The organism is Schaedlerella sp., from assembly GCF_056796775.1.
Window position 1 is genome coordinate 1 of sequence record NZ_JBQIKP010000003.1, and the last position, 172604, is coordinate 172604.

The window sequence follows — 172604 nt, forward strand, 5'->3', positions numbered from 1 at the left end:
GCGTTGTCGTCAATCGACGTACCCCGGTACGCCTCATTCCTCCGCCTTGTGTCTGAAAATTTGTTCTGCGCAAAAAGGCAAGTTATTTTTGCACAGTTCCTAAATACAAACATATCAAAAAGAAAGGCGGAAAAGAATGATGAAGATCAAAAAATTAATGCGGGCATTCGTGGTTGGGGCAAGTATTTTTGCTTTGACAGGCTGCGGTACGCTAAATGGAACAGGCACAAACGGAGAAAGCAAAGCTAAAGATACTTATATTGAAAATGGCACAACAGGCTCTGACAAAAAAGATATTTCCAATGAGAACAATTCAAATAGTGTCGGGAGTATGGATGGTGATGAAATCATTGCGGCATCTGATTTGCAGGGAGATGTAATCGAGTTTTCAGATCTTGGATGCGTGGTGAACCAAGTAACATCAGATCATGCTGACGAGGCTGTCGTCGCCGCGGAAGGGTACGAAAATGAGGGGGCAAAAGTGAATATTAAATATGGAGATCACTGCATATTCCAGAGAGCAGTGATAAGCATAGCGATTGGAGAAGCCACGGTCAATGACGCTGCCAAAGAGGATATCAAGAAAAAAACATCATTGCTGCTCTATGGGAATTTTGACAATACAGAAAATTTTACAGCTGAAAAAGTAATCATTACCCAATATGAATAGGAGGAAGGAATGGACATGGCATTCTATCAGCTTGCGTTTCGGTACTTGAAGCGAAAAAGAGCCAAGACAGTCTTATTGTTTTTTGTGCTGCTCATTGTGAGCAGCATGATACTAAGCACAAACATGATTCTCCGTGCAACGGCTGATTCAAAAACGGCAATTGGAGAAAAAACAAAAGCAAAAGTTGTCATGGGGATTTTGAAAGAGGATGACAGGATTACATTGGATGACGTGGAATGGATAAAGGATTTAGAGGAAGTTTCCACTGTAAATTGCCTGGCAAAAAACGATGCGTTTCCTGTAAATTTCCAATTGGTTACGGGCAGCGATTCTACAGAAGCATCCAATCAGAAAGTATCCCTTCTATCCTACGATAATCTGGAAAATGACAGCGGGTTTTCAGAAGGGGTATACCGTCTTGTATCTGGCAGCTATATTGCGGGGGACATAAAAGGGATTGTTATCAACTCTTATCTTGCGGATGCCAATCAATTAAAATCAGGAGACTGGATAGAATTAGAAAATACCAATGGAAAGCGGGTTTCCTTAGAAATTGTCGGTATCTTTTTATCTGGAAATGAAAGCAGGCAGCCTGAAGGAATGGATTCTGTAAACCGTATTGAAAATCAGATATTCATAGATAACAGTTCCTATTCGGATTTATTTGAAACGGAGGGTTATGCCAAAGTTGCTGTTTATTGCAAAAATCCAGAGCAATTAAGTTTATTAGAGGAAGAATTGAACAAATATTTATCTGATAAAGCAGATTCTACGACATCTGATACCTTGTATCAACAAATGGCTCTTCCATTAGAACAGATTACCAGGGCTGCAAAGCTTATGCTTGTCCTAACGCTTCTGGCAGGAACAGTGATCGTATCTTTACTGCTTTGTATGTGGATGCGGACACGGCAGAAAGAAACTGCTATTTTTATCAGTGTTGGAAAATCAAAAGCCAGTATTTTTTTACAGGTATTTATGGAATCATTTTTCGTCTTTGCATTCGCTGTCCTTGGCTCATGTTGTCTTGGAAACTTTATGGCGGGCATTTTACAAGGTTTCCTTACGGAATCTGGAACAACAGACATTTCTTTAGAAGTGTTATTACAGTTCAAAGATGTAGGCATTCTGGCAGGTTTGGGAAGCCTGCTTGTATTGGCGGCAGTCATAGTTTCCCTGCTCCCGATATTAAGAACGAACCCCAAAGAAACTTTATCGAAAATGGAGGGATAGACAATGAATAGTTTCCAAATGGCGTGGCGTTCGGTTATACGCAAACCAGTCAAAAGCATACTTCTGTTTTTTGTAGTATTTATGATCAGTCTGTTTTTTTTATCGGGCATGGCCAGCCGAAATGCAAGCATCGCCACCCAGAATAAGACAAAGCAGGCAGTAGGGGCTGGATTTCTGATAGAAGCAAACGAAGCAAACAAGCGGAACAGGGCAGATGAAATTCTTGCAAAAAAGACCGAGGGCGAAGAAGGAAATTTCGATGACGTGAATGTTGAAAAAATAGAAACAAACTATGGGACATCATGGAGGGTATCGTATGATAATTCGTTCCAGACGGTTTTAATCCATGATATGGAAAAGATTGCCGCTGTTACCGGCATTTCCGAGTATAATATTACAACTGCCGTCACAGCAGTGAATCCTGTGGATTTTTCCAGAATTGAGGATGATGATGTAGACCAGAGCTCTGATTTACTTTGTGTCAGCTTAATCGGCAATAAAAATATGGCATTGGATGCCAATGTCCTGTCAGGAAATGTAACAATGAAGGACGGACGGATGATAACAGAGGAAGATATTGACGTATGCGTGATTTCAGAAGAACTTGCCGCAAAAAACAACCTGTCGGTTGGAAACAGAATACAATTTAATGACCGCCGTGATATAGAGAATGGAACCGTCTTTGGGGCGGAGATTGTTGGGATTTACAGGGTTCAGCAGAAAATGACGCCTGTCATGTCCGGAGATACTTACCGTTCTGAAAATATGATCTTTACCGATTTAGGATTTCCAGAAAAAGCAGAAGGAAGTACATCAGGTGCATTGTACGAAAAAGCATATTTCAAAGTGGCAGACGTGAACCAATACGATGAAATAAAAAAAGAGATACAGAAAGCGGATATTGGATGGGAACGCTATGATTTGATTGACAACAACGGAAATATTGATAAGATGTCGAAAAATTTCAATGATTTGGAGAATGTCAGCCAGATATTAGTTATCGTAGTTGCAGGAGCCAGCCTGATCATCCTATTTTTAGTATTTGTTTTTTGGATGAAAGGGCGGGTGCAGGAAATCGGAATTTTATTAGCCCTTGGCACACCGAAGATAAAAATATTGGGGCAGATATTATTGGAAGCATCCATGATCGCTGCCGCCGCCCTATTCCTCTCTTTTACGGCTGCGCCCGCCGCTTCTGATATTACAGCGGATTATCTTGTGCGGCAGCAGGTGCAAAAGGCAACGGAGCAGAATGTCTTAGAGGAAGGAAAAGTCGCAAAAAATGCGGAGGATTCAGAGGAAACAGTTACAGGCGTTTCCGTCGCCGTTACACCAGAACTCATGCTGTACGGTTGGATCGGCGTAGCGTTGTTGGTTGTAATATCGGTTGGGGCTGCCGGCATTCTGATTGCCCGTAAAAATCCAAAAGATATTTTCAGTGAAATTAGTTAGGAGGACAAATAGATGGTATTAGAAGTCAAAAATGTGCAGTATTCTTATAAATCACAGAAAGAAAAAGAAATTTTAAAAAATGTTTCCATGCAGTTTGAAGAAAAGAAGTTTTACACGATTGTCGGTGCAAGCGGGGCAGGCAAAACGACGTTCCTGTCCCTGCTTGCAGGACTGGATCTGCCTGTGAGAGGAACCATTTTGTATAATGGTGAAAATATACAGGAAAAAGGACTTAACTACCACAGGAAGCATCATGTTTCATTGGTTTTTCAAAATTATAATTTGATTGATTATCTGACGACAGAGGAAAACGTACGGCTTGGCGGAACAAAAAAACCGCAGGATTTATTGGAGAAAGTAAACATTCCCTGCGAGGATTGGAAAAGAAATGTTTTGCAGCTATCGGGCGGCCAGCAGCAGCGGGTTGCCATTGCAAGAGCACTGGCAAGCAACGCGAAAGTGCTGCTTGCTGACGAGCCGACGGGTAACCTTGATGAAAACACGGCGGGGGAAATTATAGAATTACTAAAAAGAACGGCGCATGAGCTTGGAAAGTGCGTCATTGTAGTAACGCACAGCAGGTATCTTGCAGCACAGGCAGATGAGATTATCATGATTAAAGATGGCTGTATTGAATCAGTTACAGAGCTGCCAGATTAACCAGATGCAAAGCGCTCTTGTGCCTGCCTGTCAATGTCCGCAAAATTCGTTCTACATCAATCGATCACCTGGACAGATGTGATCGTGGGCTGGTCACCCTTGTCCACCGTTCCATTGCTGTCCTGTACAGGTGTATCCTCGCAGATTTTGTCCACAACGTCCATCCCTTCGGTTACGTGGCCGAACGCGGCATAGTTTCCGTCTAAAAACAGGCTGTCCTCATGGACGATGAAAAACTGGGAGGATGCGCTGTCGGGATCGTTGGATCTTGCCATGGAGATTACGCCCCGCACATGGGAAATCTCATTTTCCACGCCGTTTTCGGAAAATTCGCCTTTGATCGTTTTGTCCGAACCGCCGGTTCCATTCCCCTTCGGGTCTCCGCCCTGGATCATAAAACCGCTGATGATCCGGTGGAAGGTGAGGCCGTCATAGAAACCGTCCTCGGCAAGCCGGATAAAATTGGTGACGCTGATCGGCGCGGTATCCGCATCCAGCTCCAGGGCAATGGTGCCGTAATCCTGCACTTCGATTTCAACATGGTGCAGCCCTTCCAGATAGGCTTCTTCTTCCGAAGAGGCGTCCTTCTTCTGCTCCGCATCCTTTGTATTGCCTGTGTCCGTACCTTCTGTACGGTCGGTGTCTGTACTTTCCGTTTTACCTGTCTCCGCCTGCGCGGAATCATTCCCTTTCGAACCGCATCCGGTGAGGACGGCGGCAAGGAGGGTGACGCACAGGAAGCAAGTAAATATTTTTTTCATAGCATTACCTCCAATTTGTAAAAGATTTCCAGCATGAAACTGTTTGTTTCACAAGGTATACCCAAGGGCACCCCATCATGGCCATACGGCCGCTTCATAAGGTATTTTATCATACGGAAAAACAGATTACAATCCAAGGGTATTGGAAAGTAGAAATATATGATATACTTAATTTAAGAGCTGATTCCTGGGCCGCGTACAATACTGTCCGGTCACAGGCCAATTTTTTCAGACAATGGACAGAACGCCCATGGGGGTAAAATATGATAAAGGAAAAGGTGCAGAAATTATGAATACAAAGAACAATGAAAATCTGGAGTGGGAGGAGATCAGCACGGAGCACATCGTGCAGGATGAATGGATTGATTTCAGGAGGTCTGCCTACCGTTTCCCGGACGGAAGCGTATTTGAACCCTATTACAGCTACAGCCGCAGGGACTATGTCGTAATCGCGGCATCGGATGAAGAGGGGCGGTATCTCTGCGTCCGGCAGTATCGGCAGGGAATCGGGGAGGTGACAACGGAATTTCCGGCAGGGGGCATCGAGCGGTCGGACGGCAGGGAGTATGGATCGGGAAATGATCCGTCCGTGTCGGAGGATGCGCTGGAGGCGGCCAAACGGGAGCTGCAGGAAGAGACAGGATATGTTTCGGACCAATGGACGCATCTGATTACCGTCCCCTCCAACGCGACTCTGGCGGATAACTATGCCTATGTTTTTATGGCGGAAAACTGCCGGAAGTCCGGGGAACAGAATCTGGATGAGACGGAATTTCTGAATGTCAGAAAATACACCCCGGATGAGATTGAAGATCTGATTAAACAGGGCAGGTTCCAGCAGGCGGTTCATGTGATGACATGGCTGCTGGCCCGAAGACGGAAGGGATAAAATACTACGTTTCAGAAACGGTTAAACAGTGTCAGACAGGGGCTGCCGGGAAATTCAGCGATTTCCCGGCAGCCCCTTTTGGAGCATAGCTGGAACTTTTTTTAAAAATAAAATGAACCGTTCATAAGGTCACGGCAAATATAGAGTGAAAGGGCATTGGAGGTGAGACGTTGGACGCAAGAGAAATTGAGAGATGTATTGACGAGTTTGGTACGGATATTTATAGATTTTGCCTGAAACTCTGTATGGACAAAGCAGATGCCGAGGATTTGTACCAGCAGTCTTTTTTGAAGGCGCTGGAGACTGGGCAGACGCTGGACTGGGAGCAGAATCCGAAAGCCCTGTTTTTTTCATTTGCATATAATCTTTGGAGGAGCGACAGGCGGAAACAGGCCCGCCGGAACAAAATCGCCCCCTGCGGCAATCTGGACGATGAAGCGGAACAGGTATTGCGCTCCGAGGAAAGCATTGAAGAAAATTATTTTCGAAAAGAGCTGATTGCGGAGGTCGATCAGGTGATCGGGACGCTTCCGGAAAAAATCCGGGTGCCGCTGACATTGTTTTACTTTTCCGACTGTTCCGTCGAGCAGATTGCGGCGATTATAAAAAAGCCGCCCGGAACCGTGAAGAGCCGGTTATTTAAAGGCCGAAAGCTGATTAAAAAAAGATTGGAGGAATCTGGCTATGAACGATGAACGTTTTTATACTGAGAAAGAAAAGAACCTGGATGAACTTATCCGGGCTTCTATGAAGCTGGCCGATGAGCCGGCCCCGGAGCTGAACCAGAGACTCAAAGCTGCGCTGTACCAGAAGGAAGCAGCCATGAAAAAACAGCCTGCGACCCGTGCGCTGTCCCTCTGGTATCTGCCCATGATCCTGAATCTGGCAGCATTTGCGATGCTGGCGGCGGCTGCCTTAATGGTAATCAGCAACACGTATCTGTCTTACTTCGCCGCAGGCATCTGCTTTTACATCGGGCTGGCGGGCGTACTGCTGACCATAGTCGGCGTGAAAAGAACAAACATGAAAGAGGACATTACGATCCATATCAGGAAAAGAGGTGTATTGGCATGAAACATACAAAGAACAGGAAGCTTTTGCTTTATATCACGGCCGGGGCGGTTTTCCTGCTGGTCTTCCTTCGGTTCGGTCTGTTTTTTCTGAAAAGCGAAGGATTCAGCGGACTGTCCGTGGGGATTCCGCTGCTGCTTCTCGGCGTCGTTATTTTTGCTTTCTGCACGTCCGGTTTTTTGGCGGCATGGGTATATGAGGACTGCGGGAAACGGGGCGACGATCCGATATTATGGGCGATTGTAGTTTTGGTCGCCACCCCCTTGATCGGATGGATGATTTATGTTCTGCGTCGTCCGGAAATAAAAAGGGACTGTCCCGCCTGCGGGCATCAAATTTCGCTGAGAGCAAAATATTGTGAAGAATGCGGAACGCATATGGAACATAAGGAGGATGATACAATCATGGTAAAACAGGAAACGCATCACTTGAAATGGATCATCGGCGGTGTGATCAGCATGGCGCTTATGCTGGTTTGCCTCACTGGTTTTATTGTCACTGTTGCCGCGGGAAACAATATAAACACGAACGCTGCTTCCAATGAACGGGTCTGGAACACGGGCGTTATCGGAATGGCCTCAAACAGTTTCAGCGACGGTGTCTGGAAGCTGAAATTCGGCAGCGCCAGCGAAGGTTTTATTAAGGAACAAGATATGAAGATCCAGGACGCGGACACCCAAATGCTTCACGCAGACATTTCCTGCAAAACCGTCCCGGACGGCGCAACCCTTGTTTTGTGGCTGGTACAGGGAGACACGGCCCGCTCCGTTGATGTGACAGATCTTTCGGAACCGCTGGAATATCCGCTGGATGAATTTGAAAATGGAAAAATCCATGTAAGGCTTCAGATCAATGGTGTGAAAGATACGTCTTCAGAAATATATATACAATGACTGTGAATCCTGACAAACAGACCTTGTATTTCGCAAAAATCCGGATGTGCGCCAAATTGCCTTAACAGATTTTCCCACCCTGACGATAAATATTATAAGCAGAAAGCAGAGAAGAAAGGAGTCGGGAAGTATGCAGATTCATATACAATCAGGCAGAGGAAAGGCGGGAAGCACCTGGAACCGGGTGCAGATGGCGGCAAATTCGATGAACCGCAAGGCAGCGCGGGACGCCCAGTCCGGAAAGCGGAAGGACGGACAGGAACGCAGGGAGGATCGGGTAAACATTTCTCCGAATAACCAGATGGAGGGCCGGCTTGACTTTTTGATGGAGCGCAAGCGGGAGCTGATCGAGCGGAAGAACGAGCTGATGGCAAGCGGCGGAGACTGGGATTCCATCAAGGCCATGGTGGCTCTGTATGAGGAGCAGATCAGCAATGTGGAAACAGAGATTTCGCAGACCTTGAAGCAGATGGTGGAGGATCAGCTCGAGAAGGCCGAGGAAGAAAAGAAGGACGAGAAAGATCCTAAGACCAAAGAGGAACAGCAGATACAATCTTTGAATAACATCAGCAACGCTTCCCTGGATTATAAGCAGGTGAGCCAGATTCACAAGGCCCATGACCAGAAGGAGCGGGATGCCAGTGTGATCTCCATGGAGGTGAAGCTGGACGACAGCAGGGGCGGGGCCAGCAAGGGTAAGCGGGAACGCCTGGGGGATGTGCTCAGCGAAGCCGACCAGCTTTACACAAAGGCCATGAAAGGGTATATGCAGCTGAATGAGTCCGTGAAAGAGGCGGGAGAGGAGAATGCAAAAGAGAAGGAAAAGCTGAACGACGGGGAGGAACAGGAGAAGGATACGGTTTCCCAGCCCGCGGACGAGGAGCAGGATATATGATCAGCAGGGAAGATATGCTGGAGCTGACGCGGCGGATGACGCCTGCGCGGACATCCATCACAAGGATTGCGGGATGCTACGTGGACAGGGACGGGGAATTTGACGGCAGCTTCAATACGAATTTCCTGAAGCTGTCGGGATCGGATAAGGCCAGGAATCTGAAGCTGGCCAAAGCGGTCCCGTTTTCCGATACGAATCAGAACCTGATAAAATATGAATTTTCAGCGGAGGCCCAGAAGCCGGGCAGCATGTGGCAGCTCCTTATGGCGCTGAAGGAATGCGGCTTGAAAAATGACGCCCTGCTGGATACCTTTTACGATGTTGTCATGGAACGTTATCAGACGGATTCGGAATATGCCGTTCTGATGTTCCATGACCGCTACGATATCCCGGCGAAAGCGGCGGACAAGGAACGGCTGTGGGAGTCGGAGGAAGTGTTTGAATATCTGATCTGCGTGATCTGCCCCCTTGCGGACGAATACGAGCCGGGGGAACCGGAGTGCGGATTTTTATTTCCTGCATTTACAGACCGCAGCGGCGACCTGAACCATGTGAATGTATTTCAGAAAAATCCGGACAGGCCGCACAGGGAGCTGGCGGGAGAGATTCTTGGGGCGGAGTGAAAAAAGGAGGAAAAAATGGATCTGAAAAAATTTATCTGGACAAGGGAACCGGAACATTATGAAATAAACCAGGATACAATCGAAATTGTCACAAAGCCTCATACAGACCTGTGGCAGAGGACGTATTATCATTTTCAGAATGACAATGCTCCGGTGCTGCAGATGGAAACGGAGGAGCAGTACTTCAGCTTCGTGGTGAAGACGGAATTTCACGACAGCCATCATCGGTTTGACCAGTGCGGCATCGTGATGTACTTAGACAGTGAGAACTGGCTGAAGGGCTCCATCGAATATGAAAATGACGAGTTCCAGCATTTGGGAAGCGTTGTGACCAACAACGGATATTCGGACTGGGCGACAACGGAGATTGACGCTTCCGTAAAATCCATGTGGTATCGTTTCAGCCGGAGGGAGGATGATTACTGCATCGAGTGCTCCTCGGACGGGACTGCATTCAGCCAGATGCGGATCTGCCATATGCACCAGGGGAAGGGGAAGATCCGGTTCGGCATCTACGCATGTTCCCCGGAGGATTCTTCCTTTAAAGCGGTATTTTCCAATCTGCAGATCACAGAATGCCAGTGGAAGGCGCATGACGGGCAGCAGCCGGATTAGTCAGATACCCCACAGGCATGGATATTCGGCCCATTGCTTTGCGGGAATACATCTGCGCTGCCTTTTGGTATGCGGCTTTTTCTATACTGTGAATGAAAAGGAAAATGCATGTGAAGAAAATATTAGTTGTTGAAGATGACCTGGCCCTGAGCGCAGGTCTGTGTTTTGAACTGGATACAAGCGGCTACCTGACCGTGGCGGCTTACGGCTGCCGGAAAGCACGCCGTTTTTTGGAGGACGAGCACTTTGACCTGGCCATTCTGGATGTGAACCTTCCGGATGGAAACGGCTTCGACCTTTGCCGGGAGATCAAGGCTGCTGCGGATCTGCCGGTCATATTTCTGACCGCAAAGGATCTGGAGGAGGATGTACTGAACGGCTTCGACCTTGGCGCGGACGACTATATTACCAAACCCTTTCATACCCAGATCTTAAAACGGCGGATTGAGGTTGCGCTGCGCCGCGGAAATTCCGGCGCAAAGGCTGTGGAGGACGGTTACGACGACGGATTTCTGCGTTTGGATTTTCAGGCGCTGACGGCCGTCCGCAGCGGGGAGAAGCTGAACATTACGCCCAATGAATACAAGTTGCTGCGGCTTTTGACCGCCAACGCGGGAAATATCGTAACACGGCAGACTTTGCTGGAAAAGCTGTGGGACTGTGATGAAAATTATATTGACGACCATACGCTGACCGTCACCATGAACCGGCTGCGGGCAAAGATCGAGGAGGAAGGCCATTCCTACATCCGCACGGTCAGGGGGATGGGGTATATCTGGACAGGCGGGAAGTAAAAAAAGGGGCGCCGTTTATGGAGAACAGAGATGGGCAGAATGAAATTTTTATCTGAAAAAAGGATACTGATGTCCACGGCCCTTGTGCTGATTCTGTGCGGAAGCCTGTGGGAATATATTCCCTCTGGATGTCTGCATGCGCTTCTGCCGGCAGCAGGAGTCCTCATATTTGTTTTTGTTTTTCTGTGGGATGTGCGTCAGAAGAAGGAGCAGTCGGATTTTGCAAATGATATCTGCGGGACGGTGGATGCGCTCATGAACGGGGAATCTCCGGAGAATTACCAGCCCTATGAGGATTCCCAGGTATCGAAGGTTCAGGGGAAGCTTTTGCAGTATTATGACAGAATGCAGCAGGGAAGGGAACAGAGCGAGCAGGATAAGCAGACGATCCAGGAGCTGGTCAGCGACATTTCCCATCAGGTAAAAACTCCGATTGCGAATATCCGGATGTTTACCAATATTTTGCAGCAGCATCGGTTATCTGACGAAAAACGGGCGGAATTTCTTGACACCATGACCGGGCAGATCAACAAGCTGGATTTTCTGATGCAGTCTCTGATCAAGATGTCCCGCCTGGAAACCGGGACATTTACGCTGCATATGGAAGAGGGCAGCCTGTACAATACCATCGCCCAGGCGGTGAACGGCATCTGGGCAACGGCGGATCAGAAGCAGATCCGGATTGACGTTACGTGCGACAGCCATGCGGTTGTGAGGCACGATGCCAAATGGACTGCGGAAGCGCTGGGAAATATCCTGGATAACGCGGTAAAATATACGCCGAAGGGCGGAAGCATTTCTATCTGCGTGCGTCCGTGGCAGTTTTATACCCGCATTGATATCACGGATACCGGAATCGGAATCGCCGCCGGGCATTACAACGATGTGTTTCAGCGGTTTTACCGGGCGGAGGAAGTGGCGGGGGAGGAAGGCGTCGGGCTGGGGCTGTACCTGGCGCGCGGCATCATTACCCGGCAGAAAGGGTATGTCAGCGTGAAGTCGAAGGTGGGGGAAGGGACGACGTTTTCGGTGTTTCTGCTTCAATGAAATGCACAGTCACATAAAAGAGATTGTCGGAATTGTGGTATATTGTCATAGGGAAAACAAAGAGCCAAAGGCGGCTTGCCCCTCCGTTTTTTTTACGGAGGGAATAAATGCCCTCCGGACGAAAGAAAGGAGGGATTGCCAATGTATGTTACATATGCTGACTTATTTCAGTTTTGTATATTCATTTGCGCCCTTATCGGATTGTGTTATACGATTTTTAAGGGAAAAAAGAAATAGCCGCCACTCCTACCATAGTGACGGCTTGCCTATAATTAATAGGTAAGTTCCAAAACGAGGGGTAGCCGCTTCTTTGCTTTCCCTCCATGTATACTATAGCATATTTGCAGATAAAATTTCAAGGATATAATTTTATTTTTTCAAAAAATGGGTTACTATTGTTACATGTCACACCCTGACCAATCACTACGCTGATTGGTCAGGAGGATGCACATAAAAGCTGGGATTCAGGCCGTCCATTGCCGTAGGCAATTTTAAATGACGGCCTGAGTTACAGGGCACGCCTGGTCAAGGTGTGACCTGTAACTTACTATTGTTACTGAATGCAGGAAAATCCCTTGACAAAAGCGAAAAAAACGCATAGTATATAGGTAAGAAGAGAATCTTCCCAGGTGTCCCACTACCTTAAAGGTGAATTATGATTGGTGTTCCGCCACCATGAAGGGCGAATTATGATGAATGAGTAAGGATATCTTTCCTTACTCATTACTTTTTAGGAGAAGCAATATGGATCTATTTTTTTATGATGTAGATGCAGATTATGTAAAATACCTCAAAGCAGCCGAAAAAACAAAACGTGGATTTACTCGTGTTCCTGATGTAGAATATGAAAACGAACGAAAAATGGTTTGTGGTGTTGTTTTGGAAATGAATGGATATAAATACTATGTACCTGTATCTTCCTACAAGAAAAAACAACCGAATAATTTACTAATCCGTTTGGAAGACGATAGTTTCAATCAGGTAAAAGGTTCTCTACGCTTTAACTTTATGTTTCCTGTAGATGATCGCTATATAACCAAACGCGACTTCAATAAAGAAAAACCTGGTCGTAAAGAATTTCTTCGTAGACAATGGGTTTTCTGTAACACGATCACAACTGATATAAAAGAGATGGCTGAGGATACATATAATGGAGTTATTTCAGGTGCAGATGCTGCATTGATAAATGCATCCTGCGATTTTAAACTTTTAGAAGAAGCAGCCCAAAATTATAAACCTGACAACCAAAATTAGTACATATTTGCAGATAAAATTTCAAGGATATAATTTTATTTTTTCAAAAAATGGACATCGTAACTATACGCAATCTTAAAAAATATTTTGGAGAGGGTCCCCGCCAGGTAAAGGCTTTGGACGGGATCGACCTGACGATAGAAAAGGGCAGGTTTCTCTCCATCGTGGGGGCTTCCGGTTCGGGGAAGACCACGCTTTTGAATACAATAGGCGGCCTGTATGAGCCTACGGAAGGGACTGTGATCGTGGACGGGACCGACCTGTCGGAGCTGACGGAGGAGCAGCTGACCGTATTCCGGCGCAGGAAAATTGGCTTTGTGTTTCAGGACTATAATCTGGTGCCGGAGCTGACGATCCGGGAGAATATTTTGTTTCCGCTGGCAATGGACGACTCCCGCCCGGATGAAGTATTTTTCCGGAAAATCATACATTTGCTGGGGCTGGATGAGAGATTGAACCAGTACCCCCATATGCTTTCCGGGGGCGGGCAGCAGTGCGCCGCGATTGCCAGGGCATTAATCACAAAGCCGGCCATAATCCTGGCCGACGAGCCCACCGGGAGCTTTGACGCCAGGACCAGCCAGAATGTGGCGGGGCTCCTGAAAATGACGGCGGAAACATTTCACCAGACCCTGATCATGATTACACATAACCAGGAGCTTGCCCAGCTTGCGGACCGGATGTTGCGCCTGCGGGACGGGAGGATTGTGGACGAATAGCGAATACAAAATGGAGCGTTCCGTAAAAAGCGGGACGCTTTTTTCTGCTGTTCCCGGAATTGGCCGGATGACTTGCAGCAAGTGTATGGCACCGTCTAAACAACATTTATGCAACGTTACAAAAATGTACCTTTTCTGTACCTTCACTGTAACATTGGGATGTTATGATATCAGTCAGTAAGAACAATTATGAAATCACATACATCGGAGGTAAAGACCCATGAGAGAAATGTTGAAAACCCTCAACCGCCGCAGCTTTGCGGCCAACAGGCTGCAGAACCTGATTGCGGTGCTGGCCATCGCTTTGACTGCGGTTTTATTTACATCGGTCACGACGATCGGCATGGGAGTATCGGAATCCATGGCCGTCACCATGCAGATGCAGAAGGGCAGCAAGTCGGACGGCGATTTTCGAAATATGACGGCCGAGCAGTTTGAAATGCTGCGGCAGGCGGATTTTGTGGAGTCCGCTGGGCTGAGGATGCCGATCACCTTTTTGTCAAATACAAAACGCCACAATGTGGAATTTGAGGTGCGGGATCAGGTTCAGGCGGATCTGACATTCAGCAGCCCCACCCATGGCAGGGCGCCGGAAGCGGAAAACGAGATCGTGGCCTCGGATCTGGCGCTGATGGATTTGGGCGCAGAGCCGGAGATGGGCGCGGAGGTGGAGATTGATTTTACAGTCCGGGGAGAGGAATACCATCTCACAATGGTGGTATCCGGATGGTATGAAGCCATAGGCGACCAGATGAGCACGATGTGGGCGGGAACGGCATTTCGGGACGCCCATCCGGAGATTTTCCGATTCACCTATGACCAGGACAGAGAACTGGCAGGAACATATTTTTCCGATTTTACCGCAGACAGCGCAGTTGGGCTGCAGGATAAGATGGAACAGTTTGCCGTCCAGATGGGCGGCGACCCGTATGATATCAATGCGGACAATTCCCTTCCGGCAGTGGTCAATACCGTGACCAATCCGATTCCGGATATGGAACTCATTGCCATGGCAGCCGTGCTCGTCGTTTTGTTTACATTCTGCGGCTATCTTCTGATCTACAATGTATTTGACATTGCGGTGATGAAGGAAATCCGCCGCTACGGGCTTTACCGCACCATCGGGATGAGCAGGAAGCAGGTAAAGGGACTGATCAACCGGCAGGCATTCTGGCTGTCCTGCACGGGAATCCCGCTGGGGGAGGTGATCGGTTTCTTTGTGGGAAAATCGGCGCTGCCGATGATTATGGGGCTTATGTCGATTGAGTACAGCAATGTTGCCATAGAAGTATCCCCTTCGCCGTTCATTTTCCTGGGGGCTGCATTGTTTACGGCGTTGACAGTGATTTTGAGCACCCGCAAACCGGTTCGGATCGCGGCCAATATTCCTCCGGTGGAGGCATTTCGGTATGTGGAAAACAATGTGGGAAACGGCTCCAAAAAGTGCGGAAAAAAAGCAGCGGCCCGGAAACAGTCCATGCCCGGCGCAGATCTTTCACATCTTGCATGGTTTAATCTGGGGAGAAATAAACGCCGCAGCGCATTTATCGTCATATCCCTGACCCTTTGCGTGACATTGCTCAACTGCGTCGGAACGGCGGCCGGCAGCATGGATGTGGAAAAACAGGTAGACTTTATGATACGGACGGATTTTGCCGTGACCGGTGCGGAAACCGGAAATATTTTGAAAGGCTTCCGGTTCCGGGAGAACGCGGTGGAGCCGTCGGTGATGGCGGCAATCGAGTCTCAGCCCGGGGTGAAGGATGCCGTGCCTGTCTATAAAAATACGGCGGAAGATACAAATGTGACTTATGAATTTGGCAGGGATATTTCGGCTGAGGAATATATTCATGAAGAAACAGAGATTCCGTTTCGCTGTGACAAAGAGGGCTTCACCTTCGGACTTGGGGATGACGGGCGGCCGCTCTGCAACGTTTACGGGATGGAGGAAAGTACGGTTGCCCGGATGGATCTGCGGGAGGGGGAGACCGACGCCAGCGCCCTCTATGAGAAAATGATGCGCGGGGAGGGGATTCTGGCAGGGATAAATACCGACCGGGCGGATATGTCCCTGATGGAGGATTTTGATTTCATCCAGGTGGGCGACATGATCACGGTTTACAAGGACGGACAGAAGGCGATGGAACTGCCTGTATTGGCGAAGGCCGCTCTGAACGGGGATGACCAGGAAATCGGCGTTTCCGTTAACGGGCCGACTAAGGTTGGCGGAGATGGGCTGTTCCTGTATTTGCCGACGGACATTTTTAAGGAACTGTATGACGAACCTGTAATTTATAAATACGCCTTTGATGTAGAAGAGGGGGAACAGGAGCATATGACTGCGTTTTTGGAAGATTATGTGAAAAATAATTCCGATGTCTATTACATTTCTTCCCAGTCCGCCCGTGAACATGCGGAAAATTTCCGAATGGTGATCCGGCTCGTAGGCGGGCTGGTGGGTGTGATCTTTGGATTTGCCGGCGTGCTGAACCTGATCAATACGCTGGTCACCACGATCCTGGCCCGCCGCCGTGAGTTTGCTGTCATGCAGAGCATCGGTATGACGGAGCGGCAGCTTACAAAAATGATGGTGTACGAAGGCATGTTTTATGCGGGAGGGGCGTGTGCCCTGGGGATCGTGCTGGGAGCAATTCTGGATCTGACGCTGGTGAGAGGAATGCTTGGAAAAATGTGGCAGTTTACGTTTCATTTTACGCTGCTGCCTGCGCTGCTCGTAAGCGCCCTGCTGTTGGTTCTGTCAACGGCGGTGCCGGTTCTGGCGCTTCGGTTCTTCTATAAGGAAAGTATTGTGGAGCAGCTTCGGGTGGCGGAGTGATTGATTACCGCAAAGCAACGAGCCAAGCAGCCATGCCTGCATGGATATTTGACCTCAGTCATTTGAAAATCATCAAACAGTGTTTTGCAACATCGTATAAAATTATGATTAGGAATAACAGGAGGATATTTGATATGAAATGTATTTTAAAAGCAACGGGCCTGAAAAAATATTATGGGGAAGGGGAGACGCAGGTGCGGGCTTTGGACGGTATTGACCTGGAGATTGAGCAGGGCAGGTTTACCGCCATTATCGGAACATCCGGCAGCGGAAAATCGACCCTTCTGAATATGCTTGGCGGGCTGGATACGCCCACGGAGGGCAGCATCCGGATCGGCAATACGGAGCTGGCCGGGCTGAACAGCGAGCAGGCGACGGTATTTCGGCGGAAACAGATCGGATTTATTTTTCAGAATTACAACCTGATCCCTGTGCTGACCGTTTGGGAAAATATCGTGTTTCCGATTTCGCTGGATGGGCGGGAGCCGGATCAGAAGTTTATCATGCAGATTGTGGAAATGCTGGGACTGGAAAGCAAGCTGGACAGCCTGCCCAACAACCTGTCCGGCGGGCAGCAGCAGCGGGTGGCCATCGCCCGGGCCCTGGCCTCCAAGCCGTCCATCATCCTTGCTGACGAGCCTACGGGTAGTGTCAAGTTAGTACAACACTACCCGAAAGAAATACCCGTGATATTATTTTCACTGTCAATGCGTATTTCAGAGATAACAGACCGCCACAGTGTACGCTTTTCTTCACGGGTCAGCGATTCATAAATATTCTTAAAATCAGATTGCAGCAGCTTTTCCACGGCTTCAAAGTCGGGCGGGGCTTCTGCTGCGGGTTCCGGGAGCTGCCGGAGTGCCGCCGTATATATTTCATAGTCCTTTTTGTATTCTTCAATGTCAATCAGCTCATTCACATATAATTCTTTTAGTTTTGTCAGCTTTCTTTTCAGGGCGGCTTTATCTGTCCGCAGGACAGCTTTTTTCTTTTCTGCCGCTTTTATTTCCCATTCCAGCCGGACCCGGTTCAGTTCGGATTCCATGTTGTCAAAAAGCCATTTTTCAATCATATCTTCCCGGACGGATTTATTGTGGCTACACCTGCCCCGCTGAAAGTGCTGGTTACACCTGTAATAATAATATTCCCGTGTTTTACAGCCGACAAGGTTGTGGCTACATTCAGCGCACTTCACGATTGAAGTAAAAATATAAACCTTGCCGGACGGAGCGGAACGGGAATTTCTTTTCAGAAGGGATTGAACCTTGTCGAATTGTTCCCGGCTGATGATTGCCGGGCAGAAGTTTTCATTCTTCCTGCCGCCCCGGTCATAGATTCCAGTGTAAAGCGGTTCTGACAGCATACGCCGGAAAGTTGCGTCACACCAATTCACGCCGTAAGTTTCCCGGATATGCTTCACGGTTCCCCGCTGGCTGACGGTGCTTTCAAAGTGATTGAAAGCGTCTTGCACAATCCCGGCTTCTTCCGGCAGGACTTCCAGCCGCTTTTCTTCACTGACCCTGTACCCGAACGGGCAGGAGCCGGAAACGACGGTTCCGTGGGCAATCTTGCTGTCAAATACAACGTCTATCCTTTCCCCGCAAATGTCAGCTTCATTCTGGGCGATTGACAGCTTGACATTGATATACAAACGACCGTTTGCGCTTGTCGTGTCGTATTCTTCATCTATTGTCTTCCAGTCGCAGCCGTGCGCCTGTAGTATTTCCATAACCTTGTAATAATCAGCGACGGACCGGAACCAGCGGTCAAGGCGGCAGAACAGAAGCAAGTCAACTTCATCACGCTTCACGGCTTCTATCATTTTTTGAAACTCTGCCCGCTTGTGCATATTCTTTCTTGCGGTTTTCGCAGCGTCGATATATACCCCGGTCACAATCCAGCCTTTTTCCCGTGCGTATGCTTCAAGGCGTTCTTGCTGGGCTTCAAGGGACAGACCCTTTATTTTTTGTTCTTCCCCTGATACCCGGATATATAGGGCGACACGGACCAGCGGCGGCAATTCCTTGTTTTTCATGGAAAATCACCTGCATTTCCTTTCATTTCCCGCCCGCTGATGATATAATCAGAATTGCAGACGGTATGTTGTATCTGGTATGATATACTTTGCATTGCGGCGGCAATATTCCCAGTATTGCCGCCGCTTCCCTTTCTTCATTCAGTTTCAGTGTAGCTATAATTTCCGTTATCGTCACGAACCCAAAGACCGTATGCGTCAAGTATACTGCCGTCCTTGTCGAGTTCACCATAAAAGGCAGATGAAATGTCAGAGCCGGAAAAGCAGATACCCGTATCAGAATAACCCATAATAGAAACCCAATTATAACCAGAATCGGCAACTACATTGTCAGCAAATTCTTTCAGCATATCAGGGGTAATTTTTTCAAGATTATCATTCGTTATACGAATGAACGCATATTCACCAATGACAGTATCGCCGGAACCGTTCATAACGTCTTTTACAGTAAGTTCAGAATCCATTAAAAAATTGTGAAGAACAGTTTCAGGATATATTTTATCTTTTTTGTTATAGACTTCTGAAATAGTGTTTCCGTCAAGGTAGACTTCTAAAGTATTCAGACCGTAATTGACATTATAAAAGCCGCCCGAAGTGTTTTTGGTGACAGTGAAAAAGCTGTCAACACCACATTCAGAAGCAAGAACAATAAAAAGTTCGTCGGCTTCTTCTGCGGTTACGCCAGTAGCAGTTTTCAAGCCGGAAATACTGGATTTATAAAAATCATATTTTTCAGTAAGCTCCGCAGATTTAGGAGTGGAAGAGCCGCAGGAACAAAGCAAAAGGCATATAAGGAACGAAAGAACAAAAGATATTTTTTTCATTGCAAAAACCTCCATAATCATAAATTTTGAGAAAAAGCCCGGTAGAGCTTACGCAGCCCCACCGGGCTTTTCATTGGTTTGAAACAAGGCTATTGCCGTTTGCGCTTCCGGGTTCCGTGTCTGCGGTGGTACTCAAAGCAGAGTTGCCCGCTTTTTGTGCAGTCTTGGAGCGACTTTTTATATATGCCGCTTCCGCTTCTTCAACGGTCATTTCTGGAAGTTCCGCAGATTCAGCACGGGAAGCGGTCAAGCGTTCTTTGAAGTGCTGAACCAGCATTGCCCGTATATCGGGTTCAAGTTCAAAGTACGCTTTCATAATGTCAACTTCTAATTCAGTCCCGCCCCGTTGCCGTACAAAGTCGTCAAGGCTGAAAGTTGGTGCTTGTATGTACATAGGTTCTGTACCGTTCCGCAGCCAGTCTTCATTGAGATTACACATAGTACAGATAGACTTTATGCTACTATCAGAAACATTGCTACCGGATTGTTCCATGTAACTAATGCCGGATTGCGTAACGCCGAGCAAGGCGGCAAATTGTTTCTGGTTCATTCCTTTTTCTTTTCTGACCTTTTTAATACGTTCATTGACAGTCAATTTCCTCACCCCCTTTCTGCAATGTAAATCAATAATAACAGTCACTTGTAAAAAAGTCAATAGAAATATCAAAAAACCTATTGACAAATACAAGTGACTGTTATATTATGAGTGCAATAAACAAGTCAATCATATTTTGAAACAAGAAACTTGTAAAAATATATCGGAGGTAAAGCCCTATGATGAAAATTGAATTTGAAGCACTTGCAGGATATGAAGTAAGCGTATCAGACTATGACAATATTATTGAACCTATGTACATGGCTACACAGTTAAGCAAAGCAGAGTTTGTGAAGGTTATCTGCAAAGAAAGATTTGCACTGAAAAGCCGGGAAGAGCTTATTCAGGAAATGAAGGGGATTGCGGAACACTTAAAGCAGACCTGCGAACACTTCACGGATTTTGAAGCAAAAGAGAAGCTGGAAGCACTTGCAGAGGAATACAAAGAGCGGTTCGGACCGTACAAGGGCGGCTTCTTCCTGAACACACGGTACACGCTGGAACATTTGGGAGAGTGCCGGGGCTGTAGTTATCCGGCTGAACTTGAAGTATTTGACGGGAAATATCACACGACAGAGAAAATCAAAATCGCATAAAGGACCGGGAGCCACACGGGGCAGCAGGTGAAGACCTGCGGGGCGGGTCCGATTCCCGCCCGGTTCAATCAGGGGCAAGCCAGACCCCTAAAAATAAAGCACTGTCAAACGGGCAGCGGTTACACCAGCTAAAAAGTGTATAGTCGGACAACAAGTTTTCCGGGCAGGCGGCTTTTTAAGTTGAAAAGCGGCAGCGGCGGTGCGGAAAGGAACGTGCGGAAATGGAAAAAGAAGTGGAAAGAGAAGTGCGGATAACCAGCGGCGTGACATTTCAAAAAAGAATAGTATCAGACGACCCGGACGCATACGCAGAAGTCAATCTGAAATTTGAGGGATTGCAGGAAAGCAGGGTTGCAGAGCTGCGGGACTTATTCAATAAGTTTGCCGCAGAGGTAGAAGGAATGTTGCTTGAAGATACCAGCCTGTATGTGTAGTACAGGCTGGCGCAGGAAATCATTTCACAATTTCTTTGATGTAGTTTTCAAAATCACGGGAATTGAAAATGCCGTAAATGGCAGCAGTCAATATCTTTTCTAATTCTTCCGGCTGAACGGAAGACCCGTGCTTTTTAACAGCGTCGTTCACGGCTTTTCTGATGAAGTCTTTGTGAAGCGGCATAACATACACCCCCTTTTCAATGGAATTGCCGCCCGGAAGCGGCACTTCCATTGTATCAGGGGACAGAGGAAAAGGGAAGGAGGAAGAAAGATGGCAGAGGAAAAGAGAACAGAAACCATGATTGCACAGGAAGACGGCAAGGAAGCTGCGGAGGTTATGGGCTTCATGGAAATGCTGGATAATCACGAAAAGCGGGAATTTCTTGCTTTTATTCAGGGCGCAAAGTTCGTGAAAAGTCTGCCTGCCGGGGCAATCAGAACAGCATAACACGCCCGCCCCGGCTGCGGGCGTGCAAATAGAACGGAGGTGGCACGCATGAAAGAAAGGATTGCGGCAGCAGGCGTGCAGGTAGAAGGGACTTTCAATGCAAAACGGTTCTTTGAAACGCTTGCAATGATTCTGTCCCGGAAAGAAAACCTGTCAATCACAGTGACAGTGCATGAAGAGAAGGAAGAGCCGCAGAGGGCGGCAGGATAAAAGAAAGGGAAACTGAAAGCATGAACAAAGAAAAGGAGCAAAGGGCAATAAAGTATCTGCAATCCTTCCAGCCGGAAAAAAAGCCGTATTATCTTTGCTACAGCGGCGGGAAGGACAGCGATTGCATACGGATTTTGGCAGAGCTGGCAGGCGTGAAGCATGAGTGCAAACACAATCTAACAACGGTTGACGCGCCGGAAACAGTGTATTATGTGCGGGAAACGATAGGGAAAGAAAACATTGAACGCCCAGAATTGACAATGTGGCAGTTGATAGTTAAAAAGAAAATGCCGCCGACAAGACTTGCCCGGTATTGCTGCGAAGTATTGAAAGAAAGGGGAGGGAAAGGAAGAGTAAAGATAACCGGGGTAAGATGGGCAGAAAGCGCAAACAGGAAGGAAAGCGCAGGAGTAATAAAGGTAATTGGAAAAGAAAAAACAATGCTGAAAATGGCGCAGGAAAACGAAGTCAATTTTAGAAAAACAAAGCAAGGCGGGCTTGTTATGAATGATGATAATTCAGAAACAAGGCGTTTTGTAGAAATGTGCTACAGAACTACTTCAACAATGGTAAATCCGATAGTTGACTGGACAGATGAAGACGTGTGGGAGTTCCTGCATTATTACGGCTGTCAGTCGAACCCGCTTTATCAGTGTGGCGATAAAAGAATTGGCTGCATAGGTTGCCCGCTTCAAAATTTTAAGGGAATGAAAAAAGATTTTGAAAGATACCCCAAATATAGGGCGGCATATGTGAAAGCGTTCGACAGAATGGTAAAAGCAAGAGAAGAAGCAGGGCTGACAAATAACGGGGCGTGGAGCGACGGGGAACACGTCATGCGCTGGTGGGTAGGTGACGACCCGAATCAGGTAACATTATTTGATTTCATGGACGAAGCAGGGATTGACTATTGAAAACACGCCGGACACGGCTTGTTATATAAAAATCATACCAGATACAAGGAGGAAAAGAAGAATGTCAAAAATGACAGAAGCGCAGGAAAAGGGAATTTTTAAAGCGGCGGTTGTCGTGAATGATGAAGCCGGGCTTCCTAACTTCATGACAATGTTTTACATGGAGCCGGGAACCTACAAGGAAGAGGACGTGCCGGAAGTGTTCAAGGTAAACGGGGAGATTATGGCGGCTATTCTCATTTCACAGTATACGAATACCGTAATTAACGGAATACCCGTTTCCCTGCCGTATCAGAAGCCCGTTGAAAGTATGGGGCATGATGAATCGGCGGCAGCTTGCCGGAGAAAAGGACCCGGCTGGCACTTAATGACAAATGCAGAATGGGTTTACCTGATGAAAGACGCAGCGGCAGCAGGGCATATTATCAGCGGTAACACGGACTACGGGAAGAACGCTGACGACCCGGAGGAAAAGGGGTATTGTTACGACGGTTACACGGTTCTGACTGGGACAGAACCGCTTGCATGGAGCCACGACGGAACGCCGGAAGGGGTTTTCGGACTCTGCGGGAACTTTTGGGAGCGTGTGGCGGGCTTGCGCCTGCATAAAGGCGTAATTGAGTATATCCCGAACAATAACGCAGCGGCAGAGGACTTCAAGCCGCAGGACCCGGCGTGGGTAGTTGCACGGACAGAGGAACCGGGGGAAGAAGGGCTTCCGTTCGGAAAGCCGCTGTATCTTGACGCACAGTGCGGAAAAGTCGTGCTGACAGATGGGCAGATTGCCGGGGGCTGGAACGGTTGCCATATGCGGGATTTGAAGCTTGCCGGGAGCCTGAAAGAAGTCCCGGACATTGTACATAGACTGGGGATATTGCCGCAGAACTGGCAGCAGGAGAAAGCGGGGATATGGGCTGACAGTGAACTTGAAGAAGCCGTGCCTTTCCGGGGTTCGTGCTTCCACCGCACTTCCTACGGTGGAGTGGCGGCGTTGAACTTGTACTACGCCCGTTCTCTCGTCGCCTACAATGTGTCCTTCCGTTCCGCTTTATACCTGAAAGACTGGAAACTGGTAACTGATTTACTGGGGCGGGCGTGATAACGACCGCAGAAGGGAAGGAAAGCAATGTATACAGGATTGAAAGACAAAAACGGAACGCCGATTGAAATAGGCGACAGGACCCGGCTTGTGCTGCCTGACGGAGAAGTACGGGAATTTGATGTGCGATTTAAGACAGTGAAGCGTACAAGATTAAAGACGCTTCCGGGGTTTGAGCCGGAAGAAGTAGAGCTTTCTATAACAGGCGTTGTTTTCTGCTGGCAGGGAAACGATTTATTCCCGTGCATTGATGAAAACGGCGTGTCTGATGTTGAAAAAATGGAAGTATTAGAAAAACCGAAATTTCCGTATATTGTCGGTCAGCCCGCAGCGATTTTCCATGAAGGAGAGTGGCACGAAGGGACGATTGAAGCAGGGTACAGATTTTGTGACGGAATAGTGACAATCAGGACGGAAGACGGAAGGAAATTGTGGTGCGGGGAAAGCAGGAAAGAGCTATACAAGCCGTTGTAACCCGCAGGAAAAGGACATAACAAAAAGCCTTTGAAGAAGTGCCGCAAACACATTCAACAAAGGCTTTTCGCTAACATTTTTTAATAAATCAGTTCATGTTTATTATACCATGTTGGCGGTGTAAAAGCAAGCAAAATCAGCGGTGAAACCGTTGAAAATGCCGGGTTTTTATCCCGGAAAACGGGCTTGTATGGGGTATTAACATTCCTACGAATAGTATATATATACTTGCGTAATATAGATATAGAATATATACTTGCGTAAGATAATATATATTATATACTTGCGTAACACATGGATAATAAGCAGGAGGGAAAGAAGGGAGGGGGAGTCCCCGCCCGGAACATACCCACGCCACACAGGTATAAGGACAGCAAAGGAAGGTGTGGTTGCATTGGGTAAAGTGTTCATGAGGGAGAAGAAGGTGGACTGCGGGAAGTACCGGGAAGCGGATATAATACCCCGGACGGAAAAAGCGGATAAGGTGGCAAAGGGGAAGAGGGGGAAGCGTAAGAAGGTAACGGAGCCAAAGCAAAAAGACCTGAACGAAAAGAACGCCAAAAGGTATCTGGTTCAGTTAGGGAATGGGAATTTTGGCATAGGTGATTTACACGTTTCCTGTACATACGATAAAGACCACCTGCCGGACAGCATAGAGGAAGCGGAAAAGATAGTGAATAACTACTTGCGCCGGATAGCATACAGGCGGGGGAAGTTAGGGCTGGACCCGCTGAAATATATCCTTGTGACAGAATATAAATTCGACAAGGAAGGGCAGATGATAAAGCGGGTACACCATCACATTATCATGAACGGCGGTTTGTCCCGTGATGATGTAGAACTGATGTGGACGACTGCCCGCATTAACTGGAATAAAGCGCAGGACCCGCAGTACAGGGCAGAGATAAAGCAGATGGGGTGGGTAAATGCTGACCGCATACAGACGAACGAAAACGGCATTGAAGCCCTATGCAAGTACATAGTAAAGGACCCGCAGGGGAAGAAACGGTGGAGCAGCAGCAGAAACCTTGTGCGCCCGGTAGAGCTTCCGAACGCTGATTATAAATACACGAAAAAGCAGATAGAGAAGCTGGCGAAGTCTGATGATTGCGGGAAAGAGTTCTTCAAGAAGCAGTTCCCCGGATATGACATTGTAAGCATTGAACCTGCCTACTACGAAGAAACGGGCTGGCACATTTACTTGAAGATGTGGAAGAAGCCGGACAAGAAGCAGAAGAAGAAAAACAGGAAATCAGGAGGGAAAAAGAAGTGATTCTGGAAGAGTTCATGCGGGGAGCTGTCCCCAGTGACAGGCTGATTATTGAGGACAGCACAGGAGAGCTTTACAGGGGGTTTGTTGCCTGCCTGGGCTATACAGGGATTGACAGGAACCGGGAAGTAAAGCGGCACGGACTGTCAACAGACATACACAGGAAAGAGCAGAAAAGGGCAGGGGCGGCAATGTACAAAACGCCGGGGGAGAAAGTACCCGTTGAAAGTATCAGTGAATTTGCGTTTTCAGACCTTGAAATGATGATTTATACAAGGGTTGTGCTGGAGGGATAGAAAATGCTGTACGGAGAGTTAAAGAGGGCATATCCGACATACAACAGGCTTGACCCGGAAATGAAAAAGGCGGCTTCTGAAATAGCTGCAAAATACCCGTATTGCACAGAACACGTTGCAAAGGTAATTGTGGCGAATGGGTTCGACAAAGAGAAAGCGGAAGAACAGATAAAGCGGGAGTTGATTCTGGGAAAAGCAGGATTTTAAGACAGAGATTGAAGGAAGGAGCTAAAAAGAATGAAATACAAGTATTACAGTTTAGAACGCCCGGTAATGCCGGGGACATATCCGAAACCGAAAGACAATCCGGCAATGCTGATTCACAATTTCAATAGCCGGGAATATGTGCCGGAAATCGGAAGAATGGCGTGGGGATATATCGAATATGACAAGCCGCTTGAAAACAAAGATATTGACGGGTATGAGCTTATGCCAGCAGCTTTCTTTTCATAGCAGGGGAGGGCGGGGAAAATGACGTTAGGGAGCTTATTTGACGGGATAGCAGGCTTTCCGCTTGCGGCGAAGCGGCAGGGCATAACGCCTGTATGGGGAAGCGAAATTGAAGCGGACTGCATAGACATAAGCGCAAAACATTTCCCGGATATGCAGCAGTTAGGGAACATCATGGAAATAAACGGCGCAGAGATACCACCCGTTGACATTATTTCTCTTGGTTCCCCCTGTCAGAATTTGAGTGTAGCAGGGAACGGGAAAGGGCTTGCCGGGTCAGAATCAAGACTGTTTTTTGAAGCGGTCAGAATTATTGATGAAATGAGGTGTGCGACAAATGGAAAGTACCCAAAATACGCAGTCTGGGAGAACGTGGCAGGGGCTTTTTCAAGCAATAAAGGCAGGGACTTTCAAAAGGTGCTTGAAGAAATCACAAAGACCGCAATTCCAATGCCTGCAAGCGGAAGATGGGCAAATGCCGGAATGGTTAGAAGCAGGGGGGGAAGTACAGCTTGGAGAATGTTGGACGCTCAATACTGGGGCGTTCCCCAGCGTCGAAAACGAATCTATCTTGTCAGAGATTTTAGAACAGACCGTGCCGGACAAATACTTTTTGAGTGCGAAAGTGTGTTGGGCTATGTTGCAGAGGGCAGAGGATATGAAACGGGATATGCCGGACAAACTGCGGATTGCGCTTCTGGAGGTAATAGCGGAGGACTGGCACAAGGCGCAGACGGACAGTTGAAGCTGAACTTTGAAGAGGGAGAAGAAAAGAAGCATACAAAGTTAGATTTTGGACGGACCGGCGACAGGATATATATTGACGCAAAACAAAGCGTGACGCTGATGGGGCGGGCAGGCGGCGGGGCGGCAAAGACGGGGTACTATCTTCTTCCCGTATATACGATTATCGGGAATGTACTGGGAAGGAAAGCGGGGAGCGGCGGCAATCAGACGGGAGTGGGGCAGGATATTTCCCCGACGCTGACAGAGAGCGACAGACACGCCGTGGCAGCCCCGGAAGAGAGCTGGCGGCAGAAATACAGGGTCCGTTCCCTGACCCCGTTAGAATGTGAACGGCTTGACGGATTCCCGGATAACTGGACGCAGTACGGGGCAAGCGGAAAGGAAATGTCAAGCAATGCACGGATAAAAGCACTGGGAAACAGTATTGCTGTACCGTGTGCAGAACGTGTCTTCCGGGGAATAATTGCCGCAGAACAGGAGGAAAGGAAAGATGGCTGAAAAGCAGAGGTTGTCCGAATCGGACACAATCATATTGTCTTTGCATGACCGCTGGTGGAAGAAGATTCTGGCAGGAGAAAAGCAGCTTGAAATCAGGAAGACACGTCCTGCCGGGAAGGGTCCGTTCAGGGTTCTTGTGTATGTGACAGGGACAGGGGAAATAAAAGGGGAATTTATCTGCAATAGCTTTTTCAAAATACGGACTATCCCGGAAGTAAAGAGCCGGGCGGGATTGCTGGAAGTAGATGTTCCGGGGGCAAGCTGCCTGACCGGGCAGCAGTTGAAAGAGTACGCAGGAGAAAGCGGGAAGCCCTTGTGGGGCTGGTCAGTGTCACAGGCGAAGGAATACGACACGCCGCACAAATTAAGCCTGTACGGGCTGAAAAGACCGCCGCAGTCCTGGCAGTATTACAGAGGGGAAGACGTGCCGGACATTAAATGTAAGACAGAAAGAAGGTGAAAAAGATTGTGGAGGTATGAACCGAACACGCTTTTAAATGCGGACTGCCTGCCCGTCATGCGGGAAATGCCGGATAAGTTCTTTCAACTTGCGATAGTTGACCCGCCCTATGGGATAGGCAATGACGGACAGAAAAAGAAAGTGTGCAGCAATCCAAAGCAAAGCAGGAAGGAACACGAAAAGAAGGACTGGGACAGTAAAGGCATACCGGGCGCAGAATACTTCCGGGAGCTTGAAAGGGTATCTGAAAACCAGATTATCTGGGGCGGCAATTATTTTGTGAAGCACTTAAAAGCAGGGCATAAAGGCTGGATAATCTGGGACAAAGGGCAGCGGGGCTTGTCAATGTCAGATTGTGAAATTGCCTACACGTCGTTTGACTGCCCGACAAGGATTGTCACATTTAACCGGGTGGAACTTCTGAAAGAAGGGACGATTCACCCGACACAGAAGCCAGCGAAGCTGTATGAATGGATATTGACAAACGGCTATGCAAAGCGGGGCGACAGAATACTTGACACACACGCCGGAAGCGGTTCTTGCCCGGTTGCGTGTCAACGCCTGCGGTTTGAATGGTATGCGATAGAGATTGACGAAGGGTATTACACGGACGCAGACAGGCGCATACAGGCAGAGAAAGCGCAGCTTTCATTGTTTGACTTAATCTGACAGGAGGGAAGGGAAATGCAAAGTAAATTATGCTATATATGCAGCCCGTACAGGGGCGATATTGAGAGAAACACGGAGTATGCAAGGGAGTTGACCCGGATTGCGTTAGACTGCGGATATACGCCGATAACGCCGCACTTGTACTTGACGCAGGTACTAAACGAAGAGGACCAGGAACAAAGGGAAAAGGGGATGGCGGCAGGCACGGAGCTTTTAAGGAATTGCAGATATATCTTTATCGGAAGCAGGTACGGGCTTTCAGAAGGTATGCTTGCGGAAATACAGATTGCACTTGAAGAGGGCATAACGGAGCTTGCACAGGAGAAAGGCGGGCTTGTGGAAGTATACGGAGGGCAGCAGGCATGACAAGAGAACAGGCAGCGGACAAACTGAAAAAGCTGAAAGCCCTTGCAGAGAAGGGCGTGGGCGGCGAAAGACAGGACGCACGGCGGCTGTATGAAAAGATAAAAAGCAAATACGGGATAAGCGAAGAGGAATTAAAAGAACCGCAGCAGGACCAGCAGGAAAAGCAATTTGACGGGGACACACTCTTTCAGGCAGCGACCACGGCAACAATGCTGAAAGCAGAGCAGGAAGAGTGCGACGCTTGCCCCGGTCATTACGGGCAGGCAGAGTGTAAAGAGTGCGGGACATACGGAAACATACAAAGGCTTTCCAGACGGCTTGAAAGGCTGTCAAGGAAGAGGAAAGGGGGAAAGAATGTTTTATAGCGGCTATTCATGCGACAAGTGTGGGAAAGCCATTGAATACAGGAGAGAACCGAAAGAATGGCTCCCGTCAAAAATATATCTTGTTGAATACGCAAGGCAGAACGGGTGGAGCGTGGGAAAGAAAGTCTTATGCCCTGAATGTAGAAAGAAGCATTAAAAGCGGAGGAAGAAGAGGAATGAAGCAGGAAGAAACAATACAGGTATTCAAGAACTATTTCAACTACATAAAAAGACCGGGGGCGGCTGACCTTCTGCAATGGATGGACGCAAACGGCTTCTTTGAAGCCCCGGCAAGCAAGCGACACCACGGAGCGGAACCCGGAGGGCTTGCGCAACATTCAATAAATGTGTGTCGGCGGCTTATACAGATGAACGCAGAGGAAGAACGGCGGCAGCAGTCTTTGAATTATGATTTAGAAACGCTGGCAATCTGCGGGCTTCTTCATGATTTATGCAAGATAGACGCATATAGAAAAGTTGGGTTTGAGGGCATAAACGAATATCAGTTGACAAAGAATTTCCCTGCCGGACACGGGGAAAAGTCCGTTATCCTGATTTTACAATTTATGCACTTGACACAAGAAGAGATTCTGGCAATCAGGTGGCACATGGGGCAGTACGACTTTTACGCAAGGGGCGGCGGGTATGATTTAGACAACGCTTTCCGGCAAAGCAAGCTGGCAGTTATGCTTCATCTTGCAGACATGATGGCGACGCATTTTGACGAACGGGAGGAAAAGAAAGAGTGAAAAGAAGTGAGTTAGAAAAGTATCTGGGAAAAGTCGTCACAATAAAGCTATTTGACAACGACGTTATCAAGGGGGAACTGCATAAAACAGGGGAAGAACAATTCAGAAATGACCCGAATTTGTACATACCGCAGAAATGCTATTTCTTAATCAATCCCCAGTCATGCCTGTTTAAGAGTTCACACGTTAAGAAGCTGACAGAAGGGAGATAGAGAAAATGAACTATTACGCAAGGCAGCAGAACCGCAGGAGAAGCGAAGCGACAGAGCAGGAAACAGTGATACAGTGGTGCGGATGGCAGCAGGCAAGCCACCCGGAACTGAAATTGATTTATCATATCCCGAACGGCGGCAGCAGGAACACGCTGGAAGCGGCGAACCTAAAGCGGCAGGGGGTAAAAGCGGGCGTTCCTGATTTATGTTTGCCTGTAGCAAGAAACGGATTCCACGGGCTGTATATCGAAATGAAGTACGGCAGGAACAAAACGACGGACAGCCAGGACGAATGGCTGGAAGCACTGAAAGAACAGGGATATTTCACGGCGGTTTGTTACGGGGCAGAGGAAGCGGAAAGGATAATTGCAGGGTATTTGCAGTTTCCGGGCTATCCTGCAATAGAGAGCCGGAAAACACAGAAGGAGGGCTAAAACATGGGAATAGATATGCGGGGCTTTAAGGTTGTTTATAAAGAGCGTGTATATAATGCGCTGAATATGTGCTGGAGGTATAATGACACGCCACCAGAGATTGAAGCAGAGGAAAAGGGGATTGCAAAGCCGAAATTTTTAACGGTTGTTACTCTGAACGAAGACGGGGAAGTGATTCTTCTGCATGATGAAGCCTGTATGTTTCAGTTTTTAAGAATCACAAATTAAAGGAGGGGCAGACGTGAACATACAAAAAGCAGCGGTCAGGGCTTCTAATAACGCCATGCGGGGCTATATCCCGCATAATGCCATAGTTTCACAGGGGGCGAAGATTGCCGCCCGGCAGCAGGCGCAGGAGAAGCCACAGAGGGGCAAGAAGGGCAGGAAACGGGAAAGGCTTACAGAGATAAGCACAGGCAGCGGAAAACCCGTTCTAAAGCAGAATGTGGGCGTTGTACGGGCTGCAAAGAAGCTATTCGAGTATGAGGAAACAGGGCTTTCCCCGTATGAAGTCCGGGCGTTGATAGAGAGGGAAAAGGCATTGACAGAAAAGGTGAAGAAAATGCAGGACTGGTGAAAGAAGGTGCGGGCATGGACCGTGAAAAATGTATTATCTGCGGAAAGACGCTGCCGGAGGACGGGCAGGGAATATGCGCTGACTGTCTGGCTGAAAAGTCAGACGAAGAAACCGCAGAGGAATTGCGGGATATAGCGGGCGTGTTAAGTATTACGGCAGACACGGACGCAAACATAAAAAAATCAATGGAAGCAATCATGCGTATTGCCTACAGGATAGACAGGAGGAAGGAAAAGTGAAAGTTGACAGGGAAAAGCCGCCGTATCTTCCGAAAGTTGCATTTGTGCGGCTTCATACGGCAGGAAGGGAAGTAAAGGACTATCGGGAAGAGTTCAAGGGGCAGGGCTTTACTTCCAATCAGTTCAAGCACATGAAGAAAGCTGATGAATTGTGGGACGGATTAGAACTATGGGTAAGCATGTGGGACTATGACAATCACGAAAGCTGGCACTTATGGAACTGGAAGAAGGAAGACGATAACCGGGTAATGCTTGCAATGTATGAAGCGGAACAATATAACCCGTTTTGCGCTTATGAAGATGATTTTGAGGGCTTCAAGGCTGACTGGGAAGCGGGAACCTATGACCCTGGCTGTACTTACACATTCCCGCTTTCTGCGGTAGAGGTTCTGGAGGTTGTGCAGGAGGAAGAGGACAACAGAAATCATGAACGGGTACAGAAAGAAGTTGCAAAGGCGAAAGAAGACGTTTTCTTGAAATGCCGGGCGACAAAGAAGAAAAGGAAATACGGGAAAAAGAAAAGAAGATAGGAGGGCGAAGGAAGTGAGGAAGAGAAAGAACAGGCATTGCCAGAGCAAACAGGAGGTATTGCAGAGAGTACGGCAGCAGAAAGCGGCAGAACAGCCGGAGAAGCGCAAGCCGCTTTTAAAAAGACAGTTGCAGACGGTAAACAGAATAAGACCTTCCGTTGAACGGGCAAGGGCGCAAATGAGGGAGAAGAACAGGAGGGAAAGCAAAAGTGATATTGATTGAAGCGGCAGCGGAAGCAATAGGATTCTTCCTGAAAGGGATAGCAGTTATTTTGCTGACAGCGGCAGCGGGGCTTGTGTTTATCATACTGCGGGAAGTTGCGTGGTATGTCAGAAAACAGAATGAAAAGAAGATGGAGGAAAAGGACAATGCAGGTGGCGGCATTTAGCGCAAGAAGCCCGTATGAAATCGGGGACAAAATTCAGGTTATTACACCAGCGGGAAAGAATCAGGAAGGGGCGTTGTATATGACGACATATGCGAAGATAACAGACATTGCCTGCACACATTTCCAGAGGGAAAACAGAGTTCTTTTTACATATGAGCTTGACGGGTCCGGGGAATACATACCGTTGATAACGGCAAAGGAAGCCGGGCTGACCGTCTGAAAACCCGTATATCTTACGCAAGTATAAAAAATAAACAAATATACTTGCGTAAGATTGTGCGGTTTGCCTATTGAAAATATACTTGCGCAAGTATATAATAAATACATAATCAATCAGGCAAACGGAGGAAAAAAGAATGAGGACATTTGAAGTCGGCAAAAGATACGGGGAACACGCAGTTGTATTTGAAATTGTAAAGAGAACGGCGAAAACAATCACATATGCGGCAATCCACCATTCAGGAAGATACAATGAAAGCAGGAGAGAAGAAAAGAAAGTGAAAATACAAAACTGGGACGGCAGGGAAGTATTTTTTGCAGGAAGTGAAACGGTAGAAGCATAAAGAGAGCCGGGAGCCGCAGAGGGGCAGCAGGTGAAGACCTGCGGGGCGGGTCCGATTCCCGCCCGGCGCATTGAATGAAATAACAGACGCAAGGAGGAAGGGCGCATGAAAAAAGCAGAATACAGCAAGTTGAAGCCGGGGGATTTAGTAGAGGTTCCTAGAACACAGTTTTCACAGCAAAGAAGGGGCTGGAATGGCTGGTTATTCAGTGAAGCAGTTGTTATCAGCAAGGGAACAGGAAACAAGAGCAAAAAGCCCGTTGTAAAGGTTCTAATGAGAACGCCGGGGAAGCGGGGAGAATACGGGGTAAATGATTACGGGGAATGTGAAAAGATATTCTTTGCAGAACACGTTTTTCAGACAAACGCAGTAAAAAACGCCGAACGCTTCATGAAAGCAGACGGAGTTGAAACAAAAGAAGCGTTCTATCAATTCATCAAAGAAGAAGACGTGACAGGCTGCGACTGGATAAAATTTCTTGTAGACAAAGGGTTTTTGTTCGGAGAAGAGCCGGGAGCTGCAGAGGGGTAGCAGGTGTGAAGACCTGCGGGGCGGGTCCGATTCCCGCCCGGCGCACTACTGGGAAAATAAAAATATCATACCAGATACAAGGAGGAAGGACACATGAAGACAATTTCTGTTATCAACTTGAAAGGCGGGGTTGCAAAGACAACTTCAAGCGTCAATATGGCGCATATCCTGAACGCCGTACACAAAAAGAAGGTTCTGCTGGTCGATAACGACAAGCAGGGGAACGCTTCAAAGTTCTTTAACCGCCACAGCTATGACAAAGCGGGCGTTGCAGAGGTAATGACGGACAGGAAAATTGACATGGAAGCAGTCATTCAGCATACGGACTATGAGGGGTTAGACATTATAACGGCAAATATGAACCTATCAACGGCGAATCTGTCAGTAATGCTTGACCAGAGCCGCCCGCAGCAGACACGGTTCAAGAGAGCGTTGCAGCAGGTAGCGGGGCAATACGACTTCTGCATTATAGACAATGCCCCGGATATTAACATAAGCACGATAAATGCGCTAGTTGCTTCTGATGATGTGATAGTGCCGATTACGATTGACGACTTTTCACTTGATGGACTGGAAGAGCTGACAGAACAGATTGAAAACGCACGGGAAGAGCTGAACCCGGCATTGTGCTTCCGGGGGTGCTTCATTACACAGTATGACAGACTGAACGAAGCAGACCAGCAGGGGGAACAATATCTGCAAGTATGCAATAAATACCCGCTTTTTGATACGCATATCAGACGCACGGCAAAAATGAAACCCAGTACATTTGAGCGGAAGCCGATTTTGATTTATTCCAGCCGCTGCGGGGCGGCGCAGGACTATAAAAAGCTGGTTGAAGAATATCTGAAAATGTGACCGAATCGGACACGGAAAGGAAGGAAAAAGAGATGGCAAAAGCAAAATTCAACCTGACAGACTTATTGAACAGCCGTTCAAAGGAGCTGGAGGAAGTAAGCGGAGGACAGCAGCAGGAAAGCGCAGCGGGGCAGCAGGACAACGCCACGCAGCAGGCAGAGGAAAACGCCATTATGAATATTGACGTTCATGACCTTGTACCGTCGAAAGACAATTTCTATCATGTAGACGACGAATTGAAGCGTTCTATTGAGCTTGTGGGCATATTACAGCCGTTACTGGTAAGCCGCCCGGAAAACGGCAAATACAAAGTGATTGCGGGGCATAGAAGACGGCTTGCGGCACTTTCCCTGTTAGAAGAGGGAAAAGAGGAAATGCGGTTTGTCCCCTGTATCTTCAAAAAAGCGGACGTGCGGGACCGCCTGGCACTGATTATGGCAAACCGCTTCCGGGATAAGACCGACTGGGAAAAGATGATGGAAGCAATTCAGGCAGAGGAACTGGCAAAAGAGCTGAAAAAGGAATACAGCCTGAACGGAAGGACCCGTGAAGTCCTTGCAGAGATAACAGGGACAACGGAAGCGCAACTGGGACGGTATAAGTCCATTTATAACAATCTTTCTGCCCGCCTGATGAAATACTTTAAAGAAAGCGTTATCAATGTTTCTGTAGCGGTTGAGTTGTGCGGCATGAGCGCAGCGGGGCAGGAGGAAGCAGCGGACAGGGTGGAGGAAGCCGGGACGCTTTCATTGATGGAAGCAAAGGAAATGAAGCAGAGGGAGGAAGCCGGAAAGGAAATGCCGGGGCAAATGAGCTTCACAGAAGACATTATGCCGGGCGTAACGGGGGAAGGTAAGGAAGAACACGCAGAAGAGGAAGAAACGCCCACAGAGGGCGCAGAGGAAGCCACAGAGGGGCAGCAGGAAGACTTCATGAACCAGCCGGAAGAATACGAAGACCCGCAGCCGGAAAATATCACTTCAATTTGCTATTCCTGCGAAAATTACGAAACGTGCCACGAAAAGAAAAGCACGGTCACTTCCTGCAATGCCTATGTGAACCGGGAAGAAGCCCGAAAGACAGATGAACAGCGGTACGACGAACAGCAGGCAGAAATTGACCGGGAAACGGCAAGGAAGCTGAAAGAACAGCAGCAGGAAGAGAAAATGCAGCAGTTACCGAGTGAAGCGGAAAAGAAGGTGCATGAAATCACGCTGGCGGGTTCAAAGTACAATGAAATTGCAAGTGAAACGCTGACATTCTATCTGTTAAAGAATGACGGGTACAGGGTAGGAGATACGGTGGTAATGCAGGAGTACACGGCAGGAAGAACCACGGGGCGGGAGATTGTAACAGAAATAACGTATGTATGGGAAGACTGGACAGGGCTTGAAGACGATTATTGCATTATAGGATTTACGGTTCAGGAATTGAGAAGAAGGGAAGAAGGCTGAACATAGTGGGATTGCTTGCGGATATTGCGGAGGTTATGGAAAACATGAAAGAAAACGGAGAGAGGGCAACGCCGGAAACGGTGATTGCCCTTGCCGTGTGGAAAGAAGGAGGTAAGAGGGATGGCAAAGACCATGAACAAAAACAAAGTCCTGAAATTGCTTGAATTGTTCCCGGAGATTGACGGAGAAATAAAGTCAAGACGCAGCTTTATTTCAGATTTAGAACAATATTACAATCCGATTCAGGGGATAGGCTACAGCGACACAACAAAGGGGAAATATGCAAATTCTGACCCCACAGAACGGCTTGCATTGAATATCCCGGAGTATGTGCGGGGAGATATTCAGCGTTACCAGCAGGAAATAGAGGAATTGCAGAAAGTAAAGGTTGAAATCCTGAAAGAAGTGTCACGGCTGACAATGAAGCAAAAAAATGTTGTTTTCGGGTATTATTTTCACGGCATGAAGTGGGAACAGGTAGCGGAGCGGACGCACTACAGCGAAAGACAGTGTAAAAATATCCGGGACGGAGCGGTGGAACGGCTTCTGAAAGGTTTTGAAAATAACCGCATACTTTCTGAATACGAAATAAAGGAATGAAGGATTGCCCGGCATTGCACGGAAAAAGCTGGTATAATAAGGCGAAAGAAACAGGGCTTCAAAATGCAGGGGAAGCAAGGCTGGCTTCATATTCCGGGGATTTTGAAACCCTGATTTTTTTATATTTCCGAAATCAGGGCGGGGCAAAGCTGCGAAAACGAACGAAGGGAAGTGAAAGAGGGCATGGGAAGAAAGAGGAACCCGGAGCGGGACCAGAGCTTGAAAAGGTACATAGAAAGCGGCGGGAAAATGACGCTTGAAGAGCTTGCGGCGGCAGCAGGCGTTCCGAAAGCCCGCATAAGCAAGTGGAAATCAGAGGACAAGTGGGAAGAACGCCTGAAAGAAGCCCCGAAGAAAAAGGGCGGGCAGAGGGGAAATAAAAATGCGGCAGGCAGGACCCCTAAAAAGGACGGCAATAAAAACGCCGTCACACACGGAGCCTTTGCACAAGCGGGGATTGACGACATAGACCCGGAGAAAGCGGAGAAAATAAAAGCGGTAAAGCCAGGCGGCAGCATAGAGAAAATGACGGAGGAGCTGCAAAGCCTGTTAGTACGCAAGGCATATCTGGAGGGGCTATTGAAGCAGTACACAGCCCCGGAAGCGGAGGGGGCTTTCTATGCTGATAAGCTGGTACATATGGCAGTACCGAAGACGCTTGAAGAGGTACAGGGAGAGCAGGACAGCGGCATTGACACAGGGCAGGTGCAGGACCCGGAAGGGGGTACAGAGAAGCTAAAGACAGCAATGAAGACTATCATTAAATCAAGTGCATTTGATAGAGCTATGAAGGTAGAAGCAGAACTGAACCGCCTGCATGGACGTATCATAAAGCAGATAGACAGTATCAAGTCATATGAGATGGAAGAAAGAAGATTGTCGCTGGAAGAAAGAAAATATCAGCTTGCTAAACAAAAATTAACAGGTGAGTTCATTATTGATGATGAAACGGAAGAAATCATTGACGATTTGATGGACGGCGACTGAATGGGTGTAGGTTCTTTCAGCCGACTGGAAGCTATGCGGGTACGAGGACGCCCAGACCCTGCCTAGATACGAAATGAAAAAAACGGCTTCCGTTTCTGCCGGGAAATATTTTGAAAGGGGGTGCGTCAAAAAATGAAGTTGTACACGTCGGCGGCGATAGCACGGTATCTGGACATGACGGAAAGGAACGTGCGGACGCTGCGGGACAAAGGGATATTGACCGAATACAAGCCGGGGTTGTATGACTTGCAGACGGCGACAAAGCAGTATATAAATTTCCTGCGGCAGAAGAACCCGGAAGCAGAAGAGAAGGTGGACTACAACACGGAGCGGGCAAAGCTGGTGCGGGCGAAAAGGGAGAATCAGGAGCTGGAACTACAGTTGCGGAAGAATGAGCTTCACACGACAGAAGACATTGAAAAGATTGTCACAGATACGCTTGTAAATTTCAGGACCCGTCTTCTGGCTATCCCTGCAAAGTTAAGCCCGATTCTTGCGAAGAAGAAAGACCAGACGGAAATATTTAAGCTGATGAAAGCGGCGATTGATGAAACGCTGGAAGAATTATCTGATTTTGACAGGATAACGAAGGAGGGCGGGGAAGATGAGGGATAACACGGCGCAGCTTTTCCGCAGGCTATTCAAGGTTCTAAAACCGCCGCCAGACCTGACGTTATCTGAATGGGCTGACAAGTTCAGGCGGCTTGCTGCCGGGACGACTGCGGAACCGGGGAGGTGGAAGACAGCAAAAGCCCCGTACCAGAAAGAAATCATGGACGCAATCACGGATATATCAATAAAAAAAGTTGTGATTATGTCAGCGGCGCAGGTGGGGAAGACTGACGCAATGGTTTTGAACCCGATAGGGTACTACATACATTACGACCCTTCACCGATAATGGTTATACAGCCCACCATTGATATGGCAGAAAAATTTTCAAAAGAAAAGCTGTCACCAATGCTGCGGAGTACGCCTGTACTTGCGGAGCGCATAGACGATAAATCAAGAAGCAGCGGGAACACAATCACGCACAAGATTTTTCCGGGCGGGTTCGTTACGATTGCAGGAGCGAACAGCCCCACGGGACTGAGGAGCCATACGGTCAGGATTCTTCTTGCTGATGAAATAGACGGATACCCGGCAAGCGCAGGGGCAGAGGGGGACCCGCTTCTACTTGCGGCAAAGCGGCAAACGACGTACTGGAACAAAAAGCAGGTGGATATTTCAACGCCGACTATCAAGGGGGCTTCCCGGATAGAAATTGAATACGAAAACAGCAGCCGGGGAGAATGGAACACGCCCTGCCCGTGCTGCGGGGAATTACAGCCGCTTGTATGGGGAAATGTTGTCTATGATAAAAACGACCTGTCAGAAATACGCTATGCCTGCGAAAAATGCGGTGTCATTTCAAGCGAAGCGGAGTGGAAGGAACACTATACAGAAGGGAAATTTGTACATGAGGACCCGGAAAACCCGGTGAAAGGCTTCCACCTGAATACACTTGCTTCTACACTGACAACGTGGAAAGAGGTTGTCGAAAAGTTTATTGAAGCGAATGAGGAAGTAAAAAAAGGGAATGTGCAGCTAATGAAGGTATGGACAAATACCGAGATGGGGCAGACATGGGAAGAAGACGGGGAAAGCGTAGACGACGACGTACTTTTGAACCGCAGGGAATACTATAGTTGCGAAGTCCCGGAAGAAGTTCTGTACCTGACAGCGGGAGTTGATACGCAGGACGACAGGTTTGAAATTGAGGTTGTCGGGTGGGGTCCTGATTATGAGAGTTGGGGCATAAAGTACGCCGCAATATACGGGGACTTGCACGGGGATAAAATCTGGGAGGAATTAGACACATTTCTTTCACAGACCTTCACGAAGGAAGACGGGACAAAGCTGAAAATTGTCTGTACCTGCATGGACAGCGGCGGGCATTTCACAAACAGGGTATATAAATTCTGCAAAAAACGGTTTGCCAGGAAAGTGTTTGCAATCAAGGGAAGCAACGACAGCGCAGCGGCGTACATACAGAAACCGTCAAAAAGCAATCGTGAACAAGCATACCTTTTCACGATAGGCGTTGACACAGGGAAAAGCTGGCTGATGGACAGATTGAAACTTGAAACGCCGGGTCCGGGGTACTGTCATTTCCCGTTAGAACAGGGGAAGGGGTACGACGAAAAATATTTTAAAGGGCTGACTTCCGAAAAAAAGGTACTGCGGTACAAAATGGGAAGACCGTACTTTGCATGGGAGCTGAAGGACAAGGGGGAACACAAAAGGAATGAAGCGTTAGACTGCCGGAACTATGCAACGGCGGCAATCGAAATCACGCAGCTTCCGTTGAAGAAGCCGGAGGAAAAGAAAGCGGCGGCAGCAGGAGCGGCGGCAGGAAGGAAAAGAAAAAAGAGAAGAAGCAACGGAGGTATATTGTAATGGCAGGAATTACACTTGAAACAGCGCAAAAGCATTTAGACGTATGGCTGGAAGCGGAAATGACAGTTGCGACGGGACAGAGCTATACAATCGGTTCCCGGACGCTGACACGGGCGAACCTAACAGAAATCAGGAACGCTATAGAGTATTGGAACGGGAAAGTACAGAAGCTGGAGAATGTGCAGCGCAAGGGAGGAAGAAACAGGATAAAGCGGGGAGTGATACGGGACTTGTAAAATTGCCCGGTATTGCCCGCAATTTCCCACGATTGCCCGAAATGCCGTTTTATTTCCTTTTTTTGCACGGAAAAAGCTGATATTATATAAACTGGTAAGATTGAAAAAACAGCAAGAAAGCACTGGAAACAGTGCTTTTTTCATGCCATAAAACGGGAGAAGGTGAAGGATTGAACGGCATAGCAAGGGCAATAGACAGCGTAATTGCCACGATTGCGCCGCAGACGGCATTGAAAAGAACTGCCGCAAGACAGAAAATGCAGATTTTGAACAGCGGTTACAGCAATTACGGCGCAAACACAACAAAAAAGTCTTTAATCGGGTGGAATTATGCAGGAGGTTCAGCCCGTGAAGACATAAACGACAATCTTTATATATTGCGGCAGCGTTCCCGTGATTTATACATGGGCGTACCGATTGCAACGGGCGCAGTAAAAACAATGCGTACAAATGTTGTCGGGCGGGGGCTGATGTTAAAACCAACGGTGGACGCAGAAGCATTGAAGCTGACAGCGGCGCAGGCGCAGCAATTAGAGAAAGAAATAACAAGGGAATGGGCATTGTGGGCAGAAAGCCCGGATTGCGACATGGCAAGGATTGACAATTTTTATGAGTTGCAACAGTTGGCTTTCCTGAATTGGCTTGCTTCCGGGGACACGCTTGTATTGCTTCCGACAAAGAAGCGGAAAAACCAGCCCTATGATTTGCGGGTGCAGCTTGTAGAAGCTGACCGACTTTCAAGCCCGAATAATTTTGACACATTCGACAATCAGATTGTCGGGGGCGTTGAGGTAGACAAAGACGGGGAGGTGGTAGCATATCACTTTTCAAAACACCACCCGTTGTCATACGCAAATGAGCGCATGGAGTGGCAGAGGGTAGCAGCATACGGGGAAAAGACAGGAAGAAAGAACGTGCTGCATTTGATGTGCCGGGAGAGGATAGACCAGCGGCGGGGCGTTCCCTTCCTTGCCCCGGTCATAGAAGCATTGAAGCAGTTAGGACGGTACACGGACGCTGAATTGATAGCGGCGGTTATATCGGGGCTTTTCACTGTCTTTATAGAAAAAGAATCAAACGAAGACGGGGAGCCTGTAGGGTCCGGCATAGCGGAAGAAGACTTGATTGACGAAGACGACGAAAACAGTCTTGAACTGGGACCCGGCGCAATACTTGACCTTGCAGAAGGGGAAAAGGCGCATGATATAAACCCCGGAAGACCGAACAAAAATTTTAGCGGTTTTGTGGAAGCTATCTGCCGACAGATAGGCGCAGCACTTGAAATTCCGTATGAATTGCTTTTAAAGCATTTCACAAGTTCCTATTCTGCAAGCCGGGGAGCTTTAGAAGAAGCGTGGAAAATGTTCAAAATGTACCGGGCATGGATGGCGAACGATTTTTGCCAGCCCGTATATGAAGAATGGCTTGCGGAAGCGGTAGCGAAAGGCAGGATAAAAGCCCCCGGATTCTTCACAGACCCGTTGCGCCGGAAAGCATACTGCAAAGCGCAGTGGAACGGACCGGCACGGGGGCTTCTGAACCCGGTGCAGGAAGTAGGGGCGGCGGTAACAAGGGTTGAAAACGGCTTTTCCACAAGAAGCGCAGAAACAATGGAGATGGCTGGCGGCGACTTTTACAGTAATTGCGAACAGCTAAAGCAGGAAGAAAAGAAACTAAAGGAGGTAAAGAAAATTGTCAACGCAGGGGAACAAAAACCCGGAAGCGCAGCCGGGCAGCAGGGGAACGGGGCAAAGCCCGGAGAACCAGCAGAACAGCAGGACGACAACGGGACAAAGCCCGGAGAGCCAGCCGAACAGAAAGACGGCGACGGGAAGCAGGGAGAAAAGCCCGTTCGGAGTGACACAGAATAAATTCTGGGACTTTGTACCGGGGACGGCGACAAAGCCGCCTGAATTGCTTCTATACGGGACTATCAGCAGCCAGCAGAGCTGGTGGGAAGACAGGGTAACGCCCGCACAGTTTAACAGGGAGCTTGCGGCATTGGGTGAGGACGTGCCGGAAATAGTAGTGCGTATCAACAGCCCCGGCGGTGATGTGTTCGCAGCGAACGCAATCTATACACGGTTGAAGGACCACGGCGCAAAAATAACAGTGAAGGTTGACGGGTGGGCAGCTTCTGCCGCCACGATTATCGCAATGGCAGGCGACACAATAAAGATACCGAGAAACGGCGTATTCATGATTCATGACCCGGCAATGACCGTCTGGGATACGTTCAGGGCAGAAGACTTTGAAAAGATGGCGCAGGAATTGAAGGTGATAAAACAATCAATCATAAACGCCTATTCTGTAAAAACGGGAAAGACGGCTGATGAAATATCCGGCTTTATGTCAGATGAAACATGGTGGACGGGCGACGAAGCGGTGGAAAACGGTTTTTGTGATGAACTGATGTTTGAGGAAGCCCAGACGGTCATTGAAAACGCAGGAAGAATCATTGTCAATTCTGTACCGATTGACATGGGGAATTTCAAGACCGTTCCTAAAATGTTGTTAAACAGCCCGGAAGCAACGCCGGGAGGTTTGCAAAACGGCAGACAGCCGGAAAATAAACCCAAAAAGGAGGAAAAAAAGATGGAACCGAAAGACGCAATCACAACGATTGAAGCATTGAAAGCGGCATACCCCGACTTGACGGCAACAATAGAAGATAATGCCCGGAAAGAGGAAAGAAACCGTATCAAGGCACTGGAAGACGCAGCGGTGGGAGGGTTTGAAAGCATTGTGCATGACGCAAAGTTTGTGAACCCTATTTCTGCCGGGGAAATGGCATTGCAGATTGTGATGGAACAAAAGAAACAGGGCGGCGCATACCTGCAAAACAGGGAAGAGGACGTAACAGACAGCCACGTTTCTGACGTAGGCACAGGCGCAAGCGAGAAGGGCGGCGAAGGGAAAGACCCCTTTAATGAAGCGATTGACCGCTTGTTTCCTGATGTGAAATAAAGGGAGGGACAACAATGGGAATGTACGAAATTGAAACAAGGACGTGTGAAGCGAAAAACTTTTTCGCTGGCGACTTCCAGACGCTGACCGAAAGCGGGACGGCAGGCGGTGAGCTTGCAGAACATATGCCCGTAGCGGAAGACGCAGAAGGAAAGATTGTTGCGGTGACAGCAGAAACGGCAGCAAATGTTGTGGGAATTACGGCAGCGGCGGCGGCAGCAGATGAACCAGTTGTATATTACATGACGGGGGAATTTTTTCAGGAAGCATTGAACCTGCCGAATGGCGTAACGGTAGAAGACATAAAAGGACCCCTGCGGAAAATGTCAATTTTCCTGCGGAAGTTAGGTTAAAAGGGAGGATAAAAAGATGGCAAATGAAACAGTAAGTATTTATGACCCACGGACAATGGGGCGGGTAGTTTCTAAAATGCCCCCGGTGCATACGTTTTTCAGAAGCACTTTCTTCAAGCATGAAGAAACTTTTGTAACAGAAGCGGTTGACGTGGACTTTGTAAAGGGTTCCCGCAAGGTTGCGCCGTATGTGCATAGACTTATCGGCGGGAAAACCGTGGCAAATACAGGGTATGAAACAAAGAGCTACAAGCCGCCTTTGGTTGCGCCTGATAAAATTACAACGGTTGACAATCTGTTAAAGCGACAGCCGGGGGAAAGCATTGTTTCAGGAAGAACCCCTGCGGAACGTGCAGTTCTGAAAATGTCAAGTGACTTTGTGGAGCTGCGGGAAATGATTACACGCCGGGAAGAGCTGATGTGTGTGCAGTCTATCTTCATGGGGAAAATCCCGATTATCGGGGAGGGGCTGAACGAAGTAATTGACTTCAAGTTTACGAACCGGGAAGAAATCACGACGGCAGCAAAGAAGTGGACCGGGAAGGATTCTGACCCGATAGTAGACTTGAAGCGGTGGCACAAGAAAGTACAGCAGACAGGATTCACAAATTGCGATATGTGCATTATGTCAGATGATGTTGCAACGGTATTTGTCAACCATGAGAAGGTAAAGAGCCTGCTGGACGTGAAAAATTATAACCTTGCTGTCATTCAGCCACGGCAGCTTCCGAACGGCGTAACCTATATCGGGACCATTCACGAATTAGGGCTTGACATTTACACATACAACGAATGGTATCTTGACGACTGGACAGACCCGGACCCGAAGAAAGCGACGGAAAAACCGCTTGTCCCGGAAGGTGAGCTTGTTCTTATCAGCAGCAATGCAAACTATTCCATGTATTACGGCGCAATAACTCTGATTGATGAAAATACAAAGGAGTTCCGCACGGTAGAGGGAAAATATGTGCCTGATACATGGGTAAAGAGAAAGCCAGCCAGAAGGTTCTTGCAGTTGTCTTCTGCCCCGCTGTCCGTGCCGCACGACGTAGACAGTTGGTTTGTGGCGAAGGTAATATAATGGACTTCAAAGCGCAGATAATAGAAGACCTGAAAACATTCCATAACCCCGGAGAGTTTGCGGAAATGATGTGCATATGGTACGACGGGCAGCAGTACGAAGTCCCTGCCGTGCTTGACCACCTGACAGGGACAGACAGGCAGAAGCCGGGCGGCGATAATGCAGAGGGGATATATAGAGCGGAAGCAATGCTTTATATATCCCATGCAGATATGGGCATTGTGCCGAAAAAAGGGCATGAAATCGAGATAGAGGAAGCCGGGGCGGTATCTTCTTATGTGATTGAAAAAAGCAGCTATGAAGCCGGGGAAATCGTGCTTGAACTGGGGGCGTATACAGAATGATTGAAGTATCAGCGGAAGCGATAGAACGGGTGGAGCGTATTCTGGCAGGAGTTCCGAAAGGTGCGGAACGTGCGCTGTCAAACGCAATAAACCGGGGATTGTCACGGGTAAAGACCGGGGCAAAAAAACGGGTGAAAGAAGTGTATACCGTGCAGAGCAGCGCATTTACAGCGGCGGCAAATATGCAGGTAAGCAAGGCAAGCACAAGTAACCTTGCAGGCGTTGTGACGTTCGCAGGCTGCAAGATACCGTTATACAAATTTCAAGTAACGCCGAAAGCCCCCGGAGTAGGAAGACGGGTAAAGGCAGCAGTAAAAAAAGGCGGCGGCACACAGTTTGAAGAAGCGTTCATTGCAAATTTGAAATATGGAACGGGAGTTTTTGAACGTGAAACATCAAAGCGTTTTCCCGTTCAAGAGCTTATGGGACTTTCAACGGCGCAGATGGTAGAAAATGAAAACATAATGCAGACGCTGGAGGAAGAAGCGCAGACGGTAGTAAACGAACGGCTGGAACATGAAATTGAACGCATTTTGAACGGTTACGGAGGTTAGAGGAATGACCGCTATAAATTTGTTAGAGTGTCTGGAAGAGTTTGTGAAAGAGAAAACCGCAGACATTAAACTGCAAGTGAAGGTAAGGAACCTAAACCCGCAGGAAGTGAAGGAACGGGCGGCAGACGTTTACAAAATGCGTCTTCCCAAAAAAGAAGACCAGACAGAGAAAGTCCCGTATATCCTTCTTCAATTCCTGACAGGGAAGGACGACAAGGAGAACGGGGAGCCGCAGGAAAGCGACTGCAAAATACGGATAGTGGTTGCAACGTATTCAGAGGACGGCGGCGAAGGTTCTTTTGATGTGCTGAACGTGCTTTTGCGTATCAGGAGCGAACTGGAAAAAGCCGGGGTTATCGGTGAACGGTTCGTGCTGCAATATCCGCTTGAATACATTGTGTACCCGGACAGCACACAGCCCTATTATTTGGGTGAAATGATAACTAACTGGTCAATACCGACAATAGAAAGGGAGGTAACGGACATATGGCAGTAAAGAAGAACGCCACAGAAGCCGCAGGAGCGGCAGAAAAGGGAAAGACGGTAAATAATACCACGAACGACAAAAAAACCGATTCTGGGGCAAATAACGAAGCCACAGGAGGGAAAAAAGAAGGAAGGGAAACAGTGACGCTTGCATATATAGGACCGTCGCTGCCTGCCGGACTTCTGAAAACAAATAAAATCCTGATAGGGACAAGGGAGGAAATAGACAAAGAGCTTGCGGCGGTTCTGGAGAAGTACCCGCTTGTGGGGAAAATGCTTGTCCCGGTTGAAAAGCTGGCAGAGAAAAAGGACAGGGCAGCAACGGCAGGAAACATTCTGAACAAATATTACACGGATATTGTTTCTTCCATTGCCGCAAATGAGAGGAAGGAGGAGTAAAAGATGGCTGATATTACACATGGAATTGACACGAAAAAGCAGCAAACAAGCGTCGGAAGTCCTACAGTCGTAGCAACGGGGATTCCGTTTGTGGTAGGAGCTGCCCCGGCGCATATGGTAGGCGGGAAGGTGAACGACGTTATCATGGCGAATGACTATGAAGAAGCCGTGAAAGCATTGGGATATTCCGACAACTGGGAGGGGTACGGGCTTTCAGAAGCAGTCTACACGCAGTTTGTTTTATATCAGCAGTCCCCGGCGTTTTTCGTGAACATTCTGGACCCGTCGAAGCACAAAAAGGAAGTGAGCGGGAAGAAATACGAAGTTGCGGAAAACCAGATTGCGCTTCCGCTTGAAACGCTTGCGGAAAGCGTAGAGATTGAAGGGAAGGAAAAAGGCACAGACTTTGAAGTGTTCTACAATGACACAGCCTGCATTGTTGAGTTTGTGGAGGACACGACAGGGGAAATGACGGTATCATGTAAGGAGGTTGACCCGTCAAAGGTGACAAAAGCCGATATTATCGGAGGTTACAGCATAGCAACGCACAAGACAACGGGGCTTGAACTGATTGACGATTGCTTCCCGAAATACAGGATTGTTCCTGACCTGATTTTGTGTCCGAATTGGTCACATGACCAGGAGGTGGCAGCGGTAATGTCAGCAAAGGGCGAAAATATCAACGGGCTTTTTGAAGCGGACGCACTTCTGGACGTAGACACGAAAGAAGGGAGCGGTGCGACATATTACACAGAAGTTCCGGCATGGAAGCAGTCAAAGAACTTCATGAAGCCGAATGAATTAGTATGCTTCCCGAAGTTGAAACTGGGTGACAGGGTTTTCAACTTTTCGACGCAGCAGGCAGGATTGATGGCACGGACGGACAACGACGGTTCACTGGGCGACGGGACCCCCTGCGAAAGTGCTTCAAACAAGAGCTTGCAGGCTGACAGCATGGTATTGGCAAACGGTGAAGAAGTCGTGCTTGACGTGCAGAAAGCGAATTTCCTGAATGACAACGGGGTTATTACGGGGCTGAACTTTATTAACGGTTTTGTGAGTTGGGGAGATTATACGGCTTGTTTCCCGGCGAATACAGACCCGGTTGACTATTTCTATTGCATTTCCCGTATGTTCAAATGGGTTGCAAAAACAGTCACGCTTTCTTACTGGTCACACATTGACCGAAAATTGACACGGCGGCTGATAGACGCAATCTTGCAGGGTATCAATGACTGGCTGGCGGCACTGACGGCAGATGAAAAGATTGTGGGCGGGCGTGTAGAACTGCGGGAAGAGGAAAACAGCTTGACAGCGTTAATGTCAGGAAAGGCAAAATTCCATATCTACATTACGCCACCTTCACCTTTGCGGCTTATGGAATATGTGCTTGAATATGATATTTCCTATCTGTCAAGCCTGCTGGCAGCATAAGGAAGGAGGGCTAAAAAATGCCGAAGATTGATGAACTTGTTATAAATTTTAGAGTATATGAGGACGCAAACGAGTATCTGGGAATGTCAGAAGCGACGCTGCCGGAAGTGTCGAACCTTGCGGAAGAGATTACAGGGGCGGGGATTGCCGGGAATGTTGAAGCGGTAGTATTGGGACATATCGAAGCAATGACACTGACGCTGAACTTCCGAACGGTCACGAAAGCGGCAATCCGGCTGGCAGAACCGAGAATACATAATATTGACCTGCGGGCGGCGCAACAGGTAAGGAACACGCAGACAGGCAAAATTGAAACGGTTGCAGCAAAGCACATTATGAAGGTTGTACCGAAAAAGTTTGCGCCTGGAAAACTTGCGGCAGCTTCCGCAGCGGACGCAAGCGGAGAATATGCCGTTTCATACTATGCACTGTATCTGGACGGGAAGAAGGTAATTGAAATTGACCCGCTGAACTTTATTTATTATATCAACGGGACAGATTATCTTAGCGACGTAAGAAGGGCACTGGGCAAATAAAAAAGGGAAAGGCAGAGAGCCAGCGGAAGGGTCCGCTGGTTTTTATCTGCCTATTTTTAGGAGGTAAAAAGATGGAAGATAACAAGGTTGTACAGGGGCAGCAGGAAGAGTTCACGGAGGAAATGAAGGAAGCGCAGAAAACCGGGATTGTCAGCATGGAAGACAAGAAGAAAGAGAAAAAGACCAGCCTGAACTACACGCACACCTTCAAAGCCCCGGTTGAGATTAACGGAGAGAAGCACAAGGCGTTGACATTCTACTTTGAAAAGCTGACAGGGGAAGACGTAGAAGCGATAGAAGAGGAATTGCAGGACCAGAACAAATACGTTCTGACCCCGGAAGTGTCGTCTGTATTCCAGACCATGCTTGCCGCACGTGCAGCAGGCGTGGGGGCTGATGAAATCAGGCGGCTTCCTCTTGGGGAGTACATGAAAATCAAGAATCAGGCAAGAAGTTTTTTAATAGAATCGGGCTATTAAAAGTAAGCAGCCCCGGAAATTTTATCAGAAAACAGGCTTACAGACTGGCAAGGGCTTCTAACACGCCTATACCGTTCTTTATGCAGCTTACACTTTCCGCACTTTTCCGCTGGATTAAAAGCGTGAATGAAGTAGAAAGGGAAGATGCACGGGAGCGGGAACGCCTAACACATAAAAAGTGATAGGAGGTGGAAGCGATTGGCAGGGTCACAGAAGGAATTTGAACTTCTTTTTAAGCTGAAAGCGTCACTGGGCGGGAATTTCAACAGCACTTTCAAAGGTGCGATTGAAACACAGCGCAAGTTGCAGGACAGCATAAAAAGCGTAAATTCCATGCAATCAAAGGTTGACGGCTACACAAAGGCTTCAAACGCCATAGAGCAGCAGAGGGGGAAGCTGGAAAAACTGCAAGCGGAACATGAAAAAGTTTCGCAGAAGATACAGCAACACCAGACGAACGCTGAAAGGCTGCGGGCGAAAATCGAAGAAACAGGCGACGCAACGGGAGAACTGACAGCGCAGCTTGTGAAGGAAGAAAACGAAGTCGCAAGGAATACCGAACGCCTGAAAAGCAATGAAAACCAGATACGACAGACCACTGCCAGCATACACTCACAAGAAGAACAGCTTGAACGGATGGCGCAGGAGCTACGGGACGCAGGGATTGACACAGACAATCTGGAAGAATCAAACGCCCGCTTGCAACGGTCATATGAACGGCTGCGGGGTTCGCAAGAAAATTTAAGCCGTATCAATTCCGAACAGGCAAAAATAAAAGAGAATATAGCAGCTACAAAGACACAGCTAATGGGAACGATAGGGGCGGTTGGCGCAGTTGCGGCGGCGATATACGCCGGACCCGTACAGGCGGCGCAGAAATACGAAACCGCTATGGCGAAAGTCGGGACGATTGCAGACACAAAGCAAGTGCCGCTTGAACAGCTTTCAAGTGAAATCATGAAGCTGTCAAACACGACGGGGATTGCTGCCGAAGCTATTGCAGATGATGTTTACAATGCAATTTCAGCGGGGCAGAAGACTGGGGACGCAGTAAACTTTGTTAGCAATTCAGCTAAACTTGCAAAAGCGGGATTTGCGGAAAGTTCGCAGACGCTGGACGTTCTGACGACGATTCTAAACGCTTACGGAATGGAAGCGTCAAAAGTAGGCGACGTGTCGGATATGCTTATTCAGATACAAAATAAAGGTAAAGTGACCGTGGGCGAACTGTCAAGCGTTATGGGTAAAATCATACCGACAGCAAACGCAAACGGGGTGGCATTAGAGCAGCTTGGGGCTGGTTATGCAATCATGACCAGCAAAGGTATTGCGGCAGCAGAAACCACAACTTACATGAATAGTATGCTGAATGAGCTTGGAAAGTCCGGGACTACAGCAGACAAACTTTTGCGGCAGACAGCGGGGAAGAGCTTCAAGGAATTGATGGCAGACGGGAAGAGCCTGGGCGACGTTCTGGGAATAATGCAGGAAGCGGCAGAAAGCAGCGGGAAAAGCCTGTCTGATGTGTTCGGGTCCGCAGAAGCAGGAAAAGCGGCAGTTTCCCTTTTGTCGAACGGTGCGGACGGATTCAACGAATCTGTAAAAGGAATGGTTGAGAGCGCAGGCGCAACGGAAGAAGCGTTTGCGAAAATGGAAAACACCACGGAAGCGAAAATGCAAAAGGCAAAGAACGGTATCGCAAATTTAGGTATTGTTCTGGGTCAAAACCTTCTGCCGATTGTCGGGAACCTTGCAGACAAGGTGGCTGCGGTCGTGATAAAAGTTTCAGAATTTGCGCAGGCGAACCCGAAGCTGGTTCAAACAGTCCTAAAAGTAGCGGCGGCACTTGCAGGAATGAGAATTGCAGGGCTGACCGCAAAACTGGGGTTCCTGAACATAGCAAGCGGGATAAAGGACGCACAGAGAGTTCTGGAGCTTTTCAAGATAAAGGCAATCGGGCTTTCCAGCATAGGTTCAAAAGTTGTCGGATTCATCACAAAACCGTTTAGCGGTATCGGCGGCATACTTGGAAAGGCACTGTCAGGAATAGGCGGAATTGTCGCACGTTCCCCGCTTGGGTCAATCGGAAGGGTGGTTGCTTCCAGTTTTGGAAAAATCGGGTCATTCATTGCCCCGGTAGGAAACATCATAAAAAAGGCGTTAGGACCGTTGGGAAAAATTGGTTCGACGCTTCTGGGACCGTTAGGAGGGATTGCAGGAAAGATTTTGCCCGTAGTAGGCGTGGTAACTGCGGTTATTACGGCAGTACAGCTATTACGGAAGAACTTTGATAAAGTCCGGGAAGCAGTAGGAAATATTTTCGGAGAAAAGGGGCTTGAGATATTCGACAAAATTGTTGCAGTAGTAACAAGCGTAGGCGAAACAATCAAGGGCGTTTTTTCAGACGGAAATCTGGGTGCGGCAAGGGACAAGATACAAGAGATTTTCGGGGAAAAGGGCGTTGCGGTATTTGATACCTTTGCAGGCGTTTTCCAGAAAGTTGTAGCGGCAGCAGGGGAGTTTGTAGGGTTTGTGACAACGCATATAGTCCCGGTTGTCGAACAGTTTTTGAATGTGCTGATTACAACGGTCATTCCGGGAATTATCAGCGGCATACAGTCAGCAGCCCCGGTGGTAATGCAGATTTTTCAGGCAATAGCGGACTTCATAGGCGGCATTATCCCGGTCATAGGAAGTTTTATTGCGGGCATTATGCCGATTATCAGCGAAGTTATAACATTCATTCAAACGTATGTTTTACCGATTATCAGCGAAGTTTTTAACTTTATCGTATCAACGGTACTTCCGTTCATTGTGCAGGGCATACAGCAGCTAGGGACCATAATAACAACGGTTCTTTCAGCAGTCTTGCCTGTAGTGCAGACCGTCTTCCAGACAATATGGACTATCATACAGCCGATTTTGACACAGATTCTTACAACGGTACAGGCGGTTTTGCCGCAGGTGCTTTTTGTATTTCAAACAGTATTCACAACGATTGGAAGTGTGGTGCAGGCGGCAACGCAGATTTTTCAAGGGCTGATACAGTTTATCACGGGAGTTTTCACCGGGAACTGGGGCGCAGCTTGGGAGGGCGTGAAGTCGGTATTTCAAGGAGCGTGGGACGGGCTAAAGTCCATAGCAACGGGCGTTATCAATGGAATTATAGGCGTTATCAACGGAGCTATTTCAGCACTGAACAGCATTAAGATTCCAGACTGGGTTCCGGGAGTAGGAGGGAAGGGCATAAACATTCCGACACTTCCGACCTTTGCAAAAGGAACAAAGAACACGCCGGACACATTCATTGCAGGTGAAGAGGGTCCAGAGCTGATAACAAATGCGCCAGGAATGACGGTATACACGGCGCAACAGACAAAAGACATATTCAGCGCACAGAACGCAGCCGGACAGGTGGCGCAGGCGGCAGGAGCCGGGCAGACGGCTTCACAGGTATTCTACAATACCACGAACAATGCGCCGGAAGTAAAGCCGCCAGAAGTAGTGAGCGGCGCAGGAACGGGCGGCGGGAATAGCGTAACAATCAACAGCAATCCGACAATATACGTTGATGGCGACAAAGCGGGCGACTTGGAAGAGAAGCTGGAGGAAAACAATAGAAACTTGTTGCAGGAGGTAGAAGACCTTCTGGACAAAAGAAATGATGATGAAAGGCGGTCAAGGCATGAGTAAGACATATACAACAATATCCGGGGATATGTGGGACCAGATAGCGTACACGCAGATGGGCAGCGTCCTTCATACGGACAAATTGATAAAAGCTAATGCCGACTATGCCGCAATGTTTATCTTCCCTGCCGGGGTAGTTCTGACTATCCCGGAAGTGGAGGAAAAACAAAGTATGGAGCTGCCGCCGTGGAAAAGGGGGTTGTTAATCTAATGAGCGACAAAAGACTTGCACGGCGGGTGGTGCTAAAGCTGAAATTTGAAAATGTAGACGTGCCAGAGAATATAGCGTTGCATTTAGTGAGCGCAAGTTATACGGACAATGAAGACGGAAGCACAGATGATTTTCAAATTGTGTATGAAGACCGGGAACGGAACCTGATGGGGGACTGGCTGGAAGTAAAGCCGACAATCATAAAAACAACAAAGCAGGTTGTGAAAGAGGTTCAGAAAGAAGAAGTAATAAATTATGTTGTGAAGCGGGGTGACACATTGTGGGCGATTGCTTCACAGTATTTAGGGAGCGGGACAAAGTACCCGCAGATTGCACAAGAAAACAACATACCGAACCCGAATTTGATTTATCCGGGGCAGGTATTCAGGATAACGACAGGCGGCACGGCAAAGAGTACAGCAGTTGAAACCGTGGAGGAAGTGAAGCAGGGGGCAAAGCCGAAACTTGTAACGGCGGTTCTTGTCCAGCAGAACTGGAACGACACAGGGAAAGACGCAACTTTGAATATCGGGACTTTTGAAATAGACGGTATCGACGTATCAGGACCGCCCACAAAAGTAACCGTGAAAAGCACGTCTATTCCGTACACTTCCACAATGCGGATAGAGAAAAAGTCAAGGGCGTGGGAAAATATCACGTTAAAAGCAATAGGGGAACAAATAGCGGGTGACAGCGGGCTTTCCCTGATGTATGAAGCAAGCGACAATCCGACATTCAAAAGAAAAGAGCAGGTGCAAACGTCGGACGTAAAGTTTTTGCAGGAGCTATGCCACGCCGCAGGAATGGCGTTGAAAGTGACAACGCTGAAAATTGTAATATATGACGCTGCGGAGTATGACGCAAAACCCGCAGCAAAGACTTTCAAATACGGGGATAAAAATATTATATCCTACAAACTGGGAACAAGCCTGACAGATACGGCGTACACAAGTTGTCATGTTTCTTATACAGACCCGGACAGCAAAGAAACCATTGAATATACATACACGCCGGACAGCAGCACGGGGACAGGGCAGGTTCTGGAGATAAACGAAAAAGTCAGGAACACGGAGGAAGCGAAGACGCTGGCAAAAAAACGCCTGCGGGAAAAGAACACGCAGGAATTTACAGCAAGTTTGAAGGTAGTGGGCGACGTTTCATTTGTAGCGGGAATGACCGTAAAATTAAAAGGCTTTCAGAAGTTCGATAGAAAATACAAGGTAACGCAGGCGAAGCACAGCTTGACAGGGGGCTACACGGTAGACCTTTCTTTAAAACAGGTTCTGGAGGGGTATTAATGGCAGATATGAACGAACTAAAAAACATGATACGGAAAGGGACCGTGCAGAGCGTGAATGACGGAACCATGAAAGCACGGGTGAAGTTCGGGGATAAAGGCGGCATTGTGTCAGGGGAGCTTCACATATTAGTCAGACCCAGAATAGTAGTTCCGGGGGAAAAGGACAAAGCCGGGAATAAAACAAAAACGGAAGCAGGGCATTTCCACGAAGCATATATAACAGAGTGGGTCCCGAAAGTAGGGGACCTTGTTTTGTGCCTGATGATTCCTGACGGCGACGGGGAAGGGTACATTGTAGGGAAGGTGATGTAATGGCAAAAATCGGAAGTTTCGGGAGCCTTGTTTTCAGCGTGTCGGAAAATACGGTAAAAACATTTGACGGCATGAACTGGGATTTTTCCGCTGATTACGCAACGCATGACAGGCACATAAAAGCTGACCTGCTAGAATACATGGGACCGGGGATTGAAAGCATATCATTTTCTATGACGCTTTCTGTATTTTTAGGGGTAAACCCGTTAAAGGAAATAAAAAAGCTGCGGGAGATGGTGCGAAAGGGATACGCAGAACGGCTTGTAATCGGCGGCAAGGTATACGGCAGTTACAAGTGGGTAATGCAGAAAGGGACGGTTGACTTTCAGAGGTTCGACAACAAAGGGAATTTGTGGGCGGCAAACATAAAAGTGACCCTGAAAGAGTACCCGAAAAGGTGATAAAGATGGATATTATCAGAGGTGACGGAACACTACTAAAAAATATTGACCTATCCCCGAAAAATGAATATCAGGAAGTATTGCAGAATGTAGCAATCATAATAGACACATGGGAAAATACCTGCCCTTTGCTGCGGGCGTTAGGGCTTCCGGGGCAGTTGATAGGAAGACCGTTGCCCGTAGTAAAAAATATCATGGTGGGGCAGTTGCATGACCAGATTGAAGAATATGAGCCACGGGCGATTCTGGGGGATATAACCTTTGAAGAAAATGCTTTCACGGGGAAGCTGATACCAATAATAGAAATAGAGGGGGTGCAGACGGAAAATGAAGAAACCTGAAAGGGAATACCCGGACATTGAGTTTCTGGAAACGGACACAGAAACGATTGAAAGCAATATGATTGCGCTTTATGAAGAGCTGGTAAACAAAGAGCTGGTGAAGCAGGGGAAACGGGAAAAATACAAAGTTTATCCGGCTTCCCCGGAGCGTCTTTTTATTGCATGGTGCGCCGCTATTATTGTACAACAAAGAGTGCTGATAAATGAAACGGCAAAAAAGAATGTTCCCCGGTATGCAAAGGGGGAGTATTTAGACAGCCTTGCGGAGCTTTTCAAGGATATTGAACGCCTGCCCGCCACGCCTGCCGTTGCAAAATTCCGTTGTTACATATCGGCGGCGCAGAATCAAAGCGTAATTGTCCCGCAGGGGACACGGATAACATTTGACGGGGAAATCACATTTGAAACCACGGAAGAGCTTGAAATAAAAGCCGGGGAAACATACGGGGAAGTCAACGGGAAATGCCAGACAGCGGGAATTGTCGGGAATAACCTTGCGCCTGGGCAGGTGAAAGAAATTGTTGACGTTTACGACTATTATTTAAAAGCTGAAAACGTGACAAAGACAGAGGGCGGCGCAGGAGAGGAAGACGACACTTCATACTATGAGCGCATGAGGGAGAGCATGGAGAGCTTTTCAACAGCGGGTCCAATAAACGGCTATATCTATCACACAAAGACAGTCAGCACGGCAATAGCTGACGTTGCGGCAACAAGCCCGGAAGCCGGGGTGGTAGATATTAGGGTATTGTTACAAGGCGGGGAACAGCCGACGCAGGCAGTTCTGGAGGAAATAGAAGCCGCCCTGAACGCTTCCGACGTGCGCCCGCTGACGGATATTGTCACGGTATCAATGCCGGAGGAAGACCCGTTTGAAATAGACCTGACATATTACATAAACCGAAACAGTCAGGCAAGCACAAGCATTACAGACAGGGAAGCAAGGGCAGCGGTGGAAGAATACATAAAATGGCAGACCGGGAAAATGGGAAGGGACATAAACCCGTCATACCTGACGCAGTTAATCATGGCAGCAGGCGTGAAGCGGGTAGAAGTAAGAAAACCGACATTTCAGGTGGTAGAGGAAACACACGTTGCAAGGATTGTCCGGGACACAATGAAGGTTTTGAACGGGGGTGTAGAAAATGCCTAACCCCAAAGGAATAAGGAACGCCGGGCGGGATATGTACACGGTGAATTTTGCGGACTATCTGCCGGGGGCGTTGAAGCAGGACCCGAAAATCAAGGCGATTGCGGAAGCGGTAACAAAGGAAGCATTGACGGTCAGCGGGGAAATTGAAAATGTGCTGATATATTCCCGTATAGACGAACTGCCAGAAGCATTGATTGACATTCTGGCATACGATATGCACGTTGACTGGTACGACTATTCTTTTCCGCTGAAAGTAAAACGGGACATTCTGAAAAGCAGCGTAAAAGTCCATAAGAAGATGGGGACAAAATATGCCGTTGAAAAAGCACTGGGCGCACTGTACCCGCAAAGCGAAGTTGAAGAATGGTATCAGTACGAAGGGGAACCACATCACTTTCACATTGTATGCGACGTAACGGAAAACAGGGTGACAGCCAGTTTTCAGGAAATTATAAATGCCGTGATGATGTACAAAAGGCTTTCTTCACATTTGGACGAAGTTGTATATCAGGCAAGCGTGGGTATCAGGGTAGAAACGCATACAGACTTCTTTCTGTACAAAAACCCGGCAACGGGAAGCCTGCTGGCGGGGACATACCCGCAGAGGATAAGGCGGGGCGTACAGGCGGGAAGCATGATTGTAGTAGGGACGGACGCTGCGGGGTTTATTTTTTTGCCGACGCAGGCGGGGACATATCCGTATAGAAACACGATATTCAGGCACACAGGCGCACAGATTGACATAGAAACGGCTTCAAAGGCTTACAGGCATAGAAATACACCTGCGGGACAAATAAACGCCGGAGAAGAGCCACAGAGAAGCTACAGAGGGGCGCAGGCAGGGACGGTCATTGAAGCGCAGGCAGAAACAGAGGAAAAACCGTTTTCAGTCCCGGCAGCAGGAACCGCCCCGGACAGAAACACGGTATTCAGGCACACAGACACGCAGATTGACGCAGAAACGGCTTTAAAGGCTTACAGGCATAGAAATACACCTGCGGGACAAATAAACGCCGGAGAAGAGCCACAGAGAAGCCACAGAGGGGCAGGGACGGGCGCAGGGATAGAAGCACAGACGGAAGCAGAAGGAACGCCGTTTTCAGTCCCGGCAGCAGGAACCGCCCCGGACAGAAACACAGTATTTCAGGGAAGCGGCACGGATATAAAAGCAGAAGGGGAAGCAGAGGGCTTCCCCTTCTTCATGCAAGCTGCCGGGACAAAGCCTGAAAGAAATACTGTCATGAGCAATTCCGAAGCCGGGATTGCGGCAGAAGAAGCCGCAGACGGCTTTTTATATACCGTAAAAGCTGCCGGGACCGTGCCGGACAGAAACACGGGAGAAGGAGCCGGAAGCGGAGGGATTGAAAGCACGGTGAAAGCGGAGGTATTCAGGCATACAAACAAGCCTTGCGGGAGCCGCAGAAAACTTTGAAAGGGGGTGAAAAACCATGCTGACACCACAGGCAATAGAGGACTTCAAAGGCTTTCTTGACAATAACATTGCGTATGCAAAAGTTACGGTGAATGAGGAAGTGAAGAAAATCCCGATTCACAGGCGGGAACGCCTGAAAGACGGGCGGGTGGCGGTTTACCTGAACATTACGCCGCAGGCGGGGACGGAAGCGACAATTCAACGGGTACAGCTTTACAACAAAAATAAGCAGTTGTGGGCAGATAAAACGGAGGATATAACGCTTTCTAATGTGCAGGAAGGGGCGTTATACCGTTTTGTCTTCCGATTTGTAGAACAGGAGGTATAAAGATGGCATACGAATGGCAGCAGTGGCAGGACCATGTTACAGAGCATGAAAACCGTTACAGAGAGATTGAAAACGACGACGGGACAATCACGCATGAAGCCGTGGAAGGGGAGGTATTGCAGCAGGGGACCCCGCAGAGCGCAACGAACTTCAACCACATGGAAGACGGCATAACGAACGCCGGGGAGCTTGCGGCACTTCTGGCGACGGAAACAATTCACATGAACCAGCGGGCGGCAGATGAAACCGGGGAAACAATTCTTCTGACCATGACAAACGGGCAGCAGTACCCCTTCAATGATTCCGTGAAGACCGTTGCGCTGAAAACAGAAAGAAACCATTTAGACTATACCGTGACAGCGGAAGTGCTGGAATACAGCGGCGGTTGCGTCGGGGATATTGAAGTAACGGAGAAGCTGGCGAACGGCTTCAAGATTGCGCATACAGGAAGCGCAAAGGAAGTCAAACTGAAAGTGTTTGTGAAGGGGGGCTTCTACTGATGAAGGGCGCAAATGTGATTATCAGGAGCGAAGAAAGAAAGCAGCATGAAGCGTATGTGCTGCAATCTTTTGGAGTAAAGGGGAGAGGAACCCCGGAACAACGGGAAGCAGCGGAAATCATAGCCGCAAGGACCCGTGAAGTTGTAAAAGAAGGAGGAAGATAAGATGGCAAAAATCAAGGTTGTTGAAAAAATGCCCGGCAATCATATCCAGTATGAAGTGAAGGGCAAGAAGATTATTTTCGGTGATGATGAACTTTCTGTAAATCTGGCAAGCCGGGAAAGAGATTTTGAAGTGTCGCTGGACATTTGCATTGACAGCGAAAACGGAATTGTTATCGGGACGGGCGGCAGGGCGCAGAAGTACGCAGCGCAAATTATCATTCCCGCCCGCCGCTATGATGTGATTGAAGACGGGGTGGACGAAAACGGAGAACCACGGGAAGTGCCGATTCCGATTGACTTTGATGTTACACTTTGCACAATTATTTTATGGGAGGTATAAAGATGGGAAATTTTGATGATTTAGCCCTTGCGGTTGCGTCTTTTGGAGGACATAACAAAGTCATTCTTGACGATTTAGGAAAGCCGTCTATCATGGTAGGCGTTCCGAAGATGAAGTATTCTGATATTATTGCAGGCGGCACACAGGAAACCTTGCCGTGGTGGGTTGTCGAAGGAGTGGAAAAGAATGTGATTTGGGTATCAAAGTACCTGAATTGTGTCGTGAATGACAGAGCCTATTCCCTGCCTATGAAGGACCCGAAAGCGTATGTGAATTTTGACGACGCTTTACGGTTCAGCCGGAACAAAGGGGAGGGCTGGCACTTATTACAGAACGGCGTTTTTGCCGCCCTTGTGTTATGGTGTGAAAAAAATAAAACGATTCCGAGAGGGAACACGAACTGGGACGCAAGCTATGAAAAGGCGTGGGAACGGGGCGTAAATACATATATCGACGGTTCACACGGCGGCGGCAGGACGGCGACAGGAAGCGGACCCGTAACATGGAACCATGACCACAGCGCAGCGGGCATTGCTGACCTTTGCGGGAATTGTTGGGAATGGGTGTCAGGTATGCGGCTGGTAAACGGTGAAATACAGATTATTCCTTACGGAAACGCAATGAAATCTGATTGCAGTATGGGGGTAAGTAGTACCGAATGGAAAGCGATTAAGCCGGACGGAACGCTGGTTGAACCGGGAACCGTAGGGACATTGAAAATTGACGGAACAAGCCAGACAAGCAGCCCCCGGATAAATACAAGCGTTACAGTTGCGACGACAGACGAAGGAAACAGTTATTTGAGAAACCAGTATTTCAAGAGCGTTGAAGCGGTAACGGGCGTTACAATACCGAAAATTCTGATTGCAGCAGGACTTTTCCCGGAAGCGGGCATGACTTCACCGGGCGGGTACTGGGCAAGGACGAACGGCGAAAGACTGCCTCTCCGGGGTTCGGGCTTCGACCACGCTTCCTACGGTGGAGTGGCGGCGTTGAGCTTGGACAACGCCCGTTCTCTCGTCAACCGCTATGTGTCCTTCCGTTCCGCTTTTTATGAATAACTGTAAACTGATAACTGATACACTGGGAGGGCTTGCGACAGCAAGCCCTTTCTACCAAAACAGACAAGGCGGGTGAAATATGGCAGGAGAAGAAAAGGGACTGCCGGAGCTTGACCCGGTACGGGACAATGCGACGGCAGACGACTTCAAGACGAAAAATAAAGTCTATGAGCTGATACTATACACGGGACCAGAGCTTGAACAGTTTCCACGGGCGCAAAGAAGACTTGCGGAAGAGATACGGGAAACAATGCTTCAAATTTTGCGGCTTGTCGTGACACTGGAAAATAAGCACTACAAGAAGACGACGCTGGGAGAACTTGACAACGAAGTTGACGTATTACGCCACCTTGTAAGGCTTGCGGCTGACCCGCAGTATACAAGGAGCCGGAAACCCTGCCTGCCCTTGCGGAAGTATGAGAATATTTCACGCAAGATAAATGAAATAGGCTGCATGATTGGCGGCTATTATAAATCATTAAAGAAATGAGCGGGAAACCGCTTTTTTCATATCGGGAAAGAACCGTTATAGAGGACTTGCCGTGCCTATCCGGGGTTCGAGCTTCAACAACACTTCCAACGGTGGAGTGGCGGCGTTGAACTTGAACAACGCCCGTTCTAACGTCAACAACAATGTGTCCTTCCGTTCCGCTTTTCCTCTACAGCCAGAAGTCACGTTCACAAGTGAGCGTGTCCCGTGCGTACAGGGTTAAAAGGGGTTCTTTTCCGTTCCAAAGGCGACCGGGGAACCGGGGACCGTAGGAAGAAGATTGAATTGTCGGGAAGATAGTTAGTAACCCTGTAAGACAGAATCAGGATTTTGTCTTACAGGGCGAAAGTCAGCCGAAAGGCTGAATGAATATATCACGTTTGAAACGGAGTGGTGGACCGGAGTAAATTTGCCCGACACATTTTTGATTGCAGGAGGTAAAAACCATTGAAGAAGATACGGGGAATTTTCCCGAAAATCTATGACTTTGAAAACCTGTTTTGTGCATACAAAGCGGCTATCAAGTGCAAAAGATACAGACAGGACGTTATGGAGTATACGGACCGGCTGGAAGATAACCTGATTATCCTGCAAAATGAATTGATATGGGGACAATACAGCGTCGGAAGGTACAATATTTTCTATGTGTACGAACCGAAAAAACGCCTGATAATGTCACTGTTATTCAAAGACCGGGTGGCGCAGCACGCAATATACAGGCAGGTGAACCCGATTTTTGAAAAGAAGTTCATTTTCGACAGTTACGCTTGCAGGGTAGGGAAGGGGACGCACAAGGCAATAGACCGCCTGCAATATTGGTTAAAGCAGACCGACAGGAAGCCGAAGAAATACTACTATCTGAAATTAGATGTATCAAAGTATTTCTACAGGATAGACCACGGCATTTTGAAGAAGATTCTTGCAAAGATGATTGACGACCCGCCGCTTTTAGACCTTATGGCGAAAATCATTGACTGCGAAGATACAAAGTTCGGATTGCCGTTGGGCGCAGATATAGGGGACGTTGCATTTGACAGAATGTTAGATGATGTGGGCTTGCCTATAGGAAACCTGACTTCTCAAATGTTCGCAAACCTGTATCTGAATGAGCTTGACCAGTTCTGCAAGCACAAATTAAGGTTGCACTTCTATATCCGATACATGGACGACATTATAATTTTGCATGATGATAAAAAGTATCTGGAGAAGGTAAAACAGGACATAGCCGTATTTCTGGGAAAGAAGCTGAATTTGCAGTTAAACAAGAAAACCTGCATACGCCCGACAAGTATGGGCATTGAGTTTGTAGGCTTCCGGGTGTGGGCGACACATAGGAAGTTAAGGAAGAAGACTGCAAAGAAGCTGAAAAGACGGCTGCAATATATGTTCCATGCCTACAAAATAGGTGAAATTGACAAAGACACGCTTGACAGAAGCGTTGCTTCATACCGGGGAATATTAAAACATTTTGAAAGCTACGGACTGCGAAAAAGTTTGAATGAAATGTATAAAAAGGAGGTATGCGGAAATGTCACAGGAGCTATTGCAGACAGCGAAAGAGATTCTGGCGTGGCTTGCGGCGGCAGGGATAATAATTGACCTGACCCCTGGCATTAAATTTCAGCCCGTGCGGTATATCATAAAGCGCATAGGGGCATTGATGAATCATGATATAAAAGGACAGCTTGACAAGATAGAAAAGGACTTGCAGCAGCACAAGGTGGAGAGCTGGCGGCATGAAATCTTGACCTTTGCAAATGAATGTATGAACCGCAGGAAGCACACGAAAGAAGAATTTGACAATTTCTTTGAAACACATAGCGACTATGAAGAGTACATAAAAGCAAACAAGCTGGAAAACGGGCGTGTAGATATGGCTTACAAGTATGTAAGCAATGTATATATGCGCCGTTGTGAAAAGAATGATTTTCTTGTGGAAAGGGAGGAAGAAGACGAATGATTGTTTTATGGATTGTGTCTGGGTTCGTGTTATGTGCTTTATTCATGTATGCTTTCAATGCACGGGGAATAATGGAAGCACAGAGAAAGTACAGGAGGGCGCAAGCAAGGGCGCAGACAAAGAAAAAGCAGAAGCGGGAAAAGATACAGGTTACAAAAATAATCGTGTTTTCTATCATGATAACCTACTATATCGCTTTTGCGGTTGCGGTGTGGGTAGTGATAGCAAAGGACATATACCAGCTTTCAAGCCTGCTGACCTTTACGGGCAGCGTTGCGGCGTTTGCGGTTGCGTTCTATTGCTGGAAGAGTAAAGCGGAAAATTTAGAGAAGATAAAGAAAGGGAACCCGGACTTGTGCGGTTCCCTTTCTGATTTTTCCGGCATGGGTTCACAGTAAGGGAGGAAGGACAGATGAAAGAAGAGCTGAAAAGAGAGGTTGCAGCGGAAGCGGCGAAAATTATCTTTGCGAATGAAGGAAATTATGCTTCCGTCAATGCTGATGATAATGGGGCGGTGAGCGTCGGAAAGGTGCAGTGGCACGGGAACCGGGCATTGTCACTTCTGAAAAAGATTGTACAGGACATGGGCACAGGAGCGGAAGCGGTTCTGGGCGGGACCCTGTACCGGGAAATTATGACGGCTTCCGACTGGTCAAGAAGGAAAGTGACAGCGGAGGAAAAAGCGAAGCTGTCAAAGGTTTTGGGGAGTGTTCAGGGGAAGCAGGCGCAGGATCGGCAAGCAGAAGAAGACATTCTTTCATACGTCACGCACGGCGTAAAGATGGGGATTGAAGACCCGCAGAGTCTTGTATATTTTGCAGACTTGGAGAATCAGGGCGGGGCGGGAGCTTCAAAGCGTGTCGGGAACGACGCAGCGGGAAGAGCCGGGGGAGCCGGGAAAGTAAAACTTGACCACATACACGGGGCGGCACTTGCTGACCGTGTAATGGGTAAATACAGCAGCCGCAGGAACCTTGTATATAAAAAGGCGCAGGAGCTTTTCAAGGGGACTTCCGGGGCTGCAAACAATAATCAGACAGGAGGTAAAAAGACTATGACAGAACAGGAGTTGCGAAACAAAGTAGTACAGACAGCACGGGGCTATCTGGGAAGCAATGAAGCGGACGGGAGCCACAGGAAGATTATTGACGGGTACAACGCCCACAAGCCGATTGCACGGGGCTATCTGGTGAAGTATACGGACGCATGGTGCGCCACGTTCGTTTCTTTTGTCGGTATCGTCTGCGGGCTTACGGACATTATGCCGACTGAATGTGGGTGCGGGGCAATGATTGACCTGTACCGGGCAAAGGGACGCTGGCAGGAAAACGACGCATACAGACCGCAGCCCGCAGATATTGTCATGTACGACTGGGACGACAACGGGGTGGGGGACTGTACGGGATATCCTGAACACGTCGGCATTGTGGAAGCGGTGAACGGGAATACAATTACGGTCATTGAAGGGAATATGAGCAATAAAGTGGGGGAACGGGCGTTGCAGGTAAACGGGCGTTATATCCGGGGATATTGCCTGCCTGATTATGCAAGCAAGGCAAGCGGCGTTCCTTCCGGGTCCGTTCCTTCTGCAAGCGTTCCTTCCGGAAGTCCTTCTTCCGGGTCCGCTTCTTCCGCAGAACAGGTTTACACAGTTCAGGCGGGCGACACGCTTTCAAAGATTGCCGCAAAGTACGGCACTACATACCAGAAGCTGGCAAGCCACAACGGGATTGCAAACCCGAATATTATAAACGTCGGGCAGAAAATCAGGATTCCGGGAAGCGGCGTAAAAACCTATACAGTAAAGCCGGGCGACAGCTTGTGGGCGATTGCGGCGGCGCAGCTTGGGGACGGTTCCCGTTACAATGAAATTAAAGTCATGAACGGGCTGGCAAACAACACGATTCACCCCGGACAGACCTTGAAGCTGCCGGAAGCATAAGAGGGAGGAAAAGAAGATGAATGACATTATCATTTTAGCGGTACAGTTAGGACTTACGGTTGCGGCGTTTGTTATCGGGAAGTATGTATTCCCGAACATTCCGAAAAACGTAATTGACAAACTGAATATGCTGTCACAGTGGGCGGCGCAGTTTGTAGTATGGGCGAAAGAGTTCATGAAAAAGGAAACAGGGGAAGAGAAGATGGCGGCAGTTGTCGAAAAGCTGAAAGAGATTGCAGACGAAGCCGGGATTGAAGTCACGGAAGACCAGTTGCGGGCAATCGCACAGTCAGCCTACAACGCAATGAAAGCCGGGGAGAAGGAAGCGGCGGTGGCAGAGCCGCAGGCGGTAGAAGCGGCACAGGTTCCGACAGTGAATATTTACACAGGACCCGCAGCGGCAGGGAAAGCCGCAGTTGCGACAGATGAAGTCCCGGAAGGTGCGCTGGAGGACAGCAAGGAAGGGAAAGTGAACGTATACGACGCAGACGGGAATAAAACCGGGACAATCACGGCAGAGGAAGCGGCAGAAGCGGCAGAGGGCGTGACACATATTGAAGTAGAATAGCCCGCAGACGTGCCACGCAAGCCCACAGACAGACTAAAAGCCCCGCAGGTAGGAAATATACCTGCGGGGCTTTTCTGACGCTTGTGGGGCAAATACGGGGCGTTCATGCGGTTGTGAAAATCTCACTTTCCGTATAGTTTATAAATTTCCGGGGAGTGCCGGACGGCACATTTAATTCATTTCTAAAAATAAAATAGCTTCTGTCAAGTTCTTCTGAATATAGCTTCATAAAGTCAACAACATTTGTTTCAGTCTGGTTGTCGTCGTCGTCATAAAAATATTTCAGTTCAACGGTTTTTGCGCCGTAAGCGGCGGCAAGTTCCCGGACAGCCGCCCGGAAGCCGCTGGTGGTTGTGCAGGCTGCGAGGGAGAGCCAGCAGGTGGTATTGTCAAAGCGGGCAATCACAGGGCGGTAATTGCTGCGGTTAAAGGTTACGCCGTTCATAGTCCATTTCAATTTCATAATTTCACCGTTCCTTTCAGGGAGGGCAGCGGCAGGAGCCGCCGCCCGGTCATTCAGTTTTCTTTCCGCAGTTCGTTATAAACGTGGTGTCCTAGTTCCTGCATGGCTTCCGGGACTTCCTTCACGAACACTGTAAACATGAAAGTCATAAATTCTGACTTTGTTTGCGCCCATTCTTCTGGGGTCATGTGCGGGTTTTGCGCCAGCTTCATTTCAAGAAGTTTTTGTGTAAGTTCCTGACCTGCGGGGCTATTCAGTGCGCTTCTTTCCGCTTCTGATACCTTGTCTACAAAATCATTGAAATTTTCTGCTATCATCATTTTTCTTTCATTCCCTTCTTTGCTGGAGGGGCGGCAGAGCCGCCGCCCGTTGTTTTTATAAATGTGTGTACATTCCCGTTACTGATGTAAAAATATCTTGAAGCATATCTGCATATACGCCGGAAATATTTTCAATGTCTTCTTTCTTGTCCGGGGACCATGCGAAAGTCTTTTTGTTCAGCCGCCCGGCAGTATACTTGAAGAAGTTCATTGTGTAAGTGTCGGAAGCGTCAAGCGTGATGTAAAGGCGGTTCGCCTTGCTGCGGTTTTTCGGAAGCGTCATGCGAAGCGTGTTTCCGTCTGATACAAAGTTTTTTGCGCCTGTCATTGCGATAAATTTGTTGCCGCCGAGTTGTTCAAGGATTGTATTTGCTATTGTCATTTTATTTGCCCCTTTCCTTTGCTTCATCTTATGATACTATTATATACTTACGCAAGTATATTTTCAATAGGCAGAATACACAAAGTTACGCAAGTATATTTGTACAATATGTATACTTGCGTAAGATAAAAAGAAAAGCCCCGCAGGGACGGGGCAGGGGTTCAGACAATATCCACGTTTCCGGCTTCCCCTTCACGGAAGATAGACAATATATTTTCTGTCATATCCCGTTTTGCAAGGCGGGCAAGGCGGGCGAAATCAGCCTTTGTTGTTTCCTTGTAGTGGCTGTAAAGACGGTTCCTGTATTCTTCAAGGTGATAGCAGTAGAAAGCGTGACGGTTCCCGCCGTAGTCTTCCAGCCAGTTTTTAATTTCATTAAGGTTGGAATAAATCGGGTAATAGCAGTTCCTCCGGGCGGCGGTAAGGTGTACGGCTTTTAATTGCTTCAATCCTTCATTCAGTGCAAGACGGCTGTAAGCGGCTTTTTCAGGTTTTATCATTGTTCAGGGTCCTTTCTTTTTCAGGGAGGGCAGCGGCAGGAGCCGCAGCCCCGATTATCGGTTACGCTGTCAGGCTGGGACACATGGAGTAACGCCCTAACGGGTAGATTGTTTCAGCGTCGCAGTATTCAGAAATTTTCTTGCTTATCCGGCATTTCTGGACTTTTTCGCCGTCTGAAATGGTGATTGTTTGCGCTGTCCGGGCGGTTACTGTATAAGTCCATACGCAGTTATGGTCACATACGCTTGTCATGCTGTATCCCTTGCCTACTTCAAATTTCTTCATTGTGTTTTCCTCTCTTTCATTTGATAAGTCTATCATATACTTACGCAAGTATATTTTCAATAGGCAGGATATACAAATATACTTGCGTAACTTTGTATAATTTGTATACTTGCGTAATACTTGCGTAAGTGATATAATGATTCATACCCAAAGGAAGGAGGGCGACAGATGGAGGAAAAGAAGACGGAAGGGAAAAAGCCGGACACAAAGAACACAGGGCAGCAGAAAGCGGCGACAAGGGCGAAGAACACTTTCAACGGCAAGAATTATGAAAGGCTGTACCCGTTTGTGAAAATGGGGGAGAAAGTGAAGATTGAAAGGGCGGCTTCCGCTGCCGGGCAATCCCTGAATGATTACATTGTAACTGCCGTGTATCAGCGCATGGAAAGAGAGGGGCAGACGGATGGAGAAGGAGAAGGACAAAAGACCGGGGAAGTGTGAGAGCTGCGGACTTGCCATGCCGAAAGAACAGGGAAAAGGGGCGTGGAAGTATTTCTGTAGCAATGACGGGAAGAGCAGGCGGGGCGGCGATTCTTGCGCCGGGTACTGGGAAGCCGGGGACATGAAGAAGTATATTGACACAATGACGCAGTTCGTATGAAAGGGGCGGCGCATGGAAAACGAATATCTTTTCATCTATGACGGGGAAATGTGGTGGTTGAAGCTAACGGACGTTGAACAGATTATAGACTATCACAAACAGACTGGCGGCAGATATGAAAGGGCGGTAAACCTTTATATGAAGTTCAGGCAGGAAGGGAAAGAGTGGTATAATTTACTTGACGATATGCCCTTACAAGAGCGTATAGAGATAATGCAGAGAAAAGACTTTAAATATCTTCAATGTGCAATCATTAAGGCGCAGCAGGTAGAGGGGACTATATTTGACGGCTTCCGTTGCCTGAATATGGAAATAGGGGCGGGAGAGCTTGAAACAATCCGGGAACATGGGGCAGTCTTCATCAATCAGGCTGGCGGTCATACATGGGGAATTAAAACGGTGCAGTTCTGCCGCAGGAAACAGCTTGTATTCCCACACTTCAAGTGGGAGGAAATCAGGATAAAGCAATTCAGGGGCGGGCGGCATTGGTACGCATACATAGGGGACGTGCAGTTAAGGGACGGCGACTGCCTGAAATGGAATACAAGGGAAGCGGCGCAAGCCGCAGCGGAAGCGATAGTGGCAGAGTAAGGAGGGCGGCACATGGTAACAGTAAACGGAAGACCTGACACAGAAGAAACAGCACACGCAAAATGTTTTGGGAATATGTTTAGGGAAAACGGAAGATTGACATATGGCGCAATGATTTGTGATGAATGTGAAGAAGTAGAAGAGTGCTGGGAGTATAGCAAAAGCAGGAGAAAATAAAAGTACCCCGGAGGGCAGCAGGCTTTCCGGGGGTTCTCTATGTTGTACTAACTGAACAGTGCCGACCGGGAATCTGGATTCCAAGACCAGCGACGATGTGATCGGGCTGCTTAAAATGACCGGGAGCGAATTTTGCCAGACCATTGTCATGATCACCCATAACCCGGAGATTGCGCAGATGGCGGATCGGGTGGTGCGGATCGAGGATGGGAAGATCGCGGTGTGATAGCTGCAGGTCATCGATATATTCCCGTTTCTTTTACGGAGTGTTATCTTGCTTCGGGACAGCTTCTGCCGATAAAAATTCCAGCTGTGCTTAGCAGGAGCTATTGTCTGGTGTATCATAATTATTTCACATTGATTGCCGGAATTACCCTTCCAAGGGGGCGGGCTTTTTTTAACGGTTCAGATAGTTGGATAATAAATAAGGACACAGTGATACCTCTCAATGCTTTTAAGCATTTGATACCGCCATATCATTGAAAAAGGGTGACTTTAACACACCCTCCATATATTCGATTTTTCGCAAAGAAAAACGGCGGTTTTGATTTTATTCAAAACCGCCATTAGGCTATCTTTATTCTGTCGGGCGCATGAAAACTTTGCCGCCGAACAACGGTTTTTTTATTTTCCGTTGGGCGGTTTTATCATTTTACTGCAACAGTTCATTTTGTAAAAATTTTTTGATATAAGGTGTGCTTTCTTCGGTTATAGAAGGCATGAACGCCATATATCTACATTTTTGATAGCGTTCCTTATCCATAATGAAGTCATATCCCATAACACATTTAGGATTGCAGTCATTAGGATTCACAAGGCGTTTGCAGACAGATGCTTTTGCAATTTCTTTTTTCATCTTTGCCGGAAGCGTATCTAAAAACCCCGTGTACTCATTAAGATGCTGTGGGAAAATTCTAATCTTTATTCCCGTTTTTCTGCAAACGAAAGTAGCTAATGTCCTTTTTGTATCCCGAAAAAGATAGGAAACAGTAAAGCCGCTTTTAGCTGTTTTGATTTCACGTTTGCAGTTGCTATCCAGAAGAAAATGATTTATATCTTCTACAAAATTTCTGCTTGCACCGATAGTCTCTAAAAATTCATCATAATTTTTGTCTATCATGTTGTAACCTCATATTTTTCTGATTGGCAGCCAAACTTCATATTGCATATTATTGGGGTCAGGGTTTAGATAAACCTCTATATCAGGAGCATTGGCAAATTCAAATCCAGAGGTTGGAAGCCATTCTGTTATGATGCGTTGTTCCAATTCTTGAATGGATATCCCTGTACCAGTTCCGCTAAAAATAGCCCATGTACAAGCAGGAACAACATATTCATCTAAGGAATTGTCGATTTCAGCGGAGGAAGATACCGCTATAAAATATTGCCAGTCCTCTTCGTCAATGCACACGCTTACACCCAAGACACCCATAGGCTGATTATTCATAAGCGGTGCAATTTTTTCTAATGTGCCGTTTACAGCTGCATTTTGCCACATTTGCGGTACGGCTGCGAAATTGTTTTCTATTTCTTTATCCAGCGGATGAGATACTCCCACAATGCGAAAGGCTGCTTTTTCTTCAATGCGATAATTCAATTCCTCTACTCCTTTTACAGTTATTTTAAAGCTGATAGGGGGATAAGACTTCATAGGAACACCTCCTTTCTTTGCCATTGATGGCGCTATGCCATGCACATTTTGAAATGCCCTATTAAATGCAGTCGGGGAAGAATACCCATATTTCATACCAATATCAATAATTTTTTCAGTTCCGCTTTGCAGGTCAATAGCGGCTAAAGACATTCGCCTGCGACGGATATATTCCGAAAGCGGAATACCAGCCATATATGCAAACATTCTTTGAAAGTGGTATGTAGAGCAACATGCTATGCGCGCAAGTTCATCATAACTTATTTCTTCTGCAAGGTGTTCCTCAATATAAGAAATTGTTTTATTCAGTTTTTCTATCCATTCCATTTTTTTACTCCTTTCCAGTGACAATTATATTTCTTTGGATTGATTATTTCCTCTCTTTTCATGCACAAAAAAGAGAGTGTCAGAAGTTTATATTTGCTTTTTTTGCTTGAGTGCATAAATCACGGACTTTTAATGTATATAATTTATCATCTTTGATAAAGTGTGTACCGCATTGCCTAAACTCAAAGTGTACATTATGGAAAATACATTGCTCCCGGATCTGTAATACCCAGTCATAGTCAAGCGGCCTTGCGTTTTTATCAGATTCTCCGCCGACAACAACTAATTCTATATCGTGCAAATATGCAGAGAGATTGACGTTCTCAATCAATGGCTGGCAAATAATATTTTTATGCCTAATAGGAAGGCTGGAAAAAATGTCTAATCGGTAATCGGCATTTTCTTGATTTTCAACCGTACAGCCAACCGTAACATTTTCGTACCCACTTTCCCAATCATGCGGAACACAATCCAAAAATCTTTCAATTCTTTTTGTCAGAAAGAGAAAATGTAAGTCGGAGCGTTCCCGTATCATTTCCCAGCATTCAGTACGCCATTTATCTGCGTCCTCTATCAAGAAGTCTGATGAAAAACATACATAAACCATTTGCCCCGATTTTATTTTGTAAGTTCCATTTTTGTTTTTTTCAATAGGGTCATAAAATTTTTCGGTTTGCTTAATAATGTTTGTGTCAATTCCCTTTTTATAATCTCCCTTATGTATGTAGCAAAATTTGCAGCCTGTACTGTAACGATGACAGCCACGCCAAGGATTCCATATCGCCATTTTTATCCTCCAATCTACTATTCTATATAATTTTATACGGATTTAGATAAAAGTGCAACTATGTGAATAAGAAATAAAATACTACATTATATCAAATTTCATTACATTTTCATAAGTCAACCCGAAATGTACAATGATATAGGGTGATATGAGAATGAACCAAGATGAAGACGATTTGATTTTCACGGTTTAGGGCTGGCTATCAAGCAGGCCCGAGAGGAACGGGGCTGGACGCAGGCCTACCTTGCGGAATTAGTCGGAAAGACTGATCGCGCGATTATGAGCATTGAAAATAAGGGGCAGCACCCCAGTTTTAATTTATTCTTCCAGCTTGTCACAATGTTTGATATTTCCGTAGACCAGTTTTTCTACACGGAAGGGCATAGAGGCGAGGACAGTTGCCGAAAGTCTATTGATGTAATGCTGAACACCATGAACGAGAAGGGACTCGTAGTTATGAAAGCGACAGCCGAAGGCTTGAAAAAAGCCAGAGAAACGGAGGTTTCCGAGTAGCTATTTTGTACTAACATAATAAATTGATTTTTTGAAAAACTCTCAACGTCCTCGTCCTTACTTTTGCAAAGAATAATGCCAACGCTGGGATTTTCGTGGGGCTTCTTTACATCCCGGTCTAACGCTTCAAGATAAAACTGCATTTTTCCCAAGTATTCCGGTTTGAAATTTTCTTTTGCTTTATACTTTTCCCGAGAGGCCAGCTTCAAATAGAATAATCTCTCTGCATCCGATTTTGTCTTTGGGCAAGAACGTCCCCAGCCATCCTGCACGGCCTTGTTGGAAACAAATTCTCCAATTCCCCAATAAAGGTCAATCATTGTGGCATTCACTTGATAGGAAGCTTTCCGGCGGGCATCTGCTATCATTTGCAGAATGGCATTAAAATCACTTTGATAGTTTTATACAAAAATGAAGATAAAAATTTTGATAGTTTTCACAAAAAAAATTGATATAGATATAAATGGTAATATATTTATATAAAAATGTAACTTTTGTGAAATCAGGGTATATGTTGGGCACACTGCTTCATTTACAGCAGAGTGCCCTTTTATTATAATTTTAACTGGTTTTAGAGGTTACAGAAGAGAAAATGCAGGCCCGGGATGTATTTCTATTTGTGACCGTAAAAAATGGGTCAGGCAGATATGATCTGTAAAGGGTATATCTATCTGATAAAAAATAAAGGAGTGGAGTTATGATAAAATTATCGCGTATTAAAGTGGCGGTTTTGATGCTGATCTTGTTGTTGTCGCTCACCGGATGTGGAAAAACCGCAGATGGAAAGACACATCTCACTTTTCAGATCTGGGATGTGTATCAACGCCCCGGGATGCAGGCTATGTGTGACGCATATACTGCCCAGCACCCGGATGTGGAGATTGAAGTACAGGCTACCAGTTGGAGTGAATACTGGACGAAGCTAGAGGCGTCCGCAGAGAGTAATACTATGCCGGATATATTTTGGATGCATACCAATCAGCTTTTGTATTACGCGGATTTCGGTATGTTGGCTGATGTGACAGATCTTTATGACGATGTAGAGTCGGATTATTATGAAAAACATTTTTCGGAGATTTCCCGCAGAAATGCCAGTGGAAGTGACGGTCATCTATATGGTGTACCGAAAGATAAGGATAATGGTCTTCTGGTGTATAATAAGGAAATGTTTGATGCTGCCGGGATTTCTTACCCCACCGAAGAATGGACTTGGGAAGATCTGGCCAAGCTGCCGAAATGTGCGGATCCAATAGAGGACAGTGAAAGCCTGGATCAGGATGGACGTGCTACTATGTCCAATGGCTTGTGCTATTCAACCTCGGCCCGCGGCAAAAATCGTGAGGCTGCCCTGGATGTGATCAAGTTTTTTGGTACGGAAGAGGCACAGCGGATCCAGGGAGAAAATGGTGCTGCTATCCCTGCTTATATTGGCTGTGAAGAGACCTGGCGCGCCGCATTTGATTCCTACGATGAAAAGCTGGATCTGGATGTTATTTTCGATCAGTTCGATTATGCGGTGCAGGCCGTTTATAATTCTGCCAGCCCGAAATGGAAGAGCCAGGTAATAGACGAATTGACCAGAATCTATTCCGGCAACCAGGATCTTATGGCCGGTCTGGAGAATATGGAACGTATTGTCAATACAGAAACCGCTAAGAAATTAGAAAAGTAGTAGGAGGAATTTTTATGAACAATAAATTATCTGCCGCAGCCCGGCGGGAAGAAAACTGGGGCTGGTTTATGGTAGCGCCTACGATCATAGGTCTGGTCGTTTTAAATTTGTGGCCTTTTGTACAGACATTGTATGCAAGCTTTTGTGAGCACGAAGGCTTTGGGCATTACAAGTTCATAGGCCTGCAAAATTATGTAGATATGTTTACGAATGCGGAGTTCTGGAAAGCAACCTGGAATACCATCTACTTTTGTATATTGACGGTACCTGTGGGAATTGCGTTGGCGCTGCTGATTGCTATGCTGTTGAACGCAAATGTGAGGTTTAAAGGAGGCTTTCGTACGATTTTTTTCCTGCCTCTGGTCTGTGCCCCGGCAGCCGTTGCCATGGTGTGGCGTTGGATCTTCAACGGTGTGTATGGTATTCTTAACCAGATACTGGGGGTAAAGATTCAATGGATTACGGACCCGAAAACGGCTGTACTGGCTGTTGCCATTGTGTCCGTCTGGAGCAGTATCGGTTATGACGCGGTTCTTCTCCTTGCCGGACTGCAGAATATTCCAAAGTCGCTTTATGAGGCAAACAGCATTGACGGCGCAGGAAAAGTTCAGCAGTTTTTTTCCATTACGCTGCCGATGGTTTCCCCGACTTTGTTTTCTGTACTGATCATGCGTCTGATGGCTTCCATGAAAATTTATGACCTCATTTACATGATGGCAGATGAGACCAATCCGGCTCTGACAGATATGCAGAGTCTGATGTACCTGTTCTACCGCTCCTCTTTTGTAGCAGGAGACAGAGGGTATGGTTCCGCTATCGTGATCTGGACTGTTGGATTGATACTTCTTGTGACCTTGGTACAATTCCAGGGGCAAAAGAAATGGGTTACATATGATATTTAATATGATGGAGGTATTGGAATGAAAAATACAAATTCTTTGAAGCGCTCCTATATGATCAATAAGGCTCTTACTTATTTCTTCCTGATCCTGGGCGCGGTTATTATGATCTTTCCTTTTTTGTGGATGATCCTTACCAGTTCCAAGACGGTTCCTGAAAGTATGCTGATTCCGCCGACTTTTTTTCCAAAGCAGCTCATGCTGGATAATTTTAAAGAAGCGATCGCCAGCCTGCCGTTTGCCAATCTATATTGGAACACGATACTGATGGTATTTTTCCGGGTGGTATGCGCCGTTTTATTCAGTTCTATGGCGGGATATGCATTTGCCAAGCTGAAATTCAGAGGCAAGAATATTCTTTTTGGTATTGTACTGATCCAGATGTCTCTGCCAAGCCAGATTTTTATCATTCCTCAGTATCAGATGGTTGCGAAAATGGGTATGGCTAATACTATATTTGCCTTGGTATTTCCTGGGCTGGTCAGTGCTTTCGGCGTGTTCTTTCTGCGTCAGGCATATATGAGCATTCCGGATGAGGTGGGTGAGGCCGCCTATTTGGACGGCTGCAACCAATGGCAGACATTTTATAAGATCATGTTTCCGCTGACGGGGACTTCCGTAGCAGCTCTGACCATTTTTACCGCGGTTTTCGCGTACGGCGACCTGATGTGGCCGCTGGTGGTAAATTCCGATCTCAAGATGATGACGCTGTCTTCAGGACTTTCCACGCTGCGCGGCCAGTTTACCACCAACTTCCCGGTGTTAATGGCCGGTTCTCTGTTGGCTATGCTGCCGATGGTGGTGCTATACCTGATCTTCCAACGTCAATTTGTGGAAGGGATTGCCGGTACCGGCGGAAAATAGGTGTTGGGAACTTTTTGAAACAGGGCTGTGCGTTTGCCGCGCTGTCTGCAGGAAGATATAAAAGTTGTAATTGGATTTTTCATACCAGTCCCGGTATAAAACCAGCCGGGACTGGTTTTATACCAAATATTTATCAGGGGGGTTCATTATGATCGTACTTGACCAGGAAAACAAAATCTTTACACTGCATACGCAAAATACTACATATCAAATGAAAGTAGATCAATATCATGTTCTTGAGCATATCTATTATGGAGCAAGGATTGACAACCGCGATCTGTCCGGGCTGATCAAGTGCGGTGAACGTAGTTTTTCGCCTAATCCTGATGAAGCAGGCAGAAACAGGGATTATTCCCTGGATGTGATGCCGCAGGAATATTCTACCTGTGGCGTAGGGGATTTTCGTCTGCCTTCTATTGAATTGGAACTGCCAGGAGGAAGCCATACGGCAGACCTGCGGTATGAGGGATTTCATTTGGAAAAGGGAAAGTATAAACTGGAGGGGCTGCCTGGTTTTCATGGTATGGAAAATGAAGCAGAGACTCTGGTGGTCTTGCTGAAAGATTCGGCTGCCCGAATAGCGGTGGAAATGTATTATGGGGTGTTTGAGGATTTTGACCTTATCACCCGTGCCATCCGGTTAGTGAATGAGGGGACCGAGACAATACGTGTGTGCAGGTGCGCCTCACTTTGTCTGGATTTTACCCGGTCTGATCTGGATCTGATTACTTTTAACGGCCATCATTTGATGGAACGGTGTTTGGACCGCGGACCGGTGCGGCCGGGAATACAAAGTGTAGGCAGTGTACGCGGAATATCCAGTCATCAACATAATCCTTTTGTGATGATCTGTGATCATGACGCAGATGAAGACAGGGGGATGTGTTATGGCGCCATGCTTCTGTACAGCGGCAACTTTGAGGCAGCGGTGGAATGCAGTCAATATGAGAACAGCCGTCTGGTCATGGGAATCCATCCCTATCATTTCTGCTGGACGCTGGAACCGGCCGGGACATTTACGGCTCCGGAAACGGCAATGGTCTGCTCACCAGATGGGTTTGGACAAATGAGCCGTCAGTATCACAAAGCAATCCGGAAACATTTGCTCCGTGATCCGTACCAGTATGAAAGGAAACCAGTTCTGGTAAATAATTGGGAAGCTACTTATTTTGATTTCGATGCTGACAAACTGGTTGATATTGCCAGAGAAGCAGCTGATTTGGGAATTGAGCTGTTTGTAATGGATGACGGCTGGTTCGGTTCCCGAAATGATGATAACAGCGGGCTTGGCGACTGGCAGGTAAACCGGGAAAAGCTGCCTGGCGGACTGGAGGCTCTGGTTCCATGCGTCAAGGATCTGGGAATGAAATTCGGAATTTGGATGGAGCCGGAAATGGTGAATGAGGACAGTAATCTCTATCGTGCCCATCCAGACTGGATACTGCGTGTTCCCGGACGAGCGCCTTCCAGGGGCAGGGGACAGTTGGTACTGGATTTCTCACGTAAAGATGTGAGGGATCATATTTATGATCAGATGAAAGCAGTACTTGGCAGTGCAGACATTTCTTATATTAAATGGGATATGAACCGCAGTCTTACAGATGTCTGGTCCGCCGGACTGCCTGCCGGGCGCCAGGGGGAGGTCTATCACCGATATGTCCTGGGCGTTTATGATCTGTTGGAGCGGCTGCATTGTGACTATCCTTATATACTTATTGAAGGGTGCTGCGGAGGAGGAGGCCGGTTTGACGGCGGGATGCTTTACTATACGCCTCAGATTTGGTGCAGTGACGATACGGACGCGATTGACCGTCTGCGTATCCAGTATGGAACTTCTTTCTGCTATCCGGTTTGTACCATGGGAGCCCATGTTTCAGCGGTTCCCAACGAACAAAACGGGCGGTTTACCCCTTTGGAGACACGGGGAATCACTGCTATGAGCGGAGCTTTTGGCTATGAGATGGATCTGGGGAAATGTACAGAAGAAGAGAAAAGAAAGATCCGGTGTCAGGTGGAAACGTATAAGAAGCATTATAACCTGATACATGACGGGGACTATTACCGTCTCAGCAGCCCTTTCCAGGACAGTTCATATACAGCCTGGGAGCAGGTGTCCGCTGGTCAGAAAGAGGCTCTGGTTAACGTGGTGATGGGATGTACCCACTCTGCTCCGCCTTTCAGGACGCTGCGGCTGAAAGGGCTGAATCCGTCATTTCAATATCAGGTTGATGGAATCGGGGAGACTTACAGCGGAGGGGAATTGATGAAGGCCGGTTATCCCCTTCCGCAGATACGGGGGGATTATCCTGCTTTTCAAGTATATTTGAAGGCAGTTGGATGAGATGAAAATGAAAAGGGCTGACTCACTGTGGGTCAGTCCCTTTCCGCGTGATTGTGTTTTCTCCACTCCTGGGGAGGCATGCCGTAGAATTTTTTGAAAGCCTGGGAAAAATGAAATTGGTTGGGGTATCCGCATTGAGCTGCTATGCTCTTAATGGGCAGATCAGTAAGACTCATTAACTCGGCCGCGTTTGTCAGACGCTGACGGATCAGAAATTCCTGGGGAGTACAGCCTATGACTTTTTTAAATTTGCGGCTGAAATAAATTCGGTTCAATTTGCAAAAACCGGCTACTTCATCGACAGTCAGTTCACGGTTGAAATTCTGCTGGATATACACTACCGCTTCATTGATATAAAAATCTTGTTCTCTTTTTTCTTCTGTATTCTGCCGGCTGGTGGAGAACTCAATGAGTTCGTCCAGAAACAGGTATAACTTTCCAACCAGGTGGACGGGAGATCTTTTCGAGTTTTCAAAAAAATAGAGCATATGGTCCTGCAGAAGTTTTCCCTCTTCTATGCTCCGTGGGCGGTAAATGGGCTGGCTCTGTTCTAAACCCGCCTGGAGCAGACATTCCTCTGCGCGCATTCCGTCAAATTCTATCCAGACATATTTCCAGGGATCTTTCTCATCAGCGGTGTATAAATTAATTTGTCCCGGACAGATCAGGAATCCCTGGCCTGCATCCAGGCGGTATTCGTGTATATTACCATTGGCGGCGTGAGAATACAACATTCCCTTTCCGCTGATGATGTAGTGGAACAGATAATGGTTGCGGACAAAAGGACCAAAAGAATGGAGAGGTTCACATTCTTCCCAGCCGTATTGGTAAGGGCGTATATCCAGAAAATGTTCATGAGGGAAAAGCGCGATGTGAGGTGTGTCCATAGCAGGCGGCTCCTTTCAATGTGTTGAAAGCAATATAAATGTTACAGGTCAGACCTTGACCAGATTCCATCAAAAATAAATACGAAATAGTTAAAAGCGGGCATAGATACATCTTTGTTCGCTTTTTGCAAGTTACTGTTCACACGATGTCGCGCGCTTGCTGCACGGCATCCGGCGTTTTACTTTTCCGGCCATGCAAACAGATATCTTATATATTCCGCCGCCATCTCCATGCGCGGCGAATTTTTGAGCACACCCAGATACACGTCATCTTCAAAGCCTGCCTGCCGGAAAACGCCTGCCTGCGATACGTTAAGCCCCATAGGATATTCCTCCGTCACAGCCTGGTATTCCAGGGAACTGTCCTGCAGCAGTTCGTCAGCATTGTCTTCCAGTATGGCCGTGCCAGACACCAGGTACGGCTCCCATTTGGCCGTGCTCTGCAAATCCGTATCCCGGATCAGTTCTTCCATATTATAGAAATACCCGTTCTGCGCAAATGTGTCAAACGCTTCCCGGTTCATGAGCACCACATCCAGCTTTTCATCATCAATCGAAGCGATGATCTTTACGCGGGAAGCATAGGCGTACTCATGATTGGGGGCATCGGGATCGTCGGTGAGATTGATTCCCGTATACAGTTCCAGCTCCGTTTTGGAAGCATCGGCGCCCAGGAAATCCAGGAAACCGCCGTCCAGTTCGTTGGTGAGCTGCTCCCCTGCGGACACATTTACAAGGGCGGTATAAAGCAAAACCTCCGTTTTGGTAAAATGGCCGTATGCCGTATAGCCGACGATGTATAAGCAGATCAGGCAGACTGCGATGGGAAATTTATAATAATCCCAGACATACCGCACCTTCTGTTTCCTGTTGAGGGAATTCCATTTTTCATTCGAACTCTTTTTAAAATGAATGTTTTTTCTTTTCTCTTTCATAGCTTCTTAATCCGCAGCCGCCTCATGTTCCTCCGTCTTTTCCTCGCAGAGCAGCAGGACATTGGACAGAAGGTAGGAACAGAGCAGCGCGCACAACCCTTCCCCGAAAATCACAGCCGGGGTAAAGAACCGTACCACGACCAGCAGCATTACAAAATAGATGACAGCCATCAATGCGGTGCAGAACAGAAAACGGATGCCGATAAACAGAGCGTTTTTGAACATCGCGCCGACCGTATTGTCAAATCTGGCCAGAAGAGGGAAGATATACATCAGGACTACGCTGTAAGCAGCCGCAGCCACGAAAAATATTGCCGTGCAAAGCGTCCAGAACGCGTTTTCAAACCGCATATGATACAGGACATACCCGTCGATGCCCAGCACGATCCCTACGCCAAGCAGGATCAGCCAGATGATCGTTCCCTGCTTAAAATTTTCCCGGAAAGAATGGAAAAACGCTTTCGTCAGGTTCCCCTCTTCATTTTTCGCGACTTTTAATGATACATAGAAGAGGGCGGTGGTGGACGCGCCGACCGTCACAATGGGAATACAGCAGATGAACCATAAAATATTCAGATAAACGCTGTATACGAGCTTGTTGATAAACTGCAGGACCGGTCCGTCCAGATTGAATAAATTACCCATAAAATCTTTCCTCCTATTATAATACGGCGCCCCCTCACCTGCGGTACGAGGGCAGGTCATCGAAAGGTATAAAAAGAAATACTCCGCATCTGCCTTTCTCCTCACCCCTCCGTAGAGTCCCGGTAGATCAGGCTGGTTTCCGTGTGCATGGTACGGTAATTCAGGGATGGCTCATTGATCCGCGACATCAGCAGGTTCACGGCGGCAAAGCCCATGATCTGGCTGTGGATATGGATCGTAGTCAGCGGGGGCGTGACGATCTTGGACTCCGGGGAATCGTCAAAGCCGCACAGATACACATCCTCCGGAACCGAGTATCCCAGCTTTTTCAGCACTTGCAGCACATTCAGAGCGGCGGAATCATTGGAGCACAAAAACACCTCCGGAAAAGGCTCCAGCTTCTGCAGGCTTTCGGTGAGATACTCCTGATAATCCTCCGATTTGGGATTGCGGATCCCCTTCTTATTCCCTGTGACGCAGTATTCGTCCGGGCAGGGGAGACCCAGAAGCTGCAGGGCATTCCGGTAAGCCATATACCGCTCGAAGAAGGAACGGCAGTGCAGATATTCCCCGACAAATCCGATCCTGGTCTTTCCACGCCGGGCCATTTCCTGTATAAATAAGTAGATACCGGTCTGGTTGTCCATACAGAGCAGGTCCGCCTCCAGCGGTTCCTGGAAGCAGGCCGCCGGCGCGTCTACAAATAAGACAGGCAGCCCCAGGCCGCAGAGCATCTTATCATATTCATAGTCAAACATCTCAATGCAGATGATCCCGGCGGTCCGCTCCATGGAAAAAGAAGCAGGCAGCTTCATGGCATCCAGCTCATCCGCCAGGATCCGGTGCATCGTCAGGCTGTACCCCAGCCCGGAGAGCTCCATCTGAAATTTGTCCAGCATGACGGAAGCAAAATGAGAGCCGTCTATAAAATTTGCGATCAATAACGCAATCTCCGTGTTCTGCTTTGCGGCCGGGATGGAAAGCACGGCGCTTCCCGAGGCAGCGCTTGCGGCGGTCACATAGGAAAACTGCTTGTACCCCATCTCCATCGCCTTTTTTAAAACCTTCTCCCGGGTCGAATCGGCCAGGATGCCGGTATTGTTGATCGCCTTTGATACGGTGTTGCGGGAAATGCCGAGCTCATCCGCAATGTCCTGTATCGTAACTCTAGTACCCATATGTCCCTCCTTTTGCTGTATCGGCATATCCTCAAACCGGAGTCCGGGGATCTGTCTGCCGTAAATCTTTTCTAAAAACATTATAATGCACAAAAGAGATTGTGTCAAATGTAAAAATGTAAAAATTAGAGATTTTTCCGAAAATGCAATAAAAAATAGCTGTGAATCTAATCAATATGTGCATTAAGAATAAAAATGCAAAAAATAAATGTGTGCAAATGGCGAAAAAGTATTGACTAAATGTAAAAAAAGTGATATAAATTTATATAAGCAAATCCCAAAATATGTTACAATGATTTTACAAATGCACAAATCATAAAAATGGGAAGGAGAAGAATAAGGTAATGAGAGAAAAAGTGTGCAAAAGAAAAAGGGATTTGAGAGAAAGGAGGAAATTATGAATACAAATGCAACAACTGTTCCAAATCAAAGACAGGACAAGGGATTTCACAACACCATGCTGTATGTAAAGCAGCACTGGCAGCTATATGCGATCTTCCTGATGCCCGCGCTGTTGCTGACACTGATCTTCAAGTACGCGCCCATGAGCGGTATTCTGATCGCGTTCCAGGACTACAACCCATTCCGGGGTGTTTCCGGAAGCGAATGGGTGGGCCTGAAGCATTTTACCAGGTTCTTATCCTCGCCGGACTTTATGGGCTATCTGGCCAATACTTTGAAACTGAGTGTGTACGGCCTCCTGTGGGGATTCCCAATGCCGATCCTATTGGCGTTTCTGCTGAACCGGATCCAGAGTACGGGCATCAAGAAAAAGATACAATTGGTGCTGTATCTTCCCAACTTCGTATCTGTCATCGTACTTTGCGGTATCGTGAGGATCTTACTTTCCGTGACAGGTCCTCTGAACCTTTTGATGGGAACAGAGATTAACTTTATGACCATGCCGGAAGCGTTCCGCTCCATTTACATCATCAGCGGTATCTGGCAGGGCGCGGGCTGGGCATCCATCATGTATACGGCATCTTTGTCCAACGCCAGCCAGGAGCTCAAAGAAGCGGCTGTCATGGACGGCGCGAATATCCTGCAGCAGATCAAGGCGGTAGAGTGGCCGGCGATCAAAGATATGGTCGTGATCCAGTTCATCCTGCAGGCAGGAAATATCATGAGCATCGGATTTGAAAAAGCATACGCGCTGCAGACAGACCTGAACCTCCCGGCATCCGAGATCATTGCCACCTATGTATATCGGAAAGGTCTGATCGACGGAGATTACAGCTTTTCAACTGCGGTAGGTTTATTTAACACCGTGATCAATGTCATCCTTCTGGTTGCCGTGAACAAGATTGTAGCCAAGATGAATGACGGACAGGGATTATAAGGAGGTGCGTACGAAGTGGTAAAAACAAGATATTCCGGTCAGGACAAGATATTATTGACAATTGGATACATACTTCTTGGGCTGTTTGTAGTGGCGATCATCGTGCCCATGATCTACATCATCGTGGCATCCTTTATGGATCCCATTACACTGCAGAATAAGGGAATTACCTTTGATTTCAGCAAATGGACGACGACTGCCTATGAGCGTGTCATGTCCAACAGCCAGATCTGGATTGGTTTTAAAAACGCGGTCATCTATTCCATACTGTTTACGGTGGTGTCTGTAGTTGTTACGCTTTTAGCGGCTTACCCGTTATCCAGGGCGGATTTCAAGGGAAGAGGATTTTTCAATATTATTTTCATGATCACCATGTTCTTCGGCGGCGGCCTGATCCCGACCTACTTGATCGTAAGTAACTTAGGTCTGGTGGACAGCATGTGGGCGGTCATCCTCCCGGGAGCTTTCAGCGTCTGGAATATGACCATTGCCAGAACTTATTACCGGGGGATCCCGAAGGAACTCCGGGAAGCGGCGGACGTGGACGGGGCAAATGAGCTGACATTCTTCTTTAAGATCCTGCTTCCGGTCTGTACGCCGGTTATCGCGGTGCTTGCTCTGTGGCAGTTTGTAGGTATGTGGAACAGCTACTTTGACGCAATGATCTACCTCAATGATTCCGCAAAACAGCCTCTGCAGCTGGTACTTCGTTCCATCCTGATCCAGAACCAGCCGGAATCCGGCATGATCTCTGATATGCAGAGTACGGCGGCCCGCGCGCAGCTGGCAGAGCTTTTGAAATACGCAACTATTATTATTTCCAGTTTGCCGCTTCTGATCATGTACCCGTTCTTCCAGAAATATTTTGACAGCGGGATCATGGCAGGCGCTGTAAAGGGCTAAGCTGAAGAGGAAAAGGAGACAGACCATGAGATATAGAAAAGTAAAACGTATAATGGCAGCGGCGCTGGCAGGCTGTATGGTACTTTCTATGGCAGGCTGCGGCAAGGTAAAGATCAATGACGGCACATTCCGTCCGGTGGACGAGGCAACCCTGGAGTTTCCGCAGAAGGAAACCGTGACGCTGACCGGGCTGATCAGTTATCCGCCCAGCACGGAGTCAGAACCCAATAACAGGACGATCTTCAAGCGCCTCGAGGAACAGACCAATGTGCATATTGACTGGACCGCCATCCCTAACGACCAGTGGGCGGATAAGATATCCCTGAATATGTCCGACCCGAACAAGCTGACTGATTTTGTTTTCACGGCAGGCTTTTCAGACAGCAACCTGCTCAAGTACGGGGAGTTTGGCGCAATCATTCCGCTGGAGGAATATATTGACAACTATATGCCGAACCTGAAATCGGTGTTTGACAAATATCCGGAGTACAGGATCATGTGTACGGATGTAAACGGCCATATCTGGTCTCTGCCCTGGATCGAGCAGCTTGGTTCGGAAAAGACGGCGATCCAGACCATTGATAATATGAGCTTTATCAATAAGAAATGGATGGATTTTCTTGATCTGGAGATGCCGGAGACAGTCGATGAATTTGAAGAGGTTCTGATGGCGTTCCGCGACCATGCGTCAGAGCTTCAAGCAGAATTTAATATTGATGGTAATATCATCCCCATGTCGTGTATAATTAATGATGGCGGCCAGGATCCGGCGATCCTGATCAATGGCTTTGGGGAAGGCTATGGCGACGCGGACAAGGCCAGACATATCGCGGTGACGGATGATCAGGAAGTCATCTGCGCCGCTGTGCAGGAAGGCTGGAAGAAAGGGATCGAATGGCTTCACAAGCTGTATGATGAAGGCTTGATCGACCCGGAGGCATTTACCCAGGAATGGTCAACCTATGTGGCGAAAGGAAAGTCAGGCCGTTACGGCGTATGCTTCAGCTGGGACGTAGGAAACATCGACAACCTGAAGGACTGGGTTCCGCTTCCGGCGCTGACGGCGGACACGAGAAATATAACTCCGACGAACGGCTCCTTTACCAGCGGATTTGAACGCGGACGCTGCGTGGTAACTTCTGTGGCGGAGAATCCGGCCCTGGTATGCGCATGGCTGGACCAGATGTACGCGCCGATCCAGTCCCCGCAGAATAACTGGGGAACTTACGGGGAAGATGATGACTTTGATATCTTCGAGATGAGCACCAACGACCAGGGGGGGGAGATGCTGAAACATGCTCCTTTGGGCGACGCCTCCCCGGTGGAGGTCCGGGAAGCCGAAGCTGTCGGCGGACCTCTCGCTGTTCTGGACGAGTATTATGATGTGTACGTGACCTGCCCGGATGACGCACAGTACCGTCTGGACTGGATCAAGGATATCTACACGCCGGACATGCACACAAAATATGTGTATCCCAACCTTTTCATGAGCAGGGAGGACACCGAGACACTGTCGAACCTGCAGGCGGATATCGAGAAGACGATCAACAGGCATAAGGCGGACTGGATCATGAACGGATTTACGGACGCGGACTGGGAAAAATTCCTGGATGACCTGGATGCGTACGGGCTGGAGGAGTATCTGGGATTATTCCAGAAATATCTGGATGCCTACAACGCAGAGATGGCAGAATAAGTAAAAATGATTTATAATGTCATTATATGACGAAAGAGACAGGACAGCGGCTGCGGACGAGGCTGCGGCCTGCTGTCCAAGCATCTGGTCGGCATGGATTATACTGCGCGCCAGATAAATCTTCCGCACAGTATAAAATATATATGATGAAAGGAAAATGAATTATGACAAGTCAGACATTGAGAGAAGCAAGGAAGTATGAGGAAGCTTCCGAAAAAATGATCCAAAAAGAAGAAAGGCCTGATTTCCATTTATCTGTCCGTACCGGCTGGATGAATGACCCCAACGGATTTTCTTATTATAAAGGCAGGTATCACATGTTCTATCAGTATTACCCTTATGATACCAAATGGGGTCCCATGCACTGGGGGCATGCGGTGAGCACGGATCTGCTGCACTGGGACTACCTGCCCGCCGCGCTGGCGCCGGATGAGGCTTATGACAGGGACGGCTGTTTTTCCGGCAGCGCGATCGAACTTCCCGACGGCAGGCAGCTTCTGATGTATACCGGAGTGGTAAGGACACCCCAGTGGAACGGCGGGCACTGTGATATACAGACACAGTGCATTGCGGTGGGGGACGGTGTGGATTATGAGAAATGTGACTGCAACCCGGTCCTTGACAGCAGGGATCTGCCAGAAGGGTTCAGCAGAGAGGATTTCCGGGATCCGAAGATGTGGAAGGACGAGGACGGAAGGTACTGGTGTGTGGTCGGAAACCGCCCGGCGGACGGAAGCGGGCAGATCCTGCTTTTCTCCAGCGAGGACGCGTTCCGATGGAAGTATGAAAAGATACTTGCGGAAAACCGGAACCGGATCGGAAAAATGTGGGAGTGTCCGGATTTCTTTGAACTGGACGGCAAATGGGTGCTGCTGACCAGCCCCCAGGATATGCTGCCCCAGGGCTTTGAATTTCACAACGGAAACGGAACGCTCTGCCTGATCGGAGAATATGACAGGAAGACGCTCACATTTTCGGAGCAAAAGCAGCAGTCCATTGATTATGGGATTGACTTTTATGCTCCCCAGACCGTGCTGGCTCCGGACGGACGCAGGATCATGATGGGCTGGATGCAGAACTGGGACACCAGTATGCCCCACTCTCCCTATCAGAAATGGTTCGGACAGATGAGCCTTCCGAGAGAGCTTTCTGTGAAAAACGGAAGGCTGTACCAGAAGCCGGTCCGGGAACTGGATGACATGCGGAAAAATGAGGTGGCGCATTCCGATGTGATCCTGGAAAACGGCACCATCCATCTGGAAGGCGTCCGGGGACGGAGGATCGATATGGAATTGTCCATCCGTCCGGGAGATCCGGACAGCATTTACCGGAAATTTGCGGTGCGGTTTGCACAGAATGAGGAATATCAGACCTCCTTAAGCTTCCGCCCCTATGAGTCGGTGCTGAAGATCGACCGGAAGTTTTCCGGCTCCCGCAGGGCGCTGATCCATCAGAGAAGATGTAAGATCAACGGCCGGGAGGAGGAGCTGAAGCTGAGGATCATCCTGGACCGGTTCAGCGCAGAGGTCTTTGTCAATGACGGGGAGCAGGTGATGACGGCGACCTTCTACACAGATCCTGCGGCAGACGGGATTTCCTTCTTTGCGGACGGCAAGGTCAGGATGGATGTTGTGAAGTATGATCTGGTCTAAAATGAAAGCTTATTTATTTGTTGCAAAGGTGCGGATCCAGTCTGCCCTGGCTTACCGGTTCAACGTCATCTCCACCATATCCATTCAGTGTCTGCTCATGTTCGCCATGGCCTGCTTCTGGAAGGCGGCCTATGGCGGGACGGGAAATGTCTCAGGAGTAGGGGAACGGGAGATGCTTACCTACACGACGATTTCTGTGATCATGGGAAATCTGCTGACCATGGGCGTGGAGGGCCGGATCGAGAGCAGTGTCCGATCCGGCAGCGTGGCGCTTGACATGTTAAAGCCTGTGAATATCTATGGGATCTATCTGGCGGAGGATCTGGGCGATATGGCTGTTGCTTTTTTCCAGACCGCCGTCCCGCTGTTCCTTATCGGCTCCGCCTTGTTCGGCCTGCCGGCTCCGGCATCTTCTGTCCACGTCATACTTTTCCTCGTAAGCTTTGCGGTCGGGTATCTCATCAACTGGATGCTGGCTGCTCTTTTGGGGATGTGCGCCTTCAAGACGATCGTCATGGGGCCCATAAGAAATGTAAAGGGATTCGTTATGAAGCTGCTTTCCGGCAGCGTCATCCCTCTCTGGTTTTTCCCGGATGGAGTTCGGGTAGTTCTGGAGTGTCTGCCTTTTGTAAATATCTACCAGCTTCCCCTTGGGATTTATATCGGGCGTTATACATTTGGAGAAATGCTCCTGCGCACTGTGCTGCAGCTGTTTTGGTGCGCGGCGCTGTGGCTGATATTTCATGCGGTGCAGAAAAAGGCGGCTGCGGCCGTCCTGATCCAAGGAGGGTGATGAGTATGAAAAAAATAAAATATTACGCTTCTGTGGCGGCCGCATTGACAAGGCAATCCATCCAGTCCCGGCTGGAATACCCGTTTATGCTGATCGGCCATGTGCTGGCCAACTGCGTGCAGTGGGTGGTGGGATTCGCCACCATCAAGTTCGTGGTGGATTCCTTTGGCAGCCTGGGCGGCTGGGGATATGAAAGCCTGGCATTCCTGTACGGCATGTCCGTGCTGAGCCATGGGCTGGCAGTGGTGTTTTTTATCCAGACATGGTACATGCCCTACTGCGTGGTAGAGGGAGAGTATGACATGTTTTTACTGCGGCCCATGGGAGTGCTGTTTCAGTTTCTGTTCGAGGATTTCAATCTGATCGGCATCACCGACATGATCCCCGGGCTGATGGTATTTTTCTATGGGTGCGCAAAGGTGCATCTGGAAGTAAACGCCGCGAACATTGCTCTGATCTTGTTTACACTGGCCGGCGGAACCTTGATCCGGGGCGCGGTGTGGATCTTCTGCGGCTCCCTCTCGTTCTGGACGAAGAGTACGGCAAATTTTACGGATATGGTGGGAGCGCTTTTTGAGCGGGTGTCCATGTATCCGCTTACTATATATCCGAAATGGACGCAGGCGCTGTTCACATTCCTTCTGCCCCTGGCGTGGATCACTTTCTATCCGGTTAAAGACATTCTGGAAATGGAGGGGAGCGTCATTCCGGTTCCTATGGCAGTCATCGGCCTGGGGGTGGGCACGGTCATGTTCGCCCTGAGCTGCGGACTGTTTCGGATCGGAATGCGCAGATATGAGAGCGCCGGGAGCTGAGGAACTGCTAAGGAACTGTATGGATATAACTTGCCGCTTTGCGCGGCTCCTGAGAGTTTCCGAGAGTGTTTCCTAAGACATGGAGGAGAAATTTTCATGAATATTATAGAAGTCAGCCATTTGGTAAAGGAATACAAGAAGATCAAAAAAGAGAGGGGACTGTACGGAGCGGTGAAAAATCTGTTTGTGCAGGACGTACAGTATGTAAGGGCTGTGGATGATATTTCCTTTGAGGTGGAAAAAGGGGATATTGTGGCTTACATCGGCCCCAACGGCGCGGGAAAAAGTACCACGGTGAAGATGCTCTCCGGTATTCTGCAGCCCACCGCGGGAGAGATTCTGATTGACGGCATTTCTCCGCAGAAGGACCGCAGGCGGGTGGTTAGGAACCTGGGCGTTGTATTCGGGCAGCGCAGCCAGCTCAACTGGAACCTGCGTCTGGGCGAGACCTTCGACCTGCTCAAAAGGATCTACCAGATTGAGGATGGGCTTTATGACAGGAACCTGAGGATGCTGGATGAGATCTTTCGATTCAGTGAATTTACCGACACTCCGGTGCGCCAGCTTTCCCTGGGACAGCGGATGAGAGGGGACCTGGCGGCGGCAATGCTCCACTCCCCGCAGATCTTATTCCTGGATGAACCGACCATCGGCCTGGACGTAGAGGCAAAATATTCTGTCCGAAAGTTCATCAGGGAGATCAACCAGCGCAGCGGGACGACCATCATTCTGACCACCCATGACCTGGGGGATGTCCAGGAGCTGTGCAGGCGGCTGATCATCATCAATGAGGGAAAGATCATCGAGGACGGCTCACTGGACAGTCTGGTGGACCGGATCGCGCCCTATCGGCAGCTTGTGATCGACTTTTATCATCCCGCCGTTATCCGTCACCCGAAAGCGGAGCTGGTGTCCGTGGAGGAAGCCAGGGCTGTGTACAAATTCAAAAAGGACGAGATCACTGCGGCCCGCCTGATCGAGGATATTTCCCATACCGCGCCGATCAAGGAGGTAGGGCTTAAGGAGGCCAAGATTGATGATATCATAAGGACGGCATATTCCGGAAACGTCCCTCAGTAAAAATACTTACGGCCCAATATTCCGGCGCTTAATATAAAACGATTCAGCAGGGCAGCAGACGGGTCTGTGGTCTGGTCATGCATTCTTTGGAGCGGCTGATAACGTAAGGGAAGGAATACTATTCGTATTCCTTCCCCGCCAGTATTTCCTTATAATCCTGATAATTCCGTTCCAGCAGAGCCGGGGTGTCCAGCCCGTAGGGACATTTTCTGCTGCAGGCGTTGCAATGCAGGCAGTCCTCGGTTTTTTTCATCATGGCCTGGGCTTTTTCGGTGAGCTGTTCTTCGGAGGGGGCCCGGCGGATCAGGAGGGACATTCTTGCGCAGGTGTTGATCTCGATGCCTGCCGGACAGGGCATGCAGTATCCGCAGCCGCGGCAAAATTCTCCCTGCAGCTCGTCCTGGTCGCGGCGGATCACCGCCGACAATTCCCCGTCTAAGACGGGTTCGTTTTCCTGATAGGAGAGAAATTCATCCAGCTCCGTTTCCCTCTGGATGCCCCAGATCGGGAGTACATTGTCAAACTGCAGCATGTATGCGTAAGCGGCCGCGGAATGGTTGATCAGCCCGCCTGCCAGGGCTTTCATGGCGATGAAGCCCATATCGGCTGCTTTGCATTTTTTTACCAGATCCAGCTCCTGGTCTGAGGACAGGTAGCTGAATGGGAACTGCAGCGTATCATAGAGTCCGCTCTCAATCGCTTCCCGGGCAACAGCCAGCCGATGGTTTGTGATGGCAATATGCCGGATTTTGCCCTGCTCCTTTGCTTTTTCCATGGCTTCATAGAGCCCGCTGCCGTCTCCCGGCTTCGGGCAGAAGGGCGTGTTGTGGAACTGGTAAATGTCCAGATAGTCGGTTTTCAGATTCCGAAGGGTGGTTTCCAGATCCTTCCAGAAATCCTCCGTATTTTCCGCTCCGGTCTTGGAAGCGAGGAAGATCTTGTCCCGACGGTCTTGAAATGCCATCCCTAATTTTTCTTCGCTGTCCGTATAGTACCGGGCAGTGTCATAAAAATCAATTCCATTGTCAAAGGCTTTGTGTAGCAGATATACGGCGTCCTTATCAGAAATGCGCTGGATCGGGAGCGCTCCGAAGCCGTTTTTGTTTACTGTGATATTTGTTTTTCCGAGGGTGATTTTTCTCATAGTCGTTTTTTCTCCATTACAATGTGTGGTCGGCCAGATGCCCGGCAGCGGGGGAAACAGTGAATACAGCGTTTTATCCCCAAGGGGCATCTTGAAATTATTATAGCCCCCAAGCATACCCTTGTAAAGCGAAAAAATGACTGTTGGCAATTCTAACTGGCGCCCTGAGTTACAGGGCACGCCTGATCAAGGTGTGACCTGTAACCGCCCTGCAACGGCGGCTGGTTCACATCAATGACGCCATAGCGAACTCATCCAGACCGCCCTGCTCCTTTTCCTGGCCGGACTCTTGCGGAACCTGGCTCATACGGGCTTCGGCTTTGCTGATCAGGGCTTCCACCTTGGCAATCTCTGATTCATCGCACCAGCCCTTTTCCAGACCGGCTTTGCAGTCGGAAAGATCCTTTTGCAGCAGCGACAGCACCTGTTGGAGCTGCCCACGGCTTTTTGCCGCCGCGATCTGTCTCATCCGTTTTCCCACGTTGACGGCGACCTTGCCGCCCTGCTCCTCGGAGACCTCCGGGTCGTCCTGCTTTTCAGCGATTTCCGTTTCCTCCTGCTCCTTTGACGCGCTCTGTTTTTCCCGCGCTTCTATGCCGGAGTCGGCCTGCTCCCGCGCTTCCTGTTCCAGCACCGCGGCCAGTCGGCCTTCGGGTGAGATTTCCAGATCGTCCTCCCTCAGATCCGAATACATTTTCTCCGTTGTTTCCGCGCGTGATTCCTTTTCCTCTTTCTCCGCCTTTTCCAGTCTTTTGATATCAAAAAAGTTCTTATTGACCGGATTTCTATAAATATTGTTTTGACCTGAAATATACATTAGACCATCCTCCTATTTTTGCGGGCGCTTCCGGAGACTCCCCTGCACCCATTTATGACTTTTCCTGAACCATGACCGTAACACGAAAGACCTGGTTCTCCGGACAGACCTCCATCTCTCCCATATATTTTTCCGCGATCCGCCGCACGCTGGACAGGCCGATGCCATGCATGGACACATCCGTTTTTTTATCCGTGACAGGCAGGCCGTCCGCTCCAAATACCAGATCTCCCGCAAAAGAATTTTTTACCTCGATCAGAAGGAAGCGTCCTTTCCGCCTCCCTGCCAGGGAGATAAAACGCTCCCCTTCCGATATCTTTTCACAGGCTTCCAGCGCGTTTTGAAGCAGGTTTTGAAGAACGATCCCCACATCAAACGCGTCAAAGCTTCCGGAATCCGGATAGTGAAAATCTGTCTGGAAAGGAATCCCCTGATCCTCGCATTGCTGCCTCTTATCATTGACGATCACATCCGTGACCGGATTTCCTGTACGGAGTGTCAGCTCAAAGCCGCCCATACTCTCGTCCATCCGAAAAATGTAATCCTCCGCACATGCGTATTCTCCGCTATGGAGCATTCCTTTGATATTGTTCAGATGCCCGCGCGTTTCATGCCTGATCCGCCGGATCTGGCTGTAAAACTGCTCCGCCTCCTGGATCCGCGCCCGGATTGCCTGAACCTGCTGGCGCTCCACGAAAGCGGCGGCCTGTTCTTCCCGAAGCGCGGCCATTTCCTGCTGGAACAGGATGGTCAGATAACCTCCTGTGTAAAACAGCAGGGCAAGCAGCGGCACAACCGCCAGAAATGCCGGATGCCGTTCATAAAGCTGAAGCAGCTGTCCATCCTTGATCTCATACAAAAGACCGGCGATCATCTGCCCAAATAAGATTCCCGCGGCCGGGATCAGGCTCATATAGCACAGCCCCGGCAGGCCTGACGGCAGGAACTCTCCCGGCGCGTCAGGAAATCGGCCGTTGCTGCTGTGCCCCGACATCTCAGAATACACGCTGCTGCTGTGCTCCATCAAAAATGTACATCCCGTCGTCCGGCTTTTTATTCGGCGCAGAAGGGCATAGAGCATAATGATAAATAAAACGAGATGTGAGAGAAGGAGCAGTGTCAGCAGGACCGTGGTGCGTAAGTAAACTGCCTCCGGGGGTTCTGTCGGCGCAGGAACAAGCTCTTCTCCTATGAAAAACAGGCTTTCTGCCATCAGACCGCTGGAAATCTTGGCATTCCAGTAAAGCAGTCCCAGAAGAAAGGCCATATGTTTTCCCAGCTCCAGAGCATTCGATGCTGCCGTCAAAAACAGGAGCAGCACCAGGATAAACGAACCCTGCGGGGCGGCGATCCGGCTCAAAAACAAAGACGTCAGCAGGTATACGCAAAAGACGGCCGCACCCTTTTTCCGCCGGTGCTCCCGCTCCCCCATAAAGGGGTATAAAAATAAAGTCAGACAGAGCGCATACAGCAGCTCCGCCCCGACGGCATAAGCCTGATGAAAGATCTGAAATCCTGCTTCACTCATAGGCCGGCCCCCTTTTTCAGAAAGCGGAGATACGCTTTTGTAAAATCCGGATACTTATACTTGGAGAGCAGCAGCCTTTCTCCATTTGTTAAAGTCACCTCCGTTTTGCTGTACCCACTCACATAGGAGAGATTGACCAGATACCCTTTGTGGATTCGGAAAAAATGCTCCTGCAGCTCCAGCTCCAGATCCCGGATCTTCATGTAGCAGGCAAATTCCCCGTCCTTCATATGCAGGACGGCTTTATGGTTGCTGCTCTCGATGTAATAAATGCTGTCCAATGGAACGACCTTATTTGTACCGGCAAACGAGAGCACGAGCGGGCGGGCCCTCTGCGGAACTTTCCATCCGGTCATGACCTGCTCAGCCGCGCGGGCAAAGACACCGGCAAACTTCCCTTCGTCCACAGGCTTTACCAGATAGTGGAAGGCCCCTACGTCAAAAGCGTCAAATACATACTGCTCATAGCCGGTCACAAAAATGATCACCGGCTGTACCGCCGAACCCCCTTCCCTGATCTTTCGAGCCAGCGCCATCCCGTCTGATCCAGAGTCGTCAGGATCCAGCTCGATGTCCAAAAAAAGGAGATCGATTTCCTTCTGATCCGCAAGATATTCACCCGCAGAAGCATATTCCGCAATCTCACATGGAAAGGGCTGCGCCTGAATCAGTGATGAGAGGTAGGCGCGGGTCTTAGGCTCATCGTCACAAATCGCTGTTTTTATCATGTTGATTTTCCTCTATGTCTGTCGAAGCACTTCCGGAAACTCTCCCGCACCCATCTCACAGATCTGGGGATAAAGAATTTCCGAGAATGTTCTATCTGTTTTTTCGTTCAAACCGGCCCCAAGATAAACCCATCCGGCGTGACTGGACGGTTTCGGGGCGCGACTGGACCGGGAAAGGCTGCTGTCCGCTCCCGGGCCGCGTGGCATGCTGCACGGTCACAGGCCGATACGGCGCCGGAGCTGGACTCCAGCCTGTGATTCAATCCCTTCCCTGACTGTATCTATTGTAACTGCCGGATACTTTACATGTAAAGTGGAAAAACAGACAGTTGAAGCCGGAGCCCTCTTCCTGTATAATTAGAAAAAGCAAGTGGCAATACTGAAAAAGAAAAAATAATATCGGGCGTGAAGCGCTTGGGAGCTGTATGATAATGAATATTCGGGAGTCAGATATTTTAAATATCTGGCTCCGTTTTTTTGTTTTACCTTCGGAATGCAATATTTTCCCCATAATGCAAAAAATCCTTGCTTTTATTTTGTGTATATGGTATAAAGTGAATAACGAAAATCATTTAAGAAAATTGTTTCGTATACAAAATATACAAAACGAGAAATGATTTTGAATGTAAAAATGAAAAAATGGAGGTAAAAGAGATGAGGAAAAAAGTAATCTGTATGCTGGCGGGCGTGAGCTTATTAGCGGTGACGGTATCAGGCTGCGGCGGAAAGGGTGACACACCGGATAGCGGGAGTTCGGAAGGAGGAAAAACGCTGAAGCTCCTGACCCATTATGACGCCGCGTTTGCGGAGGCGGCAAAGAAGTATGAGGAGGAGACCGGCGTAAAGGTTGAGGTGGAGCAGACGGCGTATGAGAATATCGGGGATACGCTGGAGGTCGTCTTAAGCTCCGGCTCGGATGAGTATGACCTGATCATGGCGGACGGCCCGAATACATCTGCATATGTGAACAGAGGGTATCTGGAGCCTTTGGCCGGGTATTTTACGGAGGAGGAAAAGGGAGAATTTTCCCCGGAGCTTTTAAAACAGGGAACCGTGGGCGGAGAGTTTTACGCGGCCCCGCTGGGAGACAGCTCCACGGTGCTTTACTACAATAAGAATCTGCTGAGCGAGGCAGGGATTGAAGTGGACTGGAGCCAATATACCGGAGAAAACCGGATCACCTGGGAAGAGGTGACAGAGCTGGCGAGAGAAGCGGTGAAGGAGCTGGATCCCGACGGGAGCAAGGGGATCTATGGGATTGAGATCGGACAGGTCAGCTCCGTCTATCAGATGAACCTGCTTGCGAACAGCATGGGCGGTAAAAACATCAGCGACGACGGCAGCACGGTAAAGGGTGTGATTGATTCGGACGAGTGGAAGGACGCAATTGCATGGTATCAGGGACTGGTGGAGGAAGGCATTTTTTCCAAAGGCGTGTCCGGACTGGAGACCTACAACAACTTCTATGCCGGGAAATGTGTATTTGAATGGATGACGGCGGATTCCTATACCTTCTGCCTGAGCGCGGACATGACAGAGGATGATTTCGGATGGACGTATCAGCCATGCTTCGCGGGACATGAGGATGAAGTGGCGACAGGCTGCGGCAACTGGGCACTGGGCGTCAGCGCGTTTTCTAAAAATAAGGAAGAGGCCGGTAAGTTCGTCAACTACATGACCTGCGGCGAGGGAAATGATATCTTCCTGTCCATCGAAGGCATGAGTCCGAATACGGCGGAAAGATATACGGAAGAGCTGACCGGGAAAAATCCGGTATTGGAAATCGCGAAGTATGAGGCGGAAAATACGGCGTATGTCCGCGCGGTGACGCCTGCGTTTAACGAATATTCAGCGGCGCTCTCTACGATGTGGGAGGATATCCGGAACGGGGCGGACATGGATACGGCGCTTGAGCGCACGGTGGAACAGATCGACTCAGCCCTCGGCGAATACAGCGAATCACAGTAAAGGGGGCGTTTTAAATGAAAGGAACAACAGCCATATCGGCAAAAATGAAAAAGAGCATGCTTCCCTATTGCCTGCTGCTGCCGGCCCTGGCTTTTGTACTGGTATTTAAGATCTATCCGCTGATCTACTGCTTTATTCAGGGATTCCATTATAAAGGAAGCTGGTCGTTGGAAACCTTCCGAATCTTGTTTTCCAATAAGTCTTTCTGGCATTCCCTGTGGGTGACGGTAAAGATGAACCTGGTCATGACACCCCTTCAGATCGTGCTTTCCTTTCTTATGGCATTGCTGGTCAACCAGGCAGTGAGAGGAGTAGGGACTTTCCGGAGTCTCTACTACCTGCCGGTTACCATCTCTATGCCGGTGGCGGCGATCTGCTGGAGCCTGATGCTTTCGGTAAACAACGGACTGGCGAACAGCCTGATCGGGAGCTGGTTCGGGATGGAGCCACAGGGCTTTTTTACAGACGCGAACCAGGCGCTGTGGTGCATCGTGGCTTTGAGTACCTGGAAGGGGTGCGGATACTGGATGATGTTCTACCTTGCGGGATTAAAGGGCATTGATACCAGCGTGTATGAGGCGGCGAAGATCGATGGGGCGGGCGCGTTGCAGACATTGTGGAATATTACGATCCCGCTGGTGAAGAAAACCACGCTGTTCGTCATGGTGGCGGATACGAGTATCAATATCCTTCTGTTCGCCCCGGCGCAGCTGATCACAAGCGGCGGCCCCAGCGATTCGACAAATGTTCTGATGTATGAAGCCTATAAACAGGCGTTTAAATATGGAAGCTATGAAAAGGGAGCGGCGACGACCTGCGTGCTGGTGGTCTTGATCCTGATTATCGTATTTTTCCAGTTTAAACTGACGAACCAGGAAGATTAGGAGGGATGGGCCTTGAAACGTGTTGAGAAAAATCTGTTGGGAAAAGCGGGGATCTATCTGCTGCTGGCAATCGTTTTGCTGATCTCGCTGTTTCCGATCATTTATCCGCTGCTGTCATCATTTCGGACAGACAACGAATTATTTGAAAATATGGCGCCTTTTAACTGGCATACGATCGTTCCCATCCACTGGACCTGGGAGAATTACATCGCTGTTTTTCAGGAATATGAGTTTGGCCGCTATCTGAAAAATACATTGGTCATGATCGCGCTGATCATACCCGGTACGATCGCAATCTGCTCGCTGGCGGCGTTTGCGTTTTCCTTCTATGATTTTAAAATGAAGAAACAATTGTTTGCGCTGTTTCTGTTGACATTTATGATTCCCGGAGAGGCGATCGCTCTTCCGCTGTACTCGCTTGTAAATTCTATGGGACTGATCAATACTTATGCCGGCCTGGTGCTTCCGGCGCTGGCGAACGGCCTGGTGCTTTTCCTGTTTGTGCAGTTTTTCAGCGAGACTCCGAAGGCACTGCTGGAATCCGTAGAGATCGACGGGGGCGGATGGTGGACGTCATTTTCCAGGATCGTCCTTCCTCTGTCCAAACCGATCATCATAACGGCAGGGCTTATGATCTTTGTGAACCAATGGAATGATTATCTGTGGCCTTTGCTGGCAGCGCGGGCGCGGGAGGTGAAGGTTGTGACCGTGGCAGTGGCGAATTTTAAGGAGCAGAATGTGATTCACTGGGGATACATTTATGCTGCCGCGACAGTATCGGCGATCATCCCGCTGAATTGGCTGGCGTTCGCGGGACAGTTTGAAGTAACCTCGGCTCAGGGGATGATATTTACGATCACTTCAAGAGTGCTTCTCGTATTCGGCCTGTTTTCGCAGGTCTATCTGTGTCCGGTTCTGTCAAGATTCCGGGGATCCGTGAAATCCATACTTCTGGGCGCGGTATATATGGGGTATCGGTACTTTTTTTCAAGCCTGTGTGCGGCTGTGCTCCTGGCGGCGGCTCTGTATGCCGTGTATGTACTGCCGGTAAGCGCCGCGGCCGTGCCGGCAGTGTACATGCTGCTTCTGTCTTTTCCAGCAGAAAGGAACATGAAAAAATATATGAAGGGACTGGAGGCGGAGGACGCGGACCAGTGGTACCTGGAATGAAGCGGCGGGCCGGATGCCGCCCGGGCTTTTTGGCCTGTGCGGCCGGAGAAACAGACAAGTCAGGATGGAGCGGCTGCGCAGAACATGACATGATGATTGGAGAAAGAAGGATGAATAACGAAGAAAGAAAAAAAAGACTGCAGATTCCGACAGGCAGGCTGCGTCTGGTGATCGATACGGACGCGAAGAATGAGGTGGACGACCAGTTCGCGATCGCGTGGGCGCTGAGGTCGCCGGAACGGTTTCAGGTGGAAGCGGTATACGCGGCGCCGTTTTCCCATGAATGCTTTCAAAATTTTCAGGCGTCCAAAGAGATGGTTGAAAAGTCGTCGGATCTGATCGGCCACGCCGTGGATCCGGGGGACGGCATGAGGCAGAGCTATGATGAGATCCGGAGGGTTTTTGATCTGCTGCATATGGATCCGGAGAACAGGATTTTTTACGGCTCGGACCGATATATCGGGACGGATGGGAAACCGGTGGCCAGCGCCGCCGCTGAGGATCTGGTCCGGCGAGCGAAGGAATCGGAGGAGCCGCTGTATATTGCGGCCATCGGGGCGATCACGAATATTGCGTCAGCCATTCTGATGGATCCGTCTATTATCGACAGGATCGTCGTGGTCTGGCTTGCGGGGCAGCCGCTGGAATTTGGGCATGGGATCGAGTTCAACATGATGCAGGATGTGAAGGCGTCCCAGATCGTTTTGGACAGCGGAGTGCCGCTGGTATTGGTCCCCTGTATGAATGTCGCGTCGGCGCTTACCGTATCGGAGCAGGAGCTTAAGGCGAACCTGGCGGGTAAGAATGAACTGGGGGATTATCTGTATTCCATCGTAGCCGGGGCATTTTGCAACGAAGAGGCGGAAAAAGCATTTATGCAGGTAGACCGGGGCGGATATCTTCTGGGCAGAGAAGACTACAGCGAGGAGTATCTGGGGAAATTTCCGACGGAGCATATCAGCTGGAGCAGGATCGTATGGGATATTTCAGTGATCGCGTTTTTAAAAAATCCAAACTGGGTACTGTCCAGATATGAAAGCGCGCCGGTCCTTAAGGAAGACCTGCGTTACGAGCGTGAAGAAAACAGGCCAGTGATCAAGGTCGCGACCTATTGCTGGAGAAATTATATATTCGGAGATTTATTTTATCGGTTAGAGCGTGTTTGAAAATGTTACAATTCACGGCCTGACCGGCCGTGAATCGTAACTTGAAAATTGCTTTCTGCAAGATGCCGTCCTGACGGAATAGATTTTTTCATGCGGCTGTGGTACAATATCTGTGGTGAGGGAAGAGGGCAAAAGGAGAAAATCAGGGCATGAATATCAAGGATATCGCAAAGCTGTGTGATGTTTCCGCGTCTACCGTATCAAAGGTGCTGCATGATGACAGAACGATCAGTGAGGAAACGAGAAAAAAAGTTCTGGACGTGGTCAAGGAGTATCATTATGTTCCGTATTCAGGTGTTATAAAGAATGCGGCTCCCAGGATGAATATGATCGCCGTTGTATTGGACGAGGGGCAGGCTTTTCACAAAGAGCTTTTATATGCGATTGAAAATAAAGCGTTTGACTATGGCTATAATATCGTAGTCTGCAATGCGGCGGAAGAGGAACGCAGGGCGAAATACCTGCGGATATTAGAAAATAAAGGGATCAACGGGATGATATTCCTCGGACAGGGAGGAAGAGGCGGGTATCTGCTTCCGACGGTGGAGGTTGGCGTACGATCCTCCGCCGCGCGGGAAGAAAAATTATCTGTAATACAGTACAGCGCCGAGCAAATGGGATATGTTGGGATCCGGTATCTGCTGGATCAGGGACATAGAAAGATTGCCTGTTTTTTGAAGCAGGGAGAGGAAGAGATCAAGGCAGGATACCGAAAGGCTTACGAGGAGATATTTACACAGCCAAAGGAAGAATGGATTTTTGAGTTGGAAGAGAGCTTGACGGAGGAAATGGTTGGAGGCTGCGTGGAAAGCGGAGTGACGGCAATCTTTTGTTCTGATATCAGATTCTGCAATTATCTTTATGCAGGCTTTGTAAAATGCGGTTTATCTATTCCGGGTGAGGTATCTGTGGTATGTATGGGAAACGGCGGCCTAGCAGAGCAACTGATACCGCCTGTTACGACAGTGGAAGTGTCTGTCTCACGGATCGCGTGTAAGGTAATGGATGCTTTGAATGGGATGGTAGAATTTCAGGAGCCGGGATGGATCTACAACGCTGCCGCGGAGCCGGAAATCATAGAAAGGGGCAGTGCTGAAAACCGGTCGGAAGATGGAAGGACCGAAAAGATCATTGTAATCGGAAATATGAATATGGATTGTAATGTTATAGTGGACAATACCCGTACAAGAGGCGGAACTCTTCGTGTAAAGAGGACCATGCAGTTTCCCGGCGGGGACGGGGCCAATCAGGCGGCCGGGATCGGGAAGCTCGGAGGGGCTGCGTATATGCTGGGGTGTCTGGGAAACGACCAGGAAGGGCGGATGATTTATAACAGCCTGACAGAAGCGGGGGTCCGGATGAACGGGGTTGTGTTCTGCCCCTTCCAGACAACCGGAAAGGCCTACATTACAGTTGGGACAGGCGGGCAAAATACGATCATTATCGAGGAGGGCGCAAACCAGTGCCTGGACAGCGGACACATCAAAAAGTACGAGTCTGTTTTTGACGGGGCGGGTTTTTGCATTATCAATATGGAACTTTCCGAAGAGACGGTTTTTACGGCCATGGATATGTGCCTGAAAAAGAAAGTGAAGATGATCGTGAAGCCTTCCGCAATCGAAGCGCTGGAAGAAGAATTTTTCGGAAAGATCGATTATTTTGTGCCCAATGAGGATGAGGCGGCGCGGCTCGTGCCCGGAGACATGACAATTGAAGAACGGGCGGAGATCCTGTTTTCCAAGGGGATCAAGAATATCATTATTACACTTGGGGAAAAGGGCTGCTATCTGAAAAATAAAGATTATGCACGTTTTTTCGAGTCGCAGAAATTTTCGGTTGTAGATGTGACAGGCGCGGGGGATGCATTTATCAGCGCGATGGCGGTATGCCTTTCCAGAAAATACGATATCGTCCGGTCGATCCGGCTGGCAACCTATGCGGCGGATGTCAGTGTTACCCGGTTCGGCGTGCAGCAGGCGATGATCAATCAGGAAGGGCTGGACGCGTATCAGGCGTATCTGGAGCATGGGGTGGCCGAGAAGCGCGGAAAAGAATAAATGCGGTAACAGTATCCAGCCCATTTTAAGTCGCCTTCGGCGAGGGGCTGGATATTATGGCAAATGTTACTTTATTGGCCGGACGCCGTGCAGCAAGTGCACGGCACCGTGTGAACAGTAACTGACCTGTAGTTACAGGTCACACCTTGACCAGGCGTGCCCTGTAACTCAGGCCGTCATTTTAAATTGCCTACGGCAATGGACGGCCTGAATACCAGCTCTTATGTGCATCCTCCCGACCAATCAGCGTGGTGATTGGTCGGGGTGTGACATGTAACGACCTGTAACGTCAAAAAATCGAAAATACATTCGGGGTTGTATATTCGACAGCAATGTGTTATTCTTGTCAGGAAGAATTCAAAAAGGTATTCATCTTTTTTATTCTTACCGGTAGATCACCGGGTTACTCAATCAAAGTTTTTTACAAAGCAGGCTTTAGGGTTGGTCTTATTTTAAGAGTGTTAATTTGGCTTTTTTCGGGAGAATTTTACTTTTCTGAACGGATATTTCATGTTATGATGAGTTCAGGAAGTGAGACAATTCTTTTTAGCTCTTCAGGCGGCCGGCCGGAAAGTTACTGATCACATTTTGAGGCTTATGTACATCCTCCTGACCGCTCAGCGTGGTGATCGGTCAGGGTGTGACATGTAACACCGGAAAGCACTGCAGGAGAAAGGAGAATTGCATGACTCAGAAAACTAAGAAAATTCAAAAAATGGACAGTGACTTTATCATGTCCCCGAAGGTGGATGTATGCTTTGCGGGGCTGATGGAGAACCCGATCGTACGGAAAGGCTTCTGCGCCGCGATCCTGCGGGTTCCCCCGGAAACGATCGAAAAGACGGAGCTGCTTCTCACCCATTTACAGCGTGACCACGCAGACGATAAACTTGGGATCTTAGATGTGCGTGTGCGTATGCTGGACGGTGTCCAGATCAACATGGAGATGCAGGTGAAAAAGTATGATTTCTGGGATGAGCGGACTTTGTTCTATCTCTGTAAAATGTTTTCAGGGCAGCTGAAATCTGGAGGATCCTATGGAAACCTCAAAAAATGTATACATGTCAGTATCCTGGATTTTATACATTTTCCGAAGGATAAGAGATTTTACCGCAGGATCGGCTTCTGCGACAGGAAGACAGGAAAGCTCTACAGTGACAAGCTGGAGATCCAGGTCCTGGAACTGAAGAAGCTGCCGAAGGAGATCAAGACCGGGGAAGATATTGTCAACTGGATGCGTTTTTTTGACGGGAAAAGCAAGGAGGAATTTCAACAGATGGCGAAGGAAAGTATCTATTTGGAGGAGGCGTATGATACGCTGCAGAAGCTGAGCGCGGATGATATCAAGCGGCTGGAATATGAAGCTAGGGAGAAGGCGCTGAAGGATTATAATACGTTTGTTGTCGATGCGGCGAAACGTGCGGCGGAACGCGCGGCGCAGCGTGCGGCGAAACAAGGAGAGAAGCGAGGAGAAAAGCGAGGAGAAAAGCGAGGAGAAAAGCGCGGCAGGAAGATCGGTGAAGAAAACGGTATCAAATTAACAAAAAAAGTATTCAAGCTGCAGGCGCAGGGGGAGAATGAACAGAATATTGCGTCCGAATGCAATATTACAGTTGAGAAGGTACGGCAGATTTTATATTGAGCGTAAGAGAAATCTCCTGCGCGGTATCATGCGATGCGCAAGCCGTATAAGGAAACAGGCCGATTTGCGGCTGTGGCCGACGGAATACTCACAGTAGATTTCACCGGCCAAAGGATAGAATGATCGTGATTTCGGCAACGGACTTTTTGCGTCAAAGAGGGCAAGGGCAGAATAGGAGGTTGGAAGTATTTTGGAAGCGGTTATGGAATATCTGCGGGACTTGAATGTGGTATCAATATCACTTCGGATCCTCCTGTCCATTCTGATCGGGGGGATCCTGGGAGTAGAGCGGGGGAGGAAGAACCGCCCCGCCGGACTTCGGACGTATATCCTGGTGTGCCTGGGCTCTGCGCTGGTGATGATGACGAACCAGTATGTGTATGTTACATTTGAAACCGGAGACCCGGTGCGCCTGGGAGCACAGGTGATCAGCGGCATCGGTTTTCTGGGCGCGGGGACGATCGTGCTGACCGGGAGAAATAAGATCATGGGGATCACTACTGCGGCGGGCTTATGGACTGCCGCCTGCAGCGGCCTTGCGATCGGGATCGGATTTTACGAGGGTGCGGTTCTGGGCGGCCTTGCGATTGCGTTTACCGTGTCCGGGCTTTTAAAATTCGACATCTGGATCCGGAAAAAGTCCAGATATCTGGATCTGTATATTGAATACAATGTAGAAAAAGGCAATTTCAGCGGTTTCCTGCAGTATGCCAGGGAGCATGAGCTGGAGGTAAGCAATATCCGGGTAAATAAAGGATTTTCCTGGTCCGAACAAAGCGGAAGGTCAGGGATCCTCAGCTATACGGTCACGGTCACCAGTCAGATCTACCGTACCCACTCGGAGATATTGGAAGTGCTGGCGCATGAGAAGGGGATCCAGTTTATTGAGGAATTGTAAATAAGTGTTCTATCCGGCCAGATGGAGCGCCAGGAGGGAGATGGGCCTCAGCTCCCATTCACCCCATAATTCTTCCGAAACTGCTTCGGCGTCGTTCCGGTCTGCCGGCGGAATACGGAAATAAAGTAGCTGACATCATGAAATCCGCTCATATGGCTGATGCTCTGCACTTGCAGGTAAGGCTTCCCGACCAGCAGTTCCTTCGCCCGATTGATCCGGAACCGGGTGATATAATTCTGCGCGGAATATCCGGTAAACCGCCGGAACAGCCGTGTAAGATACTGAGGGCTGACATGGACCTCACGGGCCAGGCTGTCCACATCCGGGACAGCCGCGGGATCTGTTTCAATTCTTTCTATTATCGGAGCCACATACTGGCGGTAGAGCGGATGCTCTGTCTGCGAATGCTTCCTGTAAATGCCGGAAAAATGCATCAAAAATTCGTAGCACTGGACTGAAAGACTCAGGTCGTCCAGACGGCTTTCCTGATAGGAAAGAAGCGTCCGGTCGATCCACTCCTGGAAATATTGTCCCTCTTCCGCGTCAATGAAAAGGTAAGAAGCTTCCCCGCATATTTTCCGGATGTCATTCGCCAGTGTTCCGCCGAAGGTCAGGAAAGCGGTCCTCCAGCTTTTGGTGTTGTTCCGGTAGCGGTGAGGCGTGTGGGGGGAGATCAGGATCCCTTCGCCCGGATTCAGGATGATGTCCTCCCCGGCCAGAGTGACCGTTCCCTGCCCGTTCTCCGTCTGGAGCCAGTGGTACAGGGGAAAGCCTTTTGGACGGGAAATGGATTCCTGAGACCAGCGGTTGCCGATGCTGTCAATGGTCAGGGGCAGCTCCTGAATGGAAAGCTTGAAAAAGATAGGCATGGTTTACCTCCGTTTTTGTTTCGAATATTCATATTTTTTAGTCTAGCTTACCATACTTTTCATTCCCAAAAAAGACTATAATAAATAAAAAGTGATCAAGCACATACGGAGGTATCAGACAATGGGAGCAAAATTCAAAAAAATGTTATACGGCGGAGACTACAACCCGGAACAGTGGCCGAGGGAGATCTGGCAGCAGGACATGGAGCTGTTTGACAAGGCGGGGATTAACAGCGCCACCATCAACGTATTTTCCTGGGCCCGGCTCCAGCCGTCGGAGGAGGTTTACGATTTTCACGAGCTGGACGCGATCGTGGACACGCTGACAAAGGCGGGGAAGCAGATTGTGCTGGCAACCTCCACGGCTGCCCTTCCGGCGTGGATGGTGAAGCGCTATCCGGAGGTGGCGCGGGTGGATTATGAGGGCCGCCGCCACAAGTTCGGACAGCGCCACAATGCCTGCCCCAACAGCCCGGTGTACCGGCATTTTATCCAGGAACTGACGGCAAGACTGGCAGAGCGCTACGGAAGCAATGAAAATGTGGTATGCTGGCATATCAATAATGAGTACGGCGGGGAATGCTATTGCGAGAACTGTGAAAAGGCGTTTCGGGTCTGGCTGCGGAAAAAATATGGGACGGTCGAAGCCCTGAACCAGGCATGGAACCTGACCTTCTGGGGCCACAACATTTACGATTGGGATGAGATCGTGCTGCCAAATGCCCTCAGCGAAGGGATCCCGTGGCAGGAAAGCGGAGAATTTGGATGTGAAAAGACTGCATTTGCTGGGATCTCCATTGATTACCGCCGCTTCATGTCGGACAGCATCCTGGATAATTTCCGGCTGGAGCGGGACTCCATCCGGCAGTATGACAAAGCGGCCCCGGTGACAACGAATCTGATGGGCACCTACAAGGGGCTGGATTATTTCAAATGGGCGAAGGAGATGGACATTGTTTCCTGGGACAATTATCCCAGCTACGATACCCCCTGGAGCCACGTGGCCATGCGGCATGACCTGATGCGCGGACTGAAAAACGCGCCCTTCATGCTGATGGAGCAGACCCCCAGCCAGCAGAACTGGCAGCCCTACAATTCCCTGAAAAAGCCGGGGCAGATGCGGGCGCAGAGCTGGCAGACCGTTGCCCACGGCGGGGACACGGTCCAGTTTTTCCAGCTCCGCAGATCTGTGGGCGGCTGCGAGAAGTTCCACGGAGCCGTGATCGCCCATGCGGGTACGGACCAGACCAGGGTATTCCGTGAGGTGGCGCGGCTCGGGGAAGAGCTGAACCGGATCGGGGATTCCATCATCGGCTCCGGGACGGAATCGAAGGTGGGGATCCTGTTCGACTGGGACAACTACTGGGCGCTGGAATACACAAGCGGCCCCAATGTGGACCTGAAATATGTGGACCAGATTTCCCGTTATTACGAATATTTTTACCAGAAAAATATTTCCGTAGATATGATCCCTGTGGATGCGGATCTCTCCAAATACGATCTGGTAGCTGCGCCAGTTCTGTACATGGTGAAGGCAGGTATGGCGGAGGCCATCGAAGCATACGTGGCAGCAGGCGGCACCTTTGTCACCGGTTTCATGAGCGGCATTGTCAATGAATCCGACAACGTACATCTGGGCGGCTACCCTGGCCCCCTGAGGAAGCTGGCAGGCGTGTGGGCCGAGGAGATTGACGCGCTGGCGCCGGAGCAGTCCAATGAGATCGTATTTACCGACGGGAGCAAGGATCAGTGCGGAATGCTGTGCGATATCCTCCATCTGGAAGGCGCGGAAGAGATTGCCCGGTATGGGAGCAATTTCTATGCGGGAACACCGGCTGTTACGAGAAATGCGTTCGGAAAGGGATTCGTGTATTATGTGGGAACCGTGCTGTCGGAGGACGGGCTGGAGAAAGTGCTGGATCTGGCCTGCGACGGGGCGGGCGTTGCTTCCGTGATCGGGGAAGAAACAGAATTGGAAGTGACGAGACGGATCTCGGATGTAGGGGCGGTCTATTTTGTGATGAACTTCAAGGATCAGGAGCTTCCGCTGCCGGCGGTATTTGCCGGGAAGAAGGATCTGCTGTCGGGACGGACGATGGAGGAAGGGGAAATGCTGAAGAAGTATGATGTGAGGATTGCTGTGTTACAATAAGGCTGTTGGTCAATGCAGTGCCCGGATAAGAAAATGGAACTGGAAGCTTTTGGCTTCCAGTTCCAGAGTTAAAACGTCAATAAAGTATTTGAGATTTATCATGCAAATGCGATATGATGTTTCTTCAATAATTCCATTGCCCTGGCAAGGTCGGCTTCCTTTTGAACAAGCTCAGTAAGCGCGGCATCCTTTTCAGTAAGTGCGGCATCCTTTTCGGTAAGTGCGGCATCCTTTTCGGTAAGTGCGGCAGCTGTCTCGGCAAGCGCGGCATCTCTTTCCGCGCGCAGCACATCATTCTCGCCCTGCATCAGCTTTATCCCTTTTTGAATCCCCCTGTTCTCAACCTGATCCAATATCTCACACATATTCGGCTCACCTCCTGTAGTTTTTACCTTCTGTGCTTCTAAAAATCTTTCATCCCCGGTCATGACTGACATAAATTTCAGCATGGCATCCACATGCTTTATCTTTTTTTTGCTGGGAATATAAGTTTTGTTTTTCCGCTTCTGTACAAAATAATCCGCCACAATCCGAAAATCACTCCTGAATAGCTTTACCTGATCCTCTGTCAAATACGCGATCTCGAATATATGAAGCTTATAGTCATTGACATATTCTTCCAATCCTTCGGGAATCTCAACCATTTCTTTTATGGATCTGGGTCCGCTCCAGCGGGATTCGCCAAAATACAGGACGATGCTCAGCACCGGGCAGCGCCCTTTTGAGTTCTCATCAAGAAGCTGCGACCGATAGGCGGCGCCGTCATATCCAATGATCCGGAAAGGCATATCTTTGTCCGGATCCGTCTGATTCTCCAGGCCCAAAATGGCAATCTTCACCTTGCCGGCAGACCAGTATTTCGCATTGTCTCGTTCTTCCTCATGCAGATTTCCTTTATCCGCCTTATACTGAGATCTGACCTTTAAAGATCTCAAGTCTCTGGACTTAACCGTCCTCTTTCCGCAAAACACGAATCCGTTAACGATGTCAGAGAACACATCGTTATAATCCTCTAAATTTTTTTCTACGATATCTTTTTGTCCCATTCATTTTCCTCGTTGGTTTCAATTATATTATAGTTCATCGACTGCCGGAATACAAGTTCAATTCCGAATTGCGTGCTTCATGAACACCTGTGGTGTTACAGTTCACACGGCATCTTGCACTGCGCTGCAAGGTGTCCGACCAATGAAGTGATGACAGCGATATATCCAGCCCGTCTACACTCCGTTCCGGTCCGTCCTAAACAAGCGTCGCTGGCGCTTAGGACCGCCGTCAGGCGACTTAAAATGGGCTGGATACTGTTACTGGAGCACCCGTAGGGTGTGAACAGTAACCACCTGTGAAAGGTGAACCAAATGACCATAAATTCCATTATATAACCATCATATCATCTCCTCCCTTCGTAACCTGTAACCAATTTGCGAAGCAAATTGATTGCCTTCTGAATGCAACCATTTGCACAGCAAGTGATTGCTTGCCCGCCATCTGCGAAGCAGATTTTAAATGCGGGCAATACCCGTATCATTTTTTCATACGATACTTTACACTACCGTTACAGTTTACCGGCTGGCCAGTAAACTGTAAGTGCGGCTCAGAACATAAATACACGAAATATCCGCTGTAAAAACAGTTGTTGTTCTGAACTCTTAATAAAAAACTGTTTCAAACATTGAAGTAAAGGCGATACAGCCCTGAAAATAAAAAGACATTTTCATTGTAGATTGATAGAATGTTTGAAAAATGCACCTGCAGTGATCGTTCCTTTGTCTGCTTGACAGAGGAAATATCATTGCGAGATGCATTTACTTTAGCATATCCGGAAATAAAAAGCAATTCCTTTTTGGTAAAATAAAAAACTCCTTACTTCTGCTTCTCCATCATTTTTTTCAGACCTTTCTTTAACCTGACGGAGACAGGGATGGTCTCTCCGTTATTCATGGATACGGTCATGGCAGTAAAATCCACTTCGGTGATATTATCCCGATTGACAATATACGACCGGTGGCATCTGTAAAAACGATAATCCAACTGCTTTTCCACCTCTTTCAATTGCCCGGAAAATTCAATGACCCGCTTTTTCGCATGGAGCAGGACCTTATGGATATTGCCGGATGTTTCGAAGCAGATGATGTCATTGTAGTCGATGGTAATGCACCGGTCATTCTGACGGATCACAAAGGCCCGGTTGATCTTATTGTTCAGCGAGGTATATTTGTGTTCCACATCCAAAAGGCATTCATGGATCTTGGACTTGATATGCTCCTGGGTATCCTTAATGATAAAATCCAAAGCCTCGACCTTATACTGGAAGGTCAAAAAACTCATTTCCGAATGCGAGGTGATAAAGATAATAAAACAACGGGGCTGGATCTGGCGGATCCGCTGTGCCAGCTCCAGACCATCCATATCAGATTTTAAATCAATGTCCAGAAAGAAAAGTCCTGTATTTTCCGCTGTTAAAATCTTTTCGAGAAGCGCATGTGGATCTGATGTAGCCAGGGCAATCTTCATGTCCATTTCTTCAATTAAAATTGTATTCAAAATATATTTTTTAAAGAGATTTAGCTGCTTTTGGTTATCTTCACAGATGTAGATATCGATCATATTAAGTGCCCTCCTTAGAAACTGTAAAAAAATAATTGGATACTTGCCTGTACATCAGTGCAATACCTATTATACAATAATATTTATCGTAAGTGCAGGAAAAAAATAATCGTGATTCATCTGATCATAATCGTTTCCCGATTAACGGAAATTACAGAAAATACGACGCTTATTATAAAATCGAAAAACAGCATATCCGTATTGTTATAATTGAAGCACAAGCAGGCCATCAATTCCCTGGCGGAAATTGGCGGCGAATTACCATCAAATCAGGAGGGAGATACAGGAAATGGAAAAAATAGCAAATAGGATTGTCAGTTACTTAGACACAGATCAGGCAGCATGGAATGAGATAGAGCGGATGCAAATGATTTTAGGATTACAGGTTCTGATCCATAATATTGTCATGACCGGAACCATTCTCTTCCTGGCTTTGTTAACCGGAATGCTTTGGGAAGCAGCCATACTTCTTACAGCATACGGAGCACTCAAAATGACCGTTGGGGGTGTACATTTTAAAACAAGCTGCGCCTGCCTGACTGCGACAACCGCTTTTGTAATGACGGGAGTGCTGGTTTCACGGCGGCTGGATATAGGTTTTATGAGTATTGCTGCTATCACTTATGCGGCATGATTTATCACGCTTATGCTCATTGGCCCGCAGGGGACAGAAAATAATCCAATCTCAGAAGAAAATTTTGAAAAACTCAGAAAAAAAGCTGCCTGGATTATTTTAATTTATCTTATTATCACATTTTTTATGCTTTCTGAAAATTTAAAAAATGTGCCCTGTCTGCTGCTTATTGCGGTTGTCTTTGAAACCCTGTCAGTTTTGCCTTCATACATAAAAAACAGGAGCAGTTAATGTACTGCTCCTGTTCGCTATACTCACGGTCAATTTATACTGCGCGCCAGATAAATCTGCCGTGCAGTATAACACGATGCGCACAGCCGAATGAGGAATTATGCCGCTTTGCGGCTGCGGCTGCCGTGAGTATAATTGACGTTCAGCATATCAGGTGATCCGAAGCCGTTGTACAAAATGTTCACCCTGAATCTCCGTATCCAAAAAAACAGAATTATATTTTGCAATGATCTCATGGGCATTATATAGTCCCAGCCCGCGGTTTGCACCCTTTGTAGATACATTTGGCTGTGCCAGTGAAGCGTAAGGAACCCCCTTTTCAAGAAACGAGTTGGAAATGATAAAGACATATTCCGTATCAGCATGAACCAGGGCAAAGCTGAGGAAAGGAGAATCCGTTTCAAGAGCAGCCTCGATCGCGTTATCCAGAAATATTCCGATCACACGGGTCAGATCCAAAGTATCCATTGGTATATCTGCAATTTCATTCGTGACTTCTATGCTTACATTGATATTCAATTCTATCGCATATAACAGCTTCGCTGAAAGAATGCTTTTTAATTCCGTTGTCCTGATATTCATTAATTGGTTGATATGAGCCGAATTTTTAGAAATATTCTTACCTGTTGGAAGGATTTCCTTCTCAAAATATCTTTTCAAACCCTCCATATCATCCGTTTCCATATAACCGGACATGGAAAGCAGGATATTGGAGTAATCATGCTTGAAGGAGCGCAGGGAAGAATACATATTCTCAATCTGATTGGTATATTCCTGCAATCTGTGATACGAATCCTGACGCGCATCCATCTCTGCTTTTTCTTTGTTTGCTTTTATGATATTTACGATCAGGATTGTACTGATGATAAAGTAACAGGTAAATAAAATACAGTTAAAAAGTACAATTTCCCGAGTATATCCAATCATATCTCCCACTATGATGTTAAATAAAAACACAAACAGGCAGGCAAGCAGGTTAGTTGCTATAAGTAACAGGAGCTGCCTGGATAAAACTGCCTGCAGCTTGTGAATAAGAGAATGAAGCAGTCTGCCCAATACAGGAAAAATGCAGGCAATGAGAGCAATATAAGAGATCATATAAATCCAATATATGAAGCTGGACTGCAAATCTTCTGCTGAGTAGATTGGGTAGATCAATGTATCCCATGCCATAGAATAGATATTATCCAATAGTACACAAATCAGGTAAGCTGCAATAACGGTACAGATATTCATAAGCCGATGAGAGTCTATGAAAGCGATGTATGTACAGACGCTTATTAGTAAAAGAACAACCCCTGCATTACTCAGAGCAACTCCCATCAGCAGGATATTGATGAACAGTATTGTAAAAAGAATCAATTTTTGTTTTATTTTCAGATTGAACGGCAAAAAACAGCATATAGGAATTAAATAGATGAGAACATTAAAAAAATATGACAATATCTGCATTAAATATAAGTCCTTCCTATAGTGTATTCTCAGAGAAAACATCAATATGTGTATCTACAAAAATATGAACAATTGTGATTATACTACATATTTTTGAAAGGAGCAACGTTTATTCAGTAATAATCGTTGTGTTTTTTTGAAAAAGTACGATTTTTCATTGTAAAACATATTTTATTCAAGAATATAAAAAATGAAGAAATATGGGTTATACTCTACTTACGAAATACGAAATGCGAAAGGACAAAGAAGAAATGAAGAAAAATATAAAAAAGACGATTGGTAACATAGCTATTAATCTTGGGAAATATGCTGTAGGAAAATCAATTGTTATGGGAATGTACGATCCTAAGATTCCGGATATTCTGAAAATAAATAATAAGGAAAGAAAATAGAACTTATGCTTTGGAGCCATTGTTTCAGGACAGTTCTGTAACAATAAGATAGTTGAGAGGTGTAGGCAGATGGAATTAAAGTTAAAAAATGTATCGAAAGATTATGGCAGCGTATTGGCGGTAGACAATGTCAATTATTCGATGGAAACAGGCGTGTATGGGCTGCTGGGAGTGAACGGCGCGGGAAAGACGACGCTGATGACGATGCTTTGTACAGTAACCTGTCCCAGTGCGGGAGGGATTACATGGGACGGGGACGACATTTTCGAATTGGAAGAGGGCTATCGGGGACTGCTGGGATATCTGCCCCAGGACTTTGGGTATTATCCGGATCTTTCTGTTTTCGATTATCTGATGTACATTGCGGCACTCAAGGGTATCCCTCCGGCTGCGGCAAAAAAGAGAATCCGCGAGCTGCTGGATATGGTCGGGCTGTTAAAATACAGGAAGCGGAAAATGAAGGCACTGTCTGGCGGGATGGTAAGGCGTGCCGGGATTGCACAGGCCATGCTGAACGACCCCAAAATCCTGATACTGGATGAGCCGACAGCGGGGCTTGACCCGAATGAACGGATTCGTTTCCGCAACCTGATCAGCGAGTTATCGGAGGATCGTCTGGTATTGCTCTCTACCCATATCGTGTCAGATGTGGAATATATTGCAGAACAGATCGTGCTGATGCAGGAAGGCAGATTCTTTCGCACCGGAACATCAGAGGAACTGATTGCCGGCATGGATGAGGAAGTCTGGACCTGTACGGTTCCGAGGCAGAAGGTAAATCAATATATACAGCAGTATCCGGTGGGGAATGTGAAGCATGTATCCGGCGGAGCAGAGCTTCGGATCATTTCAAAAACCCGTCCTTCCGAGAATGCGGTACGGGAAGCCCCCACGCTGGAGGATGCGTTTCTGTTGTATTTTGGTGAAAATGGAGGTGATGAAGATGCTGCGGTATGAAATGAAAAAATTCTTTTCAAAAACAATTAATAAGGTGATACTGACCGTGTTGCTTTTGGTGACCATCATACTGGGTTTTCTTGCGGCCGGAAACATATTCTATGCAGATATGGAAGGGAAAAGCCTTACCGGGATCAGCAAGCTAACTGCCGGGCGGCGTATTGCGGCGGATAAGAACCGGTGGAGAGGCGAGCTGACAACAGAAAGGCTGGCTGAAATCGGGAAAAGCTATCACGAGCTAAAACAACAGTATCCGGAAGAAATCCCGGATGCGGAATATGGCGGGATTGTGCAGTCCTACGATGATATTCTATACTTTGCGGCTAAGGTGTATACACCGGAATCGGATTTTATAGGGGACGCAAGGGCGAATCTGACAGAAGAGGATATGATTCATCTGTATGACACATATGCAGAGAATTTGCGGAAAATGCCGGAAGAATACGGCGGCACACCGGAAAAGGAAGAGTATCTAAGAAAGCAGTACGGGAAAATAGAAATTCCGGTTACTTACGAAGCTTATGATTCGTGGGATACAATGTTAATCTATGCGGAAACATACGTGATCATCCTGGCGGTTGCCATTGGATTTTTGGCTGCCGGAATCTTTGATGAAGAATTTCGGAATCATGCGGAGCTGGTGTTTTTCACAACAAAATATGGACGGTCAAAAGCGGCAAAAAATAAAATTGTGGTGGGAATGACGATGGCAACCATTGTTTTCTGGGCAGGAGTCGGGCTCTTGTCATTGATTTCATTTGGAATCATGGGAGTGAGCGGTTTTGACACGCCATATCAGATTGTAGATCCTTACAGCAGTTCTTCCACAACGCTGGGGCAGAATTATCTTTTGCTCGTGGGGTGCGGCTATATTGCCAGCTTGCTGTCTGCATCGGTTACCATGCTGGTGACGGCAAGGATGCGCAGCGAAAAGGTGGCGGTCTGCATTCCGTTTTTCATGTATATAGTGCTGCTTTTTATTGCCGGGGCACTTTCTAAAGTTACGAAAATTGTATATTTTACGCCGGATGTGCTGGTCAATATAGTGAGAGCTGTAAAAGTCCAATTTATTTTCCAGATAGGAAGCGTCGTATTTCGGCAGATTCCATTTGTGATGGGAATATATTTCGCGGCTTCTGTATTGTTACTGCCGTTTATATATAGAAGCTATTCCAGATACAGGCTTACAAAATAATAAAGCCTGCTGATATGTATATATATGATGAGCCAAATGCATCTCTTGACGTTATATCTGAACAATCTGTTCTCAATACAATATATGATGAAAGACAGAATAAAATGACAATACTTATTGTTCACAGGTTTAGTTGTATGCTGGAAAAAGCAAATAAAATTATTGTTTTAGAAAAAGGTGAAGTTCAAGAAACAGGAGTACACGAAGAGCTGTTAAAGAATAACGGCTTATATCACCATTTGTATTCTGTACAAAAAGAAATGGCGATATCAGATGAGGAATAATAAAGAAATGGGTGAAAATGAGGCACAAAATAAGGAGAAAAAATGAAAAGAAATTCAATTTCGCTGAAGATTTTGTCGATTGCTTTAGGGGCTGTACTCTTTGCTATGGTTTGGATCAGTATGGAATATATGGCGGCAGTAAAAGAGTCAGATATATCTCTAGGATGGAACCTGATACTTGTGAACAGAGAACATCTGATTCCAAAGGATTATAAAGTGGAACTTACGGAATTATCGAATGGAGAAAAAGTGGATTCCAGAATATATCCGGAGCTGCAGGAGATGTTTAATGATGCGCGTGCTGCCGGACTGGATATGTTTGTTGCGGATGGATATCGGACAGAAACCGAGCAACAAGATTTGTTGGATGATAAAATTCAAGATTATAAAAACGAGGGGCACTCAGGGCAAGAGGCAAAGAAACTTGCAAAGCAATGGGTGAGCATTCCCGGAACAAGTGAGCATCAATTGGGAATTTCGGTTGATATCAATGCGGAAACATTGGTCAGCTCGGATGAAGCAGTGTATGCCTGGCTTGCGGAAAACAGTTATAAATATGGATTTATAAATCGATATCCCGCAGATAAAACGGAAATAACAGGTACAATTTATGAACCCTGGCACTACCGATATGTGGGGAAACAAGCTGCAATGGAAATATACTCTCAGAACCTTTGCTTAGAAGAATATGTGGAGCAATTGAGACTATAGATGTACTGTCGAGTAGATGCAGGGAGTAATCCCCACATCTACTCGACATCGTTCGGAACAGTGGCTGTTTTCACAGCGGATACTTCGTGTATTTATGTTCTGAGCAGTCGCGCATTTATAAGAAATAGACATTAAAATCGCCCTAGTACAGCATTGCGTAATTAACGGTGTTCTGCACCTGCTATTTCTATCAGTACTGCGTTGGAAGTCTTATGGACAGGAGAAAACGGAAAATTTAAAGCTGGGGGAGATGAAGTGTTCAGGATATATTGATATCAGCGCAAAGCATTTTCCGAAGATGCAAATGACAGTAAACGGAAACTATATAAATTACTTTATAATTTCGGAAAAGGGATTCGAAAATTTAGGGATGGAAGAAAAATATTTCGCGTTATCTATAAACGCAGATAAACAAAAAGAACCGGTTATGAAGCAAAAGATAAAGTCATTTGTTCAGGAATACAATAAAGATACAGAAGAATGGAATCAAATTACGCTGTATTGTAATTCGGATCTTTTGGCTGCCGCGAAAAAATATATAACGGCAACAAATCTGGTTTTAGGCACACTTGGCGCTATCCTGTTGTTTATCGGTATCATGAATTATATAAACACGATTTTTACGGATATACAGGTTCGCAAGCATGAACTGGTCATTATGGAAAGCATCGGTATGACCGGAAAGCAATTAAGAAAATTGCTGATGATTGAAGGAATTGGGTATTGGGGGATTGTTTTAGCCTTAGAAGCAACAGCCGGATACATGGTTCTATGGATGATGGGAAAAAGAATAAAAGAACAATTACCCTATTTTAAATTTTCCTATCCATGGGGCTGCTTTTTCCTCCTTGCCGTTATCCTTTTTATAACGTGCGCGGCAATATCTGAATATATGTATCGAAAATCTGTCAGTGGAAGTATTTCTGAGAGATTAAAATTAGAATAACAGAGGGCAGGATCACAACGATTTCTCAATACTTGAAAAGGAACCATTCTCCGTAGTATAATGAAATCACAACAAGAAAGATCAGGAGCCGCTGCCCAGCGCATAAGGAAACATGCCGCTTTGCGGCTGCGGCTGGCGCGCTGCTCACGGCAGATTTCATCGGCCGTAAGGAGTTGTAGAAAAATAAGTGATATAGATTGCGCAGGATATTTCAGTTATTTTTCTACAACTCCTAAGTATAACGGAAACGGAGGATACGGTATGTCAGATTTAAGAATAAAGGAATATCTCGCCCAGGCCGGGATCCGCAGGGTCCATGAGCTGGACACCGCTCTGCTGGAAGCCTTCGGGCAGGAGGAGGGCCAAAAGCATATTAAAAAGCTGACGGAATTGTATGACCGTTCAGAAGAACGGCTGTTCTATGGAAGTAAGGACACAGCCTATCTCCGCCGCCAGGAGGAGCTTGTGGATTATCTGAACCAGAGCCTGCAGATGAGCCTTTTGGCAGCTTCTTTTTATGACCGTGTGTTTTTCCGGAGGGCGATGGAAGCGCTGCTCCGATATGAGCGGTTTTTTGCGGGGGACATTCTGGATATGGGCTGTGGAAATGGGATCCTGACCTGTTTTTTGGCGCGCGTCCATCCTGACGCTTCTGTGACCGGCCTGGATCTGTCGCAAATGGCTGCTTCCGCGGCGGAGGAGCTCGCCGGGAGACTGCGGACGGATAATGTACGTTTTGCCTGTCCTCAGGCGCTGAAGCAAAAGAAGTATGACACCGTGTTTTCCTGCAGGACGGTACATGAGAATGCCAGGTGGAGGCCGCTGATTGAAGAGATGAAAGCGGCGCTGCTGTCAATGGAAGAGCCGTCAAAACGGTATGAAGGGTATGTGAGGGAGCTTTCGGCGCTGGTAAAACCCCAGGGGTATCTTGTCAGCATAGAGCGCTGTGAAGAGGACGATGCATGCGCCGGTCTGGTCCGCGCTCTGGCAGGCGTGGGACTTTGCCAGGTAAAGGGCACCTGCATGCAGTTTTCCTGTAAAAATGGAGACGAAATGGCTGCGTTTCAGGCAATGGTCTTTCAGAAGGCAGATGGATGACTATAAATGAAGGTGCATTTCAGCAAGACTGGGCTCCGCAACGGGAACGGATGAAAAATCCTTAAGTGAATATTGAGAAAAGCTATTTTTTAGAAGTTGTAGAAAAATAACTGGGACATCCGAAGAAATATCCTGCGTAATCCGCATCAGTTATTTTCTACTACTTCTTACAGCCTGTATCGTCCAGGCAAAACTTCTGCCCGGCGGTTCCTAAATCAGCTCAATCGTCACCCCATCCGGCAGGCTGATCCAGTTCTCCTTAATCCGGCGGCAGCCGAATTCCTCCGCGCGGGCGATCACCGTTTCCTTCTCCTTTGCGGAAATCGCCAGATGGTCATATAATGTCCCTGCGGCGGGCTTCTTTGCGGCTTCATTGAGCTGAACTCCTTCATGGAACCAGATCTTCCGCTCCGGAGCGTCTCCGGCCGTCTTTTGGATGGTCATTTCAAAAACCTTTGTAAAAAAATCCAGATACCAATCTAGTCGGTCTACAGACAGTGCGATGTGATGCAGCGTATACTTCATAAAAATCTCTCCTTTTCTAAGTACTTTCCCTCTCCACAAGCGAAGACTGATAAACCAGGTGCCGGGGGCCGGACTTATGCTCTTCGGGGGAATCGATCTCTTCGATCGTCATAAGCGCAGCCTTCACTCCGATCTCGTGGGCGGGCATTTCCATGGAGGTCATGGCGGTTTCCAGCATTCCTCCTATGATGTGTCCGGTCAGGCTGATGACACGGATCTGCTCCAGGCGCCGTCCTTGTTCCTTGAGCGCGCGGAGCGCTCCGATCCCCTGCACATCGGCGGCGGCCATGATGGCGTCCAGCTTCGGATTGGTTCCCAGCAGCTCCAGGGTGCAGTCATAGCCGTATTCCAGACTGTGTACACTTGCGGGCTGAGGGGAGACAGCCGAGGTTTCAGAAAGGCCGAGCTCAGCCAGCGCTTTGCGGTATCCTTCATAACGGTCCCGATAGGGGGTGATCTGCATGGAGCCGTTGATCAGCCCGATCTCCCGGCAGCCCTTGGACGCCAGATACTTCACCGCTTCATAACCGCATGCCTTGTAGTCCACGACGATGCTGCTGATCAGAGGGTCCTGCTTCCGGACGATCTGGGTGCAGGCCAGGCCGCTGGAATGGATGTCGCGCACCAGGCGGGTATTGCGCCCGGTTCCGGCGATGATCAGCCCGTCGATAAAACCATTTCTCAGCCGGTTCAGGCATTCCTTTTCCACCTTCGGGTTGTCCTCCGTGTGGCAGATCAGCGTTGCGTAGCCATGCTTCCGGGCTTCCTCCTCGATCCCCTGGGTGATCTCCGCAAAAACGGTCATGATCAGGCGCGGTATCACAACACCGATGGTATTGCGTTTCCCCTGGCGCAGGCCTTTGGCGAGAAGATTGGGCTGATAGCTCAGCTCTTTCACGGCGGCAAAAATGCGGGCCTTGGTGTCAGGATGTACATAAGATGTGTTGTTCAAAGCCCTAGATACGGTGCTGACATCGACACAGGCCAGCTTTGCTACGTCCTTTAAAGTAGCCATTTGACACCTCCATATTGTGAGCACTCCCGGGAACTCTTTGCATCCGGATCTGTGAGAATGCTCATTTTATCAGCTGTAAATAATCGCGTCAATTATATAATGAAAAACCAGCGGGACGCAAGGATTAATCTGGTGAAAAGTGCACAAAAAACAAAGCTTAAAACAGTGGAAAATACACAAAATATGCAATTTTTTGTAGGATTCATGCAACAATTTGCAGGCATGGGCAAAAGCATTGACGGTCAAAAAGGAACATGATATAAATGACCCATAAGATATACAGACGTTTGGATGTCGTAAAGAAAAACAGATGCGCAGATGTTTTTTTGAAACTGGTAACCTGGAAAAAAACAAAAATGATCAATGTGAAGAAAAGGAGAACTATCATGGCTAAAGTAAAAAATTTCAAGACAATTTTCCCGGCAGTATCCGTACCGTTAAATGATGATTATTCTATCAATGAAGAAGAATTTCGTACATACCTCCGCTGGATCAAGAGCTTTTATGGAAAAGGGATTGAGGGACTTGTGTGCAACGGGCATACAGGTGAGATCACAGGCTTGAGCCGTGAGGAACGCAAACGTGTCGTTGAGATCTGCTCCGAGGTGTGCGGCGACTGCATGACCATCATTTCCGGAATCAACTGTGAAAATACAATTGAAAGCATCGAGATGGCAAAGGAAGCAAAGGAAGCCGGCGCTGACGGGATTCTTCTGATGCCGCCCCACATGTGGCTTCGTTTCGGTATGCACAAGGATGCTCCCTATGAATATGTAAAGGATGTAGCGGAGGGCGCTGACATTGACATCATCATCCACCTGTATCCGGCGACAAGCAAGGCGTTTTACCCGGTAGAGACATTGATCAAAATGTGCAAAGAGATCGACCATGTAAAATGTATCAAAATGGGTACCCGTGTGACTTCCATTTACGAGCACGACGTACGCCTGCTCCGTCAGGAATGTCCGGACATCTCCCTGATCACCTGCCACGATGAGACGCTCTGTGTAAGCTGGTTCCCGGGAATGGACGGCGCGCTGATCGGTTTTGCAGGATGTGTTCCGGAGCTGATCTGCCCGGCACGGGAAGTATTTGCAAATCCGGACAAGCACACTCTGAAAGAGGCGCAGGACTGGTCCGACCGTATTTATCACATTTCACAGGCAATCTACGGAGGCGGACAGCCGTCAGGCGAAGCTCACGCAAGGCTGAAGGAAGCGCTGGTACAGAGAGGAATCTTCAAGTCCAGCCTGATGAGAAAGCCGGTTCTTCCGCTGAACCAGGAGGAAAAGGACTGGATCGCAATGGGCTTAAAGAACAGCGAGCTTCCCAAGGTTGACATGACGCAGTTTGAGAAATAAGATAAGAGCTTGAATTATGCCGGTGTATTGACTATGATTCGGTCGGTACACCGGTTTTAAGGAGAAAAAACAATGTCTAATGAAAATCACATTGCGGGAAACGACGGATTCGATCCTTCCAAGGTTCAGAAGCTGTCATTCACCGAGATCCTGAAGCGGATCGGCCCGGGGATCATCCTGACAGGCGTCGTGATCGGCCCGGGAAATATTACCACATCGGCGATGATCGGCGCGAATTATGGTTACGGCCTGCTTTGGCTGATCATACCGATCCTGCTGATGGGAGTTACATTTATGCTGACTTCCTATCGTATATCTATGCTGACGGGAATGCCGATCCTGCATGCCATCCGCCACTATTACGGCGGAGCTGCGGCCGGGTTCTGCGGAATTGCGCTGTTCCTGTCATGCCTGTTTTTTACCCTGGGAAATGTATCCGGAACCGGAGCGGGCATGAACCTGATCTTCGGCATCAACTGGAAGCTGGGTGCCCTGATCATGCTTGCGGTTCTCCTGGGGCTTTATTTTTCAAAGGGCGTCTACTCAAAGGTGGAAAAAGGCATCATGATCTGTATCGTCGGCATGATCCTGGCATTTTATGCGACGCTTGTAGCGACAGGAGGCCCGGCCTGGGGCGAAATGGGCAAGGGGCTTGTCAAGTGGAGTCTGCCTGAGGGCAGCATGACGACTGCGCTTGCCTATATCAGCACCAACGCGGCGGTTACGGCCGGAATCTACGGAACCTATCTTGGCGCAGAGAAAAAATGGAAAAAAGAGGATTTGTTTAATGGGGCAATGAAATGGGACGCAGTGGCGCATATTGTGACTGTGATCCTGATCTCCGGCGCGATCATGCTGGTCGGAGCAATCGTTCTCAATCCCCAGGGAATTGCGATCCAGGCGCCGGCACAGCTTGCCGAGCTGCTGGTTCCGTTTCTCGGAGGGGCGGCAAAGTATGTGATGGGGATTGCGCTTCTGGGCGCCGGATTTTCGTCACTGCTTGGAAATACCCAGCGGGGAATGGTGCTTTTGAGCGCAGGATTTGATAAGGACGTGGCACTGGAGTCCAAGATCATCCGCTGGGGATGTGTGGCCAGCCTGGCGTTCGCGTGTGTGATCTGTTTTATCTATGACGGATCGCCTACACAGCTGATCTTTATCGCCAATATCGCAACATCCATTGCAACACCGGCAGCGGGTCTGCTTTCCCGCAGCTTGCTGCGGGGAAGTCTATTGGGCTGGATACTGTTACTGAAGCGCCCAAAGGGTGTGAACAGTAACAATGGCTGACAGTTAGGAGCTGTTTTTTCGATACTCCGAAGGTGAGAATCCCTTCTGCTTATGGAAGATCCTGCTGAAATACAGCGGATTTTCATATCCTACGATACGCCCGATCTCCGTCACCGTATAGGTGGTGGACTCCAGCAGAACCTGCGCGTTTGTGATGCGGATGGATAGGATATACTGCATGGGCGTGACTCCGGTGTATCCTTTAAAATTCCGGATGAACCAGCTTATGCTCATCCCCCGGGATCTGGCATATTCCTGGATGCTGATGGCGGAATTGTAGTGGTCGTTGAAATATTGGGCCGCCAGGTCCATCTCGTATTCCAGATATTCATTTTTCAGGACGCGCTGCTTTGACACCTGCCTGTGGATCAGGATCAGGAGGTGGCGGAGCAGGAGCGTCAGCATTTCTTCATAGTCGGCCCGGCAGTGCTGGAGCTCAGAGATCATCCGTTTGAAGATCCGTTCATATTCCAGGGATGTCCCGGCATAGAATACCCGCATGTCATCCCGGATGCCGTAGCTTCTCAGGATGTTGGTCACGTTGCTTCCGGTGAAATGAACCCAATACACCTGAGTTCGGTCAGCCGCATAATATTCATATTTCTGAAATTCTTTCGGTCGGTAGATCACCATGTTCCCGGCAGTCACAACGGTTTCATTTTCTGCATGGTCAAAATGGAAATGCACGGCTCCGGCAAAGACATAGAGGAGCTGAAAATCCAGCCGTCCCCGGGGGCGGTAGGTGGGCAGCCTGGGATGGGTGGAAAGGCGGTAAGTCCCGCAGCTTCCGACGATCAGCGGCCGGCTCTTGTCTTTAAAATCCAGATGCGTATTGTTTAAATATCCCGAGTTCAGATACATGTGCGGCCTCCTGTTTTATGAATTACATCCATTGTATCATTTTGTGTATGTTTTGTCTAATTGAGTTTATGGATTTTGAAATGGAAAATTCATATAATAAATCCAGAAAATAAAGAGAAAAAGGAAATCTGCCTCGTTCGGGGCAGCAGGAGAGAGAACAAAAAAGTGTATGTTTAAACGCAATTCAGAACAGGAGGCTGCAAACATGATCGTACCAAGGTATTATGAAGACCTCAGCATTTTGCATGAGGGGACTATGCCGGCCAGGGCATATTACATCCCGGCATCGAAGCGGATGGATCATCTGGCGGAACACAGGGAGGAATCCGACCGCATCCAGTTCCTGAACGGGAACTGGAAGTTCAGATTCTTTCAGAGCATCTATGACGTACAGGAGCCGTTTTACGAGCCGGGCTATGATACGTCTGATTTTGGGGAGATCAGCGTCCCCGGCGTGTGGCAGATGGCCGGGTATGACTCCCACCAGTACACCAATATCCGTTATCCGTTTCCCTTTGACCCGCCCTTTGTTCCCCAGGATAACCCGTGCGGCGCATATGTGCATACGTTTGACTATGTAAAGAACGGGCAGGCGCCGAAGGCGTATCTCAATTTTGAAGGGGTGGATTCCTGTTTTTACCTGTGGCTGAACGGCACATGGATCGGGTACAGCCAGGTGTCCCATGCGACCAGTGAATTTGATGTCACATCTGCCCTGAAAGAAGGGGAAAACACCATTGCGGTGCTGGTCTTGAAATGGTGTGACGGCAGCTATCTGGAGGATCAGGACAAATTCCGTATGAGCGGGATTTTCCGGGACGTGTATCTGCTGAAACGTCCGGAACACTGCATCGGTGATTACCGGGTGGAAACGGCTGTGGATGGGGAAAAAGAATCTGGCCCGCGGCTTCGCGGAAACAGGGCGGAGATCCGCTTACATATTTCTTATATCGGAAAACCGGCGGCTGCGAAGGTGACGATCTATGATCCCCAAAATCGGATTGCGGCGTCCGGTGAAGCCGAATCCGGCCGCATTTCTCTGGAAGTTTCAGAACCGGAGCTGTGGAGTGCGGAACACCCGGTTTTATATACGCTTGTCATTGAGACGGGACAGGAAGTGATCACGGATCATGTGGGGTTTCGAACCATCCGGATTCAGGATCAGGTCATATACCTGAACGGGCAGAAGGTCAAATTCCATGGTGTGAACCGCCATGATTCCGATCCGAAGACTGGCTTTGCCATCAGTCCGGAACAGGTGATGAAAGACCTTACGATGATGAAGCGGCACAACTTCAATGCCATTCGCTCCAGCCATTATCCAAACGCGCCTTATTTTTATGAGTTGTGCGATCTGTATGGCTTCATGGTTATGAATGAAGCAGACGTGGAAGCCCACGGCCCCAATATGATCTATTACAAAGAGGATACGGATTACAACCGCTTCAAGGGGTGGAACCGGAGGATTGCGGACGATCCGGCCTGGGAGGATTCCATTCTGGACCGGGTGCGGCTTATGGTTCAGCGGGACAAGAACCGCCCCAGTATCCTGATGTGGTCCATGGGAAATGAGAGCGCCTACGGATGTAATTTTGAAAAGGCCCTCCGGTGGACGAAGAAATTTGACCCGGACAGGATCACCCAGTATGAAAGTGCGAGATACCGAAACTATGATGTGACTTATGACTACTCAAATCTTGACTTGTACAGCAGAATGTATCCCGCCTTCGAGGAAATCGAGGAGTACTTTGAAAAAGACGGGAGCAAACCGTTTTTGCTGGTGGAATATGCCCATTCCATGGGAAACGGCCCCGGAGACCTGGAGGATTATTTCCAGGTCATCCACAGCAATGACCGGATGTGCGGCGGTTTCGTGTGGGAGTGGTGCGACCATGCGGTGTATGCCGGAGACGGAGACGGGGACGGCGAAAGATATCTCTACGGCGGGGATCACGGAGAGAAGATCCACGACGGAAATTTCTGCATGGACGGGCTGGTGTATCCGAACCGCACTCCTCACACCGGGCTGCTGGAATATAAAAACATACACCGTCCGGCGAGGGTGGTTTCCTATGATGCCCGGACCGGGGAATTGAAGCTGCACAACTACCTGGATTTCACGGATTTGAAGGATTATGCGGACATCCGTTATGAGGTGGCCTGCGACGGCGTTTGTGTGGAATCGGGCAGCATTCCCGCATGTTCCGTGCCGCCTCACGGCGAGGCGTCGGTTGTGCTGGATGTATCCGTCCCCGAGGCGGGGAGGGCGTATCTGAAAATCCTCTACCTGCTCCGCGGCGGATCGCCCCTGGTTCCGGCAGGCCATCTGCTGGGATTTGATGAAATCCTTCTGGAAAACGCGGACGGAAGAAACCAGGACGCGCTCAGGCGTCCGCTCAGCGGGGAAACCTCCGGCTGCGGTCTGGAGGTGGCGGAGACGGACTGCAGAGTCATCATCCGGGGGGAGGGATTTGTCTATACCTATAATAAGAGGAACGGTCTCTTTGAGAGTATCATTTACAGGGGAACGGAATATCTGGACAGGCCGATGGAGCTCAATATCTGGAGGGCGCCCACAGACAACGACATGTATATCAAGGAGGAGTGGAAAAAAGCGCATTACCACGAAGCGTTTGCCAGAGCCTATGCCACGGCTGCCGGACAGTCCGAGAACGAGGTCGTAATCCTGACCGCCATGTCCGTTTCAGCGCCCACTGTCCAGCGTATTCTGGATATCAAGGGGTTCTGGACCGTGGACAAAAACGGCGGTATTCACGGGTCGATGGACGCAGTAAAAAATGGAGAATTTCCGGTGCTGCCCAGATTTGGTCTGCGGCTCTTCTTGCCGGAGCGGATGGACACCGTTTCATATTATGGATACGGCCCCATGGAAAGCTACCGCGATAAGCACCGTGCAGCCAGCCACGGCCGATATACTGCAAATGTGGCAGAGCTGCATGAGGACTACATCCGTCCCCAGGAAAACGGGAGCCATTTTGACTGCGATTATGTGGAGGTCAGCGGAAACCAGGCCGGGTTTGCTGCGATTTCGGCCCCGGACTGCAGATTTTCCTTCAACGCGTCCGTCTATACGCAGGAAGAATTGGAAAAAAAGGCCCACAATTTTGAGCTGGAAAGGTCGGGCAGTACCGTATTGTGTCTGGATTATGCGTTAAACGGGATCGGCTCCAATAGCTGCGGCCCGGAGGTCATGGAAAAATACCGGTTTGATGAGACAAGGTTCCGGTTCCAGTTCAGCCTGGTGCCGTATGTGAAGGAACCGTAAACAAGTTGAAACAGCAGGGAAGGGGCGGACACGTTACTGGTCACACGGTGTCGTGCACTCGCTGCGCGGCATCCGGCCAATTCAGTGATGGGGCTGGATGCCGTTACTGTGAGCACCCGGCCAGGGTTTGAACAGTAACGGGGCGGCACCCGATTACAAAAAAGGAGAGTACACATGCAGGAAAAAACATATTTGAAATGGTACAATAAGATTGGTTATGGTTCCGGAGATATTGCAGGCAATGTGGTCTATGCGTTTTTGTCCTCATTTGTTATGATTTATCTGACCAATACGATCGGCCTGTCGGCGGGGATCGTAGGAACTTTGATCGCGGCTTCCAAATTATTTGACGGATTTACGGATATTTTCTTCGGCTCCATGATTGACAAGACCCACAGCAGGCTGGGGAAGGCACGGCCCTGGATGCTGTACGGCTACATCGGCTGTGCCGTTACTCTGGCGGCGATCTTTGCGGTTCCCACGGGCTGGGGGGACACAGCGCAGTATGCCTGGTTTTTCATTGCCTATACCCTGTTAAACGGCGTATTTTACACGGCAAATAACATCGCCTATTCCGCGCTGACGTCACTGGTGACGAAAAACAGCAAGGAGCGGGTTCAGATGGGTTCCTATAGATTCATTTTCGCGTTTGCTACCAGTCTGCTGATCCAGTCCGTCACCATCGGCTTTGTAGCGAAATGCGGCGGCGGCGCGGCGGCCTGGCGGACAGTTGCCATTGTCTATGCGGTGCTCGGCCTGATCGTCAATACGGTGTCGGTATTTTCTGTGAAAGAGCTTCCCGAGGAGGAACTCAACGAGTGGGAGGAGAAACAGAGCGAGGAAGAGAAGTACGGGCTGGGAGAGGCGTTCCGGCTCCTGGTTTCCAACAAATACTATCTGATGATCTGCGGCGTCTATATCCTGCAGCAGTTATACGCGGCGATGATCAATTCCGGAATCTATTATATGACCTATGTGCTGAAAAATGAAAACCTCTACGGTGTGTTTTCCTGGGCGGCCAATATCCCGCTGATCATCGCGCTGATTTTCACACCCGCGCTTGTGGGCAGGTGGAAAGGGATGTACAAGCTGAACCTGAGGGGCTATATGATCGCAGTCGCAGGCCGGGCGCTTGTAGTCGCGGCCGGGTATATCGGGAGCGTCCCGCTGATGCTGGCATTTACCGCGCTGGCTGCGCTGGGACAGGGGCCCTGGCAGGGGGACATGAACGCGGTGATCGCATCCTGCTCAGAGTATACCTTTTTAACGAAAGGAAAAAGAGTGGACGGAACCATGTACTCCTGCACCTCCCTCGGCGTAAAGCTGGGCGGCGGCCTGGGAACGGCGGCAGCAGGCTGGCTGCTGGAGCTCAGCAGATTTGACGGCACCCTGGCGGTACAGCCGGAATCCTGCATCAATATGCTGCATATCATGTACCTGTGGATTCCGCTGATCATCAATGTGGTGATCATGCTGGTGCTATCCTGGATGAACGTGGAAGGAGCCAACGAAAAGCTTCGAGAAGAAAAAGAGACTTTTTAAAATCCACCGGAGACTGCTGCGAAACAGGCAGAAAAAGAAACGGGGTATGTCCTGCGGCGGGCATACCCCATTCTATTTTTAACCGGCAACCATCTGATAGATCTCGTCGGTTGTTTTATCCGGGTTTTTGGAAATGATGTCATAGAGGGAAAGGATCTCATCCGTATCTGCCTCCAGCTCATCCGCGATGACAGAGAGGGGTTTGTTTTTGGCGCATTTTTTCTGGATTAGAGAAATGCGTTCGGTTAGTTTTGTTTTTACCGTATTTTCTTCGGTTGCCTCTTTCACAGCTTTTTCGGTCGCCTTCTCCACTTCTTCCTTAAGCTTACGGTCAAATTTTTCCTGTACGATTTCCATGAAAATATCGCTCATACCATTTACCTCCCTGAATATTTTCCACCTGTACGGTTGCAATCCGAAGTCACGTTTTTATGCAATTTATTGCAATGAAAATGTGACTTTGGATTAGCAACCGTACAGGTGGAAAATTTTCTGATTTGCACGCATGATCGTTTCTATGACCGACCGATGCAGGCGGCTGTCCTTATGATCCATATAGTTTTCAACCAGTTTTTCGGCTGTTTCAGTTGCTTTCAGCTTATTTGTCAGGCTTTTCAGCCAGAGATTTTCTTCCCCGGATAAGTTTTTTGTGACCAGGATCTGGATGGGGATGAGATCTCCGTTCACATAGTAGATTCCTTTTTCCACCTCCGTGACCTGATACTTTTTGATTTTCGTCAAATGTTTTATCATCTTCCGGGGATATTTTCCCGATACGAAGGTGATGCTCAGTTCTTCGGCAGGAATGCTGTCTGCATACTGCACATCTGCTTTATAAAAGCAAGTGTATCCGTAGACTTTGTAAAAATCATCTACACTTAGAGAATCATCCGGACTTTTGTATTCAATGATGTTGTATTTTTTGAATATCCTCCCGATGTTCTTCTTTACGGGCCTGTCCGTCTCTTTTTTGATGATCAGCACATCAATCTCCATCGGTTTTTTGCCCAATTGATGCTCATTTTCAAACACCAGGTTGTCTGCGTCGTCTTCCAGTTCAATTTGAATGCCGGCATAAAATGCAGGATGCCAGTAAGTGGCATCAGTTTCTTTTTTCTTCTGCGTCATAGAAAACCTCCTTATTCAGTTTTTTTCAGGAGATTTTCTGCTCCCTTTTCAGAAAACCTCCTGCTTATCTGGATAAAAGCACGAATTTTCTGAAAGGACAGGGGATGAAATCCCTTGTATTGATATGTCTGAGATATAACGGAATCCGAGATTCCGAAATAATGGAACTTTTAGAAAATATGCTTTTTCCTATTCTAGCATACTTGTCCGGAGAAACACAAGATAAAAATAGATTATTGCTGAACACGCGGCGTACACCGTGTTACAGGTCACACCTTGACCAGGCGTGCCCTGTAACTCAGGCCGTCATTTTAAATTGCCTACGGCAATGGACGGCCTGAATACCAGCTCTTATGTGCATCCTCCCAACCAATCAGCGTGGTGATTGGTCGGGGTGTGACATGTAACTACACCGTTACTGTTTACACCCTGACCGGGCGTTCACAGCAACGGCATCCAGCCCATTGAAAAGTCGCCTGACGGCGGTCCTAAGCGCCAGCGACGCTTGTTTAGGACGGATCGGAACGGAGTGTAGACGGGCTGGATGTATGCAACCGCTATTTTCCGGCCGGATGCCTTGCAGCATGGCGCAAGGCACCGTGAACAGTAAGTGCGGCTACCTGCTGCACGGTCACAGGCCAGTACAGTGCTGAGAGCGGAATCCGGCCTCCTGCCATAAGAAATCTAATAGGCGGATTCTTTGAGGGACATCCTCCATAGGAGGCATGTCCGCTCGATCAGTCAAAGACCCCGCGGCAAGCTGCGGGGCCTCTGACCCTTGCGGCAGTTGCCAAATATCCATGCAAGCATGGCTGCTTGGCTCGCTGCATCAAGGAAATAAAAGCTATTTCAACTATGCAAATGGCATTTCCCAGCTGCCGCACAGGCAGAAGGAGCCGCCGCACAGCCTCCCAGGGCGGTTTCACGGTATTCAGGGGGAAGCCGTCTGCCGGCGCTGTACATGGCGCCCAGCATTTCGTCAAAAGGAATCAACTGTCTGACTCCGCTCAATGCCAGTTCTGCCGCGGTCAGCGCATTGGCTGCGCCGATGGCATTCCGGTTCTGGCAGGGGTATTCCACCAGGCCGCCTACCGGATCACAGACCAGCCCCAGGAGATTCATCAGCGCGGTGGATGCGCTTTCCAGACACTGCCGTGGGCTGCCGCCCATGAGTTCTACCGCTGCGGAAGCAGCCATGGCAGAGGCCACGCCCACCTCGGCCTGGCAGCCTCCTACCGCTCCGGCGACGGTAGCATTTCTCATGGCCAGATAGCCGATGGCGCTGGCATTGTACAGCGGGGGAAGGAGCTCTTCGTCAGAGAAACCGTGCGCATCCTTTAATGACAGCAGGACGCCGGGCACCACACCTGAGGAGCCTGCGGTGGGCGCGGCCACGATCAGCCCCATGGAGCTGTTCACTTCCAGCACTGCCATGGCGTAGGCAATGGCCCCGGACACCAGGCTGCCGCAGAGGGAATTTCCCTCCTTCCGCCGGCGGTTCACCAGCCTGGCTTCACCGCCGATCAGCCTGCCCATAGAAGGACGGGGATTCTCAAGAGGCTCGTTGACTGCCTGCTTCATGATCTCAAGTACCCGGTTCATCCGACTGGTAAGTTCCTGGTCTGTAACCTCCGTCAAAAGGCGTTCGCGGTTTTTCATGGCCTCAGACACAGGAATCCGGTTCGTTTCGCAAATCGAAAGCAGCTCTGCCGCATTTTTAAAATCCATCATTTTATCCCTCCCTTATCTGAATCAGCATGACATGCTCTACATCCTGCTCCAGCAGGATTTTTTCCTTTGTGTGCTCCGGAAGCTTTCCGTCAAATTCCACAATACTGTATGCCTTGTCCCCCTTTGACTCACGGAACAGCCTCATAAAAGCAATGTTGATTTCCGCCTGGCTTAAACAGCTTGTGATATGGGCCGCCATACCGATCCGATCCTTGTGGACTACGATCAGGGTATTGCACTCGCCGGAAAAATCAACGTCAATCTCATTGATCCGCGCGATCCGGATTTTTCCGCCTCCTACGGACTCGCCCCGCATGGAAACAGTCTTTCCGGTAATGCCTGTCAGATCAATGTCTACCGTATTGGGATGAACTTCGGTCTCTGTTTCATTGCAGGAAAAGCGCCAGGTGAGATTTTGCTCCTTTGCCAGCTCATAAGCGCGGGGGATCCGGACATCATCGGTAGAACATCCCATCACGCCTGCCAGCAGCGCGCGATCCGTGCCGTGCCCCTTGTAAGTTCTGGCAAAAGAGCCATACAGGACAAATTCTGCCCGGGCGGCAGGCTCTCCCAGCATTTTCCTGGCCATAAGGGCGATGGAGCAGGCGCCTGCCGTATGAGAACTGGAAGGCCCTACCATGTTGGGCCCTAATACGTCAAAAATACTGATAAATTCCATCAAGTTTTCCTCTTTTCATAAAGTATTTCCATTGGTAACAATTCACGGTGAATGGTAATTTTTATTGTACCCACAAAACAGAAATAAATCAAATTCAAAGATTTTAGTTATAGGGAAGGACAGGTAGAAATTTTTTTGTTCGGAGTATCAAATAAATGATGTGCTGGCGATTGATCTGTTGGACACACCAGAGCATATTTTTGAGCGTCTTGTTTTCAGCAATGAGGAAGATGAAGTATATGAGGATAACGAATACAAAAATGCTCATAAAAACTACTATTTGTCAGAAAAACAGGAGGATATCCTGTTTTATGAACGCCCCTATTCCAGAGTGACGAATAAGTTCTTTGTGAATAATGCTGCGCCAGAGCGCTTGGCTGAAGAGTTTCATCTGGATGTCTTACGATGATTTTTTATTCATGACAATAGAATCCTTGCGTATTTTGTGATCAATCGGAGATCCGGGGCGCTGTACACTCTGTACTATTTCTGAACTTTCCCGGTAACGATCTGATAGATTTCTTCTGCCGTTTTTTCGGGATTTTTAGAAATGACCTCATAGAGAGAACGTATTTCCTCTGTATCCGTCTCCAGATCATCGGCGATGCGGGAAAGCGATTTGTTTCTGGCGCATTTTTTCTGGATCAGGGAAATTCGCTCGGTTAGCTTTTCTTTTACAGCTTTTTCCGTAGCTTTTTCCGTAGCTTTTTCCATAGCTTTTTCCATAGCTTTTTCTGTAGCTTCCTCTATAGCTTTTTCTGTAGCTTCCTCTACAGCTTTGTCTAATTCCTCCTTCAGCTTTCGATCAAACTTCTCCTGTACAATTTTCATAATAATATCGCTCATACCGTTTACCTCCTCAAATAATTTTTGATTCGCATGCATGATGGTCTCTATTATCGACCGATGCAGGCGGCTCTCTTTATGATCCATATAGTTTTCGATCAGCTTCTCGGCTGTATCAGTTTCATTCAGCTTATTAGTAAGACTTTTCAGCCAGAGATTTTCCTCTGCGGATAACTTTCTGGTGATCAGGATCTGGATGGGAATCAGATCCCCATATACATAATAAATTCCCTTTTCTTCTTCTTCGACCCGATATTTTTTGATTTTTTTCAAATGCTCGATCATCTTTCGGGGATATTTTTCCGCTACGAAGGTAATAGTCAATTCGTCTGCGTGAATGCTGTTTACATACCGGGCATCTGCTTTGTAAAAGCACGTATATCCATAGACTTTGTAAAAATCATCCACACTGAGAGAATCATCCGGACTTTTGTATTCGATGATATTATACTTTTTAAAAATCCTTCCGATATTTTTCTTCACGGGCCTGTCCGTCTCTTTTTTGATGATCAGCACATCAATCTCCATCGGTTTTTTGCCCAATTGATGCTCATTTTCAAACACCAGGTTGTCTGCGTCGTCTTCCAGTTCAATTTGAATGCCGGCATAAAATGCAGGATGCCAGTAAGTGGCATCAGTTTCTTTTTTCTTCTGCGTCATAGAAAACCTCCTTATTCAGTTTTTTTCAGGAGATTTTCTGCTCCCTTTTCAGAAAACCTCCTGCTTATCTGGATAAAAGCACGAATTTTCTGAAAGGACAGGGGATGAAATCCCTTGTATTGATATGTCTGAGATATAACGGAATCCGAGATTCCGAAATAATGGAACTTTTAGAAAATATGCTTTCTCCTATTCTAGCATACTTGTCCGGAGAAACACAAGATAAAAATAGATTATTGCAGGGCAATTTTGGGGACAACTTTGAAATAAGCTAAAGCGAAAAGGAAACAAGAAGCGGTTTTGAAATAGCAATCAAAGCCGCCGTTTCGTGGAACAGAACAAAAGGGATTTGACGCGCGCATCCGATCACAAGAGGTCAGAATTGATATAGCAAAAACAACCCGGATGAGATATGATATTCCAAAATCACACATTTTTCAGCAATGCTGGGAATACCAACAAAACCCGATTCGATTATAGAAGGAAGGGACACTATGGAACACAGAGAAATTGTGACCTGCCATTTTTCAACGATCAGATCACAGAGCATGCATTTCCATCAGGCGGTAGAGATCGTCTATCTTCTGGACGGCATATTAGAGCTGCGGTATGAATCGGAGCAACATGTACTGCGTCCAAACGAATTTCTGCTGATCAATTCCAATGTGCGGCACGAATACCAGGGAAAAGGAGATGTACTGCTGGCAAGCCTCCGGATAGATTACAGGCAGTTAACCGACCTGTTCCATGGAGAACAGTTATACTTTCTGTGTGATTCGGCGAAAGCAGAAGAGGCTTCGGCCGGATATGCAAAATTGCGGCGCTGCGTCTGGCAGATCTTTCAGTATGAGCAGAGCAGGGAAGGGCAGGCAAATGCTTACCGGAACAGCCTTTATTATCAGATGATCTACATCCTGAGTTCAGAATTTCTTGTAAAAAAAGAACTGCAGGGACATGACTTCCGGCGCGGAAACCAAAGTGAAAGAATGAAGGAGATCTTTGACTTTCTCACAATGAATTACAGAGAGCAGATCTCGCTTCAAAAGCTGGCGGATCAGTTGTTCCTTTCCCCGACCTATCTTTCCAGATATATTAAGAAAAACCTGAATATGAGTTTTCTGAAGCTGCTTCAGAATATCCGTCTGGAGTATGCGGTGGAAGAACTGGTCTGCTCGGATAAGACCGTGCTGAAAATCGCGATGGACAATGGATTTTCCGGGATCACAGGCTTTAACCGAAGCTTTCAGGAAAGCTACGGCATGTCGCCGACAGAGTACCGGCAAAAGCAGCAGGAGAGCAGCCGTAAGGCACCGTCAATGGAATTGACAGAGGAAATGCAGAAAAAAATTGATGATTTTTTGCTTGCAAACGGCGCGGTCGAAGCGGAGACTTCAGATCAGGATGTATCCATACTGGAAGCAGACTGCAGAGAAAGGGAGACGCTGGCAAAAAACTGGAATCAGGTACTTAATATCGGAAAAGCTCAGGATCTGCTCCGTTATGACGTATGCGGTCAGGTCAGATTTCTCCAGAAAAGCCTGCGGTTCCAATATGGAAGGGTCTGGAACGTGCTGTCCGATGAGATGATGATCCGGCTCGGGGATTACCGGACGGAATATAACTTCAGCCTTCTCGATAAGGAGATTGACTTTTTGATCGAGACAGGACTGACTCCCTTCCTGGAGCTTGGGTTTCGGAATATAGGCATCATGGCGAATTACCACACGATCCTGACAGAGGTGGATTATGGAGAAAAGTTCTGCAGCCTAGAGTCAAATAAAGGATTTCTGACAGAGCTGATGATACATTGGCTGAAACGCTACGGGCCGGAGCAGGTGCGGCACTGGAAAATCGGCATCGAAAATAATTCCGGAAGAGAGAATTACGGCAGTATGGATAAATATCTGGAAACCTTTGATGCCGTCGCGTCGATTTTCAAAAGCTACGTTCCGGAGCTTAAGATCGGCAGCACCGGACTGTGCCTGAATTTTCATGGAGACGAGTTTCGAACGCTTTTGGAAATCTGGAGAAAGCGCGGTGCCCAGCCCGATTTTATCGGATTAAACAGCTTTCCATATCTGTGGCGGGAAAATCCGTTCGCGGCCGGCAAAAACCCATACACCACGGACGCCGACTTTTTGTATCATCTGTTACGGCAGACACGGGAGCTGATCCGGGAAAAGGGGATAAGGACTTCGGAGATTTATGTTTTGGACTGGAGCTTTACCCTGTCTAACCGCAATGTATTCAACGACAGCTGCTTTAACGGCGCGTATATTATGAAGAACCTGATACAAAACCGGGAGCAGGCAAAGATCCTGTCATATTGGGAAATGATGGATCTGATGTATGACTATACGGATACGGAAAAGGGACTTTTCGGCGGAGGCGGGATACTCACCAAGGGCGGAATCTGCAAACCGGCATATTACGCCTTCGATTTTATGAACAGGCTCAAAAAGGACGTATTGGCATGGAACGACAACGCGGTCATATCAGGGGATGGGGAAGCTTCATTTTTTATATGCTGCCACAATTATAAGCACTTCAATTTTCGATACTATTTGGAAGAAGAAAATGAGATTGAAGCAGAACACCAGTACCGTTTTTTTGAAAATACGGAAAAGAAGGCATTTCTATTTCGAATACACAATGTACATCCCGGCGAGTACCGTGTCAAAATCTATACGGTAAATCAGGAGCATGGCAATATTCAGAACAAATGGATGGAAACAGGGTTTGAGAATGAACCTGCTTCCGCGGAAATGGATTATCTGCGGGCGGTCACGCGGCCCGGGATAAAAGTGTCACATATCCAGGCGGAAAATGGGACGCTGGTGATTGAGACATGTCTGAATGCCCAGGAGATACAGGGGATCGAGGTTATGGAAAGATGGTAGGAAGTCTGCCGCGGTCCGGAACAGATTGACATGAAAAAGACAAGAATTTGGTCAAAGTTTTTGCTCTGTTTAAATCAGAGAAGATGAACAAGGATAAAAAAAGGGATGATAACAGAGTCCTTTCTGATGAGAAATAAAAAGCAGTCCTGCTAAAATAAAAATACATTCGATACAACATCAGGAAGGAGAAAACATGGAAACAAAGGCGATTACACAAGAAAAAACGAACAAGACACTTGGCCTGTTCTACAGCTTCGGGGAGGTGGGGTCACAGCTGAGCTGGTATATGATCAATTCCTATCTGACCCTGTTTTATACGGATATCGTAGGACTCTCGGCCGCGGCGATTTCTTTTATCATGCTGGTGGCAAGGATCTGGGACGCGGCAAACGATCCGATGATGGGCCTTCTGGCAGACCGTACACAGACACGGTGGGGGAAGTTCCGTCCTTACCTTATGATCGGCCCGCCGTTTCTGGCCGTGTTCAATATCCTGACCTTTACCGTATTTCCGGTGGAAGGTGCCGCAAAGGTTGCGATCTGCCTGAGCTGCTATATCGCGACGGGGATGGCCTATACGGTGGTAAACCTGAGCTATTCGGGGCTGCTGAACCGGATCGCAAGAGACTCCCGGGTGCGTACAAATTATGCGGCGGCAAAAAGTGTGGCAAGCGCCGTGATCAGTATGCTGCTCTCCGCATTTGCGATGCCGGTGATCTTATATTCAGCGCAGTAATCGGGTATTCCAACTCTACGGCCGGCGTAGGGATCGGAATGGTATGTGACTGTATTGAATACGGCGACTGGAAATACGGCATCCGGGACGAGGCGCTTCCTTTTGCGGTCACAAGCTTTTCCGTAAAGCTCGCAACGGCGATTACAGGCTCCGTGGGTGTTCTGCTGCTGGCGGCAGCAGGCTATGTGGCAGGCGCAGAGCAGTCCGAAGCCGTAAAAATGGGGATCAATGCGGTAGTAAATCTGATACCCGCGGCCTGCTTTGTGGTCTCTACGATTCCGTTGTTTTTCTATAAGCTGGATGACAAAATGATGAGGCAGATCGCATCTGATCTGGATGAGAGAAAAATGGCAGCCAAGTAGAATAAGCCTGGAAAAGAAGGTACATAAAAATGCCGGAAAAGATGGAGGTTTGACAGAATGGCAGAGAAGAAATGGCAGAAAGAAATCAAAGACGGCTATATCCTGGTCAGAAATGAGGGCGGGAAGGACATCGCATATTCTCCGGAGTCGGGGGTGAAGCTTCTGGAGGAGGACGGATACCTGTTTAAAAATCTCAGTGGAAGCGGCAGGCTGGAAAAGTATGAGGACTGGAGGCTGTCTGCGGAGGATCTGGCATCCAGGCTCAGTATGGAACAGATCGCCGGGCTGATGCTCTACAGCAGCCATCAGACCGTCACGTCTCCGGGAAAGGGGGATACCTTTAACCAGCGTTTTGCCGGGACTTATGATGGAAAGCCTTTTGATATGGAACACGGAGATATTACGCAGCTCACGGATCAGCAGAAGGAATTCCTGGAAACGGACCAGGTCCGGCACATTTTACTGACCACCGTGGAATCGGCAGAGGCGGCTGCGAAATGGAATAATCATATCCAGGAGTTCTGCGAAGGGAAGGGACTGGGGATTCCAGCCAGCATCAGCTCGGATCCCAGGCACGGCGCGGCTTCCAACGGGGAATTTTTTGTGGGCGCCAGAGGGATGATCTCCCAATGGCCTTCCCAGCTTGGCCTGGCGGCAACCTTTTGTCCGGAGACGGTAAAACGGTTTGGCGAGATCCTTGCGGATGAATATAGAGGGCTGGGGATCGTGACCGCGCTTTCTCCGCAGATTGATCTGGCAAGTGAGCCAAGATGGAACCGGTATAACGGGACGTTTGGAGAAGGGACAAAGCTTACAGTGGATCTGGCCAGGGCCTATGTGGACGGCTGCCAGACAACGGAGGAAAGCCCCGACGGCTGGGGAAGCAGAAGCGTCAATGCCATGGTGAAGCACTGGCCCGGCGGCGGAACCGGGGAGGGCGGCCGGGATGCTCATTTTTCTTACGGAAAATACGCGGTCTATCCGGGGGAGAATTTTGAAGAGCATTTAAAACCATTTACGGAAGGGGCGTTCCGTCTGGATGGAAAGACGGGGCAGGCGTCCTCGGTTATGCCCTACTATACCATTTCCTATGGGATTGATAAAAAATACGGGGAAAATGTGGGGAACAGCTACAGCAAATATATTGTCCAGGAGCTTTTGCGGGATACCTGCGGATATGACGGCGTTGTCTGTACGGATTGGGGGATCACGGATACCTGTTCGTCGGATGAGATGATATCCGGGATGAACTGGGGAACCGCACATCTGAGTGTGGAGGAGAGGCATTACAAGGCACTGATGGCGGGCGTGGACCAGTTCGGCGGAAATACAAAAAAGGCGCCGGTGCTTGCGGCATACCGTATGGGCTGCGCCTCGTCGGGGGAAGAGGTGATGCAGGAACGGATGCGCCGGTCGGCAAAACGGATCCTGAAAAATATTTTCCGGCCCGGGCTGTTTGAGAATCCCTATGTGGATACGGAGGAAAGCAGGCATGTGGTTGGAAACGCGGCTTTTATGGAAGCCGGATTTCAGGCGCAGAAGGACTCGGTGGTGCTTTTGAAAAATAAAGGGCAGGTTCTGCCGATGAAACCGGGGACGAAGGTATATATCCCGGAATGCCCGGAAACCTGGCTGTACGGAATGCCCGCGCTGTTTGCGGAAGATCTGCGCGTCCCGGGCCATCCGTGGCTGGAGAAGGCACTGGCCGGCCAGTATTTTACACCGGTCGACAGCCCGGAGGAGGCCGATGCCGCAATCGTATTTATGGAAAGCCCCAAGCCCATGCTGCCGGGATATTCCCGCGAGAAGGGCTATGTGCCGCTTACGCTGCAGTACCGTCCCTATACATCGCAGAAGGGGCGGAAGAAAAGCATTGCGGGAGGGGACCCGTTCTGCTATGCGCATCAGGAAGAGGAATTCCGTTCCCGGGGAAACACTTCCGGAGTATCCAGCGGATACCAGGCTTCGGACAGAGCTTATCTGGGCAAAACGAATACCTGTGCCAATGAAAAGCATCTGGATGTCTTTTTACAGACAAAAGAGGCGATGGGAGAGAAGCCTGTCATTGCGGTCGTGGATACGTCGGGGCCGATGGTCGTAAGCGAATTTGAGCCTCTTGCGGATGCTGTTTTGATGGGATTTGAGATCCAGAAGCAGGCGTATCTTGAGGTGATCACAGGAAGGCATACCCCTTCCGGGCTTCTTCCGTTTCAAATCCCCGCGGATATGGATACGGTAGAAGAGCAGCAAGAAGATGTTCCGCGGGATGTCAGATGCTATGAGGATACATGCGGTCATAAGTATGACTTTGCGTATGGGATGGATTTTTCACAGGTAATCGAAGACGAAAGAGTAAGGAGATATCGATAAGTCTAAAATCCAGAAAACAGGCAGCAGGAACCGAAAAAGCTTAGATTCCTGCCGCCTGTAAAATTTTATTTTATCCCCTAAAATTTTCGAAGTATGTTATAATAATATTTACTTGAAATGAGAGGACTGAATGATCATGAAGGTAAATATTCGTAAGATCAGTGAGGAAACCGGATTTTCCATGTCTACGGTCTCCAACGCGCTGAACCGCAAAAAGGGAGTGAACAGGGAAACTGCCGAAAAGATATGGAAGGCCGCCGAGGAGCTGGGCTACCACGCGGAGGAGGAGATCACGAAGATCCGGTTTGTCATATTCCGGAGGGACGGGCAGATCATTGACGAGAGTTCCTTTCATCCGGCAGTGATCGAAGGGGTGGAGCGTCAGGCGAAGCTTATGGGCTATGAGACCATTTTCTGCTATGTAGACATCAATGACCCGGATTATCAGGAGCGGCTTCACGACATTTTGACGGATATGCAGAGCGCGGTGGTGCTCCTGGGAACCGAGATGCTGGAAGAGGATTACGGGCCCTACGCCGCCGCCAAGAACCGGATCATCCTTTTGGACGGGCGGAGCGACAGATACGCCTTTGACAGCGTGCTCATCAATGATACGGACGCCGCCGCGGGGGCTGTGGAATATCTGGTGGAAAAGGGGCATACAAAGATCGGATATCTGCGGGGGGAATCCCGGATCCAGGCGTTCCGGTCCCGGGAAATGGGCTATTATCAGGTGATGAATCAGCGCGGATTTTCTGTAAAGCCGGAATATATCGCGACGGTAGGGACCAGGATCGAGACTGCCTACCGGAGCATGAAGGAATATCTGGAAAAGGCAAAAGAGGTACCGACGGCATTTTTCGCGGATAACGACGTGATCGCGATCGGATGCATGCAGGCGATGAAGGAATGCGGGTACGGCGTCCCCGGAGATATCTCGGTGATCGGCTTTGACGATGTGGCCTACGGGCTGGTCTCGGACCCGCCCTTATCCACGGTGCATGTATATAAGCAGGAGCTGGGGGCCCGGGCGGTACGTGAGCTTCTGTCAGCGGAAGGGAAGGACAGCAAGGCGAAGGTGAAGATCCAGGTCTGCGCGGAATTTGTAGAGCGGGGGAGTGTCAGAGAGGTGATACCGGGCGCTGGATAAATCTGCAGGATCTGGAAACGCGCTACCTGAGTGTCAATTTTGAGTAAAAAAGGTCAATCCGCCTTGTGCAGATCGGCCTTTTCTACGTGTTTGCTCTTACTTCTTCGAGAGCCTGATACCCCGCTGCTTGCAATGTTTATAAAAATTATTATAAAAACTATTGAAAATTTTATATAAAAGTTTATAATGCATAATATAAAATATGGAAAAGGAGATACAAGATCATGGGAAAGATCGGAGTAGTAGGAAGTATCAACATGGATATGACTGTAAAAGCGGAGCGGATCCCGCTGAAGGGTGAGACGCTCAAAGGCTGGGATCTGCAGTACATCCCGGGGGGAAAAGGCGCCAACCAGGCAGTGGCCATGGCAATGCTGGGGGCAGAGGTGGAGATGTTCGGATGCGTGGGAGACGACGCGGCCGGGGAAAGCCTGGTAAAGAACCTGCGGGACACAGGCGTAGAAACCGGGCACATCAAGGTGGTTCCGGGGGTGCCTACCGGTCTGGCGATGATCACGGTCGGGGAGAATGACAACACGATCATTGTAGTCGCGGGTACAAACGACCATGTAGACATTGATTATGTGAACGAAGTGAAGGATTCCATTCTGGAGTGTGAGATCGTCCTGCTTCAGCACGAGATCCCCCAGGAGACCGTGGAGTATGTCATTGCCCTCTGTGCGGACAGCGGCGTAAAGGTAGTCCTGAATCCAGGACCGGCAAGACCGGTGAAGCAGGAGACCCTGGAGAAGGTCACCTACCTGACCCCCAACGAACATGAGGCCGTGATCCTGTTCGGCAGGGACATTTCCTTTGAGGAAATGATGAAGAAATATCCAGAAAAGCTGGTGATCACCCAGGGCTCCCGGGGGGTCAGCACCTGCCTGAAAAGCGGGGAGGTCATTCTTGTACCTGCGAGAAAATCAAACGTGGTCGATACCACCGGGGCCGGGGACACCCTGAACGGCGCGTTTACTGTTGCGGTCACAGAAGGGAAGGGCATCGCGGATGCACTGGCATTTGCCAACACCGCGGCCGGGCTGTCCACAGAAAAATTCGGGGCGCAGGGCGGAATGCCGACTCTCGAAGAAGTCAGGTCTGCAATGCCGCGGTGGTGACAAAAGGCCTTGCTGTCCAGGGAGGCGCTGCCAGTCGTGCGGGGGCAGCCGTTGAAAAATGGGTTTAGACCATGATGCAGAAGGAGACGATCCCGCAATGAATTCCAGCTTAAAAAAATCTGAATTCTGCGGAATCGTCTCATCCCTGCTTGTCAGGGGTTAAAAATCAGTATTAACCGATAGCCCCTATCAATCCTGATACTTGATCCTTTCCACCAGAGACGTCCTGTCCTGCTCCTTCAGGCAGCCGTAGGACACCGCCATGGGAAGAAGGACCATGGCCGCGATATACAATCCCACCGCCGCGAACGGAAACCGGTAATGCAGATAAGGGGCGGTCCGGCTCATATACCGTATCAATCCAAATCCGGCCAGAGACCCTGCCGTGAGCGTGATGACCAGATTCGGCAGCGCAAGAAGCAGGCTCTCCCACAGAAGCATCCCGCGCAGCTGCTTTTGCTCCATCCCTACGGATTCCAGCATGGACAGCTCCTTTTTCCGGGAGGCGAAGCTGCCGATCAGCGTATTGACCAAATTGAAAAGGCTGAACAAAATGATGAACAGGGAAAGTCCATAGATCTGGGTCTGATTTGCCCGGATCGAAACGGAATCCTCCTGCATCTGTTCCCGCAGTGTAGAGAGGCTGAGGTCGTCATATCCGCTGATCAGTTCTCTCAGATCCTCTTCTATCTGCAGCCCGTTCTTTTCGTAATCCTCCGCGGAAATGGTGAAGTGATACGCGGTATTCATATTTTTCCACAATTTTTTCATAGTTACGTCTGTCATGCAGAACTCATCCTCGCCGCCGGAAGCCGGATCTGCAACGGATTCCGATGCGACGGCCGCAACCTCCAGTTCAATCTGATGCTCCTCTCCGTCAAAATACCGGACGGTCAGCATTTCTCCGGGTACAAACGAGGCTCCGGTGAGCTGCTCGTAAAGTTCCGGCCTGGTGATCAGGATGGCATCGTGCTCCGCCAGATATTCATAGGTATTGTTCCCCTCGGCGTCCAACTGAAAATATTCGGTATCATTTTCCGTAAGGGGATAGAAGGGCTGAGTAAATGTGCTCCCATTGCGTTCGATCACGCCTGTCGCGGCGCGTGCCGTCTGTACATCCTTCACATGGGGAATCTGCCGGATGCGCTGCTCCAGCTCCTCGCTCAGATGGCCGGTCAGCTGCATGTCTGTGATCCCGTAAGTTTTCGGCGACGTGTGGCTGTACAGATAAGAGAGAACGTATTCCCCGTTTCGGAAAAAATCCTGCCTGGAAAATGCTTCCTTGTCCCAGGAGGCATTCCAGGTGGAGGCAGCCATAAACAGGAGGCCGCCCAAGGCAAGGGACGCTGTCGTAAGCCACCATTTCTTCCGGCTGCTCCGGTTTTCCAGTCTGGCCAGTGTGTATGGGGACAAGGGCCTGCGGCGGGAGAGAGAAAAATGCCCGCCCGCTTCATCATTCCCTGTACTCTTTGCCGCGTCCACCGGGGTAATCTTTGCCGCAAAGGAGGCGGGCCTGCGGATGGAAAACTGTACAATGAAGCTCGCCGCAGCTGCCGCAAGGAGACAGATGATCCCATAATTTTTCCAATTCCATCCGGACGGCAGCAGGATATACGCGATGATCCCGCCAAGCAGCAGCCCCGTGGGAATGGAGACTGCGCTGAGCAGCCAGCCCTCCCGGCGTATCATCTTCCGGACCTGCACCGGAGTCATCCCAATGGTCTGGAACTGTCCGATCTGCCGCACCCGGGACATTACGGAAAAATAAAAAATACTGTAGATCACAAGGCCGCCTGCAAAAAAGAGCAGGACAGCGACAAAGAAAACGACATATAATCCGGAGTTCCCTTTCTGGAGCGATTCGCCGAATTTCCCATTGGGGTTGACGTCCGGACGGCTGATCCCATGATCGGCGGCAAGCTGGTAGATCAGCGTGGTAAATTCGGTATAAGGCATGCCGTCCGTATCTCGGAGACGCACAAGGGCTTCATAGGGGATCTGCTTCATCAGATCGCTCTTCTCCGCAAATTCCCGGGAGACATAGACGCTGTATGAGGAAGACGGAAATGCTTTCTCCGTCAGTCCGGTGATGACAAATTCCTCCATACCATTTCCCGTGTCCAGAGTGACAGAGGAACCGATCCTGCCCCCGTTTTCCAAAGCCGCCGCGGAGTCCGGATCCGCTGCTTTATCCAATGCTTCTACAAAGGCCCTGTCCACCACGATCTCGTTATACTTCTCGGGCGCCGCGCCTTCTGCAAGCTGATAGGTTTCTATGGCCGCGTCATGGCTTCCGAAGAAGGTATAATGATATTTGGCGTCTCCTGCCTGAAAATCCGTTTCACTGAATTTGTAAGGGATCGAAAGCTGGGCCCGCTCATCATTTCCCAATTCCTCCACCTGTTCGGCGGTCACATCCATATAAATGACATGCTGCATTTTTTCAAGGATCTGCTGCTCCGCAAAATGATAGCCCATGAGGTAAAGGGAAAGGGTGGAGACCAGCAGGACCGCCAGCAGGATCGACAGCGCAGAAAAGAAGGCGGACAGCTTCTTGGAAAGCAGGTTATTTTTGGCAAGCCGGAAAAGCAGCCGGCGGTTATTGTTTTTGTTCAGTCCCATAGTTACCACCTGCTTTCCGCGATCTTTCCGTCTTCGATGCGGATCGTGCGGTCTGCTGACTGGGCGATCTCATCGTTGTGGGTGATCATGACAATGGTCTGGTGAAAATTTTTGCTGGTGGTCTGGAGCAGGCCGATCACCTCCTGACTTGTGCGGCTGTCCAGATTTCCAGTCGGCTCGTCGGCCAGGATGATGGCGGGCTTCGCGGCCAGCGCTCTTGCGATGGCCGCGCGCTGCTGCTGCCCTCCGGACAGCTTGCCGGGCTTTCTCGACAGCTTATCCCCCAGTCCCAGGGTGCGGACAACCTCCATCAGATACGTTTCATCCGGTTCCCGGCCGTCCAGCTCCACCGGAAGGACGATATTGTCATATATGGTCAGATTCGGGACAAGGTTGTAGTTCTGGAAAATAAATCCGATCTTTCTCCTCCGGAAAATGGTAAGCTCGTTCCGGTCCATCCCGTTCAGTTCCTGGCCGTCTACGACGACACTCCCGCTTGTGGGCGTATCCAGCCCGCCCAGCATGTGGAGGAGCGTGCTCTTGCCGGAGCCGGAGGTCCCGACAACCGCGGTAAAACTGCCCTGCTCGATCTCCATGGTGATCCCGTCCAGGGCCTTCACCAGAACCGGCTCTTCGCCGTAATATTTTTTGAGATCATTGGTGCGTAAAATATTCATGTCTATCATCTCCTTATGTATTCGTTCTCTTTCCCAACCGTACAGTTGGTATCTTTATGATAGGCGTGAATGGTATCGATCCTGTTTCAAATTCAAAAAGAAAAGTATCAAAACCGAAACATTTAAAGGCGCCCGGTTCAGACCCGGTTCGGGAGACAGACGGAGAAGCAGCTTCCCTCCCCCGGCGCGGAGCGGACGGCGATATACCCTTTCTGCAGAGTAATGATATACCTTGCGAGATACAATCCCAACCCTAAGCCCTCCTCCTGCGACACACTTTTTTCCCTGTAAAACCGTTTGAAAATGTCGTTGATATGGGCAGGTTCGATTCCCCTTCCTGTATCCTGTATCCGGATTTCCGAATACATTTCCCCGACCCGGACCAAGATGCGGATGCTCCCATTTTCCGGCGTATACTTCACCGCGTTGTCCAGAATATTTTCAATGGCCTCCGCCGTCCATTTCCTGTCGTGGCAGACCTGGACCGAGGAGCGGCAGTCCACAGAGATCTCGATATGTTTGAGTTCGGCCTTATGCATGATATTATTGACGGCGGCCGCAAGCGTGTCCAGGATCCTGCGGTTTTCCATGTCCGGATGGATCATATCCGTTTCCAGCCGGGAAGCCTTCAAAAGCGTGTCCAGGAGAAAATCCAGCTTGATGAGCTGCTGCTCCATGATCTTGTTTGGGCTGCTGCAGGTGATCCCGTGACCGGGCGTATCCTGCTGCGCCGGATCCTTTGCCGCTGATACAAAATCCGATGCGGCCGGAAACATCGGCGCTTCTTCCTCCGACAGCATTTCACAGTACATCCTGAGATTCGAAACCGGCGTTTTGATCTGATGGGTGATCTCCGAGATCATTTCCAGGAGCTGCTGCTTTTCCCTTCTGCTTTCTTCCAGACGCAGGGCGGTCATCCGTTCCATTTTCTCCAGTTCCATCACCACCTTGGAGGTGAGCGTCTCCCGGTTCTGCTGGTCGGGCAGAGACTCTCCCTGCATGACCTGTTCCGCGTAGCGGCAGAGCTCCGAGGAAAGACGGACAAACTGCCTGCGGAAATGAAAATAAATGCACAGGCTGATCAGGCCGCAGAACAAAACGGCTGCGGCCAATCCCCCCGTCATTTGCGGCCTCCGACCCATTTATAGCCTAAGCCGTAAATGGTCTTGATATACTCATGCTCCCCGTCTGCGATCTTATTTCTCAGCCGGCTCACGTTTAAGGAAAGAGTATGCTCATTGACATAGTTTTCCTTCCGGTCCCAGATCTTTTCCAGAAGGATGTCCTTGGTCAGGATCTGGTCCCGGTTCCGGCAGAATACTTCCAATATCTCAAACTCCGTGGGTGTGAGGGAAACCACGTTCCCCCGGCTTTTTACGATCCGGTTTTCCAGGTCAACGGACAGGCTTCCGGCCGTATAGACCTTTTGTCCCTGCGCGCCGGAGCATCTTCTCAGTACAGTCTGGATCTTCTCCATCAGCACCTTAACGCTGAACGGTTTTACGATATAATCGTCCGCGCCAAAGCGCAGCCCCTGGATGATCTCCTCCTCCAAATTGTGAGCCGTCAGGAAAACAAAGGGAACATTGCTGCGGGAGATGGTTTCCCTGGCAAGATCAAATCCATTTCCATCGGGCAGATTGACATCCAGCAGGATCAGGTCAAAATGCTCCTGCGTCAGGAGGGACTTCGCCTCTTCGATACCATATGCGGAAAAGGGGGTGATGCCGCGCTTCTGGAGGTGATAGCACAGGCCGGAATTTAAGAGTTCGTCGTCTTCGATGACTAAAATTTGTGTCTGCATGGTGTGATTCTTCTTTCTGTTGGAGTGGATGGATGCGGGGAAAGAAATCCCCTTCGTTACAGGTCACGCCTAGTCAAGATGGGACATGTAACTCCTCTTCTGCTGTTGATAGTATAGCAAGCCCGGGACATTGTTTCAATGGGGCAGATGCATTGCGATGTGAAAAATGATAGTATTTTTCCTACAAATATGGTACACTGAATCATATAAATGGAAAAAGATATGGAGCCTATTTGGTATGTTACGAAAACTGTTAAGATAATGGAGGCGAAATAAACATTTTGAATAAAGATATTTTTAAAAGTACGGTATTGGATTCCTACCCATCTTATACTAAAAAAATTATTTTGAAACAGGCAGTTAATGAAGGACTGATTATTAATAATAAAAAACGCAGTCCACAGATGACATTGAATTTCACGGATAGTATAGACGTGACTGCCGACGAGACATTAGACGATAAGTTAAAACATATGTTAGAATCAGAAAATATTCTGGCATTGATTGAGGAATATGAATACAGAAAACCATATCGTCATTTTTGTTATTTTGAATATACTTTTCTGAATATTCAAAAAATACAGCAATTGGTCGAAAATGGAAAGGTCAATGTTTTTGATAAAAAGGAACAGAGGGCAGTAGATGATCTGAAAAAACCGACAATTTATATATTGGGTGAAACGATATATATCAAGTTTTCCTATATGCTTCAAAATGACGCTGGAAATACAATAAAATATATAATGCTGGCAGTGATTGATAAAGAGAACAGCCTTTTGGAAATCCGATTTGATCAGGTAGGTATCGCATATAAAAATTCTTATACTTTTTACAAAAGCAAGGTCGCTGAAATTTTAGATTTTTTGAAAATAAATATACAGCTTGAGGTAATAGATATTGACTTTAAAGCGGTAGTGGATTATATGAAATCTGAGAAAGATGACATTACGATTGTTGCTCAGAGAATGACGAGAAATGGTACAACAGCTTATCTGGAGGCTTATGAAGACGAGGCTGGCATTATTCCGATACTGGGAGAGCTTGATAAGTTTATTGAGGAACAGAAAGAACTGTTTGAACAGAATGACAGCACCCGGAAAATCAGAGACAGATTAAGAGATTTTCTGAACAAGATTGAAGTAAAATCAGATATGCCTGTTGTGAAGATCAGGATAGATGAATCCGGAATAAAATTTGGTATTACACATAAATATAAAGATACGGATTATAGCTTGTTTATGATTTATGGTGAGTTAATCAGAGAGGAGATGATGAGCAGTGTCAAAGAATACGTTATGCAATGCTATAAAGAACTTACAGCTGCAACATCAGCTGACTCCATATCAACAGAAAAAGTATTATGAATTTTTTGCAGCTATAGAAGAAGGCGATTATATTTACCCAGGGCAGTTGAAATCAAAATTGGCGATAGATATAAAGACTGCCTATGGAATCCTGGAAGAGTTGAAGAAGCAGGGATATCTGGAGAACCTATATGAAATATATTGCTTTGACTGCAATAAAAGTAAAGGGATATTTCTTGAGTCATTAGAGCAATTTACTCCTGACCTATATTGTGATTTTTGCGGAAGGCCATTATCACTGGAAGACAACATTATAGTCTTGTATAAGGTGATAAGACTATGAATAAAAAGATGGACAATTTTAACCTCCGAGAATATCTCGACCAGATTGTACAGAATGATCTTGATAAGTTTGAAGGATTTATAAAATGGACAGAAAATGACAAAAATCAATTTAAGATGCTGCTGGAAAATTTGAAGCAACCTTATGATAAAACTGTCGAAACTACGAAGTCTAAAGGCGATCGGCTGGAAGAATTAGTGGAGTTTATTATTAAGAAAAGCTACTTTTTTGAAATTTTTAAAAATGTAAAAACAGAGACAAATGAAATAGATGAAGTGATTGTTCTCTCAGACAGGGGAAAGCAGGCGATGAAGAGTTTTCAGCTTTCCAGAGAACTTATCCCGATAGACGAGGATATATTTCTGGGGGAATGTAAAAATTTCAGTTCGACGTTGGGCGTAACTTATGTGGGGAAATTTTACAGCTTGATGGTAGTTACAGGTATTTCATTTGGGATTATTTTTACACAAAAGGGGTTAACAGGAGATTCCGAGGGCTATAAGGATGCATATGGTTTGACAAAAGTTCTTAGAATGGTTGAAAAGAGTAAAAAGGATGGAAAGGATTTTTATATTTTGACATTTACTTTGGAAGACTATGAAAAGATGCTGCAGGGAATCACTTTTTTTGAGATTATAAAAGCAAAAAAACTGGAACTGCAGATGGCATCAGACTATATCCATTTTATAAAGGAAAACAGGCATGATGCCGAAGCGGAAGTGATGAAGATAATGGAATGTGTTCCGAATAAAATTTCCGCCTGTATGGCTGGTAAAATTTTATGACACATTCTGTGTCATAAGCTCCATATGCCGCCGCCGCGCCGCCCCGGAATCCCGGGACATTGGTATTCTGATGTGCAGGAAAGCGAATGACAGGGAACCGCAGGAAAAGGGGAACACTATGGGCTATCAGGATGAATGGCTTCTTTTGGAAGCCGAGGATGATCTGGATGAGGTGGAGCACAGACCGCCGACAGAAGAATTTTTATTTTACCAGGCAGTGACCAATGGGGATCTGGACGCAGTCCGGGAGAATTGCGAGCAGGAACGGTTTCTTGACAGTGAGGGAGTCGGCGTGCTGTCCAGGAATCCGGTTACAAACCTGAAGTATCATTTTGTGATCACGACGGCAATGGTCACGCGTCTTTGCAAGCAGAAGGGGATGGAACTGGAGCAGGCGTTCCGGATGAGCGATTTTTATATTCAGAAGCTGGACGATATCCATACGGTACAGGGGGTGCGGAATCTGCACGACTCGATGGTTCTGGACTATGCGGAAAAGATGCGGAGGATCAGCCGGAGCGATACCAATTCCCGGCATATCAATGCCTGCAAGGAGTACATTTATTCCCATATCAAGGAACGGATCACGATCGAAGACCTGGCGGATGCCCTGGGGGTCTCTTCCAGCTACCTCTCCCGGCTGTTTAAGAAGGAGACGGGGGATTCCGTCAGCGCCTATATACGCGGGCAGAAGATCGAGATGGCAAAGAACCTGCTGCAGTACAGCGAGTATTCCATGATCGACATCGCGAACCGGCTGTCCTTCTCTTCGCAGAGCCATTTTATACAGCAGTTCCGTGAAGCTGTGGGCATGACCCCGAAGAAATACCGGGACATCAATCATATGATCCAGTGGGATATCGATGGGGAAAATGAGATCGGAGAGGATCAGGAAAATCTATAAAACAGACGGCGCAGCATATGACAGATGCTGCGCCGTAACATTTTTCCGCCTGTACGGCTGCAATCCGAAATCTCAGTTTAGCAGCCTACAGGCGGACATTTTTCAGAGAATCAGCCGAATCTCATTTTCTTCCTCAAGAATTCCGGCGGGGATATAGCTGCTGTCCAGTTCCCTCCCATTGAGGATCAGCTTTTGAAAACCGGATTCCCTGCCGTCCGGGTTCTCGATTCGGATATGCAGATGCTTTCCGCGGAAATCCTTCTCGATCTCCAGGTGCTCCCAGCCCTTCGGGATGGACGGGGCGATCCGGATTCCTTCCGGATCCGGACGCAGACCCAGGATCCCTTCCACACATCCGACCATGACCGTGGAAGCGGTGCCGGTCAGCCAATGGACATGGGAGCGGCCCGGATGTTCGCTGGCGCGGCCTTCCGTAAACTGGCCGTAGCAGTAGGGCTCCAGGCGGCGGATCTCCGCCCGGTCATTCTGGGCGGCCGGGGCATTTTCCATAAAGTAGGTGAAGGCGCGTTCCCCATGCCCCCGGAGGGCTTCCGCCAGGATCAGCCATCCCTGGGACTGGGAAAAGATGCCTGCGTTTTCCTTGGTCCCCTGGTTGTAGATGACGGCAAGCGCGCCGTCAAACGCGTGCGCATGGTAAGGCGGATCCATCAGGAGGGCGCCGTAGTCTGTGTTTAGATTCTTATATACATTTTCCAGTACCGCATCGGCCTGGCCGGGAGAGGCAAGCCCGCTGATGACCGCCCAGCTCTGGGGGTTCAGCCATAGGCTGGCTTCCGGATCAGCCGGGGCGCCGATCCGCTCTCCATGCTCCGTATATCCCCGGATAAACCGGTCCTGATCCCAGCACAGAGTTTGGATGATGGTTCCGGCCTCCGCCAGCTTTTCTTCCAGATATTTTACATAGTCCGCATCCTTTTTATATTCAGCAAATCTTTTTAAAATATCCAGTGCATAGTAAAACTGCATGGCTACAAAGGAAGACTCCCCGTCCGCGCCCAGGCGCAGGCAGTCGTTCCAGTCCGCGTAGAGCCCGGCAGGCATGCCGTGGGGGCCCAGGTGATCTAGAGAAAACTGGATTGCGCGCTGCAGATGCCCGTAAACCGTATCTTCCTCCTTGTCCGCAAAGGGGATGATCTCATCCAGAAAATCCAGATTTCCTGTTTCGGAAATATATTTCCAGACCGTGGGAAAGAGCCACAGGGCATCATCCGCGCGGTAGGCCGGATGCCCGGTCTCCTGCCGGTAGGAAGCGTCATCGGGCGTATCCTCCTGTCCCGGGCAGTGGGTGAACTTTACAAGGGGCAGTCCTCCGCCGCGGCTGACCTGGGCGGAGAGCATAAAGCGGAGCTTTTCCGCCGCCATTTCCGGAGCGAGGTGGATGATGCCCTGGATATCCTGCACGGTATCCCGGTAGCCGTAACCGTTTCGCAGCCCGCAGTAGATGAAGGAGGCGGCCCTGGACCAGATAAATGTCATAAAGCAGTTGTAGGCGTTCCAGGTATTGAGCATGGTGTCAAATTCCGGACTGGGAGTACGGACCTTTAAATGATCCAGCTTTTCGTACCAGAAGGACTTTAATTCCTGCAGCTCCTTTTTTGTCTGTGCTGCCGGATCCGCATAGGAATCCAGGATGGAAGCCGCGGCTTCGGAGCCGTCCGGTCCGAGCGCAAACAGGATGGTCTTCGTTTCCCCCGGCGCCAGCGTGACCTGACAGGAAAGGGCGCCGCAGGAATTCTCATTGTAGCTGTCCACATTTCCCAGGCTGCCGGAAATGACGCCCAGGGGATTGCCGTAGCCGTGGTATTTCCCCAGAAAATGCTCCTTTTCTCCGCAGTAGGAAGCAACCTCGGCTCCGGCAAGTCCGAAGAAGCGCTCGGTCACATTCTTGGAATCCACCTGCCCGTCCTCCGGGAGGGCGTCCAGATTGCCGTGGATCTGCTGGATGATCCGGTTCTTTTCAAATAGGGTCTTCGTGATAAACAGGGAATACTGCAGATTCACCTGATCCTGTTCGTAATTGCTGTGGTTTGTAAATTCGGCATAGCCGGTCAGGGTCAGGTCCCTGGCCCGCTCCGAATGATTGGAGACGGAAAGCGTCCAGACCTCATAGGATTTTCCGAGGGGGACGTAATAAGCGGCTTCAGAGCGAATCCCGCTGTAGTCGGCGGTCATTACGGTATAGCCCATGCCGTGGCGGCATTCGTACCTGCACAGATCCAGAGACTTGCCGACGGGCTGCCAGGAGGCGGACCAGTAGTCGGCGGAGTCGTTGTCCCGGAGGTAGAGGTAGCGCCCCGGCTGGTCGAAGCTGTTGAAAATGTAACGGAGGATCCGGCCGTTTGCGCCGGATTTTGCAAAGCTGTAGCCTCCCGCGTTGTTAGAAATGATGGCGCCGTATTCCGGGGAGCCCAGGTAGTTGACCCAGGGGGCCGGGGTGTCCGGGCGGGTGATCACATATTCTCGGTTCAGGGAGTCAAAGTATCCGTAGTTCATAGGGGAATGTTTCCTTTCTTTTATGTGGTTTAGAGAGGGGGGGACGCTCAGACAAAAATCATTGTCCGCGTCACCCCGCTTTCGCTTCGCAAAAAACGCAGCGGTACTAAGCTCGAAAGAACCTCGCTAAGTGCCGGCGTTTTTTGAGAGGTTCCTTTGGACAATGATTTTTGTCTGAGCTGCGCTTTCGGCTGAAACGTACAGGTTTACAGCAGAGTTACAGTGATAGTATGCCGCGCATTGGGAAGGGCGGTCAGGGTTTCGCGTGGGAGGACTACATAGGCATCTTCGCTGACCGCGAGCGGCGCCTGATCGCAGGCGGCGGAGGCGATGCGGTAGGAGCCGAAATCTTTCCGCTGTTTGTTTTCATATATGATTGTAAAAAGTCTGCCGGCGAAGGGGACGGTGAGGGCGGCGCGGCATTCCTCATCGAATTGGGAGGCCAGGAGCTTGGGGTACAGGACCAGGCTGCCGGACTCTCCGCGGACGCCGAAGACCTCGGTGATCATGGTGAGCATGAACCAGCTTGCGGCGCCGGTCAGGTAGTGGTACATTCCGCGGCCGTCGGAGCGGAAGTATTCCGGTATGCCGGGGTAGATATGGCTGGTGTCAAAATCCAGGGCCGTATCGGCAAGGGTTTTCAGGGCTTTCCAGCCCTCTTTCGCGAAGCCGCGCCGATAGAGGGCGTTGGCGTACATGACGGCCATATGGGAAAAGACCGCGCCGTTTTCCTTTTCCCCGTAGGCAAATCCGAACATGCGCCCCATATCGAATTTCAGTTCATGAAAATCTGTGTTCAGGCGGTAGCCGCCGATCTCCTTTTGATAGAGATAATGGTCAGCGCTTTTGGTGATCTTTTCGATGTGCGTGTCCTGCGCAGTTCCGCTCATGATGGCAAAGACCTGTCCTGTCAGCATCATGCGGACCTGGTCTCCGAAAAAGCCCTCCACCGCGCGGCCGTGGTTGTCGTAGTAGCTGTTGAACCAGCCTTCCCCGTCGGGGCCTTCGATCCATTCATGCTCCCGCAGGTATTCCATGAGCCAGTTGGCCTTCTGGATCAGATTGACCGTAAGGGAGGAGAGAGGAACACGGACACGCCTTCCGCTGAGCGTGTGCCTGCACCGCGCGGTATAGTCGGACAGGATCCGGCGCTTTTTGTCAATGTCGCCGAAGGCTTCAGAGCTGCTGTCCAGCAGGATCGTGATCTCTTCCAGGAGCTCAGCGGTATGTGAGGAGGAATGCTCATCCAGGCTGCGGATCATGGCCGCAAGCTCCAGCAGATTGCCGGCGTAGGCACAGGTGAAGGCCACGCTTTCCCCGTGCTCGGAAGCCATATCCAGAGCGTCATTCCAGTCCGCGCCGCGGAGACGGCAGATATTGTGCGCGCCTGTCTCATAAAAGGCGGTGAGCTGCTGGATGAGAAGATGCTCTAAGATCGTTCCGGTGTAAATGTCTCCGGCAGCGGTGCGCTGTCTGTTTCCGGTTTCCGGCTCCCACAGGGAATCAACGGCATTTCCCCGCATGGTCTGGGCGTCCTTAAAATAGGAAACCGATTTGTTCAGGATTTCGATATCCCCGGTCTGGTCGATATAGAGCCTGGTGGTCATCAGCGGCCAGAGCGCGTGGTCCATCCAGACCCGCGGGATGCCGTTCCGGTCCGCAATGAAATTGCCGTCTCCGCTGCCGATGATGGTGGCATTGGTCCCGTCGACGCGGACGCCGCCGTAATTTGCGGCGATCATTTTGCCCACCTGGTCCGGCTCCATCAGCAGCAGGGAGAGGCAGTCCTGCCAGAGATCCCTCCATCCCCGTCCGCCTCTGCCGTAGTCGTGGTGGGGCAGGAAGGAGCAGCCGAACAGGCGGCGCAGAAACGGCTGAAAGCAGATCCATTTCATCAGGCAGTCAAAATCCGCGTCCCCGGTGCGGAAACAGACAGAGACCTGATCCTGCCAGCAGGCTTTGGTATCCTCCAGGGCATGCAGTACCTTTTCGGAGGTATTGTATTTTTCAAAAATGCGGGAAATGCGTTCTTCGCTCTCTTCCGTTCCCAGAAGGACGATGTAGTCCGCCCGCCCGCCGGGAGCCAGGGAAATCGGCTCAAAACGGAAAGCGCCCATGGCTTCCTTTCCTGCCGCGGAGGTATGGGCCGGACATCCGGGATATCCCTCGTATACGGCCCGGGGGCGCGTAAAGGTGCCTCCTTCTCCGAGGAACGCTTCCACAGTGGGATAAAAAGCAGCCGGCGCGCTGCCCGCCCCCGTGCAGCCCATGACATAATAGATCCGGCTGTTGGGACGGTGCCCCTTCTCGTCAAAGGACATGGTGGGGCAGACAAAAACTCCGTGCCGGTCTGTGCGGATGCGGTGGAGCATGGAGGTTACATTCCGATGGTCCCGGATGTTGTCCGCGCTGCGCCCGTAGATGGGGACGGCAGCGTAAGGTGTCAGATTCTGCATGGTATTTGAAATATTCTGCACGGTCACGTACATGATCTCCGCCTGCTCCCCGTTGGGGATAAAGGAAGTCACCGTGGTTTCGAGCTGGTGGACTCTGGAAGTCCTTTTGATCGTGTGACGCATAAATCCGGCTGTCAATTCGCTGTCATCCTGCAGCTTGGTGAATTTATCCGCCTCCTGCCGCGCAGAGACACCCGCGGCTGAATATACTTCTGCGTCATTTTTTACAAACCAGAAGTTGCGCCCGGAACGGCTGCTGTGCAGATCCTCGGAACTGACAGGCTCTAAAAGGAAGCTTTCCTGGTCAATTTTGGCATCCCCGCCCAGGTTCGGCGTAACGGCGCTTTTCAATCCGGCCTCGGAAGCAAGCGGGAAGTATAAGTAACTCGTATTTTCCGGCCGCTCCATCACAAAGCTGCCGTGCTCATCAATAAATTTCAGATGTTTCAATGTTTTGCTCCTTTCCTGCTGTTTCATACCCACAGGGCATTCCATAACTCCGGCCGCTCATCAAGACGCATGAGTTTTTCCGGCAGTTCCTCAGGTATAGAAACATCATAATAGAAAGAGTGAAATTATGAAAATCAGAATCATGAGAAAAATATCAGAATCATGACCTGAAATGTTATATTGAGCGCCAGATAAATCTGCCGCTCAGTATAATATGACGCGCACAGCCGCGCAGGGACATCTGCAGCCACGCTGTTCCACGCGATGGTAAAGAATCTGCGATAGGGTCATGAATTTGATATTTTGTTAAAATTCATAATATATTGTCAGAAAATTATGCGCTATAATCCGGGCATACTAAAAAAGCGGGGCGGCAGCTCCGCAGAATGAAGAGGAGGATTTTTCAAATGAAAAAGAGAGTGGTATGTATCGTATTGGCTGCGGCTATGGCAGCAGGCTCACTGGCAGGCTGCGGAAGCAAACCCGGCTCCGGCGGCTCTGACGGCGGGGCGGCAGGAGAAGCATCCGGCGGCGAAGAGGGCAAGGTCATCAATATCTATAGCTGGAACGATGAGTTCCGGGAGCGTGTGGAGGCTGTTTATCCGGAAGTGAAGGAGACCTCTTCGGACGGAACCGTGACTACGTTAAACGACGGTACAGAGATTCACTGGATCATCAATCCGAACCAGGACGGTGTCTACCAGCAGAAGCTGGATGAAGCGCTGATGAAGCAGGCAGACGCGGCAGCAGATGATAAGGTGGATATCTTCCTGTCAGAGACGGATTATGTCAATAAATATACGGACGCGGAAGCAGACGTGGCAATGCCTCTTACAGATCTTGGAATCGACCCGGATTCGGAGCTGTCCGACCAGTATGAATTTACCAAAGTAACGGCTTCAGATACGGAGGGCGTCCAGAGGGGATCCACCTGGCAGTGCTGCCCGGGGCTGCTGGTATATCGCAGGGACATTGCGAAGGAAGTATTCGGTACGGATGATCCGGAGGAGATCGGCGAAAAGGTCAAGGATTGGGATACCATGAAGGCAACGGCGGAAGAGCTCAAGGCGAAGGGATATTTTACATTTTCCTCCTATGCGGACACATTCCGGCTGTATGGCAACAGCATTGAAAATTCCTGGGTGAGTCCGGGAGAATCTACCATCAAGGTGGATCAGAAGATCGTGGACTGGATCAATGATTCCAAGGAGTGGCTGGACGCAGGCTATCTTGACAAGACGGTAAAGGGCCAGTGGAATGACGACTGGAACAAGGCAATGGGCTCCGCGTCTAAGGTATTCGCGTTTCTGTTCCCGGCGTGGGGAATTGATTTTACCCTGAAACCGAACTGGGATGGAGAAGACGGCGTATGGGCCGTGACCAATCCTCCGCAGGAATACAACTGGGGCGGTTCCTATGTACATGCATGTACAGGCACGGATAATCCGGAGCATGTAAAAGACATTATCCTGGCGGTCACCGTGGACAAAGAGAATCTGCTGAAGATTTCCAAGGACTACTCAGATTTTACAAATACGACAAGCGGAATGCAGGAAGCGGCAAAGGATGATTCCTATGCTTCGGAATTCCTGGGAGGACAGAATCCGTTTACATACTTTGCGCCGGTTGCGGAAAATATCAAGATCGCGCCTCTCTGCGCCTATGACCAGGGATGTGTGGAGCTGATCCAGAACTCGTTCAGTGATTATCTGCAGGGAAAAGTGGACTACGACAAGGCAAAAGCAAACTTTGAGACTGCGATCATAGAACGCTATCCGGATATTACTGCGGTAGAATGGCCGGAGTAAAGAGAGAAGGCTTTGGAGCGCCGCGGTTCACCGGCCAGCCGGTGGACCGCGGCGGATTCAGCACGTTTTAAGCCGCCTTCGGTTCGGGTATGCTTTGAAAAAAAGAAAGGAATGACAGTCTATGAAAACAAAACGTAAAAAAGTGGACTATTCAAAATGGGGCTATATTTTTATCCTTCCGTTTTTTATCAGCTTTTTCATTTTTTCCCTGATCCCTCTGGTAGATACTGTCCGATACAGCTTTTTTGAATACTACCGTTCGGGAATTAAAGAGATTGGACCCAATTTTATCGGGATGGCCAATTATGCAAGCCTCCTGAAATCGGATATGCTGAAATACGGCGCAAATACCCTGATCCTGTGGATCATCGGGTTTATTCCCCAGATCGTGATCGCTCTGGTGCTTGCGGAGTGGTTCGTAGACGCGAGGCTCAAGATCCGCGGTACACAGTTCTTTAAGGTGGTCATTTATCTGCCGAATCTGATCATGGCGTCTGCCTTTGCCATGCTATTTTTTACCATGTTCTCCACCAACGGACCGGTCAATTCGATCCTGATGTCTATCGGGATTATCGGCGAGCCCATCGATTTCCTGGGGACTGCTTTTGGGACCAGATCACTGGTCGGATTCATGAACTTTTTGATGTGGTTTGGAAATTCAACCATTATGCTGATGGCCGCGATCATGGGGATCAGCCCAGATATCTTTGAGGCATCAGATCTGGACGGCTGCAACAGCTTCCAGCGGTTTTTCTATATTACACTGCCGCAGATACGGCCGATCCTTGCCTATACGTTGATCACGGCTATCATCGGCGGTCTGCAGATGTTCGATGTTCCGCAGATCCTGACAAACGGACAGGGAACTCCGGACCGTACGTCCATGACGCTGATCATGTTCCTGAACAGCCATCTGAAGAGCAGGAACTACGGTATGGCAGGCGCGCTGTCTGTTTACCTGTTTATCGTCAGCGGGATCCTCTGCTTTATCGTATACCGTATGACCAACAATGACGATCCGGATGGCTCCAAGGCAGCGGCAAAGAAAGCAAGAAAACAGCAGCGAAAGCAGCAGAGGAGGGGATAGTCTATGAAATCACAACAGCCAAGTCATTTACGGAGTATCATCGCACATATCGTATTGATCCTTCTGTCGTTTATGTGCCTGTTTTTCTTCTACATCCTGATCGTCAACGCGACACGGTCCCATGCGGATCTGCAGAAGGGATTTTCCGCGCTGCCGGGAAGCTATCTGCTGAAAAACCTGAGCAGTGTGGCCAATGACGGAACCTTCCCGATGTTTCGGGGGATCCTGAACAGCCTGATCGTTTCCGGATGCTCCGCGGCGATCTGCACGTATTTTTCGGCATTGACGGCTTACGGCCTGTATGCGTACGACTTCAAATTGAAGAAGGCAGCATTTACATTTATCATGGCGATCCTTGTCATGCCGACACAGGTAACCGCAATGGGATTCCTGCGTTTGATCACGAACATGGGAATGTATGACTCCCTGCTTCCGCTGATCATCCCGTCCATTGCGTCGCCGTCCGTGTTCTACTTTATGCACAGCTATCTGCAGTCCTCCCTTCCGCTGTCACTGGTGGAGGCATCCAGAATTGACGGCTGCGGAGAATTCCGGACATTCAACCGGATCGTGCTTCCGATCATGAAACCGGCCATCGCGGTGCAGGCAATCTTTTCCTTTGTCGGCTCCTGGAACAACTACTTCGTTCCGGCCCTGGTCATCCAGTCCAAGGACAAGATGACGGTGCCGATCCTGATCGCGACACTCCGTGGCGCGGATTATATGAACTTTGACATGGGGAAGATCTATACCATGATCCTGGTGGCCATCGTGCCAATCATCATCGTATACCTGCTTCTGTCCAAGTACATCATCGCAGGCGTAACACTGGGCGGCGTGAAAGAATAGCCGTCAGGGACCAAAAAAGACAGGCATTCACAAGTTTGTTTGTGCGGCCTGTCTTTTTTGACTGCAGCCGGTTGGCAATCATTCCGACAGCTTGATCACAACCAGCTCCCCTTCCCGGACTACGGAACCCTGCCGCGGCCATGCCGGCATCCCTTCCCCGAGCTTCTCCGCCGCTTCCCATTGCTGCGCGTCCGGATTCTGATATTCGTAACCCAGCACATGCCAGTAACTAAGCACCCTTTTGCAGGTCCCTCCCGGGACCGTCTGATCCCATTCATAAAAAGAGTGTCCCAGCGTTTCTCCCTGGATCATGGAGGGATTACAGGTCGGCGACCATTTTCCAAGGATGGCTACCGCAGTTTCCTTCCCGCCGTCTGCCGCGGACTCCGCGGAGTTGCCTGCCGCCGCTTCCCCGCCGTCTGCCGCGGACTCCGCGGAATTGCCTGCCGGCGCCGCTTCCCCGCCGCTCACCGTCTCAATCCGCTCGATCAGCCGCTCCGTCAGAGCATTTTCCTGCTGGCTCACCACATAATCCGAATAAAGCAGACGGTTATCCATCACAATATTTCCCCTGAAAATAAGAAGAAACAGGAACGCTGCGGCGGTAAGCCCGATGGCCTTGCCATGCTCCGAAAGCATTTCCGCAGATTCCAGAAAACGTTCCCCGATCATTTCCGTACCCGCCGCCGCGACAAAGGGCAGCGCGAGCTGTCCTCGGACAACCAGCGGCGCGCCCAGCAGGGCGGGCAGGAAAAACGGCGAAGCCAGCAGCAGGAAGGTCACGAAAATAGAATACGGATAAAATTTGCGTTCCGCGCTTTTTTTTCTGAGCTTCCAAAATGCCGACAGCAAGAGGCCGACAGCCGCAAATAGATACCATCTGTTCCAGAAAATATTTTTCGCCAGCACAGTATCGCTGATATAGAGCTTCAGGGAGGTTATGATCTCGTCCAGGGGCGCTTTTCCCCAGCGGATCATATTGTCCGTGTAGGTTCCGGCTTCGACGCGCGCCAGGAACATCAGGATTTTGCCCAGCAGGGTACAGATCAGATAATCGCACAAAAATACGGAGGCCAGCTTTACGGAAATAAGAAAGACACGGCTTCCGATCTCGTCACTCCGGTAATGATATGCCAGGAGAAAGGATGCCAGGGACGCAGAGATATAGACCGGCACGAATGCCTGATAGGAGGCAAAGCACCAGACTCCCAGCATGACAGACAGCAGGAGCCGGAGGATCCCGCCGGACAGGATCCACTGCCATTCCAGCAAAAGCGCCGCCGCGCAGAGCAGCATGGCAAATGCAACTTCAAAGGACTGGCACTGGAAGTTGCTCAGCTCCACCATGGGGACGCTGGAAAAGAACAGCACCGGGAATACCCAGCTCAGCTCCGTCCGGCTCAAGTCCCTTCCTTTGATCCAATAAAAAAAATACATCCAGGCCAGACTGTAGCCAAAGGTCGTCAGCACCATCAGAACCGCGGCGAATCCGGGAATCAGGCTCAGCAGTCCGGTGAGCCATTTTGTAAAGACCAGACCATATCGATTGATCCCGATCCATCCTTTATAAAAATTCATCTGCAATACGACACATTCCTCGGTGTCGATGGAAAAGCTGAAATGAAACAGCATGAATCCATAGGTCAAAAGCAGCATGCTCAGTATGATGAAGATGGAGCTCCGGTTCGTTCTGCAGAAATAAGTGAAACCTTCGATATGTCCCTCCGGACGGGGGGTGGTGTAATGCGTTGGCGTTTCCATAAATCTAAGCTCCTCATAGCGATACATTCGTCGTTTTTCATGAATCAGACATCGCTGAATCATATATAGTATAGCCAGGAAATATGGAAAATATTCCACCTGTACGGTTGGATGGTCTTAAGATCATCCAACCTGCGCATCCCCATTCGCAAAATCCGTGCTATCGCACTCTGGCGTCTACAGCATCCCATTCATCCAGGACAAAGACAAACCGTTGATCTGTTTTCTGATACAGCATTGTATTGGCCATCACGCTTTTTCCGAATCGGCGCGGCCGGGTGATACAGAAATAGCGCTGGCTTGTCCCCAGCGCTGGGATGAGCTCGGTGAGCAGCTCGGATTTATCTGCAAAGTAGGCTTCCGAAGCAGTAGCCCTGTAAGAATCAAAAGGATTCCTGCATTTACAGATCCGCAAACACCTCCATCTGTTTTTTCAATTCCTCTACGATCTCCCGGTTCACATCCATACGCCCGGTGATATCCGCCATATCGTCCACCAGGCTCTTTGTGCTGCCGGCTACGCCCGTGATCCCGGACGCCCCTTCGTCCAGAGCCTTTGTGATGCTCCCGATGGAATCAGCGATCTCGTTCATGGAATTTCTCAGCCGGTCCGTCCGGCTGTTGAAGGCGTCGATCATTTCCTGTACATAATCCGCGTCCTCCTTATACTGCCTGCCGGAATGCACAAATTCCTGAAATTCCTTCAGGATCGTTTCGCTCAGGTAATCGGCCATGCCCTGAGAATGCCGGGAAAGATTATGTACCGCCTTTGTCACCACCTCGTTGACCTCTTGGATGCGTCCCGCCGTTTCGCCGCAGGAATCCGCCAAGCTCTTGATCTCCTGCGCCACCACCGCGAATCCATTTCCCGCGTCGCCGGCCCGCATGGCTTCTACGGAAGCATTGAGGGCGATCAGGTTGGTGGTGGAGGAAATGGCTACGATCTCATTGGTCAGGCTGTTCACCTGATCCACGCTTTTACTGTTCTCAATGGCTTCGCCAAGCACCTCCAGGATATCGGAAGCCTTTTTCCGGATCACCTCTGTGTTTGTCTGGGCGGATGCTTCCATCTCATTGGCCCGCGTCTTCATGGCCGAAGAATACTCCATGATGGCGCCGCATTCCGATGCCATATCCTGGACATCCAGCTTGATATCCGAAGCGCTGCTGTTGATATTGGACGCGTTGCTTGCCACCTTTACGATCGCCTGGGACAGAGAATCCGCAAGAGAGGAAAGCCCTTCTGCGCTTCTGCCCGAGGTCCGTGTGCGCTTGAGCACCTCGCCGGCTACGCCGTTCAGCTTTTCCGAGCTCTCCTGAAGTGTATTTACCGTACCTTTGATCGGCGTGATCACGTAGGTCTTGATGATCTTGACCGCCGCAGGCACCAGGATCACACAGGCCGCAATGGACACGGCCGTGATGATGAGTGAAATGATATAGACGGCCAGGAGCTTTTGCCTTGCGTCCGCGGTCCGGGCGCTGACGGCCTCGTCCAGCTCTGCCGTATTGCTCTCAATGGCTGCTCCGAAGCTTGCCACGTCGCCGTTCGCGTATGTGTAGGCATCCTGAGTCTTGCTGTCTGCGCTGGCGCACACCAGATAGACCAGAGAGTGCTTGAAAGACTCATAGTTGGATATAAGCTGGGAATAGAGCGCTTCCTCATCCTTTGTGATATATTTTTTGTATTCCTCTAAATAGGACTCCAGCGCCTCTTCTTCCTCTTTGATCTGTGTCACGACGGTGATCATCGTGTTGTAGTCCGTGGCAACAATGTGGGACAGCGCCATTTTGTGTATGTTCGCGGTGGCATATCGGATAACCTGCAGGGTTTCCGAGCCAACCATATAATTGTCCACGATCTTTGAGGCATTGGAGTTGACATTGTTGATGCTGAAAACCGACAGGAGATTGGAGATCAGCGCCACGGCTCCCAGGAGTAGGATGGGAAGTATCAGGCGCTGCTGTATACTAAGCTTTGTTTTCATGTGGTCTTAACAAATCCTTTCGATAGATAATGCGGTCTTTGTATTCTGTAATCTACCTTGCGCAGACGCCCTCCGTCATCTGGTCAAGCTGCTCCTGCAAATCCTGTCCGGTGGGATTTCCCGCCGCCATATTACCCGCGAACAGGGAAACCGGATCCCAGAACTTTCCGCCCACCCGCTGCAGCTGGGAAAATTCAGACTGCTCCAGGAGGGCCGCGATCGCCGGGGACTGCTGGATCTCGGCAGATGCCGCAACCGTGATATTGGCCGGCCCCTGTCCCCGCAGCTCAAACCGGAGACGCTGGTTTTCCTCATTGGTGATCCATTCCGCAAGCCGGGCGGCCCATTCCGGGTGCTTAGAATATGCGTTGACCCCGATCAGCTTGCAGCCGGAAAAGGAAGCCATCTGTATCTGCCGGTCAGCGCAGGTATAGGTGGGCAGTTTGGCCGCTCCCGCATGCTCCCCCCAGGCCTCCTCAACTGCAACGGCATTCCATACGCCGCTGATGCCTGCGGCCACAGACCCGTTCCGGACCCCGTCCACAAATTCCGTATCGATCCGGCTGGCGAACCCGGGGTTTGCCGCGATCCGGAGCATGGCCTGTGCCACGTCGATCCCGCGGATGTCCCCTTCCGTCTGGTTCCAGGTGCAGTAATTGGTGATGCCGTCGTCGTTGAGCCCGATCTCCAGGCCCGTATTTCCAAAGAAGGAGTATACATACCAGGCTGAACTCCAGTCCATCACGAACTGCCGTCCGCCTGCAGCCGCGGCCTCCAGGATTCCGTCCAGCGTCTTCACCTGCTCCTCACTGATAAATTGCTTATTATAATATAGAAAGTATCCGTTGTCTGCCGTCAGCGGATAAGCGTACAGCGTATTGCCTACCGAGGCCGCCTCCGCTGCGCTGGTCAGGCTTTGACTCCGGATCTCGTCCGCATTGTCAATGGGGTCCACGGCGCCTGCCGCGGCCAGCGCATTTAACTGGTCGTCCGCAAATGTAAAGACATCCGCGCCCTCCTCCAGGCCGCCAAGCAGCGCGTCCTTGCAGGCCGATTCGCCCTGCGCCTGAAATGTGATCTGAAAATCCGCCTGGCCCTGATAATGGTCCCGGAAGCTCTGGATGATCTGATTCATCAGATCCGCATCCTCCTCAGCGCCCCAGACGGTCAGGCTGACCTGTTCCGTTTGCGTCTCCGCGGGAGACTTTTTCTCAGAAGCATTACATCCCGTAAAGGATGCCGCGCAGAGTACGGTTAAAAATAAAAGGTATATTCGTTTTTTCATGTCTGTCTCGTTCCTTGTAAAATCAAGATGATAGCATTGATCCCTTTTTTGCTTCTTAGCTGCATATGAAAACAGGGAAATCTTATTCTTAATTATATAATCGGACGGGGAGTTTTTCAAGCATTAAATATCGCGGAGATAAGCTGCTTGATAAGCGCTTGTTACTGTTCACACGGTGCCGCGCGGCATCCGGCCAATTCAGTGATGGGCTGGATGCCGTTACTGTGAGCGCCCGGTCAGGGTATGAACAGTAACGCCACATAAAAGCTGTTATTCAGGTCTGTTTATTTCGGTTGCCAGAAGAGAGAATTGACGATATAATAAGGGTAAGATATTTTTCCATCAGGACATGGAAGAAAATATTTCCAGCTGTGCGGTTGGAATATTTGCGAGAGGATAAGATCATATGCAGAAAAAGACACCAGATTACGATAACGTGTTTAAGACGATGAAGATGAAACATAAAAGATTGTTTATTTCCGTAATTAACGAAACGTTTGGGAAGCATTATCCGACAGACGCAAGGGTAGAAACGCTGCCTTCAGAAGGGTTTCTGACAGAAAACGAGACAGCGGATGGAAGCAAGGACATCGAAGAACAGATTTCTGATTTTGTTCTTAAGATTGAAAATGAAATTTATCTTTTGGAATGCCAGAGCTATGATGACGGCTCCATGGCGATCCGGATTGCGGAATATGCGTTTATCGTTGCAAGGCAATTTGCGGTTTGGGATATCGGCCATGCGACCATTCCCATGCCGAGATTTTCAATCATTTATATCAAGAGGACGGAAAAAACTCCGAAAGCAACCACGATCACGTTCACATTTCCGGATGGGCAGGAAATCAATTATGAGTCGCCGAATGTGATTTTAGCGGAATTTACAAAAGAATATATTGTGGAAAAGAGGTTGTTTCCCTATATCCCTTTTTATATTGCAAGGTATGAAAAGGATCTTATTTCGGAAAGTAATATAGACAATGCGGTAAAGGATTTGAAATATTTCCGGCATGAGATGGTTCAGATGCATAAAAAAGGTGAGTTATCGGATTATGAGATTGTTGACCTTATGGGATTTGTGAATACGATCATTACCCACATTACGAATGGAAATGAAAATGAGGAAAGGCTGGTGAATATTATGGGAGGAACAGTAATAGAGACAGAGTCTGAGAGATTGATTCGTAAAGGAATAGAAGCCGGAAAAGCGGAAGGAATAGAAGCCGGAAAAGCGGAAGGAAAAGCAGAGGAAATCGTTGAAATGGGACAGGAATTTGGTTTGGACGATGCAGCGATTTTAAAAAGATTGCAGGAAAAAATCGGGCTATCTCTCGAAAAGGCAGCCGCCTATTTGGAGCAGTATGGAAAACAGCTCGTGTAGACCGTAAAAAAGGTGTTATACTGAGTGCCAGCCGCATAGGGAATTATGCCGCTTTTCGGCTGGCGCGATATTTATGAGTTACTATTCACAGTCATTTCACTCACATGCGCAAAAACAGTCGGCAAAGCCGTCTGCCGATGCTTCGCATCTTGATTTTTTGCTTATGTGGGTGAAGTGACTGATTCCAGTCAGATAAAAACTGTGAATAGTAACATTTATGACAGATTTCATCGACCATGAGTATAGGTCTGCAATTAAAATGGGACAGTGCGGAAAAGGCGCTGTCCCATTTTGAATATGGGCTTTAGCCTGTTGAGTCCAGCCACTATTACAAAAGAAAGGAAAAGTGATTTTATGGCAAACAAAGCCAGTGACATTTCCGATCGAAAACAGGGTGTAAAAGAGGGACTGAAACCGTATAGCTGAAAAAAATATCTGTGGCCATCCGGCCTTTCACAAGATATAAATTGTAGAATTTTGGGCAGTATAATTTCTGTGGTATTCTGTTACAAATGATTTTTCAAGAGTATTCTGCGAAAAAGCGGAGGTGAGGAAGGTGAAGGACGGATTCGCGTTTGATACATTTGTGGATCTCTACGGAGATATTTTTGCGGAGTATCTGAGTGTAGTCACTGCAAAGCTGCCCGGAGAAAATGAAGTCTACCGCTCTATCCGGGACGAGATCGAAACGCTGTATGAAGCATATCCCAAGGTCCTGGAGATATTTGACGCTGAGAAAACGTCAGACTTGAATGAGCAGGAATGCACGGCGCTGATCAAGGTACTGGAGCTGAAAAGCAGGCTTACAGATATGGAAATGGAGTCAATCTATTTCAGGGGATGCTGTGACGGGATCGGATATCTGAAAAAGGCAGGGATCCTTGGAAGGGATGCTGTGTAGGAGAGCGGTACGGCGTCCGATCCAGGGATCCACGCCGCGCCGGCTGGAACTTTTAACGACGTAAATGTGAACGACTGGCCCGATCAACCGGAGGCTGCCATCTCCTACCATTTTTATCAAACTTCTTTTTCAGAGCGATTTCCGTAGGAATGATAGAACCGGCCAAAATAATCATTTGAACGGCGCACAGGATGAGTCCGGCATTTTCTATGGTATCCTTGTCCTGCCCTATCACAAGGCACATGATAATCACGGATATCGGCAATAATAGGATTCCGCAGAGATACCAGATCCTTCCGCAATACCTGTGGGCAAATTCCCAGGTTGTTCTGTTTTTCATGGACATGGATGTCCGATATCCGGTTACGCTGTTGATTTTTTTCGGCGGTTTTTTCATATAAGATCTTCCAATTCCGATCATAGTAAATGGAATCAATAATTCCATGATAAGCAAAAATATCCAAAATCCCATAATGCCCTCCTTTACTTTCCATCCTATCACACGGTTTCGGATAATTCTACACAGAGAACCTGAAATACGGGGATCATAACCTATATTACATAAGTTTTGCGCAATGAATTTGTCGCGTTCCAGTCTGGATTTTGTCAGGAAACATATTATCAAGCTGCGTGCCCTGTAATAATATCAATCATCTAAGGAACTGTCCCCGCAGTAGATGTTTATAATCCCCCTGCTCCGACTTTGAGCGGGGCAGGGGGATTATAATGGGCCGGTTAGATATTCCCGTTCCTCCGGATACATTCCTGATACCAATAATAAGAATCCTTGGGATAGCGCTTCAGATCCTTCTCATTTTCATTTGTACGGTTTACATAGACCAGGCCGTAACGCTTTTCCATCCCCTGGCTGCTGGAGACCAGGTCAATAAAGGACCAGGGGTTATAGCTGAGGATTTCCACGCCGTCACGGATTGCGGCAGCCATTGCTTTGACCATTTCGCTGAGATATTCGATTCGGTTTTCATCGTGTACCCGGCCGCCTGTCAATACCTCCTGCTCACAGGAGAGTCCGTTTTCCGTTATGATGATCGGAAGATGGAAGCGTTCGTATAATTTCCGCAGGGCAAGATGAAAGCCGATTCCATCGGTATTCCACTCGGGATTGGAATATTTGGTAAAAGGATTCTGATAATATTGCGCAAATCCTTTTTCCTTCCTGCGCCGCCGCGGCAGCTCTGGGCCTTCATAATTACCGAAGGACTCTTTTTCTTCGATATACTGTCCGACGACTTCCGTCGTATACCAGTTTACACCGATAAAATCTGGTTTTGCGCCTTTCATTAGATTCTCGTCCCCAGGTTCGGTTTCAAACAGCAGCCCCTTTTCCCGGAGCCGGTTGATCAGATAGCAGGGATATTCTCCTCTCATCAGCACATCCATGATGGAAAAAGAATAGATATCTTCTATTTCATATGCCGTCAGCTGGTCCTTTGGATCCAGTGTGGCCGGATAAACCGTACAGTAAGAAATGCAGGGGCCGATCTTACCGCCTGTTCCGAGAGAATGGAAAAGCTTCATCACCTGCGCATTTGCAAGATTCATATGATGATATGCCTGCCAGGACTCTTTGGGGTCCTTCAGACCGGAAAACTGCGGGATATTGGCCAGTACGTCCTCCTCATTGATCGTAAGCCAGTATTTGACACGGCTCCTGAAATGAGTAAAACAGGTGCGCGCATAGAGCAGGAACGCGTCAATTGCCTTCCGGGAAACAAAACCCCTGTATTCTTCGATCATCCACTGCGGCAGGTCAAAATGATACAGTGTTACGATTGGTTCAATCCCATTTGCCTTTAACTCATCGACAACGTTGTCATAAAAATTCAGGCCCTCCTGATTGAGTACCCCTGTGTTGTCAGGGTACAGACGCGCCCAGGAAATGGAAAATCGAAAGCTTGTCAGCCCGCATGCTTTCATCAGCGCAATATCTTCCCGATAACGGTGGTAAAAATCAGATGCCACTGTTGTATCTGCGATGCCGGACTGACGTCTGCTCTCCATACATCGAAGATCGGCCGCGGTCGAACCCTTTCCGTCTTCCTGCCAGGCTCCTTCCGCCTGGAAGGCGCTGATCGCGGCGCCCCATAAAAATTTTTTTGGAAATATTTCCATCCGTTATCCCTCCTCACCATTTGAAAATGCTTGTTCCTGCCTGAGCTGGGCCTTATTATCCATCATGGTAAAAGGCAGATAGATGACAAAATCTAAGAATACACAAAGAATCCAGATGATAGCAAGTAAAACTCCTCCGACAAAAAAATCAACGATGATTCCGGGAGTCACCCAGGGGAAACCCAAAACAAAAGTTGGATTTAAGCTCATATGGAATATACTGAAAATTCCCCACCCCAGGAACCCATTTACCAGCGGTGTGAGCAGCATGGGAAGAAAATAGTATGGATTCAGCATCAACGGTACACCAAAGATGATCGGTTCATTGATATTAAAAATGTTTGGAATTACCACAACCTTTCTCAGTGCCTTTAACTTTTCAGACCTTGCAAAAAACAGGCTTCCGCAGAATCCGAGTGTACAGCCATTGCCGCCGATCGAACACACCAGATATACAACGATGATCGAGGCATAAGGCAGCGGAGAGCCGGAAGCAAAGGCTTCCGTATTTGCAATGATAGCGCCGATGATCACGGGTGTATATACGCTGGTGATAGCGGAGGGGTGGATCCCGCAGAACCACAGCAGGTTGCAGAATACGGTGAATATGATAAATGCAAGGGGCGAGGTGCCGAACCTCATAAACGGTGTCTGGATCATGGTTGCGATCAGGCTGAACAAATTTTCAAACGGCGTATGGCTGAATCCGAGTTTGATCAAAACCGCCGCTGTGATGAGGATGATGGAAGGGATGCAGGCCGAAATCGCGTCTGCTACCATCGGAGGAACAGATTCAGGCAGCTTCAGCTTGATTCCCTTATCCATCAGGGCACAATAGGCTGCAGTTGTGATGACTGAGATCAGGATAGCCACAAAGATCCCGTTGCTCCCCAGGTAATCGGAGGTCAGAGCCATGACAGACTGATCCTCTCCGATGGAAAGAGTGGAAGGAACCTGGATCAAAAATACGGCCATGGACAATACCGTTGCAATGAGGTTGTGATATCCGCGTATCTTACTGTATGAATAAGATATCGTCACAAGAAGATAGACCGCGAGCAGGGACATGGTGACACCGATCGCTTCCTGGCCTGCGCGGTACAGCCCGGAGCTTTCGAGAAAAGTACCCCAGCCGCCCACATTGATATTTACCAGAATTGAGACCAGGGCAATCCCGATGGTGATCGGAACCGTGGCAAGGCATCCTTGGGCCACCGCTTGCAGAACCTTATTTGCTCCGACCTTTTGAGCGAGCGGATTGAATATTTTTTGCATGGATTCTTCAAATTTTTCTAATAGTTTCATGGCTGCTTTTTATCCCTCCATCATGTTTAACGCGATATCTAAAACCGCTTCTCCATTCATCATCCCGTAAAGTGGAGCCGGGATTACGCTGATCCTGATGCCCTCCGGCTCATACTTTTTCCGGATCTGCCCTTCCAGATAGGCAATCTGCGGGCCGAGCAGAAGGACATCCGTCTGCTTTCCGCCTGTATCAAAAGAAGATTCCGACATAGCCTGGATCTGTACGTCCAGATTCCGGGAATCCGCCGCGGCCTTCATGCGGCTTACCATCATACTTGTTGACATTCCTGCGACACAAATTAGTGTAATCTGTTTCATTTTTATTCCCCTTTCTTTTTATAAATAACCTTTGATAAATGAATGATGTGCTCCGCAAGGTCCTTTACTGTGATCGCGTTCATGAGATGATCCTGCGCGTGTACTATCAGCAATGTGACGCGTACAGAATCATCACCGTTTAATTCCGCCTGGATCAGCCCGGTCTGGATGTTATGCGCCTGATTGAGTGACGATTTACACTCTTCCATTAGCTTTTCAGCCTGGTCAAACTGACCTTCCGCGGCGGCCGATACGGCGTTCAGTGCCTTTCCCCGCGCGTCCCCGTCGTTTACGATAAGCTCCATGACCTGATTTTCAAATTCCATGATATACTCCTTTCCATTTTCCGATATTTTCCTGTAAGCGCTTTTGGATTGATTCTATAATAATACTTAACCTGCGGGAACTCCAATCAAAAAAACGCTCCATTCAATCCTGCAAAAATTGAATGGAGCATTTTATGTAGTGATTCATACGGCGGCTGGTTTGAACAGCGATCTTTTTTCAAGCTATAGCCGGGGAAAAGAACCGCTATTCAGCAGCCGAATCAAAGTTTGATGATCGGGGCGCGCTTCCAACTCGCTTATGGCTGCGGCGTCTGAAAGCAGCCGGATCGTACCCTCGTAAAACTTCTGAATATCAGGATCCTCCCCTTTCCCAATTAATGCAAGAATAACTAGGGAGACTTCCTTTTTACCCCAGAAAACAGGCTTGCGGAGGACTCCTACAGCGATCATTGTACTTTCCGGGATCAGCCGGTCCGGGTGCGGGAGCGCTGAGCGGATTCCGATATCGGTGGACGCGGTATTTTCCCTGTTCATGACAGACTGGAAAAAATCCTCCGGCATCGGATATCTTTCGGAAATCATTTCACACATTTGCTCGAGGACCTCATCCTTATGTTCCCTGCATAAATCTGAAAAGAATAAATCTTCTTTATAATAGGACTCCCATAGAAACGGTTTATCGGACTGCAGGGCCAGGCGCATCTCTGCCTGGTTATTCAAGGTCAGAAGCTCGTTGATCTCAATGACAGGAATCTGGATGCCGCGGTTGAGCGGTACGGTGGTAACGACCAGATCAATCTCCTCAAAATCACGATCCTCCAATTCCAATGTTCCTTTTACGTATAGCCGGTCAATATGATCATAAAATCTGCTTTCTATCTGATGTCTTAAAAGCTGGGCCGTGCCGCGTCCGGAAACACAGACCAGAAGCACATTTTTCTTTTCGGGGCTGTGCTCTTTCTTTTGCAGAGCCAGTTCAAAGATTACAGCCAGATATCCGATTTCATCGTCAGAGACAGAGGCTTCATAGATATGTTCCAATTCCGCTGCCATAAAACCGGCAATCTGGCATGCCAGAGGATACATGGAACGAATGTTTTCAAGCAGTGGATTTGCCAGCTTCAGGCCGTATTTCAAACGGATATCCATAGGCATCATATGCTGCGCCAGGGACATATGTAATTCCAGATTGCCGCGGAGATCAATGTGGAATTCCTGATAGATCGACTCCAGGATCTCACCAAGCTTTGTATAGATTTCATTTCGGATCACCAGATTTTCTCTATATTGTATCAGCTGGTTCCGGTTGTTGTTTCCGCACATCCAGACAGCAAGGCTGAGCTTTTCCAATTCAGGCCATTCCACCTGGAAATCTCTTTCAAGCTCCTGAACCAGGGATTCTATAAAAAAATAGTCCTCCCGTTCCAGATAGTCTCTCTGATCCGGATGAAAAGAAATAAAATGTTCTTCCCGTATTCTCTGGATCGCGATATAAATATATTCTACAAAAGCCTGATAGGCAGCTTCGGAAAAAAACCTGTCAAATGGTAGTTACTCATAAAACAGTATCAACCAACAAATTGAAATAGGGTAGCTGCCATACGGGGTGCAGAAAAAGGCGAGTGAGAAACAAAGCGTTTCTTGCCCGCTTTTTTCATGCTCTTTGTTACGCAGTAGGGGCTGAGAAAGCCTTGATACAAGCGGCTTTGCGGGTACGTTTTCCGCGCGGCAAGGGTTTTATACCCTTTCCCTCAAAAACGCCTTTCTACTGCGTAACAAACCTGTGGTAATTATCCGAGGGAGCATAGACCGCCTATCTTGGCTTTTCCAATGTTGGAAAAGCCTACATTGGATTATCCAACATTGGAAAAACCTACGTTGGAAAATCCAACGCAATTAAATAAAGATATAAACAACTAGAGAAATACCAAATACAGATTTAATCAAATACCCATTCCCTTCCTATCCTTTCCCTAATCTCTCTCATTTGGGGGCAAAGCAAAACGGCAGAGCCGCCGGAATGGAAAAGAACGGAATGGAAACGGCAATATAAAAATATCGTTTGTTATGTTACGCAGTAGAACCTCATTTTTAAGGGTGGGAGTATAAAACCCTTACCCCTGCCCTTATCTTCTCTGTAATGCCGCTTAAATCAAGCAAGAAGCACACTCTATCGCGTAACATTCCATAATGGATAGAGAGCGTAAGCGGTTTATCCGATTGCGCTCTCTTGGCTGCCCAACAGCAAAGACAGGGAAAGCCGTCAAGGACACGCAAGCGTGCATTTTATCCTTGACGGCTTTTTCTGGCTTTGCTACTTCTTACCTGTCAAAACGGAATTGCAGGATAGCTTTGATAAGCTGTGCTTTCAAACGGTCTTGAATATCGTCGTTAATATGCCCGCGATAAGTAGACAGATATTTAATCCGCGCTGTGTAATGCCGCAGTACCGCGTCTATGGCTTCCGGCTCGCCGGCAACAGCTTTCTCAATGGTTTCAAAGGGTATCAGTTTCTTATTCCTCATGTTTTGTTTTCTCCAGTTCTTTTCTTAACTGCTTCAATGCCGCCAGTTTCCAGTAGTTGACTGCACTTCTGCTTCTTTTGTATTCATTCCCGATTTTTCTTTCGCTGTAACCGAGGAAGAAATTCATCAGCAGAACAGTACGCCTTTGTTCTGACAGGTTAGCTAATGCGTCGGCTAACCGTTTACTTGTAACGACGACTTCTTTCCCTTGCACGACAAAAACAGTCGGCTTCTCATAAACATACTGCTCAAAATAGTTATCGGTTGCAAACGGTTCAAAAGACGTTTCCGACATCAGATAGTCAAGTGATACTTCATGCTTCTGTTTCCGTCCCAAATCGCGGTACGCGCTGATTGCCGCATTGCGGAGAACGATTTTACAGAACGCGGCAAAGGCATATTCGATATGCTCCATAAATTGTTCGGAATACCTCATTTTCTCATCACCCCCTTTCCTCCCAGTAGGGGGCTATTACAACAAACGCCCATGCAGGCATAAAACCGCATAGGCGTTTGGTAATATGAGTTATTTAAGTAATTATGATGATTTGTGTGTTCATCTCTATGACCGGAATATGCCGTTGCAGAAAATAGGATTTTTTTGACAATCTGCTATTCGTGATAACTGTAATCAACATGACGGCTACCTCCCGAAGCCGCCATAATAAAACAGCGGCTTAGTCTAAGCCGCCGCATTAAGAGTATAGAAGTACGTCTGCTGGACGACGGCTTTTTTCTTTTGCCGTCGTCCAGCAGATTTACGCAGATGTTAAATTGTTGACTTCAAGAGTATTTCTTCAAATCGCTGTAAATTCGACAATTAAAGCTGCTTTTTATTGAAAAGGCGAATGGCAATCAACACCCCCAAAATGGATAAGGAAATGGAAATAACAGCAGGTATCATAAATTCTGCCGGAACAGCTTCGCCGGAAATCAAATCTAT

183 protein-coding genes and 5 pseudogenes are annotated in these 172604 nt (G+C 48.7%); 135 read left to right on the top strand and 53 right to left on the bottom strand.

From position 1 onward, the window contains the following. The first annotated feature begins 136 nt into the window (after positions 1–136). The 4 genes from ACTOY7_RS02220 to ACTOY7_RS02235 are packed head-to-tail and all read left to right on the top strand — an operon-like array spanning position 137 to position 4015. Positions 137–670, top strand: a complete 534-nt coding sequence (locus ACTOY7_RS02220; protein WP_482672505.1) for a hypothetical protein — start codon at positions 137–139, stop codon at positions 668–670. Between the two features lie 15 nt (positions 671–685). Further along, entirely contained in the window at positions 686–1903 is a 1218-nt protein-coding gene (locus ACTOY7_RS02225; RefSeq protein WP_482672504.1) for an ABC transporter permease, read from the top strand. Between the two features lie 3 nt (positions 1904–1906). Beyond that, positions 1907–3355 carry an ABC transporter permease gene (locus tag ACTOY7_RS02230; RefSeq protein ID WP_482672503.1) on the top strand — a complete coding sequence of 483 codons (1449 nt, stop codon included), beginning with the start codon at positions 1907–1909 and terminating at the stop codon, positions 3353–3355. A 12-nt stretch (positions 3356–3367) separates the two neighbouring features. Next, the gene (locus ACTOY7_RS02235) at positions 3368–4015 is read left to right on the top strand and encodes an ABC transporter ATP-binding protein (RefSeq protein ID WP_482672502.1); all 648 of its coding nucleotides are present in this window, start codon (positions 3368–3370) and stop codon (positions 4013–4015) included. Positions 4016–4071: 56 nt separating this feature from the next. On the opposite strand, the gene ACTOY7_RS02240 is transcribed toward ACTOY7_RS02235, so the two are convergent. Continuing rightward, positions 4072–4776, bottom strand: coding sequence for a peptidylprolyl isomerase (locus ACTOY7_RS02240; protein ID WP_482672501.1), 705 nt, complete (start codon positions 4774–4776; stop codon positions 4072–4074). 289 nt (positions 4777–5065) lie between these two features. Between ACTOY7_RS02240 and ACTOY7_RS02245 the strand changes: the two genes are divergently transcribed. The 13 genes from ACTOY7_RS02245 to ACTOY7_RS02305 all read left to right on the top strand — a co-directional run bounded on the left by ACTOY7_RS02245 (position 5066) and on the right by ACTOY7_RS02305 (position 17185). Further along, complete coding sequence (locus tag ACTOY7_RS02245; protein WP_482671662.1) at positions 5066–5665, top strand: NUDIX hydrolase; 600 nt, start codon at positions 5066–5068, stop codon at positions 5663–5665. A 170-nt stretch (positions 5666–5835) separates the two neighbouring features. Beyond that, positions 5836–6360 (top strand): RNA polymerase sigma factor, encoded by a 525-nt coding sequence (locus tag ACTOY7_RS02250; protein WP_125129084.1) that lies wholly within the window; start codon positions 5836–5838, stop codon positions 6358–6360. Further along, entirely contained in the window at positions 6350–6739 is a 390-nt protein-coding gene (locus ACTOY7_RS02255) for a hypothetical protein (protein WP_004071496.1), read from the top strand. Before ACTOY7_RS02250 ends, ACTOY7_RS02255 begins: the two co-directional genes overlap by 11 nt. After that, positions 6736–7629: a zinc ribbon domain-containing protein gene (locus tag ACTOY7_RS02260; protein WP_482671661.1), complete on the top strand. Its 894-nt coding sequence runs from the start codon at positions 6736–6738 to the stop codon at positions 7627–7629. Before ACTOY7_RS02255 ends, ACTOY7_RS02260 begins: the two co-directional genes overlap by 4 nt. A gap of 130 nt (positions 7630–7759) precedes the next feature. After that, complete coding sequence (locus ACTOY7_RS02265) at positions 7760–8524, top strand: hypothetical protein (protein WP_125129082.1); 765 nt, start codon at positions 7760–7762, stop codon at positions 8522–8524. Then, positions 8521–9147, top strand: coding sequence for a DUF4317 family protein (locus ACTOY7_RS02270; protein WP_004071486.1), 627 nt, complete (start codon positions 8521–8523; stop codon positions 9145–9147). Before ACTOY7_RS02265 ends, ACTOY7_RS02270 begins: the two co-directional genes overlap by 4 nt. A 15-nt stretch (positions 9148–9162) precedes the next feature. Further along, complete coding sequence (locus ACTOY7_RS02275) at positions 9163–9762, top strand: DUF1349 domain-containing protein (protein ID WP_482671660.1); 600 nt, start codon at positions 9163–9165, stop codon at positions 9760–9762. Positions 9763–9872: 110 nt separating this feature from the next. After that, complete coding sequence (locus ACTOY7_RS02280; protein WP_160282209.1) at positions 9873–10556, top strand: response regulator transcription factor; 684 nt, start codon at positions 9873–9875, stop codon at positions 10554–10556. A 30-nt stretch (positions 10557–10586) separates the two neighbouring features. Further along, the gene (locus tag ACTOY7_RS02285) at positions 10587–11603 is read left to right on the top strand and encodes a sensor histidine kinase (protein ID WP_482671659.1); all 1017 of its coding nucleotides are present in this window, start codon (positions 10587–10589) and stop codon (positions 11601–11603) included. A 744-nt stretch (positions 11604–12347) separates the two neighbouring features. After that, complete coding sequence (locus ACTOY7_RS02290; RefSeq protein WP_160282207.1) at positions 12348–12857, top strand: type III toxin-antitoxin system ToxN/AbiQ family toxin; 510 nt, start codon at positions 12348–12350, stop codon at positions 12855–12857. 50 nt (positions 12858–12907) lie between these two features. After that, positions 12908–13576, top strand: coding sequence for an ABC transporter ATP-binding protein (locus ACTOY7_RS02295; RefSeq protein ID WP_004071468.1), 669 nt, complete (start codon positions 12908–12910; stop codon positions 13574–13576). Between the two features lie 220 nt (positions 13577–13796). Beyond that, entirely contained in the window at positions 13797–16412 is a 2616-nt protein-coding gene (locus ACTOY7_RS02300; RefSeq protein ID WP_482671658.1) for an ABC transporter permease, read from the top strand. A 134-nt stretch (positions 16413–16546) separates the two neighbouring features. Beyond that, positions 16547–17185 (top strand): ABC transporter ATP-binding protein, encoded by a 639-nt coding sequence (locus ACTOY7_RS02305; protein ID WP_482672634.1) that lies wholly within the window; start codon positions 16547–16549, stop codon positions 17183–17185. Here ACTOY7_RS02305 and ACTOY7_RS02310 read toward each other — a convergent pair. The 3 genes from ACTOY7_RS02310 to ACTOY7_RS02320 form a co-directional block, all read right to left on the bottom strand. Beyond that, positions 17080–18447, bottom strand: a complete 1368-nt coding sequence (locus ACTOY7_RS02310; protein WP_482672635.1) for a recombinase family protein — start codon at positions 18445–18447, stop codon at positions 17080–17082. The two genes, ACTOY7_RS02305 and ACTOY7_RS02310, sit on opposite strands and share 106 nt — an antisense overlap. Before the next feature lie 137 nt (positions 18448–18584). Next, complete coding sequence (locus ACTOY7_RS02315) at positions 18585–19271, bottom strand: hypothetical protein (protein ID WP_369910829.1); 687 nt, start codon at positions 19269–19271, stop codon at positions 18585–18587. Positions 19272–19341: 70 nt separating this feature from the next. After that, the gene (locus ACTOY7_RS02320; RefSeq protein ID WP_482672636.1) at positions 19342–19866 is read right to left on the bottom strand and encodes a helix-turn-helix domain-containing protein; all 525 of its coding nucleotides are present in this window, start codon (positions 19864–19866) and stop codon (positions 19342–19344) included. 179 nt (positions 19867–20045) lie between these two features. Between ACTOY7_RS02320 and ACTOY7_RS02325 the strand changes: the two genes are divergently transcribed. Further along, complete coding sequence (locus ACTOY7_RS02325; RefSeq protein WP_482672637.1) at positions 20046–20462, top strand: hypothetical protein; 417 nt, start codon at positions 20046–20048, stop codon at positions 20460–20462. A gap of 221 nt (positions 20463–20683) precedes the next feature. Further along, the gene (locus tag ACTOY7_RS02330) at positions 20684–20896 is read left to right on the top strand and encodes a hypothetical protein (protein WP_004069578.1); all 213 of its coding nucleotides are present in this window, start codon (positions 20684–20686) and stop codon (positions 20894–20896) included. A 19-nt stretch (positions 20897–20915) separates the two neighbouring features. Here the strand turns inward: ACTOY7_RS02330 and ACTOY7_RS02335 are convergent, their stop codons facing one another. Then, a complete protein-coding gene (locus ACTOY7_RS02335; protein WP_004069577.1) occupies positions 20916–21080 on the bottom strand; it encodes a hypothetical protein in 165 nt (54 codons plus the stop codon). A gap of 90 nt (positions 21081–21170) precedes the next feature. On the opposite strand from ACTOY7_RS02335, the gene ACTOY7_RS02340 reads away from it, so the two are divergent. From ACTOY7_RS02340 to ACTOY7_RS02650, 63 genes are all read left to right on the top strand, one after another. Then, complete coding sequence (locus tag ACTOY7_RS02340; RefSeq protein WP_482672638.1) at positions 21171–21347, top strand: hypothetical protein; 177 nt, start codon at positions 21171–21173, stop codon at positions 21345–21347. 48 nt (positions 21348–21395) lie between these two features. Next, positions 21396–21557: a hypothetical protein gene (locus tag ACTOY7_RS02345; RefSeq protein ID WP_482672639.1), complete on the top strand. Its 162-nt coding sequence runs from the start codon at positions 21396–21398 to the stop codon at positions 21555–21557. A gap of 20 nt (positions 21558–21577) precedes the next feature. Further along, on the top strand, positions 21578–22471 hold the full coding sequence (locus ACTOY7_RS02350; protein ID WP_482672640.1) for a phosphoadenosine phosphosulfate reductase domain-containing protein: 894 nt from the start codon (positions 21578–21580) through the stop codon (positions 22469–22471). A gap of 61 nt (positions 22472–22532) precedes the next feature. Next, positions 22533–23570: a hypothetical protein gene (locus ACTOY7_RS02355; protein WP_482672641.1), complete on the top strand. Its 1038-nt coding sequence runs from the start codon at positions 22533–22535 to the stop codon at positions 23568–23570. Between the two features lie 27 nt (positions 23571–23597). Then, a complete protein-coding gene (locus ACTOY7_RS02360) occupies positions 23598–24044 on the top strand; it encodes a hypothetical protein (protein ID WP_004069569.1) in 447 nt (148 codons plus the stop codon). Between the two features lie 256 nt (positions 24045–24300). Then, positions 24301–25317 (top strand): rolling circle replication-associated protein, encoded by a 1017-nt coding sequence (locus ACTOY7_RS02365; RefSeq protein ID WP_300781826.1) that lies wholly within the window; start codon positions 24301–24303, stop codon positions 25315–25317. Next, positions 25314–25610: a hypothetical protein gene (locus ACTOY7_RS02370; protein ID WP_482672642.1), complete on the top strand. Its 297-nt coding sequence runs from the start codon at positions 25314–25316 to the stop codon at positions 25608–25610. Before ACTOY7_RS02365 ends, ACTOY7_RS02370 begins: the two co-directional genes overlap by 4 nt. 3 nt (positions 25611–25613) lie before the next feature. Then, entirely contained in the window at positions 25614–25817 is a 204-nt protein-coding gene (locus ACTOY7_RS02375) for a hypothetical protein (protein WP_004069563.1), read from the top strand. Between the two features lie 30 nt (positions 25818–25847). After that, a complete protein-coding gene (locus ACTOY7_RS02380) occupies positions 25848–26063 on the top strand; it encodes a defense against restriction DarA-related protein (RefSeq protein ID WP_004069561.1) in 216 nt (71 codons plus the stop codon). A gap of 18 nt (positions 26064–26081) precedes the next feature. Then, a complete protein-coding gene (locus ACTOY7_RS02385; RefSeq protein ID WP_482672643.1) occupies positions 26082–27305 on the top strand; it encodes a DNA cytosine methyltransferase in 1224 nt (407 codons plus the stop codon). Continuing rightward, positions 27298–27765 (top strand): hypothetical protein, encoded by a 468-nt coding sequence (locus ACTOY7_RS02390; RefSeq protein ID WP_004069557.1) that lies wholly within the window; start codon positions 27298–27300, stop codon positions 27763–27765. The genes ACTOY7_RS02385 and ACTOY7_RS02390 overlap by 8 nt, the downstream gene beginning before the upstream one ends. 6 nt (positions 27766–27771) lie before the next feature. After that, a complete protein-coding gene (locus ACTOY7_RS02395) occupies positions 27772–28434 on the top strand; it encodes a DNA methyltransferase (RefSeq protein ID WP_004069555.1) in 663 nt (220 codons plus the stop codon). A 15-nt stretch (positions 28435–28449) separates the two neighbouring features. Beyond that, the gene (locus ACTOY7_RS02400; RefSeq protein WP_004069553.1) at positions 28450–28800 is read left to right on the top strand and encodes a DUF7768 domain-containing protein; all 351 of its coding nucleotides are present in this window, start codon (positions 28450–28452) and stop codon (positions 28798–28800) included. After that, the gene (locus ACTOY7_RS02405; RefSeq protein ID WP_004069550.1) at positions 28797–29165 is read left to right on the top strand and encodes a hypothetical protein; all 369 of its coding nucleotides are present in this window, start codon (positions 28797–28799) and stop codon (positions 29163–29165) included. The genes ACTOY7_RS02400 and ACTOY7_RS02405 overlap by 4 nt, the downstream gene beginning before the upstream one ends. Before the next feature lie 176 nt (positions 29166–29341). Then, positions 29342–29914 (top strand): HD domain-containing protein, encoded by a 573-nt coding sequence (locus tag ACTOY7_RS02410; protein ID WP_004069548.1) that lies wholly within the window; start codon positions 29342–29344, stop codon positions 29912–29914. 217 nt (positions 29915–30131) lie between these two features. Beyond that, entirely contained in the window at positions 30132–30560 is a 429-nt protein-coding gene (locus ACTOY7_RS02415; RefSeq protein ID WP_004069546.1) for a VRR-NUC domain-containing protein, read from the top strand. Between the two features lie 3 nt (positions 30561–30563). Beyond that, positions 30564–30788: a hypothetical protein gene (locus tag ACTOY7_RS02420; RefSeq protein ID WP_004069545.1), complete on the top strand. Its 225-nt coding sequence runs from the start codon at positions 30564–30566 to the stop codon at positions 30786–30788. Positions 30789–30801: 13 nt separating this feature from the next. Continuing rightward, positions 30802–31137 carry a hypothetical protein gene (locus ACTOY7_RS02425; protein WP_004069544.1) on the top strand — a complete coding sequence of 112 codons (336 nt, stop codon included), beginning with the start codon at positions 30802–30804 and terminating at the stop codon, positions 31135–31137. A gap of 14 nt (positions 31138–31151) precedes the next feature. Next, positions 31152–31376: a hypothetical protein gene (locus ACTOY7_RS02430; protein ID WP_004069542.1), complete on the top strand. Its 225-nt coding sequence runs from the start codon at positions 31152–31154 to the stop codon at positions 31374–31376. Further along, positions 31373–31906 carry a hypothetical protein gene (locus ACTOY7_RS02435; protein ID WP_004069540.1) on the top strand — a complete coding sequence of 178 codons (534 nt, stop codon included), beginning with the start codon at positions 31373–31375 and terminating at the stop codon, positions 31904–31906. Before ACTOY7_RS02430 ends, ACTOY7_RS02435 begins: the two co-directional genes overlap by 4 nt. Positions 31907–31919: 13 nt before the next feature. Then, positions 31920–32129, top strand: a complete 210-nt coding sequence (locus ACTOY7_RS02440; protein WP_482672644.1) for a hypothetical protein — start codon at positions 31920–31922, stop codon at positions 32127–32129. After that, positions 32116–32295 (top strand): hypothetical protein, encoded by a 180-nt coding sequence (locus ACTOY7_RS02445; protein WP_004069536.1) that lies wholly within the window; start codon positions 32116–32118, stop codon positions 32293–32295. Before ACTOY7_RS02440 ends, ACTOY7_RS02445 begins: the two co-directional genes overlap by 14 nt. Then, positions 32276–32515 (top strand): hypothetical protein, encoded by a 240-nt coding sequence (locus ACTOY7_RS02450; protein ID WP_004069533.1) that lies wholly within the window; start codon positions 32276–32278, stop codon positions 32513–32515. The genes ACTOY7_RS02445 and ACTOY7_RS02450 overlap by 20 nt, the downstream gene beginning before the upstream one ends. Before the next feature lie 136 nt (positions 32516–32651). Further along, positions 32652–32858 (top strand): hypothetical protein, encoded by a 207-nt coding sequence (locus tag ACTOY7_RS02455; RefSeq protein WP_004069531.1) that lies wholly within the window; start codon positions 32652–32654, stop codon positions 32856–32858. A gap of 105 nt (positions 32859–32963) precedes the next feature. Next, positions 32964–33389: a hypothetical protein gene (locus tag ACTOY7_RS02460; protein WP_004069529.1), complete on the top strand. Its 426-nt coding sequence runs from the start codon at positions 32964–32966 to the stop codon at positions 33387–33389. A gap of 93 nt (positions 33390–33482) precedes the next feature. Next, positions 33483–34247 (top strand): ParA family protein, encoded by a 765-nt coding sequence (locus ACTOY7_RS02465; RefSeq protein WP_004069527.1) that lies wholly within the window; start codon positions 33483–33485, stop codon positions 34245–34247. A gap of 32 nt (positions 34248–34279) precedes the next feature. After that, the gene (locus tag ACTOY7_RS02470) at positions 34280–35701 is read left to right on the top strand and encodes a ParB/RepB/Spo0J family partition protein (RefSeq protein WP_004069525.1); all 1422 of its coding nucleotides are present in this window, start codon (positions 34280–34282) and stop codon (positions 35699–35701) included. A gap of 35 nt (positions 35702–35736) precedes the next feature. Next, entirely contained in the window at positions 35737–35865 is a 129-nt protein-coding gene (locus ACTOY7_RS02475) for a hypothetical protein (protein WP_300781806.1), read from the top strand. Further along, complete coding sequence (locus ACTOY7_RS02480) at positions 35822–36301, top strand: DUF722 domain-containing protein (RefSeq protein ID WP_482672645.1); 480 nt, start codon at positions 35822–35824, stop codon at positions 36299–36301. Before ACTOY7_RS02475 ends, ACTOY7_RS02480 begins: the two co-directional genes overlap by 44 nt. Positions 36302–36484: 183 nt before the next feature. Further along, entirely contained in the window at positions 36485–37288 is an 804-nt protein-coding gene (locus ACTOY7_RS02485; RefSeq protein ID WP_369910819.1) for a phage terminase small subunit-related protein, read from the top strand. Between the two features lie 132 nt (positions 37289–37420). Beyond that, positions 37421–37903, top strand: a complete 483-nt coding sequence (locus tag ACTOY7_RS02490; RefSeq protein WP_004069511.1) for a hypothetical protein — start codon at positions 37421–37423, stop codon at positions 37901–37903. Further along, positions 37893–39725: a phage terminase large subunit family protein gene (locus ACTOY7_RS02495; RefSeq protein ID WP_004069510.1), complete on the top strand. Its 1833-nt coding sequence runs from the start codon at positions 37893–37895 to the stop codon at positions 39723–39725. Before ACTOY7_RS02490 ends, ACTOY7_RS02495 begins: the two co-directional genes overlap by 11 nt. Then, complete coding sequence (locus ACTOY7_RS02500) at positions 39725–39961, top strand: DUF6148 family protein (protein WP_004069509.1); 237 nt, start codon at positions 39725–39727, stop codon at positions 39959–39961. Before ACTOY7_RS02495 ends, ACTOY7_RS02500 begins: the two co-directional genes overlap by 1 nt. 170 nt (positions 39962–40131) lie before the next feature. After that, positions 40132–41832: a phage portal protein gene (locus ACTOY7_RS02505; RefSeq protein ID WP_004069508.1), complete on the top strand. Its 1701-nt coding sequence runs from the start codon at positions 40132–40134 to the stop codon at positions 41830–41832. Next, positions 41819–42928: a head maturation protease, ClpP-related gene (locus tag ACTOY7_RS02510; protein WP_482672646.1), complete on the top strand. Its 1110-nt coding sequence runs from the start codon at positions 41819–41821 to the stop codon at positions 42926–42928. The genes ACTOY7_RS02505 and ACTOY7_RS02510 overlap by 14 nt, the downstream gene beginning before the upstream one ends. A gap of 14 nt (positions 42929–42942) precedes the next feature. After that, positions 42943–43281: a hypothetical protein gene (locus ACTOY7_RS02515; RefSeq protein WP_004069505.1), complete on the top strand. Its 339-nt coding sequence runs from the start codon at positions 42943–42945 to the stop codon at positions 43279–43281. A gap of 16 nt (positions 43282–43297) precedes the next feature. Continuing rightward, entirely contained in the window at positions 43298–44362 is a 1065-nt protein-coding gene (locus tag ACTOY7_RS02520) for a major capsid protein (RefSeq protein WP_004069503.1), read from the top strand. A gap of 65 nt (positions 44363–44427) precedes the next feature. Continuing rightward, entirely contained in the window at positions 44428–44706 is a 279-nt protein-coding gene (locus ACTOY7_RS02525) for a hypothetical protein (protein ID WP_482672647.1), read from the top strand. Next, entirely contained in the window at positions 44703–45260 is a 558-nt protein-coding gene (locus tag ACTOY7_RS02530; RefSeq protein WP_482672648.1) for a phage tail protein, read from the top strand. Before ACTOY7_RS02525 ends, ACTOY7_RS02530 begins: the two co-directional genes overlap by 4 nt. Before the next feature lie 4 nt (positions 45261–45264). Then, the gene (locus ACTOY7_RS02535) at positions 45265–45756 is read left to right on the top strand and encodes a hypothetical protein (RefSeq protein ID WP_482672649.1); all 492 of its coding nucleotides are present in this window, start codon (positions 45265–45267) and stop codon (positions 45754–45756) included. Next, entirely contained in the window at positions 45747–46145 is a 399-nt protein-coding gene (locus ACTOY7_RS02540; RefSeq protein ID WP_004069491.1) for a hypothetical protein, read from the top strand. The genes ACTOY7_RS02535 and ACTOY7_RS02540 overlap by 10 nt, the downstream gene beginning before the upstream one ends. Positions 46146–46148: 3 nt before the next feature. Then, positions 46149–47579: a phage tail sheath family protein gene (locus ACTOY7_RS02545; RefSeq protein ID WP_004069489.1), complete on the top strand. Its 1431-nt coding sequence runs from the start codon at positions 46149–46151 to the stop codon at positions 47577–47579. A gap of 17 nt (positions 47580–47596) precedes the next feature. Continuing rightward, positions 47597–48115 (top strand): phage major tail tube protein, encoded by a 519-nt coding sequence (locus ACTOY7_RS02550; protein WP_004069487.1) that lies wholly within the window; start codon positions 47597–47599, stop codon positions 48113–48115. 71 nt (positions 48116–48186) lie between these two features. Beyond that, complete coding sequence (locus tag ACTOY7_RS02555) at positions 48187–48594, top strand: phage tail assembly protein (RefSeq protein ID WP_004069486.1); 408 nt, start codon at positions 48187–48189, stop codon at positions 48592–48594. Between the two features lie 198 nt (positions 48595–48792). Next, positions 48793–52287 carry a phage tail tape measure protein gene (locus ACTOY7_RS02560; protein WP_482672650.1) on the top strand — a complete coding sequence of 1165 codons (3495 nt, stop codon included), beginning with the start codon at positions 48793–48795 and terminating at the stop codon, positions 52285–52287. Then, a complete protein-coding gene (locus ACTOY7_RS02565) occupies positions 52280–52495 on the top strand; it encodes a tail protein X (RefSeq protein WP_004069482.1) in 216 nt (71 codons plus the stop codon). The genes ACTOY7_RS02560 and ACTOY7_RS02565 overlap by 8 nt, the downstream gene beginning before the upstream one ends. Next, the gene (locus ACTOY7_RS02570) at positions 52495–53793 is read left to right on the top strand and encodes a phage late control D family protein (protein ID WP_044989618.1); all 1299 of its coding nucleotides are present in this window, start codon (positions 52495–52497) and stop codon (positions 53791–53793) included. The genes ACTOY7_RS02565 and ACTOY7_RS02570 overlap by 1 nt, the downstream gene beginning before the upstream one ends. Next, on the top strand, positions 53793–54107 hold the full coding sequence (locus ACTOY7_RS02575) for a hypothetical protein (RefSeq protein ID WP_004069479.1): 315 nt from the start codon (positions 53793–53795) through the stop codon (positions 54105–54107). The genes ACTOY7_RS02570 and ACTOY7_RS02575 overlap by 1 nt, the downstream gene beginning before the upstream one ends. Further along, positions 54107–54508, top strand: a complete 402-nt coding sequence (locus ACTOY7_RS02580) for a phage tail protein (protein WP_004069477.1) — start codon at positions 54107–54109, stop codon at positions 54506–54508. The genes ACTOY7_RS02575 and ACTOY7_RS02580 overlap by 1 nt, the downstream gene beginning before the upstream one ends. Positions 54509–54513: 5 nt before the next feature. Beyond that, entirely contained in the window at positions 54514–54849 is a 336-nt protein-coding gene (locus tag ACTOY7_RS02585; RefSeq protein WP_004069475.1) for a hypothetical protein, read from the top strand. Continuing rightward, the gene (locus ACTOY7_RS02590) at positions 54836–56002 is read left to right on the top strand and encodes a baseplate J/gp47 family protein (RefSeq protein WP_004069474.1); all 1167 of its coding nucleotides are present in this window, start codon (positions 54836–54838) and stop codon (positions 56000–56002) included. The genes ACTOY7_RS02585 and ACTOY7_RS02590 overlap by 14 nt, the downstream gene beginning before the upstream one ends. Beyond that, complete coding sequence (locus tag ACTOY7_RS02595) at positions 55995–57434, top strand: phage tail protein I (protein WP_482672651.1); 1440 nt, start codon at positions 55995–55997, stop codon at positions 57432–57434. Before ACTOY7_RS02590 ends, ACTOY7_RS02595 begins: the two co-directional genes overlap by 8 nt. A 16-nt stretch (positions 57435–57450) precedes the next feature. Continuing rightward, positions 57451–57762 (top strand): hypothetical protein, encoded by a 312-nt coding sequence (locus tag ACTOY7_RS02600; RefSeq protein WP_004069472.1) that lies wholly within the window; start codon positions 57451–57453, stop codon positions 57760–57762. 2 nt (positions 57763–57764) lie between these two features. Next, positions 57765–58262, top strand: coding sequence for a hypothetical protein (locus ACTOY7_RS02605; RefSeq protein WP_004069471.1), 498 nt, complete (start codon positions 57765–57767; stop codon positions 58260–58262). Beyond that, a complete protein-coding gene (locus ACTOY7_RS02610) occupies positions 58262–58426 on the top strand; it encodes a hypothetical protein (RefSeq protein WP_004069470.1) in 165 nt (54 codons plus the stop codon). The genes ACTOY7_RS02605 and ACTOY7_RS02610 overlap by 1 nt, the downstream gene beginning before the upstream one ends. A gap of 1 nt (position 58427) precedes the next feature. After that, entirely contained in the window at positions 58428–58766 is a 339-nt protein-coding gene (locus ACTOY7_RS02615; protein ID WP_004069468.1) for a hypothetical protein, read from the top strand. Between the two features lie 2 nt (positions 58767–58768). Next, positions 58769–59827 carry a hypothetical protein gene (locus ACTOY7_RS02620; RefSeq protein ID WP_482672652.1) on the top strand — a complete coding sequence of 353 codons (1059 nt, stop codon included), beginning with the start codon at positions 58769–58771 and terminating at the stop codon, positions 59825–59827. Positions 59828–59906: 79 nt separating this feature from the next. Beyond that, complete coding sequence (gene avd, locus ACTOY7_RS02625; RefSeq protein WP_004069465.1) at positions 59907–60317, top strand: diversity-generating retroelement protein Avd; 411 nt, start codon at positions 59907–59909, stop codon at positions 60315–60317. A gap of 447 nt (positions 60318–60764) precedes the next feature. After that, positions 60765–61916, top strand: coding sequence for a reverse transcriptase/maturase family protein (locus tag ACTOY7_RS02630; RefSeq protein WP_004069464.1), 1152 nt, complete (start codon positions 60765–60767; stop codon positions 61914–61916). Beyond that, positions 61846–62277: a hypothetical protein gene (locus ACTOY7_RS02635; protein WP_044989616.1), complete on the top strand. Its 432-nt coding sequence runs from the start codon at positions 61846–61848 to the stop codon at positions 62275–62277. Before ACTOY7_RS02630 ends, ACTOY7_RS02635 begins: the two co-directional genes overlap by 71 nt. Then, positions 62274–62675: a hypothetical protein gene (locus ACTOY7_RS02640; RefSeq protein ID WP_369910806.1), complete on the top strand. Its 402-nt coding sequence runs from the start codon at positions 62274–62276 to the stop codon at positions 62673–62675. Before ACTOY7_RS02635 ends, ACTOY7_RS02640 begins: the two co-directional genes overlap by 4 nt. Before the next feature lie 14 nt (positions 62676–62689). Further along, positions 62690–64219 carry a LysM peptidoglycan-binding domain-containing protein gene (locus ACTOY7_RS02645; protein ID WP_482672653.1) on the top strand — a complete coding sequence of 510 codons (1530 nt, stop codon included), beginning with the start codon at positions 62690–62692 and terminating at the stop codon, positions 64217–64219. 16 nt (positions 64220–64235) lie between these two features. Beyond that, positions 64236–64787, top strand: coding sequence for a phage holin, LLH family (locus ACTOY7_RS02650; protein ID WP_004069460.1), 552 nt, complete (start codon positions 64236–64238; stop codon positions 64785–64787). Positions 64788–64890: 103 nt separating this feature from the next. On the opposite strand, the gene ACTOY7_RS02655 is transcribed toward ACTOY7_RS02650, so the two are convergent. The 5 genes from ACTOY7_RS02655 to ACTOY7_RS02675 all read right to left on the bottom strand — a co-directional run bounded on the left by ACTOY7_RS02655 (position 64891) and on the right by ACTOY7_RS02675 (position 66738). Continuing rightward, positions 64891–65250 carry a hypothetical protein gene (locus tag ACTOY7_RS02655; protein WP_482672654.1) on the bottom strand — a complete coding sequence of 120 codons (360 nt, stop codon included), beginning with the start codon at positions 65248–65250 and terminating at the stop codon, positions 64891–64893. A 53-nt stretch (positions 65251–65303) separates the two neighbouring features. Next, the gene (locus tag ACTOY7_RS02660; protein WP_004069458.1) at positions 65304–65570 is read right to left on the bottom strand and encodes a hypothetical protein; all 267 of its coding nucleotides are present in this window, start codon (positions 65568–65570) and stop codon (positions 65304–65306) included. A gap of 55 nt (positions 65571–65625) precedes the next feature. Continuing rightward, positions 65626–65952: a hypothetical protein gene (locus ACTOY7_RS02665; RefSeq protein WP_004069457.1), complete on the bottom strand. Its 327-nt coding sequence runs from the start codon at positions 65950–65952 to the stop codon at positions 65626–65628. A 161-nt stretch (positions 65953–66113) separates the two neighbouring features. Then, on the bottom strand, positions 66114–66452 hold the full coding sequence (locus tag ACTOY7_RS02670; protein WP_482672655.1) for a hypothetical protein: 339 nt from the start codon (positions 66450–66452) through the stop codon (positions 66114–66116). Between the two features lie 61 nt (positions 66453–66513). Next, positions 66514–66738, bottom strand: a complete 225-nt coding sequence (locus ACTOY7_RS02675) for a hypothetical protein (protein ID WP_004069455.1) — start codon at positions 66736–66738, stop codon at positions 66514–66516. 168 nt (positions 66739–66906) lie between these two features. On the opposite strand from ACTOY7_RS02675, the gene ACTOY7_RS02680 reads away from it, so the two are divergent. The 5 genes and pseudogenes from ACTOY7_RS02680 to ACTOY7_RS02700 all read left to right on the top strand — a co-directional run. Then, positions 66907–67179: a type II toxin-antitoxin system TacA family antitoxin gene (locus tag ACTOY7_RS02680; protein WP_004069453.1), complete on the top strand. Its 273-nt coding sequence runs from the start codon at positions 66907–66909 to the stop codon at positions 67177–67179. Continuing rightward, the gene (locus tag ACTOY7_RS02685) at positions 67142–67339 is read left to right on the top strand and encodes a hypothetical protein (RefSeq protein WP_004069450.1); all 198 of its coding nucleotides are present in this window, start codon (positions 67142–67144) and stop codon (positions 67337–67339) included. Before ACTOY7_RS02680 ends, ACTOY7_RS02685 begins: the two co-directional genes overlap by 38 nt. A gap of 12 nt (positions 67340–67351) precedes the next feature. Beyond that, positions 67352–67930, top strand: coding sequence for a hypothetical protein (locus ACTOY7_RS02690; RefSeq protein ID WP_482672656.1), 579 nt, complete (start codon positions 67352–67354; stop codon positions 67928–67930). Positions 67931–67942: 12 nt separating this feature from the next. Then, positions 67943–68107 (top strand): hypothetical protein, encoded by a 165-nt coding sequence (locus ACTOY7_RS02695; protein ID WP_004069446.1) that lies wholly within the window; start codon positions 67943–67945, stop codon positions 68105–68107. Between the two features lie 61 nt (positions 68108–68168). After that, positions 68169–68333, top strand: a pseudogene (locus ACTOY7_RS02700) (ABC transporter ATP-binding protein); the annotation flags it as partial. 426 nt (positions 68334–68759) lie between these two features. Here the strand turns inward: ACTOY7_RS02700 and ACTOY7_RS02705 are convergent. The 3 genes from ACTOY7_RS02705 to ACTOY7_RS02715 form a co-directional block, all read right to left on the bottom strand. Then, complete coding sequence (locus ACTOY7_RS02705) at positions 68760–69227, bottom strand: hypothetical protein (protein ID WP_482672657.1); 468 nt, start codon at positions 69225–69227, stop codon at positions 68760–68762. A gap of 9 nt (positions 69228–69236) precedes the next feature. Then, the gene (locus ACTOY7_RS02710; RefSeq protein ID WP_482672658.1) at positions 69237–70085 is read right to left on the bottom strand and encodes an AraC family transcriptional regulator; all 849 of its coding nucleotides are present in this window, start codon (positions 70083–70085) and stop codon (positions 69237–69239) included. A gap of 79 nt (positions 70086–70164) precedes the next feature. Continuing rightward, positions 70165–70872, bottom strand: coding sequence for a DUF5131 family protein (locus tag ACTOY7_RS02715; protein WP_160282203.1), 708 nt, complete (start codon positions 70870–70872; stop codon positions 70165–70167). A gap of 148 nt (positions 70873–71020) precedes the next feature. On the opposite strand from ACTOY7_RS02715, the pseudogene ACTOY7_RS02720 reads away from it, so the two are divergent. Further along, positions 71021–71385 (top strand): annotated as a pseudogene (locus ACTOY7_RS02720) (helix-turn-helix domain-containing protein). A 38-nt stretch (positions 71386–71423) separates the two neighbouring features. On the opposite strand, the pseudogene ACTOY7_RS02725 reads toward ACTOY7_RS02720, so the two are convergent. Further along, positions 71424–71753, bottom strand: a pseudogene (locus ACTOY7_RS02725) (PDDEXK nuclease domain-containing protein); the annotation flags it as partial. A gap of 329 nt (positions 71754–72082) precedes the next feature. Between ACTOY7_RS02725 and ACTOY7_RS02730 the strand changes: the two are divergent. The 4 genes from ACTOY7_RS02730 to ACTOY7_RS02745 all read left to right on the top strand — a co-directional run bounded on the left by ACTOY7_RS02730 (position 72083) and on the right by ACTOY7_RS02745 (position 77161). Next, entirely contained in the window at positions 72083–73057 is a 975-nt protein-coding gene (locus ACTOY7_RS02730) for an ABC transporter substrate-binding protein (protein WP_160282202.1), read from the top strand. A gap of 14 nt (positions 73058–73071) precedes the next feature. Beyond that, the gene (locus ACTOY7_RS02735; protein ID WP_482670679.1) at positions 73072–73959 is read left to right on the top strand and encodes a carbohydrate ABC transporter permease; all 888 of its coding nucleotides are present in this window, start codon (positions 73072–73074) and stop codon (positions 73957–73959) included. A gap of 18 nt (positions 73960–73977) precedes the next feature. Further along, entirely contained in the window at positions 73978–74820 is an 843-nt protein-coding gene (locus tag ACTOY7_RS02740; RefSeq protein WP_330690624.1) for a carbohydrate ABC transporter permease, read from the top strand. 148 nt (positions 74821–74968) lie between these two features. After that, positions 74969–77161, top strand: coding sequence for an alpha-galactosidase (locus tag ACTOY7_RS02745; protein WP_160282199.1), 2193 nt, complete (start codon positions 74969–74971; stop codon positions 77159–77161). Between the two features lie 32 nt (positions 77162–77193). Here ACTOY7_RS02745 and ACTOY7_RS02750 read toward each other — a convergent pair whose 3' ends face one another. The 4 genes from ACTOY7_RS02750 to ACTOY7_RS02765 all read right to left on the bottom strand — a co-directional run bounded on the left by ACTOY7_RS02750 (position 77194) and on the right by ACTOY7_RS02765 (position 80806). Then, positions 77194–78048, bottom strand: coding sequence for an AraC family transcriptional regulator (locus ACTOY7_RS02750; protein ID WP_300884759.1), 855 nt, complete (start codon positions 78046–78048; stop codon positions 77194–77196). Between the two features lie 179 nt (positions 78049–78227). After that, complete coding sequence (locus ACTOY7_RS02755; protein WP_482670680.1) at positions 78228–78983, bottom strand: hypothetical protein; 756 nt, start codon at positions 78981–78983, stop codon at positions 78228–78230. Between the two features lie 6 nt (positions 78984–78989). After that, the gene (locus ACTOY7_RS02760) at positions 78990–79628 is read right to left on the bottom strand and encodes a YesL family protein (protein WP_160282196.1); all 639 of its coding nucleotides are present in this window, start codon (positions 79626–79628) and stop codon (positions 78990–78992) included. Between the two features lie 101 nt (positions 79629–79729). Next, a complete protein-coding gene (locus tag ACTOY7_RS02765; RefSeq protein ID WP_125129060.1) occupies positions 79730–80806 on the bottom strand; it encodes a LacI family DNA-binding transcriptional regulator in 1077 nt (358 codons plus the stop codon). Positions 80807–81263: 457 nt separating this feature from the next. On the opposite strand from ACTOY7_RS02765, the gene ACTOY7_RS02770 reads away from it, so the two are divergent. The 7 genes from ACTOY7_RS02770 to ACTOY7_RS02800 all read left to right on the top strand — a co-directional run bounded on the left by ACTOY7_RS02770 (position 81264) and on the right by ACTOY7_RS02800 (position 89084). Beyond that, a complete protein-coding gene (locus ACTOY7_RS02770; RefSeq protein WP_334295304.1) occupies positions 81264–82145 on the top strand; it encodes an ABC transporter permease in 882 nt (293 codons plus the stop codon). Positions 82146–82160: 15 nt separating this feature from the next. Further along, positions 82161–83048: a carbohydrate ABC transporter permease gene (locus tag ACTOY7_RS02775; protein WP_016298259.1), complete on the top strand. Its 888-nt coding sequence runs from the start codon at positions 82161–82163 to the stop codon at positions 83046–83048. A gap of 25 nt (positions 83049–83073) precedes the next feature. Beyond that, positions 83074–84744: an extracellular solute-binding protein gene (locus ACTOY7_RS02780; protein WP_016298260.1), complete on the top strand. Its 1671-nt coding sequence runs from the start codon at positions 83074–83076 to the stop codon at positions 84742–84744. A 164-nt stretch (positions 84745–84908) separates the two neighbouring features. Further along, positions 84909–86396: a glycoside hydrolase family 32 protein gene (locus tag ACTOY7_RS02785; protein WP_482670681.1), complete on the top strand. Its 1488-nt coding sequence runs from the start codon at positions 84909–84911 to the stop codon at positions 86394–86396. Next, positions 86383–87189: an ABC transporter permease gene (locus tag ACTOY7_RS02790; RefSeq protein WP_016298262.1), complete on the top strand. Its 807-nt coding sequence runs from the start codon at positions 86383–86385 to the stop codon at positions 87187–87189. Before ACTOY7_RS02785 ends, ACTOY7_RS02790 begins: the two co-directional genes overlap by 14 nt. 5 nt (positions 87190–87194) lie before the next feature. Further along, complete coding sequence (locus tag ACTOY7_RS02795) at positions 87195–88004, top strand: ABC transporter permease (protein ID WP_300823855.1); 810 nt, start codon at positions 87195–87197, stop codon at positions 88002–88004. Between the two features lie 96 nt (positions 88005–88100). Further along, the gene (locus tag ACTOY7_RS02800; protein ID WP_300823856.1) at positions 88101–89084 is read left to right on the top strand and encodes an ABC transporter ATP-binding protein; all 984 of its coding nucleotides are present in this window, start codon (positions 88101–88103) and stop codon (positions 89082–89084) included. A 118-nt stretch (positions 89085–89202) separates the two neighbouring features. Here the strand turns inward: ACTOY7_RS02800 and ACTOY7_RS02805 are convergent, their stop codons facing one another. The 4 genes from ACTOY7_RS02805 to ACTOY7_RS02820 form a co-directional block, all read right to left on the bottom strand. Next, positions 89203–90228 carry an aldo/keto reductase gene (locus tag ACTOY7_RS02805; protein WP_482670682.1) on the bottom strand — a complete coding sequence of 342 codons (1026 nt, stop codon included), beginning with the start codon at positions 90226–90228 and terminating at the stop codon, positions 89203–89205. A gap of 226 nt (positions 90229–90454) precedes the next feature. Continuing rightward, positions 90455–91045, bottom strand: a complete 591-nt coding sequence (locus ACTOY7_RS02810; protein ID WP_300884767.1) for a hypothetical protein — start codon at positions 91043–91045, stop codon at positions 90455–90457. Positions 91046–91097: 52 nt separating this feature from the next. Then, positions 91098–92573 carry an ATP-binding protein gene (locus ACTOY7_RS02815; RefSeq protein WP_482670683.1) on the bottom strand — a complete coding sequence of 492 codons (1476 nt, stop codon included), beginning with the start codon at positions 92571–92573 and terminating at the stop codon, positions 91098–91100. Next, on the bottom strand, positions 92570–93301 hold the full coding sequence (locus tag ACTOY7_RS02820; protein WP_300884769.1) for a LytR/AlgR family response regulator transcription factor: 732 nt from the start codon (positions 93299–93301) through the stop codon (positions 92570–92572). The genes ACTOY7_RS02815 and ACTOY7_RS02820 overlap by 4 nt, the downstream gene beginning before the upstream one ends. Positions 93302–93955: 654 nt before the next feature. Here ACTOY7_RS02820 and ACTOY7_RS02825 point away from each other — a divergent pair. The 7 genes from ACTOY7_RS02825 (at position 93956) to ACTOY7_RS02855 (ending at position 103086) form a co-directional block, all read left to right on the top strand. Continuing rightward, on the top strand, positions 93956–95269 hold the full coding sequence (locus ACTOY7_RS02825) for an ABC transporter substrate-binding protein (RefSeq protein ID WP_160282193.1): 1314 nt from the start codon (positions 93956–93958) through the stop codon (positions 95267–95269). A 14-nt stretch (positions 95270–95283) separates the two neighbouring features. After that, positions 95284–96153 (top strand): carbohydrate ABC transporter permease, encoded by an 870-nt coding sequence (locus tag ACTOY7_RS02830; protein ID WP_300884771.1) that lies wholly within the window; start codon positions 95284–95286, stop codon positions 96151–96153. Between the two features lie 12 nt (positions 96154–96165). Continuing rightward, complete coding sequence (locus tag ACTOY7_RS02835; RefSeq protein ID WP_300884772.1) at positions 96166–97323, top strand: carbohydrate ABC transporter permease; 1158 nt, start codon at positions 96166–96168, stop codon at positions 97321–97323. Beyond that, complete coding sequence (locus tag ACTOY7_RS02840) at positions 97308–98489, top strand: nucleoside hydrolase (RefSeq protein WP_482672659.1); 1182 nt, start codon at positions 97308–97310, stop codon at positions 98487–98489. Before ACTOY7_RS02835 ends, ACTOY7_RS02840 begins: the two co-directional genes overlap by 16 nt. A 149-nt stretch (positions 98490–98638) precedes the next feature. Then, positions 98639–100546 carry a PfkB family carbohydrate kinase gene (locus ACTOY7_RS02845; protein WP_482670684.1) on the top strand — a complete coding sequence of 636 codons (1908 nt, stop codon included), beginning with the start codon at positions 98639–98641 and terminating at the stop codon, positions 100544–100546. Positions 100547–101231: 685 nt separating this feature from the next. Further along, positions 101232–102188 (top strand): Rpn family recombination-promoting nuclease/putative transposase, encoded by a 957-nt coding sequence (locus ACTOY7_RS02850; RefSeq protein ID WP_482670685.1) that lies wholly within the window; start codon positions 101232–101234, stop codon positions 102186–102188. A 190-nt stretch (positions 102189–102378) separates the two neighbouring features. Then, positions 102379–103086 (top strand): MgtC/SapB family protein, encoded by a 708-nt coding sequence (locus ACTOY7_RS02855; protein WP_330690626.1) that lies wholly within the window; start codon positions 102379–102381, stop codon positions 103084–103086. 47 nt (positions 103087–103133) lie between these two features. Here the strand turns inward: ACTOY7_RS02855 and ACTOY7_RS02860 are convergent, their stop codons facing one another. Continuing rightward, positions 103134–103955: an AraC family transcriptional regulator gene (locus tag ACTOY7_RS02860; RefSeq protein WP_482670686.1), complete on the bottom strand. Its 822-nt coding sequence runs from the start codon at positions 103953–103955 to the stop codon at positions 103134–103136. Positions 103956–104076: 121 nt separating this feature from the next. Between ACTOY7_RS02860 and ACTOY7_RS02865 the strand changes: the two genes are divergently transcribed. Beyond that, the gene (locus ACTOY7_RS02865; RefSeq protein ID WP_394682829.1) at positions 104077–106107 is read left to right on the top strand and encodes a beta-galactosidase; all 2031 of its coding nucleotides are present in this window, start codon (positions 104077–104079) and stop codon (positions 106105–106107) included. A 98-nt stretch (positions 106108–106205) separates the two neighbouring features. On the opposite strand, the gene ACTOY7_RS02870 is transcribed toward ACTOY7_RS02865, so the two are convergent. After that, the gene (locus tag ACTOY7_RS02870) at positions 106206–107153 is read right to left on the bottom strand and encodes an Rpn family recombination-promoting nuclease/putative transposase (RefSeq protein ID WP_482670687.1); all 948 of its coding nucleotides are present in this window, start codon (positions 107151–107153) and stop codon (positions 106206–106208) included. An 817-nt stretch (positions 107154–107970) separates the two neighbouring features. Further along, positions 107971–108714 carry a LytR/AlgR family response regulator transcription factor gene (locus ACTOY7_RS02875; protein ID WP_004071411.1) on the bottom strand — a complete coding sequence of 248 codons (744 nt, stop codon included), beginning with the start codon at positions 108712–108714 and terminating at the stop codon, positions 107971–107973. 289 nt (positions 108715–109003) lie between these two features. On the opposite strand from ACTOY7_RS02875, the pseudogene ACTOY7_RS02880 reads away from it, so the two are divergent. After that, positions 109004–109579, top strand: a pseudogene (locus ACTOY7_RS02880) (accessory gene regulator ArgB-like protein). Positions 109580–109729: 150 nt separating this feature from the next. Here ACTOY7_RS02880 and ACTOY7_RS02885 read toward each other — a convergent pair. Next, on the bottom strand, positions 109730–110506 hold the full coding sequence (locus ACTOY7_RS02885) for a sensor histidine kinase (protein ID WP_305181810.1): 777 nt from the start codon (positions 110504–110506) through the stop codon (positions 109730–109732). 776 nt (positions 110507–111282) lie between these two features. Between ACTOY7_RS02885 and ACTOY7_RS02890 the strand changes: the two genes are divergently transcribed. The 7 genes from ACTOY7_RS02890 (at position 111283) to ACTOY7_RS02920 (ending at position 116614) form a co-directional block, all read left to right on the top strand. Then, positions 111283–111423 carry a hypothetical protein gene (locus tag ACTOY7_RS02890; RefSeq protein WP_302134461.1) on the top strand — a complete coding sequence of 47 codons (141 nt, stop codon included), beginning with the start codon at positions 111283–111285 and terminating at the stop codon, positions 111421–111423. A gap of 69 nt (positions 111424–111492) precedes the next feature. Continuing rightward, positions 111493–112380, top strand: coding sequence for an ABC transporter ATP-binding protein (locus ACTOY7_RS02895; protein WP_482670689.1), 888 nt, complete (start codon positions 111493–111495; stop codon positions 112378–112380). Further along, positions 112367–113575: an ABC transporter permease gene (locus ACTOY7_RS02900; protein ID WP_004071398.1), complete on the top strand. Its 1209-nt coding sequence runs from the start codon at positions 112367–112369 to the stop codon at positions 113573–113575. The genes ACTOY7_RS02895 and ACTOY7_RS02900 overlap by 14 nt, the downstream gene beginning before the upstream one ends. A gap of 14 nt (positions 113576–113589) precedes the next feature. Then, entirely contained in the window at positions 113590–113859 is a 270-nt protein-coding gene (locus tag ACTOY7_RS02905) for a hypothetical protein (RefSeq protein WP_044990004.1), read from the top strand. A gap of 42 nt (positions 113860–113901) precedes the next feature. Further along, positions 113902–114570 carry a M15 family metallopeptidase gene (locus tag ACTOY7_RS02910; protein WP_004071393.1) on the top strand — a complete coding sequence of 223 codons (669 nt, stop codon included), beginning with the start codon at positions 113902–113904 and terminating at the stop codon, positions 114568–114570. Positions 114571–114820: 250 nt separating this feature from the next. Then, positions 114821–115516 carry an FtsX-like permease family protein gene (locus ACTOY7_RS02915; protein ID WP_482670690.1) on the top strand — a complete coding sequence of 232 codons (696 nt, stop codon included), beginning with the start codon at positions 114821–114823 and terminating at the stop codon, positions 115514–115516. A 261-nt stretch (positions 115517–115777) separates the two neighbouring features. Beyond that, a complete protein-coding gene (locus tag ACTOY7_RS02920; protein WP_482670691.1) occupies positions 115778–116614 on the top strand; it encodes a methyltransferase in 837 nt (278 codons plus the stop codon). Between the two features lie 210 nt (positions 116615–116824). On the opposite strand, the gene ACTOY7_RS02925 is transcribed toward ACTOY7_RS02920, so the two are convergent. Both ACTOY7_RS02925 and ACTOY7_RS02930 read right to left on the bottom strand, forming a co-directional pair. Further along, entirely contained in the window at positions 116825–117139 is a 315-nt protein-coding gene (locus ACTOY7_RS02925; protein ID WP_482670692.1) for a VOC family protein, read from the bottom strand. A 16-nt stretch (positions 117140–117155) separates the two neighbouring features. Then, entirely contained in the window at positions 117156–118154 is a 999-nt protein-coding gene (locus ACTOY7_RS02930; protein ID WP_285825011.1) for a LacI family DNA-binding transcriptional regulator, read from the bottom strand. Positions 118155–118211: 57 nt separating this feature from the next. Between ACTOY7_RS02930 and ACTOY7_RS02935 the strand changes: the two genes are divergently transcribed. The 3 genes from ACTOY7_RS02935 to ACTOY7_RS02945 all read left to right on the top strand — a co-directional run bounded on the left by ACTOY7_RS02935 (position 118212) and on the right by ACTOY7_RS02945 (position 120805). Continuing rightward, positions 118212–118412: a hypothetical protein gene (locus tag ACTOY7_RS02935; RefSeq protein ID WP_394683418.1), complete on the top strand. Its 201-nt coding sequence runs from the start codon at positions 118212–118214 to the stop codon at positions 118410–118412. Between the two features lie 128 nt (positions 118413–118540). Beyond that, positions 118541–119515 carry a dihydrodipicolinate synthase family protein gene (locus ACTOY7_RS02940; protein WP_482670693.1) on the top strand — a complete coding sequence of 325 codons (975 nt, stop codon included), beginning with the start codon at positions 118541–118543 and terminating at the stop codon, positions 119513–119515. 72 nt (positions 119516–119587) lie between these two features. Then, entirely contained in the window at positions 119588–120805 is a 1218-nt protein-coding gene (locus ACTOY7_RS02945; RefSeq protein WP_482670694.1) for an Nramp family divalent metal transporter, read from the top strand. 3 nt (positions 120806–120808) lie between these two features. Here ACTOY7_RS02945 and ACTOY7_RS02950 read toward each other — a convergent pair whose 3' ends face one another. Next, positions 120809–121666, bottom strand: coding sequence for a helix-turn-helix domain-containing protein (locus ACTOY7_RS02950; protein WP_482670695.1), 858 nt, complete (start codon positions 121664–121666; stop codon positions 120809–120811). Between the two features lie 205 nt (positions 121667–121871). On the opposite strand from ACTOY7_RS02950, the gene ACTOY7_RS02955 reads away from it, so the two are divergent. Together ACTOY7_RS02955 and ACTOY7_RS02960 are read left to right on the top strand one after the other, a co-directional pair. Beyond that, complete coding sequence (locus ACTOY7_RS02955) at positions 121872–124952, top strand: glycoside hydrolase family 2 TIM barrel-domain containing protein (RefSeq protein ID WP_482670696.1); 3081 nt, start codon at positions 121872–121874, stop codon at positions 124950–124952. A 174-nt stretch (positions 124953–125126) separates the two neighbouring features. Beyond that, positions 125127–126494, top strand: coding sequence for an MFS transporter (locus ACTOY7_RS02960; protein ID WP_482670697.1), 1368 nt, complete (start codon positions 125127–125129; stop codon positions 126492–126494). A gap of 78 nt (positions 126495–126572) precedes the next feature. On the opposite strand, the gene ACTOY7_RS02965 is transcribed toward ACTOY7_RS02960, so the two are convergent. The 4 genes from ACTOY7_RS02965 to sdaAB all read right to left on the bottom strand — a co-directional run bounded on the left by ACTOY7_RS02965 (position 126573) and on the right by sdaAB (position 130032). Next, the gene (locus tag ACTOY7_RS02965) at positions 126573–126866 is read right to left on the bottom strand and encodes a hypothetical protein (RefSeq protein WP_394683422.1); all 294 of its coding nucleotides are present in this window, start codon (positions 126864–126866) and stop codon (positions 126573–126575) included. 93 nt (positions 126867–126959) lie between these two features. Further along, the gene (locus ACTOY7_RS02970; protein ID WP_482670698.1) at positions 126960–127622 is read right to left on the bottom strand and encodes a 3-isopropylmalate dehydrogenase; all 663 of its coding nucleotides are present in this window, start codon (positions 127620–127622) and stop codon (positions 126960–126962) included. Between the two features lie 849 nt (positions 127623–128471). Then, positions 128472–129350, bottom strand: coding sequence for an L-serine ammonia-lyase, iron-sulfur-dependent, subunit alpha (gene sdaAA, locus ACTOY7_RS02975; RefSeq protein WP_300884933.1), 879 nt, complete (start codon positions 129348–129350; stop codon positions 128472–128474). A gap of 4 nt (positions 129351–129354) precedes the next feature. Continuing rightward, positions 129355–130032, bottom strand: coding sequence for an L-serine ammonia-lyase, iron-sulfur-dependent subunit beta (gene sdaAB / locus ACTOY7_RS02980; protein WP_160281879.1), 678 nt, complete (start codon positions 130030–130032; stop codon positions 129355–129357). A gap of 160 nt (positions 130033–130192) precedes the next feature. Between sdaAB and ACTOY7_RS02985 the strand changes: the two genes are divergently transcribed. Then, on the top strand, positions 130193–130441 hold the full coding sequence (locus tag ACTOY7_RS02985) for a hypothetical protein (RefSeq protein ID WP_160281878.1): 249 nt from the start codon (positions 130193–130195) through the stop codon (positions 130439–130441). Positions 130442–130515: 74 nt separating this feature from the next. On the opposite strand, the gene ACTOY7_RS02990 is transcribed toward ACTOY7_RS02985, so the two are convergent. Next, on the bottom strand, positions 130516–131538 hold the full coding sequence (locus ACTOY7_RS02990) for a hypothetical protein (protein WP_482672024.1): 1023 nt from the start codon (positions 131536–131538) through the stop codon (positions 130516–130518). A gap of 494 nt (positions 131539–132032) precedes the next feature. Here ACTOY7_RS02990 and ACTOY7_RS02995 point away from each other — a divergent pair, with 494 nt between their 5' ends. From ACTOY7_RS02995 to rbsK, 6 genes are all read left to right on the top strand, one after another. Then, positions 132033–134438: a GH39 family glycosyl hydrolase gene (locus ACTOY7_RS02995; RefSeq protein ID WP_482670902.1), complete on the top strand. Its 2406-nt coding sequence runs from the start codon at positions 132033–132035 to the stop codon at positions 134436–134438. Positions 134439–134631: 193 nt separating this feature from the next. Then, entirely contained in the window at positions 134632–135174 is a 543-nt protein-coding gene (locus ACTOY7_RS03000) for an MFS transporter (protein WP_330690637.1), read from the top strand. 38 nt (positions 135175–135212) lie between these two features. Then, positions 135213–135536 (top strand): MFS transporter, encoded by a 324-nt coding sequence (locus ACTOY7_RS03005; RefSeq protein WP_482670903.1) that lies wholly within the window; start codon positions 135213–135215, stop codon positions 135534–135536. 57 nt (positions 135537–135593) lie between these two features. Continuing rightward, the gene (locus ACTOY7_RS03010) at positions 135594–137906 is read left to right on the top strand and encodes a glycoside hydrolase family 3 protein (RefSeq protein WP_482670904.1); all 2313 of its coding nucleotides are present in this window, start codon (positions 135594–135596) and stop codon (positions 137904–137906) included. 130 nt (positions 137907–138036) lie between these two features. After that, positions 138037–139056 (top strand): LacI family DNA-binding transcriptional regulator, encoded by a 1020-nt coding sequence (locus ACTOY7_RS03015; protein WP_482670905.1) that lies wholly within the window; start codon positions 138037–138039, stop codon positions 139054–139056. A gap of 224 nt (positions 139057–139280) precedes the next feature. Beyond that, positions 139281–140174: a ribokinase gene (gene rbsK, locus ACTOY7_RS03020; RefSeq protein WP_160281874.1), complete on the top strand. Its 894-nt coding sequence runs from the start codon at positions 139281–139283 to the stop codon at positions 140172–140174. Positions 140175–140363: 189 nt separating this feature from the next. On the opposite strand, the gene ACTOY7_RS03025 is transcribed toward rbsK, so the two are convergent. The 4 genes from ACTOY7_RS03025 to ACTOY7_RS03040 form a co-directional block, all read right to left on the bottom strand. Next, entirely contained in the window at positions 140364–142796 is a 2433-nt protein-coding gene (locus tag ACTOY7_RS03025; RefSeq protein WP_482670906.1) for an ABC transporter permease, read from the bottom strand. Positions 142797–142798: 2 nt separating this feature from the next. After that, positions 142799–143473 (bottom strand): ABC transporter ATP-binding protein, encoded by a 675-nt coding sequence (locus tag ACTOY7_RS03030; protein WP_300884911.1) that lies wholly within the window; start codon positions 143471–143473, stop codon positions 142799–142801. Positions 143474–143610: 137 nt separating this feature from the next. Then, a complete protein-coding gene (locus ACTOY7_RS03035; RefSeq protein ID WP_482670907.1) occupies positions 143611–144597 on the bottom strand; it encodes a sensor histidine kinase in 987 nt (328 codons plus the stop codon). Further along, positions 144594–145277 (bottom strand): response regulator transcription factor, encoded by a 684-nt coding sequence (locus ACTOY7_RS03040; RefSeq protein WP_300884915.1) that lies wholly within the window; start codon positions 145275–145277, stop codon positions 144594–144596. Before ACTOY7_RS03040 ends, ACTOY7_RS03035 begins: the two co-directional genes overlap by 4 nt. Positions 145278–145558: 281 nt before the next feature. Between ACTOY7_RS03040 and ACTOY7_RS03045 the strand changes: the two genes are divergently transcribed. The 3 genes from ACTOY7_RS03045 to ACTOY7_RS03055 all read left to right on the top strand — a co-directional run bounded on the left by ACTOY7_RS03045 (position 145559) and on the right by ACTOY7_RS03055 (position 148613). Continuing rightward, positions 145559–146641, top strand: a complete 1083-nt coding sequence (locus ACTOY7_RS03045) for a hypothetical protein (RefSeq protein WP_300884916.1) — start codon at positions 145559–145561, stop codon at positions 146639–146641. 279 nt (positions 146642–146920) lie between these two features. Then, on the top strand, positions 146921–147709 hold the full coding sequence (locus ACTOY7_RS03050; RefSeq protein ID WP_300884917.1) for a hypothetical protein: 789 nt from the start codon (positions 146921–146923) through the stop codon (positions 147707–147709). A gap of 118 nt (positions 147710–147827) precedes the next feature. Beyond that, positions 147828–148613: an AraC family transcriptional regulator gene (locus ACTOY7_RS03055; protein WP_300884919.1), complete on the top strand. Its 786-nt coding sequence runs from the start codon at positions 147828–147830 to the stop codon at positions 148611–148613. Positions 148614–148715: 102 nt separating this feature from the next. Here the strand turns inward: ACTOY7_RS03055 and ACTOY7_RS03060 are convergent, their stop codons facing one another. Together ACTOY7_RS03060 and ACTOY7_RS03065 are read right to left on the bottom strand one after the other, a co-directional pair. After that, positions 148716–151127, bottom strand: a complete 2412-nt coding sequence (locus tag ACTOY7_RS03060) for a glycoside hydrolase family 94 protein (protein ID WP_482670908.1) — start codon at positions 151125–151127, stop codon at positions 148716–148718. A gap of 206 nt (positions 151128–151333) precedes the next feature. Continuing rightward, positions 151334–154033 (bottom strand): GH36-type glycosyl hydrolase domain-containing protein, encoded by a 2700-nt coding sequence (locus ACTOY7_RS03065; RefSeq protein ID WP_482670909.1) that lies wholly within the window; start codon positions 154031–154033, stop codon positions 151334–151336. A 407-nt stretch (positions 154034–154440) separates the two neighbouring features. Between ACTOY7_RS03065 and ACTOY7_RS03070 the strand changes: the two genes are divergently transcribed. The 3 genes from ACTOY7_RS03070 (at position 154441) to ACTOY7_RS03080 (ending at position 157777) form a co-directional block, all read left to right on the top strand. Then, positions 154441–155841 (top strand): type 2 periplasmic-binding domain-containing protein, encoded by a 1401-nt coding sequence (locus ACTOY7_RS03070; protein WP_160284944.1) that lies wholly within the window; start codon positions 154441–154443, stop codon positions 155839–155841. 121 nt (positions 155842–155962) lie between these two features. Next, a complete protein-coding gene (locus ACTOY7_RS03075) occupies positions 155963–156928 on the top strand; it encodes a carbohydrate ABC transporter permease (RefSeq protein WP_160284943.1) in 966 nt (321 codons plus the stop codon). Between the two features lie 3 nt (positions 156929–156931). Beyond that, a complete protein-coding gene (locus ACTOY7_RS03080) occupies positions 156932–157777 on the top strand; it encodes a carbohydrate ABC transporter permease (protein ID WP_160284942.1) in 846 nt (281 codons plus the stop codon). Positions 157778–157855: 78 nt separating this feature from the next. Here the strand turns inward: ACTOY7_RS03080 and ACTOY7_RS03085 are convergent, their stop codons facing one another. From ACTOY7_RS03085 to ACTOY7_RS03100, 4 genes are all read right to left on the bottom strand, one after another. Then, a complete protein-coding gene (locus ACTOY7_RS03085) occupies positions 157856–159538 on the bottom strand; it encodes a glucosyltransferase domain-containing protein (RefSeq protein ID WP_482670910.1) in 1683 nt (560 codons plus the stop codon). A gap of 160 nt (positions 159539–159698) precedes the next feature. Next, positions 159699–159953 (bottom strand): AAA family ATPase, encoded by a 255-nt coding sequence (locus tag ACTOY7_RS03090; RefSeq protein WP_482670911.1) that lies wholly within the window; start codon positions 159951–159953, stop codon positions 159699–159701. Beyond that, positions 159940–161526, bottom strand: a complete 1587-nt coding sequence (locus ACTOY7_RS03095; RefSeq protein ID WP_394682739.1) for a methyl-accepting chemotaxis protein — start codon at positions 161524–161526, stop codon at positions 159940–159942. The genes ACTOY7_RS03090 and ACTOY7_RS03095 overlap by 14 nt, the downstream gene beginning before the upstream one ends. Before the next feature lie 52 nt (positions 161527–161578). After that, a complete protein-coding gene (locus tag ACTOY7_RS03100; RefSeq protein WP_300884931.1) occupies positions 161579–162811 on the bottom strand; it encodes an extracellular solute-binding protein in 1233 nt (410 codons plus the stop codon). A gap of 406 nt (positions 162812–163217) precedes the next feature. Between ACTOY7_RS03100 and ACTOY7_RS03105 the strand changes: the two genes are divergently transcribed. Beyond that, the gene (locus ACTOY7_RS03105; RefSeq protein WP_394682914.1) at positions 163218–164192 is read left to right on the top strand and encodes an RpnC/YadD family protein; all 975 of its coding nucleotides are present in this window, start codon (positions 163218–163220) and stop codon (positions 164190–164192) included. 556 nt (positions 164193–164748) lie between these two features. After that, on the top strand, positions 164749–165093 hold the full coding sequence (locus ACTOY7_RS03110) for a DUF6664 family protein (RefSeq protein WP_394682913.1): 345 nt from the start codon (positions 164749–164751) through the stop codon (positions 165091–165093). A gap of 52 nt (positions 165094–165145) precedes the next feature. Here ACTOY7_RS03110 and ACTOY7_RS03115 read toward each other — a convergent pair whose 3' ends face one another. The 9 genes and pseudogenes from ACTOY7_RS03115 to ACTOY7_RS03155 form a co-directional block, all read right to left on the bottom strand. Next, positions 165146–165565 carry an SdpI family protein gene (locus ACTOY7_RS03115; RefSeq protein WP_394682912.1) on the bottom strand — a complete coding sequence of 140 codons (420 nt, stop codon included), beginning with the start codon at positions 165563–165565 and terminating at the stop codon, positions 165146–165148. 263 nt (positions 165566–165828) lie between these two features. Further along, the gene (locus ACTOY7_RS03120) at positions 165829–167226 is read right to left on the bottom strand and encodes a glycoside hydrolase family 1 protein (protein WP_394682911.1); all 1398 of its coding nucleotides are present in this window, start codon (positions 167224–167226) and stop codon (positions 165829–165831) included. A 3-nt stretch (positions 167227–167229) separates the two neighbouring features. Beyond that, positions 167230–168531, bottom strand: a complete 1302-nt coding sequence (locus ACTOY7_RS03125; RefSeq protein WP_394682910.1) for a PTS sugar transporter subunit IIC — start codon at positions 168529–168531, stop codon at positions 167230–167232. Positions 168532–168540: 9 nt separating this feature from the next. Next, complete coding sequence (locus ACTOY7_RS03130; RefSeq protein WP_482670912.1) at positions 168541–168849, bottom strand: PTS sugar transporter subunit IIB; 309 nt, start codon at positions 168847–168849, stop codon at positions 168541–168543. Positions 168850–168851: 2 nt separating this feature from the next. After that, entirely contained in the window at positions 168852–169175 is a 324-nt protein-coding gene (locus ACTOY7_RS03135) for a PTS lactose/cellobiose transporter subunit IIA (RefSeq protein WP_482670913.1), read from the bottom strand. 183 nt (positions 169176–169358) lie between these two features. After that, complete coding sequence (locus tag ACTOY7_RS03140; RefSeq protein ID WP_482670914.1) at positions 169359–170459, bottom strand: BglG family transcription antiterminator; 1101 nt, start codon at positions 170457–170459, stop codon at positions 169359–169361. An 18-nt stretch (positions 170460–170477) separates the two neighbouring features. Further along, positions 170478–170657, bottom strand: a pseudogene (locus ACTOY7_RS03145) (PRD domain-containing protein); the annotation flags it as partial. An 800-nt stretch (positions 170658–171457) separates the two neighbouring features. Continuing rightward, positions 171458–171661, bottom strand: a complete 204-nt coding sequence (locus tag ACTOY7_RS03150) for a helix-turn-helix domain-containing protein (protein ID WP_006876091.1) — start codon at positions 171659–171661, stop codon at positions 171458–171460. Further along, complete coding sequence (locus ACTOY7_RS03155; RefSeq protein ID WP_120436905.1) at positions 171651–172097, bottom strand: RNA polymerase sigma factor; 447 nt, start codon at positions 172095–172097, stop codon at positions 171651–171653. The genes ACTOY7_RS03150 and ACTOY7_RS03155 overlap by 11 nt, the downstream gene beginning before the upstream one ends. Between the last annotated feature and the right edge of the window lie 507 nt (positions 172098–172604).

Bases quoted from the DNA above. Each gene is read 5' to 3' on its own strand.
- ACTOY7_RS02315 (WP_369910829.1), bottom strand. From the start codon at position 19,271: ATGAAAAAAATATCTTTTGTTCTTTCGTTCCTTATATGCCTTTTGCTT.
- ACTOY7_RS02335 (WP_004069577.1), bottom strand. From the start codon at position 21,080: ATGCCGCTTCACAAAGACTTCATCAGAAAAGCCGTGAACGACGCTGTT.
- ACTOY7_RS02970 (WP_482670698.1), bottom strand. From the start codon at position 127,622: ATGACGCAGAAGAAAAAAGAAACTGATGCCACTTACTGGCATCCTGCA.
- ACTOY7_RS02825 (WP_160282193.1), top strand. From the start codon at position 93,956: ATGAGGAAAAAAGTAATCTGTATGCTGGCGGGCGTGAGCTTATTAGCG.
- ACTOY7_RS03055 (WP_300884919.1), top strand. From the start codon at position 147,828: ATGGGCTATCAGGATGAATGGCTTCTTTTGGAAGCCGAGGATGATCTG.
- ACTOY7_RS02535 (WP_482672649.1), top strand. From the start codon at position 45,265: ATGACCGCTATAAATTTGTTAGAGTGTCTGGAAGAGTTTGTGAAAGAG.
- ACTOY7_RS02245 (WP_482671662.1), top strand. From the start codon at position 5,066: ATGAATACAAAGAACAATGAAAATCTGGAGTGGGAGGAGATCAGCACG.
- ACTOY7_RS02965 (WP_394683422.1), bottom strand. From the start codon at position 126,866: ATGAGCGATATTTTCATGGAAATCGTACAGGAAAAATTTGACCGTAAG.
- ACTOY7_RS02500 (WP_004069509.1), top strand. From the start codon at position 39,725: ATGGCAGGAATTACACTTGAAACAGCGCAAAAGCATTTAGACGTATGG.
- ACTOY7_RS02555 (WP_004069486.1), top strand. From the start codon at position 48,187: ATGGAAGATAACAAGGTTGTACAGGGGCAGCAGGAAGAGTTCACGGAG.
- ACTOY7_RS02645 (WP_482672653.1), top strand. From the start codon at position 62,690: ATGAAAGAAGAGCTGAAAAGAGAGGTTGCAGCGGAAGCGGCGAAAATT.
- ACTOY7_RS02355 (WP_482672641.1), top strand. From the start codon at position 22,533: ATGTCAAAAATGACAGAAGCGCAGGAAAAGGGAATTTTTAAAGCGGCG.
- ACTOY7_RS03100 (WP_300884931.1), bottom strand. From the start codon at position 162,811: ATGAAAAAACGAATATACCTTTTATTTTTAACCGTACTCTGCGCGGCA.
- ACTOY7_RS02475 (WP_300781806.1), top strand. From the start codon at position 35,737: ATGGAAAACATGAAAGAAAACGGAGAGAGGGCAACGCCGGAAACGGTG.
- ACTOY7_RS02575 (WP_004069479.1), top strand. From the start codon at position 53,793: ATGGCAGATATGAACGAACTAAAAAACATGATACGGAAAGGGACCGTG.
- ACTOY7_RS03075 (WP_160284943.1), top strand. From the start codon at position 155,963: ATGAAAACAAAACGTAAAAAAGTGGACTATTCAAAATGGGGCTATATT.
- ACTOY7_RS02590 (WP_004069474.1), top strand. From the start codon at position 54,836: ATGAAGAAACCTGAAAGGGAATACCCGGACATTGAGTTTCTGGAAACG.
- ACTOY7_RS03040 (WP_300884915.1), bottom strand. From the start codon at position 145,277: ATGCAGACACAAATTTTAGTCATCGAAGACGACGAACTCTTAAATTCC.
- ACTOY7_RS02900 (WP_004071398.1), top strand. From the start codon at position 112,367: ATGCTGCGGTATGAAATGAAAAAATTCTTTTCAAAAACAATTAATAAG.
- ACTOY7_RS02830 (WP_300884771.1), top strand. From the start codon at position 95,284: ATGAAAGGAACAACAGCCATATCGGCAAAAATGAAAAAGAGCATGCTT.
- ACTOY7_RS02765 (WP_125129060.1), bottom strand. From the start codon at position 80,806: ATGGGTACTAGAGTTACGATACAGGACATTGCGGATGAGCTCGGCATT.
- ACTOY7_RS02740 (WP_330690624.1), top strand. From the start codon at position 73,978: ATGAAAAATACAAATTCTTTGAAGCGCTCCTATATGATCAATAAGGCT.
- ACTOY7_RS02240 (WP_482672501.1), bottom strand. From the start codon at position 4,776: ATGAAAAAAATATTTACTTGCTTCCTGTGCGTCACCCTCCTTGCCGCC.
- ACTOY7_RS02620 (WP_482672652.1), top strand. From the start codon at position 58,769: ATGGGAAATTTTGATGATTTAGCCCTTGCGGTTGCGTCTTTTGGAGGA.
- ACTOY7_RS02610 (WP_004069470.1), top strand. From the start codon at position 58,262: ATGAAGGGCGCAAATGTGATTATCAGGAGCGAAGAAAGAAAGCAGCAT.
- ACTOY7_RS02755 (WP_482670680.1), bottom strand. From the start codon at position 78,983: ATGAAAGAGAAAAGAAAAAACATTCATTTTAAAAAGAGTTCGAATGAA.
- ACTOY7_RS02930 (WP_285825011.1), bottom strand. From the start codon at position 118,154: ATGGCTACTTTAAAGGACGTAGCAAAGCTGGCCTGTGTCGATGTCAGC.
- ACTOY7_RS02655 (WP_482672654.1), bottom strand. From the start codon at position 65,250: ATGAAATTGAAATGGACTATGAACGGCGTAACCTTTAACCGCAGCAAT.
- ACTOY7_RS02905 (WP_044990004.1), top strand. From the start codon at position 113,590: ATGTATATATATGATGAGCCAAATGCATCTCTTGACGTTATATCTGAA.
- ACTOY7_RS02380 (WP_004069561.1), top strand. From the start codon at position 25,848: ATGAAATACAAGTATTACAGTTTAGAACGCCCGGTAATGCCGGGGACA.
- ACTOY7_RS02470 (WP_004069525.1), top strand. From the start codon at position 34,280: ATGGCAAAAGCAAAATTCAACCTGACAGACTTATTGAACAGCCGTTCA.
- ACTOY7_RS02270 (WP_004071486.1), top strand. From the start codon at position 8,521: ATGATCAGCAGGGAAGATATGCTGGAGCTGACGCGGCGGATGACGCCT.
- ACTOY7_RS02460 (WP_004069529.1), top strand. From the start codon at position 32,964: ATGAAAAAAGCAGAATACAGCAAGTTGAAGCCGGGGGATTTAGTAGAG.
- ACTOY7_RS02310 (WP_482672635.1), bottom strand. From the start codon at position 18,447: ATGAAAAACAAGGAATTGCCGCCGCTGGTCCGTGTCGCCCTATATATC.
- ACTOY7_RS02405 (WP_004069550.1), top strand. From the start codon at position 28,797: ATGACAAGAGAACAGGCAGCGGACAAACTGAAAAAGCTGAAAGCCCTT.
- ACTOY7_RS02260 (WP_482671661.1), top strand. From the start codon at position 6,736: ATGAAACATACAAAGAACAGGAAGCTTTTGCTTTATATCACGGCCGGG.
- ACTOY7_RS02450 (WP_004069533.1), top strand. From the start codon at position 32,276: ATGCAGGTGGCGGCATTTAGCGCAAGAAGCCCGTATGAAATCGGGGAC.
- ACTOY7_RS02345 (WP_482672639.1), top strand. From the start codon at position 21,396: ATGAAAGAAAGGATTGCGGCAGCAGGCGTGCAGGTAGAAGGGACTTTC.
- ACTOY7_RS02580 (WP_004069477.1), top strand. From the start codon at position 54,107: ATGGCAAAAATCGGAAGTTTCGGGAGCCTTGTTTTCAGCGTGTCGGAA.
- ACTOY7_RS02940 (WP_482670693.1), top strand. From the start codon at position 118,541: ATGGCTAAAGTAAAAAATTTCAAGACAATTTTCCCGGCAGTATCCGTA.
- ACTOY7_RS02495 (WP_004069510.1), top strand. From the start codon at position 37,893: ATGAGGGATAACACGGCGCAGCTTTTCCGCAGGCTATTCAAGGTTCTA.
- ACTOY7_RS03060 (WP_482670908.1), bottom strand. From the start codon at position 151,127: ATGAACTACGGATACTTTGACTCCCTGAACCGAGAATATGTGATCACC.
- ACTOY7_RS02235 (WP_482672502.1), top strand. From the start codon at position 3,368: ATGGTATTAGAAGTCAAAAATGTGCAGTATTCTTATAAATCACAGAAA.
- ACTOY7_RS02615 (WP_004069468.1), top strand. From the start codon at position 58,428: ATGGCAAAAATCAAGGTTGTTGAAAAAATGCCCGGCAATCATATCCAG.
- ACTOY7_RS02950 (WP_482670695.1), bottom strand. From the start codon at position 121,666: ATGTATCTGAACTCGGGATATTTAAACAATACGCATCTGGATTTTAAA.
- ACTOY7_RS02385 (WP_482672643.1), top strand. From the start codon at position 26,082: ATGACGTTAGGGAGCTTATTTGACGGGATAGCAGGCTTTCCGCTTGCG.
- ACTOY7_RS02640 (WP_369910806.1), top strand. From the start codon at position 62,274: ATGATTGTTTTATGGATTGTGTCTGGGTTCGTGTTATGTGCTTTATTC.
- ACTOY7_RS02860 (WP_482670686.1), bottom strand. From the start codon at position 103,955: ATGCCTATCTTTTTCAAGCTTTCCATTCAGGAGCTGCCCCTGACCATT.
- ACTOY7_RS02750 (WP_300884759.1), bottom strand. From the start codon at position 78,048: ATGGACACACCTCACATCGCGCTTTTCCCTCATGAACATTTTCTGGAT.
- ACTOY7_RS02410 (WP_004069548.1), top strand. From the start codon at position 29,342: ATGAAGCAGGAAGAAACAATACAGGTATTCAAGAACTATTTCAACTAC.
- ACTOY7_RS02430 (WP_004069542.1), top strand. From the start codon at position 31,152: ATGGACCGTGAAAAATGTATTATCTGCGGAAAGACGCTGCCGGAGGAC.
- ACTOY7_RS02570 (WP_044989618.1), top strand. From the start codon at position 52,495: ATGAGCGACAAAAGACTTGCACGGCGGGTGGTGCTAAAGCTGAAATTT.
- ACTOY7_RS02565 (WP_004069482.1), top strand. From the start codon at position 52,280: ATGAGTAAGACATATACAACAATATCCGGGGATATGTGGGACCAGATA.
- ACTOY7_RS02220 (WP_482672505.1), top strand. From the start codon at position 137: ATGATGAAGATCAAAAAATTAATGCGGGCATTCGTGGTTGGGGCAAGT.
- ACTOY7_RS02820 (WP_300884769.1), bottom strand. From the start codon at position 93,301: ATGATAAAAACAGCGATTTGTGACGATGAGCCTAAGACCCGCGCCTAC.
- ACTOY7_RS02670 (WP_482672655.1), bottom strand. From the start codon at position 66,452: ATGATAAAACCTGAAAAAGCCGCTTACAGCCGTCTTGCACTGAATGAA.
- ACTOY7_RS02525 (WP_482672647.1), top strand. From the start codon at position 44,428: ATGATGTGCATATGGTACGACGGGCAGCAGTACGAAGTCCCTGCCGTG.
- ACTOY7_RS02350 (WP_482672640.1), top strand. From the start codon at position 21,578: ATGAACAAAGAAAAGGAGCAAAGGGCAATAAAGTATCTGCAATCCTTC.
- ACTOY7_RS02520 (WP_004069503.1), top strand. From the start codon at position 43,298: ATGGCAAATGAAACAGTAAGTATTTATGACCCACGGACAATGGGGCGG.
- ACTOY7_RS02890 (WP_302134461.1), top strand. From the start codon at position 111,283: ATGAAGAAAAATATAAAAAAGACGATTGGTAACATAGCTATTAATCTT.
- ACTOY7_RS02960 (WP_482670697.1), top strand. From the start codon at position 125,127: ATGCAGGAAAAAACATATTTGAAATGGTACAATAAGATTGGTTATGGT.
- ACTOY7_RS02715 (WP_160282203.1), bottom strand. From the start codon at position 70,872: ATGGCGATATGGAATCCTTGGCGTGGCTGTCATCGTTACAGTACAGGC.
- ACTOY7_RS02360 (WP_004069569.1), top strand. From the start codon at position 23,598: ATGTATACAGGATTGAAAGACAAAAACGGAACGCCGATTGAAATAGGC.
- ACTOY7_RS02920 (WP_482670691.1), top strand. From the start codon at position 115,778: ATGTCAGATTTAAGAATAAAGGAATATCTCGCCCAGGCCGGGATCCGC.
- sdaAB (WP_160281879.1), bottom strand. From the start codon at position 130,032: ATGGAATTTATCAGTATTTTTGACGTATTAGGGCCCAACATGGTAGGG.
- ACTOY7_RS02865 (WP_394682829.1), top strand. From the start codon at position 104,077: ATGGGAGCAAAATTCAAAAAAATGTTATACGGCGGAGACTACAACCCG.
- ACTOY7_RS02845 (WP_482670684.1), top strand. From the start codon at position 98,639: ATGAATATCAAGGATATCGCAAAGCTGTGTGATGTTTCCGCGTCTACC.
- ACTOY7_RS03120 (WP_394682911.1), bottom strand. From the start codon at position 167,226: ATGGAAATATTTCCAAAAAAATTTTTATGGGGCGCCGCGATCAGCGCC.
- ACTOY7_RS02685 (WP_004069450.1), top strand. From the start codon at position 67,142: ATGGAGAAGGAGAAGGACAAAAGACCGGGGAAGTGTGAGAGCTGCGGA.
- ACTOY7_RS02885 (WP_305181810.1), bottom strand. From the start codon at position 110,506: ATGATTGGATATACTCGGGAAATTGTACTTTTTAACTGTATTTTATTT.
- ACTOY7_RS02415 (WP_004069546.1), top strand. From the start codon at position 30,132: ATGAACTATTACGCAAGGCAGCAGAACCGCAGGAGAAGCGAAGCGACA.
- ACTOY7_RS02680 (WP_004069453.1), top strand. From the start codon at position 66,907: ATGGAGGAAAAGAAGACGGAAGGGAAAAAGCCGGACACAAAGAACACA.
- ACTOY7_RS03010 (WP_482670904.1), top strand. From the start codon at position 135,594: ATGGCAGAGAAGAAATGGCAGAAAGAAATCAAAGACGGCTATATCCTG.
- sdaAA (WP_300884933.1), bottom strand. From the start codon at position 129,350: ATGGATTTTAAAAATGCGGCAGAGCTGCTTTCGATTTGCGAAACGAAC.
- ACTOY7_RS02815 (WP_482670683.1), bottom strand. From the start codon at position 92,573: ATGAGTGAAGCAGGATTTCAGATCTTTCATCAGGCTTATGCCGTCGGG.
- ACTOY7_RS03015 (WP_482670905.1), top strand. From the start codon at position 138,037: ATGATCATGAAGGTAAATATTCGTAAGATCAGTGAGGAAACCGGATTT.
- ACTOY7_RS02780 (WP_016298260.1), top strand. From the start codon at position 83,074: ATGAGATATAGAAAAGTAAAACGTATAATGGCAGCGGCGCTGGCAGGC.
- ACTOY7_RS02770 (WP_334295304.1), top strand. From the start codon at position 81,264: ATGCTGTATGTAAAGCAGCACTGGCAGCTATATGCGATCTTCCTGATG.
- ACTOY7_RS02255 (WP_004071496.1), top strand. From the start codon at position 6,350: ATGAACGATGAACGTTTTTATACTGAGAAAGAAAAGAACCTGGATGAA.
- ACTOY7_RS02225 (WP_482672504.1), top strand. From the start codon at position 686: ATGGCATTCTATCAGCTTGCGTTTCGGTACTTGAAGCGAAAAAGAGCC.
- ACTOY7_RS02265 (WP_125129082.1), top strand. From the start codon at position 7,760: ATGCAGATTCATATACAATCAGGCAGAGGAAAGGCGGGAAGCACCTGG.
- ACTOY7_RS02805 (WP_482670682.1), bottom strand. From the start codon at position 90,228: ATGAGAAAAATCACCCTCGGAAAAACAAATATCACAGTAAACAAAAAC.
- ACTOY7_RS02665 (WP_004069457.1), bottom strand. From the start codon at position 65,952: ATGACAATAGCAAATACAATCCTTGAACAACTCGGCGGCAACAAATTT.
- ACTOY7_RS02595 (WP_482672651.1), top strand. From the start codon at position 55,995: ATGCCTAACCCCAAAGGAATAAGGAACGCCGGGCGGGATATGTACACG.
- ACTOY7_RS02875 (WP_004071411.1), bottom strand. From the start codon at position 108,714: ATGATCGATATCTACATCTGTGAAGATAACCAAAAGCAGCTAAATCTC.
- ACTOY7_RS03140 (WP_482670914.1), bottom strand. From the start codon at position 170,459: ATGTGCGGAAACAACAACCGGAACCAGCTGATACAATATAGAGAAAAT.
- ACTOY7_RS03150 (WP_006876091.1), bottom strand. From the start codon at position 171,661: ATGAGGAATAAGAAACTGATACCCTTTGAAACCATTGAGAAAGCTGTT.
- ACTOY7_RS02400 (WP_004069553.1), top strand. From the start codon at position 28,450: ATGCAAAGTAAATTATGCTATATATGCAGCCCGTACAGGGGCGATATT.
- ACTOY7_RS02690 (WP_482672656.1), top strand. From the start codon at position 67,352: ATGGAAAACGAATATCTTTTCATCTATGACGGGGAAATGTGGTGGTTG.
- ACTOY7_RS02420 (WP_004069545.1), top strand. From the start codon at position 30,564: ATGGGAATAGATATGCGGGGCTTTAAGGTTGTTTATAAAGAGCGTGTA.
- ACTOY7_RS03130 (WP_482670912.1), bottom strand. From the start codon at position 168,849: ATGAAACAGATTACACTAATTTGTGTCGCAGGAATGTCAACAAGTATG.
- ACTOY7_RS03050 (WP_300884917.1), top strand. From the start codon at position 146,921: ATGAATAAAAAGATGGACAATTTTAACCTCCGAGAATATCTCGACCAG.
- ACTOY7_RS02760 (WP_160282196.1), bottom strand. From the start codon at position 79,628: ATGGGTAATTTATTCAATCTGGACGGACCGGTCCTGCAGTTTATCAAC.
- ACTOY7_RS02850 (WP_482670685.1), top strand. From the start codon at position 101,232: ATGACTCAGAAAACTAAGAAAATTCAAAAAATGGACAGTGACTTTATC.
- ACTOY7_RS02390 (WP_004069557.1), top strand. From the start codon at position 27,298: ATGGCTGAAAAGCAGAGGTTGTCCGAATCGGACACAATCATATTGTCT.
- ACTOY7_RS02490 (WP_004069511.1), top strand. From the start codon at position 37,421: ATGAAGTTGTACACGTCGGCGGCGATAGCACGGTATCTGGACATGACG.
- ACTOY7_RS02515 (WP_004069505.1), top strand. From the start codon at position 42,943: ATGGGAATGTACGAAATTGAAACAAGGACGTGTGAAGCGAAAAACTTT.
- ACTOY7_RS02230 (WP_482672503.1), top strand. From the start codon at position 1,907: ATGAATAGTTTCCAAATGGCGTGGCGTTCGGTTATACGCAAACCAGTC.
- ACTOY7_RS03115 (WP_394682912.1), bottom strand. From the start codon at position 165,565: ATGGGATTTTGGATATTTTTGCTTATCATGGAATTATTGATTCCATTT.
- ACTOY7_RS02735 (WP_482670679.1), top strand. From the start codon at position 73,072: ATGAACAATAAATTATCTGCCGCAGCCCGGCGGGAAGAAAACTGGGGC.
- ACTOY7_RS03070 (WP_160284944.1), top strand. From the start codon at position 154,441: ATGAAAAAGAGAGTGGTATGTATCGTATTGGCTGCGGCTATGGCAGCA.
- ACTOY7_RS02955 (WP_482670696.1), top strand. From the start codon at position 121,872: ATGATCGTACCAAGGTATTATGAAGACCTCAGCATTTTGCATGAGGGG.
- ACTOY7_RS02990 (WP_482672024.1), bottom strand. From the start codon at position 131,538: ATGACGCAGAAGAAAAAAGAAACTGATGCCACTTACTGGCATCCTGCA.
- ACTOY7_RS02325 (WP_482672637.1), top strand. From the start codon at position 20,046: ATGATGAAAATTGAATTTGAAGCACTTGCAGGATATGAAGTAAGCGTA.
- ACTOY7_RS02290 (WP_160282207.1), top strand. From the start codon at position 12,348: ATGGATCTATTTTTTTATGATGTAGATGCAGATTATGTAAAATACCTC.
- ACTOY7_RS03000 (WP_330690637.1), top strand. From the start codon at position 134,632: ATGGAAACAAAGGCGATTACACAAGAAAAAACGAACAAGACACTTGGC.
- ACTOY7_RS02550 (WP_004069487.1), top strand. From the start codon at position 47,597: ATGCCGAAGATTGATGAACTTGTTATAAATTTTAGAGTATATGAGGAC.
- ACTOY7_RS03155 (WP_120436905.1), bottom strand. From the start codon at position 172,097: ATGAGGTATTCCGAACAATTTATGGAGCATATCGAATATGCCTTTGCC.
- ACTOY7_RS02600 (WP_004069472.1), top strand. From the start codon at position 57,451: ATGCTGACACCACAGGCAATAGAGGACTTCAAAGGCTTTCTTGACAAT.
- ACTOY7_RS02275 (WP_482671660.1), top strand. From the start codon at position 9,163: ATGGATCTGAAAAAATTTATCTGGACAAGGGAACCGGAACATTATGAA.
- ACTOY7_RS02300 (WP_482671658.1), top strand. From the start codon at position 13,797: ATGAGAGAAATGTTGAAAACCCTCAACCGCCGCAGCTTTGCGGCCAAC.
- ACTOY7_RS03125 (WP_394682910.1), bottom strand. From the start codon at position 168,531: ATGAAACTATTAGAAAAATTTGAAGAATCCATGCAAAAAATATTCAAT.
- ACTOY7_RS02465 (WP_004069527.1), top strand. From the start codon at position 33,483: ATGAAGACAATTTCTGTTATCAACTTGAAAGGCGGGGTTGCAAAGACA.
- ACTOY7_RS02790 (WP_016298262.1), top strand. From the start codon at position 86,383: ATGATCTGGTCTAAAATGAAAGCTTATTTATTTGTTGCAAAGGTGCGG.
- ACTOY7_RS02340 (WP_482672638.1), top strand. From the start codon at position 21,171: ATGGCAGAGGAAAAGAGAACAGAAACCATGATTGCACAGGAAGACGGC.
- ACTOY7_RS02285 (WP_482671659.1), top strand. From the start codon at position 10,587: ATGGGCAGAATGAAATTTTTATCTGAAAAAAGGATACTGATGTCCACG.
- ACTOY7_RS02530 (WP_482672648.1), top strand. From the start codon at position 44,703: ATGATTGAAGTATCAGCGGAAGCGATAGAACGGGTGGAGCGTATTCTG.
- ACTOY7_RS02810 (WP_300884767.1), bottom strand. From the start codon at position 91,045: ATGTATATTTCAGGTCAAAACAATATTTATAGAAATCCGGTCAATAAG.
- ACTOY7_RS03005 (WP_482670903.1), top strand. From the start codon at position 135,213: ATGGTATGTGACTGTATTGAATACGGCGACTGGAAATACGGCATCCGG.
- ACTOY7_RS02675 (WP_004069455.1), bottom strand. From the start codon at position 66,738: ATGAAGAAATTTGAAGTAGGCAAGGGATACAGCATGACAAGCGTATGT.
- ACTOY7_RS02935 (WP_394683418.1), top strand. From the start codon at position 118,212: ATGCTCATTTTATCAGCTGTAAATAATCGCGTCAATTATATAATGAAA.
- ACTOY7_RS02945 (WP_482670694.1), top strand. From the start codon at position 119,588: ATGTCTAATGAAAATCACATTGCGGGAAACGACGGATTCGATCCTTCC.
- ACTOY7_RS02730 (WP_160282202.1), top strand. From the start codon at position 72,083: ATGATAAAATTATCGCGTATTAAAGTGGCGGTTTTGATGCTGATCTTG.
- ACTOY7_RS02995 (WP_482670902.1), top strand. From the start codon at position 132,033: ATGGAACACAGAGAAATTGTGACCTGCCATTTTTCAACGATCAGATCA.
- ACTOY7_RS02705 (WP_482672657.1), bottom strand. From the start codon at position 69,227: ATGATAGACAAAAATTATGATGAATTTTTAGAGACTATCGGTGCAAGC.
- ACTOY7_RS02585 (WP_004069475.1), top strand. From the start codon at position 54,514: ATGGATATTATCAGAGGTGACGGAACACTACTAAAAAATATTGACCTA.
- ACTOY7_RS02375 (WP_004069563.1), top strand. From the start codon at position 25,614: ATGCTGTACGGAGAGTTAAAGAGGGCATATCCGACATACAACAGGCTT.
- ACTOY7_RS02710 (WP_482672658.1), bottom strand. From the start codon at position 70,085: ATGGAATGGATAGAAAAACTGAATAAAACAATTTCTTATATTGAGGAA.
- ACTOY7_RS02745 (WP_160282199.1), top strand. From the start codon at position 74,969: ATGATCGTACTTGACCAGGAAAACAAAATCTTTACACTGCATACGCAA.
- ACTOY7_RS02795 (WP_300823855.1), top strand. From the start codon at position 87,195: ATGAAAAAAATAAAATATTACGCTTCTGTGGCGGCCGCATTGACAAGG.
- ACTOY7_RS02660 (WP_004069458.1), bottom strand. From the start codon at position 65,570: ATGATGATAGCAGAAAATTTCAATGATTTTGTAGACAAGGTATCAGAA.
- ACTOY7_RS03035 (WP_482670907.1), bottom strand. From the start codon at position 144,597: ATGACGGGGGGATTGGCCGCAGCCGTTTTGTTCTGCGGCCTGATCAGC.
- ACTOY7_RS02635 (WP_044989616.1), top strand. From the start codon at position 61,846: ATGTCACAGGAGCTATTGCAGACAGCGAAAGAGATTCTGGCGTGGCTT.
- ACTOY7_RS02540 (WP_004069491.1), top strand. From the start codon at position 45,747: ATGGCAGTAAAGAAGAACGCCACAGAAGCCGCAGGAGCGGCAGAAAAG.
- rbsK (WP_160281874.1), top strand. From the start codon at position 139,281: ATGGGAAAGATCGGAGTAGTAGGAAGTATCAACATGGATATGACTGTA.
- ACTOY7_RS02925 (WP_482670692.1), bottom strand. From the start codon at position 117,139: ATGAAGTATACGCTGCATCACATCGCACTGTCTGTAGACCGACTAGAT.
- ACTOY7_RS02485 (WP_369910819.1), top strand. From the start codon at position 36,485: ATGGGAAGAAAGAGGAACCCGGAGCGGGACCAGAGCTTGAAAAGGTAC.
- ACTOY7_RS02455 (WP_004069531.1), top strand. From the start codon at position 32,652: ATGAGGACATTTGAAGTCGGCAAAAGATACGGGGAACACGCAGTTGTA.
- ACTOY7_RS03135 (WP_482670913.1), bottom strand. From the start codon at position 169,175: ATGGAATTTGAAAATCAGGTCATGGAGCTTATCGTAAACGACGGGGAC.
- ACTOY7_RS02605 (WP_004069471.1), top strand. From the start codon at position 57,765: ATGGCATACGAATGGCAGCAGTGGCAGGACCATGTTACAGAGCATGAA.
- ACTOY7_RS02295 (WP_004071468.1), top strand. From the start codon at position 12,908: ATGGACATCGTAACTATACGCAATCTTAAAAAATATTTTGGAGAGGGT.
- ACTOY7_RS02650 (WP_004069460.1), top strand. From the start codon at position 64,236: ATGAATGACATTATCATTTTAGCGGTACAGTTAGGACTTACGGTTGCG.
- ACTOY7_RS03025 (WP_482670906.1), bottom strand. From the start codon at position 142,796: ATGGGACTGAACAAAAACAATAACCGCCGGCTGCTTTTCCGGCTTGCC.
- ACTOY7_RS03080 (WP_160284942.1), top strand. From the start codon at position 156,932: ATGAAATCACAACAGCCAAGTCATTTACGGAGTATCATCGCACATATC.
- ACTOY7_RS02305 (WP_482672634.1), top strand. From the start codon at position 16,547: ATGAAATGTATTTTAAAAGCAACGGGCCTGAAAAAATATTATGGGGAA.
- ACTOY7_RS02545 (WP_004069489.1), top strand. From the start codon at position 46,149: ATGGCTGATATTACACATGGAATTGACACGAAAAAGCAGCAAACAAGC.
- ACTOY7_RS02785 (WP_482670681.1), top strand. From the start codon at position 84,909: ATGACAAGTCAGACATTGAGAGAAGCAAGGAAGTATGAGGAAGCTTCC.
- ACTOY7_RS02915 (WP_482670690.1), top strand. From the start codon at position 114,821: ATGAAGTGTTCAGGATATATTGATATCAGCGCAAAGCATTTTCCGAAG.
- ACTOY7_RS03105 (WP_394682914.1), top strand. From the start codon at position 163,218: ATGCAGAAAAAGACACCAGATTACGATAACGTGTTTAAGACGATGAAG.
- ACTOY7_RS02895 (WP_482670689.1), top strand. From the start codon at position 111,493: ATGGAATTAAAGTTAAAAAATGTATCGAAAGATTATGGCAGCGTATTG.
- ACTOY7_RS03030 (WP_300884911.1), bottom strand. From the start codon at position 143,473: ATGAATATTTTACGCACCAATGATCTCAAAAAATATTACGGCGAAGAG.
- avd (WP_004069465.1), top strand. From the start codon at position 59,907: ATGGCAGGAGAAGAAAAGGGACTGCCGGAGCTTGACCCGGTACGGGAC.
- ACTOY7_RS02330 (WP_004069578.1), top strand. From the start codon at position 20,684: ATGGAAAAAGAAGTGGAAAGAGAAGTGCGGATAACCAGCGGCGTGACA.
- ACTOY7_RS02800 (WP_300823856.1), top strand. From the start codon at position 88,101: ATGAATATTATAGAAGTCAGCCATTTGGTAAAGGAATACAAGAAGATC.
- ACTOY7_RS03085 (WP_482670910.1), bottom strand. From the start codon at position 159,538: ATGGAAACGCCAACGCATTACACCACCCCCCGTCCGGAGGGACATATC.
- ACTOY7_RS03095 (WP_394682739.1), bottom strand. From the start codon at position 161,526: ATGAAAACAAAGCTTAGTATACAGCAGCGCCTGATACTTCCCATCCTA.
- ACTOY7_RS02870 (WP_482670687.1), bottom strand. From the start codon at position 107,153: ATGGGACAAAAAGATATCGTAGAAAAAAATTTAGAGGATTATAACGAT.
- ACTOY7_RS02910 (WP_004071393.1), top strand. From the start codon at position 113,902: ATGAAAAGAAATTCAATTTCGCTGAAGATTTTGTCGATTGCTTTAGGG.
- ACTOY7_RS02480 (WP_482672645.1), top strand. From the start codon at position 35,822: ATGGCAAAGACCATGAACAAAAACAAAGTCCTGAAATTGCTTGAATTG.
- ACTOY7_RS02695 (WP_004069446.1), top strand. From the start codon at position 67,943: ATGGTAACAGTAAACGGAAGACCTGACACAGAAGAAACAGCACACGCA.